Raw genomic sequence first — 227,766 nt, 5'->3', positions numbered from 1 at the left:
GCGCATCAATCTCGACCTGATCAAAACTAATCAACTGACTGGCGGGATCATACGTCATATAGGCCTTAGCGCTGTCAAACCCGATCGGATCGGTCTCTGCATTGGGCTGTAACGCGCCAGCCCCCAGTTCTAGCGTCGCACTCAACGGACCCAGCGCGCCCTTTTCATTTAATGTCGTGCGCAGAGCTGCCGAAATCGGCGCATCCACTTCGGCCAACCAGCGCAGTGCATCGGACTGGCTCGCAATATCACGGGCCAGGGCATCGGTGATCGACACTCCAATCACGGCCTCATCGGCACCTTGTGCGTGATCAAACTGAAACGTCAGTTGCGTAATGGCCGCGCCACCCGACAAAACAGTAAATGCGCCACGCATCGCAGTTTGCCCGCCGCGTAGGTCCAAATCAATCACCCCGCCGTCCACGGTCCAGCTACGTCCGGCGCGCGCATCACTATAGTTCACGACCACACCAGTCGCACTTATCTCTTCAAGTGCAGCAAGTGCGGGCGCCTCAAATAGCTTCACCGATTGATCAAGCAAGGCGGCAAAAGACGGTGCCGACTTTGGCCCGCTGCCTCCAAACACCAGCGATACAGAGCCGTCTTTCGCGCGGTTCACGTTAATCTGCGCGCCCTTTAGCGCCACATCCTGCATCAACACGCTACCGTCGAACAGCACGCCACGCGGCGATATCAGACCCTCAACCACCGGAATTCGCGCGACCAACATCCCGCTCGCATCCAGTATTTCGGTCTCTTGCAAACGAACCCTTGGATGAAGATCACGCCCTATCGCTATGAAAATACTATCAAAAGTTAGCTGTCCGCCATTCAGCGCCAATGAAGCACGCTGCTCGATGCGCGACTTTAACCAATCAGGCGCATCGATATCGCGGTCTATCAATAATAACGCCGCCACGGCCGCAAAAACCACCGGAAGAATAGCAAGTAGCCCAGAGATGCGTAAAACATGCCAAAACGGCCGCCAAAAGCGATGCTTGGGTTTTGGTGTGATTTGTTCATCAACCATGGTCGCCCGATCATCGCCCTCTTTATTTTTACCAGCGTTGGGCTAGAAAGAACCCGACACTTTTATACAACGGGAAAAAAACATGCGCACTCTCAAAATTGGCGACAAGGCCCCCGCCTTCAGCTTACCACGCGATGGTGGCGATCTAGTTAACCTCGCAGACTTCGCAGGCCGGCAGGTCGTGCTTTACTTTTATCCCCGCGACGACACATCAGGGTGCACAAAAGAAGCGACCGGTTTCACGCAAGCAGTCACAGATTTTGCCAAGTCCAACACCGTAGTGCTTGGCGTATCAAAAGACCCCGTTAAAAAACACGAAAAATTCGTGTCAAAACACGCGCTTGGCATCGCATTGTTATCTGACGAAACCACAGATCTGTGCGAAACCTACGGCGTCTGGGTCGAGAAATCGATGTATGGCAAAACCTTTATGGGCATCGAGCGTGCCACATTCTTGATCGGCACCGACGGAAAAATCGTACAAATATGGCGGAAGGTTAAGGTGGCGGGCCATGTCGAAGTGGTGCTTGCGGCCGCGCGCGTAATATAACCCCACTATTGTAGATGGCTGTGAATGTGATGCGCCGCTGACCGGCTCTCAAACGCGTCCTTTACAGACGAAAAACGAGGTCGAGCAGGTATTCCGCGGCTTTCCTGCTGGCCGCTCATAGCTGGTTACAGATCTGATTAAGCAGAATTGCAGTTAAAAAGTAGGCGAAATGACGCCTAAAATGCAAATATCCATGAAAAATCCGTAAACCGCTGCCCAAAATTGTTGCGGGATGGGGCTTGGGTCTCTAACAGCAAAGGGCGGTAGGTTCAGGCTTGGGAATCCGTCGCACACCGGGACGGGACAAGGAAACTATCTTTTGAGAACTCGCATTACAGCGCGGATACACGCGAAACTAGAACGCCATTTCCCAGAGAAAAGGTTGTTTTTGCGCTCCGACAATGAAACGCGGTTCATTCGCTTGACCTCTGAGACCCAACTGGTGGCATGGACGGGCGGCACACTTGTGGTTGGCTGGACTATTATTGCGACCGCGATTTTGCTGATGGACAGCATCGGTGCCGGCAACTTTCGCGCGCAAGCCCAACGCGACCAGATGATCTACGAACAACGGCTCAATTCGCTCTCGTCAGAACGCGACAACCGTGCTGAAGAGGCCGTGGCCGCGCAGCGCCGCTTCACTTCCGCACTCGAGCAAATCTCGATCATGCAATCTGAACTGCTTAACACAGAAGACAAGCGCCGCGAACTCGAAACCGGCCTTGAGGTTGTGCAATCCACCCTGCGTGACACCATGAAAGATCGCGAATTGGCCCGCGACCAGGTTGCCGCCCTCTCTGGCGATGGCACCACAGGCGGCGCTAGCCTGATGACGCAAGAAGCCACCGGCACAATGAACTTGCTGGCAGACGCCCTGCGCGACACCGCAACAGAGCGCGACCTGATCGCGGCCGACGCCGCATTTGCATTAGATCACGCAGCCGAAATGGAGCTAGAACTCCGTCTGCTGGGCGAAAAGAACGACGAAATCTTCCGCCAGCTTGAAGAAGCGATGATGGTCTCAGTCGAGCCTTTGGACAAGATGTTCCGCCAAGCAGGTCTGAACCCGGAGACACTGCTGTCAGCGGTGCGCCGTGGTTATTCAGGTACTGGCGGTCCGCTTATGCCGCTGCAATTCTCGACCAAAGGCGGCGCGCCGGATCCTGACGCAGAACGCGCAAATGGCATCCTGGATCGTATGGACCGTATTAACCTCTACCGGATCGCGGCTGAACGTGCCCCGTTCGACATCCCAGTGAAGGCAAACTTCCGCTTCACATCAGGTTTTGGTCAGCGTTGGGGCCGCTTGCACGCAGGCACCGACTTTGCCGGTCCTGTCGGCACTCCGATCTATGCCACCGCAGACGGCGTCGTCACCTTTGCAGGCTGGTCATCGGGCTATGGACGTCTGGTAAAAATCCAGCATGAGTTTGGTATCGAGACCCGTTACGCTCACCAAAACGCGATAAAAGTTTCAGTTGGACAAAGAGTCTCGCGCGGAGATAGAATTGGTGATATGGGCAACTCAGGCCGGTCCACCGGGCCTCACCTTCACTACGAGGTCCGCGTCGGTGGCGAACCTGTTAACCCAATGATTTACATAAGAGCTGGACAAGATGTTTTCTAAATCCAAAATCAATGAGCCAGGCCCAAAGGCCGATGAAACACCAAAGATGCCTGCGGCATCTGCACCTGCACCTGACTTCAAGTCAGCGGCCCCAAAAGCCAAACCGGCAGCATCCGTGCTGTCGTCAGACCTTTTGGTCACGGGTAACCTGAAAACGACAGGTGATATCCAGATCGAGGGTCAAGTTGATGGCGACATTCGTGCACATCTGCTGACAGTCGGTGAAGGTGCCACCGTGCGCGGTGAAGTGATTGCCGATGATGTTGTGGTCAATGGCCGTGTCATCGGCCGTGTACGTGGTCTGAAAGTCCGCCTGACGTCGTCCGCACGGGTCGAGGGTGATATCATCCACAAGACCATCGCGATCGAATCCGGTGCACACTTCGAAGGCTCTGTGCAACGTCAGGACGATCCCCTGACAAATGGCACGGGCGGCAAGGCAAAGATGCCAACGCCTGAGACAAAATCCTAAGTTTCCCGAATGGGGCTTAAGCTAAAGGGCGCCTGATATTGATCAGAGCGCCCTTTTTCTTGCGTTTACGAAAGCGTCAGAAATCCTCAGTGAGCGTCACCACCAACGAGCCAAAAAACCTGCCACAATTGGTTAGAGTTTGAATTGGTTTTTAGTAGCCGCACATCAGCAATTTTCACGCTGTTCTAAAGGCGAATGCTTCTGCCACCTGATCGCGGATCAAGATATTTAGGAGACAGAAACTTTTAGATTTATTGATTAACCGCTGAATGCGCCCCACAGACCGCCGGCTGCAGTTACCTAGCCAAGGCTCTTTGCGAACTTGGATCCGGCGAATGCCCTGCTGATCAACACAGCAATAGAGATACCGACACCATGTAAAATATCCGTAAATACGGCAAATCCGAAACCAAACGCGTTCTCACCTGCGGGCCTAACTCAGCACCATGTGCGGGGCCATGGAACAGTCCCAAAATGCACTTAATTACTGCCGGCACACCAACGGGTTAAGGAAGAGTCAGCGCCACCTTCAGTCCGAGATTAGGACCATCGGCTCGACAAAGGCATAAGGTAACGCCCATATTGCGCGGCCGCCTCGTGATGCGCCCATAGCCAAATTTCGACCACGAGTATGTGATTGAGCCTGAATGAAAGGTGCGACAGCCCAACCATGACAAACCGTGCTCATCCGGGTTGAGTTGCGCGAGTGCTGGCGTGGCTAAAAGAGATACTCCGGCAGTAAGAAAAATACGTTTCATACTGGTTTCTAAGTTGGTCATTAAGACTATTAGTAGGGAGTATTATTTTAGAGTGACATAACGCATTATGATCTGCCAAAGTGATTGCAAGAAACTGCATTTCTTTGTGTAATGGCTGACAACCAAAACGACCGTTTGCTGAAACGTTATATTGGCAGGCGACCCGGCTCCATCTCGCGGCGCTGCAACCGTCGTACGGCTACAATTAAATCCGTGACGCCATCAAACCGAGAGCCGTACCGGCCCGGAACCTCTAGTCGCCCTGCGCGTCCGCTCGAGACTTGCCCGATACCGCCAGTGCCAGCGTTGCCGCCATAAAGCCGTCCAGATCACCATCCAGCACGCCTTTGGTATCTGATGTTTCGTGTAAGGTGCGCAGGTCTTTCACCATTTGGTAAGGCTGTAAGACGTAGCTGCGAATCTGGTTGCCCCAGCCCGCATCCCCCGCATTCTCATGCACGTCGTTCACAATTGCCGAGCGCTTATCCAATTCCATCTGGTACAAGCGCGACTTGAGCGCCTTCATACAAATATCGCGGTTCTGGTGTTGGGATTTTTCGGAACTGGTTACAACGATACCTGTCGGAAAGTGGGTAATGCGCACCGCCGAATCGGTGGTGTTGACGTGCTGACCACCGGCACCAGACGAGCGATACGTGTCCAAACGAATATCCTTGGCCTCAACCTGAATATCAATATCGTCATCCACCACCGGATATACCTTCACCGAGGTGAACGATGTATGGCGTTTGGCAGCACTATCGAACGGCGAAATGCGGACCAAGCGGTGCACACCGCTTTCTGATTTCAACCAGCCATAGGCATTTTGACCGGAAATCTTATAGGAAGCCGACTTGATGCCCGCCTCTTCCCCAGGGGTTTCGGATTGCAACTCAACCTTATAGCCCTTTTTCTCGGCCCAACGGACATACATGCGTGCCAGCATATTGGCCCAATCGCAGGACTCGGTGCCGCCTGCCCCAGAATTTATCTCTAGGAACGTGTCATTGCCATCCGCCTCGCCGTCGAGCAGCGCTTCCAATTCTTTACGGGCGGCATGTTTGGCGAGCTTTTTCAGCGCCGCCTCAGCTTCATCCACAACCTCGGCGTCATCTTCCATCTCGCCAAGTGCGATCAACTCGATATTATCAGCCAAATCCTGTCTGATGCTTTCGTAAGCACCAATCGCATCGACTAAATTCTGGCGATCACGCATCAATTTCTGCGCCGCATCGGGATCGTTCCACAGGGTCGGATCTTCAACTCGGGCGTTGAATTCCTCCAAGCGATATGGGGCCGTGTCGTAATCCAAACGCTGCGCGAGCAGGTTCAACGACTTTTCGACCGCATCAACGGTGTTTTGGGTATCTGCGCGCATAGGAGCCCTATCTGGAAAACGACGTTAATTTTGGATAACAAGGGCGGTCAATAAAGACCACCCGAAGATAGTGTGCCGAACGTCGCCTTGGGGCCTACCGTGGCCGTGCCACCCGACGAAGTCGTGACAGAACGGTTCGAGCGTGGGACAACATCAAACAACGGCAGATCCGCCGCCATGCCAAAGCCACCATCAAAGGTAATCCCAAAGTTGGGCAATTCGCCAGGACGGAAACATTCTGCAATCACATTGGTGCCGCTGGCACTATCAGGCAAACGCGCGCCATTAAAGCGGTCGATCTTCACAAACTGACAGTTCGCAGGCACATTAAACTGACCACCGCCATATTTCTTAATCGCCTGTCCCATAAACTGGCTGAACACCGGCCCACATAACGTGCCACCGAACGCGCCGCGACCTAAAGAGCGAGGGTTATCAAACCCGATGTAGCAGCCCGCAACGATGTTACTAGAGAAACCGATGAACCAAACATCCTTGGCATCATTGGTCGTGCCCGTCTTTCCGGCAATCGGAACCGGCAGTTTCACTGTCCGCGAGGCCGATCCACGCTGCACAACACCCTCCAACATCGAGGTCAACTGATAGGCGGTAATCTCGTTCATCACACGCTCGCGATTTGAAACAATACGCGGTGACTGTCCAAGCGGTAGGTTCAAATCCGTGCAATCATCGCAGGTACGCTCGTCATGTCGATACACTGTCTTACCATAGCGGTCCTGCACACGGTCGACCAACGTCGGCTCGACACGTTCACCACCGTTCGCAAACATCGCATAGGCCGCGACCATCTTGAACAGTGTCGTCTCGTCGGAGCCAAGTGCGGTCGACAGCACACGGTTCATGCGATCATAAACACCAAACTTCTCGGCATAATCTCCGACAACATCAATGCCGACCTCTTGGGCCAAACGAATGGTCATCAGGTTACGCGATTGCTCGATCCCTGTGCGCAGTGGTGTCGGGCCGTAGAACTGGTTCGATGCGTTCTGCGGACGCCAGACACCCTGTGGCGTATTAATCTCGATCGGCGCATCTACCACAATTGTGGCGGGCGAATAGCCACTGTCCAAAGCAGCGGCATAAACAAACGGTTTGAATGACGAACCGGGCTGACGATTGGCTTGGGTTGCACGGTTGAACACCGACGCCTGATAAGAGAACCCGCCCTGCATCGAGATCACACGACCAGTGTTGACGTCCATGGCCATAAACGCGCCCTGCACTTCCGGAACCTGGCGCAGTGTCCAGCGAATGAAGCTACCATCGGCATCGGCGGTCATGCGGCGCACATGCACCACATCTCCAACATCAAAGTTTTCGGCAAAATCGCCTCTGATCCATTCAATATCGTTGCGCGGTACGAACTGTGGTTCAGCCTCGGTCTCCAACACATTTTCGATGCCAATCCGTAATTGCGCATCCCCAACCTCTAGCACGACAGCTGGAAACCATTGGTTCTCAAGCGTAATGTCACGGGCAACAACGACATCTCTTAAGGCCGCACGCCAGCTTTCCTCGCTGGCTAATGCCTCAACCGCAATCGTTTTTGAGGTCCCTGTCCAACGCCCAACACCACGATCATAGGATTCGAGCGCCTTTTGCAAAGCATGTGCAGCCTCGATTTGCATCTCGGGATCCACAGTTGCACGGATCGACAGCCCCCCACTAAAGAACTCGTCCTCGCCAAAGTTCTGGCTCAACTGACGCCTGATCTCGTCCGTGAAATAATCACGCGGCGGACGTTCGGAACGAAAGCTGTCAATATCACCCGATTGCACAGTCAACAGCGGTTCTTCGCGGGAGGCATTATAGGTTTCATCATCCAGATACCCGTTTTCCCACATCTCGCGCAGAACAAAATTCCGGCGTGGAATAACCCGCGCTAAGTCGCGTACCGGATCATAGCGCGACGGCGCTTTTGGCAAAACCGCCAGATAAGCCGCCTCTGCGGGTGACAGATCCGATAGCGGTTTGTTGAAATAGGTCAAAGACGCCGCCGTCACACCAAAGCTGTTTTTGCCAAGGAAAATTTCGTTGAGATACAACTCAAGAATTCGTTCTTTAGGCATCGCCTGCTCGATCCGGACAGCCAAGATGATTTCTTTGATCTTACGCTCCACAGACCGAGAACCATCGAGTAAAAAGTTCTTCATGACCTGTTGGGTGATCGTCGAGGCCCCGCGTACGTCTTCGCCACGGCTCTTGACCGCATCGAAAACCGCAGCGGCCATACCACGGGCATCAAACCCGTTGTGCACATAGAAATTCTTGTCCTCAGCCGACACAAACGCCTGTTTAACCAGATCGGGAATCTCTTCAGCGGGAGTGAACAAACGGCGCTCGGTGGCAAACTCGTCAATGATATTGCCTTCACCCGAATAAATCCGACTGATCGTCTTAGGCGTATACTGTGACAACACCTCGTAAGACGGCAAATCACGGCCATACATGTGGAAAACGGCACCAATGGTCAGCGCCATCATTGCAAGACCTAGTGTCAGCATCGAAAAGATACCGCCAAAAAATGACATAATAAAGCGCAGCACAGGCATTAGCCCCCATATATTGTTAGGTGGCTTATAAGGGCACATACGCCAATGGTCAAAAGCCGAAAGCAGCATTTCGCTACCCGTCACATCACTTTTTCAAAACTTACCGCTACTGGCGAACCAAGGGGGCCCGCGATGCCTTCGCATCTGCCCAAGACGTTAGTGCAGATACAATGCCCGCCACCATCGGCGCGCGACCGATCTGGCTGGACAATGCCGCGCGGTCCGTATCCGACGACAAAAACCCGACCTCGACCAGAATGCTAGCAAAATCAGGCGCATTTAGCACCGCCAGCTTACCTGTGCGGCGCGGACGGCTGTTTAATTTCACACCCGCTCCGCGTAAACCTTTGACCACCGCATCTGCCAGCAGAGTTCCCGATGGACCCGTCTCCAATCGCGCCAGATCCATTAGGATCGTAGCTATTCGGTCGTCATGCCCCGCAAGGTCCAAACCCGCTAGCAAATCTCCACGTTCATGGCGCTCGGCCATCCGTTCGGACGCGCTATCCACCGCGGCATCCGACAAAGTATAGACGGACGCGCCCTGCGCCCCACCTTCCTCCAATGCGTCCGCATGAAGCGAGACAAATGCAGACACCCCCGCTGCGCGCGCAATGGTCATGCGGGTATCAAGCGGAACAAAGAAATCCGCGTCACGGGTCAGAATTGCACGCATCTGGCCTGTGCGGTTGATCGCCTCCGCAACCTCGATCGCCAGTGCCAGCACAACATCCGCTTCGCGCACACCATCCCGTTCGGCACCAGGATCAATGCCGCCGTGCCCCGGATCAATGGCGACAATCATCGGCCCGTCAGGCTCTTTTTGCGCTTTCGTTGTCATATCCGCCTGCGCGAGTGCCTGCCATTCCGAGTCTACAGGTGCCCCCGCAGATGCAGCAAATTCCACGTCGCTTACGGCGTCCATCATCACATGCAGCACCGCAATTCCCGTTTGCGTATCCACCGTCATACCCGCCTCGGACACCCCCATCGCGCGGCCCAAGTCGATCACCATCCGGGACCATCCGGGGCGTAACGGGCCAAAGCGCAAGTCACTGGCATGGTCGGCATTCAGCATCGCTTCACGGCTGGCCCCGCGCCAATCCACCTCGCGAAAATCCAGAACCAGACGCTTGGGTACGTCCAGTGTAAACACCCTGTACGGAACCGCTTGGCTTAAATGCAAATCGACGGCCAGCCCGCTCCCCGCATCCGTCACCTGACTTTTGGCCGCATCGATACGCGCCAAAGCACTGAATTGTTGCGCAAAAACCGGCGAGCTCAAGCAGATCAATAGCGCCACGAACCGAATCATGCCCTCGCCTCCATGAACGACTTGATACGGGCCACACCTTCGGTGATATCCGCGGTTGATTGCGCATAAGAAAACCGCAACCATTTGTGTCCGTCAACAGGATCAAAATCCAAGCCCGGCGTCACAGCAACCCGCGCCTCATCTAAAATCTGTGCCGCAAATGCCCGCGCATCATCAGTATACTCCGATACGTCCACATAGATATAAAATGCCCCGTCAGGCGGTGCAAACTTGCCCAAGCCCGCAGCGGCAAGACCCACAATCATAATGGCCCGATTGGTCGCATAGACCTCCAAATGTCCGTCCAGCTCGTCCGCACAGTCAAATGCCGCCAGCGCCAAAACCTGCGAGGCATGCGGCGAACAAATAAACATGTTCTGCGCTAACCGCTCCACCTTGCGCACATGATCCGCGGGCACAACCATCCAGCCAACCCGCCAACCGGTCATGGAAAAATACTTGGAAAACGAATTAATCACATAGACATCGTCCGTGACCTGTAACGCCGTGACCGCAGCTTTATCGTAACTGATGCCATGATAAATCTCGTCAGAAATAAATGCCGCCCCCGCCTTCGCACAAGCATCCGCCAGCGCCTGCATCTGTGCCAAGTCCAACATCGTACCTGTCGGGTTTGCAGGTGAGGCCACAATTAACCCGTCCAGATCAAACTGCGCCACATCTTCCGGCTGCGGTTGATAGCGGCCCGCTGCGGTGGTCTCCATCTCCACAGGGGCCAAGCCGACTGCCTTCAAAATCTGGCGGTAGGACGGATAACATGGCAGGCCCAAACCGACCCGCGCATCGTTGTCGAACAAGGCCGAAAACGCGAGTAAAAACGCACCTGACGCGCCCGCAGTAATCACCACACGGGTCGGATCGAGATCAACCCCGTAAACATCACCGTAATGGCGCGCAATCCGCGCACGCAACGCAGGTAATCCCAAGCTCACAGTATATCCCAGCGGTTCTGCCAATGCGTCGGTCAAAACGTCCCGCGCACCTTTCGGTCCGCCTGTGCTAGGCTGCCCGACCTCCATATGGATAATATGACGGCCTGCGTCCTCGGCTTTACGCGCCGCCTCCATTACATCCATCACAATAAAGGGATCGACGTCGCCTCGGGTTGAGTGTCTCATGGGCTGCCTCATATGTTTTCAGCACTTGTGCCTGTTGCAAGTGGGGTGCGTCAACAACTGACCTTGGCAGTCCCGCGCAGATGTGATCCAATTCCCGCCAAAGCCTAATGAAAGAAACAGATATGAAATTCGCAGCCCTCGTCCTCACCCTGACCTTGGCCACCCCGTCTCTCGCCCAAGAGGCCATGACCGACGCAGAACGCACTGCCTTTCGCGCGGAAGTCCGCGCCTATCTTGTCGAAAATCCCGAAGTTCTCATGGAAGCGTTCGGCGTGTTAGAGCAGCGTGAACAAACAGCCAAGGCAAGCACCGATATCGAGCTGGCCCAAACCTACGCGGGGCAATTACACGACGATCCGAACTCTTGGGTCGGCGGCAATCCCGAAGGTGACATTATCGTCGTCGAATTTACCGACTATAAATGTGGCTATTGCAAAAAAGCCCACCCAGAAGTCGCCACACTTTTAGAAACTGACGGTAACATCCGCTACATCGTAAAAGAATTTCCGATTCTGGGCGAGCAATCCTTATTGGCCGCGCAGTTTGCAATCGCCGCACGGATCGTGGCGGGCGACGAGGCCTACGAGGCCGCGCACAACACCCTGATGGAATTCCGCGGCGACGTAACCCCCGACATGCTCGGTAATCTCTCCGATAGCCTCGCCCTCGACACCGGCGCCATCCTTGCCGAGATGCAAGGAGACGCCGTCGCTAAAATTATCCAGGAAAACCGCCTGCTTGGCCAAGCCATGCAAATCAGCGGCACCCCCACCTTTGTGGTCGAAGACCAAATGCTACGCGGCTACGTGCCTTACGACCAAATGGCGCAAATAGTCGAAGCAATCCGCGAGGAAAGCTAGACCCTCGGCAGAACATCGCCACCTCAAAGGCGGTGTTCGCCTCCACTTACCAAAACGACCGATACCATCAAAATGAAAAGCCTTTGATGCTGATCGGGTTTTGAAGAGATGTCATGGCGATGAAAGAAAACACTTTTCCGCGCGTCAACTGTACCGACCTTGCCCCCCAAGCACACCAACAACCAAGCTGATGAGTGTTGACCTGTTAACCCTTTTAGGACGCTTGGGAAAAAGCGAATGTTGTAAAGTGTAAGTCAACAGCCGCGCGTCTATTGCAGGCACTCCATAAATGGCTGCGATACCGGCTGAAACCTTCCGCGATTATCGTAGCCGGATACCCCACCTCCCAATTACATGGTTATCAAGGCCAGCCCTAGCGCGTTAACGGTTGGTACATTTTAGAAGTTAATAGTTCAAAGTTGCCCCTGCCGATAGACTGCTCTGGGGATCCTTAGGCAATGAAACCATTACAGCTTGGGTTAGCAAGCAAACGGCAGCGCCCTACCCCGACCCGAAAATTTTAGCTTTCTAATGGACATAGTAAAGAGAGACCTACGAACAGAATAACGTCCTGAGCAAGGGTCTTCGTGGACAATATCGTGATGCAGTCATGCCCCAACTCGTCAACTATTTCGGTAAGCTCATTAGAAGGAACCAACGGACGCGGATGCACTGATCCGACTACATTTCAGTGCTGCACATATCAGAAGGTCCGCTAGATCAAGCGTCATCGTTCTCGTATCACCGTTTTGCAATTCTAAACTTGGCAAGCGATGGCGGGTGCAAAGTCGCACCTGGCACCGCACAGCATAGATGCCCAGACTTCTTACGATCGCTGAAAATGGTCAGCAAAGATGTTAGAACAATCATCGCCAAATCCCTCCGATGTTTAACCCAGCAAGGCACACTGTGACGTTATCTTGCTAGGCCGAGGAATAGATCAGGCTTGCACAATCTTCGCCGCTCCCACCGCGCGGTGTGCGCGCCCGCATCTCCATTCAACTGAACGAGTAATCTAGTATTCAACACATCAAATCAGACCGACGGTTTCGAGATGTTTAAAGGTGACTAAGTGATGGTTCAGTAAATTCGAGGACTGCGGCACGACTAGATAGACCAAGCTTTTGGCATGCGCGTGTCTTATAAGTTTCTGCCGATTTGGCACTAATACCAAGACAGTGCCCAATTTCCTTCAAAGTCATGCCCCGTCCGTAAAATCGCAATGTTTCTCTTTCGCGAAGACTAAGTTTAGGGCCGTAAATCGGTGCATCTCGGTCCGATTTCACATTCAAAAAAATTGTAGCCAGCGCCTCGGGCGCCATATCCAGATCGACCACGCCTCGCACCGCTGGACGTGTCGCCACCAGTCCCGAGGGACCACCAACAAGCACAACGCAGATAAGCTTATCATCAAGTAGATGCGCCGCGTCGCATGCTGGATTTTCAAGAATATCGGGATCAATGGCGTAGATGTCAGTGAGAGAACACGTTTGCGGTAGGTCAGCCAGACTGGAAATATCGCTTTGCAGTGAGCCGCCAGCGATCGAAACCGCCCGCTTTACGTGCAAACGCACTTTCTCATTTGATGAAAGAAGCGTAATTTTGAACTGCAAAGATGGACATATTTCAGGCAAATTTGCCCCAGCTCGGACAGTATGAAACTCAAACATCGGAAACCTCGTAGATAAATTTGTTACGATTGGTCAAAAAATAAACGACCTCGTGTCATGCTGTTTGCCGCCGAAATGGTACCATAAAAAAATTAATGGCTTTTTAGAACTCAGACGGAAAAGTAATCAACACCCAAAAACACCTTAACACATTTACTCTTGATTTTCCATTGACAATGTAAATCCACATAAATGCCATCAATTAGACTCATTTATCTATAAAAAAGTTGAAATTAGCTCTATTCACCAAACACTTCCACTTTACAATTAATACGTAATGTGGATGTAGGTTTTTTCCTGACTTTATTGCTTTTGCCGTTGGTGCAAACCTTTGTTGTATTCCAAACGGCTCTGGGGGGAGCTGAGAACGGAAGAAATATCCCAAGGCGATTCGTCAAGGGATGCGGAAGATCCAGAAGTACAATTTTGGATTCCACTTCAGCCACTCTTAAATCCCTCTTTTTATCCGTTGGTTTGTATTGTGTCGGACGTTTTCTGACCGGCATACTCACGCCCGCTGGCTTACATCTGGGGGCTAATTGAAAGATGGAGACTATTATGAACAAGTTCCTCACAACTACAGCCATTGCCACATTTCTTGCTATGCCTGCGATGGCAGAACAGACTGATATTTCGCAAACCGTAGAGGCGCTTCAGCAAGCCCTGAACAAGATCAATATCAGTGATGATGCAACTAATGTGTCACAAGCTGGTATTAACGCAGCCAACATTATTTCCATTGATTTTGGATCGCTGGATGATGTGAATCAGTTTGCCGAAGAAGATATGCTCCAGGAAGCAATAAACGACTTTGAAACCCAAGGCACAGGTAGCAACCCTGCAATTCTGGCCGATATCACGCAAGCCGGCACGAACGTGCTGAACAGCATCGACCTGACCCTAGACGCTGGCCAAGGTTACGACATCAACCGCCTGACACAAGTCATCGATAACGCAGATCAAAACGCATTCAATGACATCGATATTCGCGATGGTTTCAGTGTCGGCATTGATCAAGATGCAACAAACGTCATGAACATGGCGGCAATGGATGACTTGCTTGAAGATGCTGGTGGCATCGATATGCTGCAAGAAATCGATGACAGCACACAGAATGCTGGCAACCAATTTGATGTCGACTTAGGCGTCACAGACATTGCACAAGATGCGGTCAACGTGATGAACCTCGCTGAAATCGAAGACGATTTGAAGGGTGATTCAGTTCAAAAAGTCTTTGGTGACATCGAACAATATGCCGGAAACGTTGCACATGACACAACGCCTGGCGCGTCAATTGCAAACTTGATGCAAAGCGCGGTAAACGTGGCAAACAGCCTGAGTGTCGGAGAGAATTCACTTAACGTTGGCGGCTCGCTCAGTGGCGCGTCTATCAAGCAAATCTATGACGGCGACGATGGCGACGGTCAGGGTGCGTCAAACTATGTGATGTTCAGTAGCGCTGGACTTGTTGGCGCAGTGCCTGCCGCGCTGGATCCAGTAATCATCGACCAATCGTCATTGAACGCGATTAACCTTGCAACGGTAACACAGGTAGGTTGGACGGTTTCACAAGACGCGACCGATGTTTATCAGTCCGCAAGCAACATGGCTGTGAACACTCATGGTGGCATCAATGCAGACGTGGCCTACTTTGATCAAAGTGCTACGAACGTAGCCAACATCTTGTCGGCGGGTTCATTGCCTGACCTCAACGGTCTGACCGAAGTGACGCAGAACTTCTCAGGCGATCAGTATGCGGCTAACAGCTTGCTGGGCGCTGATGACCTGAACAGCGTCACGCAGGCAGCGACAAACGTCGCAAACTCTGTGAGCGGATTGTAATTTACCACGTATAACCTATGGGGCGGCGGGTCTGCCGCCGCCCCATCCCGCGCTTTGTAGCGCCCCTTTCCAAATCTGAATTGGTATTCTCCCATGCAGCGTATGCTTACGGTCTTAGCCCTTGTTGGCACCGCGACCTCCGCTACAGCGGAGAGCCCCGACCTTGGTGGATTTGTGGTTACCCAAACCTCTATTGGTAACCAGACAGGTCTGAACGAAATCTACCGCGATGGATCGGCGATACTAAACGGTGACAGCGGAAACTCTGTCCTCAGCACCTTTTCGTCTATTGGACAGATCGGCGGCGGCATTCTGAACCCTGATATGACCGGCGCGGTTGATCAGTCGATCCTGAATGCGGTCAATCTGCTGCTTGCGACCGAGGCGGTTGTTGAAAATGTTGATCAGACGATGCTAGGCAATCAAATTGCACGCAATGTCCTCTTGGCAACACAAACAGGCAACCCATTTGTTACGGACCAGATTGGTGAAAACATAGCCAATATCGTGATCGCCGATCAAGTTGATGCTGTGCGTCAGGCCTTTGGTCCCGGTGCCACGCAGTCAGTCTACAACGAAGTAACAAGTCCTGCCGCTGACTTGGCGGGTGTGACGCAGACAGGGCGGAATACCGCAAATGTGGTATTGGCTACAGTGTCTATCGGATCGGGGGAACAACTGTTTCCCTCTGATACCACGCAGAGGATAGAAAATATGGTTGGCCTAGATCAAGCCGTAAATCTACGCGATGAGATAACCCAATCTGGTACAAACATCGGTAACGTCTTGATCGCAGACGATGTGCGCGATGTCGCGCGCATTTTCAGCGGCACCCAGATTGTGCTTAACACAGTCACATCGCTGGATGGGAACACGCCAGTAGGCGTCAACCAGCGCGGCCTGAACATTGCAAACTTTGTCAGCGCAAAAAACGTCCAAGGGCTGACGCAGGTGTCTGATGGTCGTCAAATTGTTGAAAACCGGATCGAGGGCGTCACGCTGAAAGAGATGTCAGAAAATATTGCAGGTTATACGCATTCCAGCACAAACATCGTCAACCTGCTTGAAATTCAAGCAACCGATACGCCGAAATCTGGCGGCACAATCAATGCGACCCAGACCGCAAATCAATCCCAGACAGTGCAGAGTAATCTAGGCACGCATAGTCAGGTTGGTAACGCGGCGTCAATTTCCCGCTAGAACGACAACTCTGAACAGGACAACGATGCGCACCAAGGTCCGGCGCTGATACGCGGCGCATTTGGCCATGCCTCGGGTTTGTTTTGAGAATAGTTACTTGCGCTACGGCCATATTCCAAGGCGCTACGTTGCAGGCGTTCAGCACAAATTGACGCTCCTTGTGCGCGCACCAGCTTTTTTGTCAACCGCTGCAAACGGGCATCAACTCCTAATGGTTCTGCCATGCCAAGGGTTTGAAAAAACATAGAAATCTCTGCTGAATCCGCCAATGGCGAGCCGGGCAGTATGTCCTCGCAGGTCAACGCAAGCGTGCGGTAACTCACCATCGTCTCAAGAAAACGCGTTGGATCATAAGTTGGTGCCTCCACAATGACCGGGCCGTCTTGGTCCGGCGTGGACACGTTTTGCGCGAATGATGCGGTTGCACAAACGGCTGCGACCAGTGCTATCGCTATGGGACGGATCACTGCGTCACCGCAGCCGCTGCTGCCACAGCCGCAAGTCTCTGGTTTTCAGGCAATAAACGGTCACAACTGCCGTCATGATTTAGTGTCGTTGAAACGATGTCATATGCGGCTTCTGCCAACATCCACCTGATACCAGCGTGCAGGCCTTCCTGACTTTTGGATCCGATCTGGACATCGAAAAGTTCATCGTCGAAGAAACGGAACACAGAGCCCGAAACCTCACGGCCCACGGCTTGTTTAGAATAGGCTTGTGCCATAATAAGTTCGGTCGAGCGCGTGTCTGTGACGCGCAGGTCAGCCGCCATAGTCATGGCAAAGTTACGTTGCCCGCCGCTTAGTCCAAAAAACGCACCCTCAACTCCGCCAGAATAGGTGTTGAAATCTAACTGTGTAATCGCGCCGTCTATGACAACATCTGATCCGCGTAAGGATCCGCGCTCAAGCGGACGGTAAGGCAGAGATTCACCTTCAACAACTGTGGTCCGTCCATCGCCCAGAATTTGTTCTCTTGCGCGGGCAATTTCGAATTCAGAAACTGTTGTGTTGATACGATTGACCTGCTTCACGCCAGCGCGCGCCAAAGCGGTGACCAACATGCCAGCAGTATCACGCGGAATAAATGCGCCGGCTGCGTCAATTTCGATCTTTTGCGTCATATCAGAAATGAGGTGAACCGAAAATACACGTCCACTATTACGAACAGCTGAAGTATTTGAAAGACATTGCAAGGCGGCGTCGGCTGGCGTTGCAACAACCGTCGGGATTGCGCCGTTATAGACGGGACGAGCCGCGGTCATTTGCGGTGGCAGGCTTTCACACCCCATCAAAGCGGCAACAATCAATGCGCCACTGGTCGCCTTTAAAGGTTTCAATTTTACGGTCATTTCATGCTTTCCAGTCTGGCGGCGGCGTCTGCGATGGCCGCATCGGGATCATTGGTCAGCGTATTTACCGCAGCTCCGCTTCCTTCTTGGATCGTCTGATCGCCAGTATTGTCTTGACCGGTATCGATTGTGTTGTTCCCGTCACCCGTAATGACGATAGACAGCGAATTGCCCGTTTGCCCACTCGCAGCAGCACCAGCGCCAACGCTTTCTCGATTAAATGACATATAGTTAAGGCGGGTTTGTTCGCTTAATAAAAGGATCTGCCGCTCGGACGGGGTTCTGAAGTCCCAAGGTTGACTTTCACTTAGTCCATTCGCGAAAACAACGCTAGGCACCGAACCTATCGCCAAAATAATGCCAGACAGAAATTTCAACATTCAATGCTCCAATTGCGAATTCGAAAAATATTCAATGGATTTGATCTTGTCGTAAGAAACTAAAACGCTAAGTATGCTCGTAAAATATTCACGCATTATTATCACAATCCAACTTATTTATATAGTGTAAATTGAGATCGTGACGAATTAGCAACATGCTTTAAGTAGCTTACGCTAGATATTGTTTATCTTCTTCAAATACGTGTCCTTTTCAGTCGGCATCCAGATCTGCTTCCGGTCCTTGTCACGCGGCGCCGTGCAAAAAATCTAAGTTCCAAAACTGATTGATACGTCTTAGCCCAATTTTCGTGCTTGCTGATATCGCCAAATGCCTGCCATATTGCTGAGCCCCTCCCCCATTAAAATTAGCGGTGTTCAAAGCTAGAATTTTTTCGGCAAGATATCTGAGGCGAGAGATGAGAACGTAAAAGATTGCTGCCCGGCTGGAACACATCCATTGGGGCAAGCCCCAGCAAAATACCTACATCGAGCCATATAACCGCACCTTCCGCAGCGAATAGTTGAGCCAACACATATTTGGAACTATCATAGAGGCGCAGGACCTCGCGACCGAATATTCTGGGCTTACAACAACTGGCTGGCTCCTATTAAATAAGGGATAACCTGTTGCAGCCCGCTCGACGGTTTTTTCCTTTTCAAGGCCTAATTGGCTCGTATAAAACGCCTAAGAGCACCTTAATTCGGAACAAGTCCGGAATCTGCTCTACTTGGCATTAACCAAAATCCACATAACTTATTTGAAATAATGGTGCACCCAACTGGATTCGAACCAGTGACCTCTGCCTTCGGAGGGCAGCGCTCTATCCAGCTGAGCTATGGGTGCCTTGCGGTGTCTATAGCGGTGCTAAACCCGTGCTGCAACTGCGGATGATGGGTTTAAACCCATCCTAACCGAATAATTCCTGACACAGCTCCAAAGCGTCCACCAACACATCAACTTCCTCGACTGTGTTATACATCGCAAATGATGCGCGGCAGGTCGCACCCACGCCCATATGCGCCATCAGCGGCATGGCACAATGTGTTCCTGCACGCACGGCAACACCCTTTTTATCCAGCACCGTCGAAATATCATGGGCATGTGCAGCGCCATCAATCGTCAGACTGAAAATTGCACCCTTGGTCGCAGAGTTACCCTGCACATTCAGCCAGTTCAATCCGTTCAGCTTGGCTCGCGCATAATCGCGCAAGCCCGCCTCATGCGACGCAATCGCGTCCATCCCAATGTCCATCATGTAATCCAGCGCCACACCAAACCCGATCGTCTGCACGATCCCGGGTGTGCCGGCCTCGAACTTCATCGGCGCATCATTATAAATAACGGCGTCACGAGAAACTTCGCGAATCATATCACCGCCACCCATAAACGGACGCATCTCGGCCATCCGCGCAGGGTTCACATAAATTGCGCCCGACCCCGATGGACCATAAAGCTTATGCCCTGTAATCGCATAAAAATCCGCGCCAATGTCTTGCACATCCACAGGCATATGCACTGCCGATTGCGACCCATCCACCAGCACAGGCACACCCTTGGCATGCGCACCAGCACAAATCGCCTTCACATCTACCACGGTACCAAGCACGTTGGACATCTGCGTCACCGCCACCAACTTAGTCTTTGGCCCGATTGCCGCAATCACCGCATCAGGGTCCAGATCACCATTGGCATCCACATCAACCCATTTGATCACAACGCCTAACCGCTCGCGTAAGAAATTCCATGGCACAATATTGGCGTGATGTTCCATAATCGACAAAACGATCTCGTCACCTGCCTGCATACGCGGCGCGGCCCAACTATAAGACACCATATTGATGCCCTCAGTCGTGCCTGAATTCAGGATAATATCATTCTCGGAAGTCGCATTTAAAAACCGCGCAATCTTGGCCCGGACACCCTCATATTTCTCCGTCGCAATCGTCGACAGCGTGTGCAAACCGCGATGCACATTGGCGTATTCTTGCGCGTAAGCCGTATTGATTGCATCAATCACCACCTGCGGCTTTTGCGCAGAGGCCCCATTATCGAGGTAAACCAATGGCTTGCCGTTCACCTTACGCGACAAGATCGGGAAATCTGCCCGTATTTTCTGCACGTCATACATGACTATTGTCCCATACCTGCACTGAAACCAATCAGCGTCATAAAGAGCCCAAACCCGAAACCAATCCCGACAACAGCCATCACAATTGTAGCAAGCGCGCGCGGTAAACTGTTAAACTGGTGCACTTCGTTCACAAAATTAACCATAATCCAGACCAGAGCAACGAGGCCGATGATCGAAATATAAGACGACAAGACCGGACTGAAAAGATAGACCAGCGCTTGCACCACACGCAGCACCAGAGCCACGGCCTCCAGCCAGATCACCGTGGCAAAACAATGCGGAAAAGTCGCCTTACCCCCAAGCACCTGTCCGGTCAAATAAATTCCGAAAGTCAAAATGACCAAAACACAGGCCATCACCAAACCGTAAATATTAGGCGTAAAGCCAAGCGGCATTGCAATCGGTGTAATAAAATACAGCAATTGCACCAGAATGACGCTTAGAATACTGACCAGCGCCAGCCCCATCCACAAGGTGCCGCGCGTGTAACGGCGTTGCATAATACGCTGCGCCATCAGCGCAGGATCTTTCAGCGTGACCAGAATCGCCGCCCAAAAAGATGTGACAAGTTCGCTCATACTTGGGCTTGCCGCAGGGATTGCACCCAGATCACAACAAACGCCGCGATCCAGATAATGCCGACCAGATGCGCTTGCATGCTGGGGCCAATCAGCCCGGTGGTCAGCCCGTAAAGTAACGCCGCAGGGGTCGTCGCCAGCAAGGACCAGAACAACGCAAGGCGCGCAGTGAACCATGTACCCTGCCCGCCCAACAGCTTGGCTATCAAATGCGACACGGCGGCAATCGCATAAAAAAACAACGGCCACACCATCAACCAGCCCAACATTTCATAGGCAATCAGTTGTGACAGCTCTGGCACATCTGCTCCGGGTGCCAGATCAAACCCCGCCGACATACGCGTCAGACGCGGCCATTGCGCGATGAAAATCACCACGCAACCTGCCATCAGATAAGCCAACGCGCGATCTTCACGCGTCCCGTGCGCCATTAAATCGCGCATCACTTCGCGCGGCCTGCGCCATGAACGCAACATGTCAGAGGTGACGGACATCAGCTACGCCGCGCCAGCCAGCCTTCCAAACGGCCCCGCAAGTCCTCGGCCAATTCCGCATCCGAAATCTCGTCCAGAGCCTCAGCCAAAAACGCCAGCGTCAACAGATCGGTTGCCGCTTGAAGCGGCACACCGCGCGACTGCAAATAGAACAATGCATCGTCATCAATTGCACCCGACGTAGACCCATGTGAACAAATCACGTCATCCGCGTAAATTTCCAGCTCTGGCTTGGCCAAAAACTGGCTATCGCCGTCAAGCAACAACGACTGGCTGATCTGGTAGCCATCGGTTTTCTGCGCGCCAGCTTTAACCAAGATCTTGCCTTGGAATACGCCAACAGCCCCATTGCGCAGCACTTTTTTGAACACCTGACGGCTTTCACCGCGCAACCCGTCGTGTGTGATAAACACCGTATCATCGTGATGAAAATCATTGCCATCGCCCACACAAGCGCCCGCGACATGGGCTACTGCATCGTCCCCCATGATCTCGATAATGCACTCGTTACGTGTCAAACAACCGTTCACAGTTAGCGTAAAAGACTTGAACAGGCTTTCACCCGAAATCCTTGCAAAACAGTGAGTTACAGCACGAGGTGTATGTTCCTGACCCTGCGCCCGGACATGGTGAAATGCTGCGCCCTCAGCCACATCCACTTCCATAACTGTATTGAACCGTGCCGCTGCCGGCCCGTTTTCCAGCAAGGTCAAAGATGCACCAGCCTCAACTTTCACCAATGAATGCAACATCACATCGGACGTGTCATCGCTGTGCAAATAGATCAGGCTCACAGGTTTTGCGACCTGTGCCGTCGCACGAATACAGACACCATCCGTAGCAAATGCTGTATTTAGCGTCGCGAGCGGGCGATGCACAGGCGTCTGGCCGCGCGTTTCCAAAGTCCCGTAAAGGTCATTCGCCCAATGAATATCAGCAGCCGAAACATCCGCCAAACGGGAAATTTCCAATCCCTCATGGGCCAGATCATCCGACGCATCCGCATCAAACACACCATCAACAAAGACGATTTTAATCCGGTCCACAGCATTAAACAACTCGGTCTCATCCGCATCGGACACAGGCGCCACCACAGCACCCACTGCCGTCAACGTCGTCGGATCAGTGTATTTCCAATACTCGTCCCGTTTTGACGGCAGGCCCATCATGGACAGACGGGACAACGCATCCTTACGATGCGCATCCAGGCCGGCAGGCAACGTAAGGTCAGCTAATCGCGCCTCGGTTGCATCCGCTTTCAATTTGGCCAGTGCCATTACGCCACCTCCGCCAGAATATCTGCATAGCCGTTATTTTCAATTTCCAACGCCAGTTCCGGACCACCCGATTTGATGATCTTGCCATCCGCCATAATATGCACAACGTCCGGCACAATATGGTCAAGCAGACGCTGGTAATGCGTGATCAGCAAAAACGACCGGCCCTCCGAGCGCAGCGCGTTCACGCCTTGCGCAACCAGCTTCATCGCATCAACATCCAAACCTGAATCGGTCTCGTCCAAGATGCACATTTTTGGCTCCAACATCGCCATCTGCAAAATCTCGTTACGCTTCTTCTCGCCACCCGAGAAACCCACGTTCACCGGACGCTTCAGCATCTCAGCGTCAATCTGCAAGCTCTTTGCCTTCTCGCGCACAATCCGTAGAAAATCCCCCGCCGAAAGCTCGTCCTCGCCACGCGCTTTACGCTGTGCATTCACCGCCGTGCGCAGAAACGTCATATTCCCCACGCCCGGTATTTCGACAGGGTACTGGAACGCCAGAAACAAGCCAGCCGCTGCGCGCTGTTCAGGATCCATATCCAACAAATCAACACCGCCCAACATGGCCGAGCCGCCCGTCACTTCGTAACCGTCTTTACCTGACAAAACATAAGACAGCGTCGATTTACCAGACCCATTCGGTCCCATAATCGCATGCACTTCTCCTGCGCCAATCGAAAGATCAACGCCTTTCAGAATTGTTTTATCTTCGTCATGAAGGTCAGCCATCAGGCCTTTGATTTCTAACATTTTATATCTCCTGCGGATGGGCGAACATAGTGTGAAACGACAAAATCCCAACGAGCATGGGAGCTCGCTGGGGCAAAAAACGCAGGCCAAAGAGGCCTGTTATAGCGTGTAGGTAGTTCCCAAAAACGTCAGACTTGCTGCCGTTGTGCCTGCTTGGATCGCGGCGACGAACTCCGGCGAATACGCGATCTTGAAGGTATCTGGAAATAGCCAAACGAGGTTGTGTAGGCTCAATGACATCAGCCATATCCCAAAAAACTGGACGCCCCAATGTAGCATGATTTTCAGGTTCAGCAGACCGCCGATCATCACCGCCAAAAGCATAGCACAACTCAATGACACCAAAGGCGCATCGACGTAAATCATGCCAAACCGCGCGGCTAAAAGTTGTGACAGCACATAGGCCAACGCGCCCAAAACTAACGATGCCAGCAGTGACGCGGCGTTGATCCGCCTGCCCTTCACCTTCGCAATTACCTGTTTCGACAGGCGTTTGGGAATATGCATCGCGAGATCGGGATCGTAATAAGAGATATTGCGCGGATCGCTGATCTTGCGCACACGCGCCTGAAATCCCTCGACTTGTTCTGTCATAGTCATAGATATTGCCCCCAAGCGTTATGCCTGAGGTCATACTTTGGCGATCACTGCGGCCCAAATAAGGCAGACCCGCGGCAATGCGACGACATTTATGATGACTTTGAACCGTCACGCCTAGCCCACCGACCCTTCCAGCGAGATCGCGACAAGCGCTTGGGCTTCCATCGCGAACTCCATCGGCAATGCCTGCAAAACTTCTTTGCAGAACCCGTTGACCACCAAGGCCACAGCCTCTTCCTCGTTCATGCCACGTGAGCGGCAATAGAAAAGCTGATCATCATCAACCTTGGACGTGGTCGCCTCGTGCTCGACACGGCTGCTGTTATTCTTGACCTCAATATATGGCACGGTATGTGCCCCACATTGCGAGCCAATCAGCAAGCTATCGCACTGCGTATAGTTGCGGCTTTCCTTCGCTTTGGGATGCATCGACACCAACCCACGATAGGTATTCTGCGCTTTACCCGCCGAAATCCCCTTGGACACAATGCGTGACTTGGTGCGCTTGCCCAGATGCACCATTTTGGTGCCCGTATCGGCCTGCTGCATATTGTTGGCAATCGCGATCGAGTAAAACTCGCCCTGGCTGTCATCACCGCGCAAAATGCACGACGGATATTTCCAAGTGATTGCAGAACCGGTCTCGACCTGCGTCCACATCACCTTAGAGCGCGCCCCACGACAATCAGCACGCTTGGTCACAAAGTTGTAGATGCCGCCAACACCGTTCTCATCGCCGGGATACCAGTTCTGCACGGTGGAATACTTCACCTCCGCATCTTCCTCGATAATGATCTCGACCACAGCGGCATGCAGCTGCGCCACATCACGCTTGGGGGCAGTACAGCCCTCAAGATAGGACACATACGATCCCTTATCGGCAATAATCAACGTGCGCTCAAATTGACCGGTATTCTCGGCATTGATCCGGAAATAGGTCGACAATTCCATCGGGCAGCGCACACCGGGCGGGATGTAAACAAACGAGCCATCCGAAAATACAGCAGAATTCAACGTCGCATAAAAGTTGTCCGACGCTGGCACAACCGTGCCCAGATACTTCTTCACCAACTCGGGATGCTCTCGGATCGCCTCGGAAATCGAGCAGAAAATTACGCCCGCTTTTTTCAACTCGGCTTGGAACGTCGTACCAACCGACACAGAATCAAACACCGCGTCAACCGCAACCTTGCGGCCCTCGGCAGGCGGCATATCCGCGCCCTCAACACCGGCTAAAATCGCCTGTTCCTGCAACGGAATCCCCAATTTCGCATAGGTCGCCAGTAACTTCGGATCAACCTCATCCAGCGACTTCGGCTTCACTTCCATGCTTTTCGGGCGGGCGTAATAATAGATATCTTGGAAATCAATCGTCGGGTAGTTGACCATCGCCCATGTCGGCTCGACCAGCTTTTCCCACCGCGCAAATGCCTCAAGACGCCAATCGGTCATCCACTGCGGCTCTTCGTTCTTGGATGAAATCAGCTTGACGATGTCAGTATTCAACCCCTTGGGCGCATACTCCATCTCGATTTCTGTTTCCCAGCCGTATTTATACGCACCAGACAGGGCAGCCACCGCATCCACAGTGTCCTGATCTACGCCCTCTTTGACGTCAACTTGATCTACAGTCGCCATGTGTCTTACTCCTTAACCGCGCGCCACTGCGCGCGCATATTTATCCGTCCAAGCCTGCGCGAAACGCAAAACCTCATCTTCAGTTGTCTCAATGCCCAATGATACGCGCACTGCGCAGCGGGCTTGATCATCCGTCATCCCAAGAGCGGCCAAAACGGGGCTGGCTTTCACCTTGCCGCTCGAACAGGCCGATCCCGCCGAAATGGCAAATCCCGCCAAATCCAGGGCCATTACCTGAGTCTCGCCCTTCCAACCCGGCGCCACGAAGCAGCTGGTATTGGGCAGGCGATTAAACTCTTTCCCGACAAAAATAGTCTGTTCCACAGATTCCTCAATGGCCTTTTCTAGAATATTTCTAAGTTGCGCAACCCGCTCCCAGCGTCCATTTGCCAAATCTCTCTGCGCCGCCACGGAAGCAGCGCCAAAACCCGCAATCGCTGCGACATTTTCCGTGCCGGACCTGCGGCCCATCTCTTGCCCGCCACCTTTGATCTGTGCAGCCAAATCAGTGCCCGCCGGAAAGATCAACGCGCCAATCCCCTTAGGCCCACCAAACTTGTGCGCCGAAACGAAAACCATCTGCACACCCGACCACGCAAACGAAAACGGCACTTTACCAAACCCTTGGGTCAGATCACTCACGGCCAACCCTTGCGGCAAATCCTGCACAATTCCAGTCTCGGAATTGGCCAGTTGCACCACAGACGTTGCAGGCTCGTCCACGACAACACGCCCATCGACAACAGGCAACCGCGCCTCAACCCAAGCCGCCACCGCCGCATGTTCCAAGCCAGACGCTTGCAGTCCACGTCCCGCCAAACACAATGCCGCTGCCTCGGTCGCACCCGACACAAACACAACATCCGCACCAGACGCCCCAACAGCCTGCGCAATCTGCGCGCGCGCTGTCTCTACAATCCCCTTGGCCGCCCGCCCCTCGGCATGCACAGAACTCGGATTGCCGACAACGTCCATCGCCGCAATCATCGCCGCACGGGCCTCGGGACGCAGCGGCGTGGTCGCGTTATGATCCAGATAAACGCGTCTCATTCATCATCCACAATCTCAAACAAGGCAGGCACCGCAGGGCATGGCACCATCTCATTGGCCACCACATCCGACAGGCGTGTTTGATGCAAAAACACATAAACGTTGGCACTTAAACCTTCCCACAAACGGTTGGTCAGCGATTGTGCACGGCTGCCCGACGCACCACCAGAGGCCCCCGCCCCCTTGTGCATCGCACTCACCGTCTCATCGACCGCGCCCAATATCTCGGACACACGAATATCCGACGCCGCACGCGCCAAACGATATCCGCCACCCGGACCACGCACCGATTCCACTAGTTTCGCGCGACGCAGTTTCACAAACAACTGCTCCAGATACGCCAGCGATACATCTTGGCGCTTGGAAATCTCGGTCAGGTTCACCAGCGCGCCCGAGGGCTGCAACGCCAAATCGGCCAGCGCCACCATTGCATAGCGGCCTTTTGTACTTAATTTCATCAGGCCACTCCCGCGCATAAAAGCGCAATTTCATTGACGTTGGGGTTCCGCGTCATTAGGTGCAACTCAACCCATGATGCGAGGGATGCCCCTCTCATTTAGAATCTTTCTAAAGTGCCTGATGCTTTTCGTCAAGAATGGCCTAGGCCCCTAAGTCCAAGAAGGTCTCATTTATGCCCGAAGTTATTTTCCCTGGTCCCGAAGGCCGCCTCGAAGGTCGCTACCACCCACAAAAAGACCGCGACGCGCCTATCGCGATTGTGCTGCACCCGCACCCTCAGTTCGGCGGGACCATGAACAACAAGGTTGTTTATAACTTGCACTACGCTTTTTATAACATGGGCTTTACCGTTTTGCGGTTCAACTTCCGTGGCGTCGGGCGTAGCCAAGGCGAATACGATCAAGGCGTGGGCGAACTCTCTGACGCCGCCTCAGCCCTCGACTACCTGCAATCGATGAACAACAATGCGAAACACTGCTGGGTTGCAGGTTTCTCGTTTGGCGCGTGGATCGGCATGCAACTCCTGATGCGCCGCCCCGAAATCACAGGGTTTATCTCTGTTTCGCCTCCCGCGAACATGTACGACTTCAGCTTCCTTGCGCCCTGCCCCGCCTCCGGTCTGATCATCAACGGATCCGCCGACCGCGTTGCCCCGCCAGCGGACACCGTCACGCTGGTCAACAAACTGCACGAGCAAAAGGGCATCACCGTCACCCATGACGAAACACCGGGTGCTGGCCACTTCTTTGAAGACCCTTACATGGACCCGATGATCGGCACCGTGAAATCCTATGTGCGCCGCCGCCTGACAGAGACAACACGATAAATGAGCGACTATACTCTCGATACCGCCAACGAACTGGCCGATCTTGCAATCAAAGAACAAGAAGCATCGGGCAACGAGAATATAGTGCCAAACATCGCCGAAGTCTTGGGCGCCTCTTCGCAAACCCTGCAAGAAGCGTTCCTGACGGCGGTGCGTGTGCGGCGCGCCGAAATCCGCGCTCGGGAACTTCTGGCCGCATCAGCAGCAAAACGAGGCGCCTAACCGGATGTCACGCATCGACCAGCAGCTTGCTTTCCTAATCGAGGCAGACCGCCTGAAATCGGTCCTGCGCGGCACATCACTGCACGATAATTCGCGGCAGGAAAACACCGCCGAACATAGTTGGCACATTGCGCTATATGCGCTGACCATGGCTGAACATGCGACCAACCCCGTCGACACCGCCCGCGTCATAAAAATGCTGTTGATCCATGATCTGGTCGAGATCGACGCAGGCGACGTGCCAATCCACTCTACCGCCGCGCGCGATCCGTCCGCCCAAGATGCTGCCGAACGCGCCGCCGCTGACAGGATCTTTGGCCTTCTGCCCCCCTACCAAGCCGCTGATTTTCGCGCGCTTTGGGAAGAATTTGAAGCCGCTGCTACCAACGACGCCATTTTTGCCAAATCCATCGACCGCGTGCAGCCGGTGATCTCGAACCTGCAAGCAGGCGGCAGCAGCTGGATCGACTATGACGTAACCCGCGACCAACTCGAAGCCCGCGTCGCTGTAAAAGTCAAACGCGGCGCACCAGCAATCTGGGATGCGCTTAAAACCCGCATCGACACATGGTTCGCAACAAATAACCAATAAATGCCCGACAACGTTTGACTCTCCACTGATATAAGTCTAGAGGCAGAACTTCGGGCCGAAGACTTGACGATGGATGCAAGCGAGCGCCTGTTTATGGAACCCAACTGCTCGATGCACTTGGGGCGCACACTTATAGTATCCGTCCGAAAGCAAAATATATGACCACTATGATTCCGACCCTTGCCGCTGCATTGGAAAAACAGGGCTACGACACCCTGACCGCCGTGCAAGAAGCTGTAACAAACCCCGAGCTTGACGGCAAAGACCTGCTGGTCTCCGCACAAACCGGATCAGGTAAAACCGTAGGCTTCGGCCTTGCGATCGGCCATACAATCCTGACCGAAGACGGCACATTCGGCCCCGCCGCACGCCCGTTGGCTCTCTGCATCGCACCAACCCGCGAGCTTGCATTACAAGTCAAACGCGAACTCCAGTGGCTCTACGCGGGCGCTGGCGTGACAATGGCATCCTGCGTTGGTGGCATGGACATGCGTGACGAGCGCCGCACACTTGAGCGCGGCGCGCACATCGTTGTCGCCACACCGGGCCGCCTGAAAGACCACGTTATGCGTGGCTCGATGGACATGTCCGACATCCGCGCGATTGTGTTGGATGAAGCCGACGAAATGCTCGACCTTGGCTTCCGTGAGGACCTCGAATTTATCCTTGGCGAAGCACCAGCCACACGCCGCACCCTGATGTTCTCCGCGACAGTGCCAGCCGCCATCGCGAAACTCGCAAAATCCTATCAAAAAGACGCCGTGCGCGTAGCAACTGTGTCCAAAGAAAGCCAGCACGCCGACATCGAATACCGCGCGCTCTCCGTCGCCAATCACGACATCGACGCGGCGATCATCAACACGCTGCGCTTCTACGACGCACCAAACGCAATCGTGTTCTGTAACACCCGCGCCAGCGTCACGCGCCTGACTACCCGCCTGTCCAACCGTGGCTTTGCAACCGTGGCACTGTCAGGTGAGCTGAGCCAGCAAGAACGTTCCCACGCCCTGCAAGCCATGCGCGACGGTCGTGCACGGGTCTGCGTCGCAACTGACGTGGCCGCTCGCGGCATCGATTTGCCAAACCTTGAATTGGTGATCCACGCCGAACTGCCAACAAACGCCGAAACCTTGTTGCACCGCTCGGGCCGCACCGGCCGCGCGGGCCGCAAAGGGGTTTCCGCCCTGATCGCACCCGCCAAAATGAAGCGCCGCGCCGAAAACCTGCTGACATGGGGCAAACTGACCGCCACTTGGGCCACACCGCCCACCGCTGACGAAGTCACCGCGCGCGATCAGGAACGCCTGCTCGAAGATCCGGTCTGGACCGAAGAAATCCCAGAGGCCGACGCCATTTTCGCCGCAAAACTGCTCGAACTTCACACACCCGAAGTTATCGCCGCCGCTTACCTGCGCCTGTTTGCAGGCAAAAACTCTGCCCCCGAAGACTTGTCCGACTATAAAGACGGCCCACAGCGCGCCGACCGCGCCGACCGTCCTGACCGCTCGCCAAAAGAGCGCAAAGAGTTCGGGCCCTCCAAATGGTTCTCTGTCGATGTGGGCCGTGAAGGCAAAGCCGAAGCACGCTGGTTGCTACCGATGATCTGCACCGCAGGCGGCATCACCAAATCCGAAATCGGCGCAATCCGCATTCAACCGAACGAAACCTTCGTGGAAATCTCCGAGCCAGCGGTTGCAGGGTTCCTGAAATCCGTAGGCTCCGCAATGTCCTTGGAAAACCAGGCGAAATTGACAGCACTCGACGGTCCACCACAACTCGGCGAACGTGGTCCACGCGTCGGCAAACGTGACTACGACGACAAACCACGCGCACCACGCGAAGACCGTGGCCCACGTGAAGATCGCGCACCACGCAAACCGCGCGACACCTCCACGCCACCACCGTCGACGCAAGAACACGTCGCGGCTATCCAACCGACAGGCGACGCAGCCAAGCGCGAAAAACCACGCCACAAAAAATCCAACTTCGCCAAGCCAGAGCGCCGCGATCACGGTGATGCAGTAGCCCCAATCAAGAAACCTTACAAAGCACGCGACGACGAAAGCCGCCCCGCTTACAAAGGCAAATCTGAAGGCTACAAAGGTAAATCCGACGGCGCAAAACCCGCGTATAAAGGCAAATCCGAAGGCTACAAAGGTAAGTCAGACGGTCCAAAACCGGCATACAAAGGCAAGTCCGAAGGCTACAAAGGTAAAGCTGACGGCGCAAGCGCGGGCAAGCCAAAACCAAAAGCCAACGACACCTCCAAGCGGTTTGTACCACCAGGCGGCAACACTGCACCACGCAAAGGCGCACCAAAACGTGGCGCGCCCAAGCGTTAATAGCGCCTTAATTTCGCCACACGATCGCCTCTTGGTTGACCAAGTTCCGTGCAAACGTAACTTATGGCCCACCAAGAGGCCCGCGGAAACTCCGCGATATTGAGGCAATGCAAGGATGAACGCCATGGCACAGTCCACGCCAATCGGTCAGAAAAAAACGCCCGCAACAGCGCCAGAACCGGCTCTCAAACAAGGCGACACTCCCGCGCCCAAGCCGATTTTTACCGATTACGCGAGCATTTAGCGACAATAACGGCCAGCGAACTGTGCATCTCCCGTCCTCCTTCGGGTTTCACCGCAGTCACTGGCCTTTTTTGCGCAAGCCCCTTTTTTGCAGTAGCTAACAACAGTTATGTCCGACCTTACCACCATCCGAAATATCGGCCCCGCGCTAGAGACGTCGCTGATCGCGGCAGGCATCACAACAGCCGCGCAGCTGCACGATCTTGGCGCAGACGCGGCCTATTCGCAACTACTCACATCCGGCACCAAACCGCATTTCATCTCGTATTATGTGCTGCATATGTCTCTGCAAGGGCGTCCTTGGAACGATTGTAAAGGTGCAGAAAAACTAGCTCTCCGCACGCGCTTTGACAAAATCAAAGCCGTCGCTTTCGATCAGGATCGCTCTACCCTTGAAGCCATCCTCGACCGCATCGGCGTCATAGACATATCAAAATAAATGCCACCCCAAGCAACAAAAAACCGCCACACATCCCTGCGCGGCGGTTTTTCAAATTCAAAATTATCGCAGTAGACTTAGCCGACCAGTTCAAGACCAGAGAAGAAGAACGCTATTTCTTCGGCTGCTGTTTCTGGTGCATCGGACCCGTGCACAGAGTTCTCACCGATCGACAAAGCAAAATCCTTACGGATCGTACCGATCGCCGCGTCTGCTGGGTTCGTCGCGCCCATAACTTCACGGTTCTTTGCAATCGCGTCTTCGCCTTCCAGAACCTGCACCACAATCGGCTCGGAAATCATGAATTCGCAAAGTTCACCAAAGAACGGACGCTCGGCGTGCACGCCGTAAAACTGCTGCGCCTGTGCCAAAGTCATGTGAATACGCTTGGACGCGACAATACGCAGACCTGCGTCTTCGAATTTTTTGACGATGGCGCCTGTTAGGTTACGCTTTGTTGCGTCTGGCTTGATGATAGAGAATGTACGCTGAATTGCCATGATGGGCCTCTTTTTGTTGATAGTCGGGGCTTCCCCCGCGTGAATTGATGCGCGCGAACTAACATGGGCGTCCAACCTTGAAAAGCGGTGATTGACGTCCCCGCCAACATCAGGCAAAGCGACCTCATGCTTAAAATATCAGACATCACATATTCCGTCGCTGGCCGTACATTGGTCGAGCATGCCTCCGTCACCATCCCAACCGGCCACAAGGTCGGCCTCGTGGGACGCAACGGCTCGGGCAAAACCACGCTGTTCAAAATCATCCGGGGCGAGATGGTGCTTGATACAGGCTCTGTGAACCTGCCTCAGGGCTGGAAAATCGGCGGCGTGTCCCAAGAGGTGCCCGGAAACGAGGTGTCCCTGATCAACACCGTGCTGCGTGCCGACACAGAACGCGAATCCCTGATGGCCGAAGCAGAAACCGCCACCGACCCGCACCGCATCGCCGAAGTCCAAACGCGCCTCTCCGACATCGACGCATGGTCCGCCGAAGCCCGCGCTGCCTCGATCCTGCGCGGCCTTGGCTTCACCCACGAAGAACAGTTGCAGCCCTGCTCCGCCTTCTCTGGCGGTTGGCGCATGCGCGTGGCCTTGGCCGCCGTTCTGTTCTCGGAACCCGATCTGTTGCTGCTCGACGAGCCAACGAACTACCTCGACCTTGAAGGCGCGCTTTGGCTCGAGAACTACCTCGTCAAATACCCGCACACCGTCCTGATCGTCAGCCACGACCGTGAACTGCTGAACCGCTCCGTCGGCGGCATCCTGCACTTAGAGGACAAAGGCCTGATCTACTACACAGGCACCTACGACATGTTCGCCAAACAGCGCGCCCAAAAACGCGCACTCTTAGCCTCGGCTGCGAAAAAACAAGACGCCAAACGCGAACACCTGCAAGCCTTTGTCGACCGCTTTAAAGCCAAAGCCTCCAAAGCCAAGCAAGCCCAATCGCGCGTCAAAGCGTTAGAGAAAATGGAAACAATTCGTGCGCCCGAAGACGTGGCACGTACTGTGTTCACCTTCCCCAAACCAGAAGAGCTGTCGCCCCCGATCATCGCCACAGAGAACGCATCCGTGGGCTACGGCGACACAATCATCCTGCGCGACCTGAACCTGCGCATCGACCAAGACGACCGCATCGCCCTTCTGGGCCGCAACGGCGAAGGCAAATCGACCCTGTCGAAAATGCTCTCGGACCGTCTGCAAATCGCCAGCGGCAACATGGTCACCTCAAGCAAATTGCGCATCGGCTTCTTTGCACAACACCAAGTGGACGAGCTCTACGTTGACGAAACACCGCTCGAACACCTGATGCGCGAACGCGCCTCCGAAGGCCAAGCCCGCCTGCGCGCTCGCCTCGCAGGTTTTGGCCTCGGCTCAGACCAAGCTGACACCGAAGTTGGCCGCCTCTCCGGTGGACAAAAGGCACGTCTTTCACTCCTGCTGGCCACCCTGCCCGCGCCGCACCTGCTAATCCTCGACGAGCCGACCAACCACCTCGACATCGAGAGCCGCGAAGCGCTCGTTGACGCGCTGACCGCCTATTCGGGCGCCGTGATCCTCGTTAGCCACGACATGCACCTGCTCTCCATGGTCGCTGACCGGCTCTGGTTGGTCAAAGACGGTCACGTCACCCAATACGACGACGACCTCGAGGCCTACCGCAAAATGCTGCTCTCGCCCGAAAAACCAATGGGCAAGGACAAAGGCAAAGCCAAAGTCCCCCCCCCAAAGGTCGAGACCTTCTCGCGCGAACAGATCCAGGCCATGCGCGCCGATGCCAATAAATCCGAAGAACGCGTCAAAAAAATCAACGACATGCGCGACAAACTCGCCAAAAAACTCGCGGACCCCGCTCTTTACGAAGATGGCAAAGCAGGCGAATTGGCGACATGGAACAAAAAATACGCCGAAGTCATGACCGGGCTAGAGCGCGCCGAAAGCATGTGGATGCAGTCACTCGAAAAACTTGAAAAAGCCCAGAAGACCACGAAAAAATGACCGAACTGCCCGCCCTGATCGCAGCCTTCACAACGCTGTTTATCATTATCGACCCTCCGGGGCTGGCACCGCTGTTTGTGGCCCTGACCCAAGGCATGAACGCAGCACTACGCCGCACCGTTGCCCTGCGGGCCTGCCTGATCGCAGGTGCTTTGATGCTTGCGTTCCTGTTCCTTGGCGAAGCTTTACTCGATTTTATCGGCATCTCGATGCCTGCTTTCCGCATCGCAGGCGGAATCCTGTTGTTCCTCACAGCACTCGAAATGCTGTTCCAAAAACGGCAAGCACGCCGCGAAGATAACGCCGCCGAAGGCCAGGCAGAACACCACGACGACCCTTCTGTCTTCCCGCTCGCCCTGCCGCTGATCGTAGGTCCAGGCGCTATTACCACGATCATCCTGCTTGCCGGCCAAGCGAATACCGCACTGGATTTTGCAGCGATCACCGGCGTCATGGCCGCTGTTCTGGTCTCGGTTTTCCTCGCCCTGCTCGTCGCTACACCGCTCGATAGAATGCTTGGCAAGACCGGCACCAACATCGTCACCCGCGTTTTGGGTATGCTCTTGGCCGCCCTCGCGGTGCAGTTCATCCTCGACGGTATCGCGCAGTCTTTTGGTCTCGGCACATAGCCCCTATATTAGCTTCATGACAGAGAACCAAACAGCCGATTTCATCTACCTAGCGGTCCTTGGACTGGTGCTTTTGGCCTCATATCTGATGGCCAGCCGGATGAACTTGGGCAAAACCCTGCAACAGGCTGGCATCTGGGTGCTGATCTTCATGGGCGCCGTTGCGGTGATTGGCATGTGGTCCAATATCGAGGACGCGCTGTTACCAAAACAAGCGGTCGCGGGCGAGACAATCACCCTGCCCCGTATGCGCGACGGACACTACTATATGACGCTCGACGTGAACAACGTGCCGATTGAGTTTGTGATCGACACAGGCGCCAGCCAAGTCGTGCTGTCTCGCAGTGACGCCACCAAAATCGGTATCGACCTTGATACGCTCGCCTATCTCGGCAGCGCAAATACCGCCAACGGCACCGTGCGCACCGCCGCCGTGCGGCTCGATACAGTCAGCTTGGGGAATATCCAAGACACAGGCATGCGCGCAGTCGTTAATGACGGCGAAATGGCGGGTTCGCTGTTAGGCATGACCTATCTGTCCAAATTCGACAGCATCACCATCCAGAACAACCAATTGATCCTGACAAGGTAGCGCCATGAAATATATCATCATTTTCGGCCTCTTAGGCCTTTGCGCCTGCACACCGGTTCCAACCGATCTCCCCGCGGACTTTAACGCTGAATTTGATTTTTAAGGCGCGCCGCTCTCGGCTTTCTTGACCCATGCGCCATCTACCTGCGCCCAATACTGCGCCTGACATCCAGCATCGGACAGCATTTTCCACTGACCACGAGCATGATTTAACGCGGCGTCATCATATCCATCAAACAAGATACAGGCCCGCGCCGCCGCGTTCACCTCATCCGCACTCAACGCCGCGCCATCCACCGACATCACACAGTCAAACCCGTCGGCAGGTACATCCACTCCCAACAAAACCGGTTGCTGCGCGTCGCTTGCACCACCAGCCATGCCATGCGGCAGAAACGACGCAGGCGCACCAGCCCACAACCGCTCGTCCAGCCGCTTCAACGCCGCCTCACCGCGCCCACGCACCAGCACACGCCAACCCGCACCACGCGCCTTGCCGACCAACATCGGCAAGGTCTGATCCAGCGGCGTATCGGTCAGGTGATAGAAATAAACAGCGCCCACTTACGCCTCGTAATTCTCTGAAATTAAACGGTTTAGCGCCATGACACCCCAGCCCGTCGCACCCGCAGGGGCCAGCGTTGTACCACCCGGAACCGCCGCTACACCGGCAATATCCAGATGCGCCCAAGGGGTGCCGTCCTTCACAAACCGCGCCAAAAACTGCGCCGCCGTGATCGAGCCTGCCTGACGCCCACCACCAGTATTACGCATATCAGCCATCCGGCAATCAATCATCTTGTCATACGCCTTGCCCAGCGGCATCCGCCACGCGCCCTCACCCTCAGCTTCTGCCGCTTTTAAGAACGTGCCACTCAAATCATCCGAATTCGAAAACACACCGGCATTCTCATGACCCAAGGCAATAATAACCGCCCCCGTCAACGTCGCCAGATCCACCATACCAACAGGCTTGAACCGCTCTTGCGTGTACCACAAAATATCCGCCAAAACCAAACGCCCCTCGGCGTCGGTATTCACCACCTCAATCGTGTCGCCCTTCATCGAGGTCACAACATCGCCTGGACGCACCGCAGCCCCCGACGGCATATTCTCGACAATTCCGACAACACCAACCACATTAGCCTTAGCTTTGCGCAGCGCCAGCGTCTTCATCACGCCCGACACCACACCTGCGCCACCCATATCGCCAGTCATCTCTTCCATACCTAGCGCCGGCTTGATGCTGATGCCGCCAGTATCAAACACAACACCCTTACCCACAAGTGCGAACGGCGCCTCGTCACCGCCACCATGCCACTGCATCACCACAACCTTCGACGGGCTGTCAGAGCCTTGACCAACACACAATAGCGCACCCATGCCCAGCTTTTCTAATGCAGCCTCTTCCAAAACCTCAACCTTCAACCCGATCGCCTGCAACTCCGCCAAACGGTCGGCAAACTCGGTCGTAGTCAGAACATTCGCTGGCGCATTGGTCAAATCGCGGGTGAAAAACACGCCTTCGGCGATCGCCGCCAATGTTTTTGCATCATGGCTGTCAGGCGTCTCCACCTGAAACACCGCATTGCCACGCGGCTTAGGCGCGGCGGTCTTATGGGCGCTGAAATCATAATCCCGCAGCAGCAGCCCCAAGGCGACATCATCCACGCCCGCCAAATCACCCGCCAGAACAGTCAGCTCTAACGGCCCCTTTTCGCGCGCCAAAGCAGCACCCGCAGCGCGTGCATCCACTTGGGCCGCGTCACGGTCCAGCTTTACAACAATCACGCCATCCGCCGCCATACCCGTCGGAAACGCAACCCGCATCGCACTGCCAGAAGGCGCCGCTGCAAAAGCCTCCGACGCCACAACCCGCTCCACTGCTTTCTGGCTGGCCTTATTCACTTGCTCCGCACAGGCATCCAGCTTGGCATCAGTGCCAATGAAAACAGCAACCAACCCGGTCAGGCTGGCCACGTCGTCCAAGCTCAGATCCGTAAAGCGACAATTGATAGGGTTGGTCATGGCAAGTCATCCTGTTTTTATGCTGTCCGGCAATACCTAGCTGGACCGCGATAAAATGACCAGATAGCGGTTTTGTCCGGCGCAACTATCGGCTAGTTTGCACCAAATGTAAGGACTTGATCCAGGAGACACAGGGTTTGGCACGATTTGACCGCTATCTGCTGTCACAGCTGATGGTCCTATTCGGATTTTTCAGCCTTGTGCTGGTCATGGTCTATTGGATCAACAAAGCGGTCGTGCTGTTTGACCAGCTGATCGCCGACGGACAATCGGCAGCCGTTTTTCTAGAACTCAGCGCGCTGACCCTGCCCGCGGTGATCAAACTTGCACTGCCGCTCGCGTCATTCGCCGCTGCCGTCTATGTGACCAACCGCATGATATCTGAGTCCGAAATGGTTGTTGTGCAGGCCACCGGATTTTCCGCTTACCGTCTCGCGCGGCCAGTGGTTTATTTTGGACTCATCGTAGCGTTCATCATGTCGATCCTGACGCATTTCCTTGTGCCTCTGGCTTCCGCGCAATTAAACCTACGCAAAGACGAGTTGGCACAAAACATCACATCGCGCTTGCTGACCGAGGGGAAATTCATCGAACCTGCCGATGGCATTACCTTCTATATCCGCGACATCACCCCCGCTGGTGAATTGCGCGATATCTTTCTGTCCGACACCCGCGACCCCGCGCAATCCGTGACCTATACCGCCGCCAAAGCGTTTCTAGTGCGCGCCGACGACACAGCGCAACTGGTCATGATCAACGGTCTGGCCCAAACCCTGCAAGACGACGGTGCGCGGCTTTTCACCACCACATTCGAGGATTTCGCCTATGATATCGGCGAATTTCTAACCGTCGCCGCCAGCACACGGCTACGTGCCAGCGAGGCCACCACGGCCGACCTGCTGCGCGCCAGTGATACCTTGCAAGCAGCCACAGGTCAGACCAAAGCACAGTTAATCGCGCAGGCTCACGACCGCTTCGGTCAAGCACTTTTGGGGCTTGTCGGCGCACTCTTGGGCTTTTCAGCGCTGATGGTCGGCGGATTTAGCCGCTTTGGCGTCTGGCGGCAAATCGTCGGCGCGATCTTCCTGATCATTGTGGTCAAAGCGGTGGAAACTGCCGGGCTGAACCTCGCGCGCAGCAGCCCCGATCTATGGTTTGCGACCTACCTACCCACCGCTGTGGGTCTTGGCATCTCGTGGTTTCTGCTTTTCGCAGCCACACGCCCTTATCTTTTCAAGCGGCGACCTGCGATGCAGGTGACCTCATGATACTCCACCGCTATTTCGCCAAACGGTTCCTGACGACGTTCCTCGGGGTATTTGGCGTATTCTTTTTGATCATGGTCTTCCTTGATATGGTCGAACAGCTACGGCGCTACAGCAAACTCGACGCAACCTTTGGCGATATCCTCACGCTGACGCTGCTCAACGTGCCACAAGGGATATACCAAATCCTGCCGCTGATCATGATCCTCTCAACCATCGCCCTTTTCCTCGGACTGTCCCGCTCGTCAGAACTGGTCGTGACCCGCGCTGCCGGACGCTCCGCGCTCATGTCATTGATCTCGCCACTGCTTATGGCGCTGACCATTGGCATTCTGGCGGTCAGTTTTATCAACCCGATCGTCGCCAGTACGTCGCGCCACTACGAAGTCCGCAGCGATGAACTTGCGGGCAACGGGTCGGTACTAACATTCGGATCCTCCGGTCTATGGCTGCGGCAAGGCAACGAAGACGGGCAAACCGTGATCCGCGCAGAGCGTGCAAACCTCGATGGCACTGTGCTGTCTAAAGTCAGCTTTATCAGCTTTACGGCCCAAGGTCCGGTACGGCGCATCGAGGGCGACAGCGCCGCGCTGACCACAGGCGCATGGGTGGTGCAAAACGCCAAAAGCTGGCCACTTGGCGGCAACGTGAACGCCGAAGCCGCAGCCACACTGCACGCCACGCTCGAGATTCCGTCGAGCCTGACCGCCGCTGAAATCCGCGACAGCTTTGGCACCCCCTCGTCAATCCAGATATGGGATCTACCTGCCTTCATCGAACGTCTGCGCACCGCAGGTTTCTCGGCGCAACGCCACGAAGTCTGGCTGCAAATGGAACTCGCCCTGCCGTTATTCCTTGTCGCGATGGTGATGATCGGGGCCAGCTTTACCCTGCGCCACCAACGGGGCGGACGCACCGGCATGATGGTGCTACTGGCCGTTCTGGTTTCATTCGCCGTCTACTTCCTGCGCAATTTCGCGCAGATTCTGGGCGAAAACGGACAACTCCCCGCCATTCTCGCCGCTTGGGCGCCCCCCCTTGCCGCTATCGCCATATCACTTGGCATGCTCTTACACAACGAGGACGGCTGATGCGTTTTCTCTTTGCCTTCCTGCTACTGATCCCCACTCTCGCCTCCTCCCAAGGGGCCGCCACACTAGTGGCAGATAACGTAGTGATCGCAGGCCAAACCGAACTGATAGCCAGCGGCAATATCGAGGTTTTCTATGACGGAACACGGCTGCAAGCCTCACAAATCAACTATAATCAAGCGGGCGATGAACTGACAATCACAGGGCCAATCCTGATCAAAACCGCCGATGGCACCATCTTTACCGCCACCGCCGCAACCCTAGATCCCAAGCTTGAAAACGGCATCCTACGCGGTGCACGGCTGGTGCTTAACGAACAATTACAACTGGCTGCCACCCAAATCGACCGCGCTGACGGACGCTACTCGCAACTCTACAAAGTGGCCGTGACCTCCTGTCAGGTCTGCGGCAACCAAGCGCCCCTTTGGGAAATCCGCGCCGAAAAAATCGTGCATGACGAAGCGGCACAGCAGCTTTACTTCACCAACACCCAATTCCTGATCCGTGGCGTGCCTATCATGTGGCTACCCCAAGTGCGGCTGCCAGACCCGACGCTCGAGCGGGCCAGTGGGCTGCTGATCCCGGTTTTCAAAACCACCGACCAGTTGAGCACAGGCGTAAAAATTCCCTACTTCATCACATTAGGCGACAGCCGTGACCTGACACTGACGCCTTATGTGTCCAGCGCGACAACAACACTGGAGGCGCGCTACAGGCAGGCATTCCGCAACGGCGAAATCGAAATCAACGCCGCAACCAGCCGCGACTCCATTGTCAGCGACAACCGCGCATATGTCCTTGCCTCTGGCACATTCGATCTGGCCCGCGACTACACACTGACGTTTGACGTGCAATCCACCAGCGATGACGGCTACCTGCTCGACTACGACTACTCCGATCAAGACCGCCTCTTATCGCACGTCACCCTACAACAGGTCACACAAAACACCCTGAACCTCGCCAACCTGACATACTACCAAACCCTGCGCGATGACGAAGACAACGCGTCCTTGCCACCCATCATCGGCAGCTTCAGCCACGAGAGACGTCATAGCCTCGCCGCAGGTGGCACACTGACACTCAACACATCAGCCGATATGTTCTATCGGACCAGCAACACGTCAGGCGACGACGGCCGTGATATGTCTCGGATCGGCGCTCAACTTCAGTGGAGCCGCGACTGGATCAGCGCTGCGGGTCTCGTGACCACAGCCCGCACATCCCTGCAAAGCGACTATTTCACCGTGCAAGACGGCGGTGTAAATGACGATGACGGGCTGCGTACCACACCGGGGGTCGGGATCACGTTCACCTATCCGCTTGCGGCCACACCCCGCGCAGGCGCCCATCATCTGATTGAGCCAACCTTGGCGCTAAACTGGTCCGACAGCTACGGCATCACCCCGCCTAACGAGGACAGCACACGCTCCGAATTCGACCAGGCCAACCTGTTCAACGCCACGCACTTTGCAGGCGAAGACGCAATCGAAACCGGGCTGCGGGCCGCAGCAGGTATCAGCTGGACGCGCGTTGGTGTCAAAGGGGCTGCATCGACCCTGACGTTCGGGCGGCTGTTGCGCGACACCAGCAGCGGTGACTTCAACATCTCCTCAGGCCTCGACGGCACCGCGTCCGACTGGCTTGTGGCAGGGCAATACACCGCGCCCAACGGCTTCCATGTCGAGGCGCGCACGCTTTTTGATGATAATGCTCGGGTGACACGCGCCGCCACACGGCTCGGTTGGGACGCAGAAGACATCCAACTCACTGCCGCCTATATCTGGCAGGCCGCCGACGCCACCGAAAGCAGGCCCGACGCAGTCTCCGAATGGACCCTCGACACCGCACTGACACTGACCCCCACATGGAGCATCAACGTCGATACCCGCTACGATCTCGCCCAAGACGAACCTTCGACGGCAGGCTTCGGCGCAATCTACACAAACGAATGCGTGGTAGTCGACCTTTCGGTCTCGCGGCGCTATACCTCGTCGACAACGGTTGAACCCTCGACCAGCTATGGGGTATCAGTCACCTTAAACGGGTTCTCCGCTGCAAACAGCACCGCAGGATCACAGGCGAGCTGCTCGCCATAATGAACATTTTGAACAAGAGGCCGCACATGCGTAAACTTCCATTGATCGGTGCCTTCGTCGCTTTTGGTCTGACACTCGGCACAGGGCTCGCGGCACAAGATATCCGCCCCGTCATCACCGTGAACGACAGCGTGATCACCGCATTCGAACTTGACCAGCGGCAGCGTATGCTGGGCGTCTTCCGCACACCGGGTGACTTGGGCAAAGCGGCCCGCGACGGGCTGATCGAAGACCGGCTGAAACAGCAGGAACTGAACCGCTCAGGATTGCGGCTGTCGGACGAAAGCCTGCAAGCGGCGATGAACGATTTCGCAGAACGTGCCAACCTCACCCTCGATCAATTTATCACCGTACTTGGCAATAGCGGCATCGAGCAAGAAACACTGCGCGATTTTGTCGAGATCGGCATCACATGGCGGGACTATGTACGCGGTCGGTTCAATACCAAATCCAACGTCAGCGAAGCCGAAGTCACCCGCGCCATCGCACAGGCAGGCTCCGGCGGCTCCGAAATCGAAGTGCTGCTGACAGAAATCATCATCCCCGCACCACCACCGCAGGCTGCACAGGCCCAAGCCACCGCCGAGCGGATCAGCCAACTGACATCTACAGCCGCCTTTGAAGCACAAGCACGTCAGGTTTCCGCTCTGCCTAGCCGCGCCGACGGCGGACGCTTGGGCTGGTTGCCACTCTCGAACTACCCCCAACAGTTGCACGGACTGATCCTGTCACTGAGCCCCGGCGATGTGACTGCACCGATCCCAATTCCCAACGGCATTGCGCTGTTTCAACTGCGCGCCCTGCGTGAAGTCGCGGCTGCAAAAATTGCCCCGACCTCCATCGACTATGCGACATACTACATTGCGGGCGGACGCTCCGAGGCGGGCCTGCGCGCCGCGGCCACGCTGAAAAACAACATCGACACCTGCGATGATCTCTATGGACAAGCACGCGGCCAATCCCCTGATGTATTGGACCGTCAAGACCGCAGTCCCGCCGAGATCCCGCAAGACGTCGCACTTGAACTCGCACGGCTTGATGCAGGCGAATCCTCCTTCAACCTGACCTCCGCTGACGGACAAACCCTCATGTTTATCATGATGTGCGGGCGTACCAATGCCGCCGCAGACGGGGCCGACCGCGACGCCGTGCGCTCCCAATTGCGCAGCCAACGCCTTGCCAGTCACGCCGAAGCGCTGCTCGAAGACCTGCGCTCCTCAGCCACGATCACCACACGATGAGCCACGCAAAACCGATTGTGATCAGCTGCGGCGAACCCGCAGGCATCGGCCCCGAAATCGCTTATAAAGCGTGGGAAACCTTACGCGACGAGATACCCCTGCTGTGGATCGGCGACATCACGCATCTGCCCGCAGGGTCCCGCGCCACGGCACTCGACGACCCTGCGCAAGCCACCGCGCTAAGCGCAACATCCTTGCCGGTTTTACACCGCGACTTGGGCGCACCCGCCGTGGCTGGCGAACCAAATCCCGCCCACGCACAGGGGGTCATCGACGCGATTGCTGATGGTGTGGCTCTTGTGCAATCAGGCACGGCACGCGCCATCTGCACCGCACCAATCCACAAAGCAGCGCTAATCAATGGCGCCAATTTCGGCTACCCTGGACACACCGAATACCTCGCAGCACTGGCCAACACCGACCGCGTGGTGATGATGCTCGCGAGCGACCTGCTGCGCGTAGTGCCTGTCACCATCCACATCGCGCTCGGTCAAGTCAGCACGCAGCTCACCGCCAGTCTGCTGACCGATACCCTGCTGATCACCCACGCGGCCATGCGGCGCGACTTTGGCATTAAAAACCCGCGCATCGCCGTGGCTGGCCTGAACCCGCACGCTGGCGAAGACGGTAAAATGGGCACGCAAGAAATCGACCTGATCATCCCCGTCCTGAACGCATTGCGCGATCAGGGCATGACCCTCATCGGTCCGCTCTCCGCTGACACCATGTTCCATGCAGCCGCACGGGCAACCTACGACGTCGCCGTGTGTATGTATCACGACCAAGCGTTGATCCCGATCAAGACCCTCGATTTTTCTGGCGGAGTAAACGTGACGCTTGGCTTACCATTTGTGCGCACCTCACCCGACCACGGCACCGCATTCGATATCGCAGGCAAAAACTGCGCCGACGCGACCTCTATGATCGCCGCAATCCGCACGGCTGCCAAAATGGCTGACGCCCGCACATGAGCATTGATTCCCTGCCCCCCCTGCGCGACGTCATCGTAAGACACGACCTCGCAGCCAAAAAATCTCTCGGGCAAAATTTCCTGCTCGACCTGAACCTGACCGCCAAAATCGCGCGGCTCGCAGGCGACCTCTCAGGCTCAGACGTCCTCGAAATCGGCCCCGGTCCAGGTGGCCTCACACGCGGGCTGCTGGCCGAAGGTGCACGCCGCGTTCTTGCGATTGAAAAAGACCCGCGCTGCATGCCCGTCATGGACGAAATCAGCGCCTCCTATCCGGGCCGCCTCTTCGCCATCAACGGCGACGCACTCGACGTCAACCCGCTCGAACACCTCACACCACCGATCAAAGTCGCAGCGAACCTGCCCTATAACGTCGGCACAGAACTCTTGGTCCGCTGGCTCACGCCACCTGAATGGCCACCGTTCTGGACCAGCCTCACCCTGATGTTTCAACGCGAAGTCGCCCAACGCATCGTCGCCCAGCCGGGCACCAAAGCTTACGGACGGCTTGCCCTGCTGGCCCAATGGCGCACGGACCCGAAAATCGTGATGGACCTGCCACCCGAAGCCTTCTCGCCACCGCCAAAAGTATCATCCTGCGTGGTCCATCTCACCGCGCTGCCCGCACCACGTTTTGATGCCGACGCCGGCACGCTCAACCGCGTCGTCGCAGCTGCGTTCAACCAACGGCGCAAAATGCTTCGCTCGGCGCTCAAATCCGTCGACCCCGCGATTGAAGACCACCTCAACGCCGTGGGAATCAAACCAACCGAACGCGCCGAACAAGTCAGCCTCGAAGAGTTCTGCGCCTTGGCACGATCACTCAAAGGCTAACGCTTACGGGCCACAATCACCCGCATCGGACCGCGCGTCGGCAACATCTGCGCGCGCTCAGTCCCAAACCCTGCATCAAAAACATCTAATCTAACTGCGCTCAAGCCAGTGGTCCCTATCCGCGGCGCGTTCCCAAATATAATCAAACCTAAACCGGCAAGCGCAACAACCCTTGCTTCAAACAAGCGGATTTCGAAATAGACGCCCCACAATACGCCAGAACACTATGTAAATTTGGACAGCAACTACAACACGTTAGATGCAAGCGCCGCATCAAAGGGACCGCCCTCACTCGCTGCCGCCGCTTACACCCGAAAATGCACATTGGATATACCTGCCTGAATCGCAATCGAAACCATGCGCAGCAACAAGCCAGCACCTACAATCTGCCCTACATCTCCTGACAAACTAATGGCACTTAGTGCCACAGCCAATCTCCACCACATTGGCGGAATCAATAATTTAACTGTAAATCATTTCACTGAAAATCAGCCGAGCGACATATTTATCCGCAATCATACCCCAAACGTCATCATGGCCTAAGCCCACTCCGGCAATAAAAAAAGCCCCCCGTAATCGGAGGGCTCAAATTCATTCGGCCGCTTCCGGCGCTGGCTCCGCAGGCGGTTTTGGCTTGCGCTGACGTGGTTTTCGCACTGGCTTTGGCTTTTCTTGCGCCTCGGGCGTCTCTACCAAATCGGGCCCTGTCTCAGGCTGATCCGTCTCGGACGGATCATTTGACGCCGCTTCTTGGGCATCCAACCGCTCTTGCCGCTCACGGTCCCGCTCGGACTGGCGCTGACGGTTCTGCTCTTCCTGAGCCTCGCGTTCGCGGTCGCGTTCGACCTGACGCACACGGTTCTGTTCTTCTTGTTCGTCGCGCTTGGCATCAACCTCACGCTGGGCCTCGGCCTGCATACGCGTATAGTGCTCTGCATGCTGGGCAAAGTTTTCTGCATCCACACGGTCGCCCGACAAAACGGCGTCTCGGTGTAACTGGTTATACTTTTCAATAATCTGCTGCGGCGTGCCGCGCACCTTGCCATCAGGACCAGAGCTATCGAAAACCCGATTGATGATATTCCCGCCGGATGGACGGGTATTGCGGTTTTTATTGTTCCGCGACCGTGACTTCGATGATCTCATAAATGTGCTTCCGTCAAGCCCTGTGGCTTATGTTGCGCTTTTAAGTGGCCCGTTACATGCAAAGCACGTTCAAAGACCCAAGCGTTTTTTGGCAATAACCGCCGAGAGCGAGCATAAAGCTCTTCGTGCGATGGCTATCAAAAACCATGAAGTTCCGCGCAGTGCAAGTAAAAACTGGCAATTCTTCTCGATTTACGCGGTTTTCTGCCCCAAAACGACGCGATCACGGCGATCCAGGTCCGCGATGACGCGCACATCCTGTAATCCTGCATCAACCATCATGCGCGACACAGCCTGCCCTTGCGTCGGACCAATCTCAACCGCAAGCCACCCTGCCGACCGTAAATAGGGATCAAATCCCGCGACAATTGCGCGGTAACACAAAAACCCATCGGCACCATCTGTCAGCGCCATCTGTGGCTCGAACATCTGCACCTCACGCTGCAATCCGGCCATTTCATCCGCAGCGATATAAGGCGGGTTAGATACGATTAAATCAAACTCACCTTCCACCTTTTCAAACCAATCCGAACACACCAATCCTGCCCGATCACTTAAATCCAATGCCGCGACATTGCGCGCCGCCACATCCAGAGCCGCTCGAGAATAATCAACACCAATCCCTTTGGCACCATCCCGCGCTGCCAGTAACGACAATAATATACACCCGGAACCCGTGCCCAAATCCAGCACACGGCTGAATGGCAACGCCAAACACGCCGCAACCAAAGTCTCCGTATCAGGACGCGGATCCAAAACATCGGCTGTCACAAAAAACCGGTGGTCGTAAAAATCACGATACCCCAACAAATGCGAAATCGGCTCATGTTCCAATCGCCGCACCACCAAATTCTCAAACGCTGCCAAGCCCTCCGCATCAGGCTCGCCGTACTTGTAAGGCACAACCGAACCCCACAATAATCTCACTTCACGCGCCGCATTCTCAAACCCTGCAGCGCGCAATCTTGCTATCGCCGCCGCTTCGGGTGTCACGTAGCACCCATTTCCGCCAGCAATGTAGCCTGCGCATCCGCCTGCAACGCAGCAATCGTCTCATTCAGATCACCACCCATAACCTGCGCCAATGAATAAAGCGTTAAGTTGATCCGATGATCCGTCATACGCCCCTGCGGAAAATTATACGTCCTGATACGCTCTGAGCGATCACCCGACCCAACCTGCGCCTTCCGGTCCGCCGAGCGCTCACCATCAACCCGCTGCCGCTCCAGATCAAATAGCCGCGTCTTCAACACCTGCATCGCAATCTCGCGGTTCCGGTGCTGCGATTTCTCGGCACTGACCACAATAATTCCCGTTGGCAAATGGGTAATCCGAACAGCCGAATCGGTCGTGTTCACGTGCTGACCACCCGCCCCGGACGCGCGCATCGTATCAATGCGAATATCATTTGGCGAAATCTGCACATCGACATCCTCGGCCTCGGGCAATACCGCCACTGTCGCCGCAGAAGTATGAATGCGCCCGCCACTTTCGGTCTCAGGCACCCGCTGTACACGGTGCACACCGCTCTCGTATTTCATCTTGGCAAACACGCCATCACCGGCAATGCGCGCGACAACTTCCTTCACGCCGCCCAGCTCAGACAGGCTTTCTTCCAAAATCTCGAATTTCCAGCCCTGCGCCTCGGCATATCGTTGATACATGCGCAACAAGTCGGCCGCAAAAAGCCCCGCCTCATCACCACCCGTACCAGGTCTGATTTCCAACAGCGCAGGACGCCCATCGGCAGAATCTTTTGGCAAAAGCGCAATCTGCACCTCCTGCTCGGATGCCTGCAACTGATCGCGCAATTCGTAAAACTCGATCTCCGCCAATTCGCGCATCTCAGGATCGCGCATCATCGCCTCGGCCTCGGCCAACTGCTCCGCCAAATCGCGATACGCCGTCACCGTTTCAACAACAGGGCGCAACTCGGCATATTCACGACCCAAGGTGGCAATCTGAGCGCCCACATCCCCAGACGCCATCTTCGCCTCCAAATACTGGAAACGGTCAATAATCTGGGCAATTTTATCAGGTGCTATCATGGGCCCTCAAATGCGGGAAATCAGGTGCTGCGTCAAGCAATCATAGCGGACCAAGTGCTGCTAGCCACGCCAACACACGGGCCTTATTCACTCCCATATCCGACTTACCGTACACCAGATGTGCTTTAATCGTCAGCACACCATCCACGGCCGTCACTTGGCTCACATCAGGAAACCCAAACACGCGACTACGGGTCACAAATGTCAACGGCTGATCCGCCACCAGCACTGTGCGCGGCGTTGCCAACGCCACCTGCGTCAAACGGGCTAATACATCGTCACGCTCCCCTTCAAATTCACGCACAGCAACGTAACCACCGGTCAGATAACTATCCGCCACATAAACCTGCGCCACCTCGGGCACATCAACAGCAGCCAGCCGTACATAAACGGCCACTCCTACTAATAAGACCAAAATAGTTACGACAATGATAACAGTCTTCAAAACACATCCCTCACTTTACGAAACATCAACGTTCCCCATGCCATGAAATGGCATTTTCCTTTTATTCCATAATGCTAGACAGCAAAGCTCCATCGCAACATGCGCACCGGCCACCGCCGTCACATTGCCCGCATCATAAGGTGGCGACACTTCAACGACATCACCACCCACACAATTGATACCGGCTAAATCACGCAGTATCGCCGCGGCTTGCCACGACGCCAACCCACCCCAAACCGGCGTGCCCGTTCCGGGCGCAAAGGCAGGATCAAGCGCATCAATATCAAACGTCACATAAGTCGGCGCATCACCGACAATCTTTTTAACCTTATCAACGACATAACCGATACCTTTCGTATGTACGTCACGCGCATCAATATACGGCATCCCCAAATAATCGTCACATTCGGTACGAATACCAATCTGAACCGACCGGGTCACATCCACCAACCCCAGCTTCACAGCCTTATACATAAACGTGCCATGGTCGATGCGGTCCATATCATCATCAGCCCACAGATCGGAATGGGCATCAAACTGGATCACCGACAACGGACCATACTTCTCGGCATAAGCCCGCAAAATCGGTAGCGTAATAAAGTGGTCACCACCTAAAGTAACCGTCGCAGGTCCTTGATTAATAATAGTTTTTATATGCGCCTCAATCAGCGCAGGCACACCTGCAACATTGGCATAATCAAACGGCATATCGCCGTAATCGACGATCTCGAACTCGCTCAATGGATCAAAACCATCCCAACCATAAGGCGGATCATAAGGCTGCAACGTCGACGCCTCGCGGATTGCACGCGGGCCAAACCGCGTGCCCGGACGGTGCGTCACCGCTTGATCAAACGACACGCCCGTCACCACCAAATCAGCACCAGCCACATCCTTGGAATAGGCGCGGCGCAAAAACGAAGTGGCCCCGCTAAACGCATTTTCATAGGCTAATCCACGCCGATCCTTACGGGTAAATGCCAGATCAATCTGGGTTTTTGCGTCTTCTAGACTCATGATATCATTCCTTAAACAGGGAGCGCACGTTCAATTAAACGCGCAAAAAACGACGCACCCGCCGCCGCCGCCTCATCATCAAAATCATACTCGGGATGATGCAAACCCGCCGTATTACCGTTCCCGACAAACAAATACGATCCAGGGCGTTTCTCTAACAAAAACGCAAAATCCTCTGCGCCCATCTCTGGTCCAGAATCATCAATCACCCCCGCATCTCCGGCCACTTCACGCGCAATGCCCGCCGCAAACGCCGTGCGCTCAGGATCGTTGATCGTCGCGGGATAGCCCTCGTTATACACCAACTCCGCCTCGACCCCAAAACTGATTGCCGCGCCCGCGACAATCGCCTCAAGCCGCGCAATCACCATCTTCTGAACAGCACGATCAAAGGTCCGTACAGTCCCGTTAATAAACGCTTTTTCAGGTATAACATTATCCGCAGAGCCCGTATGAATCTGCGTCACAGAAATCACCAGATTGTCTTGAGAAAAATTATTGCGGCTCACAATTGTCTGGATCGCTTGTGCAATGCTCACCGCCGCCACCACCGGATCAATCGCCGCATGCGGCATCGCACCATGCCCGCCCTTGCCGACAATATGAATATCAAAATCATCCGCTGCCGCCATGATCGGACCGGGCGTGGTATAAAAATGCCCCACAGGCGTGTCCGGCGCGTTATGCAGCGCATAGACTTCCTGAATATCGAACAGGTCTAGAATCCCTTCTTTGACCATCACCTCACCACCGCCGCCCGATTCCTCTGCAGGCTGGAAAATCAAGGCAACACGGCCCTTAAAGTTGCGCGTCTCTGCCAAATACCGCGCCGCGCCCAGCAACATCGTCGTATGCCCGTCATGCCCGCAGGCATGCATTTTTCCGTCATAAATCGAGGCATAGTCCAACCCCGTTTCTTCCTGCATCGGCAACGCATCCATATCAGCCCGCAAACCGATCGTCGGCCCGTCACCCTGCCCCTCGATAATCGCGACAATCCCCGTGGTCGCAATGCCTTCATGAATTTCGGTTATGCCAAACTCACGCAACCGCTCCACCACAAAGGCCGCCGTCTGATGACACTCAAACATCAATTCCGGGATTGTGTGCAAATGCCTGCGCCATGCAGTCATGTCGGTGGTATAATCGGCGATACGGTTGATCACGGGCATTGCTGGCACTCCGGTTTTTAAAATTATAGGATCACTTGATAACATGTAGGAAGGCCACGCAATGGCAGATACGTTAATTCACGACCCGAACGGCGGTATGCCGCGGCTCCTCGAAATCATGCGGCGCCTGCGCGACCCTGAAACGGGCTGCCCTTGGGATATCGAGCAAACCTTCGACAGCATCGCGCCCTACACAATCGAAGAAGCCTACGAAGTCGCCGACGCCATTGCCCGTGGCAATTGGGATGATCTCGAAGGCGAACTCGGCGATCTTCTGCTGCAAACCGTTTACCACACGGCGATCGGCGCGGAAGCGGGCTATTTCGACTTTGAAAGCGTGGTCAAAGCGATCAGCGACAAAATGGTCGCCCGCCACCCGCATGTCTTTGGCGACGAATCACGCGACAAATCCGCTGAACAACAGACCCGCGACTGGGAGGCAATCAAAGCAGGCGAACGCGGCACCAAATCCCGCACCCTCGACGGGGTCGCCGCAGGTCTTCCCGCCCTCACTCGCGCGGTAAAACTGCAAAAACGCGCCGCCCGCGTCGGCTTCGACTGGCCCGATACTTCACATGTCCTCGATAAAATCATCGAGGAAGCAGGCGAATTAATCGAAGCCCGCGATACCCTCAGCCACGATGAAGTCACCGCAGAATTCGGCGACCTGATGTTTGTCATGGCCAATCTGGCGCGCCATCTGGACGTTGACCCAGAGGCAGCCGTGCGTGCCACAAACGCCAAATTTATACGCCGTTTCAATATGGTAGAAGACGCGCTGGCCTCTATAGGCAAGACCCCCGCTCAAAGTAACCTTGCCGAGATGGACGCACTTTGGGATCAGGCGAAACGCCACGAAACTAACCCGACTAAATAATTCAAGTATTGACCTGACTAAATAAGTCGGGTTTATAACGGCCAATAGCAACTCTCATAGATCAAGGCCAAACACATGACCCTTCGCACACTTCTTCTGTCGTCCGCCTGCGCCGCAATCGCAGCTCCTGCATTTGCCGACGTCAACGTCTACACCACCCGTCAGGCCGAGTTGATCCAGCCTGTTGTTGACGCCTTCACCGCCGAGACCGGCATCGTCGTTAACCTTGCCTATGTCAGCGATGGTCTTGTCGAGCGTCTGAAAGCCGAAGGCGCGCGCTCGCCTGCCGATCTTGTCATGACTGTCGATATCGCGAACCTGCAACAGATCGTCGACGCCGACGTGATCCAGCCGGTCGAAAGCGATGTATTGAACGCAGCAGTCCCTGAAACCCTGCGCAGCGCCGACAACCTGTGGTTCGGCCTCACAACACGCGCACGTATCGTCTACGCCAGCAATGAACGCGTCGCAGACGGTGAGGTCACGACCTACGAAGACCTCGCATCCGACAAGTGGGAAGGACGCATTTGCACCCGTTCCGGCCTGCACAACTACAACCTTGCGCTGCTGTCAGCGGTCATTGACCACGATGGCGAAGAAGGTGCCAAAACATGGGCCGAGGGCGTAAAATCCAACCTCGCCCGCAAACCTGAAGGCAATGACCGCGCACAAGTCAAATCAATCTGGGCCGGCGAATGCGATATCAGCCTTGGCAACACCTACTACATGGGCAAGATGCTTGAAGATCCGGAGCAGGCAGAATGGGCAAATTCCGTGCGTATCATTTTCCCGACCTTCGAAGACGGCGGCACACATGTGAACATCTCGGGCATTGCGATGACCAAAGCTGCACCAAACCGCGAAGAAGCACTGCAATTGATGGAATTTCTCGTATCCCCGACAGCGCAGGGCATCTACGCAGAATTGAACAGCGAATACCCCGTGCTTGACGGCGCACCTCTCTCCGACGTTGTGGAAAGCTGGGGCACCTTTACCCCAGACGCCGTGAAACTCGAAGATCTCGCAGCCCACCGTCCAGCTGCATTGCGCATCATGGAAGAAGTGAACTTCGACGGGTAAAAAAATTAGGGGCTTGGGGGACGCGCCCCCAAACCCCTAACATATTCATAATCCGAAAAAATCAGGTCGGCTCGATTAAGAGCCGGCCTTTTCTTCTAACGCAAGCCATTCTTCTTCCGCATCCGACAGCGACATCTGACGGGCTACCAGCGCATCAGAGGCGCGCTCGAATTTCGCAAACTGCTTGGTAAACAACTCAGGGTCCGAAAGGACCTCTTCCAGCTTTGCAATCTCGGCCTGCAACTTCTCCATCACAATCGGCAGCTCTTCCAAGCGATGCTTTTCCGTGAATGACAACGTTGTTTTACGCGCCACACTACCCGCTTGCTTGCCACCTTTGGACAATTGCTTGCCCACCGATTTTTCCGGTACAGGCAAACTATCAGACCGCTGCTGCTGATAATCCGTCCACCCACCAGCATAAGCCACTGCCTGACCATTGCCCTCCATCGCGATTGTCGTGGTCGCGACGCGGTCCAGAAAATCACGGTCGTGGCTGACCAACATCACAGTGCCATCATAATCGCCCAAAATGTCCTGCAACAGATCCAGCGTCTCGATATCCAGATCGTTTGTCGGCTCGTCAAGCACCAGCACATTGCTTTCGCGCGCCATCAGACGGGCCAGCAACAATCGCGCTTTTTCGCCACCAGACAGCGACCGCACAGGCGCGCGCGCTTGCGCTTCATCAAACAAAAACTCTTTTAGATAGCCGACAACATGCTTGGGCGTGCCGCGCACCATCACCTGATCAGACTTGCCAGACGCGCCCAGCACCGGATCCGACACCAAACTTTCCCAAAGCGTCAGGTTCGGATCCAATGCGGCCCGCGCCTGATCAAATACCGCGATATCAAGGTTCGTGCCGAGCTTGACCACACCCTCATCGGGTTGAATTAAGCCCAGTAACATATTGAGAACAGTGGTTTTTCCAACGCCATTTGGACCAACGAACGCCACGCGATCACCACGGTTGATCGTCAGATCAAAGCCCTTCACAATCTGCTTGCCGTCAAATGTTTTGACCAACCCGGTGGCCTCAACCACCTTCTTACCAGAGGTCGAACCGCCATCAAACGCCATTGCTGCCGTGCCTTGCCGCATGATCTGGCTCGACTTTTCCGCCCGCAAATCGGCCAAAGCACGCACGCGCCCTTGGTTGCGCTTGCGCCGTGCAGAAATACCCTCAACAGCCCAACGGGCCTCGGCTTTAATCTTGCGGTTCAGCTTGTGACGTTGCTGGTCTTCTTCTTCCCACAGCTTGTCACGCCACTCCTCGAACCCGTCAAACCCCTCTTCGGCGCGGCGCACTTGGCCGCGATCAATCCAAAGGGTGGCGCGGGTCAGGTTGCGCAAAAACGCCCTATCGTGCGAGATCAGCACAAACGCCGCGCGGGTCGATTTCAACTCGGCTTCAAGCCATGCAATCGCTTCAATATCCAAATGGTTCGTCGGCTCGTCGAGCAACATCAGCTCGGGCGCTTCGGCCATTAGTTTCGCCAAGGCCGCGCGGCGACGCTCCCCACCAGAGGCGGTCTTGGGGTCACCCATCGGGTCAAACTTCAACCCTTCGGCCACCATATCCACGCGGTAGGCTTCATCGTCGGGCAGCCCGCTGGCGGCATACTCGCCCAGCGTGGCAAAACCCTCCATCGTCGGGTCTTGCTCCATATAGCCCACGGACACGCCAGGGCTTGCAACCCGCGAGCCATTATCGGCCTCGATCAAACCCGCCATGACTTTCATCAATGTGGATTTGCCGGACCCGTTTCGGCCCACAAGCGCGACACGGTCGCCGCCTTGCACGACCAAAGACAGGTCTTCAAATACAGGATCCCCCCCAAATGTGAGGGCGATGTCGGACAGTTGTAATAAGGGTGCTCTTGCCATGCGCGTCAGCTAATGCGCGGCGCGCGATTGTGCAAGCCCCCCTGATCCTCGTGGCCGGTCTGGGCCACCATACGGCGCAACGATTTCACACGCGCTTCTGGTATCGCGGCAATCTCGACACCGATAAATACATGCATCGTGCCAAGCTCGCGATCAAATACCAGATGATCACTGACAAACCCGCCCAATCCCAGATACGTGCGTAGCAATTGTGGCATCTGGACAAAGGCTCGCTTCGGATCAAACGGTTCATTAAAAATTTCAGATAACGCTTTATGATCAACATCTTTCGGGGTGATCTTAATCTTACCCTGATATCCGTGATATAGATGTGCAAACGCATCGGCATACAGCGCCGGATCACTCCCGTGGAAACTCGCACAACCAAATAAATACGTCACACCATGCAGATCTACCAACCGCGTGATCACAGCCCAAGCCTGCTGTAAAATATCAAACGAGGCCCCGTTACCCTTCAGACAGAATCGACCCACCTCTAATGTCGGGCCACACATCGGACCAAAATCATAAAACCGGCCGGTGTAAGTTTGCCCGAAATCCGCTCCATCCGGCAGCACGCGTAGACGCAACGTGCCAACCAGCACGCCTGCGCGTTCAATCATCACATGTTCAAAATTCGTATCAAACGGATCAACATCCAGCCCCGCTCGTCCGTGAAAACACGAATGCCGCAAACCCTGACATGCCGCGATATCAGCAGGGCTTTGCGCCATGCGGGCCGTCGCAGGGCTAGCGGCTGCGGTCACCGCCGCACACCCGACCTAGCCTTCGCCGAGGAAATCACTGGCGTTAACCTGACCAAAGCTGCCAAGCAACTGACGCACAAACGACGAATCGCGTACTTTATTGTCGGTCACACGTCGCGACAGCACGATCACATTGCCATCTTGCAGACCAAACGTCTCGATATTGCTGACCACACCATTAGCATCAAAGCTGATCGCCAGCACTTCGCGTGACACCTCAACAGGCGCCATCGCACCGAAATGGCGGAACTTGCTGGTCACATAATAGAACCCGCTGTCATCCAGAATCCCGCCCGACGTAGGCGGCCCGATGCTTAACCTCACAGATTCGCGCGTATCAACGCCCACTGCCACCAGCGCCAGATCTTCGGGCGGCGGTAAATATCCATGACTGCGCACCACCGGCGAACAGGCCATTGCGCCCAACAATGCAAGCACAGCCGCGCCGCGTATAACCTTATGTGACCTGCTGACCATTCGACTGCCCCCTTGCGCATACGATCTATGCCTTTTATCCCACCTACATCATGCAGCCCTACTTGTTCAAGAATGGAAGCACACTTGTCTGATTTGCCCACATCACATCTGCGTCTGTCCGATCTGGCATCACGCAAAGCAACCCCGTTCAATTTGGCACCAAATACCAACGAACGCATGGCGATTGCCGCCGCTTTGGGAATCGTTGCAATCAAAAAGCTCACATTTACCGGCACAATCACGCCGGTGGGCCGCACCGACTGGAATTTGCGCGGCACGTTGGGCGCGACAGTCGTACAAGACTGCGTCGTCACGCTTGCCCCCGTGACCAGCCGTGTCGACGACCCCGTGCAACGCACCTATATGGCCGACGTGGCCCAGATCGAAGAACCGGAGGTCGAGATGACCGCCGACGAAAACATCGAACACCTGCCCACCAGCATTGACCTCTATAGCGTGCTAATCGAGGCCTTATCCCTTGGCATGCCTGCCTATCCGCGTGCGCCGGACGCCGAACTCGGTGACGCCGTTTTCGCAAAAAGCGGGATCGCGCCGATGACCGATGAAGACGCAAAACCATTTGCGGGCCTCGGTGACCTTCGCAAGGCCTTGGAAAGCAAAGACGAATAGACTATCACCAAATCAATCGCAAAAAGGGTTGCCTCCATACGTTTTCGCAGTATGTTCGCGGCCTGATTTACTTCTAGTCTCGACAGGCTTGCCGCAATCGTATAGGCGGCCCCAAAGACTTCTTCACACGGGCCACGTTGCCCACTTATCATAGGGTTGAGACATGGCCGTCCAGCAGAATAAAGTATCCAAATCCCGTCGCAACAACCGTCGTTCGCACGATGCACTTGTTGCCGCTAATCCAAACGAATGTGACAACTGTGGCGAGCTTAAGCGCCCGCACCACGTTTGCCCATCTTGCAACCACTACGCCACGCGTGAAGTGATCGTCGCAAAAACAGACGTCGATCTGGACGAAGACGCAGCGTAAGCTGTCGTCACCTGATATGACCCCATCCACAACGGACCATCCTGCGGCAACCGCACATGTGATCTCTGTTGATGCGATGGGTGGCGATAAAGGGCCCGCAGCTGTTGTTGCGGGCCTTTCGCTGTTTTTCAAAGAAAACCCTGATGCCCGCGCGATTTTACATGGCCCGATAGCAGACTTGACCGCGTTGTTGACCAAACACCGGATCGCCGACCGCGTAACTGTGCATAATGCCGATGACGTTGTGAAAATGACCGATAAGCCCAGCAATGTGCTACGCCACGGCAAAGGCACCTCTATGTGGTCGACCATCGACGCGGTGCGCAACCACGAGGCAGCCGTCGCCGTCTCTTGCGGCAATACCGGCGGTCTGATGGCGATTTCCATGCTGCGCCTGCGCAAAGCCGAGGGCGTGAATCGGCCTGCAATCGCCTGCCTCTGGCCATCGCGCAACCCTGCGGGCTTCAATGTAATGCTCGACGCTGGCGCTGATATCCGCGCCGATCAGGACGATCTTTTGACCTACGCCCTCATGGGCGCCTCCTACGCACGCAACGGGCTCGACATCGAGCGTCCACGCATAGGGCTGCTCAACGTCGGCACCGAAGAACACAAAGGCCGCGCCGAATTGAAAGTCGCCCACGAGATGATCGGGGACGCGGCGGAAAAAGGCGAATATGAATACATCGGATTCGTTGAGGGCGGCGACATCCCTTCTTCGCGCGTCGATGTTATCGTCACCGACGGGTTCACCGGCAATGTGGCGCTGAAAACCGGCGAAGGTACTGCCACACTGATCTCCGACCTGCTGCGCGAATCACTGATGAAAACACCCTTCTCCATGCTGGGCGCTTTGCTCGCAAAATCCTCGCTCAAGCGGTTGCAGCACAAAATCGACCCGCGCCGCGTCAATGGCGGGGTGTTCTTGGGCTTGAATCAAACCGTCATCAAGAGCCACGGCAGCGCCGATGCCACAGGGATTGCTGCCGCTTTGTCCCTCGCTTATCATCTGGCACAATCGGGATTCTCCGACAAATTGGCCGCACGGGTTGCATCTGCGGCGACGCTTGCGCAAGATACCCCCAAATAACCCCCCGCCCCAAACGGATCAGCAAAAATGACACGTCGTGCAGTTGTAATTGGTGTCGGGCATTATCTTCCCGACCGGATCGTCTCAAACGCCGAGTTTGAAAAAACCCTTGATACCACCGACGAGTGGATCAAATCGCGCTCTGGCATCGAGCGGCGGCATTTTGCTGCCCCTGACCAAGCGACCTCAGACCTTGCCGCCATTGCCGCCCAAAACGCGCTGGACATGGCGGGGCTGGGTGCAAACGACGTGGACGCAATCATCGTTGCCACATCGACCGCCGACTTCACCTTCCCTTCAGCCGCCACAATGGTGCAGGCCAAAATCGGCAACACCACGGGCTACGCCTTTGATGTGCAAGCCGTTTGCGCAGGATTCGCCTTTGGGCTCGCCAATGCAAACGCGCTGATCGTCTCGGGACAGGCAAACCGCGTGATGGTCATCGGCGCCGAAACCTTCAGCCGAATCATGGACTGGACCGATCGCGGCACCTGCGTGCTTTTCGGCGATGGCGCAGGCGCAGTCCTGTTAGAGGCACAAGACGGCACCGGCAGCACCGATGACCGCGGAATCCTCTCCACCGACCTTAATTCCGACGGCACCTACCGTGACCTGCTCTATGTCGACGGCGGCGTATCGACGCAGACGACGGGTGTATTGCGCATGCAAGGGCCGGAAATCTTCAAACACGCCGTCGAAAAACTGGCCCAAACCGCCCATACCGCCTTGGATAAAGTCGGGCTTGGCGCTGACGACGTCGATTGGGTCGTGCCGCATCAGGCCAATATCCGCATCATCAAATCCACCGCGCGCAAACTGGGCGTTGGCATGGACCGCGTGATTGTGACGGTGCAAGACCACGGCAATACCTCTGCGGCCTCTATACCACTGGCCCTGTCCATCGGTGTCGCAAGCGGAAAAATCAAGAAAGGCGACCTGGTCGTGACCGAAGCCATCGGCGGCGGCTTGGCTTGGGGCGCGGTTGTGCTGCGCTGGTAGTAAAAAAAAACGCCCTGAATTCCGCCCTTTAAGCCCTTGTTATTGACTCTTAATTTGTCCCTGACTTATGGTCGGGTATATTTCAGGGGGAAATCATGGCTGACAAGACACTAACGCGCATGGATCTAGCAGATGCTGTGCACACACAAGTGGGACTTTCACGTAACGAAAGTGCAGATCTGGTCGAAAGCGTGCTTGCGCATGTTTCAGACGCATTGGTCGACGGACAAAGCGTCAAAATTTCGTCTTTTGGCACCTTCTCGATCCGCGAAAAAGCAGCGCGCGTGGGCCGCAATCCAAAAACAGGCGAAGAGGTGCCAATCCACCCGCGTCGCGTTTTGACATTCCGCCCCTCCAATCTGATGAAAGATCGGGTTGCTTCCGGCAATAAATAGGACAGCACATGGCCAAATCTCGCGACGCATTTCGCACCATTAGCGAGGTTTCCACCGAGCTGGATATCCCCACGCATGTGTTGCGATTCTGGGAAAGCAAATTTACGCAAATCAAGCCCGTGAAACGCGCGGGCGGGCGGCGCTATTACCGGCCAGAGGACATTGCATTGCTCTCGGGCATCAAGGTTCTGCTGCACGAACAAGGGATGACGATCAAAGGCGCACAAAAACTGCTGCGCGAAGAAGGCGTGAAACCTGTTCTGGCCCTTAGCGAGACATTGACTCCGCCGCAGCCAGCACCAGTTCGCGAAGATCCCGTACCAATCGCGGCTGTGCCAACGCCCGTCCCTGCACCACGCCCTGCAGCGTCTGAAATTGCGCCCACGTCGATGTTAAGCCTGATTGCTGTCGTCGATCACGCGAAAATCACAGCAAATGCTGACAAGATCGCCCCACTATTGGCCCGCCTTGAAAAACTGCGCGACAGCTTGCGGGCGGCATAGGCATTTGGGCCTTGCCTGCCCCCGCAAATCAGTTATGAACACCGCCAGTCGGGCTATAGCGCAGCCTGGTAGCGCGTCCGTCTGGGGGACGGAAGGTCGCAGGTTCGAGTCCTGCTAGCCCGACCAAACAATCGCCCGTTTGTGCAGCCGCACAACGGGCGTTTTTGTATGTCAAAAGGATGAACAATGTGTAAATCAGGCGTCCTGTCGGACCACCAGCTTCGCGGTATGATCGCAGATGGCAGCATCTGTGCCTCCGAGCCGATCGAGGCAGGCCAAGTTCAACCTGCTTCGCTTGATCTGCGCCTTGGCGACACGGCCTACCGTGTGCGCGCGTCCTTTCTTGCGGGACGAACCCGCACAGTTGTTGAACGGCTGGCAGACTTTCAAATGCACGCCATAAACCTTACCCGCGGCGCGGTTTTGGAAAAAGGCTGCGTCTATGTGGTCCCGCTGCTCGAATCTCTGGCCCTGCCTGCGGGTGTAACCGCCGCTGCCTCTGCCAAATCCTCAATCGGACGACTGGATTTACTGACCCGAATCATCACCGATCACGGCGTCGAATTTGACCGCGTCCCCGAAGGCTACACAGGCCCACTCTACGTCGAAATTTGCCCACGTTCGTTTTCGGTTGTCGCCAGCAAAGGTCAAATGCTCAACCAGATCATTTTCCGCCAAGGTAAAACCATCATGTCCGACGACGCGTTGCGGGCCTTGCACGCAGCAACCCCCATCGTATCCGGCGACGCGGTCATCTCTGACGGTCTGGGGTTTTCGGTTGATTTGAAACCGGAAAACGGCACGCTGGTCGGCTACCGCGCCAAACCGCATACCGGCGTGATTGATCTGTCAAAACTCAACCACTACGACCCCTCGGAATATTGGGAAGAGGTCCACAGCAAAGACGGATGGATCATCCTTGATCCCGGCGCATTTTATATTCTAGTCAGTCGCGAATCGATTGTGATCCCTCCCATGCAGGCCGCGGAAATGGCCCCCTATCTTGCCATGGTTGGCGAGTTTCGGGTGCATTACGCAGGCTTCTTTGATCCCGGCTTTGGTTACGCAGAGGCTGGCGGAGCAGGCTCGCGCGGTGTGTTAGAAGTGCGCTGCCACGAAGCGCCGTTTGTTTTGGAACACGGGCAAGTTGTCGGACGTCTGGTCTATGAACATATGGCCGCAATGCCGCAAGCGCTTTACGGACGCGAAATAAAATCCAACTATCAAGGTCAAGGGCTCAAGCTTTCAAAACATTTTGCAGTACCCTAGATAATATTATACCTGCGAGCCGCAGCGCAGCATTGTTGTGACCGTGCCACCCTGCCCTAGTTTCCGTTATAACAGTCAACGCCCACTAGGCTTCCAATCACACCCGTGACAGTTGGCACGATTGCTGCACTCCACAATGGTTGCCGAATAATCTGTCATGACACAGTGTAACGGCATCGGGATCTCACGATTTCCGATTGTGCTAAATGCACAAGTCAACAGTCCGAGGCTTTATTCAATCTCGTCACTGGCTGGCACCCAAGGCAAAAGCCGCCAAAACCTCCGGAAAACGATCAGCTTTTAATGATCTTCGAACATGTCAGTCTGGTCGTCGTCATCGTCTTCGGCGTCCTGTGCCTCCAGCGCGGTGCCCGGAGGCGGACGGTTTTCCAGCAGGCCAGCGGCGCGCAGTTCTTTGAGGCCCGGCAGGTCACGCGCGCTTTCAAGGCTAAAGTGATCGAGGAATCCTTGGGTCACAACAAAGGTCACAGGCCGCCCCGGTGTCATGCGGCGCCGACCGATCCGCACCCAATCCAGCTCGATCAGTTGATCGACCGTGCCCCGACTGACAGAGACGCCTCTGATTTCTTCGATTTCGGCGCGGTTGACGGGTTGGTGGTAGGCGATGATCGCCAGTGTCTCAATCGCAGCGCGCGACAGCTTGCGGGTCTCAACGGTTTCTTTTTGCATCAGAAACCCAAGATCGCCAGCGGTGCGAAACGCCCAAGCATCGCCAATCTTGGTGAGGTTCACGCCGCGCCCCTCGTAGCGTTTGCGCACATGAGCCAAGGCCGCGGCAGGGTCACAGCCGTGGGGCATCCGTCCGATCAGTTCGGTGACAGAAACCGGCTCGGCGGTGGCAAAGAGGATCGCTTCGACCATGCGTTCTTGCTCGCCCATCGGGGGCGCTTCAAACAGGCTGTCATTGGGGGGATTAGCCATCGCGGGGCTCCCTTTTGCGGATATGAATGGGGGCGAAAACATCGGCCTGTCGTATGTCGACCTTGCCCTCTTTGACAAGTTCCAGCGAGGCCGCAAAGGTCGCGGCGGTAGCAGAGCGGCGCTTGACGGGGTCGAGTTCCCAGCCTTCGGGAAGGTAGCTGACGATATCGGTCCAGTCGCCTGCAAAGCCGATCAGGTGGCGCATACGGGCCAGCGTTTCTTCCATCGTCATGACGCTTTCGCGGTCCAGCACAAAGGGGCGAAAATCGTCGCGGGTGCGGATGCGGGCGTAACCTTGCATCAAATCGAGTAGGCTTGCGGTATAGGTGACGCGGCGCACGCGCTGCACGTCCTCGGTGACGCCGCGCGCAAAGAAATTACGCCCCAACTGGTCGCGTGCCATGAGCCGCGCAGCCGCGGTACGCATGGCCTCCAGCCGTTCGAGTTGGAAGGCAAGATGTGCGGCGAGGTCTTCGCCTGAGGGGCCTTCCTCGGATGGATCAGGGGGCAGAAGCAGGCGCGATTTGAGGAAAGCGAGCCATGCGGCCATGACGAGGTAGTCGGCAGCAAGTTCGAGGCGCAGTTTTTTGGCCTGTTCGACAAAGGCGAGATATTGCTGCGCCAAAGCGAGGATCGAGATTTGGCGTAAATCGACTTTTTGTGTGCGAGACAGGGTTAACAGCAGGTCGAGCGGCCCTTCAAAGGCGCCGACATCGACGATCAGAGCCTCGGAGGCCTGTCGTTCGGCGACCGATTGCGCGTCTTCTTGGAAAATGCTGTTAGTCACTTGGTCCTCACGCGATAAGCGCGTCAAGTTCCGCAATCAGGGCTTTGATGTCAATAATTTCCGGCGCGGTGCGCTCTGCCAAAGCACGGTCGGCGCGGATCACGGCTTGCGGGGTCATCTCGCCTGCCGCGGCAGCGACCAGTTCCATTTCAGCCGCTTTGCCGTTGCAATGCAGGGCGATGTCGCAGCCCGCGTCAATGGATGCGCGGGCGCGTTGGCCGATGGTGCCAGACAGCGCCTCCATCGAGATGTCATCGGTCATAATCAAGCCGTCAAAGCCGATATCTTCACGGATAAGCTGCATCATCTTGGGTGATGTTGTTGCGGGATTTTCGGGATCGATATCGGCGAATACGATGTGGGCAGTCATGCCCATGGCGATGGTGTTCAATGCTTTGAAGGGCGCAAAGTCGTGCATTTCCAATGCGCTGCGCAGCGATGTAACAGTCGGCAGGGCCTTGTGGCTGTCGACTGAGGCGCGCCCGTATCCGGGGATGTGTTTGAGGACGGGCAGCACGCCGCCTGCGAGGAAAGCATCGGCGCAGATACGCGCGGCTTTCACGACGGTGTCGATATCCGCGCCGTAAAGGCGGTTGCGCAGGACGGGGTGGGTTTCATCCTCGACCAGATCGGCGAGCGGTGCACAGTTCACATCGATACCGACGTCAAAAAGATCATGCGCGATCAGTCTGTTACGCAGCCACTGTGCGCGCATCGGGTCGCTTGCGCGCGCCATTTGGTCAAGCGCGGGCAAGTATTCGCGCCAATGGGGGCTGCGCATGCGCTGCACGCGGCCGCCTTCTTGGTCGATTAGAACTGGCGCGTTGCGCCCGACGGTTTCACGCAGCTCTGCGGTGAGGCGGCGCAACTGGTCGGGCGTGTCGATGTTGCGCGCAAAAACGATGAACCCAAAGGGGTCTGCGTCGCGGAAAAATGACTTTTCCCAAGCGGTTACAGCCTGCGCTTCTGGCCCGAGGATTGTTGCGCCCTGCGCCACTAGCGCACCACAACAGGGATGCAGTCGACGTTTTCAGCAACCATGGTGGCGCAGAAACGGCGGGCATCGTTCAGCTCGGCAAAGCCGTCTGCGCGCAAACGAAAGAACTCTTTGCCGCCTGATGTTGCGGCTTGGATGATGCGGTTTTTACCTGTCATCACGTCACCAAAGCGGCCCGTCAGACGGTCCCACTCAGTGGCGGCACTTTCCGCGGACGGAAAGGCGCCCAGTTGCACAAGCTTGGTGCCAACCGCCAGACTGGCGGTGATCTCTGGCGCGGGTGTCTCGGGGGCCATTACCGAGGCCAAAGCGGCAGCCACATCATCGCCCTCGGCGGGTGCAGGTCGTGCGATCGGGCGCAAGGACACGGTCACAACCGCGCCGTTGGTGGCCGCAGGTGCATCCTCTGAAAGGGCCTCGGTTTCTGATAAGTCATCCTCTTGCAAATCAGTCATGGGCGCGGCCCCTGCCGCAATTTGATCGGCCAGTGCCAGAATATCATCTGTGGTCAAAGGGACATCCACAAGTTGATCGGCATTCAGGGCTACGGGCACCTGTATTTCAACGTCGGCTTGCGGCAGTTCGGGATCAGCAGCAAACAACTCTTCGGCCTCTGCCATTGGCTGTGCATCGAGGTCTTCTTCATAAAGCCCTGCGGTCACCGGGGCCAGCGCCACGCTATCCTCGGGGCCTGCTGCCTCGCCTACGGCGGCCACTTCGTTCACCGCGAGACCTGTGTGCAAGGACACTTCGCCGCCCGGATTTTCGGGCAGGACCCGCATTTCGCCTTCCAATGCCCGCACCACGGGAATACCCGAGACATCACGCATCACCAGTTTATAGCCCCAAACGCCGATGCCCACGATCAATGCCAAAGAAACCGCCGCACCTGCAAAATTCACAAGTGCGCCGGCGCGCGCTGCACCGCTTATCGGGGCTGGCCCCTGATCGTAAACTGCCATGTCTATGCCTCACTGCCCGCGCCACTGCTAACGCCGGATGGATTGCCTCAATTGCGACCCAGTGGCGGCACGCTTTAGCGCATCTCTTCCGCTGGGGTTACGCCAAGAATACCAAGACCTGACGCAATAACAACCGAAACGGCACGAATAAGGGCGATTTTTGCCTGTGTTGTGTCATTGTCACCGTCTTGCAGGAACCGCAGGGACAGATCATCGTTGCCACGGTTCCACAGGCCATGCAAATCGGAGGCCAGATCGTAAAGGTAAAAAGCGATTTTATGCGGCTCATGGCCCTTTGCGGCAATCTCGACCAAGCGTGGCCATTCGGCGATTTTGCGGGCGACGGCCAGTTCAGCGTCTTGCGAGGCTTTGGACAGGTCCGCGTTTGCAAGGGCTGTGTCAGAGACATCAACGCCTGCTTCAACCGCTTTGCGCATCACGGATTTGATCCGCGCGTGGGCGTATTGCACGTAAAAGACGGGGTTATCTTTGGATTGCTCGGTCACTTTGTCGAAGTCAAAGTCGAGCGGTGCGTCGTTTTTGCGGGTCAGCATGTGGAAACGGGTCACGTCTTTGCCGACCGCATCGACCACATCGCGCAGAGTGATAAAGGTCCCTGCCCGTTTGGACATTTTGAACGGTTCACCGTTTTTGAACAGTTTGACAAGTTGGGTCAGCTTCACGTCAAGCGGCACTTTACCGTCAGACAGGGCCGAAACCGCCGCCTTCATCCGTTTCACATAGCCGCCATGATCCGCGCCAAAGACGTCGATCAACTGGTCGTAGCCGCGCTGCACCTTGTCATAGTGGTAGGCGATATCGGGGGCGAAATAGGTCCATGCGCCGTCTGATTTCTGCACGGGGCGGTCCACGTCATCGCCGTGGGCGGTGGATTTGAACAGGGTTTGTTCGCGCGGTTCCCAGTCGTCAGGCAGTTTGCCTTTTGGTGGCTCTAATGTGCCGCGATAGATCAGTCCTTTGGCATCGAGTTCGGCAATCGCTTTTTCGATCAAGCCGGTGCCGTAGAGCGATTTCTCGGAATAGAAATTGTCCATTTTGATGCCAAGCTGGGCCAGATCTTCGCGGATCAGGTCCATCATCTTTTCTGTGGCATAGAGGCGAATTTCGGCAAGCCAGTCGTCTTCGGGCGCGTTCAGGTATTTGTCGCCGATTTCGGCTTTGAGCTGCTCACCGACTTCGATCAGGTAGTCGCCGGGGTAGCTGCCTTCGGGCCAATCGACGCTAAGGTCATGCGCCTCTTGGTAGCGCAGATAGACCGAGCGGGCCAAAACATCGACCTGTGCACCGCCGTCGTTGATGTAGTATTCGCGCGTCACATCAAAGCCCGCGAAGTCGAGCAGGCTGGCGAGTGCGTCGCCAAAGACAGCACCACGGGTGTGGCCCACGTGCAGTGGTCCTGTCGGGTTGGCGGAAACATATTCGACCAGCATTTTCTGATTGCCACCCAAGGTCGAGCGCCCGAATGCGGGGTCTGTCAACGCGGCGTTCACGACACCCAGCCAGACAGAGGCGTCAAGCCGCAGGTTCAGGAACCCCGGCCCTGCAACGTCCGCCGCTGTGACCCGTGGATCGTCGAGCAGCTTTAGTGCCAAAGCATCGGCAATGGCGCGCGGGTTCATTTTTGCGGGCTTGGCCAGAACCATCGCCGCATTTGTGGCCATATCGCCGTGCGACGCGTCGCGTGGCGGCTCAACCGAAACCGACGCCATATCCAAGCCAGAGGGCAAGGTCCCGTCCGCGACCAACGCCTCAAGACAGGTGATCACAAGACCGCGGATATCAGCAAACAGGTTCATTTTTCGGCGTCCTTCAGATTTGGTTCACTGCGGTTTAGCATGCATTTCGACTTGGTCAATGTCAGGTGTCGGCGGGCGGTTGGATGTTGGTCTCGCTCTCGTCACTTTGTGGCGGGCGCAGGGCGATGATCCGCACGTCTTTTGCGCCTTTTACCTCGTCGTCACGGCGGATCAGTTTGATCACACCAGAGGGCGAAATACGCGCGATGATTTTGCTTTCGGCGCGGGTTTCGCGCCATTGCTCAAAGGTGAATTCCTCGCTGAGACGCGTCAGGCGGAAGGTCCAGCCTTCGGCCATCAGGCGGTTCATGCCGCGGTGGGTTTCTTCGGGGCCGAACATGCGCCCCCCCAGAGTGCGCGGCAGTTGGTGGCGCACACTTTCACTCTTTTCGCGTATGACTTGGAACACGTTTTCACGGCCAAATTCAGGGGACAGGTCGGTTGCGACCAAAGTGTTATAGGCGTCGTTGCTGGTCGCGGCGACAACGGTGGCATAGCTGACCAACTCAACCCGCTGTTCGGCGGCTTCCGAGAGGATATCCCCTGAAAAAGTCTCGATGCCAGCGGTGCGTGCGGCGCGCAGGTTGCCAAAGTTGGGATCGGTCATCAGCACTGGCACTTCGGCTTTCTTGAGGACCTCGGCAAAGGCGGTTGTCCACGGCGAGCCGCCAATCACAACGACACCAGGAGTATCGGCCCCCGTCAGCCCAAGGAACCGCCCGAAGGGTGCAAGCGTGAAGCCGTGCAGCACCACTGTCACGGCGACAAGGACAAAGGCGAGAGGCGCAATGAGGGCCGCATCTTCAAAACCCAAGGCAAGCAGACGTTCACCGAATAACCCTGCCACAGCGACCAGAACCACGCCGCGCGGACCGGTAAAGGCGACCAACACCTGTTCGCGCATCGGCACGCCTGATCCCAAGAGCGACATGAACACGGTGAACGGGCGCGCGACAAGGATGACGACCACCACAAACAGGGCGGCGCGCATGTCGAGTTTGGCAACCGCATCAAAATCAAGGCTTGCGGCCAGCAGAATGAACACGCCCGAGACCAGCAGGACAGTAGCGTGTTCCTTAAAGCGACGCAGCTCTTCGTAGCTGGGCAGGTTTGCGTTTGCGATGACGATGCCCATGATGGTGACCGCCAAAAGGCCGCTTTCGTGCAGCACATAATCCGACACGGCAAACACCGCGAGGAGCAGTGAAAACAGCACCGGCACCTTCATATATTCGGGGACCAACCCGCGTTTAAAGGATTTTGAGAGGCCCCAGCCGCCCGCAAAACCAAGGATGCTGGCAAAGCCGATACCGCTGACCAGATCAAAGACCGCTTCGCCGATGGTGGTTGTTGTGTTCAGGACAAGCACCACAGAAAAGGCCAGAACCGCGGCCAAGGCGCCGATGGGATCGTTGACGATTGCCTCCCATTGCAGCAATGCGGCGGGTCGGCGCGACAGGCGCGCGGTGCGCAATAGCGGTGCGATAACGGTCGGGCCTGTGACGATCATGATGCCGCCAAAGACCGCCGCACTTTCCCAACTGAGCCCGGCCGCGTAGTGCAAGGCCAGCGCGGAGGTGATCCAGCCCAAGGGTGCGCCGATGAAAACCAAGCGGCGGACCCCTTTTTCGGAGTCTTGTAAAGAGTGGAAGTTGAGCGTCAGCCCGCCTTCAAACAGGATGATCGCAACGGCAATCGAGATGATCGGACCCATCAGCGGACCGATGTCGCGCGCGGGATCAAACACCCCAAGAACGGGACCGACGATGATCCCCGCCAACAGCATCAGCACAATTGCGGGCATCCGCAAACGCCACGCTGCCCACTGCGAGCCAACGCCAAGCGCGCCCACAAGTGCAAATGCCATTACGGGCGCCATCGCCTCTGTTGCGGTTTCAACTGCCATCAATCACTCCTGCCGGGATATCTTCGCCGCCAATTAGTCGTTTATGTTCCTGGATCGCAAAGCGGTCCGTCATACCAGCAATATAGTCCGCGACGATCCGCGCCAAGGCGGTTTTATCGGGGGCATCGGCCACATCCTTGCGCCATTGTTTGGGTAACTCGTCAGTGTTGGCGATGAAAAACGGAAACAGGTCATCAACCATTTGGGTCACAACTATGCGCATCTCGACCACAGCGGGTGCGCGATACATCCGATCAAACAAAAACTGGCGGATCACTTTGAGGTCGGTCCATAGCTCTGGCGAAAACTGCACAACCATGCGGCCCGCGTGGCGAATGTCATGCACGGATTGAGGGTTCAATTGTGCAAGATTATGGCGGCTGACGCTAATCACATCCTCGACAAGCACGCCAAAGAACCGGCGCAGGGCTTCGTGGCGGCGGCGATAGTAATTCAGGTCGGGGTATTTTGCATCGACCCGCGCAAAACAATCGCCCAAAAGCGGCAGTTCGGCCAATTCGTCGGTGCTGAACAGCTCCGCGCGCAATCCGTCATGCAGGTCGTGGTTGTTGTAAGCAATATCGTCAGCCAAAGCTGCGGCCTGTGCCTCGGCGCTGGCGTGGGTGTGCAGCTCAAGGTCGTGACGGTTGTTGTAGGCGGTAAGCGCCCAAGGGATGTCGCCCGTGACAGGCCCGTTGTGTTTTGCGATGCCCTCAAGCGTTTCCCATGTCAGGTTCAAGCCATCCCATTCGGCGTAATGCCGTTCCAGATCGGTCACGATCCGCAGGGCTTGTGCGTTGTGGTCAAAGCCGCCGTAGGGTTGCATCAGACGGTCGAGCGCCTCTTCGCCGGTGTGCCCAAACGGGGTGTGGCCCAAGTCATGCGCGAGTGCCACTGCTTCGGTCAGCTCCACGTTCAGGCCCAATGCGCCCGCAACGGTGCGCGCGACTTGAGCTACCTCGATGGAGTGGGTCAGACGCGTGCGGAAATAATCGCCTTCATGTTCGATAAAGACTTGGGTCTTATGCTTGAGCCTGCGGAACGCGCTGGAATGGATGATGCGGTCGCGGTCGCGTTGGAAAGGAGAGCGAAAATAGCTCTCTTCCTCTGGATACAGACGGCCGCGCGCATTTGCGGGGTCCGTCGCATAAGGAGCCGTCATGATATAGTGCCCTTTTTGCCTGTCTTGCCGTATTTGCCTATGCAACCTATATTGCAAATATAATCAAACTGTAAGGCTTGCAAAATGCTAACGCTTCCCCCGACTGTGACACCCCGCGCTTTTGAACGGCTTGCTGAAATCGGTGCGGCCGCTCAGGGCAAAGCCTTGCGAGTGGCGGTCGAGGGCGGTGGCTGTTCGGGGTTTCAGTACGAGATCGACCTTGATGAAATCAAAGATGATGATCTGGTATTAGAGGGCGCGGGAGAAAAAGTACTGATCGATAGTATCTCCCTGCCCTTTCTTGCCTCTGCTGTTATCGACTTTTCCGAAGAATTGATCGGTGCGCGGTTTGTGATCAATAATCCTAACGCCAGCAGCTCTTGCGGGTGTGGCACCTCGTTTTCGATGTAAAAAAAAGGGCGCCTCGAATAAGGCGCCCTTTTTTTCAACTTGATGTGCTGTGACCTAGAGCGTCGCTGCCGTGCGGAACGACACCAGACGACGGGATTTTTCGTCCCATAGGTCGAGGCTGGCGCACTTGAAGCTTTCCCACATTGTCAGGCGGCTTTGTTCGACCAATTCGTTGTGGTCGCGCAGAACTTCTGGCAGGCGGTAGAACGGAATGCGCGAATAGAGATGATGCACATGGTGGATGCCAATGTTGCCGGTGAACCAGCGCAGCACAACCGGCAGATCGTAGTGTGACGAGCCTTGTAGAGCGGCCTCGTGCAGGTCCCAATCTTTATGCTCGTCCCACATTGTATTCTCGAACTGGTGCTGCACATAGAACAACCACACGCCTACCGAAGCGGCCACGATTGTTGTCGGCAGGAACACAAGAAATACCGCGCCAAGGCCCAGAAACCAGTAGATCGTAAACACTGCAAGTGCAGTCACAAGATTGGAGCCCATCGCGCTGACCCAATACTTGGCGCCCGATTTCATCAAGCCGAATGGCAAGCGGTTTTGCAGCAAAAACAGGTATGACGGGCCGAGAACAAACAGGGTGACGGGGTGGCGATATGCGCGGTATTTCAACCGGCCCCACATGTCACGCGCCTTGAATTCATCAACCGTCAGCGTCATCACGTCACCGATGCCACGGTGATCCAGATCGCCTGCATGGCCGTGGTGCATCGCATGTGTCCGCTTCCAGACGTCATACGGGGTCAGGGTCAGAACGCCCAAGGCCCGCCCGATCCAGTCCGACAAGGTGCGGTTTGCAAGGAAAGATGCGTGGCCACAATCGTGCTGGATAATAAACAAACGAAGCAAAAAAGCGCCGTTTAAGGCAGAAATCAGGAAGGCGGCGATATAGCTATATTGCAACGACCAGCAGGCTGCGACCCAAAGCGCGATGAACGGAATAACCGTCACTGCCAACTCAAAACTTGATCGCCAGTTGCTGGGATTGCGGTATTGGGCCAAAACGGTCAACCACTCGCGGGCGGTTTTGTCTACTTTTTCAGTCATGGGAGGCGTCAACATGCGGATTTGCTCTCGTTATTTCTGTGCATGAGATAAAGCAGAATGACATTGACGCAAGGTTTATTTCACAAAACATCAAACACATCATCTTGTGGGACTCCCTTGCACCATACGCTGCATTGGGTCAAAACAGAAAAAACGAAGGGGGCCACATGAAAATCGCTACATTCAACATCAATGGCGTAAAAGCGCGCATCGAAGCGCTGACAACATGGCTGGAACAGAGCGCACCCGACGTGGCCGTGTTGCAGGAAATCAAATCCGTCGACGAAGGGTTTCCGCGTCAAGCTATTGAAGACCTTGGATATAATGTCGAAACCCATGGCCAAAAAGGGTTTAACGGCGTGGCCATTCTGTCGAAATTTCCGCTCGAGGACGTGACCCGCGGGTTGCCCGGTGACGATACCGACGAGCAAGCCCGCTGGATCGAGGCGACGGTTGTCGGTGACAAGGCGTTGCGGATTTGCGGGCTGTATTTGCCGAACGGCAATCCGGTGCCGGGGCCGAAGTATGATTATAAACTGGCGTGGATGGCGCGGTTGCAGAACCGCGCACAAGAGTTGATGTTGCGTGAAGAACCCGCGCTAATGTGCGGAGATTACAATATAATTCCGCAACCTGAGGACGCGGCGCACCCTGAAAACTGGCTTGATGATGCACTCTTTCGCCCCGAAAGCCGTGCCGCGTTCCGTCGCATTGTGAACCTTGGCTTTACCGAGGCGTTCCGTGCGGTTGAGCAAGGCAAAGGACATTACTCGTTCTGGGATTATCAGGCCGGTGCCTGGGATAAAAATAATGGAATCAGAATCGATCACTTTTTATTGACACCGCAGTGCGCTGATCTGTTGCGTGACTGCTGGATCGAAAAAGACCTGCGGGGGCGCGAAAAACCGTCCGATCATGTGCCTGTCTGGGTTGATCTGGCGCTTTAAGCGGTCACGTCGTGATCGTATAGCCAGCTGAGACGGTTTATAAACGCGTTGGGCGCTACCGCACCCAATGTTTTTAGCCCGGCAAAGGCGATGTGGCGTTTGACACCTGACAGATGGTAGTTGCGGGCGTTTGCATTGGCGACGTCAAGCGCGCGAACCACGCGGGCGTGGCGCAGGGATTGATAACGGACAAATGCCTCGGGAATGTCAGCCTCGGCACAGCAGCGGGCCAGAACATAAGCGTCTTCGATTGCGAGATTTGCCCCCTGCGCCAAAAATGGCAGCGTTGGATGTGCCGCGTCACCAAGCAAGGCCACGCGCCCCCGCGTCCAGTGGTCGGCGACCGGATGACGAAACAGCCCCCAAAGCAGCGGTCGATCTATCTGTGCGACAATCTCGCGGACGCGCGGCGCGCAATCGGCAAAAGCGGTGCGCAGGTTACCCGTCTGGTCGACATGTGACCAGCCTTCTGCCGCCCACTCTGTGCGCTCTTGTACGGCCACCACATTCAACATCCCACCTGCCAGCGGATAGGTGACAAGATGGCGGTGCGGGGCCATCCAGATATGCGCTTCATGTGGGATGTCGCGGGGTGGCACCACACCGCGCCACGCAACCTGTCCGGTAAACGTGGCTGCCGGTGCGTCAGGTTGGCAATAACCGCGCATTTTCGAGTGAAGCCCGTCCGCGCCGACAATCACATCCGCCTGCACCGGCCCATCGCTGGTCTGCAAAACGCCTTCATCATCGACACCCGCAACCGTCACCCCCAAACGGAGGTCAACGCCTGCGCCAACCGCCGCCTCGACTAGAATAGCTTGCAGGCTGGCACGGTGGAAAAACCGGTATCGGGGGTGTTGCGTGGTCAGATCAAAGCGGGTCACATCGCGGCCTGATATGGCATCTTTTGGCACAACCGCATCAGCGGCAATACTATTCGCGACGACCTCGTCATGCAGGCCTAATGCGTTCAAGACGCGCATCCCGTTGGGGGTAATTTGCAGGCCCGCGCCAACCTCTTTGAGGTCCGTCGCCTGCTCTAAAACAAAAACCTTCGCCCCGTGACGGGCGAAGGCCAGCGCAGCCGTGAGGCCACCAATACCACCGCCAACAATTGCAACTGTCCGGCGTGGCTTTGTCAAATCAATCGTCCCTGTGAACTTTCTCGCGGCGCTCGTGGCGTTCTTGCGCCTCAAGGCTCATTGTTGCAATCGGACGCGCATCAAGGCGCTTGAGAGAAATCTGATCGCCGGTGATCGAGCAATACCCAAACTCGCCCTCGTCGATACGCCGTAAGGCCGCATCAATCTTGCTCACCAGTTTACGCTGGCGGTCACGGGTGCGCAACTCGAGCGAACGGTCGGTTTCTTCGGATGCACGGTCGGCCACGTCGGGGATGTTGCGTGTCTGATCTTTCATACCTGCGACGGTATCGCGGGTATCTTCCATCAAGTCCGCTTTCCACGTCAGCAGTTTTACACGGAAATATTCGGTCTGACGCTCATTCATAAACGGTTCGTCTTCGGCGGGATGATAGTCATCCGGCAGGAAAGTTTCTACTTTCATCTTCGTTCCCTTGCGTTTCTCTGAGTTGGATGTTCTTGCGCGCTCTGACATCTCTCACCCCCTTATTTTGCGCACGTTTACCCGTTCGGCAAAGCGGTGTCACCCCCTTGTTTGAACTGTGTGCAAACAGTTGAAGCCGGACGGGATCAAGCATAGGATCGCTGCAACACTACAAGGAAACAAATCATGCAATTTCAGGGCACTGACAGCTATGTCGCCACCGATGATCTTAAAATGGCCGTGAATGCGGCCGTTGTTTTGCAGCGGCCATTGCTGGTCAAAGGCGAGCCTGGCACCGGAAAAACCGAGCTGGCACAGCAGGTCAGTGCAGCGCTTGATCTGCCGATGATCGAGTGGCACATCAAATCGACCACCAAAGCCCAACAAGGGCTGTATGAATATGATGCCGTCAGCCGTTTGCGCGACAGCCAGCTTGGCGATCCAAAGGTACATGATGTTGCCAATTACATTCGCAAGGGCAAGCTGTGGCAGGCGTTCGGGGCGGACGGGCGCGTGGTGCTGCTGATTGACGAGATCGACAAGGCGGATATCGAATTCCCCAACGATCTATTGCAAGAACTCGACCGGATGGAGTTTCACGTCTACGAGACAGGTGAAACCGTGCGCGCAATCCACCGGCCCATCGTGATTATTACGTCCAACAATGAAAAAGAACTGCCCGATGCGTTTTTGCGCCGCTGTTTCTTTCACTACATCAACTTTCCCGATCAGGACACGCTGCGCAAGATTATTGCGGTGCACCACCCGGACATCAAAGACAAATTGCTGACCGCCGCGCTGACCCAGTTCTACGAGATCCGCGACACCGCAGGACTAAAGAAAAAGCCGTCGACCTCCGAGATGCTGGACTGGCTAAAACTGCTCTTGGCCGAGGATTTGACCGCAGAGGATTTGAAACGTGACGGGGCCAATGCCTTGCCTAAATTGCACGGCGCGCTGTTGAAAAACGAACAAGATGTGCATCTGTTCGAGCGCCTGGCGTTTATGGCGCGTGGCGGCAGGTAACGCAGTCGCCGCGGCAAAAGGCCCGTTGATACCGCTCAAAGGATCGGTATGGTGCCGCGCTTAAATCCTGCATGACGTCTTAACCCCTCTTACACTTCGTTTTCAAACATTGCCTACTGACTGTTAATAGGAGCCCCTCAATGGAAACGCCTGAGCCGCAAATCATCGGATATCGCAAAGACCGTTTGGGCGCGCGCATTATTGCCATTGGCAACCTGTTGTCGCTTGAACAAAAATACGGTGCGTCGGTCCTGTTCCATTGGACACAGACCTCGGAAGATCACGACATGCGCATCGATGATCCCGCGCATCCAATCTTTACGCAAGAGTTCACGCAGCGCTATATCCGGCAGGTTCCGCAGGGTGACCGCGAGGCGTTGCGCACGCTGACCGATCTTGAGGCGGTGCGCGGAAGCATCTCGGCGCAGCTATTCGAAGAGAGGTTAAAGGCGGGCGAGCGGTTTTTGTGTAGCAGCGGGTTGGAGCCTTTGTTGTTTGCCAACGAGTTGGGGCCGGAACAGATGGACATTTTCCATCAAATTTTCGCCGGTATCGACTGGGCTCCTCGGATAAAAGAGGTGCTGGCGCAGGCGATGGCAAAAATTGATAGCCTATCGGGTAAACCCTACGCCCTGCATGTGCGCAGAGGCGACGTTCTGGACAAGAGCCCGTGGTGTCACAGAATATGGTCGTCAAAATTTGCGCCCGACGAATTTTACAATGCGATCATGGACCGTCCCGATGTCGCGACAGTGTTGTTTTCGGACACGCCAGAGGTCGCGGCAGCCATGGCAGCAGGTCGCCCGAACGCGATCACGCTGGATGAATTGGTGACTGCACCGGATTTATCAACCATGCAGCGCGATCTGGTCGAGCTGTTGCTGATGGCTAAATGCGACAAGATCGTAGCGCCCGCACTCTCTGCATATTCAACCTCTGCCGCTATGATTGGCGGGGCTGGTACGTTTAAGGTGCCGTCCGATTTGAACGGACGCGACAAGACTGCGGCGTTTGACGGAGTGCTGGCGCGGGTGCTGACGCAACCCGAAAGTTTTCATAATACCGGCGACTTTGCGCAAAGCCTTGGCTATGCCTACCGTCACGCGCTGAATGTGAACCAGCATCATGCGCTTTATGAAAAGCTGAAATCGGTCATGGCCGACGGTCAGACCTATGCGTTCTACCAACCCGTTATCATGGCGCTGGCGATTGCCTGTGGTGAACCGCAGCACGCGATGGCGGTGTATGATCAGGCCAAAGCGGATCCCAACATTTGGGCCAACGACTTGATGACTTGCGCTGTCTTGGGCTGTCTCTCGGATCATCTGGCGGGGGATCAGCGACGTGCCACCACTGATTTTATGAAACTGTATCTGGCACGCGGCCGTTCGGATGCAGGGCAAGACACGATTGCGCATTATTTTTACAAGAATGAACCAGAATTCCAAAATTTGTTTCTACTTGATCCGGTGGTGATAGAGACGCTTTGTTCCGGTCGTTCAAACGTCACATATCTGTTTCCGGCCGATGACACCCAACACAATGGTGCGTTGAACGTCACTTTACCGTTATGGGTGACCGGCGCGGATTGGTCAGAGATGTTCGAAAAGCCAAAGCTGCTTCAGAGCCTGACAAACTCACCGAGTTTAAATGCAAAAAAGACGCTAATCCCTAGCGATATTTTAGACGCCGAACGGCGCCATTTTCAAGATAACGCAGCGCTGCCGAGCGACCCCAGATCCCTTATGCTGTTAAGTGTCTACGGTGTCGCGTTACGCCTGTCGGGGCGATATCGCCGTGCCACCCAGATTATGTTCCACTGCCGCGATCATATGCCGGAGCATCCGATTTTTATAAAGCGGCTGGCTGATTTGCTGAACGACGCGGGTAAAACCGAAGCGGCGCAACGCAACTATAACAAAGCGGGCCGACTTTTGCCGCACCATCCGGGTGTGACGCTGGCACGGGCAAGAATGGCGCAGAGCGACGGCGAACATCGCGTGGCCGCAGACCTGTTTGCTGAAAATAGCGATCAGCATATTTTGCCGCTCTCCTATTTCAAGTCCTGGGAACTATCGATGCGTAAGCTAAAATCGCCAACTGGCGCACGTGATGTGATTGCAGCGGCATATAAACGATTCCCCGAGCACTCAATTTTCGAGAAAAAATGGGCTGATAAAGTTTGATCTGTTGGCAGGTCGCAAAGGACAAACGACGGACCTGCTACATCTGGTAGCGGGTCTTGCGGCCACCACTAGGCAATTGGGTCGAATCTGCAACGCTCCTGCCAATATACAGAAATAAAACAATTTATGCGTGTATTCTGCCAAATCTTTACGGTTAATTAACATGTTACTAAGGAACTTCTTAATAAGACCTTAATGACGTCAAACGGGAGCCGCAGTTCAATGGCAGGTTGAATTGACGTAATAAGGAGTAGCTGGTTTGCCCAAGGCAAAAATACCGGTTGAAATCCGCCCGTTGCAAGCCGCTGATCTCGCGGGATGGCAGGGGCTATGGGCCGGATATCTGGAATTTTATGGCACAAACGTGTCCGACGATGTCTATGCGTCGACTTTTGCACGCCTGCTGGGCTGCGATGACCATGACTTTAACGCGCTGGTCGCGGTGCACGACGGAACACTGGTGGGACTGACCCATTATCTGTTCCACAGACATTGCTGGCGCATCGAAAACGTCTGCTACCTGCAAGACCTTTACGTCAGCCCCACCGTGCGTGGCACGGGCGTCGGGCGCCAATTGATCGCGGCGGTCTATGCAGCTGCTGATCAAAACGCTGTGCAGAACGTCTATTGGCTGACCCAAGATAGCAATGACACAGCCCGCAAGCTCTATGACCGCGTGGGCCAGAAAACTAATTTCCTCAAGTACCAAAGGGCCTCAGCATGAACCGACTTGCTGCCATCGCGCTGTCTTTTATGGCCGCTTGCGCGCCACTTCCACAGGACCCACCGCCAAGCCGCGCCGCGGGCTTTGCCCAAGCGCTACCGCCGATGCGCGTCTTTACCTCTAATTTTGCCGCCCCTGCGACGCGCACGAACACAGAAATCGTTCAAGATTTCCTTGATCTGTCGTTTCGCATGGAAAGCGGGCGTTCGGTTGCGCAGATGACCCGCTTTGAAGGACCCGTCACCGTGCGGCTCACAGGGGCCTCGAACCCCACCATGCTATCCGACCTCGAAGACCTGCTAGCGCGTCTACGCAACGAGGCCAAAATCGATATCCGCTTGGTTCCGGCCAATCAAGCAGCCTCTATTACCGTAGAGGCCCTGCCCCGCGCCATCCTGCAAGCCGCCGTGCCAAAAGCTGCGTGCTTTGTCGTGCCGCGCCTGACCAGTTGGTCTGAATTCAAAATCGCGCGGCGTACACCGCAAGTCGACTGGACCACACTGACGCGGCGTGATCGCGCGGCAATTTTTGTGCCGTCGGATGTAGCTCCGCAAGAAATCCGCGACTGCCTGCATGAAGAACTAGCGCAGGCGCTTGGGCCGCTCAACGACCTTTACCGCCTGCCCGATAGTGTGTTCAACGACGATAACATCCACGCCGTGCTGACGCAGTTCGACATGTTGATATTGCGCACCACCTACGCGCCCGAATTGCACAACGGGATGTCGCGTGGCGAGGCGGCAACACGCGTGCCGATGATCCTTGCGCGGCTGAACCCTGCTGGCGAACGCGCCGCAAACGCGCCGCTAAACGGTACCTCGCGTGACTGGATTGATGCGATGGAAACCGCGCTTACCAACGGCAGATCCGCCTCTAGCCGCCGCGCTGCCGCCCAACAAGCCATCGCACTTGGACAGGCATTTGGCTGGACCGACGTGCGCGCGGGCTTTGCCCAATACGCCTACGGACGGCTGGAGGTCGGCAATAATCCGAACGCAGCGCTAGCCTCGTTTAACGCCGCCGATGCAACCTATAGTCAAAGCAGCGTCACCCAAATCCACAGAGCCCATATCGCGGTGCAGCAATCGGCGTTTGCCCTTGCCGCAGGCGACGCAGACCGCACCATTGCACTATCCGATAGCTGGTCTGATGTGGCAGCACGCCATAAAAACGCGGCCCTTCTGGCAACCTTGATGATGTTCAAAGCAGCAGCGCTGGAAATGCGCGGCGATACCGCACAGGCCGATGCCCTACGTCTGGACAGTCTGGGTTGGGCGCGTTACGGCTTTGGCTCTGACCAAAACGTTGCGGCACGGCTGAACGAGATTGCCGCGTTGCGCCCTTATTAGAGAGCGACACAGATGATCTATCCCCTTGCAGGTTTGCTAATCGGTGCTGTGATCGGAGCGTTGCGAGCCAAATCGCGCGGCGGCAAGATGTTTGATCTGCTGCAATGGGGCGCAGTGTTTGCGATGATTTTCGGGTTGATCGGCCTTTTCATTCTGGTGTTCATCGAACGCGCGGCCGTTTAACCCCAATGTTTCTGCCGTTCTTTGACAATCTGCGCAATGCGGGTGTGCCGGTCTCGATGCGCGAATTTCTGGCGTTTCTTGAGGGCATGAAGGCGGGCCTTGCGACCTATGACATCGACGCGTTTTACTACATGGCGCGCACGATTATGGTCAAAGACGAGCGACACCTCGACCGCTTTGACCGCGCCTTTGCCGCCAGTTTTTCAGGCTTGGACGCAATCCCGCCGCAAGCGGTGATGGACGCCGTGGATATCCCGCAAGAGTGGCTGGAAAAGCTGGCCGAGAAACATCTAAGCGCCGAAGAAAAAGCCGAGATCAAAGCGCTTGGCGGTTTTGACAAACTGATGGAGACGCTCGAAAAACGTCTTGAAGACCAAAAAGGCCGCCACCAAGGCGGCAACAAATGGATCGGCACCGCAGGCACATCCCCCTTTGGCGCCTACGGTTACAACCCCGTAGGGGTGCGGATCGGCCAAAACGAATCCCGCCACCAACGCGCGGTAAAAGTCTGGGACAAACGCGAATTCCGCAATCTTGAAGATTCTGTCGAACTCGGCACGCGCAACATAAAGGTGGCGCTGAAACGCCTGCGTAAATGGGCGCGCGACGGGGCATCACAGGAACTCGATCTTCACGAGACCATTCGCAAAACCGCCGAAAACGGATATCTGGAGGTCAAAACCAGGCCCGAGCGGCGCAATGCAGTGAAGGTGCTGTTATTTCTGGATATTGGCGGCTCGATGGACCCGCATATCAAAGTGGTCGAAGAATTGTTCTCGGCGGCAAAGTCCGAATTCAAACACATGGAACATTTCTACTTTCATAACTGCCTATATGAAGGTGTCTGGCGCGACAACGCACGGCGCTGGGACGCGCAAATCTCGACCGCTGAAATCCTGCGCACGTACGGACGCGACTATAAATGCATCTTTGTGGGCGACGCATCGATGTCACCCTACGAAGTCGCCTATATCGGCGGCGCAAATGAACATTATAACGCAGAATCCGGTGAAACATGGCTAATACGCGCACGCGAACAATGGCCAAACCACCTCTGGATCAATCCGCTTGACGAACGCTACTGGCCATACACGCAATCTATTGCCATGATTAAGCAGATTTTCGGGGCTGATCGCATGGTGCCGATGACACTTTCGGGGATTGAACGCGGCATGAAAGCACTGACCTGATGGACCGGTTCTGGCATCTATGGGCGTATCATCGCGCGTTGGTGGTCGCGTTTATAGGCGTGATTGCTGTGTCCTTATTCTTCGCGATGCAGACCATTACGGCCACCACTTACTGGATGGATCCGGCCCATCATGACCAACCGCTGGCCCCGTGGATGACACCGCGCTACGTCGCAAAATCATACGGTCTACCGCCCGAAGTGCTGGGCCCTGCGCTGTTTCTTGAACAAGGCGCGCCGCCAAAACGTATTTCGATCGGAACGATAGCGGTCGATACCGGTATGACGATGCAACAACTACAACAGCGTATTGACGCGGCTGCGGCCGCATGGCGCGCCGCACGTTCATGAGCGCGTTAGTCCTTACCCTCGTTGCGGACTACGGGGTCACGATTGTTTTTATCGTCACATTTCTAAGCTGTCTCGCCCTGCCCGTGCCGTCATCGCTGCTGATGCTGGCCTCTGGCGGGTTCGCGGCTTCGGGTGATCTGTATCTTAGCTCGGTGTTTGGCGCTGCCTTTACCGGTGCTGTTTTGGGCGACAACACAGGCTATTGGATTGCGCGGGTTATGGGGCTGCGATTGCAAGGCTGGTTGGAAAAACGGCCCAAACGCGCGGCTCTTCTGTATAAAGCCGCCACTTTCATGGACAAATGGGGTGGCTCGTCGATCTTTTTGTCATGCTGGCTGGTGGCCCCGCTTGGTCCTTACATGAACTACGTTTCTGGGCTTACAAAATTCACATGGATGCGCTTTGCGCTCTGGGGGGTCTTGGGCGAAATTGTCTGGGTAAGTTTATATGTCGGCATGGGATACACATTCGCCGATAACATCACCGCAGTGAGTAGCTTGCTTGGCAATGCCAGCGGATTGGTTACCGCGATCGGTGTCGCGATCCTGCTGGGCTGGTGGCTTTGGAAAGTATCAAAACCACGCCTCGACAAACGCAAACCGCGACCCCATGTTTAACCTATGTTAAAATTTGCGCCCATTCTTCTTGCTCTGATCTACGGGATCGCCATGTACCGGTTTTCGGTCTGGCGGACCGCCAAAGAGCTTGACGAAAAATCCACCGAACTGGCTGATCCGATCTTGCGGTCGCTGACCGAGGACATGGCGCGTGCCCTCAGTATTCCGCGCATCAAGGTCCACATTTACGAGATCGAGCCGGTAAACGGATTGGCGGCCCCCGACGGGCGGATTTTTATCACGCGCGGGTTTTTCAACAAATATCGCGCGGGTCAGGTGACGGCGGCAGAGCTGGCCTCGGTGATCGCACACGAGCTGGGCCACGTCGCCTTGGGTCATTCGCGCCGGCGTATGATCGATTTCTCAGGCCAAAACGCAATGCGCACTGCGATTGCCATGATCCTTAACCGTTTCTTACCCGGAATCGGCATGTTCATCGCCAACGCACTGATGTCGCTGCTCGCGGCTCGCATTTCACGCAGCGATGAATACGAGGCGGATGCCTATGCCACGGCATTGTTGATGAAATCAGGCATCGGCGCTGCGCCGCAAATCTCGCTGTTTCACAAACTTGAAAACCTCACAGGGGCGAATGGAGCAAAACAACCCGCTTGGATGCTAAGCCATCCTGTCACGGCCGAGCGTATCAAAGCGATTGAAAATAATGCCGCTAAATGGGTTGCACCGTGACACGGGTTTTCTAGAAAATCCGGTTACGACAACGCTTTTCCGAAACGTGGCAAGCGTGCTTTCTTCATCAGGTTGCGCATCGTCCAGTCAACGCCAGACATCTCGCGTGCGGTGGCGAGGATCTTGTCAGCCACACCGCGCATCCCGTCAGGGTCTTCATCCAGCATACGGCAGCAAAACCCGTCGGGATCGTAGCGCGCCAGACCTTCCTCGCTGAGATAATCGCGCGGGAAATCTTTGGCATTCATGGTCAGGATACCGTCACACGACCCTGCGACGGCGGCGGCCAAAACATGAATATCATCCGCGTCAGGCAACCACAGACGCGCCATAAGACCTTGATGTACAGGAACAATTGCCCGCGGGAATGCCACGCCAAGCATAGCAATTTCCCCGCGTGCAAAGACTTCGGCCTCAGGCCCGATTTTCACCGTGGCCCGCGCCCATTCTTCCAAAATACGCTTTGACCAACGCGGCTCGAACAAACCGAGCGTTGCTGCACCCAAGATCACTTCGCGCATGACCGTGGGATACAAAACACAGGCGTCGATCAGCACCCTCATAGACGGAAGAACACAACCTTCAGGTAACCGCTTTCGGCCAAATGTGGCAACAGCGGGTGGTCCGGCCCTGCAAAACCAGTGTAGATCACTTGGCTACGACGCCCTGCACGACCAATGCCACGCGCAGAGGCGTTGCGGAACTTGGTCAGTTCGGCCGCATGCGAACATGAACACACACCCAAATAACCACCCTCTTTGACCAATGATGCGGCCAGCCGGGCCACACGCTCATATGCACGCAAACCAGCATCCAACGACTTGCGACCCGGTGCAAACGCGGGCGGATCACAGATCACCACGTCAAACATCTCGCCCTCTTCGGCCAAGGCCTCGAGCGTTGCAAACGCATCACCCTTACGGGTCGTGAATTTGTCCGACACACCCATCGCCGCCGCACCAGCCTCTGCCAGTTCCAACGCAGGAGCCGACCCATCAACCGCCAGCACGCTATCAGCGCCAGCAGCAAGAGCCGCCAAGCCAAAGCCGCCAACATGGCTAAACACATCCAAGACGCGCGCGCCTTTGGACAGACCTGCCGCAAACGCATGGTTCGGACGTTGGTCAAAGAAGATACCGGTTTTCTGGCCGCCCATGACATCGGCCATGTACGTCGCACCATTCATCGTCACAGGGATCGGCGCCGTTGGGGCCTCACCGCGCATCACCCGCGTGGTCTCTTCCAAGCCCTCAAGCGTGCGCGCGCGGCCTGTGCCGTTCATGATCACGGTTGTGACGCCTGTGACCTTGACCAGCGCATCGACCAGCGTCTCGATCATCACATCCGCCCAAGCGGCGTTCGGCTGCACCACAGCCACATCGCCAAAGCGGTCGATAATGACGCCGGGCATATTGTCAGCCTCAGCATGCACCAAACGGTAATTCGGCTCGGCATACAGCGTCTCGCGGTGCGCCAGCGCCGCCCCGATCATGCGCTCGAACCAAGCGGCATCCACAGGCACATCAACGTCGCGCGACAACATCCGGCAAAAGATCTTGCTGGCGGTATTGATCGCCACAAGACCCATCGGCCTGCGCTCTGCATCCTCAAGGATCGCGATGGTGCCAGCCGTCAGACCCTTGGTCCGGCGATCCGTCACAACTTCATTTGCATAGACCCACGGAAAACCGTGGCGAATTGCGCGGGCGTCGCCTTTAGGATTGAGGCGGACTACGGGGTAAGGGGTTTGTTCCATAACCGCCCCTTACCCGTAATCGGGCGCATGGGAAAGAATATATCTGGCCTGCCCCGTCAAATAGCGGGTAGCCCGATCTTGTTAGCGCTAACAACTTATGCTAAAGCAAGGCAACTCACATCAGGAGCATGCCATGGCCGTTCATAAGACAATCCAAGCCGTCACAGACCGTATCATCAAACGCTCGGAGGCATCGCGCGGTGATTATCTGGACCGGATGAAGGCCGCTGCATCCGAAGGACCACGCCGCGCGCATCTGACCTGCGGCAACCAAGCACATGCCTATGCCGCCATGGGCGATGACAAAGGCGTGCTTGCCACGACCCAGCAGCCCAATATCGGCATCATCACCGCCTATAATGATATGCTATCGGCGCACCAACCATTCGAGCATTATCCGGATATCATCCGCAAAGCGGCGCGCGCCGCGGGCGGCACTGTACAGGTCGCAGGTGGCGTGCCTGCGATGTGTGACGGCGTGACCCAAGGGCAGACCGGCATGGAACTGTCATTGTTTTCGCGCGACATCATCGCCATGGCGGCAGGCATCGGCTTGTCACATAATGTCTTTGATGGCGCAATTTACCTCGGGGTCTGCGATAAAATCGTGCCCGGCCTGATCATCGCTGCGGCCACCTTCGGCTATATCCCCGCGATTTTCCTGCCTGCTGGCCCCATGACGTCAGGCCTTCCCAACAGCGAGAAAGCCGCCGTGCGCCAGAAATTCGCCACCGGCGAAGTTGGCCGCGAAGAGCTGATGGCTGCCGAAATGGCCTCTTACCACGGGTCCGGCACCTGCACATTCTACGGCACAGCGAATAGCAACCAGATGCTGATGGAATTTATGGGGCTGCACCTGCCCGGGTCTTCCTTCGTGAACCCCGACAGCGGGATGCGTGACGCGCTGACCATTCGCGGCACCGAGCAAATTTTAAGCAATACAGCGCTTGGGCAGACATTCCGCCCGACCTATGAAATCCTGTCGGAGAAAGCGTTTGTGAATGGACTTGTCGGGCTCATGGCCACAGGCGGCTCCACCAATCTTGTGCTGCACCTGCCCGCTATGGCGCGCGCAGCAGGCGTTATCTTAGATCTTGAGGATTTCTCTGATCTGTCGCAAGCCGTGCCTTTGATGGCAAAAGTCTATCCAAACGGGCTGGCGGACGTGAACCACTTTCATGCGGCTGGCGGGCTAGGCTTTATGATCGGCGAGCTTTTGAACGCGGGTCTGCTGCACGACGACGTGACCACTGTGATGGGCAACAGCCTGTCTACACACAGCTGCGAGCCGAAACTCAATGACGGAAAAATCGCGTTTGTCGCAGGCACCACCAAATCCCTGAACGAGAAAATCCTGCGCCCGTTCTCTGATCCGTTTAACCCCCACGGCGGTCTGACCCAATTGGCCGGCAACCTCGGACGCGGCGTGATCAAAACCTCTGCTGTCGCCGAAGAACGGCATATCATCGAAGCCCCCGCGCGTATTTTCCACACCCAAGACGATGTGAAAACGGCGTTCAAAGCTGGCGAGCTGAACCAGGACACTGTGGTTGTTGTGCGGTTTCAGGGACCAAAGTCAAACGGCATGCCCGAATTGCACGGGCTCACACCGATCCTTGCGACCGTACAGGACCGCGGCCACAAGGTCGCCCTTGTCACAGACGGGCGCATGTCGGGCGCATCTGGCAAGGTGCCAAGTGCGATCCACGTCAGCCCCGAGGCCGCAACAGGCGGCCCGCTCGCTTACCTTCAAGACGGCGACATTGTGCGCCTTGACGCCACCAAAGGCACCATTGATGTGATCGGTGTTGACCTGTCCACACGGGCTGCCGCCACCCCGAACCTGAAAGGCAATGGCAACGGCGTAGGTCGCGAATTGTTTCAGGTTTTCCGCGACAATGTCGGCCTGTCATCTGACGGTGCTGGCGTCTGCATCTAAATCCAAGGACCATCATTATGACCCCACAAGACGCTTCCATCCGCAGCCGTGAACTTTGCTTGCTGGCCCCTGTCATCCCCGTTCTCGTCGTCGATGACGCCAGCCGCGCTGCCGACCTAGCGCGCGCACTGGTTGCTGGCGGACTGCCAGTGCTTGAAGTTACCCTGCGCACCGCAAGCGCCCTTGAGGTGATCCGCGAAATGGCAACCGTACAGGGCGGCATCGTCGGCGCAGGCACCCTGCTCACCTCCAAAGACGTCGAAAACGCCAAAGCTGCGGGCGCGACATTCGGCGTCTCACCCGGTGCGACCGATCGCCTGCTGGACGCCTGCGAAGCCAACGATCTTCCGTTGCTGCCCGGCATTGCCACCTCGACCGAAGCCATGCGCTTGCTGGAACGCGGCTACACCGTGCAAAAATTCTTTCCGGCAGAGGCAAACGGCGGCGCACCAGCGCTGAAAGCCATCGGCGCACCATTGCCACAAATCAGCTTTTGTCCGACCGGTGGCGTCAGCTTGAAAAATGCCGCCGACTATCTATCGCTCTCCAACACGCTTTGCGTTGGTGGCTCTTGGGTGGCGCCGAAAAACCTCGTGGATGCAGGCGATTGGGACGCCATCACAGCGCTCGCCGCCGAAGCGTCAAAACTTCCGCGCTAATACCCCAGCCTTGCGGCGCGTCCCCCGCGCCGCATGGCCGCCTTTGATCCTGCAAGCGCCTCATTGAGGGTGGCTTTCATCGGATGATCTGACGGTTCACCTTTGTAGCGCTCCAACAAACCTGTCACCGCGTCGCGCGTATCCGCGCCTTCAGGCATCGACAATGCCCAGTCCAAAAATATCGTCCGGCATTCAGAGGGCAATATCCCCTCGATGCGGAAACTCTCAAAAATTAACCCCTTAGGGTCATTGGGATCGTCCGATTTCGCCATCTTCATCACCTACTCCGCCAGTTTACGGCTAATCACCGCATCCGCCTTTATTGCCGCGTCATGCATCGCGTCTTGCAATGCGTCTAACGTATCATAGCCGGTTTCGCGTAAAATCAAACGCACACCGCCCTCGCCCAAATCCTCGGGGCTTAACTGTCCGCCCGTCAATAAACGCGCCGCCGCCTGCATACGCCAAAAAAGCGATGCTGCATGCGAAATTGCGTCGCCATCTGCCGCGCTCAACCAGCCACTCGCGACACCCGCCGCCAATTGCGACGCCGCGTCCCGCGCCGGACTGCCCGCGATCAAGGCTGCGGCCTGTGACACCAACTCGGTATCTTGCAAACGCCCTGCCCCGATTTTGGCATCCCAATCGCCTTGTGGCGGCTTGGCCTCGGCGATACGCACACGCATCTCTGCCAGATCGGAACGCACCGCCGCACCCTGACCTTTATCGACGAGTAGCGCACAGCGAAACACCTCAAGCCGCTGGGCTAACTCACGATTGCCCACAACAGCGCGCGCGCGGGTCAACGCCAGATGTTCCCACGTCCACGCCTCATCTTGTTGGTAAGCCATAAACGCCTCAATCGAAGTCGCCACAGGGCCCGCACGACCCGAGGGACGCAGGCGCATATCCACCTCGAATAAACGCCCCTCCGACATCGGCACGGTCAAGGCAGTCACTAGGGCCTGCGTCAACCGCGCGTAATACATACGGGTCACCAATGGTCGTGGGCCCGCCGATTCCTCAACCCCGTCTGCGTCATAGATCATGATCAAATCCAGATCCGAGAACGCATTCAACCGCTGTGCGCCCAAACTCCCCATGCCCAGAACAACGGCGCCGACACCGGGCATAGCCCCATGTTTGCGCGCAAATTCCGCCACAACGACGGGCCACATTGCCGCGACCACTGCATCGGCCAGATCGGCATATTGCACACCGCTGGTATCCGCGTCGATCAAGCCGCGCAAATGATGCACACCAATGCGGAAGTGCCACTCTTTGGCCCAAATCCGCGAGGCTAATAATTGCGCTTCGTAATCGCCGCAGTCATTCAAAACCGCTGCCAGCTTGTCAGTCAACGCCGCGACCGAGGGCCACGCATTAAAGAACGCGCCGCCGATGACCGCATCCAGAACAGCGGCATTTTGCGACAAGTATTGCGCCAGCGCAGGGGCTGTGGCGGCAATATCAACGATCAGCTGGGTCAGCTGCGGATTGGCCTCGAACAGCGAAAACAACTGCACGCCGGCCGGCAACCCACGCAAAAACCCGTCAAACTGCAACAACGCCTCTTCGGGCTTTGCGGCGTCTTTTAACCGCATCAAAATTTCGGGCTTCAAACGGCGAAAAATCTCTTCTGCGCGGTCCGAGCGCAACGCAGGATAGGTCTGCCAACGGGCGGTAATGCCCTGACCCCAATCATCCGCCAAAGGTGCTGGCGCGTCAGGCGCAAAAAACCCTTCGGTGATCTCGTGTACCTCTTCCAGACGCTGGATCAATTCAGCGCGCAGCCCAGCCGAATCGCGGCCCATAAACGCCGCCAAACGATCAAACCCCGCATCTGTTTTTGGCAAATGATGGGTCTGCGCGTCATTGATCATCTGCAAGCGATGTTCGATCTCGCGGTGAAACTTGTAATGATCGTAAAGGGTTACAGCACTGTCTTCAGGCACCCAGCCTGCTTTGGAAATCGCAGTTAACCCATCCTGAGTACGGCGCTCGCGCAGGCTCTCGTCGCGCCCACCCGCGATCAACTGGCGGGTCTGGGTGAAAAATTCGATCTCGCGAATGCCACCGCGACCCAGCTTCATGTTATGACCTTCAAGGATCAGTTTCCCGCCCAGCCCCTTGTGATCACGAATACGCAACCGCATATCATGGGCGTCCTGAATGGCGGCAAAATCCAGATGCTTGCGCCAAACAAACGGGCGCAGCGTCTTGATGAATGCCTCACCCGCTGCGATATCCCCCGCGCAAGCACGCGCCTTGATAAACGCCGCACGCTCCCATGTGCGGCCCACACTCTCGTAGTAGCGCTCGGCCATCTCGCTGGAAATACACACGGGCGTCGAATTGGGATCGGGGCGCAGGCGCAAATCGGTGCGAAACACATAGCCCCCGGCAGTCACGTCGGACAGGATCGCCGCCATTTTACGCGTCACGCGAATAAAGCTGGCACGGGCATCGTGATAATCTTCGGGCTTAAAACGGGTCTCGTCGAACAGGCAAATCAGATCGATATCAGACGAATAATTCAACTCGCCAGCACCCATCTTACCCATCGCCAAGACAAACAAACCGCCCGCATCGACAACAGCGCTTTCGTCCAGCCCCGGCAATTTACCGCGCCTGATCTCGACCGCGACCAATGCCTTGATCGTGACGTCAACCGCCAGATCGGCCAGATCGGTCAAGACCTGCGTGACAATTTCCAACGGCCAGACCCCGCCCAAATCCGCAAGCCCCGTCAATAGCGCAATGCGCCGCTTGGCCTCGCGCAAGGCGTCCGACAACTGGTCCAAGGGTACTGATTTCAGGCCTGAGAAAACCGCCGCGACCGCTGCCTCGGGATCTTGAACAGCCCCCGCCAACCACGCACCTTCGCGCCCGATCAACCCCGACAAATAAGGGCTACACCCCGTAGCACCCGCAATCAGCGGCGCAAGGTCAGGTGGCAAATCAGGAACATGCGCCAAGGCATCGTGACCAAGTACAGGATCGTAAGGATGCGGGGCGCGACAAAGGCGTTTGCTAAAACTCATGCGCTATTGTGTGCCTGCACGCAGGTATGGTCAATCTGAAGCCGCATGTTAATCACCGCAGAGCGCGTATTCTTATATCTTTCCTTTAAGACAAAGCGAAGCGCAGGGTTCCGGATCAGGACGGGTCGCTCGGTTTTATCACAGCAATAAGGTTTTTAACTCCATCGGGGATCCGGCTGCATGATCCGCGAGAGTATTCAAAACAACCGCGACCGGTCCACTTGCCACAATGATTTGTGCAACTGGTCGGTGCCCGACGTGGCTCGTGAAATGACGTTTTCAGCCGCAGGTAAAAATGAGCTTCACTTAAATAACCGGCCAAAACCGGTCTCGCGTGGTAAGCGTTTATGCGACAAAATCGCCTGATGTCGCCCCCGATAGCTGCAAAAGATCATCCGGCGCAATCGCAAAGATATGGCGCGGCGTGCCGGCAGCAGCATAGACAATCCCAAAAGATGCGAGACGCGGATCGATAAATGAACGCACAGGTTCAAGATGCCCGACAGGTGATACGCCGCCGATGGCAAAGCCGGTGCGATCACGGACAACGCCCGGATGCGCGCGCTCCAACCGTTCACCCGCCAAAAGTGCTGCCTTGTCAGGATCGACTTGATTGCCCCCTGCTGTAATGAACAAAAACAACGCGCCTGTCTGCGCGCCCGCAAAAATGATCGACTTGGCGATCTGGTCCAGCTCGCAAGATGCGGCTTTCGCGGCCTGCACTGCGGTGCGGGTTTCCGACGGCATTTCGATGGCAATCGTCCCCATCTTGGCCGCTGTCAGCGCGTCCATAACCCTTTGTAGACTTTTGCTCATCGTTTTGGCCTTTTTTAAGTCAATCATCTTACCGACAAGTTTAAACTCAGCGTCATTAACAAGTGCCTAAGACCCTATTTAAAATCTTTCAATGCATCGCTAGGCCTCGGTTGCGTGAGAAAGGTATAGCAGACGTTAATCGGTTCATTCTTTCTCCCGACTACAAAAACATATCCCAAAAAATATCCGAATTACTTACTGCGACACCTTAATCGCGCCCCAGAGGCCACAACCAACCCACTGATATAAAATAATAATTAATGTAAATGTAAGAAACATTTACATTAACACTTGCAAGATACAGGCAGGCTTCCAATATTTGTCATGTGAAACACATAAACATTACACCAAGGAGCCCATCATGAATACCGCATCATCCTCCTCCAACACGTCGATGTCTTACACTGGTTACCGTCCGGGCGTTTTCAAGCGCGCGGAAAGCTGGCTTGACGAGCGCGGTAAAGGCGCATGGATTGCCGCGATGGTCCTTTGTTTTATTTTCGTCTGGCCTGTTGGTCTCGCCCTTCTTGCCTATATGATATGGAGTAAACGCATGTTTAACACGTCTTGCCACAAACGCAGCGACCGTCATTCTGCCCGTCACATGGGCCAATCGTCAGGAAATTCCGCATTTGACGCTTACAAAGCCGATACTCTGCGCCGTCTGGAGGAAGAACAATCCAACTTTGAATCCTTCCTGACACGGTTGCGCGATGCCAAAGACAAAGCAGAGTTTGACCAGTTCATGCAAGATCGGGCTCGCAAAGCGCCTGACGCAGCTGACGACGATGCGGCCTCCGAGCCGTCCTAAACCGCAAACGGTGGCCCCATCCACGGGGCCACCCCCATTCATTTTATGAAAGCCAGATAATGTCCGCCACCCCCATGCACCTCGGCCTGCCCGACCCCGCCACCAAGCCTGAATTCTATGATGGCGTGTTATTCAAACGTGCCCTCGCGTGGCTGTTTGACGTGGTGATGATTGGCATTATTTGCGCGATTATCGTGCCGTTCACTGCCTTTACCGCGCTGTTCTTTTTCCCGTTCCTGATGCTGGTCATCGGATTTACCTACCGCTGGTTCACCATCGCGGGCAAATCTTCGACTTGGGGAATGCGCTTGATGGGGATCGAACTGCGTGACCATAACGGGCTGCGGTTGCAATCCGGCACCGCCTTTGCCCATACATTTGGCTATACTGCCAGTGTTGCGATGGCGCCGCTGCAACTGATCTCGGTGCTGACGATGATCGTCACGCCGCGCAAACAAGGCCTGATCGACCACCTGCTTGGCACAGCGGCTATCAACCGCCCAAACGAGTGACCCCGCTGCAATAGGGGGTTTGCCTTTGGTGGGGTGGTTATGTAGGTTTTTAGAAACCCAAGCAGGACGACCTTATGCGCCACACTCTTCCTATTGCACCGCAGTTTTATGTCACTGCGCCGCAGCCCTGCCCTTATCTTGATGGCAGGATGGAACGAAAGCTGTTCACAGCCCTGCAAGGCGACGCCGCCCCTGAATTAAACGACAGCCTGTCCAAACAAGGGTTCCGGCGCTCGCAAAATGTGCTTTACCGGCCATCCTGCGCAGAATGCACCGCCTGCCTGTCCGCACGGATCAAAGTCAGCGATTTTGCACCCACCCGCAGTCAGAAACGTGTCAGCAAAAAGAACATTCATCTCACGCGGCGCGCCACCTCGCCTTGGGCGTCAGAAGAACAATACGACCTGTTCCGCACCTATCTCGACGGGCGGCACGCCACGGGCGGCATGGCTGATATGGATATGTTCGAATTTGCAGCCATGGTCGAGGAAACCCCGATCCGCACCCGCCTGATTGAATATCGCACTGACGCCGCGAGCCCGCTGACCGCCGTATGCCTGACAGATGTGCTCGATGATGGACTGTCGATGGTCTACTCGTTCTTTGACCCCGAAAAAGACAAAAGCAGCCTTGGCACCTATATCATTCTTGACCACATCGCTATCGCACAGGAACTTGGTCTGCCTTATATTTACTTGGGCTACTGGGTGCCGGGCAGTGCAAAAATGGATTACAAAGCCAAATTCAAAGGCGTCGAAGTGTTTCAAAACCAAACATGGTCGCCCATAGGTCCCGTGGAAAATTACGACAGCGCCCTGCACCCGCTTTCAACCGACCCGATCGCCGAGCAAGTGGCGAAAATCTCGCTTCCCGGCATCAACCGCGCAACACGCCCGTAAAAACCTCGCCAAGACAAATGCCAAGAACACCGACACTCTTGATATAGAACTCAAATCTCCTATTTTTAAGTCTAAGCCAACGAAACCATAGGCGATGACCATAGGAAACGCTGGGCGGTGCAGTCTTGCTCCGCTCCCATAGTCTACGCAAAACCATTGAAACGAGGCAGTTATGACAACCTACACACCCCCAAAAGTCTGGACCTGGGACACAGAAAGCGGCGGCACATGGGCCAGTCAGAACCGCCCCGTCTCCGGATCCACCCACGACAAAGTGCTGCCCGTAGGTGACCATGCGCTACAACTTTATTCGATGGGCACCCCCAATGGCGTGAAAGTCACGGTAATGTTGGAAGAACTGCTCGCAGCAGGTCACAACGCCGAATACGACGCATGGTTGATCAAGATCGGTGACGGCGATCAATTCGGCTCGGGCTTCGTCGATATTAACCCCAATTCGAAAATCCCTGCCCTGCGCGACCACGACACCGGACAAGACGTCTTTGAATCCGGTGCGATCCTGCTTTACCTCGCGGAAAAATTCGGCGCCTTCCTGCCCGCCTCAGGCCCCGCACGCACCGAGACCCTGAACTGGCTGTTCTGGCTACAAGGCGCGGCGCCTTACCTTGGCGGCGGCTTTGGCCATTTCTTTGCCTATGCGCCCGAAAAATTCGAATACCCGATCAACCGCTTCACGATGGAGATAAAACGCCAGCTCGACGTGCTCGACAAACGACTGGCTGACAACCGCTACCTTGCAGGCGATGATTTTTCGATCGCCGATATCGCCACTGCTCCATGGTATGGCCGCGCCGTGCAAGACAAAGGCTATCCCGACGCGGGCGAATTTTTGTCCGTGCACGAATACACCAACGTGATCCGCTGGATGGACGAGGTTAGCGCCCGCCCTGCCTACCAACGCGGCATGATCGTGAACAAGCCCTCAGGTGACCCACACGAGGCGATCGCCGAACGGCACTCGGCCGCAGACATCGACGCTGCACTTGCCAAAGCACCAAAATAAACCACCTCTGGTCCCCCACGCCAATTGGGGGACCAGACCACCAGCCCTGTGGCACCGCGAGCATAACTGTTTTTTAAGAATTTCTGCCTTCCTGCACGCCCAAAAAATGCGCCAACATAATATGTTCAGATCCAAATATCAGCCCGCTGTCGTTGCTGTACACATCGGCAAAGCCTGATCCCGAACACTCTGGTCAGGGCTGTTTGCGCCAAACATCCTCGGCGACCGTTCCCACAGCGTTGAGCCGACACTCTTGGTGTTAAATATAAATGCGCGTCCCCTTTTAAATCACGCTGGCAGCACACACTTGCGCTACAACTCTTATCAGGACCCCCACCATGCTCACATATCTGTTGCTCGCCCTCGGCCTCGTGCTTTTATTCCTGGGCGGCGACTGGCTCGTCAAAGGGGCGTCTACCCTTGCCACCCGATACGGCGTGCCGCCGATGATTGTGGGGCTGACCATCGTCGGCTTTGGCACCTCGACACCCGAACTTCTGGTTTCGGTGCAAGCGGCGCTGAACGGACAATCCGGCATCGCGATTGGCAACGTCATCGGCTCCAACATCGCCAATATCTTGCTGATCGGCGGCGTCACGGCGGTCATTGCGCCGATGCTGACACCGTTTCAACCACTCAAGCGCGATCTGACCATCATGCTGCTTGCCACGCTCTGCCTCCCGCTGATCTTGTGGTCAGGCAGCATCGGCATCATTGAAGGCAGCGTTTTGCTCGCAGGCCTCGCCGCCTTCCTGATGCTTTCTCTGCGCAGTATCCAAAAAAACGAAAAACCCGAGACCATCACCACCCCGCTATGGCAATCGGCGCTTGGGATTGTCGTGGGCCTCGTCGCACTGATGATCGGCGCAAACCTTTTGGTGCAAAGCGCCAGCACAATTGCGCGCACCTATGGCATCTCGGAAGCCATGATCGGCCTGTCAGTGGTCGCCATCGGCACCTCGCTGCCCGAATTGGCCACCAGCGTCATCGCAGCACTGCGCGGACAACGCGAAATCGCGATCGGCAATATCATCGGCTCGAACATCTTTAACCTGTTGTTCATCCTTGGCCTGACCTCCGTGATCACCCCCATCCCTGCCGCGATACGTTTTCTGACCCTCGACACCCCCGTATTGATCGGTGCGACCGCCTTTCTCATTGCGGCGATCTACCTGCGCGGTCAAATCGGGCGGGTTATTGGCACAGGTATGATTGGCGCATACCTGTTCTATATTGGCAGCACCGCAGGGCTGTAGAAAGAAAGTTGCGAAAAATCAGCATTTGGCGACATTTTCTCCACGCCAAGTGTTGACCCCGTTTTGCGCTATGCCTAAACTCAACCAACACACAGGAGCACCAGATGATTGATGTCGTCAACCTAATTAGAAAACAGCGCATGGGCCGGTAACGGTATAGCCATATGGTTCCATGCGCCTCCGACATCCTCGGGGGCTTTTTTATGTGTAAACAAACGTGACTGTCGGAAAAGGACGCAAGAAAATGTCAAAGGCCCCTAAAAGCGATCAAGTGTCGGGCGCAAAAATGGTTGTTCAGGCTTTGGTTGATCAAGGCGTGGACGTCATCTTTGGTTATCCAGGTGGCGCAGTCCTCCCGATTTACGACGAACTCTTTCAACAAAATCAGATCCAGCACATTCTTGTGCGCCATGAGCAAGCGGCCGTGCATGCCGCAGAAGGTTACGCGCGCTCTACCGGCAAACCCGGTGTGGCCCTTGTGACCTCTGGTCCGGGTGCGACAAACGCGGTGACGGGCCTAACCGACGCCCTGATGGACAGCATCCCGATCATCGTTTTGACGGGCCAAGTGCCATCGTTTATGATCGGATCCGATGCCTTCCAAGAGGCCGATACCGTGGGCATCACCCGCCCCTGCACCAAACATAACTGGCTTGTCAAAGACACCGACGATCTGGCGCGGGTCATGCATGAAGCATTCCACGTCGCCACCTCTGGTCGTCCGGGTCCGGTGCTGATCGACATTCCCAAAGACGTGCAATTCGCAACAGGCAAATACACGACAAAAACCGCGCGAAAATCATACTACCAACCGCAGGTAAAAGGCGACATCGAAGGCATCACCGATCTGGTGGCCGCGATGGAGAAAGCCAAACGCCCGGTGTTTTACACAGGCGGCGGCGTCATCAATTCCGGCCCGAAAGCCGCGCAACTACTGCGCGAATTGGTGGCTGGCACCAATTTCCCTGTCACCTCGACCTTGATGGGGCTTGGCGCCTACCCTGCTTCCGGCGACAACTGGCTGGGGATGCTGGGCATGCACGGGCTTTACGAGGCCAACATGGCGATGCACGACTGCGACCTGATGATCAACGTCGGCGCGCGCTTTGACGACCGCATCACCGGTGTGGTTGAAAAATTCAGCCCCAATTCGAAAAAAGCCCATATCGACATCGACGCCTCCTCGATCAACAAAATCATCCACGTTGATATCCCGATCATCGGCGACGTGGCCCACGTGCTTGAGGATCTGCTGAAGGTCTGGAATGCGCGCGGGCGTAAAACCAATACCGAAAGCCTGTCAAAATGGTGGGGCGAAATCAATGAATGGCGCAAAAAAGACTGTCTGGCTTTCAAACAAGAAGGCAAGATCATCAAACCGCAATACGCATTGCAACGCCTGCAAGAGCTGACCAAAAACCACGACCGCTATATCACCACAGAAGTGGGCCAGCACCAGATGTGGGCCGCGCAATATCTCGATTTCGAGGATCCGAACCGCTGGATGACCTCGGGCGGTCTTGGCACAATGGGCTACGGCTTCCCCGCGTCCGTGGGTGTGCAAATGGCACACCGCGACGCGCTGGTCATTAACGTGGCGGGCGAAGCGTCATGGCTGATGAACATGCAAGAAATGGGCACCGTCACACAGTATAAATTACCGGTGAAACAATTCATCTTGAACAACGAACGCTTGGGCATGGTGCGCCAGTGGCAACAATTGCTGCACGGCGAACGCTATTCCTCGTCATGGTCCGAAAGCCTGCCCGACTTTGTCAAACTGGCCGAGGCCTTTGGCGCCAAAGGCATCCGTTGCGACGACCCTGCCAAACTCGATGATGCCATCATGGAAATGATCAATCACGACGGGCCCGTGGTTTTTGATTGCTTGGTTGAAAAGCACGAAAATTGCTACCCGATGATCCCGTCAGGCAAACCACATAACGAAATGCTCATGGGCGACGCCAAAACCGAAGGCGCAATCACAGGGTCAGGCGGCGCATTGGTGTAAGCCAAAACCGCAAGACGTAATAAAGACGCGTGCAAGACGCAAACAATACAGCCAAAAAGGACGACATCATGTCTCCACTGAAGATCAAAAAAGGTGCCACCAGCCACTCCGCATATAACCTGCGGTCGGGCTACGAGGATCTCATCGAACGGCACACTTTGGCCGTCATCGTCGAAAACGAACCCGGCGTTCTGGCCCGTGTGATCGGGCTTTTCGCAGGGCGCGGCTATAACATCGAAAGCCTGACAGTCGCCGAAGTCGACCACCAAGGCAAACGTTCGCGGATCACCATTGTGACCACGGGAACCCCACAAGTGATTGTGCAAATCAAGGCGCAACTGGGCCGCATCGTGCCGGTCCACGAAGTCCACGATCTGACCGTAGAGGGCCCCTCGGTAGAGCGGGAATTGGCGCTATTTAAAGTCGCAGGCAAAGGCGAAGCGCGCATCGAATCTGTGCGTCTAGCCGATATTTTTCGCGCGAATGTAGTTGATAGCACCTTGGAATCGTTCATCTTTGAGGTCGTTGGCACGACCGAAAAAATCGACGCTTTCACCGATCTTATGCGCCCGCTTGGACTGGTGGAGGTGGTGCGCACAGGCGTTGCCGCCCTGTCGCGCGGTCACGCCTAAAACGATCCACCCGCCCCGACAGATACGGGGCGGGTGGATCGACGTGTTATTCGACGACTGGCAGAGTGCCTGCTTGTTGCGCCACAGTAATTTCTTCGGCGTCCAGCAGTCCGTCACCATTGGTATCGAGCATCGTAAAGGCATCAACCGTCATTTCGGGCAAAATTGCCTGCACTTCTGGCAGGCTATACATGCCATCCGCGTCCGCATCGATCGCGGCGTCCTGCGCAAACACTGGCAATGCAATCATGGCAACAGGCAGCGAAATCAAAAGGTTACGTAGTTTCATGTGGAAGTCTCCCTTAGAGATTGGCAAGGCATTATCACCTCACCAACAGCATTGCGCCACCGCTGCCAGCAAACCAGATACCGCATCACATTCCGCGAAAACCAGCAGACCTGCGCCGGTTTTCACGTCACGAATGGGCAGATCTAGGCCGCTTTGATGCAAGTTCGATTTTGGGCAATTTTTAACCGATCAACAGCGTAAATCCGCACAGCAGATCCAGACGCCGAACGCAAAAAAACCAGCATTTCGGTTTCAACCGCAGCAGTGATACGTTCTGCGTCGAGATTGCCATCATCCGTGGCGCCCTTAAACAAGCGCGCACCGCAGATTTCCACGTTGCACAGGCGGCTGAAGGCCAACATGCGCGCCTACCCCTTGCCCCTGCCCTGTCACTCGGCCAAAGTGGTCACTTGATAACAAGGACAACAACTATGGCACCGCGCAAGATCATCATCGACACAGACCCCGGACAAGACGATGCCGTGGCTATTTTGTTGGCGCTCGCGTCGCCCGAGGATGTGCAGGTTTTGGGCCTGACAGCGGTGGCGGGCAATGTGCCGCTGCCCCTGACCGAAAAGAACGCGCGCATTGTGTGTGAACTGGCGGGCAAGCGTGACACGTTGGTGTTTGCGGGTTGTGCGGCCCCGCTTGCGCGCAAACTGGTCACGGCAGAGCATGTGCATGGCAAAACGGGGCTGGACGGCCCGCAAATGGACGCGCCGACCATGCCTTTACAGCCGCAGCATGGCGTTGATTTCATCATCGAAACCCTGCGCGCCCATGACGCTGGCACGGTGACGCTATGCCCGCTAGGCCCCCTGACCAACATCGCTGCCGCCTTCGAAAAAGCCCCTGATATTATCGGGAAGGTGCAGGAAATTGTGCTGATGGGTGGTGCCTATTTCGAGGTCGGCAATATTACCCCTGCTGCCGAGTTCAACATCTTTGTGGACCCCGAGGCAGCCAAGATCGTGTTTGACGCGGGTGTGCCATTGGTCATGATGCCGCTGGATGTGACCCACAAGGCGCTGACCACCCGCCCACGCGTCGATGCATTTCGCGCGATGGGGACCAAGGTTGGTGATATGGTCGCCGCATGGACCGACTTTTTCGAGCGCTTCGACAAGGAAAAATACGGATCAGACGGTGCGCCACTGCATGACCCTTGTGTGATTGCCTATCTCATCGCGCCGGACCTGTTCACGGGCCGTCATATCAACGTCGAGATCGAGACGACGTCGGAATTGACCCTTGGCATGACCGTCGCGGATTGGTGGCGTGTGACCGACCGGAAACCCAATGCGATGTTCATGGCAGACTTGGATGCCGACGGCTTCTTTGCCCTACTCACAGAAAGGTTGGCGCGGCTATGAGCACTGCAATCAATCTGGGCGGTCCTGATGACGCCAAATCGCTACTATCTCTGATGACCCGCTACCACGAAGAGCGCGGGTTTTCTTATGACGATGATCACCGCGCCGCTGTTGCGGTGCCGCTACTCGAAGGATCGCCTCTCGGGGCGGTTTGGCTGATTGGACCGCAGCGCGCGCCGCTGGGCTATGTGATGATCACCTTTGGTTGGTCAGTCCGGTTGGGCGGTATGGTTGCATGGGTCGAAGAGGTGTTTATCCGACCCTCTGTGCGCGGACGCGGCATCGGCACCGAAGTGTTACATGCGGTTGCTGTATCGCTGGGCGACGTCAATATCCGTGCGTTGAAAGTGCGTGTTGGCGACGATGAGCGGCTGGCGCGGTTTTGTGGCAAGGTCGGTTTTAGCCAGTCAGATAACCTCCGCATTATGACGGACCCGTTGCGGTGACATTTGCGTTTGATAACAGCTATGCGAGATTGCCTGCGCATATGTTTACCCGTCAGTCTGCGGCGTCTGTGCCTGCACCTGCGTGGATTGCGGTCAATACCTCGTTAGGGGCAGAACTGGGTGCGGACCCTGCGTGGCTGGTCTCTGATGCCGCTTTGCAGGTGTTTGCGGGCAATGTTGTGCCCGCCGGTGCTGAGCCGTTGGCACAAGCCTACGCAGGGCATCAGTTTGGCGGCTGGAACCCCGGATTGGGGGATGGGCGCGCGTTGTTACTGGGCGAAGTCATGGGCCGCGACATCCAGTTAAAGGGATCGGGGCCGACCCCCTATTCGCGCCGTGGGGATGGGCGCGCGGGCATTGGTCCTGTGATGCGCGAATATATCGTATCCGAGGCAATGCATGCGCTAGGTGTGCCGACCACGCGGGCCTTGGCGGCAGTCACAACGGGCGAGGATATTTACCGCGAAGGTGCTGTTCCGGGCGCAGTTTTGACGCGGGTTGCGTCAAGCCATATCCGTGTCGGCACGTTTCAGTTATTTGCGGCCAAGGGCGATTTGGTGGCGCTGCGTGCGCTATATGATCATGTTGTTGCGCGGCACTATAGTGACGTGAAGACCCCGTCGGAACTGCTTGAAAGTGTTATGAAAAAGCAGGCAGTTTTGATTGCAAAATGGATGGGTCTCGGCTTTGTTCACGGGGTGATGAACACCGATAACGTGGCGGTGTCGGGTGAGACGATTGATTACGGGCCTTGCGCGTTTATGGATGATTATCACGCCGACAGCGTGTTTAGCGCGATTGACCGGCAGGGTCGCTATGCGTACCGCAACCAGCCGCAGATCGCGGTTTGGAACCTTGCACAATTCGCCACGGCGTTGATCCCGTTGATGCCGGACCAAGACGCCGCGATTGAGCAGTTCACCGCTCTGATTAACCGGTTTCCCGAGGTTTACGAGGCTGAATGGATTAAGGTATTCGGGGCCAAGCTGGGGATTGGGGATCCTACCGAGGATGATCGCGCGTTGATCGCGGATTTGCTTGCTTTGATGCAACAGGGCGGGGCTGACTTTACCAACGCATTTGCGCATTTGGCGGGCGATGATGCGCAGGATCAATTTGCGGATCGCGGGGCGTTTCAGGCGTGGGCTGCGCGTTGGGGACAGCGGCGTGGTGCGGATTTTGCCAACCAGATGGCACAGATAAACCCGAAGATTATTCCTCGCAACCACCAAGTTGAAGCGGTCATTCAAGCTGGCGTTGCGGGTGATCTTGCGCCGTTTCACGCGTTGTTGGCGGCGGTAACGCAGCCTTTTGCGCCTCTTTCGGACGCAACCGCACCATTTGCGAAAGCCCCGACCAAATCAGAGCGGGTCACGCAGACGTTTTGCGGGACCTAGCGGGCCGGTTGATCAAGATTATGCCGATCGCGACCAGCACCAGCGCGCCAAGCAGGTTTGGGCCAACAGTTTCGCCCAAGAGCAACCAGCCAAGCCCCACGCTAAGGACGGGCGACAGGAAGCTGAACGAGGCAACGCCGCTGGCCGGATAAATCGATAATAGCCAGAGCCAAAAGATAAAGCCCGCGCTGACCATCACAACGATTTGAAATGCCAAACCCCAGAGGTGGATTGGTGCGAGCTCGCGGATTAGGTCGCCAAAGAACGGGGCGCAGATCAGCAAGACAGGTGCCGAAATGCCGACCTGCCAGAGCAATTGCATTTCAGGGCGCAGTTTGCGCAGCGGTGAAGCTTTGGCCATAAGTGCGGTGATGGCCCAGCCGATGGCCGCACCAAGGGCAGCCAGATCACCCCAGATGTTTGCGGTGCCGTCGTCACCCGCCAAAATCGCCCATGCCACGCCGCCAAGCGCGAATACAAGCCCTGCCGCCTTGCGTGGGGTGATACGGTCGCCCGCGACAAACACATGCGCCATAAGAGCAAGCCATAGCGGCATGGAGTAGAAAATGACGCCAGAGCGGCCAACGGTGGTCAGATCGATGGCGATGAATAAGCATAGGAATTCAAAGGCGAAGACTGCGCCGATGATGATACCGTATTTGATGGTTTCGCGTGAAAATTGCAACGGTAGTCCGCGCCAGCGCATCCATGCGTAGATGCAAAAGATCGCTCCAAGCGAGCGAAGTCCTGCGAAAAACACTGGCTGGATGCCGCCGTTGGTGACTTTGATCACAACTTGATTGAAGGCCAGTAGCAGTGCGAAACTGGTGAGGGCCGTTGCGCCAAAGGCGTCTATGTTTTGCTTGGGTGTCATCGGGGCATCTGGTGGGAACGGTTGTCCCGTGTCAAGGCGGCATCCCGACCCTATCTGCCAGATATCAAAATGAACAGTATTCATGCCACCAGCGCGAAATGGCGCCGCAAACATCGAACGCAATAAAGCCAGCGCCTGCGAGGATACCGTAGCCGAATTTCGGTATTTTGAGGATGGAAAACCAAGTCAGAAAAACTGACGGGCGTGAACGGAGAAATCACGGCTTGGTGCCCGTGTCCGACCTAAACAAGGACAACACTATAACAAAGCCCGAAATCACGCACAATGTCTGCACCGATGTCCAGACGTCTTAGGTAGGGCTGCAGCTAGGTAAAACCTTGGTACGTTATTCCAGCAGTAATACCTAAAGTTCTATAATTAAGCTAAATCAGAATGGCATCCCCCCTCACAACACATGAGGGGGGTGCAGTTTGTTTTACTCGGTGACGCGCACGGCAGACATGACGTCAGGTGCGCCGACGACGGCGCCGTTGCCGCCTGTGCCAAGCTTGATTTGGTCAACGATATCAATACCTTCGGTGACTTCGCCGATGATCGTGTATTGGCCGTCCAAGCTTGGGTATTCATCGAACATGATGAAGAACTGGCTGTTCGCTGAATCGGGGCTGCCGCCACGTGCCATGCCAACGATGCCGCGCAAGAACGGACGATCAGAGAATTCCGCCTTGATGTTAGGCAGATCAGAACTGCCGGACCCTGCGCGGGATGTGTCGTCGCCTTTGCCGAATTGCACGTCGCCGGTTTGCGCCATGAAGCCTTCAATCACGCGGTGGAAGACCACCCCGTCATAGGCCCCAGTTTCTGCGATCGCTTTGACTTGTGCGACATGCAGCGGGGCTGTGTCGTCGAACAGATCGATTTTGATCGTGCCGTTGGCGTCGCCTGCGACGTCGATTTCCAAGCCAGTCGCAAAAGCAGGACCAGCCACAAGTGCCAAGACTGCTGCGAGTTTATACATCTGCGGCAACTTTCACCGAAATCATGCGGTCAGGGTTTACCGGTGGCTCGCCTTTAGCGATGGCGTCAACATGTTCCATGCCGGACATGACGTTGCCGTAAACGGTGTATTGGCCGTTCAGGAAATCGTTGTCTTTGAAGTTGATGAAGAACTGGCTGTTGGCCGAGTCGGGGCTTGCAGAGCGTGCAGCGCCCAGCGATCCGCGTGCGTGCGGGATTTTCGAAAACTCGGCTTTGACGTTGCCCAGATCGGACCCACCGGTGCCTGCGCGGCCCGGATTGTAGTCTTTTTCCATGTTTGCATGTTCAACGTCACCGGTTTGCGCCATAAAACCGTCGATAACGCGGTGGAAGGCCACGTTGTCGTAAGCGCCTGCGCGTGCAAGCTCTTTCATGCGCGCGGTGTGCAATGGTGCCACATCTGGCAGCAGTTGGATGATCACGTCACCCCCTGTCAGTGTCATGATGATTGTGTTCTCTGGATCTTTGATATCGGCCATTGGTCGCTCCTTTTTGGTATAACTTTGCTCAGCTACATATGGCGCAAGGCACCGATTGCCAAGGCTCGCGGTTGACCTGCGGGGATATCTGCCGCAATGACAGGGGAAATCGCAATCTACGGAGGCTATAACATGGCTTGGAAGACGCTTGACGACATGGACCTGAACGGCAAACGCGTGCTTGTGCGGGTAGATATCAATGTGCCGATGGAGAATGGTGAAGTCACCGACATGACCCGTATTTCACGCATTGCAGATACAGTTTATGACATTCAGGATGCAGGCGGCAAAGTGATTTTGATGGCGCATTTTGGCCGTCCGGAAGGTAAGGTTGTCGAAGAATTGTCGATGATCCATCTGGCGCCGTTTGTGGCCGAAGAACTGGGTGTGCCTGTTACCTTTGCCGATAGTGATTACCGTGATGCGGTCAAGGAAATGGAAGACGAAGAGGTTTTGCTGTTGGAGAACCTGCGCTTTAATCCGGGTGAAGAGGCGAATGATCCGGCCTTTGCCAAACGCTTGGCCTCGCTGTGCGATATCTATGTGAATGATGCGTTTTCCGCAGCACACCGCGCCCATGCCAGCACCGAGGCGATTGCCAAGCTGCGCCCTTGTTGTGCGGGACGGTTGATGGCCGAGGAACTGAGCGCGCTTGAGGCGGCATTGGGCAAGCCCAAGCGCCCTGTTGTGGCTGTGGTCGGAGGGGCGAAAGTGTCTACCAAGCTTGCGTTGTTGGGCAATCTGGTCAGCAAGGTTGACCATCTGGTGATCGGCGGCGGCATGGCGAATACGTTTTTGGCAGCTCAAGGTATGAATGTTGGCAAGTCGTTGTGCGAGCACGATCTGGCTGACACCGCACGCGAGATTTTGGCCAAGGCGGAGGCTGCTGGCTGCGAGATCATCTTGCCGCGCGATATCGTTGTGGCACGTGAGTTCAAAGCAGGCGCAGACAGTCAGACTGTCGCACCTGACGCCTGCCCTGCTGATGCGATGATTCTGGATGCCGGTCCTGCAACTGTGGCCTATATCGAAGAGGTTTTGGCCAAAGCCAATACGCTGGTATGGAACGGCCCGCTGGGGGCATTCGAGATAGCACCTTTTGATGCGGCGACAAATGCGGCCGCACAGGCCGCGGCAAAGCTGACCAAAGCGCGCAAGCTGATTTCGGTGGCAGGTGGCGGCGATACAGTTGCGGCGCTGAACCAAGCGGGTGTGGCTGCGGACTTCAGCTATATCTCGACCGCTGGCGGCGCGTTTCTGGAATGGATGGAAGGCAAAACTTTGCCCGGTGTCGCCGCATTAAACGAATGATAGCGCTAACGGTAGCGTAACCAGAATTGTGCAAATGATTTCAGGCTCCTATGACAGGGTAACTTATAGTCATAGGAGCCGGATCACATGGTCAATCAAGCGCAGTTCGAGCAAATCCAATCCGGCAAAGGCTTTATCGCGGCCCTAGATCAGTCGGGAGGGTCCACGCCAAAGGCGCTTAGCCTTTACGGCATTGAAGGCGATGCATACGCCAACGACGACGAGATGTTTACGCTGATGCACCAGATGCGCAGCAGGATCGTCAACGCCCCTGCCTTTACCGGCGACAAAGTGGTCGGCGCAATCTTGTTTGAAATGACGATGGACCGCCAGATCGGTGGCAAACCTGCGGCACAGACCCTCTGGGAAGAACGCCGCGTTGTGCCATTTCTGAAAGTCGACAAGGGTTTGATGGACCTGCACAGTGGCGTGCAGTTGATGAAACCGATTGACGGATTGGATACGCTTTTAGCCCGCGCGGTCAAATCCGGCATGTTCGGGACAAAGATGCGTTCGGTCATTTCAGAAGCGAATGCCAAGGGCATTGAGGCGATTGTGGCGCAACAGTTTGAAGTGGCACAGCAAATCATTGCCGCAGGCTTGGTCCCGATTATCGAGCCGGAAGTGACGATCACAATTGCCGACAAGGCGCAGGCCGAAGAGATGTTGCTGGCCGCAGTGTTGCGTCATCTCGACGCCCTGCCCGGTGATACCCATGTCATGTTGAAACTGACACTTCCCGAGCAGCCCAATGTCTACACGCCGCTGGTCGCGCATCCGCGTGTTGTGCGTGTTGTCGCTCTGTCGGGTGGCTATGCGCGTGACGAGGCGAACGCCCGCTTGGCCAAAAACTCCGGTATCATCGCCAGTTTCAGCCGCGCCTTGACCGAGGGTCTGACCGCGCAGCAGTCGGATGCAGATTTCAACGCGACAATTTCAAAAACCATTGATGAAATCTACGCCTCGTCAGTCGCAGGTTAGGCTGGACAGAAATTTCACCTCCACCTGAGCTAATTTAAATTCAGCTTGGGTGGAGCGATGCAAGTATTTGTGTTTTCCTTGATCGCGGTGACGTGCCTGGTCAATTGCACGCCAGCGAATTTATCCGCCGATGATATGACGCAGATCTCTACTGGCGAAAGCCATATGGTCGATTTCTCGATCAGCGTGATATTTCCCCGTATTGGACTCGGGGCGTCGCGGTTGGGCAGGTGATGCAGGTCAACCTTGCACTGCGATCTCTGGCAGCTTCGATACGGATGCATCAATTGCTCAATAAACCGCTTAATATTCACAATGGGGATTCCCTTTGCGAATCAAATATGCGATTCTATGCCCAGTTGTCCGGTAGAGATGACAGTGAGGCAGAATTATGATCCGACGCAGCCGCCCCGCAATGGGGACTTTACTATACTTCTTGGGCGCCATGATGTTGGGGTTCTATTTCATCTTTGCCGCTGTGCAGGGGGATTACGGCGTATTTCGCCGGAGCGAAGTGTTGGCAGAGCAACGCGTGCTGGAAGACGAGTTGGCACAGGTAAAACTGGAGGTTGCGCGGATGGAAAATCTGACGCACCGTTTGTCCGACACCTACCTTGATCTCGACCTTCTCGACCAGCAAGCCCGCGATGTGCTTGGCCTTATTCGTGCCGACGAGATCGTCATCCGTTAAATCAGGCCTGTTGATGACACGTAGGATTTCCTCTCGCGTTTCCCGCCGTTATAAGTTAGAAGTAGTTTAATACTAAACTAAATTTACTTTCGCGATGGAGGAAATGCATGTCAGCCAAAAAGGCAGATGCCAAGCCGAACGTCTCAGCTGAAGAGCTAATGGGACATTACCGTGAAATGCTGTTGATCAGGCGCTTTGAAGAAAAAGCCGGTCAGTTATACGGCATGGGATTGATTGGCGGCTTTTGCCACCTGTATATCGGTCAGGAAGCTGTTGTTGTGGGCCTGGAGGCCGCAGCAGAAGAAGGCGACAAGCGCATCACATCCTACCGCGATCACGGCCATATGCTGGCCTGTGGCATGGACCCCAAGGGCGTGATGGCCGAATTGACAGGCCGCGAAGGTGGCTATTCAAAGGGCAAAGGCGGCTCGATGCATATGTTCTCGAAAGAGAAGCATTTTTACGGTGGCCATGGCATTGTTGCCGCACAGGTGCCACTTGGTGCCGGTCTCGCGTTTGCAGACAAATACCTTGATAACAAGCGCGTCACATTTGCCTATTTTGGTGACGGCGCAGCGAACCAAGGTCAGGTTTACGAGACCTACAACATGGCCGAACTTTGGGACCTGCCCGTTGTTTTTGTCATTGAAAACAACCAGTATGCGATGGGGATGAGCGTTAAGCGTTCCACCAAGTCCCCTTCCCTTTGGGAGCGCGGGGCGGCTTACGGCATTCCGGGTGAAGAAGTCGACGGCATGGACGTGCTGGCTGTGAAAGCGGCTGGTGAACGTGCTGTTGGTCACTGTCGTTCGGGCAAAGGCCCTTACATTTTGGAAGTGAAGACATACCGGTATCGCGGCCACTCTATGTCGGACCCTGCGAAATACCGCACCCGTGAAGAAGTGCAAAAGATGAAAGACGAGCGCGACCCGATCGAGCAAGTCCGCGATATGCTTTTGACGGGCAAGCATGCCTCCGAGGACGATCTGAAAGCGATCGACAAGGAAATCAAAGCGATTGTGAACGAGGCCGCCGAGTTCTCGAAAACCAGCCCAGAGCCGGATCTTGCCGAGCTTTGGACAGACATCTACGCAGAGACGGAGGCTTAAATCATGGCTATTGAAATTCTAATGCCCGCACTCTCGCCCACGATGGAAGAAGGCACACTGGCAAAATGGTTGGTCAAAGAAGGCGATACCGTGTCTAGCGGCGACATCTTGGCAGAGATCGAGACCGACAAAGCAACGATGGAATTCGAAGCAGTTGACGAAGGCGTCATCGGTAAAATTCTGATTGCAGAAGGCACCGAAGGCGTGAAGGTAAACGTCGCGATTGCGATCTTGCTGGAAGACGGCGAAGACGCATCTGCGGCAGACAATGTCTCGAGCAAGAACGAAGCAGAGACGTCTGACGCCCCTGTGGAAACCGTGCCTGCAACCGCGAAACCCGCAGCACCGGTTGCCCAAGCTCCTGCCCAAAGCCCCGATTGGGCCGAAGGCACCAAGATGAAGCAGATGACAGTGCGTGAAGCGCTGCGCGAAGGCATGTCCGAGGAAATGCGTCGCGACGACACGGTTTATCTGATGGGCGAAGAAGTCGGCGAATATGAAGGTGCGTATAAAATCACACAAGGCATGCTGGCTGAATTTGGTTCAAAGCGTGTTGTTGACACGCCGATCACCGAGCTGGGCTTTACTGGGATTGCGGTTGGGTCTGCGATGGCGGGTCTACGCCCGATTGTTGAATTCATGACATTCAACTTTGCGCTGCAAGCGATGGATCACATCATCAACTCGGCTGCCAAGACGTTATATATGTCTGGTGGTCAGATGGGTGCGCCGATTGTGTTTCGTGGACCAAACGGTGCTGCCGCCCGCGTAGGAGCACAGCACAGCCAGGACTTCGCCGCATGGTTCATGCAGATACCCGGCTTGAAAGTTGTGATGCCGTATTCGGCTTCGGATGCAAAAGGTCTGATGAAGACCGCCATTCGCGACAACAACCCTGTCATCTTCCTTGAGAATGAAATTATGTACGGCAAGTCGTTTGACGTGCCTGACGTGGAAGATTTCAACATTCCGTTTGGCAAAGGCAAGATCGAACGCGAAGGTTCTGACGTCACAATCGTCACCTTTGGTATCGGTGTGACATATGCGCTGACGGCGGCTGACAAGCTGGCTGAAGAGGGTATCTCTGCCGAGGTGATCAACCTGCGGTCTTTGCGTCCGATGGATACGGAAACCATTCTGGCCTCGGTGCGCAAAACCAACCGCTGCGTGACGGTCGAAGAAGGCTGGCCGCAGGGCTCTGTTGGTGGCTACATCAGCGGCGTGATCATGCAAGAAGCGTTTGATTATCTTGATGCGCCCGTCATCACCTGCACGGGCAAAGACGTGCCGATGCCCTATGCTGCCAATCTTGAAAAGCACGCGCTTTTGACCGCTGATGAAGTTGTCGAAGCCTGCAAAAAAGTAACTTACCGTTAAGGAGATACGAGCATGCCTATAGAAATTCTGATGCCCGCCCTCTCTCCGACGATGGAAGAAGGCACATTGGCGAAATGGCACGTGAAGGAGGGCGACACTGTGTCCTCCGGTGACATCCTCGCCGAAATCGAGACCGACAAAGCAACGATGGAATTCGAAGCCGTCGACGAAGGTGTGATTGGCAAGATCATGATCGCTGAAGGCACCGAAGGCGTGAAGGTCAACGCTGTGATTGCGGTGTTATTGGAAGACGGCGAAAGCGCTTCTGACATTGGGTCAACGTCGGCTGCACCAGCGGCTGCGGCGGCGCCAGAGGCAAAGGCCGAGGCGGCGCCCGCTGCTGCGGCCCCTGCCCCTGCCCCTGCGGCACCAAAGAAAGACGGCTCACGCCTATTTGCGACACCCCTTGCGCGCCGCATCGCAGCCGACAAAGGTTTGGACCTTACGACAATTACGGGCTCTGGCCCGCATGGTCGTATCGTGAAGGCCGATGTTGAAAACGCGACGGCGGCACCAAAAGCAGCGGCGGCTCCTGCTGCGGCAAAAGCGGTGCCAGCGGGTGCAACTATGGCGGCAGGTCCGTCGACGGAAGTTGTGCTGAAAACATATGCCGATCGTCCGTTTACGGAAGTGAAGCTGGACGGAATGCGCAAAACGATCGCCGCGCGTTTGACAGAAGCCAAGCAAACGGTGCCGCACTTCTATCTGCGCCGCGATATCAACCTTGATGCGCTGATGGCGTTCCGTGGGCAGTTGAACAAGCAACTTGAGAGCCGTGGCGTCAAGCTGTCGGTCAACGATTTCATCATCAAAGCCTGCGCGCTAGCCTTGCAGCAAGTGCCAGAAGCCAACGCGGTTTGGGCAGGGGATCGCACCTTGCAATTCACCAAATCCGACGTGGCGGTTGCCGTGGCAATCGAGGGTGGTTTGTTCACGCCTGTGCTGCGTGACGCGGAAATGAAATCGCTGTCGGCCTTGTCGACCGAGATGAAAGACCTCGCCACCCGTGCGCGCGACCGCAAACTTGCGCCGCATGAATTCCAAGGCGGCAGTTTTGCGATTTCCAACCTTGGCATGTTTGGCATCGACAACTTTGACGCGATCATTAACCCGCCACATTCTGCCATTCTTGCGGTCGGTGCAGGCACGAAAAAGCCGATTGTTGGCGCAGATGGCGAGCTGACAGTGGGCACGATCATGTCGACAACATTGTCGGTCGATCACCGTGTGATTGACGGCGCGATGGGGGCAAACCTGCTCAACGCAATCAAGGACAACCTTGAGAATCCGATGACAATGTTGGCCTAAGCCACATCGCTAAAACCAAAAAGGCCGCGCTTTAAGCGCGGCCCTTTTCATTAAAAAATCAATATCTTAGTGCTTGTGCAAAATCTGATCCATTGTCAGGCTCGGATGCGCACATCCCGCCTCGCCCACAATCCGCGCAGGCACACCTGCTACCGTTTTCATCGGCGGCACAGCCTCTAACACAACAGAGCCAGCTGCAATCCGGCTGCAATGGCCAATCGTGATATTGCCCAGCACCTTGGCCCCCGCACCAATCAAAACACCGTCACCAATTTTTGGATGACGATCATGATGATCCTTGCCCGTCCCGCCCAGCGTCACAGAATGGAGCATCGATACATTGTCGCCAATCACTGCCGTTTCGCCTACGACAATAGAATGCGCGTGGTCGATCATAATACCGCGCCCGATCCTCGCCGCAGGATGCACATCAACGCCAAAGACCTCGCTGACGCGCATCTGCACAAAATACGCCAGGTCCTTACGGCCAACACGCCACAGCCAATGCGCGAGGCGGTAAGATTGCACGGCCTGAAAGCCCTTGAAAAATAACAGAGGTTGTAACAGGCGGTCACATGCAGGGTCACGCTCCAGCGTTGCCACCAGATCGGCGCGCGCTGCCGCGATAATCTCGGGGTCCGCCGCCATCGACTCATCCGCCAGTTCGCGCAAAATCTGCTCTGACATCTCTGCCGATGCAAGTTTCATCGCAATGCGCGCAGCAATGGCAGTGTCCAGACATTTATGTTGCAAAATGCCGCCATGAATAAGGCTGCCCATCAAAGGCTCGGTCGCCACAGCATCACGGGCTTCAAGCCGGATACGGTCCCAAACAGGATCCACGTTTGCGATAGCGCTGGGAGAGAGTGCCATGATGCGTCCTTTCAATTCATCATCTCTCCTACCGCGCTTTTGCCCCAAAAACCAAGTGTAAAGCTGTGAACACTGACATCACGGGTGTTGATCCTTATGCAGGTCCAAAATCCCTTTGATCACATCCCCCAGACAGCGCAAATACTGCGGATCACAGCGATCAGGCATCGGCAACCGCCCATATCGGCCGCAAGCATCACTTAACGTGCCATTGCCAAACTCTGGATGTGCCTTACCCATCCTTTTGCGATATTTATCAGCCGTATGTGCCTGTTCCAGCAAGGTTTTAATGAACTTCGCACGATCTGTTTCGCGCGCGCATAACAATGTGCGCGCGCCCAAGTTCAAATCGCTCAAATGCACCGCTCGCATCAGAAACTTCCCGTCACGGTCAAAGTCCTTGATGGGCCCGCCCCATAACGCTGCGATATTTGTGCCAGCGCGATCTGATAGTCACCGCTCTGCAACTCGGTTTGTTGCGCCGCAGAGGTGTAGGTAAATGACGCAGATGTGACATCTTCCTGGCGCACAACCTGCCCGTTTTGCGAAATCGTCACACGGTATAGCTCTGCATCTTCGCCGAGTGGCACCTCGATTGCACCCCATGAGTCTCCGTCAAGCCGCGTCGCTCTGATCCAGTCAAACAAATGCGCGCCGCTGACCTGCTGCTGATGCAAATGTGTGACCGGATAGGGCCGATAGCCATTCCCTTTAAACGCTTGCTCAACATGCTTGAAGCTCGCGGCACTGACCGCGTGTTTGGCGGGCCCATAACGATAATGCCGCTCCAACCCGCGCGACGCAGAGGGGACCGTGATCTGCTGCGGACGCCCGTCCATCACCACCACAAACGTCCCCGCAGGCCAAACATCCTGCATCATCACAGACGTCCCCGCCTGCCCGCGCAACAACTGACTAATCTCGAACTGCCGCGTTCTAATCTCGAACTGCCGCGTTCCCGTTGGTGCAGCCTGCGCAAATTGAATGATCTCCCAGTTATCGGGCGTGCCATCCCCCACCGCAATCGTATTGGCCCCAGCAAACAAGGCGAGGTCCTCGGCCGATGACTGGTCCCGCTGACCAGCCTGACTTCAACGCCTGCTTGCCTGTCCCAAATCCCCAGCGGCCCGCGCAACAGCGGTGTCGTGAGCTGCCCGACAATCGCTCGCTGGCGCAGCACATCGTGCAACACATAGTTGCTATCCACAGCGCTACTATATAGCGCCACTGATCCCGGCCAAGGCCGCGCAGTTGCTGCAATATACGGCTCGTGCGGCGCCTCATCCCCCGTCAGTAATGGCAGATCAAGAAACAACATCTCGACCGGCGTCGGTCCTACATAGGCCTGCAAAACTGCGCCCTCTTCATAGAGCTCCTGAGCCAGGTAAACTTCGGGATCGACCCGCGTCGCCTCGACCAAACGCAAACCGGATTCCTCTACACGATCAATGCGGTACAGCCCCTTATGGTCGCGCGTATCAAGTTCCACAACATCCGCCACGGTGATCTTGTTTTGCGATGGCGGCAGCGCAAACACCGCCGTATCCGTCGCCAACCGCGCTTCTTGTAACCACCGCCACTGTACGCGCCCCCTCGCCGCGGGTCAGCGCCAAAGAAACCTCACTACGCGACACACCGTACGCACGCTCGTCCGGCTGCACTGCCTCACTAACCCCCGCCTCATAATCCGCATCCGCGTCAATATAACCAAGCTGCACACGTCCTGTCTCCTCCGCCGCAGGCGCCCGCACCAACGTCACAGGTGCTGCGCGGTTTGGGTCCAACGCCAGTTCACCGTCCCCCACCACATGCGAGGGCAAGCCTGTGCGGGTTTCGAATACCAGCACGCCATTGCGCTCGATCGCATCAAACCCGTAGGTCGTCATCAAGGGCTGCAAAGCGGCGCGTGCGGTGGTAATGTCGCTCACCAAATACCCGCGCACCAGCCCATACAAACGGCTCACATCGAACCGTGCCACACCAGAGCGTGTGCATAGCTCTGCCACAACATCCGCCAAGGTCCGCGCCGAAACCCGTCCATTCAACCAATGCCCACGCGCATAATTACCGCCATCCGACCACAGGTTTTCCGTCGCAGGAAAGAACGGAAACGGCCGCGCATCCCACGCCCAAACATGCGCACGGGTCATATCAACCATGCGGCCGCCATATTCCACAGACTGCGGGTTATTGGTCGCTTCGGCGTAAAACCCGAACATCGCGCGCAAATATTGCATCTGCATAAAATCATCCCGCATCCCATTGGAATAAAGCGGAATTTGAGACTCAGACGACTTCGGATCCAGAAACTTATTGGGTTGGTTTGTGCCTTTATCAATCGCCGCACAGCCCAATTCTGTGAACCAGATTGGCTTGCTTTGCGGCACCCAGTCGGTCGGCGCACCCACACGCAATCCGTCAACACGGTTGTGATGTTGATGACCTCACCACCCTGCAATATCCTTATTGCGCCAGACCCACGGCTCGTCATCACCATCGGTGATCGGCGTGCGGATTTGCGCATCGCGTGCCTCGGGCGAATGGTAAAACCAGTCAAATCCTTCACCACCCGCCACATTTCGCTTTAGATAGTCAAGATTGTAAATCGAGCCCGCCCCAAAATCGGCATGATCCACCCCGTCACGCCAATCGCTCAATGGCATATAGTTGTCGATCCCGATGAAATCGATATTCGCATCCGCCCAAAGCGGATCAAGGTGAAACAGTTTATCGCCGGTCCCAACTGGCTGATAGCCATGATACTCTGACCAATCCGCCGCATAGCTAATCTTGCAGCTCTCACCAAGAACGGCGCGTACTTCACCCGCTAAGACCCGCAGGGCCTCTACCGCAGGAAACGCCCCGCCAACGCCGCGAATCTGCGTTAAGCCGCGCATCTCGGAGCCAATGCAAAACGCCGCAACACCACCCGCCGCCGCACAAAGATGCGCGTAATGCAAAATGAACCGACGATAGCGCCATTCAGACGGCCCGCTATACATCACAGCCCCATCCACAATCGCAAAATCCGACAGCGCCGCTGCCCCCATGAACGCATCGACCTGCGCGTCCGCCGCCGCCGTTCCATCCACAGAGCCTGCAACCTTTGGCGCAAGCGACGTTGTAATACGCCCACGCCACGGCAATGTCGGCTGGCCCACGTTTCCCGTCCACGGGTCCACCAGCGTATTATCCGGCATCTGCTCCATCAAAATGAACGGATAAAACACCGGACCTACGCCGCGTTGCTTCATATCCACAATCGCCTCGATCACCGATGCATCGGCAGGCGTACCGCCATAAACCGGACGATCCTCCAGCTGTGGCACCAAACGCGCAGTCGCACGATCCTGCCCCGCAACACGCCACGGCATGGCATCGCCATCGACAATGCGCTGCTCGACCTTGGGCGCGACTTCACATTCTCCACACCGCAGATCATTGCCAAACCACGACACAACCAGCACCGCAGAATTGCAATTGGGCATCTCGCCCACAAGGCTCTCCATGGAGGTGGTGAAATCCGTGCCACCAATCGGCGAATTGGTATTGATCGACACCTGCTCGCCAAATCCAGCTGACAAATGCACCGCCGTCGTCGCCAGCGCATATTCGCCAGTCCCGGGAATAAGCGCAACACCACGCACATGCCGCGCAATATCCGCCGTAGCGTCAGCCGTGCCCACCTCGGACGGATGCATCACCTCAAACGTGAATTGCGGATCCGGTTGCCAAACTGCGACAGGTCCAAATCTTCCAACACCACATACGCCGTCCCACGATACGCAGGCACATTATCCGCGCCCTCCACCGCGACGATCTTGGGATCGGGCTCTTGCGTCTGCGAGCCATGATATAGGCGCATATTCAAATCTGCAGGCGAGACTTCCACACTATCTGCCCAGACACGGCCCACATGGGTAATCTCGCCCTCACATAGCGCAATCGCCACGCTAACCGAATAACTGAACTCGGTCACCGATGCTTGCGGCCCAGCGCCCTTGCCACCACTACCGGTCGTCGACTGATGTTCCTGAAACCGCGTGGCCCAAATGATCTGCCCACCCACACGCATACGCCCGTAAACCTGCGCCACTGCCGTGCCTTCGCTCGCCCCCGTCAAACGGAACCGGTCAACGCGGCCCGTCTCAACCGGTTCACTACCAGCACCCAGCAACCGCTGATCAATCATCCGCCCCAAGGTCGCCCCCGCCGCACGTCCGACCGTGGCCATCGAAAGCCCCAAAACCGTGCCACCAACAGAGCCGCCAAGCGCCATGCCCGCCGCAGAAAGAACAAGAGTTGCCATGTGATTACTTCCTTATCGAAATACGAATTGAGCGACGATGCGCTTGCGCCACGGCTGTGACAGCGGGCTCTCGACAACGCCGTGGCCTGTATAGGCATGAATAAATGTCGGGCTTGGCCCAGCGCAGGCCACGATCCCTAGATGCTTGGCGACAGCACGGGGCTGCATGCGAAACAAAATCACATCGCCTGCCTGCAATGTCTCGCGGGTCACCGCCAACAAATGACGATCCGCCGCCGCCCAAAGCACCTCTTGCCCCTGCGGCTCCGACCAATCGGCAGTATAGCGCGGGATAAGCTCAGGCTCGGCCCCATGCAGCGCGCGCCAAATTCCACGGATCAGACCCAAGCAATCGGTGCCCGCCCCCTGCTTTGACGCCTGATGCACATAGGGCGTGCCAAGCCACGCGCGCGCAATCTCGACAACCTGCGCCGTCATCGCTTCAGGCTCCCACCCGTATCGCCATCGCCCGTACGCGGCACCGACAGCAACCAATCATCGCCTGGAATATCGGGAAACCCCTGAAAATTAGTCAAGTTTCTAAACTTGACGCGACAGGTCTCAGCCCGCTTGTCACACCCCGCAACAAGACGCACAGCGTCCCCCACTGCAATATCCGCAGGCATCGGGCGCCACAACGTCAGCACACGCGCGCCCCCCACAACCTCGTCGCGCTTGATTACCGCCTGCAAGCCATCAGCAGCACCAGATCGAAAGGTAATAAACCCACCCTCAAACCAACGCTCGGTGTAAGGCACATCCAAAGTCATCGTCAAAACCTGACCGTCCTCAACACCTGTCACAGCAGCATCCGCGCGAAACGCAACATCCGCCGTATCCACACGACAGCCACCATCCCCCAACACAGCACTGCACGTCTTAAGATACGCACGGCCCTGCGGCTGGTTCAGCATCTCGGTCAATCCGCGCAGCTCGACGGTATAGGTGCCATTCTCGCGGGTCAGCTCACCAATCGTGCCAATGAACTTGATCTCACGCGCCGTCACATCATCCCAACGCACCAGCCACGTTGTGACCTCGGCATCGTCATACCGTCCCGCCTCGATATCTGCGTCCGTCACCGCGTCCGCACGCAACATGCCCAGCGCCTCGGTGTTATTCACCGACAGCCCCGTTGTGCTGGCCAAGGCTTTCGCCGACAACCCACTATCAGGGCGAAACGAAATCCCTTCAAACGCCAGCGCGCGGTCATGATCGGTAAAGCCAAACGTCACCCCGTCACGGCGCACAATCGACCAGCAATGACAGACATGCGTCGCCCCACTGCCCAAATGCGCATTTAACCCTGCAACAGTCATAAGCGCACCTCGATCACCGGCACATCAGGGGCATCGCCCGCGCGAAAACTCGACACAGACGTCCGGATCATATCGGTGTCAAACCGCACAGGCACATCAAACTCAAAGCCGGCCCGTACTTCGGCTCCTAAATCAGGCGGATGCGAAAATATCCCCTCGCCAGTGGTGAAATCCACCTCGTAATCAATCGTCTCCTGCAACTCGTCACCACCAATCGCCACCCTGACGGTACCTTCAACTGGCTTGGTAATCGGGCGCACGTAGGAATAACCGCCCGAGGTATACGTCTTGGTTAGCGGGATAACCTTCATGACCTCATCCCCAACCGCAATCAACTGATCCGCAGACACAGGGGCTGACAAAGGCGCACAGGACTTATAATCACCCCAGTCCTTCCAGCGAAAACTATGCAACTGCCCCTCACGCGCTTCAAAGAACGCAATTATCGACGCCACATCGTTCAACGACCGCAGCCCAACACCCGCATCATAACGCCTGCGCGAATGCGCCCAAGGCGTATTGCGCTCTTCATAGCCATTCGACAGCGTCACAATCTGTGTACGCCGCTCGGGCCCGCCCACCGAGCCAAAGCTCAGGTTTGCGGGAAACTGAATTTCATGAAATGCCATGACGGCCTCCCTTTAGCGATTACGTTGGCCACGGCCCATGGCGCGTGCCATTTGCGTGGCGATTTGGCCCTGACTGCGCTGGAACCCCTGCACATCGGGCGTCGAGATATTCATCGTGACATTCACAGAGCCACCCCCCTGCGCCGCCACCCCCAACTTGCCATCAGCCCCACGCGACAGCGGCATAATCGCCTCGGGCCCCGATTCACCCATTAACCCCGTGCCACCACGCATCGGAAACGTGACCGGCCCACTCAACACACCACCCTTGGCAAAAGGGGTCACAAGGCCTTGCGAAAACGACGCGCCATTCTCGAACGGCATCACACTCGACACCGCCGCATTCACACCATCCGACAGCAATCCACCAAAATGGCTCGTCACCGGGTTCACCGCCGCCGAATAGGCCGTTTTCACCATCGCATTCGCCACCACACTCAACGCATCCGACAACTTGAGCCCGTCAAACACCAAGCCGTCAAAGGCACGGCGCAACCCATTGGAAAACCCGCGCTCAAGATGACCCAAATCACGGGTCGTCTCACCCAAGGTCCCCTGAATATCGCGCAACTGTGTATCAAACGCCGCCGTCATCGCCGTGACATCACCCAGCGTGCGCTCTAACGCGCCCACCTCGCCGTCCAGCGCCTCAATCTCGTCAAGTCCACTCATTCTTTATCCTCCAACAACATCGGGATACGCGCGCTCCAGCGCCGCAAGCCGGTCACGGTCCATCGGCATCAATCTCTCGTCCAAGCCCAACATCACCTGCAATTCGGCAGGCGTCAGCGCCCAGAAATCCGCAGGGCGCAGGCGCAAAACATGCAGCCCCGCACGCATCAAATTTGGCCAATCCATTAGCAAAATCCGGCCATTACGCAGGCGGCGTGAAAGCACGCACCAGCAGCGTCGCCGCCACCTTCGCCGCACCAACAGCGCCCCCCGCTATATCGGCACGCAGCAAATCGGCCTGCGTGCCGTCCCAGCCACCACCACGCAGGCCTGCCACAACCAATGCCATCACATCACGGCTGGAAAACTTACCCGTCTCAAAGCGGGCCACCAGATCCACCAAGCTGTCAGCACCTAAAGACGCCTCCATCTCGGCCAAAGCGCCCAGCGTCAGTTTGCACCGATGCTCCACACCATCCACAATAACCGCAACCTCACCTGTCAACGGGTTCACCATTTACAGCGCCGCCGTGAACGTCAGCTCGCCCGCAGAGGCCAGCGACAACTCATAAGTCGCCTCACCATTATGCGAGCCGGCATATTCAATCGACGTAATCTGGAACGGTCCCTGCAAATAGCAGGCCAAATACCGCTCACCCGCCGCAGCCTCAGTCACAGCCGTAATCGCGTAAACACGACCCTGACCGCGAAACCGCTGACCCGCCTTAGGCCTCGCATCCGACGACGAAGGCGCCGCGCGTACGGTAATCCGGTACGCCACACGGCTCACCGACACCGCAGGACCAGAACCCTCACGCCCCGTACCCGCCTTAATTTCCGCCCAGTGGAACCCCAACTCGGCCCAATCCTCGCTGAACCCGCCCGCGCCATCAGGCACACGGGTCAAGTCTTCCAACTTCAAATGACGGTTCAACTGCGGACGGCTCATGCGCGACCCCCGGCAAACAAACGAATATTGCGATAACGCTCGATCAACGCCGACACACCAAACGGCATCACATGACCCGACACCGCACTCTCATGGCGAAACTCGTAGAAATGCGCAGCCAACATCAACACCGCTTGAGCCAGATCCGCAGGCAAGTCCGCCCAGTCAGGGCCATAGCCCGCACTCAGATGAATGCGCACCGCCCCCCCCTGCGCAATACGCGGCAACGACACACCGGCCCCCGCCACCATCGGGCGATGGGTATTCTTCATCAAACGATAGGCACTACTGTTCACCGTTGTCTCGTCACCATTACGGTCCAGCAACGCCACTCCGATAATAGCACGCACAGGGGCCAGCGGCAGCGCTTGCGCCTGACCATCACGCCACGCGGTCAATGTCACACTAAACGTACGCTCGATCGTAATCTTACCCGTGCGGGCCTCAATCGCCGCCAGCGCCGCGCGCAGAAATCCCTCTAGAACACCATCTTGCATAGCGTCATCCGAGAAACCCGAACCCATGCGCATATGGTCTTTGAAAATGGCGACCGGCAACGCCTGCAGCGGCACGGTGGTCTCTTCGACTAACATCATGGAACACTCCAGAAATAAGTGTGTTGGGGCCAAAGCGGCCAAAAACCCGAACGCATCACCACAGCCCGTTCGATCGGAAGGGGAGCAGCTAGACAGACCGCGGCAACGCGCTCGGGGTGGAACGGATCAACTGACCCGCCCCCATTCACGCACAGCTTAGCTGGCCGCGAATTTCAGCAACTTGATCGCGCCAAAGTCACTGACGGCACCGCCGACGCGCTTTGTGGCATAGAACAAGACATGCGGCTTGGCAGAGAACGGGTCACGCAACACACGCAGGTCAGGACGCTCGGCAACCGTATAACCGGCCCCAAAATCACCAAAGGCAATCGCAGTCGCATCCGCCGCGATATCAGGCATATCCTCTGCAATCAGCACCGCGTAACCCATCAGACGCGCAGGCTCACCAGCCGCCAGTCCATCCGACCACAAGAAACGACCGTCATTGTCCTTCAACTTACGGATCGTACCCGCAGTCTTGGAGTTCATGACAAAAGACGCATTGGCACGGTATTCTGCGCCCAGCGCATACACCAGATCCACAATTGGATCACCGTCCACAATAGAGCCCGCCGCACCGGTCACAACATAGCCAAGGTTACCCCAGACCCAGACGTCGTTATCAACCGTCGGATAGGTCAGCACACCTTTTGGCTTATCAATACCATCGCCATTAATGAACGCAGAGGCCTCGGACCGGGCGAACTTGTCGGCAATACGGCCAGCCAGCCAGCCCTCGATGTCAAACGCACTGTCATCCAAAAGACGCTGCGACGCCTTAGGAAGCGCAGATAACTCATGCAAAGGAATAGTAATCCGATCAATCTGCGGTGTGCCAGTCTCAGTCACCGAAGACGTCTCCGTCGCCCAACCCGCACCCATTTCGGAATGATCCACCAATACATCAAATGACGTGGCATCCACATTCACCACATTGGCAATCGCACGGATCGACGCGGTGGACGACAACGTGCCCTTGATGGTGTCCGCCGTCTGCGGATCAACCAAATACCCGCCATCAGACGCCACAGATGTGCCCAGCGCTTTGCCTTCCATCTCCAGGCCACGCAGACCATCATCATCACCAGAGCGCAGATAAGCCGCAAACGCTTTCTGGTGCGGTGCATTCTCATGGGCAGAGGCCGCAAGATTGGTGCGTGCAGCGGTCAGTGACTTACGATCAAGCTTGTTCATACGAATATCCTGTTCTTGAAGTTTGGCGTTGATGCCGTGGGAAAAATCTTTGAAATCACTCATAAAACCTGAAATCGCGGTTTTGAGCTCATGGGCCGGAGACACATCTTCCCCGGCCCGAGACGTCATCTCGGGTTTACTCATCTGTAAGTCCTCTAGTTCATGCGGCTGCGGTTAATCCGCGGCCATCTGACGGCGTGCATCGGTGAACACCGCCGCCATCTCACGCAGTGCCGCGGCAGCAGGATCATCGCCCTTCGCCCCCACACGCGCATCGGGTAGCATCGGGAATGTGACTAACGACACCTCCCAAAGCTCCAGCTCAGACAAAAGACGTCCGCCCTTGTCATTTTTGCGGGATTTGATCGTGCGATAGCCAATCGACAACCCGTCAATCGCCCCCGCGCCAATCAGGGCCGCCGCCTCGCGGCCTCGCGCCACATCCGTCAAAATACGGCCCTTGACCCACAACCCGCGCGCGTCTTCGCGCACCTCGTCCCAAACGCCAATCGGTTGGGCGGGATCATGCTGCCACAACATCTTGATCGACTTTTTCTTGGCCAAAGACGCGGCATATGCGCCAACCTCAACGGTATCGCCGCCCTGATCGGCCTTGCCAAACAAGGACGCATAGCCCTCGATCACAGACCCGTCCGTTACCACAAGATCACTGTCCAACTGGCAGAATTTCATTTCTAACGACATCTTTTACCTCGCTTCAATGCGCCGATACGGCTTTGATAATCTCCAAAATCAGCACTCCAAATGCACCGCACACAATCAACGCAATCTGCCACTCAAGGCGCGCCATCATGAACTCGATCTTGCTCAGGCGCACATCCAACTGAGCAAACCAGAAATCCGACAACGGCGGTTGCACACGGCGTGGGTCAGGGCTGAGCAGCTCAACAACCTTCCCCGACATCCCCCACCTCCAAGACAGGCAACCCCAGCAAATTGCGCTTCTCGGCATCCGTCAAAAACGCAGCATCCGACACACGACGCCACTGCGCCTCGCGCTCGGCACTCAGCGCAGGGATCTGATCCAGATCAGGGCGCAACGAAACAATCTCACCGGTGAAATCCGACAACCAATCCGCCACCGAACCCAAAACGCGAGCAGCCAGCGGCAACACAGTCAGACGATAAAACGCACGGTTCGCCTCTTGATAATTGGCATATGTCGCATCGCCCGGCAGACCCAACAGCATCGGCGGCACCCCAAACGCAATCGAAATCTCGCGCGCCGCCGCCTCCTTGGTCTTCTGAAACTCCATATCAGAAGGCGAAAACCCCATCGGCTTCCAATCCAAACCACCCTCCAACAACATCGGACGACCCGCATTGCGCGCACCCTGATGCTGCGTCTCCATCTCCGCGAGCAACCGATCATACTGTTCGGCGCTCAACGAAGACTGCCCGTCAGCCCCCTTATAGGTAATCGCCCCACTTGGCCGCGCCGCATTATCCAACAGGGCCTTCGACCACCGTGACGCCGCATTATGCACATCAATTGCACTGGCCGAGGCCTGTAGCGGCGAAAACCCGTAGTGATCGTCCTGCGGATGAAAACTCTTGATATGACAAATCATGCTGTCATTCTCCGCAGCGGCGAACCGATGCTTACGCCCGTTCACACCGTATTCAAACGCCACAGGCCAGCCATCAGGCCCCGGCACAACGCTCATCCGGTCAGAACGCAGCACATGCAGCTCCAGCGGCAATCCCTCGTCGCCAACAGCCTCTAAATAGCCATTCCCCGTCAACAATAACTGACCGTAAAGCGCCTCAAGCAACTCCGCACGGCCCTGCGCCGCATTCGGACGACCCAGCAACGCCAACACCGGATGGCTTTCAAACCGGCGCTCCTGATCCTGCAACACAAACGGCAAAGCCGCAGCAGCCTCGGCAATAATCTTAACCGCACGAAACCCGATCGGATTGCCTGTAAACCCCGAGCGCGTCAGCGACACAACATCACGCGGGCTCCACGCCACACGGCCCGCATTCGGAAACGCTTTCACAGGCCCCGTGGCCGACGCCTTCACCTGCTCAGGTGCAATAAACTGTGTCTGTGTCTTCGGACGGTTGAAAAATTCGAACATCAAAAACTCCTTGATCTTACACCCCCAACTGGGTGTCGCTGATCCTTGAACACAGTTTTACGAGATAGGGTTTAACATTTGGCAGGGGGTGCGCACGGTGGGTCATGCAACACCCCCACACCTTTACAAATGCCGCACGCGCGGATCGCGATGGCCCTTGGCAGGCGCAATCATCAAATCATAAATCGCCCAGACCAACGCATCGACACGGTTCGGCGACCCACGCCCCTCAAACCCGGCCGTGGTCATCTGACACATCTGGTCTTCCAGCTGCGACAGCCCGCGCAAATGCCGCACACGCCCCTGCTCATATAGCGCTGCCACAGGCTCCGCGCGTGCCACCTTCCCCTTACTGGCATGCACGCTGCGAAACGGCACCATCGGGCTCTCTTGACGCAGAATCGTCTCGACCATCTCGCCGCCCAGATTGACCTCCGCAACCAAACGATCAGCGCCGTGCCGCTCCATCGCCGCAATAGCCGCCTTCGCCCAAGCATTAGGCGATGCCGCACTCACCGTCGCATCCTCAATCACAAAAACACACCAGTCCTGCGGCGGGCCCTGCGTCACCGCCCCCGCCACAACAATCCCGCAATCATCAGAGTTTTTACTGCCCGTCACAGGCGGATCAATCGCCACCACAATACGGTCCAGCTTTGGCAATCGCTGGACCTGACAGGCCGCCAACGGCGCATACGACCACAGCGCGCCTTGCACATCGGTCAACAACTCCCCCTGCAACTCCTGACGCCCCAATCGCGTCCCCCCATAACGCGCCTCAATTTCGGCCATAAACTCTGTCGCCAAATTGGCACGGTTCGCCCGCGTCGGCGCATGGGTCATCACCGTGGACTCGCGTGCCAATAACTCACGCAGCGGCACAGTATTGCGCGGCGTTGTCGTCACACAGGTCTGCGGCGCATCGCCCAAACGTAGCGCGAACTGCACCATATCCCACGTCTCCTCCGCCAGTCGCCACTTGGCAAATTCATCCACCCAAACCGCATCAAACTGCGGCCCGCGCAACCCCTCGGGATCCTGCGCCGAAAACAACTGCGCCGTCGCCCCATTGGGCCATTCAAGCATCTTACGGGTGGCAATCCACTTGGGACGGCGATCCACCGGCGTGACCGCCATGATCCCGCTCTCGCCAAACACCATAACCTCGCGGGCCTGCTCAAACGTCTCGGCAATCAGCCCGACCCTACGCTTTCGCCCCACCGCCAACGGCACAGCGCCCTCCACCTGCGCACGGACCCATTCCGCGCCTGCGCGGGTCTTACCCGCACCGCGCCCGCCCAAAATCACCCAAGTGCGCCAATCGCCCTCAGGTGGCAGCTGATACGCCATCGCCCAAAACGCAAACAAATGCGGCAAACCCTGCACCCCCTGCGCGCTCAACCCCGCCAGAAACTCACTCTGAACCAAGGGCTGCGCGGATGCGATCAAGCTGGCGCCCGATCTCATCGCGCAGGACGTCATAATCGAGACCGCTGGCGGCGTCTTTATTTGAAAATTTTTCATGGAATGCCTCTTCAGCTTTAATCAAGGACGTGTGAACCGACTGTAATTCGGAAATTTTGGAACCAATGGACTTGGGCGATATCTTCTGTTCCGCGCGGTACGCGGCCATTGTCTCATCAAGGTCACGGCTAATGCTGGTAAATAAGTTAGCAATACGCACGGTTCTTTCGACCGCTGACATCTCGCTGATGTGGGACTCGTCATTTTCTAATGTCATATAAAATCAACCTGTATGGAAATCCGATCAGGTCGAAAGACAGCCAGCCCACGCGTAATTTCGCGAACTCACCATCTCCTAGCGCTTAATAACCCTACCTCAAAAATTGGCAAAAGTCAAAAAAACGGGGCGGTCCAAAAGACCGCCCCGTTAATATCACTGCAATATAATCAGGCTTTACCCGTCATCAGATGTGGGCTGCTCCGCCTCAATCGCACGCCATGCTTCGACGTTGCGATTATGGTCATCCAACGTCACCGCAAACGCATGACCACCGGTGCCATCCGCCACAAAAAAGATGAACGGCGTGGTGTCAGGATCAAGCGCCGCCTCAATGCTCGCGCGTCCCGGATTGGCAATCGGTGTCGGCGGCAATCCAGGAATAACATAAGTATTCCAAGGGGTTTCACGGCGCAGCTCACTCTGGCGCAACCCACGACCCAACACACCTTGCCCTTCTGTTACGCCGTAAATCACCGTCGGGTCTGTTTGTAACTTCATCCCTTGGTTCAACCGGTTCACAAACACGCTAGCAACCTGACGGCGTTCCTCGACAACACCAGTTTCCTTCTCGATAATACTGGCGAGAATCAGCGCCTCTTCAGGACTATCCAGCGGCAATCCATCCACGCGACTTGCCCAGGCTTCGGCCAAAATCCGCGACTGCGACGAGGTCATCCGCTCCAAAAGCTCCGACACCTTTGTGCCCTGCCTGACCTCATAACTATCAGGCGCCAACGACCCTTCCGCAGGCACATCCGTGGTATCCACATCCAGCAAATCAATGCGCGACAACACATCCACAACCTGCCAACTGGTCACACCCTCGGCCATAGCCACGCGAAACTGGGTATCAGCTTTTGCGATAATCTCGTCATATACCGCCGGTGTAGCGTCCACCGCAGGATCAAACTTCGCCACTTCCGTAAACCGGTTCGTCACAGGATCCAACTCGCGCACCAACACATCACCTAGCGTCACACCAATGCGGTAAACCACCTCAGTGCCACAGGTATTCTGCCCGCCACGGGTCACAATATCGACAATCTGCTCCATCGATGCACGTTCAGGCACCAAGAAACTCCCCGCCTTCAATTGATCTGTTTTCTCGGCATAATCCGCACCAACCCGCAGCATAGTGGCCGAGTTAATCGCCCCCTGACCTGCCAAATCGCTACTGACTTTGCGCATGTTCGATCCGCGCTCGACCTGCAAACAAATCGCCTGCACAAGCGGCCCCTCGGCACTGTATTGCTTGACCGCATAGCTCACGCCACCCGCCAGCAAAAACAGCGCAATAACAAAGAACGTCAACGCATTAGACGCAATGTGCCGCCACATCAGTCAACCTTCCCGAACAGCACGCTTGCGTTCGTTCCACCAAACCCGAACGAATTCGACAAGGCGACGTTGATCTTGCGTTCCCGCTTGGCATTGGGTGCCAAATCGACCTTGGTTTCAACGGCAACATTGTCCAGATTGATCGTTGGCGGTGCCACTTGATCGCGAATAGCCAAGATCGAGAAAATAGCCTCAATCGCACCAGCAGCCCCCAACAGATGCCCGGTAGCCGACTTCGTTGACGACATCGTTACCGAACCGGCCGCATCACCCATCATGCGCTCAACCGCGCCCAATTCAATCGTATCGGCCATCGTCGATGTGCCATGGGCATTGATGTAATCAATATCCGCAGGGGTCAAACCCGCATCATCCAGCGCCATACGCATCGAACGCTCACCACCTTCACCATCCGCAGATGGGGCCGTGATATGATAGGCATCGCCCGACAATCCATAGCCCAAAACTTCGGCATAAATCTTCGCGCCACGCGCCTTGGCGTGCTCGTATTCTTCCAACACAACAATGCCCGCGCCTTCGCCCATAACAAACCCGTCACGATCCGCATCATAGGGGCGCGACGCCGCCTTGGGATCATCCGACCGCTTTGTCGACAAGGCCTTACAAGCATTAAAACCGGCAATCCCGATCTCGCAAATCGCAGCCTCGGCACCACCCGCAACCATCACATCCGCATTGCCATATTTGATCAAACGGGTCGCATCGCCAATCGCATGCGCACCCGTGGAACAGGCAGTCACAACCGAATGGTTAGGGCCTTTAAAGCCATACCTAATGCCCACCTGACCCGAAATCAGGTTAATCAAAGCACCCGGAATAAAGAAAGGTGACACACGGCGCGGCCCCTTTTCCTTAATCATCACAGCGGTCTCGGCAATCGACTTCAATCCGCCAATGCCAGAGCCAATCATCACACCCGTGCGATACAAATCGGCGTCTTCGGTCGGCATCCACCCCGAATCCTCAACCGCCTGCTGGGCTGCTGCAATTCCGAACAGGATGAAATCATCCACCTTCCGCTGGTCCTTTGGGGCCATATAGGTGTCTGGATTAAACGTGCCATCGCTGCCATCGCCACGCGGCACCTCACAGGCGTAATCCGTCGCCAATCCACTGGCATCAAAGCTGGTGATCGTGCCAGCACCTGACTGCCCGTCCAGAATTCGCTTCCAGCTTTCTTCAACACCGTCAGCTAACGGTGTCACCAATCCAAGTCCAGTTACGACGACGCGACGCATATAATGCCCTCACCTGTTTGCGGGTTTCTCCGCTTTAATACCCCACGCAAGCGCGCAGGGGCAAGAGCAGCGGCCGCGTTGATTTCAGCCAATTTCACGACTTCACCGATCATTAAGTATCTCGATGCTAGGAAGGGGCATTAAATCGGGTGTCTTATATGCGTATTCTAGTCCTCTTCCTGTTCATGTCCTTGCCGCTACGTGCAGCGGCCGCAATCGATTGTTCGGTCATTATCGCCTTGGAACGTGTGCAATTCGCCCAAATACAGCTGGCACAACGCGCCATAATCGACCCGTCCTCACGCGACGCACTGCTGATTATTTCACAGATGGGCGCGCTTGATGAAGACGCCTTGCAGCTTTCCGTGCAATCTACCCTCTCTGCGATGGATCAATCGCGGGTCATGGCGTTTTACAACCACTCCAACACACTGCGTCTAACTCTCTTGGCGAACCGCGTTGATCAGGCTTATGGCGTCCTGCACGCCCCTGCCTTTGAACACCACCTCGCAAACCTCAAACAGATTCTGCCTCGCTTCAATTGCAATGGACTTGCGACCACTCAAGGCAGCGACGGGTTGGATTATAATCTGACAACGGGCTATCCATTCACTGCGCCCGCGTCACCGCTGCCAAGCTTGGTAGTCACATTTGTGATCATTTTGCTGCTCGGCGCGTTTTTTGTCGCCTTTAAAATCAAGTCATCAATGACGTTTCGTCAAGCGCGCAATAAACGCCACGCCAAACGCTACGACGTCCGTATTGTGACTAAAATTAAAAATCGCGGCGTCGAACACACCGGCACCGTACTTGATATCAGCTGCTCAGGCGTGAAAATCCAGATCACTTTGTTCAAAGCTCACCGTATCGGTGATGCCATCGAAATCTGGATCGAACAAAAATGGAAAACCGCGCAAATCACTTGGGCAAATGCCAATTTTCTGGGCGTGCAATTCGACGAGGCGCTGGATCATGACTATGTGATGCTTTTGAACGCAAGCGAACAACAATCGGTCCGCAAAAACAAAAACGGCGCCCGTTCAGGCGCCGCTTTCGGTCATAAATGACAGCAAACTATCTGGAAAATCAGATTATTGTGCTTCGCTGATGAATTTCACGGCGTCACCAAAAGATTGGATCGTCTCTGCTGCATCATCTGGGATCTCGATCCCGAACTCTTCTTCAAAAGCCATAACCAGCTCAACTGTATCAAGGCTGTCTGCGCCCAGATCGTCGATGAACGATGCGGATTCGACAACTTTGTCTTCTTCCACACCAAGGTGTTCTACTACGATTTTGCGTACACGGTCTGCGACGTCGCTCATGTCAATTCCTCACGTTAATTCCGGGTGCAAACCCAAGAGTTCTTTTCAGGCTTGCGCCCAGTTGGTGCCCCGAGGGGCGGATCGAATACCCAAATCAATGGGCGAAACCGGTCCACACTGCAAGTAACTAACGCCACGTTACACGCGTAAATCGATAATAATGCGTGGCCTATAGCAGCTATTTCGCTGTCAGCAAACGCTTTGTTCACGCGAACCTTTCGCGAGACTTATAACATGGCCATACCGCCGTTCACATGCAAGGTCGCCCCTGTGACATATGCAGCCTCATTGCTGGCCAGATAAATCACAGCCGCCGCAACTTCGTCCGCCTCTCCCATCCGACCCGCAGGCACTTGGGTCAAAATTCCGGACTTTTGATCATCCGTCAGCTGTTGTGTCATCGGCGTGGTGATAAACCCCGGGGCGATACAGTTGACAGTGATGCCACGGCTTGCGACCTCGTAGGCAATTGATTTGGACATGCCAACCATACCAGCCTTGGACGCCGCATAATTTGCTTGTCCCGGATTCCCCGTGGATCCAACAATTGATGATATATTGATAATACGGCCCCAACGGGCCTTCATCATACCGCGAATAGCGCCTTTACACAGGCGCATTGTCGAGGTCAGATTCACATCTAAAACGCTCGACCACTCGTCGTCCGACATCCGCATGAACAGATTATCGCGGGTAATACCGGCGTTGTTCACCAGAATATCCACCGAGCCCATGGCCTCTATTGCCTGCTTTGGTAGGGCCGTAACGGCCTCTGCGTCACTGAGATTACACGGTAACACATGCACGCGGTCGCCCAGTTCGGCAGCCAGTGCCTGCAACGGCTCAACGCGTGTGCCAGACAGCGCAACGGTGGCACCTTGGGCGTGCAACGCCTTGGCAATCGCGCCGCCGATACCACCCGAGGCACCTGTGACCAGTGCGTTTTTACCTGTTAAATCAAACATCAATTTATCCTTTAGTTCGTGATCGCCGCGACTGCGGCTGCAATATCGTCGGGACTGCCAACAGCCCCTGTTGTGATGTCTTTGTTGATACGGCGGACCATGCCGATCAAGGCCTTGCCCGCGCCGATTTCCCAGACCTCGGTGACACCCTGCGCCGCCATATAACCCACAGATTCGCGCCACCGCACAGAGCCAGTGACCTGTTCAACAAGCAGGGATCTGATTTCGATCGGGTCAGTCACGGCGCTGGCGCGCACGTTGGCGATCAGTGGCACGCAGGGGGCTGATATCGCGACACTATCCAGCGCGTCCGCCATGACTAAGGCTGCGGGTGCCATCAAGGCGCAGTGAAACGGCGCGCTGACGGGCAGCAGCATCGCGCGCTTGGCGCCTTTTTCTTTGGCGATCAGCAAGGCCCGCTCGACGGCAGCTTTGTGACCGGAGACAACGACCTGACTGGGGTCGTTGTCATTGGCGGCTTGGCAGATTTCGCCTTGGGCCGCCTCAGCGGCAACGGCCTGAGCTGTCTCGAAGTCCAAGCCCAGCAGAACGGCCATGGCCCCTATGCCGACAGGCACGGCCTCTTGCATCGCAGTGCCGCGGATACGCAACAGGCGGGCGGTATCGGCCACTGAAATCGCGCCAGCGGCCGCGAGTGCGGAATATTCGCCAAGCGAATGGCCAGCCACAAAAGATGCGCGGGACATATCAATGCCCTCGGCCTCTAGCGCGCGCATCGCGGCCAGAGATGTCGCCATCAAGGCGGGCTGCGCGTTGCGGGTCAGGGTCAGATCAGCAATGTCCCCATCCCAGATCAACGCCGACAGGTTTTCCCCCAAGGCATCATCAACCTCTTGAAAAATTGCGCGCGCGCTAGGGTATGCTTCGGCTAATGCCTTGCCCATCCCGATTGTTTGCGCACCCTGCCCCGGAAATACAAATGCCCGCATGGGTCGTCTCCTTGTTCTTATTTGTCTTTGCCTCAGGGAAAATGATTACCCCGCCCGTCCACATGTGGCAAGCATGTGCCGTTTTGCACGTTAGCCCTGCGCGCGGGACGCTGTTAATCGAGCCCGGATGCCCGTAACCTTATCCGCGGATAAGATAGAGAGTTTGATGATGACACCCACAACATATAGCACCACGACAAAGGCATTTCACTGGCTAACCGCCCTGCTGATCCTGGCGATCATCCCGCTGGGGCTGATTGCCAATAAGTTACCCGTCAGCACGGACGCGGAAATTGCTGTTAAGACATTGCTATTTTCACTGCATAAAACCTTTGGCGTGACGGTATTTTTGGTCGCAGTTGCGCGGATTGGCTATGCGGTGACGCAGGTGAAACCGGCCCCGTTGCATCCCGACCGCAAGGCAGAGACGCTACTGGCGGCGGTGGTGCATTGGCTGCTGTACCTATCATTAGTGCTGGTGCCGCTGACCGGCTGGATCCATCATTCAGCGTCGGCGGTTGCGGCCCCCATCTGGCTGCCGTTTGCGCATTCGTTGCCATTTGTGCCGCGTGATCCCACGGTTGCGGATCTGTTTGGCGGGCTGCACTGGCTGTGGAGCAAGATCATGGTGACGTCGATTTTGCTCCATATTGCGGGCGCGTTGAAACATCAGTTTGTGGATAAAGACGAGACGTTGAAGCGGATGTGGTTTGGTGCGACGTCCACGCCACCGGCACAGGTTCACCACAGATATATGCCTGCGATTGCGGCGGCGGCTGTGTTTGCTGTTGTAGCGGGCATTGGTGCAGCGGCAGGAATTTTATCGGGCAAAGCGGAGGTCGCGGGCGGTGTCGCGCTCGAAGTGCAAGCCTCGGAATGGGTGGTGCAGGATGGCACAATCGGGATTTCGGTAACCCAGCTGGGCAATCCCGTTGCGGGCCAGTTCGACGATTGGGTGTCGGTGATCAGCTATGACGAGGCCGCAAGTGGTCCCGGTATTGTGGGCCATGTCGAGACAACCATCAATATTGGATCACTGACCTTGGGGTCAGTCAGCGATCAGGCGATGGGAGCGGATTTCTTTAATCAGGCCACTTATCCAACTGCGTTATTTGTCGCGGATATTGTGAAAGACGGGAGCGATTTGCGCGCTGATGGCACCTTGACGATCAAGGATTTCAGCCTGCCGGTGACGATGCCGTTTGAATTGGCTGTGTTAGATGATCTGGCTACGATGTCGGGGATGCTGCAACTGGATCGCCGCGATTTTGCGATGGGCAGCAGTATGTCTGACGAGAGCAATCTGGGCTTTGCGGTTGATGTGCAGATTGATTTGACCGCCAGCAGGTAACAAAAAAGGCCGCGCGATTGCTCGCGCGGCCCTTTTTATTTGCTAAGTGTCAGGCTTATTCGGCCTTCACAGCCTCGATCGAGATCATGATTTGCAATTCATCACTGACAAAGGGTGCAAAGTTGCCGACGTTGAACTCGGAGCGCACCAGTGTGGTCGTAGCGTCAAAGCCGGCTGTCATCTTTTCTGACATCGGGTGTACGCTTGCCTGGTTCAGTTTGGCATCTAGCACGACAGATTTTGTCACTTCGTTCAGTGTCAGATCGCCGGTGATCAGGGCGGTGTCGTCGCCGGTGACTTCGATGCTAGTGGATGTAAACGTGACCATCTCGGCCTCGTCTGCGCCAAAGAAATCTTCGCCCATGAAGTGGTTAAAGCGTGCTTCCCAGCCGGTCATCATTGTGGTCACGGGGAAGGACACAGTCACTGAAGACGCGGCGGGGTCTTCTTGGTCGAACTGGATTTCACCGTCAAAACCCGAGAACATGCTATGGGTCGTGGAGTAGCCCATGTGATCATATGAAAACACTATTTGACTGTGGCTAGCGTCAAGCACATAGGCTTCTGGTGCCGCGATTGCGGCGGTTGAAAGGGTCGATGCGAGAAGGCTGGCGGCGGTCAGGGATTTCATCATCAGGGTACTCCTTGTTTGTGATCTGTTCAAAGTGGGCCAACAACACCGCAGGATCAATTGCGCAAATTCGAACACAGCGTGTTCGCGCCGATTTACCGGCTGTTTGGCGCATCAAGCATCGTGTTGCATGCCATACGTCCGCAGCTAGCGCCGAATTGCGCGACGAGAGGTGATGTATCGGTCATGTTATTCTTGCCCGTTTGATTGTGAATACGCTGGCAATTAAAGTCGGCGAAAAAGCGGATGGGCGGTGGCCAGATGGAGGTTTCATTAATATTTGACTTACTATTCATCTGTGAGGCCTGTTTTTATTGCCTGACAGGCTTGATTTCGGGGGTGTGGTGCTTGCAAATGCGGGTGCTGGCTGTATAAGGCGCGGACTTGTCGTGAATTATATGAACTGCGCAGTCTCTCGTGGGTGGGTGCGACAAGCCGAATGCCTGCCCTATGAAATGCGCTGATAGATGAATGGAGCACACATGCCGCTATATGAGCATGTTATGATCGCCCGTCAGGACTTGTCTAATACACAAGCCGAAGGCCTGATCGAACATTTCGGCACAGTTCTTGCGGATAACGCAGGCAAGCTGGTCGACCACGAATACTGGGGCGTCAAAACGATGGCCTATAAGATCAACAAAAACCGTAAAGGCCACTACGCCTACCTGCGCACAGATGCACCTGCACCTGCTATTCAGGAAATGGAGCGTCTGATGGCTTTGCATGACGATGTTATGCGCGTTTTGACGATCAAAGTTGATGCCCATGAAGATGGCCCATCTGCACAAATGCAAAAGCGTGAAGAACGCTCAGATCGTGGCGAACGCCGCGAGCGCCGCTAAGCGCAGGAAAGGATAACACTCATGGCTACGAAACCATTTTTCCGCCGTCGTAAATCCGATCCATTTGATGGTGATGGTGCGCCGAAAATCGATTACAAAGACACACGCCTATTGCAGCGTTATGTCTCCGAGCGTGGCAAGATTGTGCCTGCCCGTATCACTGCTGTTGGTGCTAAAAACCAGCGCGCTCTCGCCCGTGCGATCAAGCGTGCCCGTTTTCTTGCCCTGCTGCCATACGCTGTAAAGTAAGGATCAGATCATGGATATCATTCTACTTGAGCGCGTCGCAAAACTTGGCCAGATGGGCGAAGTTGTTAAAGTTAAAGAAGGTTACGCACGTAACTTTCTGTTGCCACAAGGCAAAGCTTTGCGCGTAAACGCAGCAAACATCGCACGCTTTGAAGCTGAAAAAGCGCAGATGGAAGCACGCAACCTTGAGACCAAAAAAGAAGCAGAAGCATTGGCTGAAAAGCTGGACGGTGAAGTATTCATCGTGATCCGCTCTGCGTCTGACGCGGGTTCGCTATACGGTTCTGTCACAACGCGTGACGCAGCTGAGGCAGCAATCGCAGCTGGTTTCACCGTTGATAAGGGACAGATCGTCCTGAACGCGACCATCAAGGACCTTGGCGTCCACGACGTGAACGTCGTGCTGCACCCTGAAGTCACAGTGGTCATCAGCCTGAACGTTGCCCGTTCGACTGAAGAAGCTGAATTGCAGGCTGCTGGTAAATCTGTTGCCGAATTGGCAGCCGAAGCTGAAGCCGAAGCTGAATTCGAAATTCAGGAGCTGTTCGACGATTTGGGCGGCGCTGTTGACGAAGACGCAATGCGCGACGAAGCGTAAGCGATTTCAAAGAATTAAGAAGGGGCCGTGCAAGAGATTGCGCGGCCCTTTTTCGTTGCGATCTAGCGCTCGAATGTTTCAAGTTGAAGTTGTGCGTCGCAGTATGCGCCGTCATAAGTACCGACCCAGATATCGACACGCCCGTCAGCAGGGCGTGTGAGGATAATGCGCGGGTCATAATTGCCGTTATCATCATCGTCATAATACCAGTTTGACGAGGATGTGTTGATCAGCAAAGCCGAATCGCACTGACTGACGATATGCACTTCCAGTTGAAATCCACTCATGCCTGATAGTTGGAACGAAAAATCGGGTGCGGTCGGAAAATACCCGGCCCCCTGATCCGATCCAGGTCGGATACTCGGGCAATTCCAAATGTAATTGTCACCCCCTGCCCTGACGTTGAAAGCTTTGGGATCATAAAGCTCGCGGCCCGTCGCGCGGTAGAATTCGCCGGCTGGCGCGTTAAAATTCGGGCAAGCGGCAACCGCGCCTGCACCAGTAACGAACATCGCAATAGTGGCAAACATAATGTATTTCATTCGCAACTCCTTTTGTTGAATGGTCCGGAGGCTAAACTGAAATACTTTCTCGACCAAATGGTAAATTTGGGTCCGGCAAAGTTGCTGCTGGTTTGTTAATGTGGATGACAGGATACCAATTGGTATTGCGAAAAACCTGTACACAGCAAGAGAAATTTGGTTTTCGCGCCCTCGTTGCCCCCACCCGCCGCGAGATCATGCATCTATGGTGCACGGCGGATTTGACAATCGCGCAGGTTGCAAAAACTTCCAGATGACCTGTGCTGCTGTGAAAAAGCGAGTGGTGGTTTTGTAGAAGGGTGATCTGGCGGGTAAGATCGGTACCAATCGTGGGTCGCAAGCAGTTATCGTTACGCCATGAGAGCTGGCCTCAGGGTATCATTCGGCGGGGCACGTCGCCCCGCCGAGTATATGCGCGGGAGTTATTCAAATGTGAATGTGCCGATGGTACAGACGTCAATGCCGTCCTGGCGCACATTCTCGCCATCCTCGAAAACCGCAAGAAAGTCATAGATACAATTTCCGGTGCCGTCGTCAAAGGTCACGTCGACAGATGCGCTATGTTCCAGAACGTCCTCGCCGAGGATGTCCTCTTCCCATGACGACGTGTTTTGGTTCGAGCCAAAAAATTCGACCATTGTGTAACCTGTCTGGTTCACGATGGTAACTTCGTAATTTTGTGCCAGTGCAGCCGTGGCGGTAAACTGGACAAGGCCAAATGCGAGGCCACCGATTGCGTATTTCAACATCTTTATTCTCCTGTGAAATGCGAACCGCGTTTGCGCCGCCGCATACTTGATTTGGAACTGCTTCCGATGCAGATTGCGCATGTTCAGATCCCGTTTTAAAGCGTAACCCGCTTTAAGCCCAAATATGAGATGGGCGTGTTAGCGGTCAGGCCTTATTGACCGTCAACATCCTGTTTTAAGGACCTAATTGTGCCATTAGATATCGCGCCCTACCCTGTTTATACGGCTCAAACACTGGTCAGTACTCCGCGGTACTGGCAGGGTTTGGCGCAACAGGTCCATGATCTGTTGACGGTCCATTCCACGATCCCTGCGGAGATTTACTATCTGTCGAATATGCGGCGTTGGATACTGACCCAGATGGCGATTGCATTGCATTTCGAACATCAACTGGACCCTGCCCGTCCCCGATTATCGCCCAAATCGCTCAGCGATGCGTTGGCGCAGACAAAGGTCGCAAGCCGAAATACGGTTCAGGCGTTTTTAAGAGAAATGACGCGAGTGCAGTTTACGGATGCCCCGCTGCCTGAAACAGTCAGGCTACATGCGCCGCAAGTTTCGCAGAAGAGTGAAAAGCTTGTGTTGATCTATCACGGGATCCATCTGCGGGCGTTGGACACGATTGATGGCTGTGATCGCAGCGGGTATCTGGAGCGGAATCCCGACCTTTTGCAGAGGCTGCATCCGAAATTTGCCCGCCTCATTTGCGCGTCTGAAGCGTGGTATACACCGACTGCTGCGTTGCAAGGTTTTGTCTTGAACGATTCCGGGAGCAGTATTTTGCATGGACTTGTTTTGGCGACACAGGGTGCTGCGCCTGATCCGTCGGGGCGGTACTGGATCGGGCTTCTCAGTGTCGCGGATATGGCGCAAACCTATCATGTGTCGCCGGCGCATATTGCCCGTATATTGAGTGCAGCAGAAAAGCGCGGGTTGATTGGATGGGCGCAATCGCGTCGACGGGGCGCGTGTTGGCTGTCGTCGGAGTTGAGGGAGGCTTATCTGCTATGGCAGGCGCAGAAGCTGGCGGCGATCTCTGTTGCGTTCAACGAGGCGCGCGCTGGTGTTTAAGCCTATAGTGCGGGTCGAATATCTCTGCCCGAGAGCGCCTCGCGCATCAGGTCCTTGGCTCGTCTTTGGCCTGCGGGGGGAAATCCCTTTGATTGCTGCTAAAATCCAGCTCCTGCTAGATATAGAGGTCCTTGTTTTCATCAGAAGGCCGGTTCTGTGTATTGCACCGAACACATCGCCAAAGGGGAATAGTTGTATTAAAGGCGTTAGAAACGAAAAAGGGCGCCCCGATGGAGCGCCCTTTTAATCAAAGTATCAAAGACTTATTCGTCTTCGAGTGATTCAACAGCCTTTTGAAGCTCGTCTTTGTTCACGGACTTTTCAGTCACGCTAGCGTTTTCCAAGATGTGATCGACAACTTTATCTTCGAACAATGGTGCCTGAAGCTGCTGGCGGAACTGAGCGTTCTGCTGCACAAATTCAAAGAACTGACGTTCTTGGCCCGGATACTGGCGTGCCTGGTTCATGATCGCCTGAGTCATTTCCTGATCGGTGACTTTAAGCTCGGCTTTCTGGCCGATATCAGCCAGCAAGAGGCCTAATTTCACACGGCGTTGCGCAAGTTTCTTGTGCTCGTCGGTTGTGTCGATCTGTGGGTGATCGTGGCCCTGCACCTCAGGGTTTTCTTCGTGCCATAGCTGGTGTGCGATCTGGCCTGCTTCGGCGTCGACCAGCGAATCGGGCAGGTCAAACGTAACAGCCGCATCAAGGGCATCAAGCAACGCGCGCTTGGTCACAGCACGGGCAGCGCCGTTATATTCTGCTTCCAGACGCTCGGTAATCTGCGTTTTCAAACCAGCAAGGTCTTCTGCGCCAAATTTCTTGGCCAGCTCGTCATCCATTTCAGCGGTCTTGGCGGCACGGACTTCTTTAACGGTGCAAGAAAACACTGCTTCTTTGCCTGCAAGATGCGCCGCATTATATTCGGTCGGGAATGTCACGGTGACATCTTTTTCTTCGCCGGCTTTTGTCTTTAGCAGACCATCTTCAAAGCCAGGAATAAAGGAGTTGGAGCCCAACACGAGTTCAAAATCTTCGGATGAACCGCCTTCAAAGGCTTCGCCGTCAACCTTGCCAACAAAGTCGATAACCACTTGGTCGCCGTCTTTTGCCGCGCCTTTTTTAGGCTCGTAAGATGTCGCTTGTGGCGATTTCGCAAGATTTTCTAGCGCTTCTGTGACTGATTCTTCGTCGGCTTCAACTTTGAGACGGTCCAGTTTGATCGTCTTGAAATCAACGTCAGCAACGTCTGGCAGGCGTTCGTAGGATACATTGACGATGACATCATCGCCCTCTTTCCAGTCCGCGTCGTCCATTTTCATTTCCGGCTGCATGGAAGGACGGTCGCCCGTTTTTTCCATGTGCGCGGTCATTGCGCCGTCAACAGCTTCCTGCATCGCTTCGCCGGTCACGCGCTGGCCGAACTGCTTGCGCATCATCGCCATAGGGACTTTTCCTTTACGGAAGCCCTTCATTTCAACGTCCGGTTGGGCTTCTTTCAGCTTTTCCAGCACTTTCGCATCCAGATCAGCCGCAGTGATCGTGATAGTATAACCGCGCTTGAGGCCTTCGTTCAGGGTCTCTGTAACCTGCATGGACTTTCCTTCTTCTTCTCAAAAAATGTGGTGCGGGTGAAGGGACTCGAACCCCCACGCCATAGGCGCCAGAACCTAAATCTGGTGCGTCTACCAATTCCGCCACACCCGCACATTCAAATCGACCAAATCACTTTGGTCAATCGTTGCGCGCTATCTAGCAAAGCCGCCCAAAAGATGCGAGTGGAAAATGCGCAAATGTCCTACTGTTATAGTCTGGCGCATTTTGTCATGTATTTTTCGGTGCTGCATCCGTGAAAATGCGGCAGCGTTTTTGCGAAAAAATCATCAAGATACTGATTCCGCTTATCTTTAATACCCTACCACCGTGAAAGATGAGTTCCGGATCGTGGCGAACTTGGCGCGCGCTTGGCGAAAGTACCTTGGAATTGGCGCACTGGTAACACTTTGTTGCCTTATTGTTTGTAGAAAAATGAAGATGAAATAAGTGAAAGCGGGACAGACGCCATGCTCATCGGAACAATCACACGCACAGCCAAAGCTGTTGCAACACAAACCACCGAATCTGGCATCTGCGCCGGAACAACGATCATGACACTGGACGGAGAAATTCCGGTGGAGCACCTTTCTGTTGGTGACCGCGTGATTACGCGCGACAGTGGCATGTCGGTGGTCAAGATGGTTTCTTCGCGAGACGTGAAGATGCAGCCGATCCGTATCAAGGCGGGCTCGCTGGGTCATACACGCCCTGATCGCGACATGATGGTTTCACCCGATGCACGCATCCATATCCGCGACTGGCGTGCAGAGGCCCTGTTTGGTGCTAATGCTGCGACAGTTGAAGCGCACCGTCTGGTTGATGGCGAGTTTCTGGCCCAACTGCCGTCCCGCTTGGTGAAAGTTTACGACATTGCGTTTGATCGCGAGCACATCATTTACGCCGACGGCGTCGAGATGATGTCTGCATCTATTTAAGCCGACCCCGTGTCCTGCAAAAGTGCCGTGCCCCGTTGATTGGGACGCGGCATTTTTCGTTTTAGCGACCGCCCTGCCCGACCACATTACATACGATTCTTGTGGTGCACAATATTTGACAAATACGCTTAAATTTTAAGCAACCACTTGAGATTTACGTTGATGACCATTTCTGGCCAAGGCTATCAATTGTCCTATGCAATCAGACGTGGTTTGACGCCTGTAGCACAGATCGTCAGGAGGCGCGGCCATGAAAAAGATTGAAGCAATTATCAAGCCATTCAAACTCGATGAAGTGAAAGAAGCGCTGCAAGATGTTGGTGTGCAGGGCCTGTCAGTGGTCGAGGTCAAAGGTTTCGGCCGCCAGAAAGGGCATACCGAGCTTTATCGGGGCGCAGAATATGTTGTAGATTTCCTGCCCAAGGTGAAGATCGAAGTCGTCTTGCCTGATGATCTGGTCGACACCGCAATCGAGGCGATTATTGCGGCCGCAAAAACTGATAAAATTGGCGACGGGAAGATTTTTGTGTCTTCTGTCGAACAAGCCATTCGCATCCGCACCGGTGAATCCGGCGACGATGCATTGTAAACAGACACGAATCAAAGGGAAACTCGCATGAGCATTGCAAACGTACTAAAACTAATCAAAGACGAAGAGGTCGCTTATGTCGACATTCGTTTCACCGACCCGCGCGGCACCTTGCAGCATGTCACAATTGACGTTGATCTGGTCGACGAAGATTTCCTTGAAGAAGGCTTTATGTTTGACGGCTCTTCGATCGCTGGCTGGAAGTCGATCGACAAATCCGACATGAAACTGATCCCAGACACCAACAGTGTTTATGTCGACCCGTTTTATGCTGAAAAAACCATCTGCGTTCACTGCAATGTGGTCGAGCCTGATACGGGCGAAGCCTATTCGCGCGATCCACGTGGCACGGCGGAGAAAGCCGAAGCTTATTTGAAGTCCACGGGCATTGGTGACACGGCGTATTTTGGTCCAGAAGCCGAGTTTTTCATCTTTGATGATGTGCGTTACTCTGTAGCGATCAACAAAGTGTCGTATCAGGTTGATGCAGTTGATGCCTCATGGAATTCCGACACCGAGTTCGAGATGGGCAACTCTGGCCACCGTCCGGGCCTGAAGGGTGGTTACTTTCCAGTAAACCCAGTGGACGATGCGCATGACATGCGCGGCGAGATGCTGTCCACGATGAAGCGCATGGGCATGAAAGTTGACAAGCACCACCACGAGGTTGCGTCTTGCCAGCACGAGCTAGGCTTGATTTTCGGCACGCTCACTCATCAAGCTGACGAAATTCAGAAGTATAAGTATGTGATCCACAACGTCGCACAGGCGTATGGCAAATCCGCGACATTCATGCCCAAGCCGATTGCTGGCGATAACGGGTCTGGTATGCATGTGAACATGTCGATCTTTAAAGATGGCAAGCCACTGTTTTCCGGTGATAAATATGCGGACCTGTCACAAGAAGCGCTGTATTTCATTGGTGGCATTCTGAAACATGCCAAATCGTTGAACGCGATCACTAACCCGACGACAAACAGCTACAAGCGTTTGGTCCCCGGTTTTGAGGCCCCTGTTTTGCGCGCCTATTCTGCGTCTAACCGGTCGGGCGCGGTCCGTATTCCTTGGGCTGAAAACCCGAAAGCCAAGCGCGTTGAAGCCCGTTTCCCTGATCCAGCGGCCAACCCTTACCTGTGCTTTGCCGCCTTGTTGATGGCGGGCCTTGACGGGATCAAGAACAAGATTGATCCCGGAGGCGCATCTGACAAAGATCTTTACGATCTGCCGCCAGAGGAACTGGCAGAGATTCCAACAGTTTGCGGGTCACTGCGTGAAGCGTTGGACGCATTGGAAGCAGATCACGATTATCTGTTGCAGGGCGATGTTTTCACCAAAGACCAGCTTGACGGTTATATGAAGCTACGTTGGCAAGAAGTGTTCGAATACGAACAAACGCCGCATCCGGTTGAATACAAGCTGTATTACTCCTGCTAACTGTAAACATTTTGAAATTGGGCACCTGCGGGTGCCCTTTTTCGTTTTAGTGCAGGTTTGGTTAAGGTGTCTGGTGGAGCTTATGATGATGAGTGCTTCGCGCAATGGCGGGAAAATCAGCCGCAAGTTGTTCGAGACAAGCTCAAGTCTGAGGTTAAGCGGGGTATGATATTGCGTCAGGCGCAGCCGATTTGATGCCCCCCAAATCCCGTTTACCGCCGGCAACCGCAAACGTTTACGGTGCATTAAGTGCCTGCGGTTCCTGACGCAGTGCGATCTCCTATGAGGCTGCGTCGATAGTTCTAAGCGCTGAGTTATGTTACGCGTCGTCCGGCAAAGGGGGGGGAATTAGCCCGCTTCATCAGGGCAATTTGTTGTGAGGTGCATTGCATCCTGCGGGCGGGCCGCTCAAATTGGGTGCAAATAGGAGAGATGTGATGAAAACCGAACGCTTTACGTTTGACGGGCATGGTGGACATGCGCTTTCGGCCCGACTGGACATGCCGGACGGACTTCATTTGGCGACTGCGATTTTCGCGCATTGCTTCACCTGTTCCAAAGATATTACGGCTGCAAGGCGCATTTCGACCCGGTTGACCACGATGGGTTATGCCGTTTTGCGGTTTGATTTTACAGGGCTTGGACATTCCGAGGGCGAGTTCGAGAACACCAGTTTTTCTTCAAATGTGGCGGATCTGATGGCCGCGCATGCAGCGTTATGTGCGCGAGATATGACGCCTACGGTGATGATCGGGCACTCTTTGGGCGGTGCGGCGGTGCTGAAAGCAACGGCTGCACTGTCAGGCATCAAAGCGGTGGTTACGATCGGTGCGCCTGCCGATGTGACCCATGTGGTGCAGAATTTTGCGGATGCATTGCCAAAAATCAAGGCCGAAGGTGCGGCAAAAGTGGATTTGGGCGGGCGTCCGTTTACGATATCTCAAGACTTTGTTGATGATCTGTCAGCAGTGTCGATGAAGGAGGCGATTAATACATTGCATGCGGCATTGTTGGTTCTGCATGCCCCGCGCGACGCCGTTGTGGGTGTGGACAATGCGCAGGCGATTTTTGTGCAGGCGAAACATCCCAAAAGTTTTATCAGCCTGGATGATGCTGACCACTTGGTTACGCGCACAGAAGACGCCGAATATGTGGCGGATGTCATCGCGGCGTGGGCGCGCAAGTATTTGCCGAAGGTAACGGTGGCAGCGGATGATCCGGTTCCAGAGGGTGTTTTGCGTGTGACGGAAGCGGATGCGGACGGGTTTTTGCAGGATATCCGTTCGGGCGATAACCATTATGCGCTTGCTGACGAACCTGTGGCATATGGCGGCACCAACAAGGGCATGTCGCCTTACGGATTCTTGTCGGCGGCACTAGGTGCCTGCACATCCATGACAATCCGCATGTATGCGCGACGCAAGAAAATGGCATTAACCCATGTGCGGGTGGATATTTCGCACAGTAAAAGCCATGCGCAGGATGCGGAGACATCGGCGAAGGTGGATGTGTTTGAGCGGCGTATTCACTTGGAAGGCGATTTGAGTGAAAAAGAGCGCGCGCGGCTGTTGGAAATCGCGGACAAATGCCCCGTGCATCGTACGTTGGAGCAGTCTTCAAGGGTGAATTCCGCACTGGTTTAGGGTTGAGAAATGGGGTGCGCGGGCTTATGACGCAAGGGAACCTCTGCAGTTTCTCAACATAAGGTCTGCCCATATGATCCCGCGTTATTCCCGCCCTGAAATGGTTGCTATTTGGTCGCCAGAAACGAAATTCAAGATCTGGTATGAGATCGAGGCACATGCCTGCGATGCAATGGCCGATCTGGGTGTGATCCCGCGCGAGAATGCCGATGCAGTTTGGAAAGCAAAGGACGTTGAGTTTGATGTCGCCCGCATTGATGAAATCGAGGCCGTGACCAAGCATGACGTAATCGCATTTTTGACGCATTTGGCGGAACATGTCGGGTCCGATGAGGCGCGTTTTGTGCATCAAGGCATGACATCGTCGGATGTTTTGGATACCTGCACCAACCTGCAATTTGTACGCGCCGCCGACCTGTTGCTGGCGGATATGGACCGCCTTTTGGCCGCCCTGAAAACCCGCGCATTCGAGCATAAAGACACACCGAGAATCGGTCGTTCACATGGTATTCACGCAGAGCCGACAACAATGGGTCTGACATTTGCGCGGTTTTATGCAGAAATGGACCGCAACCGTGCGCGTCTGGTGAATGCCCGCGCAGAGATTGCGACGGGCGCAATTTCAGGTGCGGTTGGCACCTTTGCAAATGTCGATCCGCGTGTGGAAGAGCATGTTTGCAAACAGTTGGGCCTGACGCCAGAGCCGATCTCGACGCAGGTGATCCCGCGCGACCGACATGCGATGTTCTTTGCGACCCTTGGTGTCATTGCATCGAGCATCGAAAATGTTGCGACGGAGATCCGTCACATGCAGCGCACCGAAGTGCTGGAAGGCGCCGAGTATTTTGCTGTAGGGCAAAAAGGATCGTCCGCGATGCCACATAAGAAAAACCCGATCCTGACGGAAAACCTGACCGGGCTGGCCCGCTTGGTCCGCATGTCGGTCATCCCTGCGATGGAAAACGTGGCGCTGTGGCACGAGCGCGATATTTCGCATTCGAGTGTTGAGCGCACGATTGGTCCCGACACGACAATCACGCTCGATTTTGCGCTGAACCGTTTGGCGGGCGTGATTGAAAAAATGATCATTTATCCCGAAAACATGCTGAAAAACATGCACCAGTTTCGCGGGTTGATCATGTCGCAACGTGTGCTTTTGGCGCTGACGCAAGCGGGCGTCAGCCGCGAGGACAGCTATTCTTATGTGCAGCGTAACGCGTTGAAAGTCTGGGACAATAATGCAGATTTCAAAACTGAATTGCTGGCAGATGCAGATGTGCGTGCGGCGCTATCGGCCGAAGAGATCGAAGAAAAATTTGATCTAGCGTATCACACCAAGCATGTTGATACGATTTTCAACCGCGTATTTGGCGAAAGCTAAGTGATTGCGGCGGCCCGACCTGTGTTGGGCCGCCGCAAAATTTATGCCACCGATGGCGCGTGCAACGGTTGCGGCTGCGACCTGTGCGTCGCGCGCGGCACATTTGGCATCGTCCGTTTTGCTGGCATCGAAAGCACCGCATAGCGCCGCCCGTCACCTTCGTTCAGATAGGGCTCGCCGATGCGTTCGGCGGCAAATCCGAGTTGCCGCAGCGCCCGCATCAGGGCCAGCGGTGAGAGTGACATCAGTTGCGACGCCCCCTGATCTGCTGCAACATCGATCAACCCCTGCACAATAAGCCCGAGGCAATTGCTGCGATCCGCGTGGGTGTTGACCGTGTCAGACATGACCAGTCGCGTACACTCCCACATGTCATCGGTTTCGACATTTGCGGCCATCACACTTGGTGGGATGTCGATTAGCTTGCCTTGCAGGGCGTCGCGCAGCATGTAGCTATGCGCCCCCCATTTAGCTGTCGTGGCCATCGCGCGCGCGCCGCCGATCACGACCCCGTCACGTAAAACTAGTGAATAATACGCTTTGGGATTGTCGTATTGGTCCATTTCGACCTGATCATCGTGTGGAATGTCCCAGCCCAGATGATCGACAAAGAACCTTTTACGTAGTCCTAAAAAGTCGTAAAATGCGCTTCCGTGTAGGTGTAGTTGGGCCAGATTGAATGTGATATGTTCCATGGAATGCTCCCCTTATTGGCGAGATATAGATACCATCACATCTTATGGGTGTCACAATTGGTTCCGACCCATTCATTTTAACAGATTTTCAGCCAGTCACATTTAACAAATCGATAACATTTATGAACGTTTGATTAGCGCCCCAGTTAGATCAATCCGAATTGAGCCGCCAGCGACGCAGCTTGCAAGCCGGTTTTCGCCCCCAGCTTCAGTTTCGCGTTTTTGAGGCGTTGTTTGACAGCCCCCTCCGAAATGCCAAGCAAATGAGCCACTTCCTTGAGACGCTGGCCGTCGCGTACCATGCCCAAGGCTTCCAACTCAGCCATTGTCAGGTTCTTTGGCGGCGCCATTTCGAAGTGCCGCCGTGTCACATAGGCTTGCAGGACCTGCATTTCGAGATCGGTAAAATCGCGGTCGCTGCGTGCAAACGACCCATATGATCGCTGTCCTTCGTCGTTCCCGTCAAAAACCGAAATCACCGCGCCAAAGCGCAGTCCAAAGGTTTTTGCATTAGACAGGATTTTACGCGGATCATCCTCTGACAACTCCTGCCAACGCAGCATTCCGACATTGCTATAGGCCCAGCGGATCACCGGATCAAACAGCATAAAGCGGTTTTGTGTATAATGGTCGACCCAATCGGCCGGCAGTTCGTTTACTTCCTCCACAGGGTACGCGAATCCGATGCGCAAGGCGATGTAGTGACCTGCGGGTGCAATCTCTTTTACATGATGTGGTTCAAGTCTTTGGCTCATGTGCATTGTTTCGCAGATACCCTATACAAAAACATATGTTGTATCCTGCTCAATATCCTTAGAGTTGTAGTGCGAACACTTCGTGCGTTACTATTTTATTTAGGTCAACCTTGGCAACTGGAAAGAGGATCCCATAAAATGTCATCTCAAGTCGAGATCCGCCATATCCTTGCGGCGTTGAAAGAAACGGCAACCGGCGGCTTTGCGCTGGCATTTCATGTCCGGTTTACCACGCCCACATTCTTGTTTCAAACATACCCTAAGGACTGGCTGGATTACTATTCACAAAAAGGTTTGGTGATGTCGGATCCCACGGTCGCATGGGGATTCGAGAATTCCGGCGTGATTTCCTGGGCTGACTTACGGGCTGAAGATACGGGGGCGGTTCTGGAAAAAGCGGCTGAATTCGGACTGGTATATGGTGCGACCTGTGCCATGCAAAGTGATGACAGCCGCAGTATCGGCAGTTTTGCCCGTGCCGACCGCGACTTCACACCGCAAGAGCGCGACATGCTCAACGATAAGTTGCAGATATTGCACCGTGCCACGGCATCTATAAAAGAGCTATCACCCGAGACTGCGACAGCGTTGCGCACCATGTCGGTGCAATTTACCCATACTTAATGCCGGACGTTCACTAATCGTTCAGCAATTTCGTGCACTACTACGGGTATGAATACATCGACGCTCGCCCCGCTTAGTGCCCGCACGCCCGCCCTTTCGCGCAAACGTAAGGCTGCGATGATTGTTCAATTGTTAATTGGCGATGGTGGCAAGTTAAGTCTGTCGCAGTTACCCGAGGAAATGCAGGTGTTGCTGGCCCGTGAATTGGGTGCGATCCGTCTGGTGGACCGCGAGACTGTGCATGAGGTCGCAAACGAATTCGCCCGTGATTTGGCGGCTGTGGGATTGTCATCGCCGGGCGGCGCGGACGGTGCGATTGATGCGTTGTCTGCGCATTTGTCGCCTGATCTGGCGAACAGGTTGCGCGCGGAATTGGCTAGTGCCAAGAATGGCGATCCTTGGACGATGGTTCTAGCACTGCCCGACGATGTTTTGCTGTCGATCATGACCCGCGAGAGCCCCGAGGTTTCGGCGGTCGCCCTGTCCAAGCTGACGGTGATGAAAGCGGCGATGGTGTTGGAAAAACTGCCAGGCGATCAGGCCCGCCGCATTACCTATGCCATTTCGCAAACCGAGAAAATTGCGCCCGATGCCGTGCGCCGTATTGGTGCCGCTTTGGTCAAAGAGTATTGCACAAGAAAAGCAGTTGCATTTGACAAGGCGCCTGTGGCGCGGGTCGGTGCGATCTTGAACTCCAGCCCTGCTCTGACCCGCGAAAGCGTTCTGGAAGGATTGGGAAGTGATGATCCGGTCTTTGCCGACAATGTGCGCAAGGCAATCTTTACCTTCAAAGATATTCCAAACCGCCTGACACCCACGGATGTGCCGGCCTGTATTCGCGGCGTGGAGGCTGATGTGCTCTCGACGGCGATGGCTGCGGCCTTGGCGGGCGAGCCGGATTTCGTGGCCAGTGCCGAGTTTATTTTGTCGAATATCTCTCAGCGTATGGCAGGTCAGATCCGCGAAGATGCCGCCGAGAAAGGCACGGTAAAAGCGAAAGCAGCCGAGGACGCAATGCGTGCGCTATCATCAGCGATCCGCGAATTGGTCGATAACGGCACAATTACTCTGATATCCGATGATGAAGACGAAGCGGTTTAACCGACATTCACCTTGCGACACCGGCCCTACCCTCATATCTGTCACTGATTATGACAGATACCCCCGCCTTAACCGGAAGCCGTGCTGACTGGATTGCCGACCGCGTTTTACGCGGCCTGATTGTGACGACCATGCGTCTGCCTTATGCGCGCCGTGTGCAGTTCATGGGGGCAGTGTTGCGTCGCGGCATTGGTCCGCTTGCAGGATATCGTCACCGCGCAGAAGAGAATCTGGCGCTAATTTATCCGTCAATGACAGCCCCGCGTCGCCGCGAAATAGCGGACGGGGTGTGCGATAATTTTGGCCGCACATTGATCGAGAATTATAGCTGGCGCGAATTTGGCGAGCGGTTGCGCAATGTTGTCCCGACCGGCGACGGTCTTGCCGCGATTGCGCAGGCAAAATCCGACGGGCAGCCCGTGATATTTGTGACCGGACATTTTGGTAATCACGAGGCGCCACGTCATGTCTTGACGCATATGGGCTATGATATTGGCGGGCTTTACCGGCCGATGGCCAATGCCTATTTCAACGATCATTATGCCAGAACGATGACGGCGTGGGGCGGGCCAGTGTTTGCGCAAGGCAAGCGCGGCACCATCGGCTTTGCGCGCCATTTAAAGTCGGGTGGCATGGGTACATTGCTGTTTGATGTGGCCGCCAGCGCAGGTCTACCCATCAATTTTATGGGCCGCCCTGCGAATACCGCGACGTCGGCTGCTGATTTGGCGTTAAAGTTCGATGCTCTTGTTGTCCCTTACTTTGGCAAGCGCAGGGCGGATGGATTGGGATTTGACGTCACGGTCGAAGCACCGATTGCGCAGACATCTGCACATGACATGACCCAAGATATGAGCAACCGTTTAGGGGCCATGATAGACGCAACACCAGAGCAATGGTTCTGGGTACATCGCCGTTGGAAAACCCGCAGCTAGCGCAGCTCGACGGCTGCAAGGATCGGTCCGTGCCGCTCGCGCTGGATAATCACAACTGCGGGATCAGTCCCTGCAATCTGTGCCGTCATCGCGAGGGGCGCGTGGCCGTCCCAACGCCCTATGACATCCCACGAAGTAACAGTATTGACGTAGCGCACTGATATACCTGCGTTTTCACCGCGTGGGATCGTCACATCGCTGACCGGATAATAGCGCACGAGTTGCACCACCATCGGTCCGCGATCACCGCCGCGCGGTTCTGCATTTATCTGCAAGGTTTCGCCATTGCGTACAACCGTCAGCGCCACACGATCAGCCGCCTCGCGATGTTGCGCGATTTGGTCCATTACCTCCATGGCCTTGGACCCGACCACATGATCGACCCCGCCGACAACCATTTGAGGGGTGTAAATCATCCGCGCATTGGCAGCGTTGGCATAACCATGTTGTCGCGCGGTAAACGCTTCGGCGCTAAATGTGTCTTTCCAGCCCAGATAATCCCAGTAATCAACATGTAATGCCAAGGCGATGACGTCATCGCGCTGCGCAAGGTCAACTAGCAATGCGTCGGCAGGCGGACAAGATGCACAACCTTGTGACGTGAAAAGTTCCACCACGACCTTGCCCTCTTGGGCGGCCATGGGTCCTGCAAGCGTTGCGCCGGAAAGTGTCAGTGCCATTAGAAAATGCCGCATATCGGCTCCGTTTTTTGGGTATGGTAAAGTTGTATTGATAATTAACTGCAATGACCAATCAACGATTTGCGAGCCAACTGTGTTTGATGTTTCAATTTAACGATAGACTGCTTCTGCACTGGTAAAATTTGGTGTGCAATGGTATACAAACGCCAAGAGAGTCCTTGATCTACGACGATTCATGGGGCAAAAGTCACGTAATTCACCAGCTATTCAAAGGAACAGCCATGACCATTACAGTCGGCCAAGACACCGCAAAGACCCGCAAGACGTTAACCGTCGGGTCACAGTCCGTTTCATATTATTCCATCGCGGCCGCTGAAGCTGCAGGCCTTGGTGATTTTTCCAAGTTGCCTGCCGCGTTGAAAGTGGTCTTGGAAAACCTGCTTCGTTATGAAGATGGTGGTTTCTCGGTGTCTGTGGACGATATCAAAGCGTTTTCCGAATGGGCGACAAATGGTGGTCAGAACCCCCGCGAGATTGCTTACCGCCCTGCCCGCGTTTTGATGCAGGATTTCACAGGCGTGCCTGCGGTGGTTGATTTGGCTGCGATGCGTGATGGGATCAAGGCGCTTGGCGGCAATGCCCAGCAAATTAACCCGCTTGCGCCTGTTGATCTGGTCATTGACCACTCGGTTATGATTGACGAATTTGGCAATCCACGCGCGTTCCAGATGAACGTAGACCGCGAATACGAACGCAACATGGAACGGTATCAGTTCCTGAAGTGGGGCCAAGGCGCGTTTAACAACTTCCGCGTTGTGCCACCGGGCACAGGCATTTGTCACCAAGTGAACCTCGAGTATTTGGCCCAAACTGTTTGGTCAGACACCGATCAGAATGGCGAAATGGTTGCTTATCCTGATACGCTTGTTGGCACAGACAGCCACACGACTATGGTTAACGGCTTGGCGGTTCTTGGCTGGGGTGTTGGCGGTATTGAGGCCGAAGCAGCGATGTTGGGCCAGCCCGTGTCGATGTTGATCCCTGAAGTTGTAGGCTTTGAGCTGACAGGTCAGATGGTTGAAGGCACAACCGGCACCGATTTGGTGTTGAAGGTTGTAGAAATGCTGCGCGCCCACGGTGTTGTTGGCAAATTTGTTGAATTCTTCGGCAAGGGTTTGGATGTTCTGCCACTGGCTGACCGTGCGACGATTGCAAACATGGCGCCAGAGTATGGCGCGACCTGTGGTTTCTTCCCGATCGATGATGAAACACTGCGTTACCTGCGCAATACCGGCCGCGACGAAGACCGGATTGCCTTGGTCGAAGCTTATGCAAAGGCCAACGGTTTCTGGCGTGATGCAGATTATGCACCCGTTTATACAGCGACCTTGCACCTTGATATGGGCACAATCGTGCCTGCGATTTCGGGACCAAAGCGTCCGCAAGACTATGTTGCATTGACCAATGCGAAGTCCGCGTTTGCCAACGAGATGGAAAACACCTTCAAGCGCCCGATGGGCAAAAAAGTGACCGTTGAAGGCGAAGATTACACGATGGAATCAGGCAAAGTTGTGATCGCGTCGATCACGTCTTGCACCAACACATCCAACCCTTACGTGATGATCGGTGCGGGCCTTGTAGCGCGTAAAGCCGCGGCCTTAGGCCTGAACCGCAAGCCTTGGGTCAAGACATCATTGGCACCAGGTAGCCAGGTTGTTTCCGAGTATCTGGAAGCCGCCGGTTTGCAGGAAGATCTTGATAAGCTTGGCTTTAACCTTGTTGGCTATGGCTGCACGACCTGCATCGGTAACTCTGGTCCGTTGCAAAAAGAGCTGTCGGCTGCGATTGCCGAAGGTGATTTGGTCGCGACATCCGTTCTGTCGGGCAACCGCAACTTTGAGGGTCGCATTTCGCCTGACGTGCGCGCGAACTACCTCGCATCCCCGCCATTGGTTGTGGCCTACGCGATTGCAGGCACGATGGATATCGACCTGCACTCAGAAGCGCTTGGTCAGGATCAGAACGGCAACGATGTCTATCTGAAAGACATCTGGCCAACCAACAAAGAGATCAACGATCTGGTCGAGAAAACAGTGACCCGCGAAGCATTCATCAAGAAATACGCAGATGTATTTAAAGGTGACGAAAAATGGCAAGCGGTCGAAACCACCGATAGTGAGACATACAACTGGCCAGCGGCATCGACCTATGTGCAAAATCCGCCATATTTCCGCGACATGCCAAAAGAAGCTGGCACGATCAGCAACGTCACTGGCGCAAAAGTGCTGGCCGTTTTGGGCGATATGATCACAACCGATCACATCTCCCCTGCTGGCTCATTTAAAGACACGTCGCCTGCGGGCCAATACCTGCTAGAGCATCAAGTGCCAGTGCGCGAATTCAACTCCTACGGCGCACGTCGCGGCAACCACCAGATCATGATGCGCGGCACATTCGCCAACATCCGCATCAAAAACGAAATGCTCGATGGCGTTGAAGGCGGCTACACCAAAGGACCAGATGGCGCACAGACCTCGATCTTTGAGGCGGCGATGGCCTACCAAGACGCTGGCACACCGCTGGTTATCTTTGCGGGTGAGCAATACGGCGCGGGGTCCAGCCGTGACTGGGCTGCCAAAGGCACAGCGCTTTTGGGTGTCAAAGCAGTGATCGCGGAAAACTTCGAACGTATCCACCGTTCCAACCTTGTTGGTATGGGTGTGGTGCCGTTTGAATTCACAGGCGATGATAATCGCACCAGCCTTGGCCTGACGGGCGACGAGACTGTGTCGATCACGGGTCTGGACACGATCAAGCCACTGGAAGTTGTCGACGCGACGATCACTTTTGCCAATGGCGACGTGAAAGCAATCAAAGTGAAGTGCCGCATCGATACCGCCGTCGAGATCGAATACATCGAAAACGGTGGCGTTCTGCACTATGTGCTGCGCAACTTGGCAAAATCTGCTTAAAATAACAAAGGCCCGCGATATTTTCGCGGGCCTTTTCTTTTTGGCGTCTAAATGTGCATGCCAAACGCATCAACAGACCGACAGATGCCGCCCATAATTGCGGATTGAATCCGTTACATCATTCAAAATCTAAATATTCGTGTCCACGTCACCGCCGTGGACAATCTGGTCAATTGCCTTGCGCGGATGCGAGTGCGGGCAGAAATCGCTGCTCGTAGTCAGAACCGACAAGTGGTCCGGTAAACCGGAAAAGCACCGTACCATCGCCATCAACGATGAATGTTTCCGGCGGCGCCGACACACCCCAATTGATTGCAACACGCCCGTTTCGGTCAAATCCGGTCGCGAAAAACGGGTCACCATCTTCGGCCAAATATTCCACAGCGGCATCAGCGTCGTCTTTAAAGTTTATGCCGGCCACGCGGTAGCCCTGCGCGGATAAATCTAAAAGCGTCGGGTGTTCCGCGCGGCAAGGTGGACACCAACTTGCCCAAAAATTCACGATCGTTATGTCGTCACTGCGCAGGTCAACGCCTGTTAACAGTTGAGTGCCCGGAACCGGCTCGGGGGCGAGATCGGGGGCAGCCTGGTTCACCAGAGTTGAGGGCAATTCATTCACATTGTCACGCATCATGCCAAAAAAGAACAAGCCCGCAAGCCCTGCAAAAACTAGCGGTGGAATGGTGATTAGCGGTGAAAATTTAGCCATTTTTGCGTGCCTCTGCCGCGTCTAAAGCGCGTTTTTGTTTGACCGACTGCCGCCAGCTTAATCCGACAATGCCAAGCAGCAAGGCGATGCTGACCACATAAGCCAGCCCAACTTCAGCGGCGTATTTACCAAGTTCGGGGATCATGCGCGTGTCTCTCGCAGGTGCAGCGCGCGTAGGCGGCGACTGCGGATTTCAGTGCGTGTGCGAAATAAAACCAGTGCAAAGAACAGTAAAACAAAGCCCGCGATCGAAACCAACAGCGGTTGGTAAAATACATCGGCCACGTTTTTCTCTTTGTCCAGCGACAAGGACGCGCCTTGGTGCAGCCCTTGGTTCCAAAAGTTGACTGCATAGCGCGACAAGACTGCAAAAACCGAACCAACCATGCACAGCACGCTTGTCAAATCTGCTGCCGTGTCGGGGTCCTCGATTGCCGCCCAAAGCGCCATGTAGCCAAGGTAGAATAAAAACAAGATCAGAAAGGACGTGAGCCTTGGATCCCACGCCCAATAAGTCCCCCACATCGGCTGGCCCCAAATTGCGCCCGTAAATAACGCGATCAGCGTCATTGTAATGCCCACAGGCGCAGCCGCTTTTGCCGCCAATGCCGATACGTGATGCCTGCGCACAAGCCAGATCAGAGAGGCCACAAGCATCATAATCCACGCGTTAATCGCCATGAGCGCGGCGGGAACATGGAGGTAGATGATCTTGACGGTCGCCCCTTGGCGGTAGTCGTCGGGCGTAAAGTAGACACCCCAGATCAATCCCGTGACAAGGCAAACGCCTGCCAACCCGAACGCCCACGGCACAACCGGAGCTGTCCACCCCATAAACCGTTTCGGATTTGCATATTCCCATAAAGACATGGTGTTACTTACCTTTCCCGCTGTGCAGTCTCAATCCCTGATCACCGCAGATTGATGCGCAATACTGCCGCAGTTGCAAATGGCAAAAGCGCAAATGACCCTGCTGTGATCCCCGCCAACATGAGCATGGGTGTTGTTGCGTCCAAGCCCTGCGCGCCCCGCCTGACGGCCTCTGCGCCGAAAATCAGGGTCGGGACGTAGAGCGGCAGCACCAACAAAGAGAGCAGCAAGCCACCGCGCCTGATGCCCACGGTCAAAGCGGCTCCGAACGTGCCAATCATGGAAAGGGCGGGCGTGCCGATCAGCAATGTCAGGGCTACGAATGCATAGGCGCTTGATTGAAGCTGCAAAAGCACACCCAAAACTGGTGCCGCGATGCTAAGAGGCAGGCCGGTGGTGAGCCAATGGGCCACGGCTTTTGCGACGCCAACCATTTCAAGTGGGATGGGTGCCGTGGCAAGCAGTGTGAGCGCGCCGTCTTCGTGATCAAGTGCAAAGATACGGTCGAGCGAGAGCAATGCTGCCAAGAGCGCCGCGACCCAGAGAATGCCAGGAGCGATTTTGCGCAAAATCGCGGTTTCGGGGCCAACTCCAAATGGCACCAGAACGATCACGATGAGAAAGAACACCAGTCCCAACCCAAAGCCGCCGCCTGCCCGTGTGGCAAGGCGCAGATCGCGCAGCAAAACTGCGATCACAGGAAGGCCTCGTCACTGTCAGAGGGACCTATGTCGGGGTGCGCCGCATAATGGGTGAGGTCGAGCGTCGTGGCCTCGTCGAGTGACAGGTCGATGTGGGTGGCAATCACAGCGATGCCGCCGTTTGCGAGGTGAACATCGCGAATGAAGTTGCTGAACAATTTGACAGAAAATCCGTCAAGTGACACGGTAGGCTCATCAAGAAACAGGATTTTGCGCCCGATGACGCCGAGGCGTGCAAGCCCTGCGCGACGCTTTTGACCCGCCGAGAGTGTCCCTGTCAGACGGTCACGTAATTCGCCGAGGTCGAATTGGTCCCAGATCGTATCGGGGACGGGATTACCATAGACTTTCGCCCAGAATGCGAGGTTTTCTTGCACAGTCAGCGCCGTTTTGATGCCGTCAGCGTGGCTGGCATAGGCTGCCTCGTCAGCGGGCAGATCAATCGTTCCGGCGGCTGGATCTTGCAGCCCTGCAAGGGTGCGCAAGAGCGTGGTCTTCCCAATACCGTTAGGGCCGCGCAGTATCAGGGCTTGCCCCGTTTTCACGTCAAACGACAGGCCAGACAGGACGGGCAACCCACTGCGGGTGATCGCAAGGTCGCGAACTTGCAGTAACATCTATACGGGAATCAGGGCTGCTGCGACACGCCGACCTTCGGACAATAGCACGTTATAGGTGCGGCAGGCGGCGGGTGACGCCATTGGTTCGACGCCGATGCCCGCCTCTTCGCAAGCCTCGCGAAAGGCCGGCGGCAGATGCGCAATTTCTGCGCCGGTGCCGATGAACACCACGTCGATGGTTTCGGCCAAGGCAAGGATCGCCGCGACATCATCCAAGCCACCCCAAGGTGCCACGCCCGTCGGCAACGCGAGAATAGCACCGTGATGCACCGTGCCTCCGACCCGAAAGAATCCCGGTCCGTAGCCGTCGATAGGGCGGCTGTTGTCGTAGATCACTTCATTCAGGCGCATGGCGGGCTCCGTTCATTTACGCGTCGATATTGCCAAACTGGTTGCCGGTGGTTGTGGGTGTGTTGGTCCAGTCGCGTTTCACGCCAAGCATCAGCACGATATTTTTCGCAATGTAGATCGACGAATAAGTCCCCACGATGATGCCCCAAGAGATCGCGAAGACAAACCCCCGGATCACGTCACCACCCAGCACCAACAGCGCAATGAGCGCCAGAAGTGTGGTGCCTGACGTCATCATCGTGCGCGACAGGGTCTCGTTTGTGGACAGGTTCAACACGTCGATCAAGGGCAGTTTTTTATACTTGCGCAGGTTTTCGCGGGCACGGTCAAAGACCACAACCGTGTCATTGATCGAATAGCCAACAATCGTCAGCAGCGCAGCAATGATGGCGAGGTCAAACTTGATTTGCAGCAACGCAAACATGCCGATTGTCAGAATGAGATCATGCGCCAGCGCGACAACGCCACCAACCGCAAACTGCCATTCGAACCGCAGCCAGATATAGATCACGATAGCGGTCAATGCGCCGATCACGGACATGACTGCGGTCTTGATCAACTCACCTGACACCTTTGGCCCAACGCTTTCTACGGATGGGAACGTGATCGACGGGTCAACCGCTTGCAGCGCCGCCTCTACGTCAAGGATGGTTTGTGCGCCGACGCTTTCGTCGCCTTCCTGTGCTTGAATGCGAACCATAGCGACGTGCTGGTTGTCGTCGAAGGTCGGATCAAACACTTCAGTGATACTGACATCGCCCAAGTTCAGCTCGGATATCGCAGCACGGTAGTCGCCGACATCGACTGCCAGTTCGGACTGTGTACGGATCGTTGTGCCGCCCTTAAAGTCGATACCAAAGTTCAGCCCGTTGATAAAGAACACAACCACCGAGGCAATCATCAGAATAACCGAGGCGCCAAACGTCAGCTTGGCGTTTTTGAAGAAGTTGATTTTGGTATCATCCGGAACAAGACGTAGACGCATAGCTTAAACCTCGATTTTCTTGGGACGCTTGCGCGCGAACCAGATTACAATAAGCGAACGGGTCACAAAGATCGCGGTGAACACTGACGTCATAATCCCCAGCCCCAGCGTAATCGCAAAGCCGCGCACAGGGCCAGAGCCAAGCGCGAACAGGATCGCTGCGGTGATGAATGTGGTGATGTTACTGTCGAGGATGGCGGAAAGTGCACGCTCGTAGCCCAGCTCAATTGCACGCGCAGGGCCTTTGGCGGTTTTGAGCTCTTCGCGTATGCGCTCGAACACCAGCACGTTTGCATCCACCGCCATACCAACGGTCAGAACGATCCCCGCGATGCCCGGCAGTGTGAGCGTGCCACCGATCAACGAAAGGACACCAAAGATCATGAACAGGTTGATCATCAAAGCGATTGAAGCAAAAAAGCCGAATAGCCCGTAGGTTGCCAGCATAAAGAACACGACCAATGCGCCGCCGACCATGGCCGCAAGTTTGCCCGCGTCGATACTGTCTTGGCCGAGTTCCGGCCCGATAGTGCGCTCTTCCAAGAACGTCAGGCCCGCAGGCAAGGCCCCTGCACGCAATAGCACAGCAAGGTTGGTCGATTCCTCGACCGAGAAGTTGCCTGTGATAATACCAGAGCCGCCGGGGATATGGCTTTGGATTGTGGGCGCGGAAATCACTTCGTTATCCAGCACAATCGCAAAAGGTGCGCCGATATTCTCGGCGGTATATTCGCCAAACTTGCGCGCGCCTGTCGGGTTGAACCGGAAATTCACCGCAGGGCGGCCGTTTTGGTCAAACGCGGGCTGTGCGTCAGTCAGTTCTTCGCCGGACACAACGGGGCTGCGTTCAAGAATGTACAAAACGCCCACCTCATCTAGCGAGGGCACAAGCATATTTCCCGATCCGGCAGCGGCACCTGGATCTGTGGTGCGACCGACGACCGGCTGAAATGTCAGCTGCGCGGTGGTGCCGATAATGTCTTTGACCTCTTGCGCGGAGCCAACACCCGGCACTTGCACCAGAATACGGTCGGTGCCCTGACGCTGGATTGTCGGTTCACGCGTGCCGACTTCGTCGATACGGCGGCGGATAATCTCCAGCGATTGCTGCATGGTGCGGTCATCAACCGCGGCCTTTTCCACATCGGTCAGTTCAATCGTCATGACCTGACCGTTCAGGGCGATTTTAATGTCGTTTTGACCTGCACCCGCGAGTGACGCCACAGGGGTCGCCAATCCGCGCACAAGTGTCATGGCACGATCCGCACCCGCTGCCTCAGAGAATCGGACCCGCAGAATATCCGCGGGACTGTCTTCACGTGTCACAAAGCCGATCAAATCGCGCTCTGCTGCCAAGGTATCTCGCACTGTGGGCCACAGCGCGTTCATCACCGTGGCGTAAACTTCGTCCACTTTCACTTCGGCCAGCAAATGTGCGCCACCGCGCAGATCAAGGCCAAGGTTCACAAGGTTAGACGGCAGAAACGAAGGCCACGTTGTGTCCTCTGCTCCTGCCGAGATTGCGTCATTATGAGCTTCCACGCGGGAATAAAATCCGTTGGGAAGCGCCAGCAAAAAGCCAACCGTGCAGACGAGCCAGATCAGCGTTTGCTTGAATCGAGAGATATGTAACATAAATGACGCCCTGTCGTGGTGTTCGGTGTGAAATTAAGCCTTGGCTGGCTCTGTTTTGTTCACAACAGTCGCGATTGTCGACCGGATGACACGCACGTTCACGCCTGCGGCAATTTCAACTTCGATTTCGTTGCTGTCGTCTTTGACCTTGGTCACTTTGCCCATGATGCCGCCTTGTGTGATGATCTGGTCACCACGGCGCAGCGCCTGCACCATTACCTGATGTTGCTTCAGCTTCTTTTGCTGTGGGCGGATAAGTAGAAAATACATGATACCAAAAATCAGAATCAGCGGGACGAATTGTTGAATGCCTTGCATAAAGGGCCTCCGTTAAGTGCGTAATAATCGCTCGGGATGAGCGCCAAAGTCGCGGCACATTATGACTGCACCCCATGAATGGCAACACGATACCCCCTATTTCAGAGGTTCACAGCCGCCTTAGTTTACGGCATATGGGGGCCAGTTATGAATTTGCCAACCAAAGGACCAATCTTATGCATGATATTCGCATGATCCGTGACAACCCTGCCGCTTTTGATGCGGCCTTGTCTCGCCGTGGGGTTGCGCCGGTGTCGGCGCAAATTCTTGCGTTGGATGAGGGGCGTCGCGCCAAGATTTTGGCCGCAGAAACGGCTCAAGCTGATGCCAATGCGGCGTCAAAGCAGGTTGGTGCGGCCAAGGCGTCAGGTAACGAAGCGGAATTCGAACGGCTGCGCGCGCTGGTTGCGACGAAAAAGGCCGAGATTGCCGCCCTCAATGACGAGGCTAAAGAGGCTGACGCGACGCTGAACACGCTGATGCTAACGATCCCGAACCTGCCTTATGACGATGTGCCGGATGGTGCAGATGAGGCGGATAACGTCGAGATGAAAACCCACGGCGTCTTGCCTGAATTTGCGTTCAAGCCTGTTGAGCATTTTGAAATTGGCGCGGTTGTGCCTGGGATGGACTTTGAAACCGGCGCGAAACTGTCGGGTAGCCGCTTTGTTTTGTTGTCGGGTGCTGTGGCGCGTGTGCACCGCGCGCTGGCGCAATTCATGCTCGATACCCATGTTGAGGAAAACGACCTGATCGAGGCGAATACGCCCGTAATGGTGCGTGAAGAGATGATGTATGGCACGGGCCAGTTGCCAAAGTTTGGCGAGGATAGCTATCAGACTACAAACGGCTGGTGGTTGATCCCGACTGCCGAAGTGACGCTGACCAATATCGTGAACAACGCGACTGTGGACGAAGCCGCCCTGCCCCGTCGTTTTGCGGCGCATACGCTTTGCTTCCGTTCCGAGGCTGGGTCTGCGGGCCGTGATACCTCTGGCATGTTGCGCCAACACCAGTTTGAAAAGGTCGAGATGGTCACGATTTGCCATCCTGACACGTCGGACGCCGAACATCTTCGTATGACGGCCTGTGCCGAGGGGATTTTGGAAAAACTGGGCTTGCCGTATCGCACAGTGATTCTTTGCACAGGTGATATGGGTGCAGGCGCGCGCCGCACCCATGATATCGAAGTTTGGTTGCCGGGCCAGAATGCTTACCGCGAAATCTCGTCGATTTCGACCTGTGGCGATTATCAAGCCCGCCGCATGAACGCGCGGTTCAAACCCACCGAAGGCGGCAAGCCTGCCTATGTGCATACGCTGAATGGCTCTGGCTTGGCAGTTGGGCGTTGCCTGATTGCAGTGCTGGAGAACGGCCAGCAAGAGGATGGGTCGGTTGTATTGCCAAAGGTGCTGCATCCGTACTTGCGCGGCAAAACCATGATCGGCGTGGACGGTCAATTAATCTGATTAAAAAAGGTCCGGGCGCAATTCGCGTCCAGACCTATTCAAGAAATCGTTTAGAAGTTTTCGCCAGTCGGCTTTTTGATGTGCTTGGACAGGCGACCTGTCTGCTTTTTCTTCTTGTCTTTATACGGGTTCTTGTCGCTTTGATCGCGCAGTGTCAGGCGGATCGGCGTCCCGGGCATGTCGAAATCGGCGCGCAAGCCGTTCACCAGATAGCGGGTATAGCTGGCAGGCACGAGGTCGGGGAACGACGTCATGACAATGAAACCCGGAGGCCGTGTTTTCACCTGCGTCGCGTAACGCATTTTGATGCGTCGACCACCCGGTGCGGGGGGCGGATGCTGTTCCAACATGCCCGTCAGCCAGCGGTTCAGTTGCGCGGTGGTGATGCGGCGGTTCCACACCTCATGGGCGCGCATGATCGCCTCTTGCAGGCGGTCCAAACCTTTGCCTGTCTTCGCAGAGACAGTCACCAAAGGCGCGCCCTTGAGCTGTGGCAAAAGGCGTGCGAACTCTTCTTTCAGCTCTTTTAGCTTGTCTTGCTTATCGGTCTCGATATCCCATTTATTCACCGCAATCACCACGGCGCGACCTTCGCGTTCAGCCAGATCGGCGAGGCGCAGGTCTTGCTGTTCAAACGGGATTTCGACGTCGAGCAGGATGACCACGACTTCGGCAAATTTCACGGCGCGTAGACCGTCAGAGACCGACAGCTTTTCGAGCTTCTCGTGGATCTTCGCCTTGCGGCGCATCCCGGCCGTGTCAAAGATCCGCATCGGCACTGGCACACCGTCGGGGCCTGCCCAGTCCTTTTGCACCGAAATCGCGTCGCGTGTGATGCCCGCTTCAGGTCCTGTCAGCAGACGTTCTTCGCCGATGATTTTATTGATCAGCGTCGATTTGCCTGCGTTGGGGCGACCACAGACCGCAATCTGCAACGGTTTATCTTTGGTGGGAATGCGCGGCGCGTCTTCATCGTCTTCGCCCACGTCCACATCGACCTCGGGCGCGTCAGCCTTGGCACGTTCGTCAAAGGCATCGGCCAGCGGCATCAGAATGTGATACAACTCGTCCATGCCCTCGCCGTGTTCGGCGGAAAGCCGCACAGGCTCGCCCAAGCCCAGCGAAAACGCTTCGAGATAGCCGACTTCGCCTGCCTTGCCTTCGGATTTATTCGCGGCAAGAATCACATTGGCGTTTTTCTTGCGCAAAATATCGGCAAAAACCTGATCGGTTGGCGTCACACCAACACGAGCATCAATCATAAACAGACAGACATCGGCCATTTCCACGGCACGTTCGGTCAGGCGGCGCATCCGGCCCTGAAGGCTGTCGTCCATCGCATCTTCCAGCCCTGCACTGTCAATCACGGTAAAACGCAGGTCACCAAGGCGGGCCGCGCCTTCGCGCAGATCACGGGTTACACCGGGCTGGTCATCGACCAACGCCAGCTTCTTGCCAACCAGACGGTTAAACAGCGTGGATTTGCCAACATTGGGACGGCCCACAACAGCGAGGGTAAAAGACATGTTTCAGGCTCCTGAATATTCAATCGCAGCCGTTACACCACTTTGCACCTAACGGAAAGCCAGCAGTTGGCCTTCTTTCGAGATGACGTAGAGTGTGCCGTTTGCAACAACCGGATTTGTAGCCGCACCGCCCGCTATCGGAACGCTACCGACAAGCGCGCCAGAGGCAGGATCGTATTGCAACAGATTACCCAAGGATGAGGCCACAATCAAACGCCCGCCTGCAAGAATCGGACCGTAGCTCGCAGCTTGCGCGCGGCCTCTGCCATCAGCTTGGGTTGAGGGCAGATCAACGCGCCAGATCGGATCGCCGGTAGCCGCATCAAGACGGACCAGCTGGTTCACGTCATTGACCAGAAACACCGCATTGCCCGCAGGCCAGACAGGGCTCATTGCACCTTCACGCGCCGTCCAGATTCGTTCGCCATTGGCCAGATCAAGTGCTGCGAGTTGTCCGCCAAAGTTGCCAACATAAGCCCGATTACCCGATATCACCGGATCGCCCGAGATATCGGTGATCAATGTCGAGGCCCTGCCATTGCGCGCGCCGGATACAACCGTTGACCAGCGCTGCGTGCCGCCCTGCGGGAATGTTGCGATGACCTCGCCTGACGGGAACGGGAACAAGGCGATGTCGCCGTTCACAGCCGCCCCTGCTCCGCCGCCGAAATTACCGACCGACGGGGTGCCCGAAATCTGCCACTGGGTCCGGCCCGTGTTCACATCCAACGCCCAAGCCGCACTATTGCGCGCCACGACATAGACCAGATCGCCCAATACAGTCGGCGCAGAGGTTCCCGGAGCGTCAAGGTCTTGTGTCCATATCTCGCGGCCTGATGCCGCATCAAGGGCCGTCAATTCGCCAAAGCCCGTGGTCACAAACACACGGCCACCCGCCACGGACACACCGCCACCAGAGGCATCGCCTGCACGATCACGGCCCGGCCTTACGTCAACCGCCCAAAGTGCAGCGCCGCTCGTCGACGTCGCAGTAACCCGCGCGCCTGAATCCAGCGTATAAATCACTCCAGCCGCCACAACAGGCTCCGAGGTAATCCGCGAACGGCGCGTGTCGCCCTGCCCGATATCAATCGACATCACTTGGGTCAGGTTTGCGCCTAGCGCAGGATGGCTGATCTGGTGATCCGGTCCGCCATTGCGGTGGGTCCAATCGGCATTGGTGCGCGCAGCCGCCAAATTCACCGGCCCCGTCTGGTTTACAAACGCTGTCACACCCTCGCGGATATTGGAACGCTCGCCCGTCAGGATCACGTCTTTTTCACCGCAGCTAGCGGTCAGTGCCACCAGCAGGCCTGCAAAAATTGCTGTCTTGGCTGTCACGATCATCATCCTCTTAAACCGGCTTATTCAGCAACGGGCAATTCGACGGTGCCGCCGAGTGCTATAATGAGTGTTTGGGCCCGCTCACGCAAGCCCCGCGTCGCCCCCGCGTCGTCGACAATTGCACGCATTGTGGCAATTGCGGCGTCAACTTCGCCCGCTTCGACCTCGATCAATCCCAGCTGTTCGCGGGCCAATAGCGAAAATGGCAAACCGGGTGAGGCCAAAGTTTCGAGTGTTGATTTGCGCGCAGCGGCATCGGCGTTAGGCAACATCGCGGCCTTAAAAGCCGCCAGATCGCGGTAAATTTCCGGCACGTCGGTGTTCACGGCCAAGCCCTGCAAGGTTTCCAGTGCGCCCCCCACGTCTTCTGCGTCCATCTGTGCGCCCGCTGTCAAAAGCGCCGTCACTGCCACAGCAGAGCCGTCGGCCGAAACCCCGGCCAAGGCCTGCGCGCGCAAAGTCGCATCATCTTGCGCCATTGCCAGCAGAATACCATCACCCGCCGCCTGCGCTGCGGTTTGGGCCTGCGCTTTGCTATACTCGTTGTACGCAGCACCGCCGACAATCACGACCACTGCCGTCACAGCAATCCAGCCATATCGGCGGATGTAGCGGTATAGCGCGTCGCGGCGCACTTCATCAGTGACTTCGTCAATAAAGCTGTCTGTATCGCTCACGGTCAGGCCCCTATCAATGCGGCGTATGCCGCTTGGTGTTGCAGGTTCATATCGCGAAGCTGTCCCGATTGCCAAGACCTAGTGGCACAACTTGCAGTCATCAGCGCACTACATACCAAACCGGCCCTTGTGTTATCATCGCTCAAAACGCCAAACCGACCACGTCGCACCGCCTATCTTGGCCCATCATAGCCCTGTCTGTATGGCGATTATCCCGCATATCTCTGCCGCTCTGATCAACATTTATATAATTCTGGAATTCGAGCCAATAGAGTGTCGGGTTTTGCTGTGGAAAACGGCGCAACTCCGATCTCACGGGCACCAGACGCAAACACGTCCGGTCACGTAACCGATTTAGAAAATGCGTAAGCCGTAGCGTGATGAACTACGTAAATCTCTCCAGCATAGCGATCAACGCCAACAAACGAATCTCGGCGTTGACCTCAACCGCAGACGAGGTCGCACTTGCCGCCAGATAGATGACCTTTTTTACGCAGGGGCCTCTTCCTCCTCGGACTGGCGGTTCCAAAGATGGGCATAACGACCTTCAGCCGCCAGCAAGGCATCATGATTGCCTTGCTCGATAATCTTGCCTTCCTCTAGCACCAAAATCACATCCGCATCGGCAATCGTCGACAGGCGGTGCGCAATGGTGATAACCGTGCGGCCCTGTGCCAGACCGCGCAATTCAGCCTGAATCTCCATCTCGGTTTGTGTGTCCAATGCCGACGTCGCCTCGTCCAACAACAAAATCGGCGGGTTTTTGAGCAGGGTCCGCGCGATGCCCACCCGCTGTTTTTCCCCGCCCGACAGCTTCAGGCCCCGCTCACCCACGGTTGTCGCATAGCCATCCGGAAGGCTTACAATAAAATCGTGGATTTTTACAGCCTTTGCAGCGGCGATGATCTCGCTTTCGTCTGCACTCGGGCGGCCGTATGCAATGTTATAATGCACGGTGTCGTTAAACAGCACAGTGTCCTGCGGCACGACACCAATAAGGGCGTGCAGGCTCTCTTGGGTCACATCGCGCACGTCTTGCCCGTCAATCCGCAGCGCACCATTTTGCACATCATAAAACCGGAACAACAAACGGCCAATGGTGGACTTTCCCGACCCCGACGAGCCGACAATCGCCACTGTCTGTCCGGGCTTGGCGGTAAAGCTGACCCCTTTTAATATCTCGCGCTTGGGGTCGTAACCAAAATGTACATCGTCCAAAACGATTTCACCGCCTTGCACTTTTAGAACCTCTGCATCGGGTTTATCCAGAACCTCGGCCGGATGACCTAACAAATCGAACATTTCACCCATGTCAATCAGAGCCTGCCTGATTTCGCGGTAAACTGTACCCAAAAAGTTAAGAGGCATCGTCAACTGGATCATATAAGCGTTCACCAGCACAAAATCACCAACCGTCAACGCGCCGTTCTCGACACCAATCGCGGCCATCACCATGACACCGGCCAGCCCCAATGTAATCAACAACGCCTGACCGAAATTCAAAAACGCCAGCGTGTAATTGGTCTTGATCGCCGCCACCATATAGCTGCCCATCGCCTTGTCGTAACGGTCGGCTTCCCACTTTTCAGCGCCAAAGTATTTGACGGTTTCAAAGTTCAGCATACTGTCGACCGCCTTTTGGTTGGCATCGGTATCCTGCGCGTTCATCTCGCGGCGAATACGCACACGCCACTCGGTCACAGCAAAGGTAAACCAGACATAAAGGCCAATCGTCACCGCCACGACAACCAGATACCAAACATCAAATTCGACAAACAAAATACCCATGATCAGCAGCAATTGTAAAATTAACGGCCCCACGGAAAACAGCAAAAACCGCAGCAAAAACTCGACGCCTTTTACACCGCGCTCAATGATCCGGCTTAGCCCGCCTGTTTTGCGCGTAATGTGATAACGCATGGAAAGGCGGTGAATATGCGTAAATGTCTCTAGCGCCAGCGCACGCAACGCGCCCTGCCCGACCTTGGCGAAAATCACGTCGCGTAGCTGTTGCAAACCCACCGCCATGATCCGCGTAAAGCCGTAAGCAACCACAAGCCCCACAGCGCCAAGGCCCAGATAGGTCGCCGCTGTTGGCTCTTCCGGGGCCAATGCATCCACTGCCTGACTGAAAAACAACGGCGTAACGACCGCGATGATTTGTGACAGGATCAACGCCAACATCGACGTCACAACACGGATTTTCACACCCGTGTCACCCGCAGGCCAAAGATATGGCATCACACGGCGGATAACGTTCAACCCCTGCACACGGGTGTCAGTCGGGTTTGTGTCGGTTTGGGCTAGGTGGCGCATGGGTCTCTCCGGATTTCAGATCTGCACATAACCAATTGCGCAACCAAAAGGCCAGAGCCGGCCGACTATTCACCACTCGAAGGTATCCGAAAAACCTGTCCGGGGTAAATCAGATCAGGATCACGTATCCGGTCACGGTTCGCCTCGAATACTTTTACATATAAAATGCCGTCACCAAAACGCTCTTGCGCAATCGCCCAAAGGGTCGTTCCGGGCTGCACTGTGGTCATGGCAACCTGGAATTCGTCAGCCTCGGTCTGCACTGCCAAGGCCTGTGCCACCACGGCTGGGTCTTCACGCAGGAACGGCGTCTCTATCCGCGAGACGACCGCGCCCGCATCATCCACTTCGTCGATGCGCAGCGTATAAACGCCCTTGTCCACTTCGGGCAATGCAACCCGCCAATCACCACCCAACGTCACAGACGACGCAGTAACCGGTTGATTATCAATGTAAACCTGCACCTGCCCTGCGCCCGAGGCACGGCCCGCAATTTGCACCGTACCACCGGGAACATACGTGATACTATCAAGCGCCACCGTGGACAGAACATCCGGGGATGCGTCACTGACGATTGGCTGCACGACACGCACACCTTCGGTAGAGGCCACAATTACAGCAGGCGCAGATCCGGTCTGCACAGCAACAGCAACAGGACGCGGAAGCGGCGCAATCAGATAGGTCTCTTCGGACGGAACCGCGCCGCTCTGCGCATCCACCCGCAACGACACAGCGCGCGACGCATCCGCATAGCCTAGCTGCGCAAAAGCCACAAAACTGCCCGATGCATCCGCGTCAGCCTGATCAATCTGCACCCCGTTCAACAAAATATCCACAACCGCAAAGGGTTCAGCCCGCCCTGCCATCACCGTGGTGCCATCAGGCTCAACCCGGAACGTATCCAGCGCCGGGGCAACAGGGTTCGCAAGGGGCTGTGCACTGGGTAACACCTGCGTCACAGGCGCAGAGAGTATCGGCGCAGGTGCAGGCCCGATCAATGCCACAAGCCCCACCGCAATCAATACGGCGGCCGTGGCTCCCAATCCGAGTTGCATCCTGTTCGAAAGCGTCATGTTGTGATCTTTCCCAAGCGCCCGCAAAGTGCGGTTGAGCAAGCATAACAACAGCGCTATGCAGGGTCAAAGGCTCAATTTCAAAGGCAAATCCAATGGTATCAACACTCAAATCTGTCTGCGTTTACTGCGGGTCACGCGATGGCAACCGCGCCTCTTACGCAACTGCCGCTACTGACACCGGCGCGATGTTGGCGCGCAACGGATGGCGACTGGTTTACGGCGCTGGGGATGTCGGTCTGATGGGGCGCGTGGCAAAAGCGGCGCAAGCGGCGGGTGGGATAACGTTTGGCGTGATTCCCGTGCATTTGCTGGACCGCGAGGTCGGTAAACGTGATCTGGACACGTTTATTATCACCGAGACCATGCACGAGCGGAAAAAAGTCATGTTCATGAACGCCGATGCCGTGGTCATGTTGCCCGGCGGTGCAGGCTCGCTTGATGAATTGTTCGAAGCGCTAACATGGCGACAACTTGGCCTCCATAACAAACCGATTTTTGTCCTGAATACACAAGGGTTTTGGGACCCGCTCTTGGCGCTGATCGACCATTTCATCGCGGAAGGATTTGCAGATCCCAGCCTACGCGACTTTATTCAGCCGATACCTGACATCGCAACCTTGGAAGATGCCTTGGCCGCCGCCCTGTCCTGACGCCACAATGATATTGAGTAAATAATCAAGCCAAGCCAAATCAGCGCGAACGCCATTTGGTGCCACAATGTCACGACTTCACCAAAGACCAGAACCGCACAGCCAAATTGCAAGGTCGGGTTGAGGTATTGCACCAATCCAACAGTCGCCATACGGGCACGACGGGCTGCATAGCTGAACAAAATCAACGGGGTGGCAGTCAATGGACCAGACAAGGCCAACAGTGCGTGAGTGCCGACGTCATTGGCCCCGCCCACGCTTGTTCCCATCACCGCGATCCATGCAATCGCCAGCGGGGCCAGCAACAAAACTTCGGATGTGACTGACACGACAGGCCCCAATGGCAGTTGCTTTTTGATCATGCCGTATGCGCCAAAAGTGCCCGCAAGCAAGAATGCGATCCATGGCGCCCCACCCAGACCAAAAGTCAAAATCGCCACGCCAGCCGCCGCAATGCAAATTGCAACCCACTGTGCGATGCCCAATTTCTCGTTGAAAATCAACCTGCCAATCACCACAGCGACCAATGGGAAAATATAAAACCCCAATGACGCTTCAAGCCCCTGCCCATTAGAAATCGCGTGAATGAACCCGAACCAATTGCCCGCAATCACCGCCGCCGCAATAAAAATGATTACCACCTGACGCGGCTGGGATAGAGCGGTGCACACCTCGGACAGTCGCCTCTGCACGGTCAGAATAAGCGCGAAAAATACCAGCGACCACAGGCTACGATAACACAGGATCTCTACTGCAGGCACATGTTTCAACTGCGCATAATACAGCGGCGAAAGCCCCCAGACCACGCAGGCCGTCATCATCGCCAATACACCTTTAGAACCTTGTGTCATCGGATTTACCTCTTTGGGCCATTGGCAATCATCGCCCGCAAAGTGACAACCCTAAAAGCAAAAAGCCCGCCTGTTTCCAGACGGGCCTCTATGCAACTATAAGTGCAAATCAATTACATACGCGACGCGACGTTTTCCCAGTTCACCAATTTATCAAGGAAATTGGTCAGGTAGCCCGGACGTTTGTTGCGGAAATCGATGTAGTAGGAATGCTCCCAGACGTCGCAGCCCAGCAATGTGGTCTGACCAAAGCAAAGCGGGTTAACGCCATTTTCAGTCTTGGTCACTTTCAAGCTACCGTCGGTATCTTTGACCAGCCAGCACCAGCCGGAACCGAACTGACCCGCACCCGCCGCCGAGAAATCTTCTTTGAACTTATCAACTGAACCAAAGCTGTCTTTCAGCGCCGCTTCCAACTCGGATGGCATTTTGCTGTCTTCCGGCGTCATCATTTCCCAGAACTGGTTGTGGTTCCACAGCTGCGAAATGTTGTTGAAAATGCCGCTCTGCGCAACAGCGGATTTGTCATAAGTGCCGGTAATGATCTCTTCGAGAGTTTTGCCGTCCCACTCGGTACCTTCAATCGCCTTGTTACCATTGGTGACATAGGCATTGTGGTGGATGTCGTGGTGAAATTCGAGCGTTTCCTTAGACATGCCTTTAGCTGCAAGCGCATCGTGGGCATATGGAAGATCAGGAAGTGTAAAAGCCATGATATTTCTCTCTTTTAATTGAGGACAGATTGTCCTGATACATGTCATAAGACCCGCAAAGGTCAACCCCTAGAGATGCCCGACCGCGCCCGCCTTTGCCGACGTTGCGAGCAAATCAAAGGCATACTCACCAACCGATCGAAAGCAAATAAGTTCAAAAGTTTCCCCGTCCGTCATCCAGAAAGCGGCGGCAACTTGCCCGATCCGCGACCTGCGAAAATCACCGATTTCAAAGCTGTCAGGGTGCAGATCGGCAGGTGCAAGTTTTGCGATCACTTCGCGCGAGAACGCGCCTTCAACGGTCAGATGGGTGCGCGCGTCAGAGACATTCTCGGCCAGATAATGCTGCCCTTTCATCGCTTTCGCGATCTTGTCCAGCGCATTTTTCACCGCATCATACGGAACCAAAATCAACAGCTCGTCTGGCGACATCCACGCGACGCCTTTATCGCCAACGCTTGCCACCTTGCCCTGCTTAGGCACAGCGAACCCTGTGAGGGCCTTGCAAACCGATGCCAGTTTTTTGTGGCTCAGATCGCCACGAAACGTAATCATGCCGCGCAAACCACCTTCTCGGATCGTGACTTCTCCGGCGGCAACTTCACCTTGTAACATACTGACAGCGTTAGACATTGTTCTTTGCCCCTTCTTTATCATAGAACACCGGATCAACGATTTTCGCCGCGACCGTTGTGCCATCGACCTTGTTGAACGACAACTCTTCACCCATGCGATCAGGCCCGTGCAACACAAGCCCCATCGCAATCCCGCGCTTCAAGGTTGGCGAATAATAGGTCGAGGTCACGCGCCCTTGGGTGTTTTTTTGACCATTGGCATTCACACCCTCGGCAATCGCGTAGGACCCGTCAGGAATGACCGACCCGTCCAGCGTTTCAAGTCCCACCAGTTTCCAGCGATTTGGATCGGCCATATGAGACCGCAGATGCGCCCGCTTTCCAAGGTAGTCGTCTTTCTTTTTCGACAGCGCCCATTGCAAATTCAGGTCTTGCGGAATGACCGTGCCATCGGTCTCGTCGCCGATCATGATAAAGCCCTTTTCGGCACGCATGATGTGCAGCGCTTCGGTGCCGTAGGGCATGACGCCAAATTCCGCACCTGCCGCCAAAAGTATATCCCAAAACGCGCGGCCCTGGCTGGCTGGCACGGCAATTTCGTAGGATAATTCGCCTGAGAACGAGATCCGGTAGACCCGCGCGTCAAACCCGCCCAGCGTCCCGTCAGTCCATTGCATGAATGGCAACGTGTCTTTGGACAGATCCATGCCGCCCAGTTTTTCCAACAATTTTCGTGCGTTAGGCCCGACAACTGCAACCTGCGCCAACTGCTCGGTTACGTTGGCGACATAAACCTTCCAGTCCCACCACTCGCATTGCAGCCAGTCTTCCATCCACGCATGGATACGTTCCGCGCCGCCGGTTGTGGTATGGCAAAGCCATGTTTCATCGTCGATACGCGCGACCACGCCATCATCTGACAGAAACCCGTTCTCAGAACACATCAGCCCGTAACGGCATTTGCCCACGGCAAGATTGGACATCATATTTGTATACATCATATCAAGAAACTTGCCCGCGTCGGGTCCCTTGACGATCAGCTTGCCAAGGGTGGACGCATCCAGCAATCCCAACTTTTCGCGCGCATTGATCACCTCGCGGTGCACCGCCTCGTCCACGGTCTCTTCACCGCGCAGATATGTGTAGGGCCGGCGCCACTGGCCGACCGGTTCAAAGTCTGCGCCATTCGCCGTATGCCAGTCGGACATCGGCGTTTTTCGAACGGGCTGGAACAGGTTATCCTTCGCCACACCCGTGATCGACGAGAGCGAAATCGGCGTATAAGGCGGGCGGAATGTCGTTGTGCCCACATTTGGAATTTCCGCATTCAGCGCTTTCGCAAGGATCGCCAAGCCATTGATGTTGCTCAACTTACCTTGATCCGTTGCCATCCCAATCGTGGTATAGCGCTTGGCATGTTCGACGCTTTCATAGCCTTCTTGCGCGGCCAATTGCACGTCGCTGACTTTCACGTCGTTCTGAAAATCAAGCCATGCTTTGGACCGCAGCGCGTGGCTTGCGCCTTGCGGCATAAGCCAGACCGGCGACATCGGCCCCTCGTGCGCGTCTTCGCCAATCGGCGCGGGTACGGCTTTGCCCGTGTGGCCTGCGGATTTTGCAGCTTTTCGTCCGGCAGCGCAGCCGTCTGCGATGCCTTCGGCAGAGAATAGATGGCCGTTGGCGATCCCTGCCGTGGTCACAAACCCTGCGCCATCTGCGCCCAGTGGTGGGCGCTCTGGATCAGGACGGAACATCGACTGTTCAGCGTCCCAAATCAGCTTGCCGCCGCAATGTGACCACAGATGCACGACCGGCGACCAGCCGCCTGACATGGCGACGCAATCGCATAAAATCTCTTCAACAACAGCGCCTTGGCCCGCTTGATGACAGATTTCAACTGAGGTCACGCGCTTGCCGCCTTTGACCTTTGCGATGCCTTTGCCGAATTCAATGCGGATACCCAAGGCGCGCGCGGCGTCGATCAGCTCGCCCTCTGGCGCATGGCGCGCATCAATGATGGCGGGAACGTCGAGCCCTGCTTTTTTCAGCACAATGGCAGTGCGATAGGCGTCGTCGTTGTTCGTCACAACCACGGTGCGGTCACCAATTGAGACGCCAAAATTCACCGCATAATCGCGTACCGCAGCGGCCAAAAGCACGCCGGGAACGTCGTTGCCTGCGAATGAAAGCGGGCGCTCGATTGCGCCGGTGGCGGTCACGATTTGCGCCGTGCGGATACGCCACAAACGATGTCGTGGACCCTCAAGCTCTGGCGCGTGATCGGTCAGACGCTCATAGGCGAGAACATAGCCATGATCGTAAACGCCCGTCCCTTGCGTGCGCAGACGCAGAGTAACATTCGACATGTTTTCAAGTGCTTGAACGGCGTTCCTCACCCACTCTTGCGCAGGTATACCGTCAATTTTTGGAATATCCACAACCGCGCGACCGCCCCAGTCGGCGGTCTGCTCGACCAGCATGACGCGCGCGCCTGACTGCCCCGCAGACAGCGCCGCCGCAAGCCCCGCGATACCGCCCCCAATGACCATCACATCAAAAGTCGCGTGGTAGTGTTCGTAGGTGTCTGGATCGGCTTCGGTTGGGGCTTTGCCTAAGCCGGCGGAGTGGCGGATGATGGGTTCGTAGATGTATTTCCAGAACGGGCGCGGGTGGATGAACATTTTGTAGTAGAACCCTGCCGGCAGGAAACGTGACAGGTGGGTGTTGATCGCGCCGACGTCGAATTCGAGTGAGGGCCAGTGATTTTGGCTGGTGGCGGTGAGGCCATCGAAGAGTTCCGTGGTTGTCATGCGCTGGTTTGGCTCGAATTTTGCGCCTTTGCCTAGGTTTACCAGACCATTGGGTTCTTCGGCCCCTGATGCGATCACGCCGCGCGGGCGGTGGTATTTGAACGAGCGTCCGATCAGCATTTGATCGTTGGCAAGCAGGGCCGAGGCGAGCGTGTCACCTTCAAAACCGCGCAGGTTCCTACCGTTAAAGGTAAAAGATACCGCTTTGTTTTTATTGACCAATCGGCCAGTTGTGGACAGGCGTGTGCTCATGAGAAATCTCCCCACGACCATCCCGGTCGTGCCGCGGTGATGGCGTCTTTTATGGCTTGTGGTGGTTCAACGGTTTGGGCGGAATAGGTGCCGAAAACCTGCAATGTCGCGGTGCAGCGCGCGGCGAGAAAGTATTTCCCACAGCCAAAAACGTGTTTCCAGCGTTCGAAATGCACACCCTTGGGGTTTTGCCTTTGGAACATGTAATCATGGAAATCATCGTCAGAGCTATTGGTGCCAAAGCGTTTCAGGTGCGCCTCGCCTTCGCCGTGAAGATCGGTTTCGTCCACGTCAATACCGCAGTTGGGGCAGTGTAGAATTAGCATGGAAACCCTCCAAAATCGCTGTCTTTATGTCGTCTTCTTTGCGTCTTGCTTACGTCTTGCATGTCTCGCGCATGGAAAATCATCTTGCGCGCGGCAAAAACCGCGATGCGTGGATGGCGCAGCGGTTGTGTGTCTGATGAGGTCTGGACTGTTTTAGTCCCCGAGGAGACCTTCGGCAACGCCTTGCACTGCGTCATCAACGCCGTCGAGTGTGGCGTTGTCGTCAGGCTGTACAAAGTCGCTGGATGGACCTGTGAGCAGCATGTAGCCCGTGATCGCAAGCAAGATGGCCGTGGTGCCAAACGCCGCGATCTTTGCGCGCCGACTGGCGGGACGGCGTGGCCGTTTTGGCGATTGCATTGGATTTCATCCCCTACGTTGGCGTGCGCAGGGAGAACCCGCGATGCGATGTTATGGTTCCAAGGAGCGTGCAATTGCGTCAATGTGCCACCCCTGCCGCCACCGATTCATCGATGAATTTTCCCTCGCGGAAGCGGAACATGTTGAAGTCTTCGGTGAGCGGCGAGTGACCTTTGGCCATCAGTTCGGCCATGGCCCAACCTGAGCCGGGAATCGCCTTGAAGCCGCCAGTGCCCCAGCCGCAGTTCACAAAGATGCCGTCGACGGGGGTTCTGGACAAGATTGGCGAGCGGTCGCCAGTGACGTCAACGATGCCGCCCCATTGCCGCAACATTTTAAGGCGGCCGACCATCGGGAAGGTTTCGACGAGGGCGCGCACGGTTTCCTCAATATGGTGGAAGCTGCCGCGCTGGGTATAGTTGTTGAATCCGTCGGTGCCGCCGCCGATAACCATTTCGCCCTTGTCGGATTGCGACATGTAGCCGTGCACGGTGTTGGCCATGACGACCACATCCATGCAGGGTTTGATCGGCTCGGAGACCATGGCTTGCAGGGCGACTGATTCCATTGGCAGACGGAAGCCCGCCTTTTCAGCCAAGACCGAGGCGTGACCTGCCACGACCATGCCGAGTTTATCGCAGTCGATTGGTCCTTTGGTGGTATCAACGCCGGTGACTTTGCCTGCTGATTTGCGCACGCCTGTGACTTCGCATTGCTGGATGATGTCCATGCCCATGTCAGAGCAGGCGCGAGCATAGCCCCAAGCAACGGCGTCATGGCGCGCAGTGCCGCCGCGTGCTTGGTAGAGGCCGCCAAGGACGGGGTAGCGTGGTCCGTCGATGTTCATGATAGGCACGAGTTCCTTGACCCGCTGCGGTGAAATCCATTCGGTTGAGACGCCTTGCAGCGCGTTGGCGTGGGCGGTGCGCTGGTAGCCTCTGATCTCGGCTTGGGTCTGGGCCAGCATGATCAAGCCGCGCGGGGAAAACATGACGTTGTAGTTGAGGTCTTGGGACATGGTTTCGTAGAGGCTGCGCGATTTTTCGTAGATCGCGGCGGAGGGGTCTTGCAGGTAGTTCGAGCGAATGATCGTGGTGTTGCGCCCTGTATTGCCGCCGCCAAGCCAGCCTTTTTCAATGATTGCGACATTGGTGATGCCGAAGTTTTTGCCCAAGTAGTAGGCTGTCGCCAGACCGTGCCCGCCTGCCCCAACGATGATCACGTCGTATTTCGGTTTCGGTTCGCGTTTGGCCCATGCCCGTTCCCAGCCTGTGTGTTGGCGTAAGGCTTCACGCGCGACGGCAAAGACAGAATATTTTTTCATGTGATCCGAATCCTATATGGCGGGCGGCACTTTGGCTTTGTTTTTGGCGGAATGCGGGAAAATGAGGATACTCCCCGCGACCTGTGGGGGGGATTTTACGACAAACCGCAGCGATAGGAAATGCCGCGTTGTCGCAGCCCCTTTTCTAAATTGCCCGCGCCCCTTAGGTAGAGGTGAGTTTTAAAGTGGGGTGCTATGATTTTCTGGATAATTTGCATTGTTTTGACGGCTGTGGTGGCGGGTTTGGTGGTGATGCCATTATTGCGCGGCGACCAGTTGGTCGAGGACGCCCCGGACGTTGCGTTTTACCGCGCCCAGCTGGAGGAGTTGGACCGCGATCTGGAGCGCGGTGTGCTTGATATCGCCGAGGCAGAACGCGCCCGTGTCGAAGTGGCCCGCCGGTTGATTGCCGCTGATGCCCGCGCCGCAGAAGTGACGCCAAGCCCGCCTGCTCCGATGTTGGCGATTGTGGTGATCTTGCTTGCAGCGGGAATGGGACTTGGCGGGTATTATTATCTTGGCGTGCCTGGGTATGCCGATTTGCCGTTGAAGGCGCGGATTGCCACCAGTGACCAGATGCGCGCAAGCCGCCCGACGCAAAAGGCGATGGAAGCGGCGGCGGCCCCTGCGGCTCCGGCCACTTACCCCGATGATTATCTGGAAAGTGTCGCTCGGTTGCGCGAGATTGTTCCGACCCGTCCCGATGAATTGGCGGGTTGGGAGTTGCTGGCGTACCACGAGAGCCAGCTGCGCAACTATCCTGCTGCGGTCGCCGCTCAGGCGCGGGTGTTGGCGTTGAAAGGTGCGGATGCGACAATCGAGGATCGTACCCGCATTGTTGATGTGATGGTCATGGCAGCGGATGGCTTTGTGTCGCCTGAGGCCGAGGGCTATGTGCGTCAGATTTTGGAAGCGGACCCCGAGAATGTGGCGGGGCTATATTATATGGGTGCGCTTTATTATCAGACGGATCGTCCTGATGTGGCGTTGCGGTTGTGGCGTCCTGTGGCGGCGGATGGTGATCCGACCCAGTATCATGTGCAGGCTATTCGCGCGCAGATTGAGGATGCCGCGTATTTGGCGGGTGTGAAATATACCCTGCCTGCCGCTGTTGGTCCGAGTGCCGAAGATATCGCGAATGCATCCGATATGAGCGCGGAAGACCGTCAGGGGATGATTCAAGGCATGGTGTCGCAACTCGCAGGGCGCCTCGCGGATGAAGGAGGTCCGGCGAGTGAGTGGGCGCGGTTGATCGGGGCTTACGGTGTGCTGGGCGAGACGGAAAAAGCAAGCGAGGTCTGGTTGGAGGCATCTGAGGTGTTTGCGGGCTCTGTGGGCGCGATGGAGACGTTGCGCGCGGCGGCGGTTTCTGCGGGTGTTGCTGAATGATCCTCGATGATGTGGTTGAGTTTGCTAAGGTGCTGCCTGATTTCGGGGCCGTGGCGGGGTTGGATTTAGGCACGGTCACGATTGGTGTGGCGATGTCGGATTTGCGGCGCGGGGTGGCGACGCCGATTTTAACGATCAAGCGTAAGAAGTTTGGTGTTGATGCGGCGGCGCTTTTGAAGCTGCTGGACGAGCGTAAAGCGCATGGCATTGTGTTGGGTTTGCCGCGCAATATGGATGGATCGGAAGGGCCGCGCGCGCAGGCGACCCGTGGATTTGCGCGCAATCTGGAGCGGCTGACAGAGTTGCCGATTACGTTCTGGGACGAACGCCTGTCGACTGTGGCCGCGACGCGGGCCATGATCGAGGCGGATTTGTCGCGGAAACGTCGCGCAGAGTTGGTTGACCATGTGGCGGCGGGGTTTATCTTGCAAGGATTGCTGGACCGTTTAGCCCATTTGAGGACCGCGTAGATGACCAAAGATACCGATGATATCTGGCAGCGCGACGAGGTACAAAGCCCCTGCATCAAAATTTGTGTTGTGCATGCGGAAAGCCGGCTATGCACGGGGTGTTTGCGCTCTATTGACGAAATTGGTGCCTGGTCGCGCATGAGCAACGCGCAACGGGCCGAGATTATCGACGAATTGCCGTCGCGTACGGGGCAGATAACCCGCAGGCGTGGTGGGCGTGCGGGACGTTTAGAGCGTTAGTGTGCGAAAACAAAGCAGCGGTCGCGGCGGATCATGATCCAGAGCGGCGTGCCTTCTTTTGGCAGAAAGACCGACGGCACCAGCGCACGCAGGATCGAGCCGTCAAAGTCCATTTGAAACTCCACAAGGCTTTCTGATCCCATGAAGCGCGCGCGTTTGACGATGCCGCGCGCGGGGGTGCCGACGACCGGCGTTGGATTGGGACCGCGCCCTGCCCGATCAAAATCGATTTTCAGATGTTGAGGCCGGATCACGATGTCGACTTTTGTGCCGTTTGCAAAACCCGGCGCGAGGAATTGTCCGAAGGCGGTATCGGTCAATGCGCCCTGCACTGTCCCGTTGATCACATTGATGTCGCTGAAAAACCCTGCCGCTTCTTTGTCTGAAGGCGCATTGTAGATGTGGTAGGGCGCGCCGCGTTGCACGATTTTACCGTCGCGCATCAGGGCGATTTCATCAGCCATGCGCATGGCCTCGCCCGGCTCGTGGGTGACAAGCAGAACTGCGGTGCCTTCTTCTTTCAGCACAGCCAGCGTCTCGTCACGGATATCGTCGCGCAACCGGTCGTCGAGGCCCGAAAACGGTTCGTCCATGAGCATGATTTTGGGCTTTGGCGCGATCGCGCGCGCAAGGGCCACCCGCTGTTGTTCGCCGCCCGAAAGCTCGTGTGGATAGGCATCCGTGTGGCGCGTCATGCCTACTTTTTCCAGCAATGAGCCGACCCGTTCGCGGTTGGCTTTTGCGCCGCCCCGCAGTCCGAAGGCCACGTTTTCCGCCACGCTAAGGTGCGGGAAGAGCGCAAAATCCTGAAACATCAGCCCGATGGATCGTCCTTCTGGCGGTACGCGGGTGATCGTGTCGCAGACCAGTTTTCCGTCCGCATGGATTGTGCCGCTGTCCTGCATTTCGACGCCAGCAATGATCCGCAATGTCGTGGATTTGCCGCAACCCGATGGCCCTAAGAGGCAGGTGACCTGCCCCGGATCGACCGTCAGGCTGACGTCATCTACGACCTGCCTGCCGCCAAATGATTTGACGATATTGCGAATTTCCAAGCGTGGCACGGTCATTGGTATGGTGCATCCCTGAGTGAAACAATTGGGTATTCATAAGCCATAGCAAGAGACGCCGTTGTGGACAAGGTCAGCCGAGATCAAATACCTGACTTGCGACGATCTGGCCGTTCACTTGCAAGTGAATTTTATGCGCGCCTTTGTGCAGTTTGAATGTGGTGGCGGTGCCGTCGAAGTGATGGGTTTTGCGTAGGTTTATTTCGACATCTGTTTTGCCTTGTAACACCTTAAACTTAAATACTTTTGACGATATTTTTCCGTTGGATTTTACAAAATCTATTTTGTAGTCGACCATCAGCGGACCGCAGGATTTCGGTGTCAGGGTTGCGTCGATTTGCACCTTGGTGTTGAGCGCAACGTCAGACGGGATTTTGATCTGCGCGGTGAAGCTGCCGTTTGTGGCGTAGCCGAGCAGATCCATTGCGCCTGAGTGTCCTGATTTGATCAATGTGCGCAGGGCGTGACGCGTCATCCAGTCAAGTTCCTTGGCCGATTGCCGGTTGGATTTGGCCCATGATCCGAGTTGGTTAATTACTGCGTCCGGATCGAATTTTGCGATATCATTCAAGTGGTTCGCAACCGATCTGGTCACAAAACGTGTAGGGTCGGCGTGTAACGTGTCGAGGATTGGCAGGGTGTCGCGGGTGGTCAATCCGACGTTTTGCCCCCATGGCAGGCGTGGTCTGGTGCCTTCGGTTGCCAATCTGCGCACATGGTAGTTGTCGGACACAGCCCAGCGGTGGATGTGTCGCATCGTGGCCGATTGGTTGTGGCTCAGGAAGGCCCTGATCGAATATTCCATCGAGAAGTGTTGAGTGAGTGTTTCCAACAGGTTGAGCGATTGATCGAAGTGTGTTTGCAGCCCGTGGTTTTCGACATAGACCCCGAGTGGTGCGTAGATGAAGCGCCCGAAGTCGTTGTCGGTGAGCGTGGGGTCAAGCGGTGGCGGCAGGCTATTGCGGATCGCGTGGTCGGCGGCATCAAAGTCGTGCGGCAGGTATGTGCCGAGGTGGTTGGCAATGTGATTGATCCGCGCCTTGAGTTCGAGTGTGTGCAGATCGCCCATGACATCGCGAGTGAAAGCTGGCGCGTCGAATACGCCAGCTTTGCCGAAATGGTTCGCGAGGGTTTCAACGGTTTGCGCGTTGAAGAGTTGGTCCGCGAGGCTGTCTCCCTTGCCCATTAGAGGGTCGCGTTGATAGCGCCGCCATCGAGCACGATATTTTGGCCGACGATGAAACCTGCGTGGGTGGAGCACAGGAATGCGCAGGTTGCCCCGAATTCCGCCGGCGTGCCGTAGCGTCCTGACGGGATCGTGGCTTGCCGGTTTGCCCGTGCGGTTGCCCTGTCGATGCCCTGTGCGTCCATCACCCCTTGATCCAGCGAGCTGGCGCGGTCGGTGTCGTGGATACCTGGTAGCAGGTTGTTGATGGTAACGCCGTGGCCTGCCACTTGGCGTGAGGTGCCAGCGACGTAGCCTGTTAGCCCTGCGCGTGCGGCGTTCGAGAGGCCAAGTTGTGCGATAGGTGCTTTGACCGAGCCGGAGGTGATGTTGACGACCCTGCCCCAGCCGCGAGCGATCATTGCGGGCAGGAGTGCTTTCATCAGCGCGATGGGGGCGAGCATATTGGCGTCGAGTGCTTTGATGAAGTCGTCACGGTCCCAATCGGACCAGAGACCCGGAGGCGGCCCCCCTGCGTTAGTCACGAGGATGTCGATGTCTTTGGCGGCTGCGAGCAATTTAGCGCGGCCTTCTTCTGTCGCGACGTCGGCTGCGACAGTTGTGACCGTTACACCGTATTTTGTGCGGATCTCGGCGGCTGTGGCCTCTAGCGCGTCTGTGCTGCGTGCATTTAGGACAAGCGAGACGCCTGCCTCGGCGAGTGCTTCTGCGCAGCCGCGCCCCAAGCCTTTTGATGATGCGCAAACCAGTGCGCGTTTTCCTGAAATACCTAGATCCATGTCGGTCCTCGTCTGAAAGCGGTGTCGCCCAATGATTAATTGATATCTGTTTGTCATTAAATAGGAAATTCAATGGGATGTCACGTTGACCTAAGGATCGCTCGCCCCTAGTTTCCAGCTAACTTGTGATAAATGGTTTCCGATGACAGATGACGTAGATCCACCAACGATGCAGACGGTTGCCGTGCTGCGTGCCGATATGTTTCCGGTTACCGAAGGTGTGGCCGAGGGCGAAGGGATTTCGTTTGCTGACGAACTGGTGATGGATGACATTTACCAGCTGTCCCAAAGTGCAACCCGTTTGCCGTTAAGTTTGAGCCTGCAAGAGGGTATTGACGGGTTTATCATTGATGAGAGCACCAGTGTCGGCAAGGTCGGCAATGCGATTTATCTGGACAGTTGTGTGACCTTGATGGCTGCCGATAGCACAACATACGAGGTTCTGGTTCTGGTCGAGGTTGAGGATGGATCGGTTGAAGCGACCTATTTGTTGCCGCTGGCCAGCCTTCTGCCTGCTACAAATTACAGTCTGGTGGGCGTGGACCGCGACGCTGCTACGACGCGCTTTGCCGAAGTTTCCTGTGTGTCGTTTACCCGTGGTACACATATTACGATGGCATCGGGCGAGCAGCGCCCGATCGAGAATTTATGCGTCGGTGATAAGGTTTTGACCCGCGATGATGGCCCGCAAGCTGTGCGCTGGATCGGGCAGACCACCCTGCGTGCGCTGGGCGAATTTGCCCCGATTGTGATTACCAAAGGTGCGCTACATAACGAACATGATCTGTTGGTTAGTCCGGATCACCGGTTGTTTGTATACCAGCGCAAGGATGCCTTGGGTGCGGGGCGGCCCGAAGTTTTGGTTAAAGTGCGTCATTTGATCAATGGCACCAGCGTGTATCAGCGTGACGGCGGATTTGTTGACTATTTCCAGCTGCTATTTGACGAGCATCAGATTATTTACGCGGAAGGTATTGCTGCGGAATCGCTGTTAATTGACCCGCGCACCCGCGCGGCGGTGCCTGACAATGTGCGCTCGTCCAGCCGTGGCGGGCATAGCCACCGCGCGCATTTTGACTATGAAGTGCAAGAAAAACTGGCCTCGCGACCTGACGCGGTGGATTTGTTGAAGAAAGCCTCGTCGAATTAGGCATGAGTGTTGCGGGTGTTTTCGTGCAATGTCGGTATGGATGAAAATGGGTTGCGTTAGCGACTTATTAACAGGTGCCACGTAGGATAGCTGCTGTGAAGTCGTTCGTTTATGTCATTCGCAACGTTTCAAACTGTCTCGGGTTTTCGGAGTTTATTGCGGCGCGGACGATTTACGCCAAAGCCGTATTGTGCGGGGCTGTCAGATTTAGTGCCTTTTGATGGGTTTGGATATCGCAGCCTGCCTTGTCGGCTGGTTAAGAAATGAAAGTGGATGCAGTCACATTGGATTGGGTTTGATGTTGGTAAGTTTTAATTGATTTTGCGTGCGGTCGCTGGTGATGGCGCTAGAGCAAGGAGCTAATTTAAATTCAGAATGTTGGTGATTTTATGATGTTAAAGGTCTGATTGTGGGATGGGCGTAATCGTCTTGAACCGTGTTGGATGACGTTCATGGGGTGTTAAACGCCGCTGACCTGTATGGTGATTTGCAAACCAGGTTTAAATTTAACGCACGAGCTTTGCTGCTGTGCCGGTAGTTCTATTTTCCCGATTTTGATCTATTCGGTCATTTTGCCCATTCAGGTCATCGACGTCTCACACCTCTGTCACCGACGTCAAAGTGCGGTGCATAGAGCTAGATTCATGCGGCTGCGGATTGCGTCGGATATTTATAGGTCTTATTCTTTGCAATCATGGCTCATGATTGGTCGCGCCATTTTGTTTGCCAATGTAATAGCTACGAGCATTCGTGGCTTTGCTCGAACAGTCGTGCCAGCCACCAGCCTAGGCGGATCGAACCCTGCAAGCCAGTTCAGACGTGTCATTGCGCCAGTGATGACACCTCGGCGAATGTCAGCATGCCCTATTTTTGCGATTGGCCCAAGCCGTGCCGTTCCGCCTGACGAATGTTGGCGAGGTGCCAGATCAAGCCAGACAATAAAATCTCGCACATACTTAAAACAATCCATAGGATGTGCAAGAGCTTCAATCGCCGGAGCAGATAGCGGAATTACGGCCAGCAAAGTTTGAAATTGTCGCGTCAAATTCGCCTTGTTAGACAAATTTGCTTTGTTTACTTTGGCTTCAGTTAGGGCTGTCTTTTCTGCGATATGCAAACCAAGTATTGTCATCTGTAAAACACAAATTCAGGTTGCTCTCGATTCAATTTTTTAAGAGCGGCGTCGATATGCTTGAGCGTTTGTGATGCCTAGTGGAAACAATGGTAGTACTTATACTTCACCGCGCGAAGCACTCACCAATTCCCTCGGCTGGCGGACAAGGTGAACTCGCGTTCTGAACGATACCACCCTGTCATCGAAGCGCCGTGAAGCTGAAGTATGATATCTTCGGTGATATTTCTGGTGTTGGGTGATAAATATCCTCAGAGCCGAAACAGCCGCTTTCAGTACCGTCTTCGTGAGTTGCGAGAGAGAAATACGGTGGGAAAGGATGCGGGACTGACGGGTTAGTTTCGAGCTACGCTGGCCAAACTACCTTGGAACAGGTCCTGACCTGCGGGTCCGGTGATGTCGCCGTAGATGATGCCCGTAATCCCGTCTTGATAGCGCCCGCGAAAGTCGCCGAGCAGGGTGCCGTCGATGGTGTAGGTATCGCCGCCCTGCCCCAAGTCGCCTGTGACAGTGCCGTCAAATGTATAGTCCACGTCTGTATCAGTGGTAGGCACAACAGTGCCGCCGGTGATGTCGAGACGCCCTGACAGGCCAGTGAAATTGGAGGCGCTGCCACTGATCTGGTCGCGTTTTGCGCCAAAATCAACGGTGAGGTCCAGATCGCCGATGTGGTCGGTCGCAGCACCGTCGATGGGCAGGGCCAGTGTCATGTAGCCTGCATATTGAGCGGTGCCCTGTTGCGGCAATGTTGCGGGGTTGGAGAGGTTTTCTTGGGCGAGATCAGTCGCGAGGTCTGATGCGGCGTCTGTGCGCGGTAGGTTATTCTCACTGCCGCTACTGCTGCAAGCGCCTAGGGTAAAAATTGTGCCAATAAAGATCAGTTTAAGCATCGTAGTTCACCCGTTGTTAACCAGATTATAACGTCGCGGGTTTGCGTTAATGTTGTGTTAACGTGGGGGTGTTTGGCGTAAAAAAGGCCGCCCTGCGGTTTGCGGGGCGGCCTCTTGATGCGAGTTAGTCTCGTTCAGCGACAACGCGGACGCCGACATATTCATAGTATCCATTCACGAGCGCAGGATCGAGGCCTCTTGCGTCAAGTGCGCGGATGTTTGGGTTGCCCAAAAAGTTGCCGTACATGGTGCCATCCATGTTAATCGTATCGCCATTGCCGCGTAGGGTGCCCGTGTAATCAACGGAAAACTGGTTGCCGCTGCCGATTGTGCCGTTGTTGAGGTTCACGCTGCCGCTATATTGATCAATCGAGCCGGAACCTGAAATGTATTCGTTCGCGCCCGCCACGCCGCCCACATTTGTGATTGACCCGTTGATCGCGTTTAGGTTGTCAAAGTTGACCCGCACATTCGCATCGCCGATCAGGACAGTTCTGTCGTATTCGGAGCCTGCAACGATCAGAGCGTTGCCAGTGAAGTTTGCGGATCCTGTTGTTTTGTCTACAACCTTTGGGCCTGACGGGGTCATGGCGTTCACGCGTGCGACACGGTTGTCATAGGCCTGTGCTTGGTCGAGCAGGTCTTCTTCATAAGAACCGCCGCAGCCTGCCAGTGTTGCTGCGAGTAAGGTTGCGCATGTGATTGGTTTTAGAAAATTCATGGTCTTCGTCATTGTCATTGTCATCGTCCTTCTCCCCCGAGAGTGTTAATTCTGATCCATCAGGCATTTGTTAATCATTAATCCAGTCAAATTCATGGCGCGTTTCGATGTGACGTTGCTTATGGTTTATTGCCCTTTCGGGGCGCGCACTTTATGGCTGGTCGCATGACAAAAACACCTGACCTTCCGCCCGAAATTGCCCGCCGCCGCACCTTTGCGATTATTTCGCATCCTGATGCCGGCAAGACCACGTTGACCGAGAAATTCTTGCTCTATGGTGGTGCTATCCAGATGGCCGGACAGGTCCGTGCGAAGGGCGAGGCGCGCCGCACGCGATCCGACTTTATGCAGATGGAAAAGGATCGCGGGATTTCGGTTTCTGCTTCGGCGATGTCGTTTGATTTTGGCGAGTATCGTTTTAACCTGGTGGATACGCCCGGTCACTCGGATTTCTCTGAGGATACCTATCGCACACTGACAGCGGTGGATGCCGCCGTCATGGTGATTGATGGTGCCAAGGGCGTGGAAAGTCAGACGCAGAAGTTGTTTGAGGTCTGTCGTTTGCGCGACCTGCCGATTTTGACGTTTTGTAACAAGATGGACCGCGAAAGCCGCGATACATTTGAGATTATTGACGAGATCCAAGAAAATTTGGCGATTGATGTGACACCCGCGTCGTGGCCGATTGGTGTGGGTCGTGAATTTATGGGCTGCTATGATATTCTGCGCGACAAGCTGGAATTGATGGACCGTGCGGACCGTAACAAGGTTGCGGCGTCTATTTCGATTAGTGGCTTGGATGACCCGAAGCTGGCCGAGCATGTGCCTGCGCATTTACTGTCGAAGTTCCTTGAAGAGATCGAAATGGCCAAGGAGTTGTTGCCCAAGCTGGACCCGCAGGCCTTGCTGGATGGCACCATGACACCGATTTGGTTTGGCTCAGCGATGAACAGTTTTGGCGTCAAGGAATTGATGGACGGCATTGCGACCTACGGACCTGAGCCACAGGTACAAAAGGCCAATCCGCGCGATGTGGCCCCTGACGAGAAAGCGGTCACCGGATTTGTGTTCAAGGTGCAGGCCAATATGGACCCCAAGCACCGTGACCGAGTAGCGTTTGTGCGGCTTGCCTCGGGTCATTTCGAGCGTGGCATGAAGTTGACCCATGTACGCACTAAAAAGGTCATGGCGATCTCTAACCCTGTGCTGTTTTTGGCTGCCGACCGCGAATTGGCCGAGGAGGCGTGGGCTGGTGATATCATTGGTATTCCCAACCACGGGCAGTTGCGCATTGGCGATACGTTGACCGAGGGCGAGGCTATTCGCGTGTCGAACATCCCGTCGTTTGCCCCTGAATTGTTGCAGACCTGCCGTGCGGGTGATCCGATGAAGGCCAAGCATTTGGAAAAGGCGCTGATGCAGTTTGCCGAAGAAGGTGCGGCGAAGGTGTTCAAGCCGACCTTTGGTTCGGGCTTTATTGTCGGTGTCGTTGGTGCCTTGCAGTTCGAGGTTTTGGCCAGTCGGATCGAGTTGGAATATGGTCTGCCTGTGCGGTTTGAGAGTTCGCAATTCACCTCTGCCCGTTGGGTTTTGGGGCCGAAGGTTGCGGTGGATAAATTCTCTGAAGCCAACAAAGCGCATATTGCCACAGATAACGACGGTGACGTTGTATTCCTGACCCGCCTGCAATGGGACATCGACCGTGTGGGCCGTGATTACCCTGATGTGACGTTGTCGTCGACGAAAGAGATGATGGTCTGACCTTACAGAACCGCGTTTTGCCGACCGGAGAAATCGTGACCGTTGACTGCCGTGGCACGATGACGGGTAATCGCGGGATTTTGCATGGTGAGGGGCGTATTTTGGGCGCGGCGCGCTGGACCCATCAGGCATGGATTTGTTGCGTTTTAGACTGGCAAGGGCGCAAGCGCGAGGTCATGACCGGCCGCAATTGGACCGAGCTGTTTTTCCTCGATGAAGCGGTTGCATTGGCGGCGGGGCATCGTCCGTGTGGCTATTGTCGCAGGGCGGCGTATCGTCGGTTTGTGGATGCATGGGAGGCAGCGACGGATGCGCGCGCGAAGGCACCGCAGATGGACCGCGCTTTACATGGGGCGCGAGTGCACCGGGACCGATCTCAGGTGACGTATTTTACGGATTTTCCGGCGTTACCCGAGGGGACATTTGTGCGCTGGCAAGATGTGCCGCATTTAGTGGGGCAATGTCGGTTATATCCTTATGCGCCGAAGGGTTACGGGCATGCCGTTCCGCGCCCTAGCAGTGGTCGTGTCGAGGTTTTGACCCCTACCCCGATTGTACAGGTTTTGGCGGCGGGCTATGTGCCAGAAATCCATCCGTCATTTAGGGCATGTTAACGAATTTACGTGATTGTGGGGTCATGTTGTTGCGTTTGTTTTGCCTTTTCCTGCTTGTTGCTTGTGCGCCGTCGGAGCGTTTGCAGCGCAGCTATGTCCATAACACTGACGTTTGGCAGACAGTTTCGCGCGACATAGAGGTGTTTCGTGATCGCGCGGACCATGTTTTGGCCCGTACAATTATTTTAGAGGGTGGTGGCGAGATTGCCTATTACCTGTCGTTGTCGTTTTTGCATGGCAAGCGCAGTCGACCGCAGATTTTATCGGTGACGCAGGACGGGCGTTTGATGCCCTATGAGTTGCATGATCGGTTCAGCACGTTTTGCATCGATCATTGCCATAAGGCCGAGATTGGACAGATTCGTTTGACCCAAGCGCAGTTTCGCACTGCGGGAAATGAGGGTATGGCGTTGCAAATTGACGGCGTCCGCCGCAATTATACCACCAACATCCCTGCACGGTTGTTTTACAGTGCCCTGCAAGCCGCTAACCTGTTGGAATCAGGCCACACAGACAGCCATGAGTCGCGTTTCCTTGACCTTTGACCCATTTAAGGCTAATGCGTTGCAAAGTCGAACGCGCTGACAATTCGGTCAGGCGGGCCGCGCAATATGAGCGGCCGATATGCCGTACATATTGAAAGGGCAAACTTGACCAAATTCTCTGATCTCAACCTTGGTCCCAAGGTTATGAAAGCCATCGCCGAGACTGGCTATGATACACCGACACCTATTCAAGCGGGTGCAATTGTGCCTGCGCTGGAAGGCCGTGATGTTTTGGGTATTGCCCAGACTGGTACCGGCAAAACCGCTGCGTTTACGCTGCCGATGATTACACTATTGGGTCGTGGTCGTGCGCGGGCGCGGATGCCACGATCCTTGGTGCTGGCACCGACGCGTGAGTTGGCGGCGCAAGTGGCCGAAAACTTTGATAACTATGCCAAATACACCAAGCTGACAAAAGCGCTGTTGATTGGTGGCACGTCGTTTAAGGATCAGGACAAGCTGATCGACAAGGGTGTGGACGTGTTGATCGCGACGCCTGGTCGTTTGCTGGACCATCTTGAGCGTGGCAAACTGATTCTGACTGATGTGAAGATCATGGTTATTGATGAAGCGGATCGCATGCTGGACATGGGATTCATTCCTGACATCGAAGAAATTTTCAAGCGCACGCCGTTTACGCGTCAGACGTTGTTTTTCTCGGCGACGATGGCCCCTGAAATCGAGCGTATTACCAATACGTTCCTGTCGAACCCTGCTAAAATCGAGGTGGCCCGTGCCGCCACGACGAACACAAACATCAAGCAAGGCGTTTTGATGTTTAAAGGCTCGAACAAGACCAAGGAACCTGCCGAGAAGCGTGCAGTGTTGCGCGCGCTGATTGATGCCGAGGGTGACACTTGCACCAATGCGATCATTTTCTGCAACCGGAAGTCCGATGTGGATGTTGTTGCTAAGTCGCTGAATAAATACGGTTATAATGCCGCGCCTATTCACGGTGATTTGGAGCAGAGCCACCGGACGCGTACGCTGGAATCGTTTCGTAACAATGAGTTGCGGTTTCTTGTAGCCTCCGATGTGGCGGCCCGCGGTCTGGATATTCCGGCGGTGACCCATGTGTTCAACTTTGATGTGCCGAGCCACGCCGAAGATTATGTTCACCGGATTGGCCGTACCGGTCGTGCAGGTCGGTCTGGCACTGCCATCATGATCTGCGGAGGTCGTGACGAAAAGAATTTCGCTGATGTAGAGCGTTTGGTGCAGACAGAAATTCCGCGGCTAGAAAACCTGCTTGGTGCTGTGAAAGTGGCGCCAGAGGGTGAAGCTGACGCGCCGAAAACCGACAAGCCAGCGCGTACACGCAGTCGCACGCGCAAACCGCGCGAAGACCAGACCCGCGACGAGAAACCTGTTGTTGAGGACGTTGCTGCGGCCCCTGCCCCAGTGCAAGCGCCAAAAGTTGAAGCGTCGCATGACGATAAACCTCGCGAGGATCGTCCACGTGGCCGTTCGCGCGGTGGTCGTGGCCGTTCGCAGGAAGATCGTAGTGCGCAGAAATCGCAGGATGATCAGGGAGCTGGCGAGGCTCAAAATACTGATCGCAGCGCGCATGATCGTCAGAGTAACGAGCGTAACAATAACGACCGTAACAATAACGACCGTCATAACAACGAACGCAATAACAACGACCGTCACCGCAATGATCGCGGCAACAACCGTCGCAATGACAATCATGTTGTGGGTCTGGGCGATGACACGCCAGCGTTTATTGCGTTGAGTTTTGAAGAGCGCGCAAAGAGCTAAGTTTTGGTGCCGCCTTCGGGCGGCCCGTTACCCTGCCAGAGAGATTGAGATGATTCCTGCACGTTTTGCGCCACAGCTTTTTGGGTTTATCTTGTCCTGCCTGATGACATTCATCATCACAGCAATTGCGACGTATCGTGTCACCGGTTTCTCGGACCAGTTTATCAGCTCTTGGGCGGGATCGTGGATCACAAGCTGGATCTTTGCCTTCCCAATCGTGCTGTTTGTGGCACCTTTTGCGCGTAGACTGGCAGCACGATTGGTGAAGGCAGACGCCTGAGATTAACTCAGGCGGCTGACGATCACGATCACTTCCGGCTTTTTGCCGATTTCACTGTGCGCGGATTTACGCGCGGTGTTTTTCAGTTCTTTTTCGAGTTTTACATCGTCGCGCAGGGTCTTTGGATTTGCACGGCCGATGAATTGTGCGAGATCAGCCTCGACCACTTCAACAAGCGACGAATTCGAGATTCCTGTTCCGGCAAGACCCGAGATTTCGACCCATGGGTCGCCCAGAGGCTCGTCGTTTTCGTCCATGATCAATGTGACGACCATTTGGCCGTTCAACGCCATACGGATCCGGTCGCGCACAACACCGTCCATAGCGCCGTATTTCACAGTGCCGTCGAGGTAGGTGCGCCCTGTTTCAATGTATTCGGCCACGGTCGGTGCGTTGCCGGACAGGTCGATCATCATGCCGTTCACGGCCACGATACCGGTGATGCCGCGCTCGGCACCCAGTTTGACATGTTCGCGCAGGTGGCGGTGTTCACCGTGCATCGGGATCAGGATTTGAGGTTTTACGATCTCGTGCAGCGTTGCGAGGTCGGGGCGGTTGGCGTGGCCGGAGACGTGGTATTTGCCGCCCGCATCGTCGATCACGTCAACACCGAGTTCCGAGAGTTGGTTCATGATGCGGATCACACCACGCTCGTTGCCCGGGATGGTTTTGGAGGAGAACAGGAAGGTGTCCCCTTCTTTCAACGACAGCCCTAGGTATTTGCCTTGCGCAAGTTGCGCTGAAGCGGCACGGCGTTCGCCTTGCGAGCCGGTGACCAGCAGCATGATGGAATTGCGCGGCATGTTGAGCGCATCTTCTGGAGACACGACAGGCGGGAATCCAGTGAGAATGCCCACTTCGGTCGCAGCTTCGACCATGCGGCGCATGGAGCGGCCCAAAAGCACAACGGAACGGTTTGCTTTTTTCGCAGCGAGCGCCAGCGTTTTCAGGCGTGCGATGTTGGACGCAAAGGTTGTGGCGACCACGGTGCCTTTGGCCTCGGTCATCATTTCGGCGATCGCGTCGCCGATGGTGTTTTCCGAGCGGCCCGGTGCCATGCTGAATACGTTGGTCGAGTCGCAGATCAGGGCTTTCACGCCGCCTTTTGAAACTTCTTCCCAAAGGTCGCGGTTGAAGGCGTCACCGACCACTGGGGTTTCGTCGATTTTGAAGTCGCCTGAGTGCAGAACGCGGCCTTCAGGTGTGTCGATCAGCAAGCCTGCGCTTTCGGGGATCGAGTGCGAGATTGGCACGTAAGACACGGTGAATGGTGCGCAGTCGATCATGTTTGGATAGGGATCAACGACGGTAACAACGCTGTCGGGCAAGCCGTGCTCGCTGAGTTTGCGCCGTGCGATGTTCGCAGTGAACGGGCGTGCGTAGACCGGTGCGCCGAGGCTTTCCCACAGGTGCCCGATGGCGCCTACGTGGTCTTCGTGTGCGTGGGTGATGAAAATACCCACGATGTCGGCGCGGCGTTTTTGCAGCCACGAGATGTCGGGCATGATCAGATCAACGCCCGGTGTCGTGTCCATGTCAGGGAATGTGACCCCGAGATCGACAACGATCAGTTTTTCTTTGCCAGGCAGCCCGTATCCGTAGATGTAGGCGTTCATCCCGATTTCGCCGGCCCCACCGAGGGGCAGATAAATCAGGCGTTCAGCAGCTTTTTTGCGGCTCATGTCGTTTCCTTGTTGTAGCGGTGGATCACGGTCAGACCGTGCATCGTCAAATCGTCTTCAAAGACGTCAAATAATTTCTCTGTTTGTCCAAACAGCGGGGCGAGCCCGCCTGTTGAGATCACGCGCATGGGCATGTCCCGTTCGGCCTTAATGCGTGCGCATATCTCACGAACGAGCCCCACGTAACCCCAAAACACCCCAGATTGCATACAGGCAACGGTGTTTGTGCCCACAACGGCCTGTGGTTTGGAGATATCAACGTGAGGTAGGGCGGCTGCGGCGTTGTGCAAGGCCTCTAACGAGAGGTTTACGCCCGGAGCGATGACGCCGCCGACGTAGGCTCCATCGCTGTCAACCACATCAAACGTGGTGGCTGTGCCGAAGTCGACGACGATCAGGTTGCCGCCGTGCCGGTCAAACGCCCCTGCTGTGTTGACGAGCCTGTCAGGTCCAACGGCGGTGCCTGCGTCGACCCGCGGGTCCACGGGCAAGCGGCAGTCGGGCTTGCCGACCACGATGGGACGGCAGTTGAAGTAGCGGTCTGACAGAACCCGCAAATTAAAGACCACGCGCGGAACGGTCGAAGAAATGATGACTTCGTCGATGGCCACGTTAATTTTGTTGATACTCATGAGCGTGGACAGCCAGACGTAGTATTGGTCAGCTGTGCGCTGCCATTCGGTCGAAGTCCGCCATGTCGCGAGGAAATTTTTTCCGTCCCAGATCGAAAACACGGTGTTGGTATTGCCGCAGTCGATGGCCATGAGCATTTGGTGTTCCTTTAGAAATAGACGTCGGCTGCGGGGATGGTTTGTGGCCCCGCGTCAGTGATCAGCACAAGATTACCAGTCTCGTCGATGGTATCAAAGATACCCGTCATCTCGGTTTGACTGGTGCGGGCGGTGATGGTGGTGCCAATGCGTGCTGCGTGTTTGAGCCAGTCGGCGCGGATACGGCCGAAACCTTCGGTTTTGAGCAGGTGCTCTTGGGCTGCAAAACTGGTGGCGAGGCTGGTCAGGAAATCTTCGGGGCTGACGTCAAGGCCGCCTGCGGATTTTACGCTGGTGGGCGCAAAAGCGGCGTCGCTAATGCCCTCGGGGATATGGGCGAGGTTCACACCAAAGCCGATGGAGAGATAGTTGATCCCCGTTTGTGCGCCAGAGGTTTCCAGCAGGATGCCTGCGACCTTGCCGCCGTCCAGCAGCACGTCATTTGGCCATTTGAGGGATAGTTTTTCGGCATTCACATATCTGGCAAGTGCGGTGAAGAGCGCATTCGCTGCGAGAAAAGAGCGTTGTGCCGCCTCTGCGTGGGTGCAGTTCGGTTTGAATACAAGCGTCGCGGAGAGGTTGCCCGCGGGTGTATGCCAGCCGCGTCCTCTGCGCCCGCGCGCCGCGGTTTGCACATGCGCCATGATCCATGTGGGGGACGTGAGTGAGGCCGCCGTGCGGGCGGCCTCGGTCATTGTGCTGCCAAGTTGCGCGTGAATGATCCGCTCGACGTCTGCGGGCCAGGCAAGCACCCCGTTAATTGACAAGTGTTTCTGCCGCGGCTTGTGCCACTGTCTCGATGCCAAACAGGTTGATGCCCGGCACCCAAGCGAGAAGCACAATCGCGCCGGTTACAACGGCAGCGGTCCACAAAACGGGGGACATTTTGCCATCTACGCCATCGGTGTCTTCGCCAAAGTAGACATAATAGACGATCCGCAGGTAGTAAAATGCACCAATGACCGAGGCTATGACACCCGCTACAGCTAACCACCCCAGTCCCGCGTCATAAGCAGCACGCAGCACGTAGAACTTGCCAAAGAAGCCAAGCATCGGAGGGACACCTGCGAGGCTGAACATCATGACCAGCACGACGAGGGCCATCAGTGGCTCTTTTTTGGAGTAGGATTTCAGCGACTGGATGTCCGTGACGGGGCGTCCGTCTTTTTCCATGCCAAGGATAAAAGCAAATGTGCCGATGTTCATGGTCACATAGATCGTCATGTAGATCAGCATCGCTTGCACGCCCAGCACTGTGCCAGCAGCCAAGCCCATGAGCGCGAAACCCATGTGCGCGATAGATGAATAGGCCATCAGCCGTTTGATGTCGCGCTGGTTGATGGCTGCAATTCCGCCCCAGAACATAGAGAGCACTGCGATGAAGGCCACGATCTGCTGCCAGTCGGAGACAATATTGCCGAACGCGTCATGCACGACCCGTGCAAAGAGTGCCATGGCCGCAACTTTTGGTGCGGTGGCAAAGAATGCAGTGACGGGTGTAGGCGAGCCTTCATAGACGTCAGGTGTCCACATGTGGAAAGGCGCGGCTGAGATTTTGAACGAGAAGCCCGCCAGCATGAAGACCACGCCAAACAGCATGCCCAAAGACGCGCCGTCTGCTGTTGCTGCGATGATGCCCGAGAACAGGGTTGTGCCTGCAAAGCCATAAGTCAGCGACGCGCCGTAGAGCAGCAGCCCCGAGGACAGTGCGCCAAGAACAAAGTACTTCAGGCCCGCTTCTGTGGATTTCAGGCTGTCGCGGCGCAGAGAGGCGACAACGTAGAGCGCCAGTGATTGCAGTTCTAGCCCCATGTAAAGCGACATAAGATCGCCCGCCGAAACCATGACCATCATGCCAACGACCGCCAGTGTAATCAGGACCGGATACTCGAAGCGCAGCAACCCGCGTTTTTGCATATATTCTTGTGACATGACCAGCACGATGGCTGCAGACAGCAGGATCACCACTTTGGCATAGCGCGCAAAGCCGTCGTCGTTGAACATGCCCTCGAACGCGGTTGTCGTGCCTTCGCCGTCCGAGATGTAGAAAGCAAGCAAGACAAACAGTCCCGCAGTCACCCATGTCAAAAGCGGCGCCAAGCCGTCTTTGGTGGTGTAGACAGCGACCAAGAGCGCCAGCATCGCGTAAACGGCCAGTACAATTTCCGGCATTACGGTTTGGATATCAGCAGAGATCATAGGTCCCGTTCCTTACTGTGTGACAGCGGCATGCATGCCGGCCGTCGCCATGTCGTAGTTTTCAACGAGTGCTGCAACGCTTGGCCCGATGATATCGAGCACCAATGCGGGGTAGACCCCCAGCAGCAGCGTCATAAAGACAAGCGGCACAAAGATCGCCCGTTCGCGGATGCTCATGTCGGTGATCGACTTGAGGCTTTCCTTGATTAGGTCGCCCAAGACCACGCGGCGGTAAAGCCAGAGCGCATAGGAGGCGGAGAAGATCACGCCGGTTGTCGCAAACAGTGCAACCCATGTGTTCACTTGGAATACGCCGACAAGCACGAGGAATTCTCCGATGAAGCCTGACGTGCCAGGCAAGCCGACGTTAGCCATTGTGAAGAACAGGAAGATGAGCGCGTAGGCAGGCATCCGGTTCACCAGACCACCGTAAGCGTCGATTTCGCGGGTGTGCATCCGGTCGTAAATCACGCCCACGCAGAGGAAGAGCGCGCCCGAGATAAAGCCGTGGGAGATCATCTGGAAGATCGCGCCGTCGATCCCCTGCTGGTTGGCAGCAAAGATACCCATTGTCACATAGCCCATGTGCGCAACAGATGAGTAAGCGATCAGTTTCTTCATGTCGTCTTGGACCAGCGCCACAAGCGAAGTGTAGATGATGGCGATGGCCGAGAGCCATAGAACAAAAGTGCCCATGACTTCGGAACCGATCGGAAACATTGGCAACGAGAAGCGCAGGAAGCCGTAGCCGCCCATCTTCAATAGAATTGCGGCCAAGACCACCGAGCCAGCGGTTGGTGCCTGAACGTGCGCGTCAGGTAGCCATGTATGCACTGGCCACATCGGCATTTTTACTGCGAATGAGGCGAAGAAAGCGATCCAGAGCAGAGTTTGCATGCCGCCGATGATTTGCACGCCGAGGATCGAGAAGTTCTCGGATGCGAAGGTCGTGGTCATCAGGGTGGGAATATCGGTTGTGCCCGCTTGAGAGAACATTGCGACCATCGCCACCAACATCAGGACCGAGCCCAAGAAGGTGTAGAGGAAGAATTTGAACGATGCGTAGATCCGGTTCTTGCCGCCCCAAATGCCGATGATCAGGAACATCGGGATCAGGCCCGCTTCAAAGAACAGGTAGAAGAGTACAAGATCAAGCGCCATAAAGACGCCCAGCATCAGGGTTTCCAGCAGCAGAAACGCGATCATGTATTCTTTCACGCGGTCGGTGACGTTCCAGCACGACGCGATGACAAGCGGCATCAGGAATGTGGTCAGCATCACAAACAGGATTGAAATGCCGTCGACACCCATCTTGTAGTTCATGCCAAGCAGCCAAGGCCGTTCTTCGACGAACTGGAAGCCGGTGTTTGATTTGTCAAAGCCGAACAGGATGAACAGCGACACAAGGAAGGTTGCTAAAGTCGTCGCCATCGCGACCCATTTGGCGTTGTTTTGAGCAGCCGCGTCATTGCCCCGCAGGAACAGCGCCAAAATGGCAGCTCCCAGCAGAGGAATGAACGTGGTGAGCGAAAGTAGGTTGCTCATTAGTTGGCCCCTCCGAACATAGTGACCCATGTGATCATGGCCGCGATGCCAAGAACCATGGCGAAGGCGTAGGTGAAGATATAACCTGATTGAGCTTTGTTGGTCAGGCGTGTGAGGAATGGCACGATGCCCATGGCGATGCCGTTGATGGTGCCGTCAATGGCTTTGGTGTCGCCTTGTTTCCACAAGAAACGGCCGATCCACATCGCGGGTTTAATGAAGATGTAGTTATACAGCTCGTCAAAATACCATTTGTTCAGCAGGAAGTTGTAGAGCGGGGCCTGCTGTTTGGCCAAGCGGCCGGGCAGCGACGGGTTCTTGATGTAGAACAGCCAAGCGAGCCCGAAACCGCCAAGCATGGCAAAGAATGGCGACAGCTTGACCCATATTGGTACGTTGTGTGCTTCGTGCAGGACGTGGTTGTCGGCGGCCTTGAAGATAGCGCCTGTGCCAGGAACTTCGGGCCATGCTGCGGCTGCGTGCTCGGTACCGTGATCATCCGTTTCCTCGGTCGCGGCGTAAGCTGGCGCAACAAGAGTGAAACCCAAATCTGCATGTGTTTCGTCAGATTGCGCAATCGTACCAAAGAACTTGCCGACAGATTCGTCGCTGGCAAAGAAGGATTTGTAGAACACCATGCCAGAGAACACCGCGCCAAATGCCAGCACCGCGAGCGGAATCAACATGGTGTTGGGGCTTTCGTGGGCGTGGTCGTGGGTGTGTTTGTCGCCGCGTGGCGTGCCGTAGAATGTCATGAACATCAAGCGCCAGCTGTAGAAACTGGTCATGAAAGCCGCGATCACCAGCATCCAGAAAGCGTAAGACGCTTCGGCGGCATAGGCGGATTCAATAATCGCATCCTTGGAGACGAAGCCCGCAAAACCGACAGGAAAGCCGAGATAAAGCAAAGGGATACCAAAGCCGGTAATGGCCAGTGTCCCGATCATCATCGCCCAGAAGGTCTTGGGCATTTTGTGACGCAAGCCGCCGTAGTTTCGCATGTCCTGCTCGTGGTGCATTCCGTGGATCACCGAGCCTGCGCCCAAAAACAGCATCGCCTTAAAGAACGCATGTGTCAGCAGGTGGAACATCGCAACCGAGTAGACGCCGACGCCTGCGGCGACGAACATGTAGCCGAGCTGTGACATTGTGGAATAGGCGATGACGCGTTTGATGTCATTTTGCACAAGACCGACAGTCGCCGCCATAAACGCGGTTGTAGCGCCCATGAACACGATAAAGTTTTTCGCCTCTGGCGCATATTCAAGCAGTGGTGACATGCGGCAGACAAGGAAGACGCCTGCGGTAACCATGGTGGCCGCGTGGATCAGAGCCGATACAGGTGTCGGCCCTTCCATCGCGTCGGGCAGCCATGTGTGCAAGAACAGTTGCGCGGATTTACCCATCGCGCCGATGAACAACAGCACGGCGATCAGGTTGGCTGCATTCCAGTCGGCCCAAAGAAAGCGCAATTCGGTTTCGGCCAAGGCTGGCACGGCTGCAAAGATGTCGTCAAAGCGGATGCTGTCGGTCATCAGGTACAGCGCGAAAATCGCCAGCAGGAAGCTGAAGTCACCCACACGGTTAACCACGAACGCTTTGATAGCGGCGGCATTGGCGGATGGTTTTTTGTAGTAGAAACCGATGAGCAGGTATGACGCGACGCCCACCCCTTCCCAGCCAAAGAACAACTGGACAAGGTTATCGGCGGTCACAAGCATCAGCATCGTGAATGTAAAGAACGACAGATAGGCAAAGAAGCGGGCGCGGTATGGCTCGTTATCTTTAAAGTTGTCGTCGTGGGCCATGTAGCCAAAGGAATAGAGGTGCACCAGCGCCGAAACGGTGGTGATCACGATCAGCATGATCGCGGTAAGGCGGTCCATTCGGATGCCCCAGTCGGTCGACAATGTGCCGCTTTCGATCCAGCGCATGATCTGGATGCTTTCGGTCTGTCCGTCGAATGACAGGAACACGATCCAAGACAGGAACGCCGCGAGGAACAACATACCGGTGGAGATCCACTGCGCTGCTTTCTCGCCGATGAATTTCCAGCCGAAACCTGAAATAAGCGCGCCGACAAGCGGTGCAAAAAGGATGATCTTTTCCATGTGGATTAGCCCTTCATCACGTTGACGTCTTCAACGTCGATGGTGCCGCGGTTGCGGAAGAAACATACGAGAATTGCAAGGCCGATGGCGGCCTCGGCTGCGGCGACGGTCAGCACAAACAAGGTAAAGACCTGCCCCGCCAGATCGCCCAGCTCGCTGGAGAAGGCAACAAAATTGATGTTCACTGCGAGCAGCATCAACTCGATGCTCATCAGCAGGATGATCACGTTTTTACGATTCAGGAAAAGCCCGAAAATACCAATGACGAAAAGGGCGGCAGCTACCGCGAGATAATGTTCTACACCGATCATGATTATAGCCCCTGCCCTGGTTTGACGTCGATATTTTCCATCGACTTTGCCGGATCGCGATGCATTTGCTGCATCACGTTCTGGCGCTTGATGTTGGTGCGGTGGCGCAGTGTCAACACGATGGCACCGATCATAGCGGTCAGCAGGATCAGGCCCGCGAGTTGGAACAGGATGATGTATTTGTCATAGATCAACAGGCCAAGTGCTGCGGTGTTGTGCGCGTCACCTTTGGGTGCTGCGATGTTGGCTGCTGCGACGTCCGAGAAGCTCCATACGCCAAGCGCCATGCCGAGTTGCATAAGGATCACCGCGCCGATCAGCAGCGCGAGTGGCATGTATTTCGACATTTCCGCCTTGAGTTCGGCAAAGTCCACGTCAAGCATCATCACCACAAAGAGGAATAGAACCGCAACCGCGCCGACGTAGACGATGATGAGCAGCATGGCGACAAACTCTGCGCCCAAGAGCACAAACAGGCCCGCAGATGACAGGAACGACAAGATCAGCCAAAGCACCGAGTGGACCGGATTGCGGCTCATCACGGTCATCAGCCCGCCCATCACGGTGGTCAATGCAAAGAAGTAGAATGTGAATACGGCAACGGTCATTGGCCTGCGTCCTTTTCCATCACGTCGGTGGCGATTTGCATCGCCTTTGTCATTGCAGGCACGCCGCCAAACATCGCGGCTTGGGCGATGGTTTCGGCAATTTCCTGTTTGGTTGCACCGGCCTGAACGGCATGGCGCACGGTAAGTTTAATCTGCGTCTCGGCGGTGGCACCTGTGACCGTCAGCGCGTTGAGCGTCAACAGCAGCTTGGTTTTCGCGTCAAGCCCTTCAGGGTTCAAGCCTTTGCCGAAAAACTGTTCCATCATCTCTTTAGACATGGTGGGAAACAGGGTCTCGAACCCTTTGGTCGAGAACGCCTCCATGCCCGGATTAAGCTGTTTTGCCCAATCCTGACCCATAGCCATCATGGCTTCAAAGGGGTTTTTATCGGTCATCGGTACGGTGCATCCAGCTCTAGGTTGCGTGCAATCTCTGCTTCCCAACGGTCGCCGTTCTCTAACAGTTTGTCTTTGTCGTAGAACAGTTCTTCGCGGGTTTCGGTCGAGAATTCAAAGTTCGGGCCTTCGACAATGGCGTCTACCGGGCAAGCTTCCTGACAGAAACCGCAGTAGATACATTTGGTCATGTCAATGTCGTAGCGGGTTGTGCGCCGTGATCCGTCGTCGCGCGGTTCGGCGTCGATGGTGATCGCTTGTGCAGGGCAGACCGCTTCGCAGAGTTTGCACGCGATGCAGCGCTCTTCGCCGTTGGCATAGCGGCGCAAGGCATGTTCGCCGCGAAAACGCGGGCTGAGTGGCCCTTTTTCGTGTGGGTAATTCAACGTGGCTTTTGGCGAGAAGAAGTATTTCATTCCCAGCCCAAAGCCTTTCCAGAAATCCATCAACAGGAAATATTTGGCGGCGCGTGTGTAGTCCATCGGTTCGTTCATTTTAGCAGCCCTTTCCGACATAGTCGCTCGCATTGTGCGCTATCCGCATGAGGTGATCAAAGAGCGCGCGGTCGGTTGCATCCAGTTTCGGGTTGTCCGGCACTTTTGCGCGCAAGACTTCGCCAGCGACCATTGCCTGCTCGATCGGCGCAGTGCAATCGCCGGTTTCAGCCTTGAGCGCGACTGCCGCCCCCATCCGCCTGATCACGTCTTCCAACGCGAATGTTTCGAATTTTGCACTCGTCATATCACGCTCCAGCTGCCCGATTGGCATTTGCGCCATAAATGCGCCCACTTGCGCGGCAGGGCAGTTTGCGCCACCAAACGGTCCCGCAGAGCAGCCGGTGATCCAGCGAGGGAAATCCTGATCGGCTTGCGACACGGCGACGGGTGTCTGGTCTGGCATACACCCCGCCAGTGCAACGAACGCTATGAAAATTGTCGGCTTCATGCTCATCCGCCCAATGTCCAGCGCGCCCAAAAGCCGCCCAAGACTTCAAATTTTGCGAGGAAAGCCACCAATACGACCCAGAAGAGCGACAGCGGTAGGAAAACTTTCCACCCGATGCGCATCAACTGGTCGTAGCGGTAGCGCGGTGTGATTGCCTTGACCATCGAGAACATAAAGAACACGGCGGACATTTTCAGGATCATCCAGAAGATACCATCTGGAAGGCCCGGGATTGGCGAGAGCCAGCCACCGAAGAACAGCAGGGTTGTGAGCGCGCACATCAGCACAACCGCCATAAGTTCACCGATCATGAACAATAGGAACGGTGTGGACGAATATTCAACTTGGTAGCCTGCAACCAGTTCTGATTCCGCTTCTGGAAGGTCAAACGGCGGACGGTTTGTTTCGGCCAAAGCGCTGATAAAGAACAGGAACAGCATCGGGAAGTGCGCGACCCAGTACCAGTTGAACAGACCTGCGTTGCCGCGTTGTGCTTCGACGATATCGCCAAAGTTCATCGAGCCGGTCGAGATAATCACACCGACGATGATCAAGCCAATAGAGACTTCGTATGAGATCATTTGTGCGGCGGAGCGCAGGGAGCCAAGGAAAGGGTATTTCGAGTTGGATGCCCAACCGCCCATGATGACGCCGTAGACTTCAAGCGAGGAAACCGCAAAGACGTAGAGGATCGCGACGTTGATGTTGGAAAGCACCCAACCGTCGTTGAACGGGATCACGGCCCAAGCGATGACAGCCAGCACAAAGGATAGCATTGGCGCGAGGAAAAACACGGCTTTGTCGGCGCCGGCAGGCACAACGATTTCTTTCACGATGTATTTCAGGAAGTCGGCAAAGGACTGCAAAAGCCCGAATGGCCCAACCATGTTTGGACCTTTGCGCATTTGCACGGCAGCCCAGATTTTGCGGTCAGCGTACATCAGGAACGCGAGTGCCACCAGAAGTGGGACCAGCACCAGAAGACATTGACCGAGGATCACCAGAATGATGCCCAGATTGGTATTGGTGAAAAATTCGACCATGGTTTGCCCCTTACACCGTTGGAATTCCGGCTGTGCCGCAATCGGCGACAGCCACTTCGGCGTCAATTGTCTTGGACCCACGCGGAAGCGAGGGCGAGATTGTATAGACGGCATCGGCGGACCAAAGCCCGCCGCTGACGTTCGTATTTGTGCGCACGTGCCGCAAGAACCCGTAACCGCGGATCAGCGTGTATTGGGCGGCGGCACATTGCGCGTATTTTGTGACCTCGTCGGGGCCGTTTGCACCCGTCATAGACACCCGAAAGCTGACGAGATCGCCATCGAGCAGACGGGTTTCGATCCCTTGGTAGGAAGGCGCCATTGATCCTTGGCTGACCTGTGTTTGGTCGGCGCAAGCGGCGGTGGCCGCGAGGGATATGAGGGCCAAAGCCTTCATTTACTCGGCTGCCACAGCGGTGATTGTCCGCGCTTTGGCGATTGCAGACAGTTCGGCCATCAGGCTTGATGCCCGTGCAATCGGGTTGGTTAGGTAAAAATCGGTGATTGCGTAGACAAATGGCGCGTTGTCGGGTGCCTTTGCCTTGGCGGGTTTCCATGTATTGACGGAGACAACGTCGATTTGGCCCAAGTGCGGGTGCGCGGCAACGATTGCAGTGCGCAGTGCGGCGAGGCTGTCGAATGGAAGTGTCGCGTCAAGTTCAGCAGAAAGCGCGCGCAGGATGGCCCAGTTTTCTTTCGCGTCACCCGGTGCAAAGCTGGCGCGCATGGCAAGTTGCGGGCGGCCTTCGGTGTTCACAAACAACCCGTTTTCCTCTGTATAGGCGGCCCCCGGCAAGATGATGTCAGCGCGGTGTGCGCCGCGATCGCCGTGGCTGCCTTGATAGATGACGGTCGGGCCAGCGGGGATGTCGCCTTCGTCAACGCCGAGGTTGTAGATCACCTCCGCGCCGTCAAGGGCAGCGGTTAGGCCCCCGTCAGTGACGGCCTCCACGTCCATCGCGCCGACACGCCCTGCGGCTGTATGCAAAACCATGAATTTGGAACCGGTCGCTTCGGCAAGGGCCATGACGGAGCCGAGGATCGCGTCGCCATCAGCGCGCGACAATGCGCCCGCGCCCAAGATGATGATCGACGCCTCGTCCTGCACGTCAGAATAGTCACGCGACAGTAGATCCGTAATGGTGTCAGGGCCGGAACCAAGATGATCGCAGTCAAATGTCAGGTCAACCTTCGGGCCGATCATGGCGACATTTGCGCCGCGCGCCCAAGCCTTGCGCAGGCGTGCATTCAAGACAGGCATTTCAACTTTTGGGTTGCTGCCGATAATCATGATCGATTGCGCGTCATCGATATCTTCGATTGTTGCGGTACCAACGTAGCCGGAGCGATTTCCCGCAGGAAGTTTCGCGCCATCAGTGCGGCATTCGACGTGGCCGCCCTGCCCTTCAATCAATGTTTTGAGTGCGAAGGCTGCTTCTGTCGGGACCAGATCACCGATCAGACCGGCTATTTTCTTGCCTTTCATCGCAGCGGCGGCTGCAGACAGGGCCTCTGGCCACGATGCTTTACGCAGTTTGCCGTTTTCGCGGATATAAGGAGTATCAAGGCGCTGCTTGCGCAGCCCGTCCCAGATGAACCGTGTCTTGTCGGAAATCCATTCCTCGTTCACGCCGTCATGGTTGCGTGGCAGAACCCGCATCACTTCGCGGCCTTTGGTGTCGACGCGGATGTTTGATCCAAGCGCGTCCATCACGTCGATAGATTCGGTTTTGGTCAATTCCCACGGACGGGCGGTAAAGGCATAGGGTTTCGAGACCAGCGCGCCAACAGGGCAAAGGTCGATGATATTGCCCTGTAGGTTACTGTCGAGCGTTCCGCCCAGGTAGGTCGTGATCTCGGCATCTTCGCCGCGCCCTGTCTGGCCCATTTCGTGGATGCCCGCGACTTCAGTGGTGAAGCGCACGCAGCGGGTGCAGGAAATGCAGCGCGTCATGTGGGTTTCGACCAACGGTCCAAGATCAAGATCTTCGGTGGCGCGTTTGGGTTCACGGAAGCGCGAGAAGTCGACGCCATATGCCATCGCTTGGTCTTGCAGATCGCATTCGCCGCCTTGATCGCAGATCGGGCAATCAAGCGGGTGGTTGATGAGCAGGAATTCCATCACACCTTCACGGGCTTTTTTGACCATCGGAGAATTGGTTTTCACAACGGGCGGCTGGCCTTCCGGACCGGGGCGCAGATCGCGAACCTGCATCGCGCAAGAGGCGGCAGGTTTTGGCGGACCGCCCACAACTTCGACCAGACACATACGGCAGTTGCCAGCAATGGAAAGACGTTCGTGGTAGCAGAAACGCGGGATTTCAACGCCTGCTTGTTCGCAAGCCTGAATAAGGGTCATCGCCCCATCAACCTCGACCTCAGTACCATCAATGACGACTTTTTTCAGATCAGACATAGCGCGCCTTTATATTCCGTGTCCCCCTATCGTGCTAAAAAGCATAGGGGCGTTACGGCGTTCTAACGCGCCACGGTCCCCGATGCCAGTCTGATCGACAAAAAAAACCCGCTCAAAAGTTGTATCTTTTGCGCGGGCCCCCATGGATATGTTTTGAAAGCGAATGCCGTTTTACCGTAGCAGACGTCCAATTGCACTGTTTTTGGCTATTTCGGCGCGTCCTACGGCACAATAAGTGGCCTCATTGCCGGTTACAGCACCCAGATCGACAAGGCGGGCGCGTGCCACACCGGTCAACCGGTCTTCTTCGGCTTTGTCATTTGTATACGCGTCGATTTCGGAATCACTATAGCCGAGGCGGGACGCGTGATCTTTGAGCGTGTTCAGGTAGCCAACGCCGCGAAAATAGCGTGGGCTGATGCTGTTGCATTTCTTGCTGATTTCAATGGCCATGCCGGTGGCGATGATACCTTCGCGCACATATTCCACGTCTTTCAACGCAGGTTTGGCAGAGGATGCGCCGGCGGCACCAATCACGCCAAGGGCGATGGCAAATACCATAAGAAAGGTTTTGGTCATGGGCTGTAGTCTCCTGTGGGGCGCGTTTGTTGCGCTTTATTGAGACAGATGTCGTTGTTGTAAGGGTGTTATTCAATAACACCACAAAAACGTCAGCGGATTTATGCGTGAGGCGCGATCAGGTAATCGCGCAAATAAGTCCGTCCGAAGGCCCCCGCCGTCCGCAGTAGTTTGCAAAATCCTGTTCGGGCATCTTTCGCTGGTTTCGCCGTGATCGCGCGCGCGGTCGCCTGACTTGGTTTTGCGCCGCCACAGTCGAGGGCGACGCCGGTGTAGAACTAATCGGTCCCAGCGAAGGTCTTCACGGGAGCCGAATAGAACCGCCAGCCAGCGCGTTTCTCACATCATTCTGCTGCGATTGCGGCGCGTTTATGCTTGATCCTGTCTTCGATATCGCCACGGAAGTTTTTGATCAGCGCTTGGATTGGCCATGCGGCCGCATCACCAAGAGCACAGATTGTGTGGCCTTCGACCTGTTTGGTCACGTCAAGAAGCATATCGATTTCGTCGACCGATGCGTTACCCTCAACCAAACGCGCCATGACGCGCATCATCCAGCCGGTGCCTTCGCGACACGGAGTGCATTGGCCGCAGGATTCGTGCTTGTAGAATTTCGACAGACGCCAGACCGCTTTGATCATATCGGTGGAGTTATCCATCACGATGACCGCCGCGGTGCCAAGCGAGGAGCCTTTTTCTTTCAGCCCGTCAAAGTCCATGATCGCGTCGCGCATGTCTTCGCCGCGCACGTTTGGCACGGACGAGCCACCAGGGATCACGGCCTTGAGATTGTCCCAGCCGCCGCGAATACCACCGCAATGTTTTTCGATCAGTTCTTGAAACGGGATGCCCATTTCTTCTTCGACAACACAGGGGTTGTTGACGTGGCCCGAGATCGCAAACAGTTTGGTGCCTGCGTTATTGGCGCGACCGATCCCTGAGAACCAAGCACCGCCACGGCGCAGGATTGTTGGGACCACAGCGATAGATTCGACGTTGTTCACGGTTGTCGGGCAGCCATAAAGACCTGCGTTTGCAGGGAAAGGCGGCTTCATGCGCGGCATGCCTTTTTTACCCTCAAGCGATTCCAAAAGTGCAGTTTCTTCGCCGCAGATGTAGGCCCCTGCCCCGTGCGCGACGTAGATGTCAAAGTCCCAGCCGGATTTGCAGGCATTTTTGCCAACCAAGCCAGCGGCATAAGCCTCGTCAATTGCGTTTTGCAGCGCTTCGCGTTCGCGGATATATTCGCCGCGGATGTAGATGTAGCAGGCGTTGGCGTTCATTGCGAAAGAGGCAATCAGGCAACCTTCGACCAGCGTGTGCGGGTCGTGACGCATGATTTCGCGGTCTTTGCATGTACCTGGCTCTGATTCGTCAGCGTTCACAACAAGATAGCTAGGGCGTCCATCGGATTCCTTGGGCATAAACGACCATTTCAAACCGGTCGGGAAGCCAGCGCCACCGCGCCCGCGCAGGCCCGATGCTTTCATCTCGTTCACGATCCAGTCGCGCCCTTTTTTGATGATCGCGTCGGTGCCATCCCAGTGTCCACGTGCCTGCGCGCCTTTCAGCGAGCGGTCGTGCATCCCGTAGAGGTTCGTGAAGATCCGGTCTTGGTCCTTGAGCATTAGCCCTCATCCTTGTCGTGTTGGCGTTGCCGCCAGAGTTTAAACGTCAAATATAGTGCAAAGCCGAAGCCCGCCAGTGCAACAAGGTCAAAAAGCGCCCGTGTCCGCAAAGACAGCCCCAATTTATCACCTGCAAACGTGGCGCAAACCCAAAACACACCGGTTCCGGCCATAACCAGCGCGGCGCGCTGTGGAGTGTTGGAGGTATTTTGGTTCTGCGACATCTGATATTAGTCAGCGTTTAGTAAACGCCGCCTTTCTTTACCTTGGAGGAAAAGTCGGTTGTGCCGCCTTTTGCCAAAATCTTTGCTTGCTTGACCCATTCGTCACGCAGAACGCGGCCGTTTGCGCCTTTTACGTTATCGTCAAACCACGTGGCGTCGGCTTTTTTCCATGCGGCCACTTGGTCGAAGTGGAAGACGCCGGATGCATGCAATGCTTTTTCAAGAACTGGGCCGACGCCTTTGATCATTTTAAGATTGTCAGGTCCACCGTCGCGCGCCTCTGTCAGGACAGCCGGTTTTATTGCTTTGCCGGTGGCAGGTTTCACTGCCTTTACAGCAGCTACTTTTGTCGTGGTGGTCTTAGCTGCAACTTTCGCCGCTGCGGGTTTGACAACTTTTTTCGCCGCTGCTGGCTTTGTGGCCGTCTTTGCCGTCGCGGGCTTTGCCGCTGGTTTTGCTATGGTGACAGGCTCAGTGGTTTTTGTAGGTGTCTCAGGCGTGTTTTCAACAGGCGCTGGCGCAACAGGTGTCATTGTCACGGGCGTGCTGGTGGCGGCAACAGGTGCAGCGGCCGGGGCGCTTGCCACAGAAGTCGCTTGCGGGGGCACTGCGGAAACCGTGCTTGGTGCGTTGGGAGTTTTCCAGCCCATCCACAAAATCCACCAAACGATTGCCGCCACGATCAAGCCGATCACCAGTGCGCCAAAGAAACCAAAACTCAGGCCGAATTTGGCAACGATTAGCGACAAAATACCGAAAATTGCAGAAATAAATACAATTCGTGACGTGCTGGGTGACGTATCGTTCATAGTTTCAAATCTCCCTCGGGGCGCATCTCTTAAGGTGACACAGTCCCGCGTGTTCTACGATCATTCCCACGAAGTGACAGCCGCGTGGCAGTATCGCAGTTACTCTATACCCGTGCTGGGCCGACAACCCGAATGGTTCTGGCCGAGCTTAACGTATTTTGCGGGAATGTCACAGTCCCCCCCAGTACGCCCCGATTTTATTTGTCTTTCGCGAGCCTCGCCGCTTGTGCCATCCAGTCATCGCGCGCGATGCGGCCCTTAAATTTCAGGCGGCTGTCGACCCAAGAAACCTCTTCCTCGGTCCATTTCGCGATCTGGTCGAAGTGCCAAAAGCCAAGGTCATTCAGCACGCCTTCGAGCTTGGGACCAACGCCAGTGATTAATTTTAGATTATCCGCGCCTGATTTGCGTGGAGCGGTCATAAGGCGCGGTTTCTTGCCTTCGGCGGCTGGTGCTTTAGTCACGGACGGATTTTGCTTTGAGGCCGCCTTGGTGGGCTTGTCTTTTTTAGGTGCAGCCGACTTTTCATCTTCGACAGGTTTTGAGGCAGTCGATGCGGCCATGGCTTTTTCGTCAGGCTCGACGGCCACTTCCGGTGCCGGTTCTTCGACAGCTTTTTCAACGGCTGCTTTGCTAATCGGTGCGGGTCTTGCGCCGCCTTTTGTCAGCCACGGGGTAAGCAGCGGAACTTCGGTGCCATCGATGCGTTTCACCGTGTCGCCAAGGTCGGTCGCCAGCTGCACAGAGGCATTATATTGCGTTTTACCGCTGTCGTGGTCTTTCAACGACGTCAGGCCACGGAGCGGTTCGGCAGCGTAGCGCCCGTTTTGCGGACCGGGAACGGGGACGCGACCGGCAGCTAATTCGTCGATGATTTCCGACAGGCGGGCCGCGGTCAGGTCCTCAAAATAGTCTTTGCCGATTTGGGCCATTGGCGCATTGGCGCAAGCGCCCAGACATTCAACTTCTTCCCACGAGAAACGGCCGTCAGCGGAAAGTGCATGTGCTTTCTCAGCGATTTTTTCTTTGCACACAGCGATCAGGTCTTCGGTACCGCAGATCATGCAGGTCAGGGTGCCGCAAACCTGAATATGTGCAAGACTACCAACAGGTTGCAGCTGGAACATAAAGTAAAATGATGCCACTTCAAGCGCACGGATATAGGCCATGTCCAGCATGGATGCGATATGCTCGATCGCAGGACGGGTCAGCCAGCGTTCCTGCTCTTGCGCACGCCACAACAGCGGGATGATCGCGGAGGCCTGACGGCCTTCGGGATATTTGGTGATCTGGGCTTCGGCCCATTTCTGGTTTGCGGGTGTAAACGCAAACGTTTCGGGCTGGTCGTGATATAGTCTGCGCAGCATCAGGTTATTCCGGTCACGTTAACGTCAAATACAATTGGCGGAGGTCACACGAATTGCGCCGCTACCCGAAACCACAACCCGACCTTCGGATTGCAATTGCGGTGTCAGTTGCAGCAGCTCTTCGCGCGTGATCGTCGCACTGTTCAGCACGGCACCCACGTTTGTGGAGTTCAATTCGCAGCCCTGCCCTTCGATAGACGCAACAAGACGTTCTTTTGCGGTCATCACCGGAGCGACGGGTGCGATTGGGGTCATCGGCGCGGGGGCCATGACCTGTGTCGTGGCCGAAGAGGAATTCCCGCCGCCCATCAAGTTCGAGCGGAAGTCGGTCATCGTGCCACAGCCTGCCAGCGACAGGGCGCTGACGATGAGTACAGTACGGATCATCGGTCGATCTCTCCAAATACGACGTCCATGGTGCCGATAATGGCTGCCACGTCGGCCAGTTGATGGCCTGAAGCCACATGGTCCATTGCTTGCAAATGCAAGTAGCCCGGTGCGCGAATTTTGGCGCGATAAGGCTTGTTTGATCCGTCCGCCACAAGGAATACGCCAAACTCACCTTTCGGTGCTTCGACGCAGGCATAAACTTCGCCTGCAGGAACATGAAATCCTTCGGTATAAAGTTTGAAGTGATGGATCAGCGATTCCATCGAGGTTTTCATTTCGCCGCGCGTGGGTGGCGTCATTTTCCCGCGTGCCATGATATCACCCTTCTCGACGCGCAGCTTTTCGCAGGCCTGACGGATGATATGAGTGGACTGGCGCATTTCTTCCATGCGGCACAGGTAACGGTCATAGCAGTCGCCGTTTTTGCCGACAGGGATCTGGAATTCAAACTCGTCGTAGCATTCATAGGGCTGCGCACGGCGCAGGTCCCACGCGAGGCCAGAGCCGCGCACCATGACGCCGGAGAAACTCCAGTCTTGAATTTCTTGCTCGGTAACGATTCCGATATCGCAGTTCCGCTGTTTGAAAATACGGTTCTCGGTCAGCAGTCCGTCGATGTCCGCAATCACCCGTGGGAACTCAACGGCCCATTGGTCGATATCTTCGATCAGCGCGTCTGGCAGATCTTGGTGCACCCCGCCCGGACGGAAATAGGCGGCGTGAAGCCGTGCGCCACAAGCCCGCTCGTAGAATACCATGAGTTTCTCGCGCTCTTCAAAGCCCCAAAGTGGCGGGGTCAATGCGCCTACGTCCATCGCTTGTGTCGTCACGTTAAGCAGGTGGTTCAACACGCGACCGATTTCGGAATAAAGCACGCGGATCAGCGAGGCGCGACGCGGAACGACCGTGCCTGTCAGTTTCTCAATGGCCAAGCACCATGCGTGTTCCTGATTCATTGGCGCCACATAGTCGAGGCGGTCAAAATATGGCAGGTTTTGTAAGTAGGTCCGGCTTTCCATCAGCTTTTCTGTGCCACGGTGCAGCAGGCCGATATGCGGATCGCAACGCTCTACAATCTCGCCGTCGAGTTCCAACACCAGACGCAAAACGCCGTGCGCCGCAGGGTGCTGCGGGCCAAAGTTGATGTTGAAGTTACGGATTTTCTGCTCACCCGTCTGGGCGTCGGATGTGCCGTCATCATAGGTGTTCACGCGGATATCGCCGTCCATCATTTTGACGCTCCTGAAACAGTAACTTTAGCCAATAGTCTAATTTCAGACATTTTTAAAACAGGCACTAATGCGGTCAAAAATAACACAAATGCAGTGGTCATCTCAGGAACAAAACTCATCACTTCGCACCTTCTTTCGCTTTATCATCACCCGGAAGGATATATTCGGCACCTTCCCATGGAGACATGAAATCAAACTGGCGGTATTCTTGCACGAGGCTCACTGGCTCATACACAACCCGCTTTTGCACTTCATCATAGCGCACTTCGGTGTAGCCGGTTGTGGGAAAATCTTTGCGCAGCGGAAAGCCGCGGAAGCCGTAGTCAGTCAGGATGCGGCGCAGGTCGGGGTGGCCTGTGAACAAGATGCCAAACATGTCGAAAATCTCGCGCTCGAACCAGTTGGATGACGGATGCACGTCTATAATCGACGGCACCATTTCGTCTTCGCGGATTTGCACCCGCAGCCGGATCCGGTGATTTTGATACATCGACAGGAAGTGGTAGATCACGTCGAACCGCTTGGCCCGTGTCGGGTAATCCACAGCGGTGATGTCGATCAAGCTGGAGAACTGGCAGGACGCATCTGTTTTGAGAAACTCCACAAAACCCACCACGGAGGACGGCGCGAGTGTGACTGTCAACTCGTCGTTGGCAATTTCCCAAGACAAAACGCAATCGCTGCGCTTGAGTTCAAGATGCGTGCCGAGGTCCTGAAGAGCAGTTGTCATCGTGTGATATTCCCCGTCCTGCGGATTTTGCGTTGCAATTGCAGGATGCCGTAAAGCAGCGCCTCTGCGGTTGGCGGGCAGCCGGGTACATAGATGTCCACTGGAACGATCCGGTCGCAGCCGCGCACAACGCTATAGGAATAGTGGTAGTAGCCACCGCCGTTGGCGCAGGATCCCATCGAGATCACATAGCGCGGCTCTGGCATCTGGTCATAGACTTTGCGTAGCGCGGGGGCCATTTTGTTGGTCAATGTGCCTGCCACGATCATCAGGTCAGACTGGCGCGGGGAAGCGCGCGGCGCTGTGCCGAACCGTTCAAGATCGTAACGTGGCATCGAGGTATGCATCATTTCCACCGCACAACAGGCCAACCCGAAGGTCATCCAGTGCAGCGAGCCGGTGCGCGCCCAATTTACCATGTCTGCCGTCGAGGTCACGAGGAACCCCTTGTCTTGCAGTTGCGCGTTCAACGTTTGCGTTGCGTGCTCTTTATCTGCGCCAGCCGTATTGGCTCCGGTCATCACTCCCATTCGAGCGCTCCCTTTTTCCATTCGTAAGCAAAGCCGATGGTCAGCACGCCCAAGAACACGATCATCGACCAGAAACCGACCATTGAGATATCCTTGAACGCCACGGCCCATGGGAAGAGGAATGCGACTTCAAGGTCAAAGATAATGAACAGGATCGCCACGAGGTAGAAACGCACGTCAAATTTCATCCGCGCATCGTCGAATGCGTTAAACCCGCACTCATAGGCCGAGGTTTTTTCCGCGTCAGGGTTCCGCACGGCGACAATGGCCGCTGCAAGGATAAGAATCGCGCCCAGCGCAATCGCCAATCCCAGAAATATCATGATTGGAAGGTATTCGTTCAGCATGTCCTGCAAGGGATTTTCCTTTTCCGCATTGTGCCACACCTATCGGTACCTCAAATAGGCTCATGGTTGTCTACCCCTCTGCTTTCGGAGGGTCAACCAATGCAACGCCATTCCCGACAGGATTTTGGCAACAAATGCGCCGATTTCGGATTTATTGCGCCAGTCTCGCACACCAGTCGATCCGCCGCCCGCCTTGGTAGGCCACAGCCAGCCCCTCTGCAATCAAGGTGGCGCTGACGTCTTTTCCGTCCACTTTCATCGTGGTCAGTAATCTGTCGTATCTGTCGCGCGTGTCACCAGAGAAGGTCATCACGCCTGACGCGCTCAACGCGCGCAGCCGTTCGGTTGCAAGATCGGCGTGGATCTTCTCGGCTTCGCAGCCCGGGGATGTTACTTCTGGCGTGTCAAATCCCAAAAGCCGCGCCGAGATTTTCTCGCCGCCACAATCCAGCGTTACAGTATCGCCATCGTAGACATAGTCGAGCATACAGCCCTGTGCGCTAAGGTTTTCATAAGGCGCAAGCCAGTCTGCGACGGCCACCAGCGCGCCCACCAATAGCACCGCCGCAGCGATTGGTACTGGATCAAACATACGCAAATGAACTGACGCCTGCTGTTTGGGTGATTGCAGGCACGGGCCGCTGTAAAACAAGTTTCATATGGTTTCCATTGTGTAACGCCCGGTCATTCATGTCGCGCCGTGACCAGACTGCTGGTGAACGCCGTTGACAACGGATTTGATAATCCGCCCGATCATCGCGCAATCTTCTAACGAAAAAGTTAACGGCAACCGCATGTCGATGATCCCCGCAAGGATGCGGTCGGTTTGTGGCATGGGCACGTAGGCCGCATAGCGCCAGCTATCGTAGCGCGAGGTGAAGCCGCTTGGCTCTGCGCCACCAAACCATTTCAACTCGACGCCGCGTGATTTGCAGCCCTCAATCACAGCTGCCACGTCGTCGGCTGCCCAATCGAGCAACAGAAACTGGATCGATGAGGCAACGTAATGCTCTGCCTCGGGTCGTTCTGGCAGGGTCAGCCCTGTGGTGCGCGCAAGGATTTCAGCGACGGTCGTATACCGCTCGTTCCAGCGTCGGGCTTGGGTTGCAAGATCGCGCAGCTGCGGGCGCAGGATTGCGGCGCGCAGATTATCCATGCGCCCCGAAATATTGGGCGTCTCATATTTTATCTGCGCAAAGCTTTCTGGCGGCGGTGCGGCGCGGTGTTTGTCGAACAGCATATAACTACCCGACAGCATAATCGCACGCGCCATGCCCTGCGCGTCGTCCGAGACCAGCAAACCGCCCTCGCCCGCGTTCACATGCTTATAGGTCTGCGTAGAGTAGCAGCCGAACCTGCCCCAGCGCCCTGATGGAATATCGCGCCACGCGGCACCCATCGTATGCGCGCAGTCTTCGATCACGATCACGTCCGCGGCGTCACACATCGCCATGAGCCGATCCATATCACACAGATGCCCCCGCATGTGGGACAGCAACAGGACTTTGGCGCACGGAAGTTTTTCGGCCAGATCATCAAGATCGATCACAAGGTCCTTGGTCACACCCACATAGACCGGACTGGCACCCACGGCCGCAATGGCCCCGGGCACAGGCGCAAGCGTGAACGCATTGGTCAACACATGATCGCCGTGGCTCACCCCACAAGCGCGCAGGGCCGTTGTCATCGCATAACCGCCCGAAGCTACCGCAAGACAGTATTTTGCGCCCGTCAGCGCCGCGAACTCTTCCTCTAACAATGCCGCCTGCGCGATTTCATCGCCTGACGTGTTATATCGATGCAAACGTCCGCTTTGCATCACGGCAATCGCTGCATCAATCCCCTCTTGGGGAATCGATTCCTGCTGAGTGAAGCTGCCGCTGAATATCTCTGTCATGTCGCGAGTGTGTGCATCAGGCCCGACCACGTCAATCGTAAGTCGCGTGGTCGATAATCTGGAAACATCCGCGTCTGAAATAGCTCTTTTGAGCATGTTGTTAACGACCACCCATAAAACCGCAAAAGATCACCTTACCCGATAAGCCGCCGCACCTCATCCAGCAACTCGTCAAAATGCGAAATCAAGCCTTCAGGGGCGAGATCGCGCACGTCGTCGTCACCTGGCCCAAATGTTACAAGGATCGAGGGGATGCCGGCGTTTTTTGACGTATCGCGGTCGGTCACGGTGTCGCCTACCAGCACAGTGCGCGTAATATCGCCGCCGACGCGCCGCACGGTCTCAAACAAATGTTCAGGATCGGGTTTGCGCACCAGAAGTGTATCTGCACCAAGAAGTGCTGCAAATTCATGACGCACCCCAAGGCTTTGCAGCAGGATCTCGGCCAAGCCTTCGGGCTTGTTGGTGCAAATCGCGACCTTATAGCCTGCGGATTTCAAATCACTCACCGCCTGCATTGCGCCGTCATACAGGACCGTGTGGCTGTTAATATCCTTTGCATACGCCTCCAGCAGCGGTTGATAGCCTGCGTCAACGTGGCTCTCGTCAAACCCCTCGACGCGGCTAAAGCCCAAGCGCAGCATCGCACGCCCGCCCTTAAGCGCAGTGCCTTTGTCGGCCACTGTCAGCAGATCACCCAGCCCAAGATCGCGAAAGCAGCTGTTCGCCGCCGCCAAAAGGTCGCCGCTGGTATCGGCAAGCGTGCCGTCGAGATCAAAAACAACAGTGGGCATAACCTATCCTTTATGGGCGCGTACCGTGGCATCTGTAACGATACGTAAAAGGATGTGAACCCCCTACCCTTGTGATAATGCCGTGATCAGGTAAACACCCACAAAAATATAGGGCGCGAGCGGGATATGACGACAGCATTAATCATTTTGGGCGCAGGTATGGGCAGACGGATGAATTCCGAACTGCCAAAGGTCCTGCATGCAATCGGCGGCGCGCCGATGTTGGTACATGCCATGCGGGCTGGCGCAGCTCTGGCACCTGAGAAAACCGTTATTGTAGCGGGGCATGGGGCGGACGCCGTCAGCAAGGCGGCATTGGCCTATGATCCAGAAGCGCAGACAGTTTTGCAAGAAGAGCAGCTTGGCACTGCCCATGCGGTTTTACAGGCGGCAGACGCGCTAGCAGGTTTTGACGGAGACGCGCTGGTTTTATACGGCGATACGCCCTTTATTACACCCGAAACCTTAGAAGCGATGGCGGCAGCGCGGGCAACCCATGATGTCGTCGTGCTAGGATTTGAAGCCGCTGAACCGGGCCGCTATGGCCGCTTGATTGTGGACGGTGAAACGCTTGAAAAGATCGTTGAATTCAAGGATGCAACAGATCAAGAACGCATGGTAACACTTTGTAATAGTGGTGTTATCTCAGCAAAATCATCAGTGCTGTTTGACCTTATCTCGAAGGTTGGCAATGACAATGCGGCGGGCGAATACTATCTGACCGATATCATTGGCATTGCCCGCGCGCAGGGGCTTTCTGCCACTGTCGTGCGCTGCGCAGAGGCCGAAACATTAGGCGTGAATAGCCGCGCCGAACTGATCGCCGCAGAGGCCGGTTTCCAAACCCGCGCGCGTGCCTTAGCGATTGAGGACGGGGTCACATTACTGGCCCCCGAAACCGTATTTTTCAGCTATGACACCTACCTTGGCCGCGACGCGATCATCGAGCAGAACGTAGTGTTTGGCCCCAACGTAACGGTCGAAACCGGCGCGCGTATTCGGGCGTTTTCGCATCTCGAGGGCTGCCATGTGTCGCGCGGCGCGACTGTTGGCCCCTTTGCACGCTTGCGCCCCGGTGCAGAGTTGCAAGAAGACGTGCATGTTGGCAACTTTGTCGAAATCAAAAACGCTGTCATTGCTGAAGGCGCCAAGGTCAACCACCTGACCTATATCGGGGACGCGGATATCGGTGCGCGCACAAATATTGGCGCAGGCACGATTACCTGCAATTATGACGGTGTTTTCAAGCATCGTACCACGATTGGCGCGGATGCGTTTATTGGCTCGAATACAATGCTGGTCGCCCCGGTGACGATAGGTAACGAGGCGATGACCGCAACAGGCACAGTGGTTACAAAAAATGTCCCCGATGGCGATCTGGCTGTGGCGCGTGCGCGCCAAGAGAACAAGACCGGCCTTGCGGTGAAAATGTTCGAAAAGTTAAAGGCTTTGAAGGCTAAACGGGTAAAGGACTAGTAAAATGTGCGGAATTGTTGGTGTTCTTGGGACACATGAAGCAGCGCCAATCCTTTTGGAAGCGCTCAAACGGTTAGAGTATCGCGGTTATGACAGCGCGGGAATTGCCACGATTAATGGCAAGGTTTTGGACCGCAGACGGGCTATTGGCAAGCTGGTGAACCTGTCCGATTTGCTGGTACATGAACCGCTTGCAGGCAAGGCTGGCATTGGTCACACCCGTTGGGCCACCCACGGCGCGCCAAACGTCAATAACGCGCATCCGCACCGTGCAGGTGGCGTCGCAGTTGTGCATAACGGCATCATCGAGAATTTCCGCGAGCTACGCGCGTTCCTCGCAGAAAATGGCATTCATTACGCGACGGATACCGATACTGAAACCGTCGCCCTGCTTGCGCAATATTACCTTGATCAAGGTGCTGCGCCCCGCGACGCGGCGATCCAGACGATTGCGCGACTTGAGGGGGCCTATGCGCTTTGTTTCTTGTTTGAAGGCGAAGATGATTTGCTGATCGCGGCGCGCAAGGGCTCGCCTTTGGCAATTGGTCACGGCGTGAACGAGATGTTTGTGGGGTCCGATGCGATTGCGCTGGCGCCAATGACAGACAAAATTACCTATCTGGAAGAAGGCGACATGGCGTTTCTGACGCGCAGCTCGCTGGAAATTCGAGATGCCGACGGACAGCAAACCAATCGCCCTGTCAAAATCATCCAGATCGACGCAAGTGCGGTGGATAAAGGCGGCTACAAACACTTTATGGCGAAAGAAATCGCCGAACAGCCAACGGTTTTGCAAGGCGCTTTGGCGCATTACATTAACCAAGATGGCACCGGCGTCACCCTGCCCGCCCCCGCGCTCGATTTTGCGCAAGTCGAGCGCCTGACTATGGTGGCCTGCGGCACGGCGTTCTACGCTTGTCTGGTTGCGAAATACTGGTTCGAGCAGATCGCCGGCATCCCTGTCGAAGTCGATGTGGCCTCTGAGTTCCGCTACCGCGAGCCGCCTGTGACCAAAGGCACTGTCGCGGTCTTTGTCAGCCAATCGGGCGAAACCGCCGATACGCTGGCCGCGCTGCGCTATATGAAAGGCAAAGCCTCGATGATCTTGTCTGTGGTCAACGTGCCGGAAAGCTCGATTGCCCGCGAAAGCGATCTGGCATTGCCGATTCTGGCGGGGACCGAGATTGGTGTGGCGTCGACCAAAGCCTTCACATGTCAGTTAACCACCTTGGCGATTTTGGCGCTGAAAGCTGCCAAAGATCGCGGCATGATTGATGATGCAACTCTGGCCGATAAACTGTCTGCCTTGCGTGCGATGCCCGGTGTTTTGAACACTGCGCTGGCGATTGAGGATAAGACAAAGCAGGTTGCGGCCAAACTGGCAGAGACCCGCGATATTTTATTCTTAGGCCGCGGTGCGATGTATCCATTGGCGCTAGAAGGTGCGTTAAAACTGAAAGAAATCAGCTATATCCACGCCGAAGCTTATGCATCTGGCGAGTTGAAGCACGGCCCCATTGCCTTGGTCGACCAGCATGTGCCTGTGATCGTCATGGCCCCGCGTGACGCACTGTTTGAAAAGACGGTGTCAAACATGCAAGAAGTCATGGCACGCGGCGGCAAGGTGTTGTTAATCACCGATCAAAAGGGCGCAAATGAGGCCAGCATGGGGGTGTGGGATACCATCGTCATGCCCGAAATTGATGATTTCCTAGCACCCATTCTTTACGCCGTGCCAGCCCAATTGCTGGCCTATCATACCGCCATTGCCAAAGGCACTGATGTGGACCAACCCCGTAACCTAGCCAAGTCTGTGACAGTCGAATGAACGCACAAGAAGCCTTAGATCAACTCGGATCAAACCCTGAAAACGTCGAACGGATGACGACGTATCACAAGGTCGACCGCCCCTATTTAGGGGTTGAAACCTCTGTGCTAGATGCCGCGGTAAAGGGCTGGCGCACTGATCTCGATGTTGATCTGCGCCTCGCTTTGGCGCGCGATTTGTGGGACAGCAATGTGCACGAAGGTCGCATCGCCGCAGCTAAATTATTGACCCAAGCCCGTATCCGCCCTGATGACACCGCCGCGTGGGATTTGATCTGCGCTTGGGTGCCTGAAATCGACTGCTTGGCAATTGCCGATAAGGTTGCAACCGCGGGCCAAAAGCGCCTTGTCTCTGACCCTGCCCGTCTGGATATCGTCGCAGACTGGATCGCGTCAGATCACGCATGGTCGCGCCGCGCGGCGTTTACATTCACGCTGCCGTGGACCCAGCAGAACCATCCCAAGCCCGAGGAAATCGCGGTGCGCGAGCGGGTTCTGGATTGGGCCGAGGCCGTGCTGAAAGACAAAGAATTTGTCGTGCAGGACGCAATTGCGGGCTGGCTACGTCACCTGTCCAAGCATGACCCCGAGACCGTTGCCACATTTGTGGACCGTCACGCCGAGGACATGAAGAAGTTTGTGCGTAAAGAAGCTAGCCGAAACTTGGGGTAATTAGTCTTTATAAACGGTCAGTTCCAGCAAACCTGTCAACGGTGCATCTAACAAACGCATCGCAGGCAGGCTAATCTGGCTGCCAGAGCCTGCCGCGCCGCCAGAGGGACGCAATTCCAAATTCACCGACTTGCCATTAGCTCCGTAAACTGCGCGCCCTGAGACCAATGTCTGTACAAGCGGGGTTTTCAGCCAAATCCCCGGATCAGCTGGCGACCCAAGCGTGGCAACGGTCTTGCCCAGATTTGTCTCGGATGCGGGCTGGGGCGCAGCAGTCGCCACGGCGCGGTCCTCGGCCGTTGTCGTATCAAACTGCGCAACCGTACGTGCCGCAGAGGGCGGCGCCGGTGGCGGCGTAGAATCGAGCGTTGCGGGCATCACATCAGGCGCACCTGTGGTTGAGTTGGGACCTTGCAAAAGCGGTTGCGCACAACCTGCAAGAATGAGAGCGGGGAACAGGACAACATATTTCATAATTATGATCGTATTGTGCGCCAAACATCTGCGCAAGATGCCGCGTGCGCCTTGCGCAGTCTTTCGCGTGGCCCTAGGTTCACCCTATGATAGCCCCATTGATCGACCCCTTCGCCCGCACCATTGATTACTTGCGCGTCTCCGTGACGGATCGCTGCGATTTCCGCTGTGTGTATTGTATGTCTGAAAACATGACGTTCCTGCCCAAGAAGGAATTGCTCACACTCGAAGAACTGGACCGCATGTGTTCGGCCTTTGTGCGTATGGGCGTGAAAAAGCTGCGCATTACCGGCGGTGAACCCCTCGTGCGGCGCGGCATCATGACGTTTTTCGAGGCCATGAGCGGGCATCTGGAGACGGGTGCGCTGCGTGAACTGACGCTGACGACCAATGGCAGTCAGTTGGAAAAATACGCCGATCAGCTCGCCGCCTGTGGTGTGAAACGCATCAACGTATCGCTGGATACGTTGGACGAGGAAAAATTCGCGCGCATCACCCGCTGGGGCCGATTGCCTCAGGTTTTGCGCGGCATTGATGCGGCGCAAGCAGCGGGCATGCGTGTGAAAATCAATGCGGTAGCCCTGAAAGGGTTTAACGAAGACGAGCTGTTTACCCTCACCGACTGGGCGGCTGCGCGCGACGTGGATATGACATTTATCGAAGTTATGCCGATGGGTGATCTAGGCAACGAAGACCGCATTGGCCAATATTGGTCACTGAAAGATTTGCGTGCAAAACTTGCGACGCGTAGCACCTTGACCGACCTGCCCGACAACACAGGCGGCCCCGCGCGCTATTTCCGCATTGATGAAACAGGGCAGAAAATCGGCCTGATTACCCCCCTGTCGCATAATTTCTGCGAAAGCTGCAACCGCGTGCGGATTACCTGCACCGGCGAGATTTATACCTGTTTGGGTCAAGAAGGGCATTCCGACTTGCGCGGCCCCCTACGGTCGTCCGAGAATGACGCCGTGCTGGACGAGGCTATTCGCCATGCCATCACGCTGAAACCTAAAGGCCATGATTTCGACTATTCGCGCCAGAAGGTGGACGGACAAGTGTCGCGTCATATGAGCCATACCGGCGGGTAAAGCTTGATAGATTGTCCAAAATCAGCTATCAGACTTGTTATCAGATCGCCGGGTTCACGGCGCTGACGTCCTGAAAGTTACATAAAATATGATACTTTTGAAGATGGCTGCATACGAGCAGCCGCTGAAATGGTTCGCCTTGGTGCTAGGCTTATGTAGCACGATTTCCATTGTCCAAGACTGGCAATTGGCGGCTATGATGTTTGGCTTACCATTTTGTTTTATATGGATCTATTGCGGATGGCTGCATTCAGAGCCTCAGTTGAAATACATCAACATCGTTTTTTCCGCTCTGTATATATACGGGATCATTCGCTACTTTATCTTAAACGCTTAGTGCAGTGCAGGGCGAAAACTAACGCCCTGCACTGATTTTCTTATGCCGTTGGCATACGCTCTTCTACAATCCCAGCCCACCAGCTACAGCCTGCGGGAATAGCCTCGTCGTCGAAGTTATATTCAGGGTGGTGCACCGCGGCGGTGTCGCCGTTGCCAACCAGAATATAGGCGCCGGGGCGTTCTTCCAGCATATAGGCGAAATCTTCGCCGCCCATGACCAAAGGCGCTTCGTCGCATCCGCCTGACACTTTGGTCGCCACTGAGGCCGCGAATTCGGTCTGTTCGACGTGGTTCACCATCGAAGGGTAGCCGTGGTAGAATTTGACTTCGGTTTGCGCCCCCAAGGTCGCGCCGATGCCTTTGGCGATTGTGGTCAGGCGATCTTCGCCCATTGCGCGCATCTCTTTGGACATGGTGCGGATCGTGCCTTTGATGTGGGTGCGCTGCGCAATCACGTTGAAAGCTTTGGACGAGCTTTCGATCGATGTGACCGAGACCACGATTTGATCCACGGGGTCGGCGTTGCGGCTGACGATGGTTTGCAGCGCGGTAACGGTTTGCGCCGCGACCACGATACTGTCGACAGTTTCTTGCGGCTTGGCAGCGTGGCCACCTTTGCCTTCGATGATAATTTCAAACTGATCTGTGGCGGCAAAAAACGCGCCTGAGCGGATCGAGAACGACCCCACAGGACGACCGGGCCAGTTGTGCATGCCATAAACTTCCTGAATGCCGAACTTGTCCATCATGCCGTCTTCGCACATCTCGCGCCCACCGCCGCCGCCTTCTTCTGCGGGTTGGAAAATCACGACCACTGTGCCATCAAAATTGCGGGTTTCCGAGAGGTATTTCGCAGCGCCGAGCAGCATTGCGGTGTGCCCGTCATGCCCGCAGGCATGCATCGCGCCGTCGGTTTTGGACGCGTAATCCAGCCCCGTCGCCTCATGAATTGGCAGCGCGTCCATGTCGGCGCGCAGACCGATAACCTTGCCGGATGTGTTGGTTTTACCTTTGATCACGCCCACGACGCCAGTGCGCCCGATGCCGGTTTCAATGGTGTCGCAGCCAAATTCCGCCAGCTTTTCCGCCACAATCGCCGAGGTCCGGTGCGTCTCGAACAAAATCTCCGGGTTCTCGTGCAGGTCGCGCCGCCATGCGGTGATCTCGGGCAAAAGTTCGGCAAAACGGTTCTTTACGGGCATTTCAGCGCTCCAAAAATATCAGGGGTTTTGATAACCCTGAACCAGATAGTCACAACCTGCAAGCCCTCCTTATAGGTTCGGACCAAGGGTCAACTTTGACCCATCCGTGAACCGCCCATAGCGAAACCGCTGCATGTCGAATCCGGCATCATCCCCCATCACAATGCGCGCGGTGATGCGCCCGAACGCAGGTCCGATACCAAATCCATGCCCGCACATGCCTGTGGCGACCGTCAATCCGTCGATAGGTGCGCGGTCCACAATCGGCACCACGTCAGGCATCGTGTCTATCATACCCGCCCATGTGGTTTTGAGTTTGACCTCGCCCAGCTGCGGAAAAGTAGCGGCAAAATCGCGGGCCAGCTTGGCGGCTTTAGCAGCGTTAGGTTGCGGGTCAAGAATACGCATTTTCTCGAAGGGTGAGGTGCTATCCGCGTCCCACTTGCGCCGCGTTCCCCATGCGTCCGGAAATCCTTTTGGCGCGGCGGGCAACAGTTTTGTGCCAAGCGGGTCTTGCAGCAAGGCACGCGCATAGCCGCCAAGCGCACGGAAAGCGTCGGGGCCGACATAAAGTTCGTGAAAGCCGGAAGGTGCGAGCGTGTAACCACCATCAACGCGGCGCCGGAACGACAGATTATCATCAACGGCAGCCCCTGCGAACATGTCATCGAGTGGTTCAGTTGCAGCAACAGTCGCCCGCACCGAAAGTTGCGGAATCGTCATGCCGTGCCTGCGCAACAAAAGCTGCGACCAAGCGCCCCCCGCCAGCACAGTCTGGCAGCAGGTGACCCGCCCTTTTTCGGTGATCACCCCTGTGATTTTCCCGCCCGATATATCCAAGGCGCGCACCGCACAGCCTTCGATAATCACCAGACCGTCACGCACCGCAGCGCGGGCCAGCGCGGGCATTGCAATCCACGGTTCGGCCTTCATATCCGACGGCGTCCACAGCGCCCCTGCCCAGCTTGTCGCCGCGTTCGGGATCAAATCGGCGGTCTGCTTTGCGGTCAGGATTTGACTATCCAGCCCGTGATCACGCGCATTGGGCATCCATGCCTCAAACCGCTCAACCCCCTTGGGATCATTGGCCAGATAAGCCACACCGGTCTGACGTAGCCCCAGATCTTCACCAACATCCTTGGCCAGTTGCCGCCACATCGCGGAAGCCTCCGCCATAATCGGTAGTTCCGCAGGATCGCGCCCTTGGCTGCGGATCCAGCCCCAGTTGCGCGACGATTGCTCGCCGCCAATCCGCCCCTTTTCCAGCAACACCACCTGTGTGCCGCGTTTGGCCAATTCCCATGCAGTCATCAAGCCGATGATCCCGCCGCCAATCACCACCACATCTGCACGGTCGGGCAGTGTTGCGCTATGCTCTGGCGGCGTCTGCATTTGAAACGGAAAGGTCATTCTGCCAGCGCCTTGACCAGTCGCGCGATGAACGCTTCGCCCTGCGCAAACTGATCCACAGTGATATATTCATTCGGCTGGTGTGCCTGCGCAATATCCCCCGGCCCGCAGACGACAGCGGAATAACCGCGCTCTTGGAATTGCCCCGCCTCGGTGCCGTAGCTGACCACATGGGTTGCGTTGTCGCCGGTCAGGCGGCGCGCAAGTTCTTCGGCCCGCCCCATATTCTCGGGCGCCAATCCGGGAAGCCGGAAAAACTCGGTCGCAGTAATGCCCGCCTCGGGGCGCACCGCCTTCATCTCGGCGTCAATCTGCGCGACTTTATCCAAGACCCGCGCCGCCCAATCCTCGACCTTGTCGCTGGGCACAACGCGGATATCAAAACTGAGGTGGCAATCCTTGGCGGTGATATTATTGGCCGTCCCACCACTGATCACCCCCACATGCAGCGAGGTATAGGGCGGATCAAAGGGTGCTGCCAAATCGCTGGGCGTGGCGGCCGCGTTCTCGGCATTCACATCATTTGCCCAGTCAATCAGCTTGGCCGCCATCATGATCGCACTGACGCCAGTATAGGCCAGCGAGGAATGCACCTCAAAGCCGCGAAAATGCATTTTCCAGCCGATGCCACCTTTATGTCCTGTGACAACTTGCATCATCGAGGGTTCACCAACCAGCACCGTATCAGCGCGCGGCAAACCATGGGCAACCATGTGGTCGATCATCGGCGGCGCACCGATACAGCCGACTTCTTCGTCATAAGATAACGCAATTTGCAGCGGGCGTTTAATATTCGCAGCAATTGCAAGCGGCACTGCGGAAAGCGCCAGCGCATCAAACCCCTTCATGTCGCAAGTCCCGCGCCCGTATAACCTGCCGTCAATTTCCGTCACCGTAAACGGGTCCGTATCCCACGCTTGCCCGTCCACCGGCACCACGTCGGTATGCCCCGATAACACCACCCCGCCATCAACCATCGGGCCGATATGGGCATATAGCGCGGCCTTGGTGCCGTCTTCGTTTGGCACGCGCACCGAGGTCACGCCGTGGCTGGTCAGGTAATCTTCGACAAAATCCACCAAGGCAAGGTTGCTGTCCCGACTGACCGTAGGAAAGCTAACCAATCGATCCATCAATTCGCGTGCTGCTGACATTTTGTGCGTTTTCCTTGTATTTCATGTTTCGGCCAGCTTTGCTGGTTTACGTAGGATGCGCAAACAGGAATTGGCTTGCGGTCGCGAGAATCCATGTTACCGTTTTATAAAATACCGTGTCGTTCATCGTAATGGCGCATAATAAAAATATTATAAGCCACCTGGGAGGGTGTTATATGCCCGATGCGGCACTGCCGGTCTTGGATGTCCAAGGCCTCAAAACTGTCTTCAAAACCCGCGCAGGCGAAGTGCACGCCGTCAATGACGTCAGCTTTAATCTAAAAGCGGGCGAGCTTTTGGGCGTCGTCGGCGAAAGCGGATCGGGCAAATCGGTAACGATGATGTCGCTGATGGGATTGCTGCCGATGCCGCCTGCCGAAATTCGCGCAGGCACAGTGATGTTTCAAGGCAAGGACCTGCTGCGCATCAGTGCCGAGGAATTGCGCAAAACCCGTGGCGGCAAGATCGGCTTTGTGTTTCAGGATCCGATGACCTCGCTGAACCCTGTGTTCACCGTCGGCTACCAGATCGCGGAACCCCTGCGCAAACATATGGGAATGAGCAAGAAAGAGGCGGCCGCACGCGCGAAAGAATTGCTGGAACTGGTCGGCATCCCTGACGCCCAACGCCGGCTTGACGACTATCCGCACCAGTTTTCCGGCGGTATGCGCCAACGTGTCATGATCGCGATTGCACTGGCATGTGATCCGCAGGTGCTGATCGCGGACGAGCCGACAACCGCGCTGGACGTGACCATTCAAGCGCAAATTCTGGAATTGATGAAAGAGCTGCGCGACAAACTGGGCATGGCGGTGATCTGGATCACCCATGACCTTGGCGTGATCGCAGGCATCGCGGACCGTGTGATCGTGATGTATGGCGGGCAAGTGGTTGAACACGCACCGGTGCAGGACTTGTTTTCGAACCCGCAGCACCCCTACACCTCTGCCCTGCTGAAAACGATCCCGTCGATTTCGGGCAAACGCGCCGCCCGCCTGACAGTGATTGAGGGCCAGCCGCCGCTTGTCGTGGGGGCACCCACCGCTTGTCCGTTTCTTGACCGCTGCTCCAAAGCAATGCCGGTTTGCGCGACAAAAGTGCCACCACGTTTCGAGATCGCTGCCGGCCATGACGCCGCGTGTTTCCTCGCTGATCCTCTGGAGGTCGCCAATGCTGGTTAATCCGCTCAAACCGCTGGTATCGGTACGTGACGTGAAAATGCACTTTCCGATTTATGCTGGCCTGTTACGGCGGCGTGTGGGTGAAGTGAAGGCGGTTGACGGGATCACCTTTGACGTAATGGAAGGCGAAACGCTGGGCCTTGTGGGCGAAAGCGGCTGTGGCAAATCCACGGCAGGGCGCGCTGTGCTGCGGCTTTACGACATTACCGCTGGTGAGATCACAATGGATGGTGTCGAAATCGGTGACACACCACAAAGTCAGCTGCGCGCCATGCGTCCGACCATGCAAATGGTGTTTCAGGACCCGCAAGCGTCCTTGAACCCGCGCATGACGGTCGAGGCGATTATCCGCGAACCACTGGACGAGCACACCCAATTGAACGCCGCTGAGAAGCGCGAAAAAGTGGCCGAGCTGATGGATGCCGTCGGGCTGAACCGCAAGTTCGCACAGCGCTATCCGCATGCTTTCTCTGGTGGGCAACGCCAACGGATCGGGATCGCGCGTGCCTTAGCGTTAAACCCCAAGTTTATCGTCTGCGACGAGCCGATTGCCGCACTTGACGTGTCGATCCAAGCCCAAGTCGTGAACTTGCTCGAAGATCTGCAAGAACAATTCGGCCTGACCTATCTGTTCATAAGTCATGACCTGTCGATGGTGCGCCATATCGCGACCCGTGTGGCGGTGATGTATCTGGGCAAAATCGTCGAGCTGACCGACCGCGAAACCCTGTTCGCAGCCCCCCTGCATCCCTATACCCGCGCGCTGCTGTCTGCGGTTCCCGAACCCGATCCGGCCCTTGCACGCAAGACCGAGCGGGTGATTTTGCAAGGCGATGTGCCGTCCCCTTCGAACCCGCCAGAAGGCTGCAACTTCTGCACACGCTGCCCGGCTGTGATGGATATCTGCAAACGGATTGAACCAGACTACCGCGAAGTGAAACCGGGCCAGTTCACCGCCTGCCACCTTTACAATGAAACATAACAATAGACCCCTGCCGGTAAACGGTGGGACCCGAGGTCATAAAAAGAGCACCAACAAGGAGAATAAAAATGAAAATGAAGACAGTATTGATGGGCGCAGTTGCCTCTCTTGCCTTTGCCCCTGTGGCGATGGCAGAGCGTGGCAGCGACGGCCAACTCAACATCATCTATTGGCAAGCGCCATCCATCATGAACCCCTATTTGTCGGGCGGAACCAAAGACCTAGAGGCGGCGTCCATAGTCTTAGAGCCACTTGCACGCTACAACGAGTCCGGCGCGCTTGTGCCATATCTTGTTGATGAAGTGCCAACCGTAGCCAACGGCGGCATCTCAGAAGATCTGACTTCGATCACATGGAAATTGTCGGCAGGGCTGTTGTGGTCTGACGGCACGCCCGTGACATCGGCCGACCTCGTGTTCACTGCAAAGTACTGCATGGACCCCGAAGGCGGCTGTGCGCAGGCGGCAAAATTCGAAGGCGTGCAATCGGTCGAAGAAATCGACGCGCAGACGGTAAAAGTCACCTTTGACAGCCCTAAGCCAAACCCCTACGGCCCGTTCAGTGGTAACCAGTCGCCAATTTTGCAAGCGGCGCAATTTGCGGAATGCCTTGGTGCCAAAGCGCCAGAATGTACCGATGCGAACTTTATGCCTATCGGCACAGGGCCATTTGTTGTGACGGATTTCCGCACCAATGACGTGATCCAGATGGAAGCCAACCAGAACTTCCGCGATCCGGCAAAGCCTGCGTTCGCGACACTGACCCTGAAAGGTGGCGGCGACGCGACTGCAGCGGGCCGTGCCGTGCTGGAAACCGGCGAATTCGATTATGCGTGGAACCTGCAACTGGCACCGGACGTGATTGCGTCGATGGCAGAAGCCGGTGTCGGCACACCAATTTCCGCATTCGGCACATTGGTCGAGCGTCTGGAAATGAACCTGACCAACCCGTCGCCAGACTTGCCCGAGGGCGAGCGGGCAACTGTGATGCACCCGCACCCGTTCCTGTCGGAATTCGACGTGCGCCACGCACTCTCCATGGCAATCGACCGTGAGTTGTTGACTGAAGTGGGCTACGGCCAAGCGGGTCGCCCGACCTGTAACCTCGTTCCCGGTCCTGAAATCTATGCCTCGACCGATAACACAGGCTGTCTTGTGCAGGATATCGAAGGCGCAAAAGCATTGCTTGAAGGCGCGGGCTGGACCGACACAAACGGCAACGGCATCCGCGACAAAGACGGTGTTGAGCTGAACATCCTGTTCCAGTCATCGACAAACGCCGTGCGTCAGGATTTCCAGGCGCTGATCAAAGAATGGTGGTCCGAAATCGGTGTTGAAACCGAATTGCGCAACATCGACGGTTCTGTGTTCTTTGGCGGCGATCCCGGATCCCCTGACACGTTCCAGCGTTTCTATGCAGACGTTGAAATGTATGCCAACAACTTCGATGGCACCGACCCACAAGCCTATCTTTCGGCGTATCAGTGCGGTCGCGAACCACGCCCTGAAAGCCAGTGGCAGGGTGAAAACATCAACCGTTTCTGCGATCCGGCCTATGACGCGCTGATCGACGAGTTGGGATCCACAGCGGATATCGACGCGCGTGGCGACTTGGCCCGCGAAATGAACAACATGGTCACACGCGACACGATGACAATCGTGCCGCTGGTTGATCGTGGTCGTGTCTCGGCAAAGTCCAACACTCTTGGCGGTGTGATCCTGAACACATGGGACAGCGAGCTATGGAACGTAGCCGACTGGTACCGCGCAGAGTAATTGCGTGATGGGTTAAAACCCATCCTATACAGAATCGAAGGGCAGGTTCCCCTGCCCTTCACCTGCAACAAGCTATTATCTAAGGCGCCCACACATGCTCACCTTCACCATACGCAGGTTGTTGCTATCGATCCCGACGCTTTTGTTCATCGCTTTTGTGATCTTTATGCTGCTTGAATTAGCGCCAGGCGATCCAATGGCGCAGATGCCGTTGACGATCCCGCCAGAGGTCAAAGAAAAGATGCGCCTTGCCCTTGGTCTGGGCGAGCCGTGGTGGATCAGGTTCCCCCTCTGGCTCAAACAGTTCTTTTTCGTTGAGCCGCAGTACTGGATCGACAGTGCTTTGGGGACCAACTTTGCCGACGGCGCGCAGCGGATCATCTCGTTCCAATCGCGTGGACCCGTTTTTGACACCATCGCACAGCGGTTACCGCAAACCCTATGGGTTGTGGGCATGTCTTACGTTGTCGGCGTGTTGATCGCACTCCCTATCGGAATCATCTCGGCCTACCGGCAATATTCGGTATTTGACCAAGCTGGCACCTTTGTGTCGATGATCGGGTTCTCGGTGCCACCATTCTTTAGCGGTGTTGTCCTGATCGTCATATTCTCTGTGCAACTCAAGTGGTTGCCCTCGATCTACGACACCACACATGTGGTCAATTCATGGAGCACCTTTGTATTCCAACTCAAGCAGATGATCATGCCGGTGTTGGTGTTGGCACTGCAAACCACCGCCCAAGTCAGCCGCTACATGCGGGCCTCGATGCTCGATAATCTTGGACAGGACTATGTGCGCACCGCGCGTGCAAAGGGCATGACCGAAAGCGTTGTCGTCATGCGCCACGTGCTGCGCAACTCGATGATCCCCGTGGTCACCGTGATCGCACTTGGTATCCCCACGATCTTTGGAGGGGCGATCATCACCGAGCAGATTTTCAAGGTAAACGGGTTAGGCCAGTTGCTGATTATCGCGCTGCAAGGCAATGATATTCCGATGGTTATGACAATTACATTCCTTTTGGCCGTGCTGATTGTGTTGATGAACCTGATTGCCGATATTCTTTACGGCGTGCTTGATCCGAGGATCCGCTATGACTGATAAAACGATGGAACTGAACGCAAAACCGCGCAATCAATGGCTCGACGTCTGGGACCAGTTCAAAACCCATAAGGGGGCGGTTTTTGGTCTGTTTTTCCTGACATTCATCACGCTGTTTTGCGCAATCGGCCCCGTGCTCTGGGACGTGGACCCCGGCAAGCTGAACATCCGCAGCAAGGACATCCGTCCGATCTATATGGGGTTGTTTGATAGCGGCGCAAAGATCAGCTGGGCCAATCCGATGGGGTCCGATAACCTTGGCCGCGACATTATGGCCAACATAATGCAAGGCGGGCGGATCTCGCTTGCCGTCGGCTGGACCGCAATGATTTTGGCGCTGCTGATCGGCACGACAGTTGGTGTCGTCGCGGGCTATTTCAAACGTCTGGACGGCATCCTGATGCGTTTCACCGACCTAGTACTCGCCCTGCCCTTGCT

General features: G+C 55.8%; 230 protein-coding genes, 3 tRNA genes and 1 pseudogene (2 of these 234 only partly in view). 94 read left to right on the top strand and 140 right to left on the bottom strand.

The features are described from left to right. On the bottom strand, positions 1-1,030 hold the 5' portion of the coding sequence (locus ACXLHR_RS04815; protein WP_458790397.1) for a DUF3971 domain-containing protein. Its footprint begins 2,252 nt before the window's first position; the window shows 1,030 of its 3,282 coding nt (coding positions 1-1,030); it begins with the start codon at positions 1,028-1,030; its stop codon lies beyond the left edge, outside the window. A gap of 82 nt (positions 1,031-1,112) precedes the next feature. On the opposite strand from ACXLHR_RS04815, the gene bcp reads away from it, so the two are divergent. The 3 genes from bcp to ACXLHR_RS04800 all read left to right on the top strand — a co-directional run bounded on the left by bcp (position 1,113) and on the right by ACXLHR_RS04800 (position 3,679). Further along, positions 1,113-1,580 carry a thioredoxin-dependent thiol peroxidase gene (bcp, locus tag ACXLHR_RS04810; RefSeq protein WP_458790396.1) on the top strand — a complete coding sequence of 156 codons (468 nt, stop codon included), beginning with the start codon at positions 1,113-1,115 and terminating at the stop codon, positions 1,578-1,580. Positions 1,581-1,899: 319 nt separating this feature from the next. Continuing rightward, entirely contained in the window at positions 1,900-3,207 is a 1,308-nt protein-coding gene (locus tag ACXLHR_RS04805; protein WP_458790395.1) for a DUF5930 domain-containing protein, read from the top strand. Then, the gene (locus ACXLHR_RS04800; protein ID WP_458790394.1) at positions 3,197-3,679 is read left to right on the top strand and encodes a bactofilin family protein; all 483 of its coding nucleotides are present in this window, start codon (positions 3,197-3,199) and stop codon (positions 3,677-3,679) included. Before ACXLHR_RS04805 ends, ACXLHR_RS04800 begins: the two co-directional genes overlap by 11 nt. Positions 3,680-4,690: 1,011 nt before the next feature. Here the strand turns inward: ACXLHR_RS04800 and prfB are convergent. The 4 genes from prfB to ACXLHR_RS04780 all read right to left on the bottom strand — a co-directional run bounded on the left by prfB (position 4,691) and on the right by ACXLHR_RS04780 (position 10,842). Further along, positions 4,691-5,815: a peptide chain release factor 2 gene (gene prfB / locus ACXLHR_RS04795; RefSeq protein WP_458790393.1), complete on the bottom strand. Its 1,125-nt coding sequence runs from the start codon at positions 5,813-5,815 to the stop codon at positions 4,691-4,693. 47 nt (positions 5,816-5,862) lie between these two features. Then, complete coding sequence (locus tag ACXLHR_RS04790) at positions 5,863-8,382, bottom strand: penicillin-binding protein 1A (RefSeq protein ID WP_458790392.1); 2,520 nt, start codon at positions 8,380-8,382, stop codon at positions 5,863-5,865. 112 nt (positions 8,383-8,494) lie between these two features. Next, positions 8,495-9,703, bottom strand: coding sequence for an N-acetylmuramoyl-L-alanine amidase (locus tag ACXLHR_RS04785; RefSeq protein ID WP_458790391.1), 1,209 nt, complete (start codon positions 9,701-9,703; stop codon positions 8,495-8,497). Next, entirely contained in the window at positions 9,700-10,842 is a 1,143-nt protein-coding gene (locus ACXLHR_RS04780; RefSeq protein ID WP_458790390.1) for a pyridoxal phosphate-dependent aminotransferase, read from the bottom strand. Before ACXLHR_RS04780 ends, ACXLHR_RS04785 begins: the two co-directional genes overlap by 4 nt. A gap of 122 nt (positions 10,843-10,964) precedes the next feature. Here ACXLHR_RS04780 and ACXLHR_RS04775 point away from each other — a divergent pair, with 122 nt between their 5' ends. Continuing rightward, the gene (locus ACXLHR_RS04775) at positions 10,965-11,702 is read left to right on the top strand and encodes a DsbA family protein (RefSeq protein ID WP_458790389.1); all 738 of its coding nucleotides are present in this window, start codon (positions 10,965-10,967) and stop codon (positions 11,700-11,702) included. 1,058 nt (positions 11,703-12,760) lie between these two features. Here ACXLHR_RS04775 and ACXLHR_RS04770 read toward each other — a convergent pair. After that, a complete protein-coding gene (locus ACXLHR_RS04770; protein WP_458790388.1) occupies positions 12,761-13,372 on the bottom strand; it encodes a response regulator transcription factor in 612 nt (203 codons plus the stop codon). Between the two features lie 558 nt (positions 13,373-13,930). Between ACXLHR_RS04770 and ACXLHR_RS04765 the strand changes: the two genes are divergently transcribed. Continuing rightward, complete coding sequence (locus tag ACXLHR_RS04765) at positions 13,931-15,214, top strand: hypothetical protein (RefSeq protein WP_458790387.1); 1,284 nt, start codon at positions 13,931-13,933, stop codon at positions 15,212-15,214. Positions 15,215-15,307: 93 nt separating this feature from the next. Then, entirely contained in the window at positions 15,308-16,414 is a 1,107-nt protein-coding gene (locus ACXLHR_RS04760; RefSeq protein WP_458790386.1) for a hypothetical protein, read from the top strand. Here the strand turns inward: ACXLHR_RS04760 and ACXLHR_RS04755 are convergent. The 13 genes from ACXLHR_RS04755 to iscR all read right to left on the bottom strand — a co-directional run bounded on the left by ACXLHR_RS04755 (position 16,411) and on the right by iscR (position 27,127). Further along, entirely contained in the window at positions 16,411-16,881 is a 471-nt protein-coding gene (locus ACXLHR_RS04755; RefSeq protein WP_458790385.1) for a hypothetical protein, read from the bottom strand. The genes ACXLHR_RS04760 and ACXLHR_RS04755 overlap by 4 nt on opposite strands. Next, on the bottom strand, positions 16,878-17,765 hold the full coding sequence (locus ACXLHR_RS04750; RefSeq protein ID WP_458790384.1) for a CsgG/HfaB family protein: 888 nt from the start codon (positions 17,763-17,765) through the stop codon (positions 16,878-16,880). The genes ACXLHR_RS04755 and ACXLHR_RS04750 overlap by 4 nt, the downstream gene beginning before the upstream one ends. After that, the gene (locus tag ACXLHR_RS04745) at positions 17,762-18,145 is read right to left on the bottom strand and encodes a hypothetical protein (protein ID WP_458790383.1); all 384 of its coding nucleotides are present in this window, start codon (positions 18,143-18,145) and stop codon (positions 17,762-17,764) included. The genes ACXLHR_RS04750 and ACXLHR_RS04745 overlap by 4 nt, the downstream gene beginning before the upstream one ends. 767 nt (positions 18,146-18,912) lie before the next feature. Next, positions 18,913-18,989: transfer RNA gene (locus ACXLHR_RS04740), tRNA-Arg, on the bottom strand. A gap of 64 nt (positions 18,990-19,053) precedes the next feature. Next, complete coding sequence (locus ACXLHR_RS04735) at positions 19,054-20,274, bottom strand: cysteine desulfurase (RefSeq protein ID WP_458790382.1); 1,221 nt, start codon at positions 20,272-20,274, stop codon at positions 19,054-19,056. Positions 20,275-20,276: 2 nt separating this feature from the next. Continuing rightward, positions 20,277-20,855, bottom strand: coding sequence for a YIP1 family protein (locus tag ACXLHR_RS04730; protein ID WP_458790381.1), 579 nt, complete (start codon positions 20,853-20,855; stop codon positions 20,277-20,279). After that, complete coding sequence (locus ACXLHR_RS04725) at positions 20,852-21,349, bottom strand: YIP1 family protein (RefSeq protein ID WP_458790380.1); 498 nt, start codon at positions 21,347-21,349, stop codon at positions 20,852-20,854. Before ACXLHR_RS04725 ends, ACXLHR_RS04730 begins: the two co-directional genes overlap by 4 nt. Continuing rightward, positions 21,349-22,626 (bottom strand): SufB/SufD family protein, encoded by a 1,278-nt coding sequence (locus tag ACXLHR_RS04720; RefSeq protein ID WP_458790379.1) that lies wholly within the window; start codon positions 22,624-22,626, stop codon positions 21,349-21,351. The genes ACXLHR_RS04725 and ACXLHR_RS04720 overlap by 1 nt, the downstream gene beginning before the upstream one ends. Further along, the gene (gene sufC / locus ACXLHR_RS04715; protein WP_458790378.1) at positions 22,626-23,381 is read right to left on the bottom strand and encodes a Fe-S cluster assembly ATPase SufC; all 756 of its coding nucleotides are present in this window, start codon (positions 23,379-23,381) and stop codon (positions 22,626-22,628) included. The genes ACXLHR_RS04720 and sufC overlap by 1 nt, the downstream gene beginning before the upstream one ends. A 99-nt stretch (positions 23,382-23,480) precedes the next feature. Beyond that, positions 23,481-23,981 (bottom strand): hypothetical protein, encoded by a 501-nt coding sequence (locus ACXLHR_RS04710; RefSeq protein WP_458790377.1) that lies wholly within the window; start codon positions 23,979-23,981, stop codon positions 23,481-23,483. Positions 23,982-24,095: 114 nt separating this feature from the next. Beyond that, entirely contained in the window at positions 24,096-25,619 is a 1,524-nt protein-coding gene (gene sufB / locus ACXLHR_RS04705) for a Fe-S cluster assembly protein SufB (protein WP_458790376.1), read from the bottom strand. 12 nt (positions 25,620-25,631) lie between these two features. Beyond that, positions 25,632-26,669 (bottom strand): cysteine desulfurase family protein, encoded by a 1,038-nt coding sequence (locus ACXLHR_RS04700; RefSeq protein ID WP_458790375.1) that lies wholly within the window; start codon positions 26,667-26,669, stop codon positions 25,632-25,634. Next, entirely contained in the window at positions 26,666-27,127 is a 462-nt protein-coding gene (gene iscR / locus ACXLHR_RS04695; RefSeq protein ID WP_458790374.1) for a Fe-S cluster assembly transcriptional regulator IscR, read from the bottom strand. Before iscR ends, ACXLHR_RS04700 begins: the two co-directional genes overlap by 4 nt. Before the next feature lie 173 nt (positions 27,128-27,300). Here iscR and ACXLHR_RS04690 point away from each other — a divergent pair, with 173 nt between their 5' ends. The 5 genes from ACXLHR_RS04690 (at position 27,301) to ACXLHR_RS04670 (ending at position 31,792) form a co-directional block, all read left to right on the top strand. Further along, positions 27,301-27,954: an alpha/beta hydrolase gene (locus ACXLHR_RS04690; protein ID WP_458790373.1), complete on the top strand. Its 654-nt coding sequence runs from the start codon at positions 27,301-27,303 to the stop codon at positions 27,952-27,954. Further along, a complete protein-coding gene (locus ACXLHR_RS04685) occupies positions 27,955-28,176 on the top strand; it encodes a hypothetical protein (protein ID WP_458790372.1) in 222 nt (73 codons plus the stop codon). It abuts the gene before it with no gap. A 4-nt stretch (positions 28,177-28,180) separates the two neighbouring features. Next, positions 28,181-28,768: an HD domain-containing protein gene (locus ACXLHR_RS04680; protein WP_458790371.1), complete on the top strand. Its 588-nt coding sequence runs from the start codon at positions 28,181-28,183 to the stop codon at positions 28,766-28,768. A 167-nt stretch (positions 28,769-28,935) separates the two neighbouring features. Next, complete coding sequence (locus ACXLHR_RS04675) at positions 28,936-31,110, top strand: DEAD/DEAH box helicase (protein ID WP_458792470.1); 2,175 nt, start codon at positions 28,936-28,938, stop codon at positions 31,108-31,110. Between the two features lie 352 nt (positions 31,111-31,462). After that, positions 31,463-31,792 (top strand): TfoX/Sxy family protein, encoded by a 330-nt coding sequence (locus ACXLHR_RS04670; protein ID WP_458790370.1) that lies wholly within the window; start codon positions 31,463-31,465, stop codon positions 31,790-31,792. A gap of 77 nt (positions 31,793-31,869) precedes the next feature. On the opposite strand, the gene ndk is transcribed toward ACXLHR_RS04670, so the two are convergent. Further along, positions 31,870-32,292, bottom strand: coding sequence for a nucleoside-diphosphate kinase (ndk, locus tag ACXLHR_RS04665; RefSeq protein WP_458790369.1), 423 nt, complete (start codon positions 32,290-32,292; stop codon positions 31,870-31,872). A gap of 126 nt (positions 32,293-32,418) precedes the next feature. Between ndk and ACXLHR_RS04660 the strand changes: the two genes are divergently transcribed. The 3 genes from ACXLHR_RS04660 to ACXLHR_RS04650 are packed head-to-tail and all read left to right on the top strand — an operon-like array spanning position 32,419 to position 35,514. Beyond that, positions 32,419-34,293, top strand: a complete 1,875-nt coding sequence (locus ACXLHR_RS04660) for an ABC-F family ATP-binding cassette domain-containing protein (protein WP_458790368.1) — start codon at positions 32,419-32,421, stop codon at positions 34,291-34,293. After that, positions 34,290-34,922: a MarC family protein gene (locus ACXLHR_RS04655; RefSeq protein WP_458790367.1), complete on the top strand. Its 633-nt coding sequence runs from the start codon at positions 34,290-34,292 to the stop codon at positions 34,920-34,922. Before ACXLHR_RS04660 ends, ACXLHR_RS04655 begins: the two co-directional genes overlap by 4 nt. 16 nt (positions 34,923-34,938) lie before the next feature. After that, entirely contained in the window at positions 34,939-35,514 is a 576-nt protein-coding gene (locus ACXLHR_RS04650; RefSeq protein WP_458790366.1) for a retropepsin-like aspartic protease family protein, read from the top strand. A gap of 99 nt (positions 35,515-35,613) precedes the next feature. On the opposite strand, the gene ACXLHR_RS04645 is transcribed toward ACXLHR_RS04650, so the two are convergent. Next, a complete protein-coding gene (locus ACXLHR_RS04645; RefSeq protein WP_458790365.1) occupies positions 35,614-36,078 on the bottom strand; it encodes a DNA polymerase III subunit chi in 465 nt (154 codons plus the stop codon). Continuing rightward, positions 36,079-37,542 carry a leucyl aminopeptidase gene (locus ACXLHR_RS04640; protein ID WP_458790364.1) on the bottom strand — a complete coding sequence of 488 codons (1,464 nt, stop codon included), beginning with the start codon at positions 37,540-37,542 and terminating at the stop codon, positions 36,079-36,081. A 158-nt stretch (positions 37,543-37,700) separates the two neighbouring features. On the opposite strand from ACXLHR_RS04640, the gene lptF reads away from it, so the two are divergent. From lptF to rsmA, 6 genes are read left to right on the top strand one after another with little or no spacing between them, the layout of a single operon-like run. Beyond that, positions 37,701-38,810: an LPS export ABC transporter permease LptF gene (lptF, locus tag ACXLHR_RS04635; protein ID WP_458792469.1), complete on the top strand. Its 1,110-nt coding sequence runs from the start codon at positions 37,701-37,703 to the stop codon at positions 38,808-38,810. After that, positions 38,807-39,898 carry an LPS export ABC transporter permease LptG gene (lptG, locus tag ACXLHR_RS04630; protein WP_458790363.1) on the top strand — a complete coding sequence of 364 codons (1,092 nt, stop codon included), beginning with the start codon at positions 38,807-38,809 and terminating at the stop codon, positions 39,896-39,898. The genes lptF and lptG overlap by 4 nt, the downstream gene beginning before the upstream one ends. Beyond that, positions 39,898-41,994, top strand: a complete 2,097-nt coding sequence (locus ACXLHR_RS04625) for an LPS-assembly protein LptD (RefSeq protein WP_458790362.1) — start codon at positions 39,898-39,900, stop codon at positions 41,992-41,994. The genes lptG and ACXLHR_RS04625 overlap by 1 nt, the downstream gene beginning before the upstream one ends. Positions 41,995-42,020: 26 nt before the next feature. Next, positions 42,021-43,235 (top strand): peptidylprolyl isomerase, encoded by a 1,215-nt coding sequence (locus ACXLHR_RS04620; protein ID WP_458790361.1) that lies wholly within the window; start codon positions 42,021-42,023, stop codon positions 43,233-43,235. Next, complete coding sequence (pdxA, locus tag ACXLHR_RS04615; RefSeq protein WP_458790360.1) at positions 43,232-44,206, top strand: 4-hydroxythreonine-4-phosphate dehydrogenase PdxA; 975 nt, start codon at positions 43,232-43,234, stop codon at positions 44,204-44,206. The genes ACXLHR_RS04620 and pdxA overlap by 4 nt, the downstream gene beginning before the upstream one ends. Continuing rightward, complete coding sequence (gene rsmA / locus ACXLHR_RS04610; RefSeq protein WP_458790359.1) at positions 44,203-45,039, top strand: 16S rRNA (adenine(1518)-N(6)/adenine(1519)-N(6))-dimethyltransferase RsmA; 837 nt, start codon at positions 44,203-44,205, stop codon at positions 45,037-45,039. Before pdxA ends, rsmA begins: the two co-directional genes overlap by 4 nt. 591 nt (positions 45,040-45,630) lie before the next feature. On the opposite strand, the gene ACXLHR_RS04605 is transcribed toward rsmA, so the two are convergent. The 6 genes from ACXLHR_RS04605 to ACXLHR_RS04580 all read right to left on the bottom strand — a co-directional run bounded on the left by ACXLHR_RS04605 (position 45,631) and on the right by ACXLHR_RS04580 (position 50,867). Then, positions 45,631-46,185, bottom strand: coding sequence for a DUF4167 domain-containing protein (locus ACXLHR_RS04605; protein ID WP_458790358.1), 555 nt, complete (start codon positions 46,183-46,185; stop codon positions 45,631-45,633). A 192-nt stretch (positions 46,186-46,377) separates the two neighbouring features. Continuing rightward, positions 46,378-47,178, bottom strand: coding sequence for a peptide chain release factor N(5)-glutamine methyltransferase (gene prmC / locus ACXLHR_RS04600; RefSeq protein WP_458790357.1), 801 nt, complete (start codon positions 47,176-47,178; stop codon positions 46,378-46,380). Next, positions 47,175-48,233, bottom strand: coding sequence for a peptide chain release factor 1 (gene prfA, locus ACXLHR_RS04595; protein ID WP_458790356.1), 1,059 nt, complete (start codon positions 48,231-48,233; stop codon positions 47,175-47,177). The genes prmC and prfA overlap by 4 nt, the downstream gene beginning before the upstream one ends. 40 nt (positions 48,234-48,273) lie before the next feature. Then, complete coding sequence (locus ACXLHR_RS04590) at positions 48,274-48,678, bottom strand: DUF1499 domain-containing protein (RefSeq protein WP_458790355.1); 405 nt, start codon at positions 48,676-48,678, stop codon at positions 48,274-48,276. 15 nt (positions 48,679-48,693) lie between these two features. Then, positions 48,694-49,695: an agmatinase gene (speB, locus tag ACXLHR_RS04585; protein ID WP_458790354.1), complete on the bottom strand. Its 1,002-nt coding sequence runs from the start codon at positions 49,693-49,695 to the stop codon at positions 48,694-48,696. 11 nt (positions 49,696-49,706) lie between these two features. Next, positions 49,707-50,867, bottom strand: a complete 1,161-nt coding sequence (locus tag ACXLHR_RS04580) for a M20 aminoacylase family protein (protein WP_458790353.1) — start codon at positions 50,865-50,867, stop codon at positions 49,707-49,709. A 61-nt stretch (positions 50,868-50,928) separates the two neighbouring features. Between ACXLHR_RS04580 and mazG the strand changes: the two genes are divergently transcribed. Next, positions 50,929-51,744, top strand: a complete 816-nt coding sequence (gene mazG, locus ACXLHR_RS04575) for a nucleoside triphosphate pyrophosphohydrolase (RefSeq protein ID WP_458790352.1) — start codon at positions 50,929-50,931, stop codon at positions 51,742-51,744. 75 nt (positions 51,745-51,819) lie between these two features. Beyond that, the gene (locus ACXLHR_RS04570) at positions 51,820-52,824 is read left to right on the top strand and encodes a Fe(3+) ABC transporter substrate-binding protein (RefSeq protein WP_458790351.1); all 1,005 of its coding nucleotides are present in this window, start codon (positions 51,820-51,822) and stop codon (positions 52,822-52,824) included. A 75-nt stretch (positions 52,825-52,899) separates the two neighbouring features. Here ACXLHR_RS04570 and ACXLHR_RS04565 read toward each other — a convergent pair whose 3' ends face one another. From ACXLHR_RS04565 to ACXLHR_RS04555, 3 genes are read right to left on the bottom strand one after another with little or no spacing between them, the layout of a single operon-like run. Next, positions 52,900-54,714, bottom strand: coding sequence for an ABC-F family ATP-binding cassette domain-containing protein (locus tag ACXLHR_RS04565; protein ID WP_458790350.1), 1,815 nt, complete (start codon positions 54,712-54,714; stop codon positions 52,900-52,902). A 5-nt stretch (positions 54,715-54,719) separates the two neighbouring features. Next, complete coding sequence (locus tag ACXLHR_RS04560) at positions 54,720-55,481, bottom strand: GNAT family N-acyltransferase (protein WP_458790349.1); 762 nt, start codon at positions 55,479-55,481, stop codon at positions 54,720-54,722. 15 nt (positions 55,482-55,496) lie between these two features. Next, complete coding sequence (locus tag ACXLHR_RS04555) at positions 55,497-55,958, bottom strand: outer membrane protein assembly factor BamE (RefSeq protein WP_458790348.1); 462 nt, start codon at positions 55,956-55,958, stop codon at positions 55,497-55,499. An 84-nt stretch (positions 55,959-56,042) separates the two neighbouring features. On the opposite strand from ACXLHR_RS04555, the gene ACXLHR_RS04550 reads away from it, so the two are divergent. The 8 genes from ACXLHR_RS04550 (at position 56,043) to ACXLHR_RS04515 (ending at position 61,214) form a co-directional block, all read left to right on the top strand. After that, positions 56,043-56,588: a YceD family protein gene (locus tag ACXLHR_RS04550; protein WP_458790347.1), complete on the top strand. Its 546-nt coding sequence runs from the start codon at positions 56,043-56,045 to the stop codon at positions 56,586-56,588. Positions 56,589-56,751: 163 nt separating this feature from the next. Then, a complete protein-coding gene (gene rpmF, locus ACXLHR_RS04545) occupies positions 56,752-56,958 on the top strand; it encodes a 50S ribosomal protein L32 (protein WP_458790346.1) in 207 nt (68 codons plus the stop codon). Positions 56,959-56,974: 16 nt separating this feature from the next. After that, positions 56,975-58,048: a phosphate acyltransferase PlsX gene (gene plsX, locus ACXLHR_RS04540; RefSeq protein ID WP_458790345.1), complete on the top strand. Its 1,074-nt coding sequence runs from the start codon at positions 56,975-56,977 to the stop codon at positions 58,046-58,048. Positions 58,049-58,075: 27 nt separating this feature from the next. Continuing rightward, positions 58,076-59,047 (top strand): beta-ketoacyl-ACP synthase III, encoded by a 972-nt coding sequence (locus ACXLHR_RS04535; RefSeq protein ID WP_458790344.1) that lies wholly within the window; start codon positions 58,076-58,078, stop codon positions 59,045-59,047. A 95-nt stretch (positions 59,048-59,142) separates the two neighbouring features. Beyond that, positions 59,143-59,442 carry an integration host factor subunit alpha gene (gene ihfA, locus ACXLHR_RS04530; protein ID WP_458790343.1) on the top strand — a complete coding sequence of 100 codons (300 nt, stop codon included), beginning with the start codon at positions 59,143-59,145 and terminating at the stop codon, positions 59,440-59,442. Positions 59,443-59,450: 8 nt separating this feature from the next. Continuing rightward, complete coding sequence (locus tag ACXLHR_RS04525; protein WP_458790342.1) at positions 59,451-59,945, top strand: MerR family transcriptional regulator; 495 nt, start codon at positions 59,451-59,453, stop codon at positions 59,943-59,945. Between the two features lie 49 nt (positions 59,946-59,994). Then, positions 59,995-60,071, top strand: a tRNA-Pro gene (locus tag ACXLHR_RS04520). Positions 60,072-60,131: 60 nt separating this feature from the next. Continuing rightward, positions 60,132-61,214: a 2'-deoxycytidine 5'-triphosphate deaminase gene (locus tag ACXLHR_RS04515; RefSeq protein ID WP_458790341.1), complete on the top strand. Its 1,083-nt coding sequence runs from the start codon at positions 60,132-60,134 to the stop codon at positions 61,212-61,214. A 300-nt stretch (positions 61,215-61,514) separates the two neighbouring features. Here the strand turns inward: ACXLHR_RS04515 and scpB are convergent, their stop codons facing one another. The 7 genes from scpB to ACXLHR_RS04480 form a co-directional block, all read right to left on the bottom strand. Further along, positions 61,515-62,156 carry an SMC-Scp complex subunit ScpB gene (gene scpB, locus ACXLHR_RS04510; protein ID WP_458790340.1) on the bottom strand — a complete coding sequence of 214 codons (642 nt, stop codon included), beginning with the start codon at positions 62,154-62,156 and terminating at the stop codon, positions 61,515-61,517. After that, on the bottom strand, positions 62,149-62,943 hold the full coding sequence (locus ACXLHR_RS04505) for a segregation and condensation protein A (protein WP_458790339.1): 795 nt from the start codon (positions 62,941-62,943) through the stop codon (positions 62,149-62,151). Before ACXLHR_RS04505 ends, scpB begins: the two co-directional genes overlap by 8 nt. Before the next feature lie 7 nt (positions 62,944-62,950). Then, positions 62,951-63,940, bottom strand: a complete 990-nt coding sequence (locus tag ACXLHR_RS04500) for a glycoside hydrolase family 3 N-terminal domain-containing protein (protein ID WP_458790338.1) — start codon at positions 63,938-63,940, stop codon at positions 62,951-62,953. After that, positions 63,940-64,902 carry an SPOR domain-containing protein gene (locus ACXLHR_RS04495; RefSeq protein ID WP_458790337.1) on the bottom strand — a complete coding sequence of 321 codons (963 nt, stop codon included), beginning with the start codon at positions 64,900-64,902 and terminating at the stop codon, positions 63,940-63,942. The genes ACXLHR_RS04500 and ACXLHR_RS04495 overlap by 1 nt, the downstream gene beginning before the upstream one ends. 74 nt (positions 64,903-64,976) lie before the next feature. Next, complete coding sequence (argS, locus tag ACXLHR_RS04490) at positions 64,977-66,719, bottom strand: arginine--tRNA ligase (protein WP_458790336.1); 1,743 nt, start codon at positions 66,717-66,719, stop codon at positions 64,977-64,979. Positions 66,720-66,780: 61 nt separating this feature from the next. Next, a complete protein-coding gene (locus tag ACXLHR_RS04485; RefSeq protein ID WP_458790335.1) occupies positions 66,781-68,625 on the bottom strand; it encodes a cation:proton antiporter in 1,845 nt (614 codons plus the stop codon). Then, positions 68,615-69,787 carry a deoxyguanosinetriphosphate triphosphohydrolase gene (locus ACXLHR_RS04480; RefSeq protein ID WP_458790334.1) on the bottom strand — a complete coding sequence of 391 codons (1,173 nt, stop codon included), beginning with the start codon at positions 69,785-69,787 and terminating at the stop codon, positions 68,615-68,617. The genes ACXLHR_RS04485 and ACXLHR_RS04480 overlap by 11 nt, the downstream gene beginning before the upstream one ends. Positions 69,788-69,871: 84 nt before the next feature. Between ACXLHR_RS04480 and ACXLHR_RS04475 the strand changes: the two genes are divergently transcribed. Then, positions 69,872-70,198: a HesB/IscA family protein gene (locus ACXLHR_RS04475; protein WP_458790333.1), complete on the top strand. Its 327-nt coding sequence runs from the start codon at positions 69,872-69,874 to the stop codon at positions 70,196-70,198. A 54-nt stretch (positions 70,199-70,252) separates the two neighbouring features. Here ACXLHR_RS04475 and ACXLHR_RS04470 read toward each other — a convergent pair whose 3' ends face one another. After that, positions 70,253-71,260, bottom strand: a complete 1,008-nt coding sequence (locus tag ACXLHR_RS04470) for a fatty acid desaturase (protein ID WP_458790332.1) — start codon at positions 71,258-71,260, stop codon at positions 70,253-70,255. A gap of 167 nt (positions 71,261-71,427) precedes the next feature. On the opposite strand from ACXLHR_RS04470, the gene xth reads away from it, so the two are divergent. Continuing rightward, complete coding sequence (xth, locus tag ACXLHR_RS04465) at positions 71,428-72,207, top strand: exodeoxyribonuclease III (protein WP_458790331.1); 780 nt, start codon at positions 71,428-71,430, stop codon at positions 72,205-72,207. On the opposite strand, the gene ACXLHR_RS04460 is transcribed toward xth, so the two are convergent. Both ACXLHR_RS04460 and dksA read right to left on the bottom strand, forming a co-directional pair. Continuing rightward, on the bottom strand, positions 72,204-73,349 hold the full coding sequence (locus tag ACXLHR_RS04460; RefSeq protein WP_458790330.1) for an FAD-dependent monooxygenase: 1,146 nt from the start codon (positions 73,347-73,349) through the stop codon (positions 72,204-72,206). The two genes, xth and ACXLHR_RS04460, sit on opposite strands and share 4 nt — an antisense overlap. Position 73,350: 1 nt before the next feature. Beyond that, positions 73,351-73,773, bottom strand: a complete 423-nt coding sequence (gene dksA / locus ACXLHR_RS04455) for an RNA polymerase-binding protein DksA (protein ID WP_458790329.1) — start codon at positions 73,771-73,773, stop codon at positions 73,351-73,353. Between the two features lie 186 nt (positions 73,774-73,959). Between dksA and ACXLHR_RS04450 the strand changes: the two genes are divergently transcribed. From ACXLHR_RS04450 to ACXLHR_RS04410, 9 genes are all read left to right on the top strand, one after another. Further along, positions 73,960-74,799: an AAA family ATPase gene (locus ACXLHR_RS04450; RefSeq protein ID WP_458790328.1), complete on the top strand. Its 840-nt coding sequence runs from the start codon at positions 73,960-73,962 to the stop codon at positions 74,797-74,799. A gap of 140 nt (positions 74,800-74,939) precedes the next feature. Further along, positions 74,940-76,985 carry a hypothetical protein gene (locus ACXLHR_RS04445; RefSeq protein ID WP_458790327.1) on the top strand — a complete coding sequence of 682 codons (2,046 nt, stop codon included), beginning with the start codon at positions 74,940-74,942 and terminating at the stop codon, positions 76,983-76,985. A 259-nt stretch (positions 76,986-77,244) separates the two neighbouring features. Next, positions 77,245-77,709, top strand: a complete 465-nt coding sequence (locus ACXLHR_RS04440; RefSeq protein ID WP_458790326.1) for an N-acetyltransferase family protein — start codon at positions 77,245-77,247, stop codon at positions 77,707-77,709. After that, the gene (locus ACXLHR_RS04435) at positions 77,706-79,058 is read left to right on the top strand and encodes a DUF2927 domain-containing protein (protein ID WP_458790325.1); all 1,353 of its coding nucleotides are present in this window, start codon (positions 77,706-77,708) and stop codon (positions 79,056-79,058) included. Before ACXLHR_RS04440 ends, ACXLHR_RS04435 begins: the two co-directional genes overlap by 4 nt. Positions 79,059-79,070: 12 nt before the next feature. Beyond that, entirely contained in the window at positions 79,071-79,241 is a 171-nt protein-coding gene (locus ACXLHR_RS04430) for a hypothetical protein (protein ID WP_458790324.1), read from the top strand. A gap of 5 nt (positions 79,242-79,246) precedes the next feature. Continuing rightward, the gene (locus ACXLHR_RS04425) at positions 79,247-80,431 is read left to right on the top strand and encodes a vWA domain-containing protein (protein ID WP_458790323.1); all 1,185 of its coding nucleotides are present in this window, start codon (positions 79,247-79,249) and stop codon (positions 80,429-80,431) included. Then, positions 80,431-80,781, top strand: a complete 351-nt coding sequence (locus ACXLHR_RS04420; protein ID WP_458790322.1) for a hypothetical protein — start codon at positions 80,431-80,433, stop codon at positions 80,779-80,781. Before ACXLHR_RS04425 ends, ACXLHR_RS04420 begins: the two co-directional genes overlap by 1 nt. Beyond that, complete coding sequence (locus ACXLHR_RS04415; protein WP_458790321.1) at positions 80,760-81,398, top strand: DedA family protein; 639 nt, start codon at positions 80,760-80,762, stop codon at positions 81,396-81,398. The genes ACXLHR_RS04420 and ACXLHR_RS04415 overlap by 22 nt, the downstream gene beginning before the upstream one ends. 3 nt (positions 81,399-81,401) lie before the next feature. Then, positions 81,402-82,088, top strand: a complete 687-nt coding sequence (locus ACXLHR_RS04410) for a M48 family metallopeptidase (RefSeq protein ID WP_458790320.1) — start codon at positions 81,402-81,404, stop codon at positions 82,086-82,088. 23 nt (positions 82,089-82,111) lie between these two features. On the opposite strand, the gene ACXLHR_RS04405 is transcribed toward ACXLHR_RS04410, so the two are convergent. Then, a complete protein-coding gene (locus tag ACXLHR_RS04405; RefSeq protein WP_458790319.1) occupies positions 82,112-82,651 on the bottom strand; it encodes an RSP_2648 family PIN domain-containing protein in 540 nt (179 codons plus the stop codon). Continuing rightward, positions 82,648-83,844, bottom strand: coding sequence for an RSP_2647 family RNA methyltransferase (locus ACXLHR_RS04400; RefSeq protein WP_458790318.1), 1,197 nt, complete (start codon positions 83,842-83,844; stop codon positions 82,648-82,650). Before ACXLHR_RS04400 ends, ACXLHR_RS04405 begins: the two co-directional genes overlap by 4 nt. A gap of 133 nt (positions 83,845-83,977) precedes the next feature. Between ACXLHR_RS04400 and edd the strand changes: the two genes are divergently transcribed. Both edd and eda read left to right on the top strand, forming a co-directional pair. Further along, the gene (edd, locus tag ACXLHR_RS04395; RefSeq protein WP_458790317.1) at positions 83,978-85,783 is read left to right on the top strand and encodes a phosphogluconate dehydratase; all 1,806 of its coding nucleotides are present in this window, start codon (positions 83,978-83,980) and stop codon (positions 85,781-85,783) included. A gap of 17 nt (positions 85,784-85,800) precedes the next feature. Beyond that, positions 85,801-86,442, top strand: a complete 642-nt coding sequence (gene eda / locus ACXLHR_RS04390) for a bifunctional 4-hydroxy-2-oxoglutarate aldolase/2-dehydro-3-deoxy-phosphogluconate aldolase (RefSeq protein ID WP_458790316.1) — start codon at positions 85,801-85,803, stop codon at positions 86,440-86,442. Here eda and ACXLHR_RS04385 read toward each other — a convergent pair. The 3 genes from ACXLHR_RS04385 to ACXLHR_RS04375 all read right to left on the bottom strand — a co-directional run bounded on the left by ACXLHR_RS04385 (position 86,439) and on the right by ACXLHR_RS04375 (position 90,302). Further along, positions 86,439-86,720 (bottom strand): hypothetical protein, encoded by a 282-nt coding sequence (locus tag ACXLHR_RS04385; RefSeq protein ID WP_458790315.1) that lies wholly within the window; start codon positions 86,718-86,720, stop codon positions 86,439-86,441. The genes eda and ACXLHR_RS04385 overlap by 4 nt on opposite strands. 3 nt (positions 86,721-86,723) lie before the next feature. Continuing rightward, a complete protein-coding gene (locus tag ACXLHR_RS04380; RefSeq protein ID WP_458790314.1) occupies positions 86,724-89,486 on the bottom strand; it encodes a [protein-PII] uridylyltransferase family protein in 2,763 nt (920 codons plus the stop codon). Positions 89,487-89,831: 345 nt separating this feature from the next. Beyond that, positions 89,832-90,302, bottom strand: coding sequence for a YbaK/EbsC family protein (locus ACXLHR_RS04375; protein ID WP_458790313.1), 471 nt, complete (start codon positions 90,300-90,302; stop codon positions 89,832-89,834). Positions 90,303-90,663: 361 nt separating this feature from the next. On the opposite strand from ACXLHR_RS04375, the gene ACXLHR_RS04370 reads away from it, so the two are divergent. The 7 genes from ACXLHR_RS04370 to ilvN all read left to right on the top strand — a co-directional run bounded on the left by ACXLHR_RS04370 (position 90,664) and on the right by ilvN (position 97,447). Further along, positions 90,664-91,113: a DUF2852 domain-containing protein gene (locus tag ACXLHR_RS04370; protein ID WP_458790312.1), complete on the top strand. Its 450-nt coding sequence runs from the start codon at positions 90,664-90,666 to the stop codon at positions 91,111-91,113. A 59-nt stretch (positions 91,114-91,172) separates the two neighbouring features. Next, positions 91,173-91,625, top strand: a complete 453-nt coding sequence (locus ACXLHR_RS04365) for an RDD family protein (RefSeq protein ID WP_458790311.1) — start codon at positions 91,173-91,175, stop codon at positions 91,623-91,625. 74 nt (positions 91,626-91,699) lie between these two features. Further along, complete coding sequence (locus ACXLHR_RS04360; protein WP_458790310.1) at positions 91,700-92,524, top strand: arginyltransferase; 825 nt, start codon at positions 91,700-91,702, stop codon at positions 92,522-92,524. Between the two features lie 172 nt (positions 92,525-92,696). Then, positions 92,697-93,548, top strand: a complete 852-nt coding sequence (gene yghU, locus ACXLHR_RS04355) for a glutathione-dependent disulfide-bond oxidoreductase (RefSeq protein ID WP_458790309.1) — start codon at positions 92,697-92,699, stop codon at positions 93,546-93,548. 338 nt (positions 93,549-93,886) lie between these two features. Continuing rightward, positions 93,887-94,804: a calcium/sodium antiporter gene (locus ACXLHR_RS04350; protein WP_458790308.1), complete on the top strand. Its 918-nt coding sequence runs from the start codon at positions 93,887-93,889 to the stop codon at positions 94,802-94,804. A 244-nt stretch (positions 94,805-95,048) separates the two neighbouring features. Then, on the top strand, positions 95,049-96,815 hold the full coding sequence (locus ACXLHR_RS04345) for an acetolactate synthase 3 large subunit (protein ID WP_458790307.1): 1,767 nt from the start codon (positions 95,049-95,051) through the stop codon (positions 96,813-96,815). Between the two features lie 68 nt (positions 96,816-96,883). Then, entirely contained in the window at positions 96,884-97,447 is a 564-nt protein-coding gene (gene ilvN, locus ACXLHR_RS04340; protein WP_458790306.1) for an acetolactate synthase small subunit, read from the top strand. A 46-nt stretch (positions 97,448-97,493) separates the two neighbouring features. On the opposite strand, the gene ACXLHR_RS04335 is transcribed toward ilvN, so the two are convergent. Together ACXLHR_RS04335 and ACXLHR_RS04330 are read right to left on the bottom strand one after the other, a co-directional pair. Next, the gene (locus tag ACXLHR_RS04335; protein WP_458790305.1) at positions 97,494-97,736 is read right to left on the bottom strand and encodes a hypothetical protein; all 243 of its coding nucleotides are present in this window, start codon (positions 97,734-97,736) and stop codon (positions 97,494-97,496) included. A 143-nt stretch (positions 97,737-97,879) separates the two neighbouring features. Further along, positions 97,880-98,098 (bottom strand): hypothetical protein, encoded by a 219-nt coding sequence (locus ACXLHR_RS04330; RefSeq protein ID WP_458790304.1) that lies wholly within the window; start codon positions 98,096-98,098, stop codon positions 97,880-97,882. Between the two features lie 69 nt (positions 98,099-98,167). Between ACXLHR_RS04330 and ACXLHR_RS04325 the strand changes: the two genes are divergently transcribed. From ACXLHR_RS04325 to ACXLHR_RS04315, 3 genes are read left to right on the top strand one after another with little or no spacing between them, the layout of a single operon-like run. Continuing rightward, positions 98,168-99,109 (top strand): nucleoside hydrolase, encoded by a 942-nt coding sequence (locus tag ACXLHR_RS04325; RefSeq protein ID WP_458790303.1) that lies wholly within the window; start codon positions 98,168-98,170, stop codon positions 99,107-99,109. Beyond that, positions 99,106-99,555: a GNAT family N-acetyltransferase gene (locus ACXLHR_RS04320; protein ID WP_458790302.1), complete on the top strand. Its 450-nt coding sequence runs from the start codon at positions 99,106-99,108 to the stop codon at positions 99,553-99,555. Before ACXLHR_RS04325 ends, ACXLHR_RS04320 begins: the two co-directional genes overlap by 4 nt. Continuing rightward, complete coding sequence (locus ACXLHR_RS04315) at positions 99,552-100,952, top strand: protein adenylyltransferase SelO (protein WP_458790301.1); 1,401 nt, start codon at positions 99,552-99,554, stop codon at positions 100,950-100,952. The genes ACXLHR_RS04320 and ACXLHR_RS04315 overlap by 4 nt, the downstream gene beginning before the upstream one ends. On the opposite strand, the gene ACXLHR_RS04310 is transcribed toward ACXLHR_RS04315, so the two are convergent. The 3 genes from ACXLHR_RS04310 to ACXLHR_RS04300 form a co-directional block, all read right to left on the bottom strand. Beyond that, entirely contained in the window at positions 100,927-101,826 is a 900-nt protein-coding gene (locus tag ACXLHR_RS04310; protein ID WP_458792468.1) for a DMT family transporter, read from the bottom strand. The two genes, ACXLHR_RS04315 and ACXLHR_RS04310, sit on opposite strands and share 26 nt — an antisense overlap. 436 nt (positions 101,827-102,262) lie before the next feature. Continuing rightward, positions 102,263-102,805, bottom strand: coding sequence for a peptidylprolyl isomerase (locus ACXLHR_RS04305; RefSeq protein WP_458790300.1), 543 nt, complete (start codon positions 102,803-102,805; stop codon positions 102,263-102,265). Continuing rightward, positions 102,798-103,304 carry a peptidylprolyl isomerase gene (locus ACXLHR_RS04300; protein WP_458790299.1) on the bottom strand — a complete coding sequence of 169 codons (507 nt, stop codon included), beginning with the start codon at positions 103,302-103,304 and terminating at the stop codon, positions 102,798-102,800. The genes ACXLHR_RS04305 and ACXLHR_RS04300 overlap by 8 nt, the downstream gene beginning before the upstream one ends. Positions 103,305-103,436: 132 nt before the next feature. On the opposite strand from ACXLHR_RS04300, the gene ACXLHR_RS04295 reads away from it, so the two are divergent. The 6 genes from ACXLHR_RS04295 to ACXLHR_RS04270 all read left to right on the top strand — a co-directional run bounded on the left by ACXLHR_RS04295 (position 103,437) and on the right by ACXLHR_RS04270 (position 110,081). Beyond that, positions 103,437-104,615: a phosphoglycerate kinase gene (locus tag ACXLHR_RS04295; RefSeq protein ID WP_458790298.1), complete on the top strand. Its 1,179-nt coding sequence runs from the start codon at positions 103,437-103,439 to the stop codon at positions 104,613-104,615. An 87-nt stretch (positions 104,616-104,702) separates the two neighbouring features. Further along, a complete protein-coding gene (locus ACXLHR_RS04290; protein WP_458790297.1) occupies positions 104,703-105,596 on the top strand; it encodes a fructose bisphosphate aldolase in 894 nt (297 codons plus the stop codon). A gap of 391 nt (positions 105,597-105,987) precedes the next feature. Continuing rightward, positions 105,988-106,287 carry an FtsB family cell division protein gene (locus tag ACXLHR_RS04285; protein ID WP_458790296.1) on the top strand — a complete coding sequence of 100 codons (300 nt, stop codon included), beginning with the start codon at positions 105,988-105,990 and terminating at the stop codon, positions 106,285-106,287. A gap of 107 nt (positions 106,288-106,394) precedes the next feature. Then, entirely contained in the window at positions 106,395-107,396 is a 1,002-nt protein-coding gene (gene pdhA, locus ACXLHR_RS04280; RefSeq protein WP_458790295.1) for a pyruvate dehydrogenase (acetyl-transferring) E1 component subunit alpha, read from the top strand. Between the two features lie 3 nt (positions 107,397-107,399). Further along, positions 107,400-108,773 carry a pyruvate dehydrogenase complex E1 component subunit beta gene (locus ACXLHR_RS04275; protein ID WP_458790294.1) on the top strand — a complete coding sequence of 458 codons (1,374 nt, stop codon included), beginning with the start codon at positions 107,400-107,402 and terminating at the stop codon, positions 108,771-108,773. A 12-nt stretch (positions 108,774-108,785) separates the two neighbouring features. Continuing rightward, positions 108,786-110,081 carry a pyruvate dehydrogenase complex dihydrolipoamide acetyltransferase gene (locus ACXLHR_RS04270; RefSeq protein ID WP_458790293.1) on the top strand — a complete coding sequence of 432 codons (1,296 nt, stop codon included), beginning with the start codon at positions 108,786-108,788 and terminating at the stop codon, positions 110,079-110,081. A gap of 66 nt (positions 110,082-110,147) precedes the next feature. Here the strand turns inward: ACXLHR_RS04270 and cysE are convergent, their stop codons facing one another. The 19 genes and pseudogenes from cysE to fabF form a co-directional block, all read right to left on the bottom strand. Continuing rightward, positions 110,148-110,954: a serine O-acetyltransferase gene (gene cysE / locus ACXLHR_RS04265; protein ID WP_458790292.1), complete on the bottom strand. Its 807-nt coding sequence runs from the start codon at positions 110,952-110,954 to the stop codon at positions 110,148-110,150. Between the two features lie 78 nt (positions 110,955-111,032). Then, the gene (locus ACXLHR_RS04260; RefSeq protein WP_458790291.1) at positions 111,033-111,311 is read right to left on the bottom strand and encodes a DUF7742 family protein; all 279 of its coding nucleotides are present in this window, start codon (positions 111,309-111,311) and stop codon (positions 111,033-111,035) included. A 14-nt stretch (positions 111,312-111,325) separates the two neighbouring features. Beyond that, positions 111,326-115,263: pseudogene (locus ACXLHR_RS04255) on the bottom strand (baseplate multidomain protein megatron). A gap of 12 nt (positions 115,264-115,275) precedes the next feature. After that, a complete protein-coding gene (locus ACXLHR_RS04250) occupies positions 115,276-115,701 on the bottom strand; it encodes an NlpC/P60 family protein (protein WP_458790290.1) in 426 nt (141 codons plus the stop codon). Then, entirely contained in the window at positions 115,698-116,582 is an 885-nt protein-coding gene (locus ACXLHR_RS04245) for a DUF2163 domain-containing protein (RefSeq protein ID WP_458790289.1), read from the bottom strand. The genes ACXLHR_RS04250 and ACXLHR_RS04245 overlap by 4 nt, the downstream gene beginning before the upstream one ends. Continuing rightward, the gene (locus tag ACXLHR_RS04240) at positions 116,579-117,211 is read right to left on the bottom strand and encodes a phage distal tail protein, Rcc01695 family (RefSeq protein ID WP_458790288.1); all 633 of its coding nucleotides are present in this window, start codon (positions 117,209-117,211) and stop codon (positions 116,579-116,581) included. The genes ACXLHR_RS04245 and ACXLHR_RS04240 overlap by 4 nt, the downstream gene beginning before the upstream one ends. A gap of 12 nt (positions 117,212-117,223) precedes the next feature. Then, positions 117,224-117,883 carry a phage tail tape measure protein gene (locus ACXLHR_RS04235; protein ID WP_458790287.1) on the bottom strand — a complete coding sequence of 220 codons (660 nt, stop codon included), beginning with the start codon at positions 117,881-117,883 and terminating at the stop codon, positions 117,224-117,226. Between the two features lie 3 nt (positions 117,884-117,886). Next, positions 117,887-118,069, bottom strand: a complete 183-nt coding sequence (locus ACXLHR_RS04230) for a rcc01693 family protein (protein WP_458790286.1) — start codon at positions 118,067-118,069, stop codon at positions 117,887-117,889. A gap of 16 nt (positions 118,070-118,085) precedes the next feature. Next, a complete protein-coding gene (locus tag ACXLHR_RS04225) occupies positions 118,086-118,400 on the bottom strand; it encodes a gene transfer agent family protein (RefSeq protein WP_458790285.1) in 315 nt (104 codons plus the stop codon). Next, on the bottom strand, positions 118,401-118,832 hold the full coding sequence (locus ACXLHR_RS04220; protein WP_458790284.1) for a head-tail adaptor protein: 432 nt from the start codon (positions 118,830-118,832) through the stop codon (positions 118,401-118,403). Continuing rightward, the gene (locus tag ACXLHR_RS04215) at positions 118,829-119,428 is read right to left on the bottom strand and encodes a head-tail connector protein (protein ID WP_458790283.1); all 600 of its coding nucleotides are present in this window, start codon (positions 119,426-119,428) and stop codon (positions 118,829-118,831) included. The genes ACXLHR_RS04220 and ACXLHR_RS04215 overlap by 4 nt, the downstream gene beginning before the upstream one ends. A 156-nt stretch (positions 119,429-119,584) precedes the next feature. Beyond that, positions 119,585-120,766 carry a phage major capsid protein gene (locus ACXLHR_RS04210; protein ID WP_458790282.1) on the bottom strand — a complete coding sequence of 394 codons (1,182 nt, stop codon included), beginning with the start codon at positions 120,764-120,766 and terminating at the stop codon, positions 119,585-119,587. A 30-nt stretch (positions 120,767-120,796) separates the two neighbouring features. After that, a complete protein-coding gene (locus ACXLHR_RS04205) occupies positions 120,797-121,327 on the bottom strand; it encodes an HK97 family phage prohead protease (RefSeq protein WP_458790281.1) in 531 nt (176 codons plus the stop codon). Positions 121,328-121,340: 13 nt separating this feature from the next. Continuing rightward, complete coding sequence (locus tag ACXLHR_RS04200) at positions 121,341-121,547, bottom strand: hypothetical protein (RefSeq protein WP_458790280.1); 207 nt, start codon at positions 121,545-121,547, stop codon at positions 121,341-121,343. Continuing rightward, positions 121,528-122,727: a phage portal protein gene (locus ACXLHR_RS04195; RefSeq protein WP_458790279.1), complete on the bottom strand. Its 1,200-nt coding sequence runs from the start codon at positions 122,725-122,727 to the stop codon at positions 121,528-121,530. Before ACXLHR_RS04195 ends, ACXLHR_RS04200 begins: the two co-directional genes overlap by 20 nt. 123 nt (positions 122,728-122,850) lie before the next feature. After that, positions 122,851-124,194 (bottom strand): DNA-packaging protein, encoded by a 1,344-nt coding sequence (locus tag ACXLHR_RS04190; protein WP_458792467.1) that lies wholly within the window; start codon positions 124,192-124,194, stop codon positions 122,851-122,853. Continuing rightward, positions 124,142-124,468 (bottom strand): hypothetical protein, encoded by a 327-nt coding sequence (locus tag ACXLHR_RS04185; RefSeq protein ID WP_458790278.1) that lies wholly within the window; start codon positions 124,466-124,468, stop codon positions 124,142-124,144. Before ACXLHR_RS04185 ends, ACXLHR_RS04190 begins: the two co-directional genes overlap by 53 nt. 177 nt (positions 124,469-124,645) lie before the next feature. Beyond that, positions 124,646-125,809, bottom strand: coding sequence for an endolytic transglycosylase MltG (gene mltG, locus ACXLHR_RS04180; protein ID WP_458790277.1), 1,164 nt, complete (start codon positions 125,807-125,809; stop codon positions 124,646-124,648). Next, positions 125,809-127,068 (bottom strand): beta-ketoacyl-ACP synthase II, encoded by a 1,260-nt coding sequence (gene fabF, locus ACXLHR_RS04175; protein WP_458790276.1) that lies wholly within the window; start codon positions 127,066-127,068, stop codon positions 125,809-125,811. Before fabF ends, mltG begins: the two co-directional genes overlap by 1 nt. Before the next feature lie 158 nt (positions 127,069-127,226). Here fabF and ACXLHR_RS04170 point away from each other — a divergent pair, with 158 nt between their 5' ends. Continuing rightward, the gene (locus tag ACXLHR_RS04170; RefSeq protein ID WP_458790275.1) at positions 127,227-128,135 is read left to right on the top strand and encodes a PilZ domain-containing protein; all 909 of its coding nucleotides are present in this window, start codon (positions 127,227-127,229) and stop codon (positions 128,133-128,135) included. 24 nt (positions 128,136-128,159) lie between these two features. Here ACXLHR_RS04170 and ACXLHR_RS04165 read toward each other — a convergent pair whose 3' ends face one another. The 3 genes from ACXLHR_RS04165 to fabD form a co-directional block, all read right to left on the bottom strand. Then, entirely contained in the window at positions 128,160-128,393 is a 234-nt protein-coding gene (locus ACXLHR_RS04165; protein WP_445800869.1) for an acyl carrier protein, read from the bottom strand. A 227-nt stretch (positions 128,394-128,620) separates the two neighbouring features. Beyond that, positions 128,621-129,358 (bottom strand): 3-oxoacyl-[acyl-carrier-protein] reductase, encoded by a 738-nt coding sequence (gene fabG / locus ACXLHR_RS04160; protein WP_458790274.1) that lies wholly within the window; start codon positions 129,356-129,358, stop codon positions 128,621-128,623. Between the two features lie 11 nt (positions 129,359-129,369). Beyond that, complete coding sequence (gene fabD / locus ACXLHR_RS04155) at positions 129,370-130,308, bottom strand: ACP S-malonyltransferase (protein ID WP_458790273.1); 939 nt, start codon at positions 130,306-130,308, stop codon at positions 129,370-129,372. 166 nt (positions 130,309-130,474) lie between these two features. Between fabD and ACXLHR_RS04150 the strand changes: the two genes are divergently transcribed. Beyond that, positions 130,475-131,659, top strand: coding sequence for a cytochrome b/b6 domain-containing protein (locus ACXLHR_RS04150; protein ID WP_458790272.1), 1,185 nt, complete (start codon positions 130,475-130,477; stop codon positions 131,657-131,659). A gap of 55 nt (positions 131,660-131,714) precedes the next feature. On the opposite strand, the gene ACXLHR_RS04145 is transcribed toward ACXLHR_RS04150, so the two are convergent. Then, a complete protein-coding gene (locus tag ACXLHR_RS04145; protein WP_458792466.1) occupies positions 131,715-132,290 on the bottom strand; it encodes a YceI family protein in 576 nt (191 codons plus the stop codon). 482 nt (positions 132,291-132,772) lie between these two features. Here ACXLHR_RS04145 and rpsF point away from each other — a divergent pair, with 482 nt between their 5' ends. From rpsF to rplI, 3 genes are read left to right on the top strand one after another with little or no spacing between them, the layout of a single operon-like run. Next, positions 132,773-133,135 carry a 30S ribosomal protein S6 gene (gene rpsF / locus ACXLHR_RS04140; RefSeq protein ID WP_458790271.1) on the top strand — a complete coding sequence of 121 codons (363 nt, stop codon included), beginning with the start codon at positions 132,773-132,775 and terminating at the stop codon, positions 133,133-133,135. Positions 133,136-133,156: 21 nt separating this feature from the next. Then, positions 133,157-133,384: a 30S ribosomal protein S18 gene (gene rpsR, locus ACXLHR_RS04135; protein ID WP_458790270.1), complete on the top strand. Its 228-nt coding sequence runs from the start codon at positions 133,157-133,159 to the stop codon at positions 133,382-133,384. A 10-nt stretch (positions 133,385-133,394) separates the two neighbouring features. Next, complete coding sequence (gene rplI, locus ACXLHR_RS04130; protein WP_458790269.1) at positions 133,395-133,982, top strand: 50S ribosomal protein L9; 588 nt, start codon at positions 133,395-133,397, stop codon at positions 133,980-133,982. 62 nt (positions 133,983-134,044) lie between these two features. On the opposite strand, the gene ACXLHR_RS04125 is transcribed toward rplI, so the two are convergent. Continuing rightward, positions 134,045-134,524, bottom strand: a complete 480-nt coding sequence (locus tag ACXLHR_RS04125; RefSeq protein ID WP_458790268.1) for a hypothetical protein — start codon at positions 134,522-134,524, stop codon at positions 134,045-134,047. A gap of 422 nt (positions 134,525-134,946) precedes the next feature. Next, positions 134,947-135,273 (bottom strand): hypothetical protein, encoded by a 327-nt coding sequence (locus tag ACXLHR_RS04120; RefSeq protein WP_458790267.1) that lies wholly within the window; start codon positions 135,271-135,273, stop codon positions 134,947-134,949. A gap of 189 nt (positions 135,274-135,462) precedes the next feature. On the opposite strand from ACXLHR_RS04120, the gene ACXLHR_RS04115 reads away from it, so the two are divergent. Continuing rightward, positions 135,463-136,344 (top strand): hypothetical protein, encoded by an 882-nt coding sequence (locus ACXLHR_RS04115; protein WP_458790266.1) that lies wholly within the window; start codon positions 135,463-135,465, stop codon positions 136,342-136,344. Positions 136,345-136,607: 263 nt separating this feature from the next. Here the strand turns inward: ACXLHR_RS04115 and tig are convergent, their stop codons facing one another. Next, entirely contained in the window at positions 136,608-137,939 is a 1,332-nt protein-coding gene (gene tig / locus ACXLHR_RS04110; protein WP_458790265.1) for a trigger factor, read from the bottom strand. 28 nt (positions 137,940-137,967) lie between these two features. After that, positions 137,968-138,051: transfer RNA gene (locus ACXLHR_RS04105), tRNA-Leu, on the bottom strand. A gap of 356 nt (positions 138,052-138,407) precedes the next feature. Here ACXLHR_RS04105 and ACXLHR_RS04100 point away from each other — a divergent pair. From ACXLHR_RS04100 to purB, 5 genes are all read left to right on the top strand, one after another. After that, on the top strand, positions 138,408-138,875 hold the full coding sequence (locus tag ACXLHR_RS04100; protein WP_458790264.1) for a Hint domain-containing protein: 468 nt from the start codon (positions 138,408-138,410) through the stop codon (positions 138,873-138,875). A gap of 250 nt (positions 138,876-139,125) precedes the next feature. Next, complete coding sequence (locus tag ACXLHR_RS04095) at positions 139,126-139,464, top strand: P-II family nitrogen regulator (protein WP_458790263.1); 339 nt, start codon at positions 139,126-139,128, stop codon at positions 139,462-139,464. A gap of 27 nt (positions 139,465-139,491) precedes the next feature. Then, the gene (gene glnA, locus ACXLHR_RS04090) at positions 139,492-140,898 is read left to right on the top strand and encodes a type I glutamate--ammonia ligase (RefSeq protein WP_458790262.1); all 1,407 of its coding nucleotides are present in this window, start codon (positions 139,492-139,494) and stop codon (positions 140,896-140,898) included. Positions 140,899-141,335: 437 nt separating this feature from the next. Beyond that, positions 141,336-142,541 (top strand): bifunctional alpha/beta hydrolase/OsmC family protein, encoded by a 1,206-nt coding sequence (locus ACXLHR_RS04085; RefSeq protein WP_458790261.1) that lies wholly within the window; start codon positions 141,336-141,338, stop codon positions 142,539-142,541. 73 nt (positions 142,542-142,614) lie between these two features. Continuing rightward, positions 142,615-143,922: an adenylosuccinate lyase gene (gene purB / locus ACXLHR_RS04080; RefSeq protein WP_458790260.1), complete on the top strand. Its 1,308-nt coding sequence runs from the start codon at positions 142,615-142,617 to the stop codon at positions 143,920-143,922. Positions 143,923-143,963: 41 nt separating this feature from the next. Here purB and ACXLHR_RS04075 read toward each other — a convergent pair whose 3' ends face one another. Both ACXLHR_RS04075 and ACXLHR_RS04070 read right to left on the bottom strand, forming a co-directional pair. Continuing rightward, the gene (locus ACXLHR_RS04075) at positions 143,964-144,617 is read right to left on the bottom strand and encodes an acyl-homoserine-lactone synthase (protein WP_458790259.1); all 654 of its coding nucleotides are present in this window, start codon (positions 144,615-144,617) and stop codon (positions 143,964-143,966) included. Between the two features lie 146 nt (positions 144,618-144,763). Then, on the bottom strand, positions 144,764-145,372 hold the full coding sequence (locus tag ACXLHR_RS04070; protein WP_458790258.1) for an autoinducer binding domain-containing protein: 609 nt from the start codon (positions 145,370-145,372) through the stop codon (positions 144,764-144,766). A gap of 138 nt (positions 145,373-145,510) precedes the next feature. Between ACXLHR_RS04070 and ACXLHR_RS04065 the strand changes: the two genes are divergently transcribed. From ACXLHR_RS04065 to ACXLHR_RS04055, 3 genes are read left to right on the top strand one after another with little or no spacing between them, the layout of a single operon-like run. Next, positions 145,511-145,996: an autoinducer binding domain-containing protein gene (locus ACXLHR_RS04065; RefSeq protein ID WP_458790257.1), complete on the top strand. Its 486-nt coding sequence runs from the start codon at positions 145,511-145,513 to the stop codon at positions 145,994-145,996. Positions 145,997-146,044: 48 nt separating this feature from the next. Continuing rightward, a complete protein-coding gene (locus ACXLHR_RS04060; RefSeq protein WP_458790256.1) occupies positions 146,045-147,097 on the top strand; it encodes a FliG C-terminal domain-containing protein in 1,053 nt (350 codons plus the stop codon). A 50-nt stretch (positions 147,098-147,147) separates the two neighbouring features. Continuing rightward, positions 147,148-148,032, top strand: a complete 885-nt coding sequence (locus ACXLHR_RS04055) for a lysophospholipid acyltransferase family protein (protein WP_458790255.1) — start codon at positions 147,148-147,150, stop codon at positions 148,030-148,032. On the opposite strand, the gene ACXLHR_RS04050 is transcribed toward ACXLHR_RS04055, so the two are convergent. After that, positions 148,029-148,727 carry a DUF1223 domain-containing protein gene (locus ACXLHR_RS04050; protein ID WP_458790254.1) on the bottom strand — a complete coding sequence of 233 codons (699 nt, stop codon included), beginning with the start codon at positions 148,725-148,727 and terminating at the stop codon, positions 148,029-148,031. The two genes, ACXLHR_RS04055 and ACXLHR_RS04050, sit on opposite strands and share 4 nt — an antisense overlap. A 227-nt stretch (positions 148,728-148,954) precedes the next feature. Here ACXLHR_RS04050 and acnA point away from each other — a divergent pair, with 227 nt between their 5' ends. After that, positions 148,955-151,645, top strand: a complete 2,691-nt coding sequence (gene acnA / locus ACXLHR_RS04045; protein ID WP_458790253.1) for an aconitate hydratase AcnA — start codon at positions 148,955-148,957, stop codon at positions 151,643-151,645. A gap of 169 nt (positions 151,646-151,814) precedes the next feature. Here the strand turns inward: acnA and ACXLHR_RS04040 are convergent, their stop codons facing one another. Genes ACXLHR_RS04040 through yajC form a run of 9 tightly spaced genes read right to left on the bottom strand, consistent with a single transcriptional unit; the run spans position 151,815 to position 157,834 of the window. Next, positions 151,815-152,354, bottom strand: coding sequence for a DsbE family thiol:disulfide interchange protein (locus ACXLHR_RS04040; RefSeq protein WP_458790252.1), 540 nt, complete (start codon positions 152,352-152,354; stop codon positions 151,815-151,817). Then, on the bottom strand, positions 152,347-152,499 hold the full coding sequence (ccmD, locus tag ACXLHR_RS04035; RefSeq protein WP_458790251.1) for a heme exporter protein CcmD: 153 nt from the start codon (positions 152,497-152,499) through the stop codon (positions 152,347-152,349). Before ccmD ends, ACXLHR_RS04040 begins: the two co-directional genes overlap by 8 nt. Next, the gene (locus tag ACXLHR_RS04030) at positions 152,496-153,224 is read right to left on the bottom strand and encodes a heme ABC transporter permease (RefSeq protein ID WP_458790250.1); all 729 of its coding nucleotides are present in this window, start codon (positions 153,222-153,224) and stop codon (positions 152,496-152,498) included. The genes ccmD and ACXLHR_RS04030 overlap by 4 nt, the downstream gene beginning before the upstream one ends. Before the next feature lie 41 nt (positions 153,225-153,265). Next, positions 153,266-153,922 carry a heme exporter protein CcmB gene (ccmB, locus tag ACXLHR_RS04025; protein ID WP_458790249.1) on the bottom strand — a complete coding sequence of 219 codons (657 nt, stop codon included), beginning with the start codon at positions 153,920-153,922 and terminating at the stop codon, positions 153,266-153,268. Next, entirely contained in the window at positions 153,919-154,542 is a 624-nt protein-coding gene (gene ccmA / locus ACXLHR_RS04020) for a heme ABC exporter ATP-binding protein CcmA (RefSeq protein WP_458790248.1), read from the bottom strand. Before ccmA ends, ccmB begins: the two co-directional genes overlap by 4 nt. After that, the gene (locus ACXLHR_RS04015; RefSeq protein ID WP_458790247.1) at positions 154,543-154,896 is read right to left on the bottom strand and encodes an Mth938-like domain-containing protein; all 354 of its coding nucleotides are present in this window, start codon (positions 154,894-154,896) and stop codon (positions 154,543-154,545) included. Positions 154,897-154,912: 16 nt separating this feature from the next. Beyond that, the gene (gene secF, locus ACXLHR_RS04010; RefSeq protein ID WP_458790246.1) at positions 154,913-155,881 is read right to left on the bottom strand and encodes a protein translocase subunit SecF; all 969 of its coding nucleotides are present in this window, start codon (positions 155,879-155,881) and stop codon (positions 154,913-154,915) included. Positions 155,882-155,884: 3 nt separating this feature from the next. Beyond that, positions 155,885-157,516, bottom strand: a complete 1,632-nt coding sequence (gene secD / locus ACXLHR_RS04005) for a protein translocase subunit SecD (protein ID WP_458790245.1) — start codon at positions 157,514-157,516, stop codon at positions 155,885-155,887. Positions 157,517-157,549: 33 nt separating this feature from the next. Further along, a complete protein-coding gene (yajC, locus tag ACXLHR_RS04000) occupies positions 157,550-157,834 on the bottom strand; it encodes a preprotein translocase subunit YajC (protein WP_458790244.1) in 285 nt (94 codons plus the stop codon). A gap of 176 nt (positions 157,835-158,010) precedes the next feature. On the opposite strand from yajC, the gene serS reads away from it, so the two are divergent. Continuing rightward, a complete protein-coding gene (gene serS / locus ACXLHR_RS03995) occupies positions 158,011-159,303 on the top strand; it encodes a serine--tRNA ligase (RefSeq protein ID WP_458790243.1) in 1,293 nt (430 codons plus the stop codon). 50 nt (positions 159,304-159,353) lie between these two features. Here serS and der read toward each other — a convergent pair whose 3' ends face one another. From der to ACXLHR_RS03970, 5 genes are all read right to left on the bottom strand, one after another. Beyond that, on the bottom strand, positions 159,354-160,829 hold the full coding sequence (gene der / locus ACXLHR_RS03990; RefSeq protein WP_458790242.1) for a ribosome biogenesis GTPase Der: 1,476 nt from the start codon (positions 160,827-160,829) through the stop codon (positions 159,354-159,356). Between the two features lie 48 nt (positions 160,830-160,877). Continuing rightward, the gene (locus ACXLHR_RS03985) at positions 160,878-162,176 is read right to left on the bottom strand and encodes a PQQ-binding-like beta-propeller repeat protein (RefSeq protein WP_458790241.1); all 1,299 of its coding nucleotides are present in this window, start codon (positions 162,174-162,176) and stop codon (positions 160,878-160,880) included. A 17-nt stretch (positions 162,177-162,193) separates the two neighbouring features. After that, a complete protein-coding gene (locus ACXLHR_RS03980; protein ID WP_458790240.1) occupies positions 162,194-162,850 on the bottom strand; it encodes a hypothetical protein in 657 nt (218 codons plus the stop codon). Between the two features lie 489 nt (positions 162,851-163,339). Beyond that, positions 163,340-165,166: an ABCB family ABC transporter ATP-binding protein/permease gene (locus ACXLHR_RS03975; RefSeq protein ID WP_458790239.1), complete on the bottom strand. Its 1,827-nt coding sequence runs from the start codon at positions 165,164-165,166 to the stop codon at positions 163,340-163,342. 65 nt (positions 165,167-165,231) lie between these two features. Next, on the bottom strand, positions 165,232-166,239 hold the full coding sequence (locus ACXLHR_RS03970) for a LysM peptidoglycan-binding domain-containing protein (protein WP_458790238.1): 1,008 nt from the start codon (positions 166,237-166,239) through the stop codon (positions 165,232-165,234). Positions 166,240-166,334: 95 nt separating this feature from the next. On the opposite strand from ACXLHR_RS03970, the gene ACXLHR_RS03965 reads away from it, so the two are divergent. Further along, positions 166,335-166,892, top strand: a complete 558-nt coding sequence (locus ACXLHR_RS03965) for an LOG family protein (protein ID WP_458790237.1) — start codon at positions 166,335-166,337, stop codon at positions 166,890-166,892. On the opposite strand, the gene rarD is transcribed toward ACXLHR_RS03965, so the two are convergent. From rarD to ACXLHR_RS03930, 7 genes are all read right to left on the bottom strand, one after another. Next, complete coding sequence (gene rarD, locus ACXLHR_RS03960; RefSeq protein WP_458790236.1) at positions 166,835-167,743, bottom strand: EamA family transporter RarD; 909 nt, start codon at positions 167,741-167,743, stop codon at positions 166,835-166,837. The two genes, ACXLHR_RS03965 and rarD, sit on opposite strands and share 58 nt — an antisense overlap. A gap of 113 nt (positions 167,744-167,856) precedes the next feature. Beyond that, on the bottom strand, positions 167,857-168,456 hold the full coding sequence (locus tag ACXLHR_RS03955; protein ID WP_458790235.1) for a superoxide dismutase: 600 nt from the start codon (positions 168,454-168,456) through the stop codon (positions 167,857-167,859). Positions 168,457-168,525: 69 nt separating this feature from the next. Next, on the bottom strand, positions 168,526-169,089 hold the full coding sequence (locus ACXLHR_RS03950) for a sarcosine oxidase subunit gamma (protein ID WP_458790234.1): 564 nt from the start codon (positions 169,087-169,089) through the stop codon (positions 168,526-168,528). Continuing rightward, on the bottom strand, positions 169,082-172,093 hold the full coding sequence (locus tag ACXLHR_RS03945) for a sarcosine oxidase subunit alpha family protein (protein ID WP_458790233.1): 3,012 nt from the start codon (positions 172,091-172,093) through the stop codon (positions 169,082-169,084). Before ACXLHR_RS03945 ends, ACXLHR_RS03950 begins: the two co-directional genes overlap by 8 nt. Next, complete coding sequence (locus ACXLHR_RS03940; RefSeq protein WP_458790232.1) at positions 172,090-172,419, bottom strand: sarcosine oxidase subunit delta; 330 nt, start codon at positions 172,417-172,419, stop codon at positions 172,090-172,092. The genes ACXLHR_RS03945 and ACXLHR_RS03940 overlap by 4 nt, the downstream gene beginning before the upstream one ends. A gap of 153 nt (positions 172,420-172,572) precedes the next feature. Then, a complete protein-coding gene (locus ACXLHR_RS03935) occupies positions 172,573-172,779 on the bottom strand; it encodes a hypothetical protein (protein WP_458790231.1) in 207 nt (68 codons plus the stop codon). A 79-nt stretch (positions 172,780-172,858) separates the two neighbouring features. Continuing rightward, entirely contained in the window at positions 172,859-174,103 is a 1,245-nt protein-coding gene (locus ACXLHR_RS03930) for a sarcosine oxidase subunit beta family protein (RefSeq protein ID WP_458790230.1), read from the bottom strand. A 195-nt stretch (positions 174,104-174,298) separates the two neighbouring features. Here ACXLHR_RS03930 and ccmI point away from each other — a divergent pair, with 195 nt between their 5' ends. From ccmI to ACXLHR_RS03915, 3 genes are read left to right on the top strand one after another with little or no spacing between them, the layout of a single operon-like run. Continuing rightward, positions 174,299-175,492, top strand: a complete 1,194-nt coding sequence (ccmI, locus tag ACXLHR_RS03925) for a c-type cytochrome biogenesis protein CcmI (RefSeq protein WP_458790229.1) — start codon at positions 174,299-174,301, stop codon at positions 175,490-175,492. Beyond that, positions 175,489-175,962, top strand: coding sequence for a Holliday junction resolvase RuvX (gene ruvX / locus ACXLHR_RS03920; RefSeq protein WP_458790228.1), 474 nt, complete (start codon positions 175,489-175,491; stop codon positions 175,960-175,962). The genes ccmI and ruvX overlap by 4 nt, the downstream gene beginning before the upstream one ends. Continuing rightward, complete coding sequence (locus ACXLHR_RS03915; protein ID WP_458790227.1) at positions 175,963-176,202, top strand: DUF1289 domain-containing protein; 240 nt, start codon at positions 175,963-175,965, stop codon at positions 176,200-176,202. Here the strand turns inward: ACXLHR_RS03915 and ACXLHR_RS03910 are convergent. From ACXLHR_RS03910 to ACXLHR_RS03900, 3 genes are all read right to left on the bottom strand, one after another. Then, a complete protein-coding gene (locus ACXLHR_RS03910; protein ID WP_458790226.1) occupies positions 176,199-177,272 on the bottom strand; it encodes an ABC transporter ATP-binding protein in 1,074 nt (357 codons plus the stop codon). The two genes, ACXLHR_RS03915 and ACXLHR_RS03910, sit on opposite strands and share 4 nt — an antisense overlap. 73 nt (positions 177,273-177,345) lie before the next feature. Next, a complete protein-coding gene (locus ACXLHR_RS03905) occupies positions 177,346-178,458 on the bottom strand; it encodes a DNA alkylation repair protein (RefSeq protein WP_458790225.1) in 1,113 nt (370 codons plus the stop codon). Further along, complete coding sequence (locus tag ACXLHR_RS03900) at positions 178,458-179,237, bottom strand: SDR family oxidoreductase (RefSeq protein ID WP_458790224.1); 780 nt, start codon at positions 179,235-179,237, stop codon at positions 178,458-178,460. Before ACXLHR_RS03900 ends, ACXLHR_RS03905 begins: the two co-directional genes overlap by 1 nt. Positions 179,238-179,379: 142 nt before the next feature. On the opposite strand from ACXLHR_RS03900, the gene ACXLHR_RS03895 reads away from it, so the two are divergent. After that, entirely contained in the window at positions 179,380-180,387 is a 1,008-nt protein-coding gene (locus ACXLHR_RS03895; RefSeq protein WP_458790223.1) for a Hint domain-containing protein, read from the top strand. Between the two features lie 679 nt (positions 180,388-181,066). On the opposite strand, the gene ACXLHR_RS03890 is transcribed toward ACXLHR_RS03895, so the two are convergent. The 3 genes from ACXLHR_RS03890 to ACXLHR_RS03880 all read right to left on the bottom strand — a co-directional run bounded on the left by ACXLHR_RS03890 (position 181,067) and on the right by ACXLHR_RS03880 (position 183,148). Next, positions 181,067-181,519 carry a transposase gene (locus ACXLHR_RS03890; protein ID WP_458790222.1) on the bottom strand — a complete coding sequence of 151 codons (453 nt, stop codon included), beginning with the start codon at positions 181,517-181,519 and terminating at the stop codon, positions 181,067-181,069. Between the two features lie 335 nt (positions 181,520-181,854). After that, entirely contained in the window at positions 181,855-182,409 is a 555-nt protein-coding gene (locus ACXLHR_RS03885; RefSeq protein WP_458790221.1) for a hypothetical protein, read from the bottom strand. A gap of 124 nt (positions 182,410-182,533) precedes the next feature. Further along, entirely contained in the window at positions 182,534-183,148 is a 615-nt protein-coding gene (locus tag ACXLHR_RS03880; protein ID WP_458790220.1) for a hypothetical protein, read from the bottom strand. A 147-nt stretch (positions 183,149-183,295) separates the two neighbouring features. Here ACXLHR_RS03880 and ACXLHR_RS03875 point away from each other — a divergent pair, with 147 nt between their 5' ends. The 5 genes from ACXLHR_RS03875 (at position 183,296) to ACXLHR_RS03855 (ending at position 188,091) form a co-directional block, all read left to right on the top strand. Then, positions 183,296-184,891, top strand: a complete 1,596-nt coding sequence (locus tag ACXLHR_RS03875) for a peptide chain release factor 3 (protein ID WP_458790219.1) — start codon at positions 183,296-183,298, stop codon at positions 184,889-184,891. A gap of 35 nt (positions 184,892-184,926) precedes the next feature. Then, on the top strand, positions 184,927-185,505 hold the full coding sequence (locus ACXLHR_RS03870; RefSeq protein WP_458790218.1) for a hypothetical protein: 579 nt from the start codon (positions 184,927-184,929) through the stop codon (positions 185,503-185,505). Then, on the top strand, positions 185,499-186,050 hold the full coding sequence (locus ACXLHR_RS03865; RefSeq protein WP_458790217.1) for a hypothetical protein: 552 nt from the start codon (positions 185,499-185,501) through the stop codon (positions 186,048-186,050). Before ACXLHR_RS03870 ends, ACXLHR_RS03865 begins: the two co-directional genes overlap by 7 nt. Before the next feature lie 105 nt (positions 186,051-186,155). Next, entirely contained in the window at positions 186,156-187,811 is a 1,656-nt protein-coding gene (locus tag ACXLHR_RS03860; protein WP_458790216.1) for a DEAD/DEAH box helicase, read from the top strand. A 49-nt stretch (positions 187,812-187,860) separates the two neighbouring features. Continuing rightward, positions 187,861-188,091, top strand: a complete 231-nt coding sequence (locus tag ACXLHR_RS03855) for a DUF2798 domain-containing protein (protein ID WP_458790215.1) — start codon at positions 187,861-187,863, stop codon at positions 188,089-188,091. Positions 188,092-188,093: 2 nt separating this feature from the next. On the opposite strand, the gene ACXLHR_RS03850 is transcribed toward ACXLHR_RS03855, so the two are convergent. The 28 genes from ACXLHR_RS03850 to ACXLHR_RS03715 form a co-directional block, all read right to left on the bottom strand. Further along, complete coding sequence (locus ACXLHR_RS03850; RefSeq protein WP_458790214.1) at positions 188,094-189,773, bottom strand: ribonuclease J; 1,680 nt, start codon at positions 189,771-189,773, stop codon at positions 188,094-188,096. Next, entirely contained in the window at positions 189,770-190,543 is a 774-nt protein-coding gene (locus tag ACXLHR_RS03845; protein WP_458790213.1) for a type III pantothenate kinase, read from the bottom strand. The genes ACXLHR_RS03850 and ACXLHR_RS03845 overlap by 4 nt, the downstream gene beginning before the upstream one ends. 11 nt (positions 190,544-190,554) lie before the next feature. After that, positions 190,555-191,310: a biotin--[acetyl-CoA-carboxylase] ligase gene (locus ACXLHR_RS03840; RefSeq protein ID WP_458790212.1), complete on the bottom strand. Its 756-nt coding sequence runs from the start codon at positions 191,308-191,310 to the stop codon at positions 190,555-190,557. Then, positions 191,300-192,742 carry an NADH-quinone oxidoreductase subunit NuoN gene (gene nuoN, locus ACXLHR_RS03835; protein ID WP_458790211.1) on the bottom strand — a complete coding sequence of 481 codons (1,443 nt, stop codon included), beginning with the start codon at positions 192,740-192,742 and terminating at the stop codon, positions 191,300-191,302. Before nuoN ends, ACXLHR_RS03840 begins: the two co-directional genes overlap by 11 nt. A 12-nt stretch (positions 192,743-192,754) precedes the next feature. Then, positions 192,755-194,287 carry an NADH-quinone oxidoreductase subunit M gene (locus ACXLHR_RS03830; RefSeq protein WP_458790210.1) on the bottom strand — a complete coding sequence of 511 codons (1,533 nt, stop codon included), beginning with the start codon at positions 194,285-194,287 and terminating at the stop codon, positions 192,755-192,757. Then, positions 194,287-196,398 (bottom strand): NADH-quinone oxidoreductase subunit L, encoded by a 2,112-nt coding sequence (nuoL, locus tag ACXLHR_RS03825; protein WP_458790209.1) that lies wholly within the window; start codon positions 196,396-196,398, stop codon positions 194,287-194,289. The genes ACXLHR_RS03830 and nuoL overlap by 1 nt, the downstream gene beginning before the upstream one ends. 5 nt (positions 196,399-196,403) lie before the next feature. After that, positions 196,404-196,709, bottom strand: a complete 306-nt coding sequence (gene nuoK / locus ACXLHR_RS03820) for an NADH-quinone oxidoreductase subunit NuoK (protein WP_458790208.1) — start codon at positions 196,707-196,709, stop codon at positions 196,404-196,406. A gap of 2 nt (positions 196,710-196,711) precedes the next feature. Further along, positions 196,712-197,317: an NADH-quinone oxidoreductase subunit J gene (locus ACXLHR_RS03815; protein ID WP_458790207.1), complete on the bottom strand. Its 606-nt coding sequence runs from the start codon at positions 197,315-197,317 to the stop codon at positions 196,712-196,714. Further along, positions 197,314-197,712 carry a carboxymuconolactone decarboxylase family protein gene (locus ACXLHR_RS03810; protein WP_458790206.1) on the bottom strand — a complete coding sequence of 133 codons (399 nt, stop codon included), beginning with the start codon at positions 197,710-197,712 and terminating at the stop codon, positions 197,314-197,316. The genes ACXLHR_RS03815 and ACXLHR_RS03810 overlap by 4 nt, the downstream gene beginning before the upstream one ends. Further along, positions 197,709-198,206, bottom strand: a complete 498-nt coding sequence (nuoI, locus tag ACXLHR_RS03805) for an NADH-quinone oxidoreductase subunit NuoI (RefSeq protein WP_458790205.1) — start codon at positions 198,204-198,206, stop codon at positions 197,709-197,711. Before nuoI ends, ACXLHR_RS03810 begins: the two co-directional genes overlap by 4 nt. Before the next feature lies 1 nt (position 198,207). Then, positions 198,208-198,657, bottom strand: a complete 450-nt coding sequence (locus ACXLHR_RS03800) for a hypothetical protein (RefSeq protein WP_458790204.1) — start codon at positions 198,655-198,657, stop codon at positions 198,208-198,210. Positions 198,658-198,659: 2 nt separating this feature from the next. Further along, on the bottom strand, positions 198,660-199,700 hold the full coding sequence (gene nuoH / locus ACXLHR_RS03795; RefSeq protein ID WP_458790203.1) for an NADH-quinone oxidoreductase subunit NuoH: 1,041 nt from the start codon (positions 199,698-199,700) through the stop codon (positions 198,660-198,662). Positions 199,701-199,710: 10 nt separating this feature from the next. Further along, positions 199,711-200,097: a hypothetical protein gene (locus tag ACXLHR_RS03790; RefSeq protein WP_458790202.1), complete on the bottom strand. Its 387-nt coding sequence runs from the start codon at positions 200,095-200,097 to the stop codon at positions 199,711-199,713. After that, positions 200,098-202,116, bottom strand: a complete 2,019-nt coding sequence (gene nuoG, locus ACXLHR_RS03785; RefSeq protein ID WP_458790201.1) for an NADH-quinone oxidoreductase subunit NuoG — start codon at positions 202,114-202,116, stop codon at positions 200,098-200,100. Between the two features lie 171 nt (positions 202,117-202,287). Continuing rightward, positions 202,288-202,695, bottom strand: a complete 408-nt coding sequence (locus ACXLHR_RS03780) for a DUF5333 domain-containing protein (protein ID WP_458790200.1) — start codon at positions 202,693-202,695, stop codon at positions 202,288-202,290. Positions 202,696-203,039: 344 nt separating this feature from the next. Beyond that, on the bottom strand, positions 203,040-204,323 hold the full coding sequence (gene nuoF / locus ACXLHR_RS03775) for an NADH-quinone oxidoreductase subunit NuoF (protein ID WP_458790199.1): 1,284 nt from the start codon (positions 204,321-204,323) through the stop codon (positions 203,040-203,042). Continuing rightward, positions 204,323-204,547, bottom strand: coding sequence for a DUF5337 domain-containing protein (locus ACXLHR_RS03770; RefSeq protein ID WP_458790198.1), 225 nt, complete (start codon positions 204,545-204,547; stop codon positions 204,323-204,325). The genes nuoF and ACXLHR_RS03770 overlap by 1 nt, the downstream gene beginning before the upstream one ends. Positions 204,548-204,564: 17 nt before the next feature. Beyond that, entirely contained in the window at positions 204,565-205,356 is a 792-nt protein-coding gene (locus ACXLHR_RS03765; RefSeq protein WP_458790197.1) for an NADH:quinone oxidoreductase, read from the bottom strand. Between the two features lie 197 nt (positions 205,357-205,553). Further along, the gene (locus ACXLHR_RS03760; protein ID WP_458790196.1) at positions 205,554-206,723 is read right to left on the bottom strand and encodes an NADH-quinone oxidoreductase subunit E; all 1,170 of its coding nucleotides are present in this window, start codon (positions 206,721-206,723) and stop codon (positions 205,554-205,556) included. 24 nt (positions 206,724-206,747) lie between these two features. Continuing rightward, a complete protein-coding gene (locus ACXLHR_RS03755) occupies positions 206,748-207,110 on the bottom strand; it encodes a hypothetical protein (RefSeq protein ID WP_458790195.1) in 363 nt (120 codons plus the stop codon). Continuing rightward, positions 207,107-208,345, bottom strand: a complete 1,239-nt coding sequence (locus ACXLHR_RS03750; protein ID WP_458790194.1) for an NADH-quinone oxidoreductase subunit D — start codon at positions 208,343-208,345, stop codon at positions 207,107-207,109. Before ACXLHR_RS03750 ends, ACXLHR_RS03755 begins: the two co-directional genes overlap by 4 nt. Then, positions 208,342-208,464, bottom strand: coding sequence for a hypothetical protein (locus ACXLHR_RS03745; protein ID WP_458790193.1), 123 nt, complete (start codon positions 208,462-208,464; stop codon positions 208,342-208,344). The genes ACXLHR_RS03750 and ACXLHR_RS03745 overlap by 4 nt, the downstream gene beginning before the upstream one ends. After that, positions 208,464-209,075, bottom strand: coding sequence for an NADH-quinone oxidoreductase subunit C (locus ACXLHR_RS03740; RefSeq protein WP_458790192.1), 612 nt, complete (start codon positions 209,073-209,075; stop codon positions 208,464-208,466). The genes ACXLHR_RS03745 and ACXLHR_RS03740 overlap by 1 nt, the downstream gene beginning before the upstream one ends. Further along, positions 209,072-209,596, bottom strand: coding sequence for a NuoB/complex I 20 kDa subunit family protein (locus ACXLHR_RS03735; RefSeq protein ID WP_458792465.1), 525 nt, complete (start codon positions 209,594-209,596; stop codon positions 209,072-209,074). Before ACXLHR_RS03735 ends, ACXLHR_RS03740 begins: the two co-directional genes overlap by 4 nt. Continuing rightward, positions 209,596-209,961, bottom strand: a complete 366-nt coding sequence (locus ACXLHR_RS03730; RefSeq protein ID WP_458790191.1) for an NADH-quinone oxidoreductase subunit A — start codon at positions 209,959-209,961, stop codon at positions 209,596-209,598. The genes ACXLHR_RS03735 and ACXLHR_RS03730 overlap by 1 nt, the downstream gene beginning before the upstream one ends. 142 nt (positions 209,962-210,103) lie before the next feature. Then, the gene (locus ACXLHR_RS03725) at positions 210,104-210,544 is read right to left on the bottom strand and encodes a thermonuclease family protein (protein WP_458790190.1); all 441 of its coding nucleotides are present in this window, start codon (positions 210,542-210,544) and stop codon (positions 210,104-210,106) included. Positions 210,545-210,640: 96 nt separating this feature from the next. Further along, the gene (locus tag ACXLHR_RS03720) at positions 210,641-211,849 is read right to left on the bottom strand and encodes a DegT/DnrJ/EryC1/StrS family aminotransferase (RefSeq protein WP_458790189.1); all 1,209 of its coding nucleotides are present in this window, start codon (positions 211,847-211,849) and stop codon (positions 210,641-210,643) included. A 134-nt stretch (positions 211,850-211,983) separates the two neighbouring features. Further along, positions 211,984-212,643 (bottom strand): HAD-IA family hydrolase, encoded by a 660-nt coding sequence (locus ACXLHR_RS03715; RefSeq protein ID WP_458790188.1) that lies wholly within the window; start codon positions 212,641-212,643, stop codon positions 211,984-211,986. 126 nt (positions 212,644-212,769) lie between these two features. Here ACXLHR_RS03715 and glmU point away from each other — a divergent pair, with 126 nt between their 5' ends. From glmU to ACXLHR_RS03700, 3 genes are read left to right on the top strand one after another with little or no spacing between them, the layout of a single operon-like run. Then, positions 212,770-214,119 (top strand): bifunctional UDP-N-acetylglucosamine diphosphorylase/glucosamine-1-phosphate N-acetyltransferase GlmU, encoded by a 1,350-nt coding sequence (gene glmU, locus ACXLHR_RS03710; protein WP_458790187.1) that lies wholly within the window; start codon positions 212,770-212,772, stop codon positions 214,117-214,119. A 4-nt stretch (positions 214,120-214,123) separates the two neighbouring features. Further along, a complete protein-coding gene (glmS, locus tag ACXLHR_RS03705) occupies positions 214,124-215,947 on the top strand; it encodes a glutamine--fructose-6-phosphate transaminase (isomerizing) (RefSeq protein WP_458790186.1) in 1,824 nt (607 codons plus the stop codon). Continuing rightward, the gene (locus ACXLHR_RS03700; protein ID WP_458790185.1) at positions 215,944-216,618 is read left to right on the top strand and encodes a DNA alkylation repair protein; all 675 of its coding nucleotides are present in this window, start codon (positions 215,944-215,946) and stop codon (positions 216,616-216,618) included. The genes glmS and ACXLHR_RS03700 overlap by 4 nt, the downstream gene beginning before the upstream one ends. Here ACXLHR_RS03700 and ACXLHR_RS03695 read toward each other — a convergent pair whose 3' ends face one another. Beyond that, complete coding sequence (locus ACXLHR_RS03695; RefSeq protein ID WP_458790184.1) at positions 216,619-217,092, bottom strand: D-galactarate dehydratase; 474 nt, start codon at positions 217,090-217,092, stop codon at positions 216,619-216,621. It lies immediately after the preceding gene. An 86-nt stretch (positions 217,093-217,178) separates the two neighbouring features. Between ACXLHR_RS03695 and moaA the strand changes: the two genes are divergently transcribed. Next, positions 217,179-218,183, top strand: a complete 1,005-nt coding sequence (gene moaA / locus ACXLHR_RS03690) for a GTP 3',8-cyclase MoaA (protein WP_458790183.1) — start codon at positions 217,179-217,181, stop codon at positions 218,181-218,183. A 377-nt stretch (positions 218,184-218,560) separates the two neighbouring features. Here moaA and ACXLHR_RS03685 read toward each other — a convergent pair whose 3' ends face one another. The 3 genes from ACXLHR_RS03685 to argE all read right to left on the bottom strand — a co-directional run bounded on the left by ACXLHR_RS03685 (position 218,561) and on the right by argE (position 222,288). Then, the gene (locus ACXLHR_RS03685; protein ID WP_458790182.1) at positions 218,561-219,724 is read right to left on the bottom strand and encodes a M20 aminoacylase family protein; all 1,164 of its coding nucleotides are present in this window, start codon (positions 219,722-219,724) and stop codon (positions 218,561-218,563) included. A gap of 69 nt (positions 219,725-219,793) precedes the next feature. Next, positions 219,794-221,134 carry an NAD(P)/FAD-dependent oxidoreductase gene (locus ACXLHR_RS03680; protein WP_458790181.1) on the bottom strand — a complete coding sequence of 447 codons (1,341 nt, stop codon included), beginning with the start codon at positions 221,132-221,134 and terminating at the stop codon, positions 219,794-219,796. Further along, positions 221,131-222,288, bottom strand: a complete 1,158-nt coding sequence (argE, locus tag ACXLHR_RS03675; RefSeq protein ID WP_458790180.1) for an acetylornithine deacetylase — start codon at positions 222,286-222,288, stop codon at positions 221,131-221,133. The genes ACXLHR_RS03680 and argE overlap by 4 nt, the downstream gene beginning before the upstream one ends. 176 nt (positions 222,289-222,464) lie before the next feature. Here argE and ACXLHR_RS03670 point away from each other — a divergent pair, with 176 nt between their 5' ends. From ACXLHR_RS03670 to ACXLHR_RS03650, 5 genes are all read left to right on the top strand, one after another. Next, on the top strand, positions 222,465-223,469 hold the full coding sequence (locus ACXLHR_RS03670) for an ABC transporter ATP-binding protein (RefSeq protein WP_458790179.1): 1,005 nt from the start codon (positions 222,465-222,467) through the stop codon (positions 223,467-223,469). Then, positions 223,459-224,451, top strand: coding sequence for an ABC transporter ATP-binding protein (locus ACXLHR_RS03665; RefSeq protein ID WP_458790178.1), 993 nt, complete (start codon positions 223,459-223,461; stop codon positions 224,449-224,451). Before ACXLHR_RS03670 ends, ACXLHR_RS03665 begins: the two co-directional genes overlap by 11 nt. Before the next feature lie 68 nt (positions 224,452-224,519). Further along, positions 224,520-226,226, top strand: coding sequence for a peptide ABC transporter substrate-binding protein (locus ACXLHR_RS03660; protein WP_458790177.1), 1,707 nt, complete (start codon positions 224,520-224,522; stop codon positions 226,224-226,226). A 94-nt stretch (positions 226,227-226,320) separates the two neighbouring features. After that, complete coding sequence (locus tag ACXLHR_RS03655) at positions 226,321-227,328, top strand: ABC transporter permease (RefSeq protein WP_458790176.1); 1,008 nt, start codon at positions 226,321-226,323, stop codon at positions 227,326-227,328. Beyond that, a protein-coding gene (locus ACXLHR_RS03650) for an ABC transporter permease (RefSeq protein WP_458790175.1) crosses the window boundary here: on the top strand, positions 227,321-227,766 show its beginning. The gene runs 499 nt beyond the window's last position; 446 of the gene's 945 nt are visible here — the first part of the coding sequence; its start codon is at positions 227,321-227,323; its stop codon lies beyond the right edge, outside the window. Before ACXLHR_RS03655 ends, ACXLHR_RS03650 begins: the two co-directional genes overlap by 8 nt.

The organism is Yoonia sp. MH D7, assembly GCF_054439475.1.
Note: the sequence above shows the minus strand (reverse complement) of the source record. Positions and strands in the feature narration are given on the sequence as shown.

Excerpts from the sequence above, each read along its gene's own strand:
- ACXLHR_RS03970 (WP_458790238.1), bottom strand. The coding sequence starts at position 166,239 with ATGACGCTTTCGAACAGGATGCAACTCGGATTGGGAGCCACGGCCGCC.
- ACXLHR_RS04775 (WP_458790389.1), top strand. The coding sequence starts at position 10,965 with ATGAAATTCGCAGCCCTCGTCCTCACCCTGACCTTGGCCACCCCGTCT.
- ACXLHR_RS03895 (WP_458790223.1), top strand. The coding sequence starts at position 179,380 with ATGACAGATGACGTAGATCCACCAACGATGCAGACGGTTGCCGTGCTG.
- ACXLHR_RS03750 (WP_458790194.1), bottom strand. The coding sequence starts at position 208,345 with ATGATGGACGGCGATATCCGCGTGAACACCTATGATGACGGCACATCC.
- ACXLHR_RS04580 (WP_458790353.1), bottom strand. The coding sequence starts at position 50,867 with ATGCCCGTGATCAACCGTATCGCCGATTATACCACCGACATGACTGCA.
- ACXLHR_RS04430 (WP_458790324.1), top strand. The coding sequence starts at position 79,071 with ATGATCTATCCCCTTGCAGGTTTGCTAATCGGTGCTGTGATCGGAGCG.
- ACXLHR_RS04300 (WP_458790299.1), bottom strand. The coding sequence starts at position 103,304 with ATGGCCGATATCAAAGATCCAGAGAACACAATCATCATGACACTGACA.
- ACXLHR_RS03670 (WP_458790179.1), top strand. The coding sequence starts at position 222,465 with ATGCCCGATGCGGCACTGCCGGTCTTGGATGTCCAAGGCCTCAAAACT.
- glnA (WP_458790262.1), top strand. The coding sequence starts at position 139,492 with ATGAGCATTGCAAACGTACTAAAACTAATCAAAGACGAAGAGGTCGCT.
- ACXLHR_RS04335 (WP_458790305.1), bottom strand. The coding sequence starts at position 97,736 with ATGAAACTACGTAACCTTTTGATTTCGCTGCCTGTTGCCATGATTGCA.
- ACXLHR_RS04485 (WP_458790335.1), bottom strand. The coding sequence starts at position 68,625 with ATGGCAGTTGAAACCGCAACAGAGGCGATGGCGCCCGTAATGGCATTT.
- ACXLHR_RS04085 (WP_458790261.1), top strand. The coding sequence starts at position 141,336 with ATGAAAACCGAACGCTTTACGTTTGACGGGCATGGTGGACATGCGCTT.
- ACXLHR_RS04700 (WP_458790375.1), bottom strand. The coding sequence starts at position 26,669 with ATGAGACGCGTTTATCTGGATCATAACGCGACCACGCCGCTGCGTCCC.
- ACXLHR_RS03945 (WP_458790233.1), bottom strand. The coding sequence starts at position 172,093 with ATGAGCACACGCCTGTCCACAACTGGCCGATTGGTCAATAAAAACAAA.
- ACXLHR_RS04210 (WP_458790282.1), bottom strand. The coding sequence starts at position 120,766 with ATGAGTAAACCCGAGATGACGTCTCGGGCCGGGGAAGATGTGTCTCCG.
- ACXLHR_RS04290 (WP_458790297.1), top strand. The coding sequence starts at position 104,703 with ATGGTCAATCAAGCGCAGTTCGAGCAAATCCAATCCGGCAAAGGCTTT.
- ACXLHR_RS04565 (WP_458790350.1), bottom strand. The coding sequence starts at position 54,714 with ATGGCAAGAGCACCCTTATTACAACTGTCCGACATCGCCCTCACATTT.
- nuoH (WP_458790203.1), bottom strand. The coding sequence starts at position 199,700 with ATGGTCGAATTTTTCACCAATACCAATCTGGGCATCATTCTGGTGATC.
- ACXLHR_RS04555 (WP_458790348.1), bottom strand. The coding sequence starts at position 55,958 with ATGGTCAGCAGGTCACATAAGGTTATACGCGGCGCGGCTGTGCTTGCA.
- ACXLHR_RS04145 (WP_458792466.1), bottom strand. The coding sequence starts at position 132,290 with ATGAAATCCCTGACCGCCGCCAGCCTTCTCGCATCGACCCTTTCAACC.
- ACXLHR_RS03865 (WP_458790217.1), top strand. The coding sequence starts at position 185,499 with ATGTTAACGAATTTACGTGATTGTGGGGTCATGTTGTTGCGTTTGTTT.
- ACXLHR_RS04190 (WP_458792467.1), bottom strand. The coding sequence starts at position 124,194 with ATGAGATCGGGCGCCAGCTTGATCGCATCCGCGCAGCCCTTGGTTCAG.
- rpsR (WP_458790270.1), top strand. The coding sequence starts at position 133,157 with ATGGCTACGAAACCATTTTTCCGCCGTCGTAAATCCGATCCATTTGAT.
- mltG (WP_458790277.1), bottom strand. The coding sequence starts at position 125,809 with ATGTGGCGGCACATTGCGTCTAATGCGTTGACGTTCTTTGTTATTGCG.
- ACXLHR_RS03855 (WP_458790215.1), top strand. The coding sequence starts at position 187,861 with ATGATTCCTGCACGTTTTGCGCCACAGCTTTTTGGGTTTATCTTGTCC.
- ACXLHR_RS03770 (WP_458790198.1), bottom strand. The coding sequence starts at position 204,547 with ATGTCGCAGAACCAAAATACCTCCAACACTCCACAGCGCGCCGCGCTG.
- bcp (WP_458790396.1), top strand. The coding sequence starts at position 1,113 with ATGCGCACTCTCAAAATTGGCGACAAGGCCCCCGCCTTCAGCTTACCA.
- ACXLHR_RS03905 (WP_458790225.1), bottom strand. The coding sequence starts at position 178,458 with ATGGGCAAGGGAGACAGCCTCGCGGACCAACTCTTCAACGCGCAAACC.
- ACXLHR_RS04400 (WP_458790318.1), bottom strand. The coding sequence starts at position 83,844 with ATGGAACAAACCCCTTACCCCGTAGTCCGCCTCAATCCTAAAGGCGAC.
- pdhA (WP_458790295.1), top strand. The coding sequence starts at position 106,395 with ATGTCAGCCAAAAAGGCAGATGCCAAGCCGAACGTCTCAGCTGAAGAG.
- ACXLHR_RS04370 (WP_458790312.1), top strand. The coding sequence starts at position 90,664 with ATGAATACCGCATCATCCTCCTCCAACACGTCGATGTCTTACACTGGT.
- ACXLHR_RS04360 (WP_458790310.1), top strand. The coding sequence starts at position 91,700 with ATGCGCCACACTCTTCCTATTGCACCGCAGTTTTATGTCACTGCGCCG.
- ACXLHR_RS04205 (WP_458790281.1), bottom strand. The coding sequence starts at position 121,327 with ATGTCGTTAGAAATGAAATTCTGCCAGTTGGACAGTGATCTTGTGGTA.
- ACXLHR_RS04680 (WP_458790371.1), top strand. The coding sequence starts at position 28,181 with ATGTCACGCATCGACCAGCAGCTTGCTTTCCTAATCGAGGCAGACCGC.
- ACXLHR_RS03740 (WP_458790192.1), bottom strand. The coding sequence starts at position 209,075 with ATGACAACTGCTCTTCAGGACCTCGGCACGCATCTTGAACTCAAGCGC.
- ACXLHR_RS04330 (WP_458790304.1), bottom strand. The coding sequence starts at position 98,098 with ATGTTGGCCTTCAGCCGCCTGTGCAACGTGGAAATCTGCGGTGCGCGC.
- ACXLHR_RS04445 (WP_458790327.1), top strand. The coding sequence starts at position 74,940 with ATGGAAACGCCTGAGCCGCAAATCATCGGATATCGCAAAGACCGTTTG.
- ACXLHR_RS03765 (WP_458790197.1), bottom strand. The coding sequence starts at position 205,356 with ATGAACGATACGTCACCCAGCACGTCACGAATTGTATTTATTTCTGCA.
- ACXLHR_RS04120 (WP_458790267.1), bottom strand. The coding sequence starts at position 135,273 with ATGTTGAAATACGCAATCGGTGGCCTCGCATTTGGCCTTGTCCAGTTT.
- ACXLHR_RS03660 (WP_458790177.1), top strand. The coding sequence starts at position 224,520 with ATGAAAATGAAGACAGTATTGATGGGCGCAGTTGCCTCTCTTGCCTTT.
- argE (WP_458790180.1), bottom strand. The coding sequence starts at position 222,288 with ATGTCAGCAGCACGCGAATTGATGGATCGATTGGTTAGCTTTCCTACG.
- iscR (WP_458790374.1), bottom strand. The coding sequence starts at position 27,127 with ATGAAATTAAGTACAAAAGGCCGCTATGCAATGGTGGCGCTGGCCGAT.
- sufC (WP_458790378.1), bottom strand. The coding sequence starts at position 23,381 with ATGTTAGAAATCAAAGGCCTGATGGCTGACCTTCATGACGAAGATAAA.
- pdxA (WP_458790360.1), top strand. The coding sequence starts at position 43,232 with ATGAGCCACGCAAAACCGATTGTGATCAGCTGCGGCGAACCCGCAGGC.
- ACXLHR_RS03735 (WP_458792465.1), bottom strand. The coding sequence starts at position 209,596 with ATGACCGGAGCCAATACGGCTGGCGCAGATAAAGAGCACGCAACGCAA.
- ACXLHR_RS04410 (WP_458790320.1), top strand. The coding sequence starts at position 81,402 with ATGTTAAAATTTGCGCCCATTCTTCTTGCTCTGATCTACGGGATCGCC.
- ACXLHR_RS04420 (WP_458790322.1), top strand. The coding sequence starts at position 80,431 with ATGGACCGGTTCTGGCATCTATGGGCGTATCATCGCGCGTTGGTGGTC.
- edd (WP_458790317.1), top strand. The coding sequence starts at position 83,978 with ATGGCCGTTCATAAGACAATCCAAGCCGTCACAGACCGTATCATCAAA.
- ACXLHR_RS04075 (WP_458790259.1), bottom strand. The coding sequence starts at position 144,617 with ATGGAACATATCACATTCAATCTGGCCCAACTACACCTACACGGAAGC.
- ACXLHR_RS04415 (WP_458790321.1), top strand. The coding sequence starts at position 80,760 with ATGGCGCGCCGCACGTTCATGAGCGCGTTAGTCCTTACCCTCGTTGCG.
- serS (WP_458790243.1), top strand. The coding sequence starts at position 158,011 with ATGCATGATATTCGCATGATCCGTGACAACCCTGCCGCTTTTGATGCG.
- ACXLHR_RS03745 (WP_458790193.1), bottom strand. The coding sequence starts at position 208,464 with ATGAGTTTTGTTCCTGAGATGACCACTGCATTTGTGTTATTTTTGACC.
- ACXLHR_RS04320 (WP_458790302.1), top strand. The coding sequence starts at position 99,106 with ATGAGCACTGCAATCAATCTGGGCGGTCCTGATGACGCCAAATCGCTA.
- ACXLHR_RS04030 (WP_458790250.1), bottom strand. The coding sequence starts at position 153,224 with ATGTCTTTATGGGAATATGCAAATCCGAAACGGTTTATGGGGTGGACA.
- ACXLHR_RS04720 (WP_458790379.1), bottom strand. The coding sequence starts at position 22,626 with ATGGCACTGGCCAAATTGAAAGCGGATGCAACCGAGGCGCGATTAGCT.
- ACXLHR_RS04295 (WP_458790298.1), top strand. The coding sequence starts at position 103,437 with ATGGCTTGGAAGACGCTTGACGACATGGACCTGAACGGCAAACGCGTG.
- ACXLHR_RS04515 (WP_458790341.1), top strand. The coding sequence starts at position 60,132 with ATGTGTAAATCAGGCGTCCTGTCGGACCACCAGCTTCGCGGTATGATC.
- ACXLHR_RS04450 (WP_458790328.1), top strand. The coding sequence starts at position 73,960 with ATGCAATTTCAGGGCACTGACAGCTATGTCGCCACCGATGATCTTAAA.
- ACXLHR_RS03815 (WP_458790207.1), bottom strand. The coding sequence starts at position 197,317 with ATGACCGTTGCCGTATTCACATTCTACTTCTTTGCATTGACCACCGTG.
- ACXLHR_RS03850 (WP_458790214.1), bottom strand. The coding sequence starts at position 189,773 with ATGAGCCGCAAAAAAGCTGCTGAACGCCTGATTTATCTGCCCCTCGGT.
- ACXLHR_RS04425 (WP_458790323.1), top strand. The coding sequence starts at position 79,247 with ATGTTTCTGCCGTTCTTTGACAATCTGCGCAATGCGGGTGTGCCGGTC.
- nuoN (WP_458790211.1), bottom strand. The coding sequence starts at position 192,742 with ATGATCTCTGCTGATATCCAAACCGTAATGCCGGAAATTGTACTGGCC.
- ACXLHR_RS03680 (WP_458790181.1), bottom strand. The coding sequence starts at position 221,134 with ATGACCTTTCCGTTTCAAATGCAGACGCCGCCAGAGCATAGCGCAACA.
- ACXLHR_RS04050 (WP_458790254.1), bottom strand. The coding sequence starts at position 148,727 with ATGCGGCATTTTCTAATGGCACTGACACTTTCCGGCGCAACGCTTGCA.
- prfB (WP_458790393.1), bottom strand. The coding sequence starts at position 5,815 with ATGCGCGCAGATACCCAAAACACCGTTGATGCGGTCGAAAAGTCGTTG.
- ACXLHR_RS03780 (WP_458790200.1), bottom strand. The coding sequence starts at position 202,695 with ATGACCAAAACCTTTCTTATGGTATTTGCCATCGCCCTTGGCGTGATT.
- ACXLHR_RS04480 (WP_458790334.1), bottom strand. The coding sequence starts at position 69,787 with ATGACGGCTCCTTATGCGACGGACCCCGCAAATGCGCGCGGCCGTCTG.
- ACXLHR_RS03665 (WP_458790178.1), top strand. The coding sequence starts at position 223,459 with ATGCTGGTTAATCCGCTCAAACCGCTGGTATCGGTACGTGACGTGAAA.
- ACXLHR_RS04200 (WP_458790280.1), bottom strand. The coding sequence starts at position 121,547 with ATGTCGGGGAAGGTTGTTGAGCTGCTCAGCCCTGACCCACGCCGTGTG.
- ACXLHR_RS04100 (WP_458790264.1), top strand. The coding sequence starts at position 138,408 with ATGCTCATCGGAACAATCACACGCACAGCCAAAGCTGTTGCAACACAA.
- ACXLHR_RS04655 (WP_458790367.1), top strand. The coding sequence starts at position 34,290 with ATGACCGAACTGCCCGCCCTGATCGCAGCCTTCACAACGCTGTTTATC.
- rpmF (WP_458790346.1), top strand. The coding sequence starts at position 56,752 with ATGGCCGTCCAGCAGAATAAAGTATCCAAATCCCGTCGCAACAACCGT.
- nuoF (WP_458790199.1), bottom strand. The coding sequence starts at position 204,323 with ATGCTCAAGGACCAAGACCGGATCTTCACGAACCTCTACGGGATGCAC.
- yajC (WP_458790244.1), bottom strand. The coding sequence starts at position 157,834 with ATGCAAGGCATTCAACAATTCGTCCCGCTGATTCTGATTTTTGGTATC.
- ACXLHR_RS04325 (WP_458790303.1), top strand. The coding sequence starts at position 98,168 with ATGGCACCGCGCAAGATCATCATCGACACAGACCCCGGACAAGACGAT.
- fabF (WP_458790276.1), bottom strand. The coding sequence starts at position 127,068 with ATGCGTCGCGTCGTCGTAACTGGACTTGGATTGGTGACACCGTTAGCT.
- ACXLHR_RS04375 (WP_458790313.1), bottom strand. The coding sequence starts at position 90,302 with ATGAGCAAAAGTCTACAAAGGGTTATGGACGCGCTGACAGCGGCCAAG.
- ACXLHR_RS04640 (WP_458790364.1), bottom strand. The coding sequence starts at position 37,542 with ATGACCAACCCTATCAATTGTCGCTTTACGGATCTGAGCTTGGACGAC.
- dksA (WP_458790329.1), bottom strand. The coding sequence starts at position 73,773 with ATGAAAGTAGAAACTTTCCTGCCGGATGACTATCATCCCGCCGAAGAC.
- ccmD (WP_458790251.1), bottom strand. The coding sequence starts at position 152,499 with ATGATCCCCGAACTTGGTAAATACGCCGCTGAAGTTGGGCTGGCTTAT.
- ACXLHR_RS04765 (WP_458790387.1), top strand. The coding sequence starts at position 13,931 with ATGAACAAGTTCCTCACAACTACAGCCATTGCCACATTTCTTGCTATG.
- ACXLHR_RS04625 (WP_458790362.1), top strand. The coding sequence starts at position 39,898 with ATGCGTTTTCTCTTTGCCTTCCTGCTACTGATCCCCACTCTCGCCTCC.
- ACXLHR_RS04225 (WP_458790285.1), bottom strand. The coding sequence starts at position 118,400 with ATGGTGAACCCGTTGACAGGTGAGGTTGCGGTTATTGTGGATGGTGTG.
- ACXLHR_RS03930 (WP_458790230.1), bottom strand. The coding sequence starts at position 174,103 with ATGAAAAAATATTCTGTCTTTGCCGTCGCGCGTGAAGCCTTACGCCAA.
- ACXLHR_RS04380 (WP_458790314.1), bottom strand. The coding sequence starts at position 89,486 with ATGAGTTTTAGCAAACGCCTTTGTCGCGCCCCGCATCCTTACGATCCT.
- ACXLHR_RS04725 (WP_458790380.1), bottom strand. The coding sequence starts at position 21,349 with ATGTCCGTCACCTCTGACATGTTGCGTTCATGGCGCAGGCCGCGCGAA.
- purB (WP_458790260.1), top strand. The coding sequence starts at position 142,615 with ATGATCCCGCGTTATTCCCGCCCTGAAATGGTTGCTATTTGGTCGCCA.
- scpB (WP_458790340.1), bottom strand. The coding sequence starts at position 62,156 with ATGGCTAATCCCCCCAATGACAGCCTGTTTGAAGCGCCCCCGATGGGC.
- ACXLHR_RS04240 (WP_458790288.1), bottom strand. The coding sequence starts at position 117,211 with ATGGCATTTCATGAAATTCAGTTTCCCGCAAACCTGAGCTTTGGCTCG.
- glmU (WP_458790187.1), top strand. The coding sequence starts at position 212,770 with ATGACGACAGCATTAATCATTTTGGGCGCAGGTATGGGCAGACGGATG.
- ACXLHR_RS03810 (WP_458790206.1), bottom strand. The coding sequence starts at position 197,712 with ATGACCGATAAAAACCCCTTTGAAGCCATGATGGCTATGGGTCAGGAT.
- ACXLHR_RS04605 (WP_458790358.1), bottom strand. The coding sequence starts at position 46,185 with ATGAGATCATCGAAGTCACGGTCGCGGAACAATAAAAACCGCAATACC.
- ACXLHR_RS03800 (WP_458790204.1), bottom strand. The coding sequence starts at position 198,657 with ATGAAGCCGACAATTTTCATAGCGTTCGTTGCACTGGCGGGGTGTATG.
- ACXLHR_RS03695 (WP_458790184.1), bottom strand. The coding sequence starts at position 217,092 with ATGAAATATGTTGTCCTGTTCCCCGCTCTCATTCTTGCAGGTTGTGCG.
- ACXLHR_RS03950 (WP_458790234.1), bottom strand. The coding sequence starts at position 169,089 with ATGTCTAACGCTGTCAGTATGTTACAAGGTGAAGTTGCCGCCGGAGAA.
- rplI (WP_458790269.1), top strand. The coding sequence starts at position 133,395 with ATGGATATCATTCTACTTGAGCGCGTCGCAAAACTTGGCCAGATGGGC.
- speB (WP_458790354.1), bottom strand. The coding sequence starts at position 49,695 with ATGAGTCTAGAAGACGCAAAAACCCAGATTGATCTGGCATTTACCCGT.
- ACXLHR_RS04470 (WP_458790332.1), bottom strand. The coding sequence starts at position 71,260 with ATGACTGAAAAAGTAGACAAAACCGCCCGCGAGTGGTTGACCGTTTTG.
- ACXLHR_RS04435 (WP_458790325.1), top strand. The coding sequence starts at position 77,706 with ATGAACCGACTTGCTGCCATCGCGCTGTCTTTTATGGCCGCTTGCGCG.
- argS (WP_458790336.1), bottom strand. The coding sequence starts at position 66,719 with ATGAACCTGTTTGCTGATATCCGCGGTCTTGTGATCACCTGTCTTGAG.
- ilvN (WP_458790306.1), top strand. The coding sequence starts at position 96,884 with ATGTCTCCACTGAAGATCAAAAAAGGTGCCACCAGCCACTCCGCATAT.
- fabD (WP_458790273.1), bottom strand. The coding sequence starts at position 130,308 with ATGCGGGCATTTGTATTTCCGGGGCAGGGTGCGCAAACAATCGGGATG.
- ACXLHR_RS04015 (WP_458790247.1), bottom strand. The coding sequence starts at position 154,896 with ATGCGCCTGAATGAAGTGATCTACGACAACAGCCGCCCTATCGACGGC.
- acnA (WP_458790253.1), top strand. The coding sequence starts at position 148,955 with ATGACCATTACAGTCGGCCAAGACACCGCAAAGACCCGCAAGACGTTA.
- glmS (WP_458790186.1), top strand. The coding sequence starts at position 214,124 with ATGTGCGGAATTGTTGGTGTTCTTGGGACACATGAAGCAGCGCCAATC.
- ACXLHR_RS04730 (WP_458790381.1), bottom strand. The coding sequence starts at position 20,855 with ATGAGCGAACTTGTCACATCTTTTTGGGCGGCGATTCTGGTCACGCTG.
- nuoK (WP_458790208.1), bottom strand. The coding sequence starts at position 196,709 with ATGATCGGTGTAGAACATTATCTCGCGGTAGCTGCCGCCCTTTTCGTC.
- prfA (WP_458790356.1), bottom strand. The coding sequence starts at position 48,233 with ATGATAGCACCTGATAAAATTGCCCAGATTATTGACCGTTTCCAGTAT.
- mazG (WP_458790352.1), top strand. The coding sequence starts at position 50,929 with ATGGCAGATACGTTAATTCACGACCCGAACGGCGGTATGCCGCGGCTC.
- ACXLHR_RS04165 (WP_445800869.1), bottom strand. The coding sequence starts at position 128,393 with ATGAGCGACGTCGCAGACCGTGTACGCAAAATCGTAGTAGAACACCTT.
- ACXLHR_RS04350 (WP_458790308.1), top strand. The coding sequence starts at position 93,887 with ATGCTCACATATCTGTTGCTCGCCCTCGGCCTCGTGCTTTTATTCCTG.
- ACXLHR_RS03845 (WP_458790213.1), bottom strand. The coding sequence starts at position 190,543 with ATGCTCATGGCCATCGACTGCGGCAATACCAACACCGTGTTTTCGATC.
- ACXLHR_RS03715 (WP_458790188.1), bottom strand. The coding sequence starts at position 212,643 with ATGCCCACTGTTGTTTTTGATCTCGACGGCACGCTTGCCGATACCAGC.
- fabG (WP_458790274.1), bottom strand. The coding sequence starts at position 129,358 with ATGTTTGATTTAACAGGTAAAAACGCACTGGTCACAGGTGCCTCGGGT.
- rarD (WP_458790236.1), bottom strand. The coding sequence starts at position 167,743 with ATGACACAAGGTTCTAAAGGTGTATTGGCGATGATGACGGCCTGCGTG.
- ACXLHR_RS03725 (WP_458790190.1), bottom strand. The coding sequence starts at position 210,544 with ATGTTTGATCCAGTACCAATCGCTGCGGCGGTGCTATTGGTGGGCGCG.
- ACXLHR_RS04270 (WP_458790293.1), top strand. The coding sequence starts at position 108,786 with ATGCCTATAGAAATTCTGATGCCCGCCCTCTCTCCGACGATGGAAGAA.
- ACXLHR_RS04125 (WP_458790268.1), bottom strand. The coding sequence starts at position 134,524 with ATGAAATACATTATGTTTGCCACTATTGCGATGTTCGTTACTGGTGCA.
- ACXLHR_RS04070 (WP_458790258.1), bottom strand. The coding sequence starts at position 145,372 with ATGAGCCAAAGACTTGAACCACATCATGTAAAAGAGATTGCACCCGCA.
- ACXLHR_RS04760 (WP_458790386.1), top strand. The coding sequence starts at position 15,308 with ATGCAGCGTATGCTTACGGTCTTAGCCCTTGTTGGCACCGCGACCTCC.
- ACXLHR_RS03975 (WP_458790239.1), bottom strand. The coding sequence starts at position 165,166 with ATGCGCCACCTAGCCCAAACCGACACAAACCCGACTGACACCCGTGTG.
- ACXLHR_RS03655 (WP_458790176.1), top strand. The coding sequence starts at position 226,321 with ATGCTCACCTTCACCATACGCAGGTTGTTGCTATCGATCCCGACGCTT.
- tig (WP_458790265.1), bottom strand. The coding sequence starts at position 137,939 with ATGCAGGTTACAGAGACCCTGAACGAAGGCCTCAAGCGCGGTTATACT.
- ACXLHR_RS03830 (WP_458790210.1), bottom strand. The coding sequence starts at position 194,287 with ATGAGCAACCTACTTTCGCTCACCACGTTCATTCCTCTGCTGGGAGCT.
- ACXLHR_RS04495 (WP_458790337.1), bottom strand. The coding sequence starts at position 64,902 with ATGGCAGTTTACGATCAGGGGCCAGCCCCGATAAGCGGTGCAGCGCGC.
- ACXLHR_RS04345 (WP_458790307.1), top strand. The coding sequence starts at position 95,049 with ATGTCAAAGGCCCCTAAAAGCGATCAAGTGTCGGGCGCAAAAATGGTT.
- ndk (WP_458790369.1), bottom strand. The coding sequence starts at position 32,292 with ATGGCAATTCAGCGTACATTCTCTATCATCAAGCCAGACGCAACAAAG.
- ACXLHR_RS04215 (WP_458790283.1), bottom strand. The coding sequence starts at position 119,428 with ATGATGTTAGTCGAAGAGACCACCGTGCCGCTGCAGGCGTTGCCGGTC.
- ACXLHR_RS04245 (WP_458790289.1), bottom strand. The coding sequence starts at position 116,582 with ATGACTGTTGCAGGGTTAAATGCGCATTTGGGCAGTGGGGCGACGCAT.
- ACXLHR_RS03885 (WP_458790221.1), bottom strand. The coding sequence starts at position 182,409 with ATGCTTAAACTGATCTTTATTGGCACAATTTTTACCCTAGGCGCTTGC.
- ACXLHR_RS04365 (WP_458790311.1), top strand. The coding sequence starts at position 91,173 with ATGTCCGCCACCCCCATGCACCTCGGCCTGCCCGACCCCGCCACCAAG.
- rpsF (WP_458790271.1), top strand. The coding sequence starts at position 132,773 with ATGCCGCTATATGAGCATGTTATGATCGCCCGTCAGGACTTGTCTAAT.
- ACXLHR_RS04800 (WP_458790394.1), top strand. The coding sequence starts at position 3,197 with ATGTTTTCTAAATCCAAAATCAATGAGCCAGGCCCAAAGGCCGATGAA.
- ACXLHR_RS04095 (WP_458790263.1), top strand. The coding sequence starts at position 139,126 with ATGAAAAAGATTGAAGCAATTATCAAGCCATTCAAACTCGATGAAGTG.
- ACXLHR_RS03955 (WP_458790235.1), bottom strand. The coding sequence starts at position 168,456 with ATGGCTTTTACACTTCCTGATCTTCCATATGCCCACGATGCGCTTGCA.
- ACXLHR_RS04250 (WP_458790290.1), bottom strand. The coding sequence starts at position 115,701 with ATGACGGCGCAGGTTGTCGAGATTGCGCGCGCGTGGCTTGGCACGCCC.
- cysE (WP_458790292.1), bottom strand. The coding sequence starts at position 110,954 with ATGGCACTCTCTCCCAGCGCTATCGCAAACGTGGATCCTGTTTGGGAC.
- ACXLHR_RS04650 (WP_458790366.1), top strand. The coding sequence starts at position 34,939 with ATGACAGAGAACCAAACAGCCGATTTCATCTACCTAGCGGTCCTTGGA.
- ACXLHR_RS04620 (WP_458790361.1), top strand. The coding sequence starts at position 42,021 with ATGCGTAAACTTCCATTGATCGGTGCCTTCGTCGCTTTTGGTCTGACA.
- ccmI (WP_458790229.1), top strand. The coding sequence starts at position 174,299 with ATGATTTTCTGGATAATTTGCATTGTTTTGACGGCTGTGGTGGCGGGT.
- ACXLHR_RS04710 (WP_458790377.1), bottom strand. The coding sequence starts at position 23,981 with ATGACTATGACAGAACAAGTCGAGGGATTTCAGGCGCGTGTGCGCAAG.
- ACXLHR_RS03900 (WP_458790224.1), bottom strand. The coding sequence starts at position 179,237 with ATGGATCTAGGTATTTCAGGAAAACGCGCACTGGTTTGCGCATCATCA.
- secF (WP_458790246.1), bottom strand. The coding sequence starts at position 155,881 with ATGCGTCTACGTCTTGTTCCGGATGATACCAAAATCAACTTCTTCAAA.
- ccmA (WP_458790248.1), bottom strand. The coding sequence starts at position 154,542 with ATGTTACTGCAAGTTCGCGACCTTGCGATCACCCGCAGTGGGTTGCCC.
- eda (WP_458790316.1), top strand. The coding sequence starts at position 85,801 with ATGACCCCACAAGACGCTTCCATCCGCAGCCGTGAACTTTGCTTGCTG.
- ACXLHR_RS03965 (WP_458790237.1), top strand. The coding sequence starts at position 166,335 with ATGGTATCAACACTCAAATCTGTCTGCGTTTACTGCGGGTCACGCGAT.
- ACXLHR_RS04235 (WP_458790287.1), bottom strand. The coding sequence starts at position 117,883 with ATGAGTGGACTTGACGAGATTGAGGCGCTGGACGGCGAGGTGGGCGCG.
- ACXLHR_RS03760 (WP_458790196.1), bottom strand. The coding sequence starts at position 206,723 with ATGCTGCGCAGACTATATCACGACCAGCCCGAAACGTTTGCGTTTACA.
- ACXLHR_RS04195 (WP_458790279.1), bottom strand. The coding sequence starts at position 122,727 with ATGTTCGAATTTTTCAACCGTCCGAAGACACAGACACAGTTTATTGCA.
- ACXLHR_RS04475 (WP_458790333.1), top strand. The coding sequence starts at position 69,872 with ATGCTAACGCTTCCCCCGACTGTGACACCCCGCGCTTTTGAACGGCTT.
- ACXLHR_RS04660 (WP_458790368.1), top strand. The coding sequence starts at position 32,419 with ATGCTTAAAATATCAGACATCACATATTCCGTCGCTGGCCGTACATTG.
- ACXLHR_RS04185 (WP_458790278.1), bottom strand. The coding sequence starts at position 124,468 with ATGACATTAGAAAATGACGAGTCCCACATCAGCGAGATGTCAGCGGTC.
- plsX (WP_458790345.1), top strand. The coding sequence starts at position 56,975 with ATGACCCCATCCACAACGGACCATCCTGCGGCAACCGCACATGTGATC.
- yghU (WP_458790309.1), top strand. The coding sequence starts at position 92,697 with ATGACAACCTACACACCCCCAAAAGTCTGGACCTGGGACACAGAAAGC.
- sufB (WP_458790376.1), bottom strand. The coding sequence starts at position 25,619 with ATGGCGACTGTAGATCAAGTTGACGTCAAAGAGGGCGTAGATCAGGAC.
- der (WP_458790242.1), bottom strand. The coding sequence starts at position 160,829 with ATGTCTTTTACCCTCGCTGTTGTGGGCCGTCCCAATGTTGGCAAATCC.
- ACXLHR_RS04785 (WP_458790391.1), bottom strand. The coding sequence starts at position 9,703 with ATGATTCGGTTCGTGGCGCTATTGATCTGCTTGAGCTCGCCGGTTTTT.
- rsmA (WP_458790359.1), top strand. The coding sequence starts at position 44,203 with ATGAGCATTGATTCCCTGCCCCCCCTGCGCGACGTCATCGTAAGACAC.
- ACXLHR_RS04685 (WP_458790372.1), top strand. The coding sequence starts at position 27,955 with ATGAGCGACTATACTCTCGATACCGCCAACGAACTGGCCGATCTTGCA.
- ACXLHR_RS03880 (WP_458790220.1), bottom strand. The coding sequence starts at position 183,148 with ATGACAATGACGAAGACCATGAATTTTCTAAAACCAATCACATGCGCA.
- ACXLHR_RS04040 (WP_458790252.1), bottom strand. The coding sequence starts at position 152,354 with ATGGCTAAATTTTCACCGCTAATCACCATTCCACCGCTAGTTTTTGCA.
- ACXLHR_RS03720 (WP_458790189.1), bottom strand. The coding sequence starts at position 211,849 with ATGACAGAGATATTCAGCGGCAGCTTCACTCAGCAGGAATCGATTCCC.
- ACXLHR_RS04770 (WP_458790388.1), bottom strand. The coding sequence starts at position 13,372 with ATGTTTGAGTTTCATACTGTCCGAGCTGGGGCAAATTTGCCTGAAATA.
- ACXLHR_RS04285 (WP_458790296.1), top strand. The coding sequence starts at position 105,988 with ATGATCCGACGCAGCCGCCCCGCAATGGGGACTTTACTATACTTCTTG.
- ACXLHR_RS03875 (WP_458790219.1), top strand. The coding sequence starts at position 183,296 with ATGACAAAAACACCTGACCTTCCGCCCGAAATTGCCCGCCGCCGCACC.
- ACXLHR_RS04745 (WP_458790383.1), bottom strand. The coding sequence starts at position 18,145 with ATGTTGAAATTTCTGTCTGGCATTATTTTGGCGATAGGTTCGGTGCCT.
- ACXLHR_RS04055 (WP_458790255.1), top strand. The coding sequence starts at position 147,148 with ATGACAGATACCCCCGCCTTAACCGGAAGCCGTGCTGACTGGATTGCC.
- ACXLHR_RS04735 (WP_458790382.1), bottom strand. The coding sequence starts at position 20,274 with ATGTATGACGTGCAGAAAATACGGGCAGATTTCCCGATCTTGTCGCGT.
- ACXLHR_RS04670 (WP_458790370.1), top strand. The coding sequence starts at position 31,463 with ATGTCCGACCTTACCACCATCCGAAATATCGGCCCCGCGCTAGAGACG.
- ACXLHR_RS04305 (WP_458790300.1), bottom strand. The coding sequence starts at position 102,805 with ATGTATAAACTCGCAGCAGTCTTGGCACTTGTGGCTGGTCCTGCTTTT.
- ACXLHR_RS04230 (WP_458790286.1), bottom strand. The coding sequence starts at position 118,069 with ATGGATTGGCCAAATTTGATGCGTGCGGGGCTGCATGTTTTGCGCCTG.
- ACXLHR_RS04675 (WP_458792470.1), top strand. The coding sequence starts at position 28,936 with ATGATTCCGACCCTTGCCGCTGCATTGGAAAAACAGGGCTACGACACC.
- ACXLHR_RS04310 (WP_458792468.1), bottom strand. The coding sequence starts at position 101,826 with ATGACACCCAAGCAAAACATAGACGCCTTTGGCGCAACGGCCCTCACC.
- ACXLHR_RS04535 (WP_458790344.1), top strand. The coding sequence starts at position 58,076 with ATGACACGTCGTGCAGTTGTAATTGGTGTCGGGCATTATCTTCCCGAC.
- ACXLHR_RS03940 (WP_458790232.1), bottom strand. The coding sequence starts at position 172,419 with ATGCTAATTCTACACTGCCCCAACTGCGGTATTGACGTGGACGAAACC.
- ACXLHR_RS04525 (WP_458790342.1), top strand. The coding sequence starts at position 59,451 with ATGGCCAAATCTCGCGACGCATTTCGCACCATTAGCGAGGTTTCCACC.
- ACXLHR_RS04150 (WP_458790272.1), top strand. The coding sequence starts at position 130,475 with ATGATGACACCCACAACATATAGCACCACGACAAAGGCATTTCACTGG.
- ACXLHR_RS03755 (WP_458790195.1), bottom strand. The coding sequence starts at position 207,110 with ATGATCCGTACTGTACTCATCGTCAGCGCCCTGTCGCTGGCAGGCTGT.
- ACXLHR_RS04220 (WP_458790284.1), bottom strand. The coding sequence starts at position 118,832 with ATGAGCCGTCCGCAGTTGAACCGTCATTTGAAGTTGGAAGACTTGACC.
- ihfA (WP_458790343.1), top strand. The coding sequence starts at position 59,143 with ATGGCTGACAAGACACTAACGCGCATGGATCTAGCAGATGCTGTGCAC.
- ACXLHR_RS03700 (WP_458790185.1), top strand. The coding sequence starts at position 215,944 with ATGAACGCACAAGAAGCCTTAGATCAACTCGGATCAAACCCTGAAAAC.
- secD (WP_458790245.1), bottom strand. The coding sequence starts at position 157,516 with ATGTTACATATCTCTCGATTCAAGCAAACGCTGATCTGGCTCGTCTGC.
- lptG (WP_458790363.1), top strand. The coding sequence starts at position 38,807 with ATGATACTCCACCGCTATTTCGCCAAACGGTTCCTGACGACGTTCCTC.
- ACXLHR_RS04780 (WP_458790390.1), bottom strand. The coding sequence starts at position 10,842 with ATGAGACACTCAACCCGAGGCGACGTCGATCCCTTTATTGTGATGGAT.
- ACXLHR_RS04405 (WP_458790319.1), bottom strand. The coding sequence starts at position 82,651 with ATGAGGGTGCTGATCGACGCCTGTGTTTTGTATCCCACGGTCATGCGC.
- xth (WP_458790331.1), top strand. The coding sequence starts at position 71,428 with ATGAAAATCGCTACATTCAACATCAATGGCGTAAAAGCGCGCATCGAA.
- ACXLHR_RS03910 (WP_458790226.1), bottom strand. The coding sequence starts at position 177,272 with ATGACCGTGCCACGCTTGGAAATTCGCAATATCGTCAAATCATTTGGC.
- ACXLHR_RS03985 (WP_458790241.1), bottom strand. The coding sequence starts at position 162,176 with ATGATCGTGACAGCCAAGACAGCAATTTTTGCAGGCCTGCTGGTGGCA.
- nuoL (WP_458790209.1), bottom strand. The coding sequence starts at position 196,398 with ATGGAAAAGATCATCCTTTTTGCACCGCTTGTCGGCGCGCTTATTTCA.
- ACXLHR_RS04690 (WP_458790373.1), top strand. The coding sequence starts at position 27,301 with ATGCCCGAAGTTATTTTCCCTGGTCCCGAAGGCCGCCTCGAAGGTCGC.
- ruvX (WP_458790228.1), top strand. The coding sequence starts at position 175,489 with ATGATCCTCGATGATGTGGTTGAGTTTGCTAAGGTGCTGCCTGATTTC.
- ACXLHR_RS04750 (WP_458790384.1), bottom strand. The coding sequence starts at position 17,765 with ATGACCGTAAAATTGAAACCTTTAAAGGCGACCAGTGGCGCATTGATT.
- ACXLHR_RS03890 (WP_458790222.1), bottom strand. The coding sequence starts at position 181,519 with ATGACAATACTTGGTTTGCATATCGCAGAAAAGACAGCCCTAACTGAA.
- ACXLHR_RS04060 (WP_458790256.1), top strand. The coding sequence starts at position 146,045 with ATGAATACATCGACGCTCGCCCCGCTTAGTGCCCGCACGCCCGCCCTT.
- ACXLHR_RS03685 (WP_458790182.1), bottom strand. The coding sequence starts at position 219,724 with ATGCCCGTAAAGAACCGTTTTGCCGAACTTTTGCCCGAGATCACCGCA.
- moaA (WP_458790183.1), top strand. The coding sequence starts at position 217,179 with ATGATAGCCCCATTGATCGACCCCTTCGCCCGCACCATTGATTACTTG.
- nuoG (WP_458790201.1), bottom strand. The coding sequence starts at position 202,116 with ATGTCTGATCTGAAAAAAGTCGTCATTGATGGTACTGAGGTCGAGGTT.
- ACXLHR_RS04570 (WP_458790351.1), top strand. The coding sequence starts at position 51,820 with ATGACCCTTCGCACACTTCTTCTGTCGTCCGCCTGCGCCGCAATCGCA.
- ACXLHR_RS03790 (WP_458790202.1), bottom strand. The coding sequence starts at position 200,097 with ATGAAGGCTTTGGCCCTCATATCCCTCGCGGCCACCGCCGCTTGCGCC.
- ACXLHR_RS04275 (WP_458790294.1), top strand. The coding sequence starts at position 107,400 with ATGGCTATTGAAATTCTAATGCCCGCACTCTCGCCCACGATGGAAGAA.
- ACXLHR_RS03915 (WP_458790227.1), top strand. The coding sequence starts at position 175,963 with ATGACCAAAGATACCGATGATATCTGGCAGCGCGACGAGGTACAAAGC.
- nuoI (WP_458790205.1), bottom strand. The coding sequence starts at position 198,206 with ATGAACGAACCGATGGACTACACACGCGCCGCCAAATATTTCCTGTTG.
- ACXLHR_RS03935 (WP_458790231.1), bottom strand. The coding sequence starts at position 172,779 with ATGCAATCGCCAAAACGGCCACGCCGTCCCGCCAGTCGGCGCGCAAAG.
- ACXLHR_RS04170 (WP_458790275.1), top strand. The coding sequence starts at position 127,227 with ATGCGTATTCTAGTCCTCTTCCTGTTCATGTCCTTGCCGCTACGTGCA.
- ACXLHR_RS04065 (WP_458790257.1), top strand. The coding sequence starts at position 145,511 with ATGTCATCTCAAGTCGAGATCCGCCATATCCTTGCGGCGTTGAAAGAA.
- ACXLHR_RS04385 (WP_458790315.1), bottom strand. The coding sequence starts at position 86,720 with ATGAAGATGGCGAAATCGGACGATCCCAATGACCCTAAGGGGTTAATT.